At 52.6% G+C, this 166,281-nt stretch carries 135 protein-coding genes and 1 pseudogene (2 of these 136 cut by a window edge); 63 read left to right on the plus strand and 73 right to left on the minus strand.

Annotated features, from left to right (window positions below; genetic code table 11):
- The 3 genes from SH580_RS10380 to ruvB form a co-directional block, all read right to left on the minus strand.
- Positions 1–318, minus strand: the beginning of a protein-coding gene (locus tag SH580_RS10380; protein WP_319834910.1) for a haloacid dehalogenase type II. It extends 354 nt beyond the left edge of the window; the window shows 318 of its 672 coding nt (coding positions 1–318); its start codon is at positions 316–318; its stop codon lies beyond the left edge, outside the window.
- 171 nt (positions 319–489) lie between these two features.
- The gene (locus SH580_RS10385) at positions 490–783 is read right to left on the minus strand and encodes an EF-hand domain-containing protein (protein WP_319834911.1); all 294 of its coding nucleotides are present in this window, start codon (positions 781–783) and stop codon (positions 490–492) included.
- 172 nt (positions 784–955) lie between these two features.
- A complete protein-coding gene (gene ruvB / locus SH580_RS10390; RefSeq protein ID WP_319834912.1) occupies positions 956–2,011 on the minus strand; it encodes a Holliday junction branch migration DNA helicase RuvB in 1,056 nt (351 codons plus the stop codon).
- A gap of 386 nt (positions 2,012–2,397) precedes the next feature.
- Between ruvB and SH580_RS10395 the strand changes: the two genes are divergently transcribed.
- Together SH580_RS10395 and SH580_RS10400 are read left to right on the plus strand one after the other, a co-directional pair.
- Positions 2,398–2,781, plus strand: a complete 384-nt coding sequence (locus SH580_RS10395; protein ID WP_319834913.1) for a pyridoxamine 5'-phosphate oxidase family protein — start codon at positions 2,398–2,400, stop codon at positions 2,779–2,781.
- A gap of 112 nt (positions 2,782–2,893) precedes the next feature.
- A complete protein-coding gene (locus tag SH580_RS10400; RefSeq protein WP_319834914.1) occupies positions 2,894–3,703 on the plus strand; it encodes a M14 family metallopeptidase in 810 nt (269 codons plus the stop codon).
- Here SH580_RS10400 and SH580_RS10405 read toward each other — a convergent pair.
- The 3 genes from SH580_RS10405 to SH580_RS10415 all read right to left on the minus strand — a co-directional run bounded on the left by SH580_RS10405 (position 3,688) and on the right by SH580_RS10415 (position 11,799).
- Positions 3,688–8,952 (minus strand): DNA repair ATPase, encoded by a 5,265-nt coding sequence (locus SH580_RS10405; RefSeq protein ID WP_319834915.1) that lies wholly within the window; start codon positions 8,950–8,952, stop codon positions 3,688–3,690. The two genes, SH580_RS10400 and SH580_RS10405, sit on opposite strands and share 16 nt — an antisense overlap.
- 92 nt (positions 8,953–9,044) lie before the next feature.
- The gene (locus tag SH580_RS10410; RefSeq protein WP_319834916.1) at positions 9,045–11,123 is read right to left on the minus strand and encodes a flotillin family protein; all 2,079 of its coding nucleotides are present in this window, start codon (positions 11,121–11,123) and stop codon (positions 9,045–9,047) included.
- Positions 11,124–11,127: 4 nt separating this feature from the next.
- Complete coding sequence (locus tag SH580_RS10415) at positions 11,128–11,799, minus strand: OB-fold-containig protein (RefSeq protein ID WP_319834917.1); 672 nt, start codon at positions 11,797–11,799, stop codon at positions 11,128–11,130.
- A gap of 112 nt (positions 11,800–11,911) precedes the next feature.
- Between SH580_RS10415 and SH580_RS10420 the strand changes: the two genes are divergently transcribed.
- Complete coding sequence (locus SH580_RS10420; RefSeq protein WP_319834918.1) at positions 11,912–12,394, plus strand: phage regulatory CII family protein; 483 nt, start codon at positions 11,912–11,914, stop codon at positions 12,392–12,394.
- Positions 12,376–12,585 carry a hypothetical protein gene (locus SH580_RS10425; RefSeq protein ID WP_319834919.1) on the plus strand — a complete coding sequence of 70 codons (210 nt, stop codon included), beginning with the start codon at positions 12,376–12,378 and terminating at the stop codon, positions 12,583–12,585. Before SH580_RS10420 ends, SH580_RS10425 begins: the two co-directional genes overlap by 19 nt.
- 81 nt (positions 12,586–12,666) lie before the next feature.
- Here SH580_RS10425 and rpsJ read toward each other — a convergent pair whose 3' ends face one another.
- The 4 genes from rpsJ to rpsL all read right to left on the minus strand — a co-directional run bounded on the left by rpsJ (position 12,667) and on the right by rpsL (position 16,164).
- Positions 12,667–12,975: a 30S ribosomal protein S10 gene (rpsJ, locus tag SH580_RS10430; RefSeq protein WP_308949566.1), complete on the minus strand. Its 309-nt coding sequence runs from the start codon at positions 12,973–12,975 to the stop codon at positions 12,667–12,669.
- Positions 12,976–13,041: 66 nt separating this feature from the next.
- The gene (gene fusA / locus SH580_RS10435; RefSeq protein WP_319834920.1) at positions 13,042–15,189 is read right to left on the minus strand and encodes an elongation factor G; all 2,148 of its coding nucleotides are present in this window, start codon (positions 15,187–15,189) and stop codon (positions 13,042–13,044) included.
- Between the two features lie 50 nt (positions 15,190–15,239).
- Complete coding sequence (rpsG, locus tag SH580_RS10440) at positions 15,240–15,713, minus strand: 30S ribosomal protein S7 (protein ID WP_308949568.1); 474 nt, start codon at positions 15,711–15,713, stop codon at positions 15,240–15,242.
- A gap of 70 nt (positions 15,714–15,783) precedes the next feature.
- The gene (gene rpsL / locus SH580_RS10445) at positions 15,784–16,164 is read right to left on the minus strand and encodes a 30S ribosomal protein S12 (protein ID WP_319834921.1); all 381 of its coding nucleotides are present in this window, start codon (positions 16,162–16,164) and stop codon (positions 15,784–15,786) included.
- 319 nt (positions 16,165–16,483) lie between these two features.
- Here rpsL and SH580_RS10450 point away from each other — a divergent pair, with 319 nt between their 5' ends.
- The 5 genes from SH580_RS10450 (at position 16,484) to proC (ending at position 21,339) form a co-directional block, all read left to right on the plus strand.
- Positions 16,484–17,695: a NupC/NupG family nucleoside CNT transporter gene (locus tag SH580_RS10450; RefSeq protein WP_319834922.1), complete on the plus strand. Its 1,212-nt coding sequence runs from the start codon at positions 16,484–16,486 to the stop codon at positions 17,693–17,695.
- 47 nt (positions 17,696–17,742) lie between these two features.
- Entirely contained in the window at positions 17,743–18,618 is an 876-nt protein-coding gene (gene folD, locus SH580_RS10455) for a bifunctional methylenetetrahydrofolate dehydrogenase/methenyltetrahydrofolate cyclohydrolase FolD (protein ID WP_319834923.1), read from the plus strand.
- Positions 18,615–19,274, plus strand: a complete 660-nt coding sequence (locus SH580_RS10460; RefSeq protein WP_319834924.1) for an RDD family protein — start codon at positions 18,615–18,617, stop codon at positions 19,272–19,274. The genes folD and SH580_RS10460 overlap by 4 nt, the downstream gene beginning before the upstream one ends.
- 126 nt (positions 19,275–19,400) lie before the next feature.
- Entirely contained in the window at positions 19,401–20,513 is a 1,113-nt protein-coding gene (locus SH580_RS10465) for a response regulator (protein ID WP_319834925.1), read from the plus strand.
- A 19-nt stretch (positions 20,514–20,532) separates the two neighbouring features.
- Entirely contained in the window at positions 20,533–21,339 is an 807-nt protein-coding gene (proC, locus tag SH580_RS10470; RefSeq protein WP_319834926.1) for a pyrroline-5-carboxylate reductase, read from the plus strand.
- A 20-nt stretch (positions 21,340–21,359) separates the two neighbouring features.
- On the opposite strand, the gene SH580_RS10475 is transcribed toward proC, so the two are convergent.
- Positions 21,360–21,962, minus strand: a complete 603-nt coding sequence (locus tag SH580_RS10475) for a thioredoxin family protein (RefSeq protein WP_319834927.1) — start codon at positions 21,960–21,962, stop codon at positions 21,360–21,362.
- A 165-nt stretch (positions 21,963–22,127) separates the two neighbouring features.
- Between SH580_RS10475 and glgA the strand changes: the two genes are divergently transcribed.
- The 3 genes from glgA (at position 22,128) to dnaE (ending at position 29,495) form a co-directional block, all read left to right on the plus strand.
- Positions 22,128–23,339: a glycogen synthase gene (gene glgA, locus SH580_RS10480; RefSeq protein WP_319834928.1), complete on the plus strand. Its 1,212-nt coding sequence runs from the start codon at positions 22,128–22,130 to the stop codon at positions 23,337–23,339.
- Positions 23,340–23,378: 39 nt separating this feature from the next.
- Positions 23,379–25,346 (plus strand): alpha-1,4-glucan--maltose-1-phosphate maltosyltransferase, encoded by a 1,968-nt coding sequence (locus tag SH580_RS10485; RefSeq protein ID WP_319834929.1) that lies wholly within the window; start codon positions 23,379–23,381, stop codon positions 25,344–25,346.
- A 450-nt stretch (positions 25,347–25,796) separates the two neighbouring features.
- Complete coding sequence (dnaE, locus tag SH580_RS10490) at positions 25,797–29,495, plus strand: DNA polymerase III subunit alpha (RefSeq protein ID WP_319834930.1); 3,699 nt, start codon at positions 25,797–25,799, stop codon at positions 29,493–29,495.
- On the opposite strand, the gene SH580_RS10495 is transcribed toward dnaE, so the two are convergent.
- The 6 genes from SH580_RS10495 to SH580_RS10520 form a co-directional block, all read right to left on the minus strand.
- Positions 29,492–30,658, minus strand: coding sequence for a GIY-YIG nuclease family protein (locus SH580_RS10495; RefSeq protein WP_319834931.1), 1,167 nt, complete (start codon positions 30,656–30,658; stop codon positions 29,492–29,494). The two genes, dnaE and SH580_RS10495, sit on opposite strands and share 4 nt — an antisense overlap.
- Positions 30,659–30,660: 2 nt before the next feature.
- Positions 30,661–32,580 (minus strand): DEAD/DEAH box helicase, encoded by a 1,920-nt coding sequence (locus SH580_RS10500; RefSeq protein WP_319834932.1) that lies wholly within the window; start codon positions 32,578–32,580, stop codon positions 30,661–30,663.
- Positions 32,581–32,586: 6 nt separating this feature from the next.
- Positions 32,587–33,423 carry a DUF8758 domain-containing protein gene (locus tag SH580_RS10505; RefSeq protein WP_319834933.1) on the minus strand — a complete coding sequence of 279 codons (837 nt, stop codon included), beginning with the start codon at positions 33,421–33,423 and terminating at the stop codon, positions 32,587–32,589.
- The gene (locus SH580_RS10510) at positions 33,420–34,334 is read right to left on the minus strand and encodes a DUF488 domain-containing protein (RefSeq protein ID WP_319834934.1); all 915 of its coding nucleotides are present in this window, start codon (positions 34,332–34,334) and stop codon (positions 33,420–33,422) included. The genes SH580_RS10505 and SH580_RS10510 overlap by 4 nt, the downstream gene beginning before the upstream one ends.
- A 65-nt stretch (positions 34,335–34,399) precedes the next feature.
- Positions 34,400–35,149: a HEPN domain-containing protein gene (locus SH580_RS10515; RefSeq protein WP_319834935.1), complete on the minus strand. Its 750-nt coding sequence runs from the start codon at positions 35,147–35,149 to the stop codon at positions 34,400–34,402.
- On the minus strand, positions 35,146–37,815 hold the full coding sequence (locus SH580_RS10520) for a class I SAM-dependent DNA methyltransferase (RefSeq protein WP_319834936.1): 2,670 nt from the start codon (positions 37,813–37,815) through the stop codon (positions 35,146–35,148). The genes SH580_RS10515 and SH580_RS10520 overlap by 4 nt, the downstream gene beginning before the upstream one ends.
- A 384-nt stretch (positions 37,816–38,199) precedes the next feature.
- Here SH580_RS10520 and SH580_RS10525 point away from each other — a divergent pair, with 384 nt between their 5' ends.
- Positions 38,200–38,769, plus strand: a complete 570-nt coding sequence (locus SH580_RS10525; protein ID WP_319834937.1) for a hypothetical protein — start codon at positions 38,200–38,202, stop codon at positions 38,767–38,769.
- Positions 38,770–38,819: 50 nt separating this feature from the next.
- Positions 38,820–39,488 (plus strand): 7-carboxy-7-deazaguanine synthase QueE, encoded by a 669-nt coding sequence (locus tag SH580_RS10530; protein WP_319834938.1) that lies wholly within the window; start codon positions 38,820–38,822, stop codon positions 39,486–39,488.
- Between the two features lie 153 nt (positions 39,489–39,641).
- Here SH580_RS10530 and SH580_RS10535 read toward each other — a convergent pair whose 3' ends face one another.
- From SH580_RS10535 to SH580_RS10565, 7 genes and pseudogenes are all read right to left on the minus strand, one after another.
- Positions 39,642–40,814, minus strand: coding sequence for a peptidylprolyl isomerase (locus SH580_RS10535; protein WP_319834939.1), 1,173 nt, complete (start codon positions 40,812–40,814; stop codon positions 39,642–39,644).
- 170 nt (positions 40,815–40,984) lie between these two features.
- A complete protein-coding gene (locus tag SH580_RS10540) occupies positions 40,985–42,538 on the minus strand; it encodes a sigma-54-dependent transcriptional regulator (protein WP_319834940.1) in 1,554 nt (517 codons plus the stop codon).
- An 84-nt stretch (positions 42,539–42,622) separates the two neighbouring features.
- Positions 42,623–43,809: pseudogene (gene purT / locus SH580_RS10545) on the minus strand (formate-dependent phosphoribosylglycinamide formyltransferase).
- Positions 43,810–43,862: 53 nt separating this feature from the next.
- On the minus strand, positions 43,863–44,519 hold the full coding sequence (locus SH580_RS10550; RefSeq protein WP_319834941.1) for a lysophospholipid acyltransferase family protein: 657 nt from the start codon (positions 44,517–44,519) through the stop codon (positions 43,863–43,865).
- A gap of 102 nt (positions 44,520–44,621) precedes the next feature.
- Positions 44,622–45,329, minus strand: coding sequence for a response regulator transcription factor (locus SH580_RS10555; RefSeq protein WP_319834942.1), 708 nt, complete (start codon positions 45,327–45,329; stop codon positions 44,622–44,624).
- Positions 45,322–47,268 (minus strand): sensor histidine kinase, encoded by a 1,947-nt coding sequence (locus SH580_RS10560; protein WP_319834943.1) that lies wholly within the window; start codon positions 47,266–47,268, stop codon positions 45,322–45,324. The genes SH580_RS10555 and SH580_RS10560 overlap by 8 nt, the downstream gene beginning before the upstream one ends.
- Positions 47,269–47,403: 135 nt before the next feature.
- Positions 47,404–48,750 (minus strand): vWA domain-containing protein, encoded by a 1,347-nt coding sequence (locus SH580_RS10565; RefSeq protein ID WP_319834944.1) that lies wholly within the window; start codon positions 48,748–48,750, stop codon positions 47,404–47,406.
- Positions 48,751–48,960: 210 nt separating this feature from the next.
- On the opposite strand from SH580_RS10565, the gene SH580_RS10570 reads away from it, so the two are divergent.
- Both SH580_RS10570 and SH580_RS10575 read left to right on the plus strand, forming a co-directional pair.
- Positions 48,961–50,340, plus strand: a complete 1,380-nt coding sequence (locus tag SH580_RS10570) for an IS4 family transposase (RefSeq protein ID WP_319834945.1) — start codon at positions 48,961–48,963, stop codon at positions 50,338–50,340.
- A 92-nt stretch (positions 50,341–50,432) separates the two neighbouring features.
- Complete coding sequence (locus tag SH580_RS10575; protein WP_319834946.1) at positions 50,433–51,971, plus strand: glycine--tRNA ligase; 1,539 nt, start codon at positions 50,433–50,435, stop codon at positions 51,969–51,971.
- Positions 51,972–52,173: 202 nt separating this feature from the next.
- Here SH580_RS10575 and SH580_RS10580 read toward each other — a convergent pair whose 3' ends face one another.
- The 4 genes from SH580_RS10580 to SH580_RS10595 form a co-directional block, all read right to left on the minus strand.
- Positions 52,174–54,282 carry a transglutaminase family protein gene (locus SH580_RS10580; protein WP_319834947.1) on the minus strand — a complete coding sequence of 703 codons (2,109 nt, stop codon included), beginning with the start codon at positions 54,280–54,282 and terminating at the stop codon, positions 52,174–52,176.
- Positions 54,283–54,301: 19 nt separating this feature from the next.
- Entirely contained in the window at positions 54,302–55,192 is an 891-nt protein-coding gene (locus SH580_RS10585; RefSeq protein ID WP_319834948.1) for a transglutaminase family protein, read from the minus strand.
- Positions 55,170–56,057: a transglutaminase family protein gene (locus SH580_RS10590; protein WP_319834949.1), complete on the minus strand. Its 888-nt coding sequence runs from the start codon at positions 56,055–56,057 to the stop codon at positions 55,170–55,172. The genes SH580_RS10585 and SH580_RS10590 overlap by 23 nt, the downstream gene beginning before the upstream one ends.
- Before the next feature lie 167 nt (positions 56,058–56,224).
- Positions 56,225–58,789 (minus strand): circularly permuted type 2 ATP-grasp protein, encoded by a 2,565-nt coding sequence (locus tag SH580_RS10595; RefSeq protein ID WP_319834950.1) that lies wholly within the window; start codon positions 58,787–58,789, stop codon positions 56,225–56,227.
- Positions 58,790–59,017: 228 nt separating this feature from the next.
- Here SH580_RS10595 and rlmB point away from each other — a divergent pair, with 228 nt between their 5' ends.
- A complete protein-coding gene (gene rlmB / locus SH580_RS10600) occupies positions 59,018–59,587 on the plus strand; it encodes a 23S rRNA (guanosine(2251)-2'-O)-methyltransferase RlmB (protein WP_319834951.1) in 570 nt (189 codons plus the stop codon).
- Positions 59,588–59,749: 162 nt separating this feature from the next.
- Positions 59,750–60,157, plus strand: coding sequence for a gamma-glutamylcyclotransferase family protein (locus SH580_RS10605; RefSeq protein ID WP_319834952.1), 408 nt, complete (start codon positions 59,750–59,752; stop codon positions 60,155–60,157).
- Between the two features lie 150 nt (positions 60,158–60,307).
- On the opposite strand, the gene SH580_RS10610 is transcribed toward SH580_RS10605, so the two are convergent.
- From SH580_RS10610 to SH580_RS10635, 6 genes are all read right to left on the minus strand, one after another.
- On the minus strand, positions 60,308–62,968 hold the full coding sequence (locus SH580_RS10610) for a leucine-rich repeat domain-containing protein (RefSeq protein ID WP_319834953.1): 2,661 nt from the start codon (positions 62,966–62,968) through the stop codon (positions 60,308–60,310).
- Positions 62,947–66,441, minus strand: a complete 3,495-nt coding sequence (locus SH580_RS10615; protein WP_319834954.1) for a leucine-rich repeat domain-containing protein — start codon at positions 66,439–66,441, stop codon at positions 62,947–62,949. Before SH580_RS10615 ends, SH580_RS10610 begins: the two co-directional genes overlap by 22 nt.
- Before the next feature lie 525 nt (positions 66,442–66,966).
- Entirely contained in the window at positions 66,967–68,229 is a 1,263-nt protein-coding gene (locus SH580_RS10620; protein WP_319834955.1) for a 6-phosphofructokinase, read from the minus strand.
- 66 nt (positions 68,230–68,295) lie between these two features.
- Positions 68,296–69,720, minus strand: coding sequence for an adenylosuccinate lyase (purB, locus tag SH580_RS10625; RefSeq protein WP_319834956.1), 1,425 nt, complete (start codon positions 69,718–69,720; stop codon positions 68,296–68,298).
- 84 nt (positions 69,721–69,804) lie between these two features.
- Positions 69,805–70,407 (minus strand): CPBP family intramembrane glutamic endopeptidase, encoded by a 603-nt coding sequence (locus tag SH580_RS10630; RefSeq protein ID WP_319834957.1) that lies wholly within the window; start codon positions 70,405–70,407, stop codon positions 69,805–69,807.
- A gap of 144 nt (positions 70,408–70,551) precedes the next feature.
- Positions 70,552–70,923, minus strand: a complete 372-nt coding sequence (locus SH580_RS10635; protein WP_319834958.1) for a dUTPase — start codon at positions 70,921–70,923, stop codon at positions 70,552–70,554.
- 286 nt (positions 70,924–71,209) lie between these two features.
- On the opposite strand from SH580_RS10635, the gene SH580_RS10640 reads away from it, so the two are divergent.
- The gene (locus tag SH580_RS10640) at positions 71,210–72,091 is read left to right on the plus strand and encodes a hypothetical protein (RefSeq protein WP_319834959.1); all 882 of its coding nucleotides are present in this window, start codon (positions 71,210–71,212) and stop codon (positions 72,089–72,091) included.
- A gap of 111 nt (positions 72,092–72,202) precedes the next feature.
- A complete protein-coding gene (murA, locus tag SH580_RS10645; protein WP_319834960.1) occupies positions 72,203–73,498 on the plus strand; it encodes a UDP-N-acetylglucosamine 1-carboxyvinyltransferase in 1,296 nt (431 codons plus the stop codon).
- A 252-nt stretch (positions 73,499–73,750) separates the two neighbouring features.
- Here murA and SH580_RS10650 read toward each other — a convergent pair whose 3' ends face one another.
- Positions 73,751–74,686, minus strand: a complete 936-nt coding sequence (locus SH580_RS10650) for an Asp23/Gls24 family envelope stress response protein (RefSeq protein WP_319834961.1) — start codon at positions 74,684–74,686, stop codon at positions 73,751–73,753.
- A gap of 172 nt (positions 74,687–74,858) precedes the next feature.
- Between SH580_RS10650 and SH580_RS10655 the strand changes: the two genes are divergently transcribed.
- The 4 genes from SH580_RS10655 to dapF all read left to right on the plus strand — a co-directional run bounded on the left by SH580_RS10655 (position 74,859) and on the right by dapF (position 77,046).
- On the plus strand, positions 74,859–75,293 hold the full coding sequence (locus SH580_RS10655; RefSeq protein WP_319834962.1) for a DUF134 domain-containing protein: 435 nt from the start codon (positions 74,859–74,861) through the stop codon (positions 75,291–75,293).
- The gene (locus SH580_RS10660) at positions 75,290–75,520 is read left to right on the plus strand and encodes a NifB/NifX family molybdenum-iron cluster-binding protein (RefSeq protein WP_319834963.1); all 231 of its coding nucleotides are present in this window, start codon (positions 75,290–75,292) and stop codon (positions 75,518–75,520) included. The genes SH580_RS10655 and SH580_RS10660 overlap by 4 nt, the downstream gene beginning before the upstream one ends.
- Positions 75,521–75,602: 82 nt before the next feature.
- The gene (locus SH580_RS10665; RefSeq protein WP_319834964.1) at positions 75,603–76,058 is read left to right on the plus strand and encodes a PaaI family thioesterase; all 456 of its coding nucleotides are present in this window, start codon (positions 75,603–75,605) and stop codon (positions 76,056–76,058) included.
- Positions 76,059–76,188: 130 nt separating this feature from the next.
- Complete coding sequence (gene dapF / locus SH580_RS10670; protein WP_319834965.1) at positions 76,189–77,046, plus strand: diaminopimelate epimerase; 858 nt, start codon at positions 76,189–76,191, stop codon at positions 77,044–77,046.
- Between the two features lie 134 nt (positions 77,047–77,180).
- Here dapF and SH580_RS10675 read toward each other — a convergent pair whose 3' ends face one another.
- The 6 genes from SH580_RS10675 to SH580_RS10700 all read right to left on the minus strand — a co-directional run bounded on the left by SH580_RS10675 (position 77,181) and on the right by SH580_RS10700 (position 82,728).
- Positions 77,181–77,897, minus strand: coding sequence for a hypothetical protein (locus SH580_RS10675; RefSeq protein ID WP_319834966.1), 717 nt, complete (start codon positions 77,895–77,897; stop codon positions 77,181–77,183).
- A gap of 2 nt (positions 77,898–77,899) precedes the next feature.
- The gene (locus tag SH580_RS10680; protein WP_319834967.1) at positions 77,900–80,188 is read right to left on the minus strand and encodes a hypothetical protein; all 2,289 of its coding nucleotides are present in this window, start codon (positions 80,186–80,188) and stop codon (positions 77,900–77,902) included.
- 4 nt (positions 80,189–80,192) lie between these two features.
- Positions 80,193–80,897, minus strand: a complete 705-nt coding sequence (locus SH580_RS10685) for a PilW family protein (protein ID WP_319834968.1) — start codon at positions 80,895–80,897, stop codon at positions 80,193–80,195.
- Between the two features lies 1 nt (position 80,898).
- Positions 80,899–81,450: a type IV pilus modification PilV family protein gene (locus SH580_RS10690; RefSeq protein WP_319834969.1), complete on the minus strand. Its 552-nt coding sequence runs from the start codon at positions 81,448–81,450 to the stop codon at positions 80,899–80,901.
- Between the two features lie 217 nt (positions 81,451–81,667).
- Complete coding sequence (locus SH580_RS10695) at positions 81,668–82,306, minus strand: HAD family hydrolase (protein WP_319834970.1); 639 nt, start codon at positions 82,304–82,306, stop codon at positions 81,668–81,670.
- 2 nt (positions 82,307–82,308) lie between these two features.
- Positions 82,309–82,728, minus strand: coding sequence for a hypothetical protein (locus tag SH580_RS10700; RefSeq protein WP_319834971.1), 420 nt, complete (start codon positions 82,726–82,728; stop codon positions 82,309–82,311).
- Positions 82,729–82,936: 208 nt separating this feature from the next.
- Here SH580_RS10700 and recA point away from each other — a divergent pair, with 208 nt between their 5' ends.
- Positions 82,937–84,025, plus strand: a complete 1,089-nt coding sequence (gene recA, locus SH580_RS10705) for a recombinase RecA (protein WP_319834972.1) — start codon at positions 82,937–82,939, stop codon at positions 84,023–84,025.
- Positions 84,026–84,318: 293 nt separating this feature from the next.
- On the opposite strand, the gene SH580_RS10710 is transcribed toward recA, so the two are convergent.
- From SH580_RS10710 to uvrB, 6 genes are all read right to left on the minus strand, one after another.
- Complete coding sequence (locus tag SH580_RS10710; protein WP_319834973.1) at positions 84,319–84,735, minus strand: putative signal transducing protein; 417 nt, start codon at positions 84,733–84,735, stop codon at positions 84,319–84,321.
- 13 nt (positions 84,736–84,748) lie between these two features.
- On the minus strand, positions 84,749–85,225 hold the full coding sequence (locus tag SH580_RS10715; protein ID WP_319834974.1) for a hypothetical protein: 477 nt from the start codon (positions 85,223–85,225) through the stop codon (positions 84,749–84,751).
- A 67-nt stretch (positions 85,226–85,292) separates the two neighbouring features.
- Complete coding sequence (locus SH580_RS10720; RefSeq protein ID WP_319834975.1) at positions 85,293–86,156, minus strand: DUF6159 family protein; 864 nt, start codon at positions 86,154–86,156, stop codon at positions 85,293–85,295.
- Positions 86,157–86,807: 651 nt separating this feature from the next.
- Positions 86,808–87,446, minus strand: a complete 639-nt coding sequence (locus SH580_RS10725; protein WP_319834976.1) for a YdeI/OmpD-associated family protein — start codon at positions 87,444–87,446, stop codon at positions 86,808–86,810.
- Between the two features lie 4 nt (positions 87,447–87,450).
- Positions 87,451–88,419 carry a 1-phosphofructokinase gene (gene pfkB / locus SH580_RS10730; RefSeq protein WP_319834977.1) on the minus strand — a complete coding sequence of 323 codons (969 nt, stop codon included), beginning with the start codon at positions 88,417–88,419 and terminating at the stop codon, positions 87,451–87,453.
- Positions 88,420–88,501: 82 nt separating this feature from the next.
- Positions 88,502–90,571, minus strand: a complete 2,070-nt coding sequence (gene uvrB, locus SH580_RS10735; protein WP_319834978.1) for an excinuclease ABC subunit UvrB — start codon at positions 90,569–90,571, stop codon at positions 88,502–88,504.
- Between the two features lie 262 nt (positions 90,572–90,833).
- Here uvrB and fbaA point away from each other — a divergent pair, with 262 nt between their 5' ends.
- From fbaA to SH580_RS10760, 5 genes are all read left to right on the plus strand, one after another.
- Positions 90,834–91,865, plus strand: a complete 1,032-nt coding sequence (gene fbaA / locus SH580_RS10740) for a class II fructose-bisphosphate aldolase (RefSeq protein WP_319834979.1) — start codon at positions 90,834–90,836, stop codon at positions 91,863–91,865.
- Positions 91,866–91,983: 118 nt separating this feature from the next.
- Positions 91,984–93,111 (plus strand): NAD(P) transhydrogenase subunit alpha, encoded by a 1,128-nt coding sequence (locus SH580_RS10745; protein WP_319834980.1) that lies wholly within the window; start codon positions 91,984–91,986, stop codon positions 93,109–93,111.
- Positions 93,112–93,174: 63 nt separating this feature from the next.
- Positions 93,175–93,753, plus strand: a complete 579-nt coding sequence (gene hpt / locus SH580_RS10750; protein WP_319834981.1) for a hypoxanthine phosphoribosyltransferase — start codon at positions 93,175–93,177, stop codon at positions 93,751–93,753.
- 191 nt (positions 93,754–93,944) lie between these two features.
- A complete protein-coding gene (locus SH580_RS10755) occupies positions 93,945–94,304 on the plus strand; it encodes a response regulator (protein ID WP_319834982.1) in 360 nt (119 codons plus the stop codon).
- A 49-nt stretch (positions 94,305–94,353) separates the two neighbouring features.
- A complete protein-coding gene (locus tag SH580_RS10760) occupies positions 94,354–94,590 on the plus strand; it encodes a LuxR C-terminal-related transcriptional regulator (RefSeq protein WP_319834983.1) in 237 nt (78 codons plus the stop codon).
- A gap of 55 nt (positions 94,591–94,645) precedes the next feature.
- Here the strand turns inward: SH580_RS10760 and SH580_RS10765 are convergent, their stop codons facing one another.
- On the minus strand, positions 94,646–95,236 hold the full coding sequence (locus SH580_RS10765) for a sirohydrochlorin chelatase (protein ID WP_345786222.1): 591 nt from the start codon (positions 95,234–95,236) through the stop codon (positions 94,646–94,648).
- A 317-nt stretch (positions 95,237–95,553) separates the two neighbouring features.
- Here SH580_RS10765 and SH580_RS10770 point away from each other — a divergent pair, with 317 nt between their 5' ends.
- Positions 95,554–96,156, plus strand: a complete 603-nt coding sequence (locus SH580_RS10770; protein WP_319834984.1) for an OmpA family protein — start codon at positions 95,554–95,556, stop codon at positions 96,154–96,156.
- Here the strand turns inward: SH580_RS10770 and SH580_RS10775 are convergent.
- Positions 96,142–97,521 carry an alpha-amylase family glycosyl hydrolase gene (locus SH580_RS10775; RefSeq protein ID WP_319834985.1) on the minus strand — a complete coding sequence of 460 codons (1,380 nt, stop codon included), beginning with the start codon at positions 97,519–97,521 and terminating at the stop codon, positions 96,142–96,144. The genes SH580_RS10770 and SH580_RS10775 overlap by 15 nt on opposite strands.
- A gap of 263 nt (positions 97,522–97,784) precedes the next feature.
- Between SH580_RS10775 and nadA the strand changes: the two genes are divergently transcribed.
- The 7 genes from nadA (at position 97,785) to SH580_RS10810 (ending at position 105,216) form a co-directional block, all read left to right on the plus strand.
- Positions 97,785–98,741, plus strand: a complete 957-nt coding sequence (gene nadA, locus SH580_RS10780; RefSeq protein ID WP_345786225.1) for a quinolinate synthase NadA — start codon at positions 97,785–97,787, stop codon at positions 98,739–98,741.
- 154 nt (positions 98,742–98,895) lie between these two features.
- On the plus strand, positions 98,896–100,089 hold the full coding sequence (locus SH580_RS10785; protein ID WP_319834987.1) for an MFS transporter: 1,194 nt from the start codon (positions 98,896–98,898) through the stop codon (positions 100,087–100,089).
- Positions 100,090–100,239: 150 nt separating this feature from the next.
- On the plus strand, positions 100,240–100,683 hold the full coding sequence (gene rpiB / locus SH580_RS10790; protein WP_319834988.1) for a ribose 5-phosphate isomerase B: 444 nt from the start codon (positions 100,240–100,242) through the stop codon (positions 100,681–100,683).
- A gap of 129 nt (positions 100,684–100,812) precedes the next feature.
- On the plus strand, positions 100,813–101,391 hold the full coding sequence (locus tag SH580_RS10795; protein WP_319834989.1) for a ClpP family protease: 579 nt from the start codon (positions 100,813–100,815) through the stop codon (positions 101,389–101,391).
- 5 nt (positions 101,392–101,396) lie between these two features.
- Positions 101,397–101,708: a ribonuclease III domain-containing protein gene (locus tag SH580_RS10800; protein WP_319834990.1), complete on the plus strand. Its 312-nt coding sequence runs from the start codon at positions 101,397–101,399 to the stop codon at positions 101,706–101,708.
- 169 nt (positions 101,709–101,877) lie between these two features.
- Positions 101,878–102,762, plus strand: coding sequence for a rhomboid family intramembrane serine protease (locus tag SH580_RS10805; RefSeq protein WP_319834991.1), 885 nt, complete (start codon positions 101,878–101,880; stop codon positions 102,760–102,762).
- A gap of 36 nt (positions 102,763–102,798) precedes the next feature.
- On the plus strand, positions 102,799–105,216 hold the full coding sequence (locus SH580_RS10810; RefSeq protein WP_319834992.1) for a carboxy terminal-processing peptidase: 2,418 nt from the start codon (positions 102,799–102,801) through the stop codon (positions 105,214–105,216).
- Here the strand turns inward: SH580_RS10810 and SH580_RS10815 are convergent.
- From SH580_RS10815 to SH580_RS10825, 3 genes are all read right to left on the minus strand, one after another.
- Positions 105,203–106,174 (minus strand): hypothetical protein, encoded by a 972-nt coding sequence (locus SH580_RS10815; RefSeq protein ID WP_319834993.1) that lies wholly within the window; start codon positions 106,172–106,174, stop codon positions 105,203–105,205. The two genes, SH580_RS10810 and SH580_RS10815, sit on opposite strands and share 14 nt — an antisense overlap.
- A gap of 144 nt (positions 106,175–106,318) precedes the next feature.
- Complete coding sequence (gene carA / locus SH580_RS10820) at positions 106,319–107,485, minus strand: glutamine-hydrolyzing carbamoyl-phosphate synthase small subunit (RefSeq protein ID WP_308986010.1); 1,167 nt, start codon at positions 107,483–107,485, stop codon at positions 106,319–106,321.
- Positions 107,486–107,575: 90 nt separating this feature from the next.
- Entirely contained in the window at positions 107,576–107,881 is a 306-nt protein-coding gene (locus SH580_RS10825) for an ArsR/SmtB family transcription factor (protein WP_319834994.1), read from the minus strand.
- An 85-nt stretch (positions 107,882–107,966) separates the two neighbouring features.
- Here SH580_RS10825 and SH580_RS10830 point away from each other — a divergent pair, with 85 nt between their 5' ends.
- Positions 107,967–109,154, plus strand: coding sequence for a KamA family radical SAM protein (locus SH580_RS10830; RefSeq protein WP_319834995.1), 1,188 nt, complete (start codon positions 107,967–107,969; stop codon positions 109,152–109,154).
- Between the two features lie 2 nt (positions 109,155–109,156).
- On the opposite strand, the gene SH580_RS10835 is transcribed toward SH580_RS10830, so the two are convergent.
- The 4 genes from SH580_RS10835 to SH580_RS10850 all read right to left on the minus strand — a co-directional run bounded on the left by SH580_RS10835 (position 109,157) and on the right by SH580_RS10850 (position 113,805).
- Complete coding sequence (locus SH580_RS10835; RefSeq protein ID WP_319834996.1) at positions 109,157–110,311, minus strand: DUF481 domain-containing protein; 1,155 nt, start codon at positions 110,309–110,311, stop codon at positions 109,157–109,159.
- Positions 110,308–111,834 carry a ribonuclease Y gene (gene rny / locus SH580_RS10840; protein WP_319834997.1) on the minus strand — a complete coding sequence of 509 codons (1,527 nt, stop codon included), beginning with the start codon at positions 111,832–111,834 and terminating at the stop codon, positions 110,308–110,310. The genes SH580_RS10835 and rny overlap by 4 nt, the downstream gene beginning before the upstream one ends.
- Positions 111,835–112,065: 231 nt before the next feature.
- The gene (locus tag SH580_RS10845; RefSeq protein ID WP_319834998.1) at positions 112,066–112,971 is read right to left on the minus strand and encodes a hypothetical protein; all 906 of its coding nucleotides are present in this window, start codon (positions 112,969–112,971) and stop codon (positions 112,066–112,068) included.
- Between the two features lie 165 nt (positions 112,972–113,136).
- The gene (locus tag SH580_RS10850) at positions 113,137–113,805 is read right to left on the minus strand and encodes an HAD family hydrolase (protein WP_319834999.1); all 669 of its coding nucleotides are present in this window, start codon (positions 113,803–113,805) and stop codon (positions 113,137–113,139) included.
- A gap of 143 nt (positions 113,806–113,948) precedes the next feature.
- On the opposite strand from SH580_RS10850, the gene SH580_RS10855 reads away from it, so the two are divergent.
- The 8 genes from SH580_RS10855 to SH580_RS10890 all read left to right on the plus strand — a co-directional run bounded on the left by SH580_RS10855 (position 113,949) and on the right by SH580_RS10890 (position 122,182).
- Positions 113,949–114,485 (plus strand): hypothetical protein, encoded by a 537-nt coding sequence (locus tag SH580_RS10855; protein ID WP_319830902.1) that lies wholly within the window; start codon positions 113,949–113,951, stop codon positions 114,483–114,485.
- A 16-nt stretch (positions 114,486–114,501) separates the two neighbouring features.
- The gene (gene gmk, locus SH580_RS10860) at positions 114,502–115,083 is read left to right on the plus strand and encodes a guanylate kinase (protein WP_319830903.1); all 582 of its coding nucleotides are present in this window, start codon (positions 114,502–114,504) and stop codon (positions 115,081–115,083) included.
- Positions 115,084–115,246: 163 nt separating this feature from the next.
- Positions 115,247–115,738, plus strand: a complete 492-nt coding sequence (locus tag SH580_RS10865; protein ID WP_319830904.1) for a type IV pilus modification PilV family protein — start codon at positions 115,247–115,249, stop codon at positions 115,736–115,738.
- 17 nt (positions 115,739–115,755) lie between these two features.
- On the plus strand, positions 115,756–116,322 hold the full coding sequence (locus SH580_RS10870; protein ID WP_319830905.1) for a PilW family protein: 567 nt from the start codon (positions 115,756–115,758) through the stop codon (positions 116,320–116,322).
- Positions 116,323–116,327: 5 nt separating this feature from the next.
- Positions 116,328–117,833: a DUF7305 domain-containing protein gene (locus SH580_RS10875; RefSeq protein WP_319830906.1), complete on the plus strand. Its 1,506-nt coding sequence runs from the start codon at positions 116,328–116,330 to the stop codon at positions 117,831–117,833.
- Positions 117,834–117,976: 143 nt separating this feature from the next.
- Positions 117,977–120,247 carry a Tex family protein gene (locus SH580_RS10880; RefSeq protein WP_319830907.1) on the plus strand — a complete coding sequence of 757 codons (2,271 nt, stop codon included), beginning with the start codon at positions 117,977–117,979 and terminating at the stop codon, positions 120,245–120,247.
- A gap of 49 nt (positions 120,248–120,296) precedes the next feature.
- Entirely contained in the window at positions 120,297–121,529 is a 1,233-nt protein-coding gene (locus SH580_RS10885; protein WP_319830908.1) for a hypothetical protein, read from the plus strand.
- 200 nt (positions 121,530–121,729) lie between these two features.
- Complete coding sequence (locus SH580_RS10890; protein ID WP_319830909.1) at positions 121,730–122,182, plus strand: hypothetical protein; 453 nt, start codon at positions 121,730–121,732, stop codon at positions 122,180–122,182.
- A 317-nt stretch (positions 122,183–122,499) separates the two neighbouring features.
- Here the strand turns inward: SH580_RS10890 and SH580_RS10895 are convergent, their stop codons facing one another.
- The 7 genes from SH580_RS10895 to SH580_RS10925 all read right to left on the minus strand — a co-directional run bounded on the left by SH580_RS10895 (position 122,500) and on the right by SH580_RS10925 (position 138,778).
- Positions 122,500–123,225, minus strand: a complete 726-nt coding sequence (locus SH580_RS10895; RefSeq protein ID WP_319830910.1) for a hypothetical protein — start codon at positions 123,223–123,225, stop codon at positions 122,500–122,502.
- Positions 123,155–131,641: an RHS repeat domain-containing protein gene (locus SH580_RS10900; RefSeq protein WP_319830911.1), complete on the minus strand. Its 8,487-nt coding sequence runs from the start codon at positions 131,639–131,641 to the stop codon at positions 123,155–123,157. The genes SH580_RS10895 and SH580_RS10900 overlap by 71 nt, the downstream gene beginning before the upstream one ends.
- Before the next feature lie 142 nt (positions 131,642–131,783).
- The gene (locus SH580_RS10905) at positions 131,784–134,513 is read right to left on the minus strand and encodes a secretin GspD/PilQ domain-containing protein (RefSeq protein WP_319830912.1); all 2,730 of its coding nucleotides are present in this window, start codon (positions 134,511–134,513) and stop codon (positions 131,784–131,786) included.
- A gap of 54 nt (positions 134,514–134,567) precedes the next feature.
- Complete coding sequence (locus tag SH580_RS10910) at positions 134,568–135,473, minus strand: hypothetical protein (protein ID WP_319830913.1); 906 nt, start codon at positions 135,471–135,473, stop codon at positions 134,568–134,570.
- A gap of 5 nt (positions 135,474–135,478) precedes the next feature.
- Complete coding sequence (locus tag SH580_RS10915) at positions 135,479–136,453, minus strand: Amuc_1100 family pilus-like protein (protein WP_319830914.1); 975 nt, start codon at positions 136,451–136,453, stop codon at positions 135,479–135,481.
- Positions 136,454–136,458: 5 nt separating this feature from the next.
- The gene (gene pilM, locus SH580_RS10920; RefSeq protein WP_319830915.1) at positions 136,459–138,126 is read right to left on the minus strand and encodes a pilus assembly protein PilM; all 1,668 of its coding nucleotides are present in this window, start codon (positions 138,124–138,126) and stop codon (positions 136,459–136,461) included.
- Between the two features lie 64 nt (positions 138,127–138,190).
- Positions 138,191–138,778, minus strand: a complete 588-nt coding sequence (locus SH580_RS10925) for a hypothetical protein (protein ID WP_319830916.1) — start codon at positions 138,776–138,778, stop codon at positions 138,191–138,193.
- Positions 138,779–139,020: 242 nt separating this feature from the next.
- On the opposite strand from SH580_RS10925, the gene SH580_RS10930 reads away from it, so the two are divergent.
- Positions 139,021–139,518 (plus strand): NUDIX hydrolase, encoded by a 498-nt coding sequence (locus SH580_RS10930; protein WP_319830917.1) that lies wholly within the window; start codon positions 139,021–139,023, stop codon positions 139,516–139,518.
- On the opposite strand, the gene recF is transcribed toward SH580_RS10930, so the two are convergent.
- From recF to SH580_RS10945, 3 genes are read right to left on the minus strand one after another with little or no spacing between them, the layout of a single operon-like run.
- Entirely contained in the window at positions 139,515–140,585 is a 1,071-nt protein-coding gene (recF, locus tag SH580_RS10935) for a DNA replication/repair protein RecF (protein WP_319830918.1), read from the minus strand. The two genes, SH580_RS10930 and recF, sit on opposite strands and share 4 nt — an antisense overlap.
- An 18-nt stretch (positions 140,586–140,603) precedes the next feature.
- Positions 140,604–141,752, minus strand: coding sequence for a cysteine desulfurase family protein (locus SH580_RS10940; protein WP_319830919.1), 1,149 nt, complete (start codon positions 141,750–141,752; stop codon positions 140,604–140,606).
- A 51-nt stretch (positions 141,753–141,803) separates the two neighbouring features.
- Positions 141,804–142,586 carry a LysM peptidoglycan-binding domain-containing protein gene (locus SH580_RS10945; protein ID WP_319830920.1) on the minus strand — a complete coding sequence of 261 codons (783 nt, stop codon included), beginning with the start codon at positions 142,584–142,586 and terminating at the stop codon, positions 141,804–141,806.
- 108 nt (positions 142,587–142,694) lie between these two features.
- Between SH580_RS10945 and SH580_RS10950 the strand changes: the two genes are divergently transcribed.
- Together SH580_RS10950 and SH580_RS10955 are read left to right on the plus strand one after the other, a co-directional pair.
- On the plus strand, positions 142,695–143,072 hold the full coding sequence (locus SH580_RS10950) for a Crp/Fnr family transcriptional regulator (protein ID WP_319830921.1): 378 nt from the start codon (positions 142,695–142,697) through the stop codon (positions 143,070–143,072).
- Between the two features lie 42 nt (positions 143,073–143,114).
- On the plus strand, positions 143,115–143,615 hold the full coding sequence (locus tag SH580_RS10955) for a peroxiredoxin (RefSeq protein ID WP_319830922.1): 501 nt from the start codon (positions 143,115–143,117) through the stop codon (positions 143,613–143,615).
- Here the strand turns inward: SH580_RS10955 and SH580_RS10960 are convergent.
- Genes SH580_RS10960 through SH580_RS10975 form a run of 4 tightly spaced genes read right to left on the minus strand, consistent with a single transcriptional unit; the run spans position 143,612 to position 146,645 of the window.
- Positions 143,612–144,598 (minus strand): glucose-6-phosphate dehydrogenase assembly protein OpcA, encoded by a 987-nt coding sequence (locus SH580_RS10960; protein ID WP_319830923.1) that lies wholly within the window; start codon positions 144,596–144,598, stop codon positions 143,612–143,614. The genes SH580_RS10955 and SH580_RS10960 overlap by 4 nt on opposite strands.
- Positions 144,599–144,643: 45 nt before the next feature.
- On the minus strand, positions 144,644–144,910 hold the full coding sequence (locus tag SH580_RS10965; RefSeq protein ID WP_319830924.1) for a hypothetical protein: 267 nt from the start codon (positions 144,908–144,910) through the stop codon (positions 144,644–144,646).
- Positions 144,911–144,912: 2 nt separating this feature from the next.
- Entirely contained in the window at positions 144,913–146,199 is a 1,287-nt protein-coding gene (zwf, locus tag SH580_RS10970; protein ID WP_319830925.1) for a glucose-6-phosphate dehydrogenase, read from the minus strand.
- Positions 146,196–146,645, minus strand: coding sequence for a YraN family protein (locus SH580_RS10975; RefSeq protein WP_319830926.1), 450 nt, complete (start codon positions 146,643–146,645; stop codon positions 146,196–146,198). Before SH580_RS10975 ends, zwf begins: the two co-directional genes overlap by 4 nt.
- Before the next feature lie 93 nt (positions 146,646–146,738).
- Here SH580_RS10975 and SH580_RS10980 point away from each other — a divergent pair, with 93 nt between their 5' ends.
- From SH580_RS10980 to SH580_RS11035, 12 genes are all read left to right on the plus strand, one after another.
- Positions 146,739–147,863, plus strand: coding sequence for an NAD(P)/FAD-dependent oxidoreductase (locus tag SH580_RS10980; protein WP_319830927.1), 1,125 nt, complete (start codon positions 146,739–146,741; stop codon positions 147,861–147,863).
- 3 nt (positions 147,864–147,866) lie between these two features.
- On the plus strand, positions 147,867–148,442 hold the full coding sequence (mnmM, locus tag SH580_RS10985) for a tRNA 5-(aminomethyl)-2-thiouridylate-methyltransferase MnmM (RefSeq protein ID WP_319830928.1): 576 nt from the start codon (positions 147,867–147,869) through the stop codon (positions 148,440–148,442).
- A gap of 354 nt (positions 148,443–148,796) precedes the next feature.
- A complete protein-coding gene (locus SH580_RS10990; RefSeq protein ID WP_319830929.1) occupies positions 148,797–149,783 on the plus strand; it encodes a transposase in 987 nt (328 codons plus the stop codon).
- A gap of 122 nt (positions 149,784–149,905) precedes the next feature.
- Positions 149,906–152,440 (plus strand): DNA mismatch repair protein MutS, encoded by a 2,535-nt coding sequence (gene mutS / locus SH580_RS10995; RefSeq protein ID WP_319835006.1) that lies wholly within the window; start codon positions 149,906–149,908, stop codon positions 152,438–152,440.
- Positions 152,441–152,502: 62 nt separating this feature from the next.
- Positions 152,503–153,768 (plus strand): ATP-binding protein, encoded by a 1,266-nt coding sequence (locus tag SH580_RS11000; protein ID WP_319830930.1) that lies wholly within the window; start codon positions 152,503–152,505, stop codon positions 153,766–153,768.
- Positions 153,769–154,994: 1,226 nt separating this feature from the next.
- The gene (locus tag SH580_RS11005) at positions 154,995–155,954 is read left to right on the plus strand and encodes a hypothetical protein (protein WP_319830931.1); all 960 of its coding nucleotides are present in this window, start codon (positions 154,995–154,997) and stop codon (positions 155,952–155,954) included.
- 39 nt (positions 155,955–155,993) lie between these two features.
- On the plus strand, positions 155,994–156,398 hold the full coding sequence (locus tag SH580_RS11010; RefSeq protein ID WP_319830932.1) for a hypothetical protein: 405 nt from the start codon (positions 155,994–155,996) through the stop codon (positions 156,396–156,398).
- A gap of 100 nt (positions 156,399–156,498) precedes the next feature.
- Complete coding sequence (locus SH580_RS11015) at positions 156,499–157,374, plus strand: DMT family transporter (RefSeq protein WP_319830933.1); 876 nt, start codon at positions 156,499–156,501, stop codon at positions 157,372–157,374.
- A 99-nt stretch (positions 157,375–157,473) separates the two neighbouring features.
- Complete coding sequence (locus SH580_RS11020) at positions 157,474–160,551, plus strand: response regulator (RefSeq protein ID WP_319830934.1); 3,078 nt, start codon at positions 157,474–157,476, stop codon at positions 160,549–160,551.
- 32 nt (positions 160,552–160,583) lie between these two features.
- Positions 160,584–161,354 (plus strand): 3-keto-disaccharide hydrolase, encoded by a 771-nt coding sequence (locus SH580_RS11025; RefSeq protein WP_319830935.1) that lies wholly within the window; start codon positions 160,584–160,586, stop codon positions 161,352–161,354.
- Positions 161,355–161,506: 152 nt separating this feature from the next.
- Positions 161,507–162,130, plus strand: a complete 624-nt coding sequence (locus SH580_RS11030) for a hypothetical protein (RefSeq protein WP_319830936.1) — start codon at positions 161,507–161,509, stop codon at positions 162,128–162,130.
- Positions 162,131–162,206: 76 nt separating this feature from the next.
- The gene (locus SH580_RS11035; RefSeq protein WP_319830937.1) at positions 162,207–163,646 is read left to right on the plus strand and encodes a DUF4139 domain-containing protein; all 1,440 of its coding nucleotides are present in this window, start codon (positions 162,207–162,209) and stop codon (positions 163,644–163,646) included.
- Position 163,647: 1 nt separating this feature from the next.
- Here SH580_RS11035 and SH580_RS11040 read toward each other — a convergent pair whose 3' ends face one another.
- The 3 genes from SH580_RS11040 to SH580_RS11050 are packed head-to-tail and all read right to left on the minus strand — an operon-like array spanning position 163,648 to position 165,979.
- A complete protein-coding gene (locus tag SH580_RS11040) occupies positions 163,648–164,700 on the minus strand; it encodes a S1C family serine protease (RefSeq protein WP_319830938.1) in 1,053 nt (350 codons plus the stop codon).
- Between the two features lie 5 nt (positions 164,701–164,705).
- A complete protein-coding gene (locus tag SH580_RS11045; protein WP_319830939.1) occupies positions 164,706–165,320 on the minus strand; it encodes a hypothetical protein in 615 nt (204 codons plus the stop codon).
- Positions 165,321–165,346: 26 nt separating this feature from the next.
- Complete coding sequence (locus SH580_RS11050) at positions 165,347–165,979, minus strand: sigma-70 family RNA polymerase sigma factor (protein ID WP_319830940.1); 633 nt, start codon at positions 165,977–165,979, stop codon at positions 165,347–165,349.
- A gap of 134 nt (positions 165,980–166,113) precedes the next feature.
- On the opposite strand from SH580_RS11050, the gene amt reads away from it, so the two are divergent.
- On the plus strand, positions 166,114–166,281 hold the beginning of the coding sequence (gene amt, locus SH580_RS11055; RefSeq protein WP_319830941.1) for an ammonium transporter. Its footprint extends 1,986 nt past the window's final position; only the first 168 of its 2,154 coding nucleotides appear in the window; the start codon lies at positions 166,114–166,116; its stop codon lies off the right edge, out of view.

A 166,281-nucleotide genomic window follows, 5' to 3' on the forward strand; every position in this document is an offset into this window, starting at 1 on the left:
GGCTTCCATGGCTGCGATGACCTCTGGGTGCGGCGGAAGTGTGTTTAAGCTGGGGATGATGGCTGCTTCAGCGTCTTCGCGACTCAGCTCAATCTGATGTGTTTGGGCAATCATCATGAGGGCGGCGGCACCGATTTCTCCGAAACTATGAAAGTCATTCGTCAGAGTTTCCACCAAAGAGTAGTGCAGCATGGTCGAAAACCAGAGCGGCAGTAGATTTTCACGACCGTTCAATGCACGGCTCACCGAGCTCCGCAGAGGGCTCAGGTCGAGTAAGGTCTCGTTCACGTCGAATAGGATGAGGATGGGCTTTACCATGGGTCTCTATATGCTGCTTTCAGTCGATGTTCAAGCTTGTGAGTGTTTCTCTGAATAGTCTTTCGCGGGGTGAAACTGCGGATGGAGGCAGCGAAAAAAAGCCCGGAACCTTGAACAGGTGCCGGGCTTTGAGAAAAAATGGAGCTTCAGTGCGCGCTGTGCGCTCGCAGCTTATTCTTCGCCTTTTTTAGCCTTCTTTGGCTTTTTGCCAGAAGCATCAGTGAATTCTTCTAATGACAGTTCACCGTCTTGATCGGCGTCCAGCTTGTCGAATTTTTTGACGAGCGCTTTGCGTTTGGCGACCTCTTCTTTAGAGAGGCCATCGCTTTGGTCCACATCCATTTTGGCGAACGCCTCAGCTGGAGTTGGCTTCTTTTTACCCTCATCCGATTTAGCAGCTTGAGAGACTGATGGAACGATGCAAGCTGCGAAGATCGCGCTGAGGAGTAATGCTTTGAGTTTCATTTATTGTATCCTGTGTGTAGGGTTTTAACAGAACTAGACTGTGTTCTGTTAATACTCCCATTTGACGATTTATGTGCGCTTTACAAGTGCAATTTATGCGCTGAGAATATTTTATAGATAAGCAGCAGTCGGGGTAATATGGATGCTGGCTCGCGCTTATTATTTTTGCCTGCTACAGCAGCTCGGTCTGTCCGTTGCTTGGCTGGTTGCCAGGCTCCAGCCCGATTACGTGCCAGCCTTTTTCTGTCAGCACGCGACCTTGTGCGGTGCGTTGCAGGTAGCCTTCCTGAATCAAAAAGGGCTCATGCACTTCTTCCAGGGTGTGGGCTTCTTCGCCAACCGCGACCGCCACCGTGCCGAGGCCGACGGGGCCGCCGCGGTAGTTTTCCGCCATGACGCGTATGACCTGCTTGTCCATTTCGTCCAAGCCGCGTTGGTCGATCTCCAGGAGTTCCAGTGCGGCGGCAGCGGAGGTTTGGGTGATGGTGCCGTTGCCACGTTGTTGGGCGTAGTCGCGGCAGAAGTTGACCAAGTTATTGGCGATGCGCGGAGTGCCGCGGGCGCGACGCGCGATCTCGGCTGCGCCTGCGGGCTCGAAGGGAACTTCCAGGATGCCACAGGTGCGCTCGATGATGCCCTGCAGCACGCTGTGGCTGTAATAGTTGAGACGGGTCTGCAGGGTGAAACGACTGCGCAGGGGAGCGGTCAGCAGGCCCATGCGGGTGGTGGCGCCGAGCAGGGTGAAGCGTGGGAGGTTCAGCCGCACGCTACGGGCGTTGGGGCCCTGGTCGATCATGATGTCGATCCGGAAGTCTTCCATCGCGGAGTAGAGATACTCTTCCACCGTCTTGGGTATGCGGTGGATTTCGTCGATAAAGAGAATGTCGCCCTCGTTCAGGTTGGTCAAAAGGCCGGCGAGGTCGGCGGGCTTATCGATGACGGGCCCGGAAGTGATGTTCACCTTGGTGCCCATTTCGTTGCCGAGGATGAGCGAGAGGGTGGTCTTGCCCAGGCCGGGAGGGCCGCTGAGGAGAATGTGGTTGAGCGGCTCGCCGCGATCGCGCGCCGCGCCGACCATCACCTTCAGCCGCTCGAGGGTCTTATCTTGTCCCGCGAAGTCATGAAACGAGAGCGGGCGCAAGGCGGACTCTTCCGCGTTTTCAGGTGCGGACAAAGTTTGCTCGATAAAGTCGGTGCCGGTCGGCGGATCTTCGGAGGAAAAGGACATGTGTGAAGTTTGAAGTGTGAAGTTGAAAGTGTGAAGTGAGAAGCTAGCCGGGGGAAGTTTGAAATGACTGGAGCGTTCACGTCTCGTTTTGATTCATAATAGCCCCCTGCTTCGCTCTACGAGCGATGCAGGGCAAGCAATTGGACGTTCTCACGTCGTGTAAAATTCACGTTCCGTCTAAATTCACATTCATAAACGCATATTTACCGAATTAACAGTTCAACTCATTTTTAGGTTCATTCCCAACTTGCTCCACCAAACGGGGTGCCCCACCTCCGAGTCAGCCAGCGACACGATCCTTATTGCTCCTATCAATTCCACTGCTGTTTTCCTCCATTCGCGGGCGCGCGCTTGCCAGTGGAGATTGATTTCGCAGCGTACACAGTATGATTCAGCTACCGCAAGAAATCCTTAAAGCCTGGGAAGTCCGCGATCCTGTGGCCGTATTCACCACCGTAGACGCCGAGGGCGTGCCCAACACCATTTATGTCAGTATGTGCAAACTGCGCCCCGATGGACGCGTTTTGATCGGTGATGTCCACTTCGGCAAAACCTTGGACAATTTGAAACAAGGTCGCTCCCAAGTGTCCTTCCTCTTCTTTGCCAAAGACTATTCCGCGTATCAACTCAAAGGGCAGGTCCGCTACGCCAGCGAGGGCCCCCTCTTTGAAGAAGGTCAATGCCTCGCCAAGCCCGAGTTCAGTTTAAGAGGGGTCGTGGAGATCCAGATCACACAAGTCTACAAAGGCTCCGAAGAACTCAGCGCTTGAAGTTTGATTCTTCCGAACATTGCATGTCTACTGTGGTCCGATCTCTCCAGAGCCTTTCCCTGACACCGAGAACCGTTATGTCTTTCAGGCTTTATCCACTAGATATATCGCGATGATGACAAGCTCAGTGGCCACTCTCGTTAAGCAACTCCAAGCCGCCGGCGAAGCTGCGGGCTTCCAAGTCACGCACTTCGGACAGGTCGGCCTGGAAAAGCAATGGCCCCTACTCGGCATGACGCGTGCGCCCATGGTCCCTGCACCGAATAGTCAGCACATATATCTCTCTGCCGGCATCCACGGCGACGAGCCCGCCACTTCTCAGGCAATGCTCGAACTATTGCAAAGTAACGCCCTCCCCCACGCACATCACTACTACATTTGTCCTCTCTTAAATCCCGCGGGACTGGCCAACGGCACCCGCGAAAACCCCGACGGCATCGACCTCAACCGCGACTACCGCGACTTCGTCTCGCAAGAAACCCGCCAACACGCAGCGTGGATACAGGCCCACATCTCCCAGCTCGACTGTGCCATCCATCTACACGAAGACTGGGAAAGCCAAGGCTTCTACCTCTACGAAATCCAACTCCCCCGCCACAGCAGTCATCCCGAGACAGGCCGCCCACAACTCAGCCTCGCACAGCGCATCTTAGCCGCCACAGAAAAACACCTGCCCACCGAAACCGCGACCGAGATCGATGGCTACCCTGCTAAGGACGGAATCATACGCATCGAAGTCGAACTACAACTCGAAGAAGGCCAGCCCGAAGCGCTTTGCCTACAAGCAAGCTTCGGCGGCAGTAACTACACCCTCGAAACCCCGTCCGCCATGGAGTTCCGCAAGCGTGTCGACACGCTCAAAGCCGCCGTTTTGGCAGCCATCGAAACAGAGCATAATTCAAGCGTTTACTCGCCATTATGATTCACACTGATTCGACTCAGCAAAGAATCGATTGAACTGATCAAGGTATTCAGAACACGTAACGAAGACTCATCCAGACTGAAGGCGACTTCTTGCTTACTGGTTTCGCTTAGCTCGAGTATTTGCTCACGCTGTGGCACGACTGCTTCGCGGATGGCTTGGCTGAGCTCGCGACTCTGTCCATTGGACTGCTGCAAGTGCGCGCTGATGCCTTGCAATGCTGCTAACAACTGAGGCAAATTATCGGCACCGAACTGCTCGAAGTCTGATCGCTGGGCACGCACACGCTCGGCAGATAACGCGCCTTGATCTTGAACGACTGTCGCGAGCTGCTGGATCGCCGCGCCGATACCATTCTGCGCATCCGCTCGCCCGGAGACAAGCGCTTGTCCGATTCCATCCAGCCCCTCTTTGAAGTCGGACAATTGCGCCACCACACGATTGATGGGGTCGCCCTCGCTGCCACCTAATAGCTTTTTACGATTGAAGCGCTTCTTAATCTCATCCCAACGTGCACGTTCCTGTTCGGAAAGCTTGCCTTCAATCTCCTTAAATTTGAGTAGATTCGCTTCCGCTCCGTCAGTCAGAGTTTGTGCCTCTCCCGTGTAGTGATCGACAATGAGTTGTTCCACCTCTTCGTCGGTCATGATCGGCAAAAGCTTTTCAGCGATCCGATTCATATTACGATAGGAACCCTGCAACTTAAAGGAAGGCTCGGTGCGATAATCATCTGCCTGCGCAGCCGAACGGACGTATTCCAAGTTCACGCGTAGAATCGTATCGCGCACCCGCATCATCATCTTCATCACCGCGACCATGTCATTGATCTCCTCCATGGAATAAGAGGATTCAAAGGTGACACCTTCACGTTGTCCCGTCTCAGCAATTTGCATTACAGCATACACATCCTTACGATCCTTACCTGCAAGAATCCCTAAGGTCCGATTCGAAGTCAGTGAGTTCTCGATATACGAGGCCTCGAAGTATTGACTATTCTCACCAATGATATCTCCCAGGTTATAAGTGTCGGCACGATTCGCCAACATATCAGGAATCTGAAACTTCCCCCCCGCCTCGGTATAAGGATTGCCCGCCATAACTACAGCGACTTTACGCCCGCGAAAATCATAGGTGCGCGACTTCCCTTTATACACACCTTCGATGCGGCGCGTGCCGTCGCAGAGCGAGATAAACTTCTGCAAGAACTCGGGATTGGTATGCTGAATATCGTCGAGATAGATGAGAACATTATCGCCCATTTCGAAGGCCAAATTAATTTTCTCAACTTCCTGACGCGCCGCAAGATTAGGACACTGCGCCGGATCAAGTGATGTCACCTCATGCCCGAGCGAGGGCCCATTCACTTTGACAAAGGTAATGCCCAGGCGATTCGCCACATACTCCATCAAAGTAGTCTTACCATAGCCCGGCGGCGAAATAAGCAAGAGCAAGCCCATGCGGTCGGTCCTGGTATCCTCACCGGCACTACCGATTTGCTTCGCAAAATTATCACCGATCAACGGCAGGTAAACCTCATCCAACAAACGATTTCGAACAAAGGCACTCAACACCTGTGGCTTAAACTCATTCAATCGTAGCGAGGCCTCATTCTCAATCAACAAGGCCTTCTTGCGACGTTCATAACGAAGAAACAGCGCCTGGTCGCCCGACTCGAAACGCTGCATACGCTGCATCAGATCCAAATAATTAAAGTGATACAGCCCCCCGTCTTCAATGACCCGATGGTCCCCCTTCAGGCCCGCAAGCTCGTACTTGATCGGCACATTCAGAATCTTGCGCCGTTCGAGCCCGCCACGTAGCAAATGTGCCGCAGACTCGGGCAAGAAGGTGCGTAACTCAGGGTCGAGCGCATGCGTAACCGCGTAGCCCTCCAACCAATCATAAATCACACGATACTCACTCAACACATCCGAGCTCACCGCTTGCACCGCCTCCTTAAATGCAGCGTCAAAGCGCTTGGACAACAATTCCCGCTGGAAACGATCGATCAAATCCGCCGCTTCTTTACTGCAATAAAGATCGGCATCCTGCACAATCTCGTAAAACAGATACGCTCCCGCGGCATGGCGATCAATCGACTCAAAGAAGGCCGTATCCTGAGCAAAAGCGCCGATCGCATCACTCAATTCCTCGATGTAATTTCGCTGGGTATGATGATTGGGAAAGACGCGCAACATTTGCCCAAAAGCGTCGATGCGTTCGCGCAAATGATTCGTCAGCGCTTGTCCTGCCTGGCTATGCCAAAAGACTAAAGCACAGGCACGCACCTCGGGACTATAACGTAACAGACCGATCTTAGAGTGCGTCTCAGCGAGTTGGTCCAGTATCACACGGGCATCAAAATCATGCACTCCTTTCGTGTAAGACTCCTGATAGCGAGGTGCCATAAATTCACGTATGGACTCTAGACGCTCCTCGTCTGTGAGCTGCAAATAATCCTCCGCGCCTTGCGATTCCAAATACTTATACGCGAGGTCCTCCGCACGGTAGACATGATCATTCTCAGAGCAGCAATGCATCTTCCAGGCAGGCTTGGTCTCTAACAATTCCGGGTCTTCCACCTTTTCATAAAACTGGGTACCTGAGAGGTGCGTATATAAATCGCCGTCGCGCAGCACCGACGTCAACTCCAAGGCCTGCGAGTTCACCGTGAAAGCGTGGCGCCCAAATTTAATTAAGTTTTCACCATCAACAAAGAGCTCTTGTTTATCTTTGAGCTGCCGCACCGCGTCGCCCTGAATGGTTTTCAAACGGGTCAACAACTCGTCGCCCTTCATGCCTTCGCCCAGCGTTTTCAGCTCTTCAACTAAGTCCCGCACTTTATCAACCATTAAGTCCGATGCAAAATAGCCGTTGATATCGTTAATTTCCTTCAGGGCTTTCGAACGATTTTCAATACCGTTGAGAATGCGCTGCGCCGATTGCACGAGCTTACTGACTCGACGATTGCGCACTTCCTGCAAGCTCGCCTTCTTAGATTCAAAAGTGTTATAGAGCTCGGAGCGCTTGTCAGACAGGATCTCGATAAACTCATCGAATTCTGCATACTTCCCCTCCAGCTCTTCCAACTGCACGACTGCCTTCGTCAAAAATTCATCACAACGCTCAGGCTCGTCAGCGATGTCCAAATAATTGGCCACCGATTGCTCCAACAACTTAATCTGCGCTTGAAACTGTGCGGATCCTTCCTTGCGCATCAACTCCTGACGCGAGCGTTTCACTTCTGCCTTCAAACGATTCAGTTCGGTGAATAAATCCGAAATCGCATCGATAATGCGGGTCGTTTCGGTCGCATCCTCGATCTTCAAATTCGAGACCATTTCAATCAGCATCTCCAGCTGTGCCCCCGTAGCATCCAACTCGGCTAGCAGCTCTTTAGCCATAGCTGCAGTTTTGATTTCAGGCATCGCAGCCTCTACCTCCTGAAGCTGCTGCTGATAAGGAACGAGCGCTTGCGCTTGCAGTAAAAATTCGACCGTCGCCTGCGCCAGTGAATCGATTTGCGTCGCCACACCTTGCTCAAGTTCATCGCAGAGTGTAAGGTCGACATATTTCAAGTCCCGCAATCCGATCACTTCGCCACGCAAACGCCGCAAGCTCGCCAAGTAATCGACAAACACACGGACATCATCAGGCTGTGCACCAGCCAATTCCGTAAACAACTTACGCGCCTGTGTCTGAACAGCCCGAGTCTGTGTCAGCGTCGATTTGCGGATACGCTGCACTTTTTCAAACTCCGCAATCGCCGCCTGGCCAGTATCCCGAATCTGCGACAAGGTCGCTTTCAAGTTAAAGGCATCCTCGGAGCCCAACCAGAAGTAACTATCGATGGTGGCCACACAGTCTTTGACTAAGTCGAGATACAGGCCCTCATATGCATCCTCCTTCTGCAATAAGTTGTAGATACTATGGCACTCGGCGATGCAGCGCACGATACTCGCATTGCCAATCTTAAACAGATAGCTATCGCTATTGGCCTCCACCGAAACTTCCTCCGCAGCATAGGGCGTCTGCCAGATTTGTAAGGTATGATGCTTTTGTGGCTCGTCATGCGCCTTAAAATAAATCAAGGAACCATTCTCAAAGATACTATAGCCATGCGCTTCAATCGGACTCTCCACTTTCTGCGCAATTAGATTGTATGAAAGCAGCTGATACAGTCCCTCACTTTGCTGATAAAATACATACAGAAAGTCTTCGCCATTCGGTGCTTTTAAAACACGCTCAAATGTCATTTCGCCAGCGACATGACTAAAGCGTTTAAAGTCGCCATTGTGGAGATAATAGCCATCGGCAAAAATCACGCCGTGATCTTCTGGAAGCATCACACACGAATGCGCCACCGAATCGACACGCTTCACCTCCTTCACCTTCTCATTATAAATAAAATAACGCGTCTGCTTCTCTTGATAAGGCTTGATTCGCAAAAAGATCAGACTGCCCACACTGGCATAGTGGATGTCGGCATCATCGAGTGTCTGATCGGGATTGTCCACCGGCTCGGTGTAAATCCCTTCCCCGCTGTCCGTATTGTCCTCGATCTTAATGGTCAAATCGCCGCCGATGGTTTCCACGAACAAACGATCCTCGATCGATACATGCGGAAAAGTTCCGGTCCGGTGCAGATCACGATGCGCGCGCGTCCATTCAAACGAATGCTGGTCGGGGAACACATACTCTTGCTCGAAGCGATTCCCCAGATAGGTCAGCTGCTCTCCCTGAATTAACCATTTGAATACTTTAATATCCCGTAGGTCATCGCTAATCTGAAACACCATCAACAGGTGCGGACCAACAATCATGAACTTCGCGAAGAAGGTGTTTTTGTAGTATTTGTAGAGATATTGAAAATCGGCCTGAAACTCGCTGGACTCGAGGGCATTCAGCGGCTCCTCGTGAAAGGAATGGTCGGAGACATCATAGCGAAATTTGGCGAACACATCCGTCACCTCCACCTGTGACTTCAGGCCCATGTGCACATTGTAGCCAAAAATGAAACGTCCGCCCGGCAGTGCGATCATTCCACGCGGAATACAGTTATTACTGGTCTGGATACGATCCGTCGCCAGTAAATGAGTATCCACCGCACCGAACACAGTTTTACGCTCACCATCGAGCTGCTGCACGCGCTGCAGTAGCTCCGCACTTTGAGTCGTCAAGCGATTGCGTATGACCTCATAAGCGCCCCCCTCGAGTTTTTGCCCTGCCGCTGGATTTTGACTTTCCATAGTGGATCTACTAGCTGTTTTAAAGTTTTGCGGCGTCCGGCAGCGACACCAGTTTGGTATCGCTGCCCGCTACGCCTGGAGAATGCAAGCGACTACTTCTGACCAAGCATCAGAAATTTCTGAACACTCTCGTTGGCCAAACCAAACTTCTCGGCCAAACCTGCGAGTCCGCGAATGCGACTTAGCTTATCCTGGTCATTGGTCTCTGAAGCGAGTTTCAACATCAGATTCGCCACAGACAGATCCTTCACCGTAGCCACATCGATATTAAAATCCTTGAGCCAGTTCGAAACCTGCGCTCTGAAGTATTCCGGATCTCCATTGAAGAAGGTCTCCTTCACATCAGTTAGCGCGGGACTACTGCTTAAGGTGCGCTCAAAAGACTTACCACGGGTGACGGCACCAATGATGTCATTATAGAATTCAGTGCTACCGCCCACGATGTCGACCTTGGTATTCTTAAGCGACTCGGAAAGCACCTGAGCCTGATGGCGTGCGATCTCTTCGTTGACGCGAATGCTCTCAAGTTCGATCTCCTTATCTTTTTCAAGGCGTAGCTTAAACTCTTCGTGCTCCTTACCGGCCTCGTTGAAGAGTTTCATCGCAGCAGCCTTTTCAGTGATGCCCTTCGCATCTGCTTCAAACTTGAGTTCAGAGGTCTTCGCGTCCGCCTCGCCCTGTCTCAGGCTTGCAGTGGCTTTGGCTTCCATCACTTTGGCTTCACCCAAACCTTGTGCTGCCGTCTCAGCGGCAACACCTTCAGCCAAATGCTTCTTCGCCAAAGCTTGCTTCACCGATGCCGCTTCTTCTGCTTCTGCGGCAATCACGATTTCCTCGGAGGACAACTCAGTCGCACGCTTACTGGACTCCGCCTTGCGCACTTGCTTATAAAACTCTTCGTCGGCCTTTAGCTTCTCTGCCTCTTGGCTGGCCTCAGCATCCTTTAAGCGAGTGAGCTTCTCACGCTCGGCCTTTTCTTCCGCATCGGTAATCGACACCCGCTTCTGACGATCGGCTGTAGCAAAGGCTTCCGTATCCTTAATCTTCTCCTGCTCGACCACGACGGTCTTTTCAACCATCACGCGCTCCTTGATCACATCCTGAATATTACGTTTCTCGATTTCGACGGCTTTGGTCTTTTCGATGTCTGCCAAGGTGGTGACCTTATCACGCTCCACCACTTCAAGCTGGCGGTCGCGCTCAACACGCTCTGTTTCAACCGCTTCCGTCTTTTGCTTATTCTTTTCTGCGACAATCACTTGGCGCTCCATATTCTGTTGCGCGATTTGTAATTCCTCCTCGGTATTGATCCGGGCCTGCTCGGCGCGTAAACGTTGCTCTTCGGAGACACGCTTCGCCTCCGCCTCTTCACGAGAGCGGATCACCGCGATCTCACGCTTCTGCTTCTCTTCCGCTTCCGCCTGTTGCTTCTCCATCTCCAACACGGCTTCGATACGCTGCACATCGTTTTGCTTGATGGTTTGGATGCGGCGATTGGCGATCTCATTCTCCAGAATTGCTTGCGTCGCGGTACGCTCAGCAATCTTCTTGATACCCTCAGAGTCTAAAATGTTATCAGGATTCAATGCCTCCAGTGGCGTTTGCTCGAGGTAGTCAATGGCCACGTCTTCCAGCGCATAACCATTCAAATCCTGCCCAATGACTTCGATGATCTTATTACGAAAATCAATGCGATCGGTGTAAAGACTCTCAAAGTCGAACTGCTTACCCGCAGTCTTTAAAGCCTCCGAGAACTTCGCATCAAATAGCTCGCGAATCTTATCCAGATCCGATGCACGCTCACAACCGACGGCCTTCGCGACCGCTTTGACATCGTTCTCGTGTGGGTTCACCCGCACATAGAAGCCCACACTGATATCCGCTCGCACGTTATCTTGGCAAATCAGGCCGTCCTTACCACGGCGATCCAAGGGCAAGTGCTGCACCCGCAAATCCATGATCTCCAATTTGTGCAGGACCGGCACACTCACCATACCCGCAAACGAGACCTGTGTGCCACCAAAGCCATTACGCACCAGCGCATAGCCTTGATCCACCTTACGGTACATTTTAATCAGTGTGACCAACAGGCCCACAATCGCCGCAGCAATCCCCAGCAACACTGTGAGTCCCACAGATTCAATAATAGCAAGTGAGTATAATATATTCATTTTTTTAGATCTTGGTTAATTCGTTGGTTATTTTCCTGACTGTATAAAGCATGTGCTGTGAATCCTCACTGATGATTAAAGCGGAATCTCCCGCTAGCAGCGGCCCGGATTCGGAGGCTGAGCGTACATTGATGACCAAGGGCCCCTCCGGGGTGCTGACTTCCGCTTGTCCAAAATGAGCGTCCACACGATCTGAGCGCACACGGCAGGTGCGGCCAATCATCGTGAGATTACCATCAGTCTTATCCTCGAGGCGTTTGTAGAATACCGCCACCGGCCACAAAGCCAGTGACGAAATAATCAATCCAGGAATCGCGACTGCAAAAGAAACGGCGAAACCAATCACTCCAGAATTACCGGAGTTAAGATAAAAGTTACCAATTAAAGCCATCGCCCAAGCACAAATCACCAGCCCAGACACCACCACCATCAAGGGCAAACTCCCCAAATGAATAAACTCCATGACACCCGCTAATGCCCCCGCACCGGGATTGGCATCCACATCCACGTCCGCGTCTACGTCGACATCCGCATCGACATCCAGGTCGAACCCAAGGAAATCCAAATCCACGATCCCAAAAACCGCAATGAGCCAGTACAACAATACCAGGACCAACATTAGGGTCCATGGCAAATTATACCAACGTAGGGCTTCAGTAAACAATTCTTCAATCATGCAATTTCAGGGCAGAATGATAACACGAAATCTGAGAAGATATATTACAATAAGCGAGCGATTTTATACAATCACCTTGCCTAAATAAGCAAAAACCTCGAAATCCTTAAGCGTGCAATCTCACGAAATCATCAAAACTTGCTTTGCCAACAGCTCCCCCAAGGCGCTCGCCGCCGAGCTCGGCATTTCGCAATCGCTCATCTACAAATGGTCACAACCGGTGGGCGAGTCTCAGAGCGGCTCCAAAAATCCGCTAGACAGAGTCTGCGCCCTCAACCAGGCCTGCAGCGATAACCAACTGATCAAATGGCTCGCCGCTCAGGCTGACGGCTACTTCGTACCGAATAAAGTGGTGCACTCTGAGCTCGATGCACTCAACCCCGCCACGCACGAAATGGTCAGCCAATTCGCCTCCCTACTGGGAGCCATCGCCCACGCAGGACTCGACGAGAGAATCACCCGCGAAGAAGCGGCCGACATACGGCAGCGCTGGGACACCTTAAAGTCCTTTGCCGACGGCTTTGTAAATGCCTGCGAACGCGGCGACTTCGATAAAATGAAGGAAATCGAAAAACAGTGGCAGCAGAGCAGTTAGAGCGTTTCTCAAAAATAGAATTATATTCAGAAAAAGCTGATAAAATCTCTGCGAGTGTAGCGGATCGGCAAAGCCGTTTCGAGCGAGTGATGTCGCGCTGCCGCAAGTCGAAATCGCTTCGCGATTCCGCTACATTTAAACGAAAAATCATCGGTCAATATCTCAGCCTGAAAGACCCAAGAAACAGATAAACATAAAAGCCCCGCAACTTTGCAGCTGCGGGGCTCTAAAACACTCACCAATCCTAAGATTGGGGCTACCTAAAAAAATGCTTAGACGTTGATAGAAATATCAACACCAGCAGGGAGGTTGAGCTTCTTGAGCTCGTCCACTGTGGCTGCAGTCGGCTCGACGATGTCGATCAAACGCTTGTGTGTGCGAACTTCGAACTGATCCATCGACTTCTTATTAACGTGAACGGAACGATTCACAGTGAACTTTTCGATTTTAGTAGGAAGGGGCACAGGGCCAGCAACGCGAGCGCCGGAACGCTTAGCTGTTTCGACGATGTCCGCAGCGGACTGGTCAATTACGCGATAATCAAAGCCTTTGAGGCGAATACGGATACGTGGTGTGCTCATATTATATATTTGTTTGGTTAAGTTGTTGGTTTAAAAATTCGTTTTACTGAACTCGCTGGTCTCGCTCTAGTAACGGCCGCGAGTCGAGGTTTCTAAAATTTTATTGAGAACGTTTTGTGGAACCGCCTCGAAGGACTCAGGCTGCATACTATAAGAGGCACGCCCCTTACTGAGTGAACGCACAACAGTGGCGTATCCGAACATTTCCTGCAAGGGCACCAGAGCAGCGATTGTAACAAACGCAGTCTTGCCCACCACATTCTGGATCTGACCACGGCGACGGTTCAAATCTCCCATGATATCGCCCTGATACTCGTCGGGCGTCTCCACCTCGACCTTCATCATCGGCTCCAGCAATTGCGGACCGGCCTTTTCCATAGCATCACGGAATGCAAAGATACCGGCCATTTTGAACGACATCTCCGAGGAGTCGACCTCATGAAAGGAGCCATCAAAGAGTGTGACCTTGAAATCAACAACGGGATAACCGCAGACGGAACCATTGTTGGCGGCTTCGCGTATGCCATCCAAGGTGGGCTTGATAAATTCCTTGGGAATCACGCCACCGACCGTCTTATCTACGATTTCAATTCCAGCTCCGCGCTCCAGTGGCTCCAGCTTAATGCGTGCGTGACCATACTGACCACTTCCACCGGTTTGGCGCACAAACTTACCCTCACCCTCAGATGCCATGGTAACTGTTTCACGATAGGCGATCTGCGGACGGCCGGCTTCAGCGCCGACTTTAAACTCACGGAAGAGACGATCCTTAATGATTTCGAGGTGCAGTTCGCCCATGCCGGCAATGATAGTCTGACCGGTTTCTTCATCCGAACTCACCACAAAGGTAGGATCTTCTTCGGACAGGCGCTGCAAACCGGTCGCCATCTTTTCTTGATCGGCGGTAGTCTTCGGCTCGATGGACATCGAGATCACCGGCTCTGGAAATGTGGGTGGCTCAAGGCGCACATCAAATCCCTTAGCACACAATGTATCGCCCGTAACGACATCGCGCGCACCGACGATCGCGCAAATATCCCCCGAGTAAGCCACATCAATGTCTTCACGGGAATCTGCCTTCATGACCAGCAGTCGCGAAATTCGCTCGGTTTTACCCGTGCGCGGATTGTAAAGGGCAGTGCCTTTCGCAAGTGTGCCTGAATAAACCCGCATAAAAACGAGCTTACCCACATAGCCGTCATTCATCAGCTTAAAAGCAAGTCCGGCAAATTGAGCGTTATCGTCGGGGGCGACTTCGAGATCGCGTCCTTGCTCGGTCTCCCCCTTCATCGGTGGCAAATCAAGCGGGCATGGCAAATAGTTGACAACGGATTCGAGAACCGCTTGCACCCCCTTGTTCTTAAAGGCACTGCCAGGAATCACTCCACAGAAGCCCAGCGAAATCGTGGCGGCACGAATGGCAGCACGAATATCGTCTGCAGAAAGTTCTTCACCTTCGAGGTATTTATCAGCCAGCGCGTCATCAAAATCGGCAAGGGCTTCGATCAGCTTCTCGCGATACTCATTGGCTTGATCGACGTAATCGGCTGGAATCTCCGTCACATCAAAGGTCATCCCGCTAGGGTCTGCCGCGTCGTAGATGCGGGCATTCATCGATGCCAGATCAATCAGACCTATAAAATCTTCTTCCGAACCGATCGGCAAAAAGATTGGATGGGCGTTTGCCGCGAGGCGCTCACGCATGGATTCGATCGCAGCAAAAAAATCTGCCCCCACGCGATCCATCTTATTCACAAATGCGATGCGCGGGACATGATACTTCGTCATTTGCCGCCAGACCGTTTCGGACTGTGGTTGCACACCAGCAACGGCACAAAAAACACCGATAGTGCCATCCAGCACTCGCAATGAGCGCTCGACTTCGGCCGTAAAATCGACGTGACCGGGAGTGTCGATGATATTGATCTTATTACAGATCCCGGCGAACGGACCCTCTTGATTGGTCCAATTGCAAGTAATCGCGGCCGAAGTGATCGTGATGCCACGTTCGCGCTCCTGCTCCATCCAGTCGGTAACCGCGCTACCTTCATGGACTTCGCCCATTTTATGGACGACACCTGCGTAAAATAAAATTCTTTCCGTCGTCGTCGTCTTGCCCGCATCGATATGCGCAGCTATGCCAATATTACGCGTATGCTCCAAGGGGAACTTACGCTTCGGCGAGTTAGCGGACGCTGTACTAGTAGCGGACATAGAAGAGATTCGACTGGAAAAGAACGGGGAATGCGAGGTGAGTCCGCGGACTACCAGCGCAAGTGTGCGAAGGCACGATTCGCTTGAGCCATGCGGTGCACTTCTTCCTTCTTCTTAACAACGCCACCCGTATTGTTATAAGCGTCGATAATTTCATCAGCCAAAGCCTCATTCATAGGAACGCCCTTACGGCTACGAGCCGCATTGACCATCCAACGGAAAGCAAGTGCTTGCTGACGCTCGAAAGAGATTTCGACGGGCACTTGATACGTAGCACCACCGACACGACGGCTCTTCACTTCAAGCTTAGGACGTGAGTTCTCAAGTGCACCCATAACCAGATCGACTGGATCGCCCTTTTCGAGCTTCTCGCTGACACGCTGGAATGCGGTGTAAACGATCTTTTGAGCCACAGTGCGCTTACCACGCTCCATGATCATATTCACAAGATTGGCAACCAGAGTGCTATTATAGCGAGGATCTGGAATAAGAGGACGTTTTACGGCTTGGCGACGACGTGACATAGTAAGAAAGAAATAAGATTTAAGAAATCAGAATTAAGAAACACCTAATTTAAGAAGCACTTAACAGGCTTCAGGAAGCCTCCTTAGGACGCTTCACGCCATACTTAGAACGGCTACGGCGACGCTTCTCTACTCCAACACAGTCAAGTGTGCCACGAACGATGTGATAGCGAACACCAGGAAGGTCCTTCACACGACCACCACGCACCAGCACGATACTGTGCTCCTGCAAGTTGTGACCTTCATCAGGAATGTAGGCAATCACTTCGATGCCATTAGTCAGACGAACCTTAGCCACCTTACGGATAGCAGAGTTCGGCTTTTTAGGCGTACGAGTCATAACTTGAACACAGACACCACGGCGAAATGGGTTCTTGTCCAGGTGACGAGACTTGGATTTTACCTTTTGAACAACACGAGGGTTGCGGACTAGTTGGTTAATTGTTGGCATTGAAATTGATCGCTGGAATTAGAGAAAGACGGCGAAAGTAGCGCTTGGCCTTTCCTGTGCAAGTACCTTTTTGCATTTTTTTTGAGGAACGAAATCACGCCCAGCGTACTATCCATGCGGGTTCCAGAGCCTCAGTGGATTATACATAAATAGGAGGTGCACATTTTTGCCCTCTTAGATGCCAGACAAATGCGATAACGCCCAGAGAGAATGGCAACGCAAACAAATAACACCAACAAGCTGCGCCAACCGCACAAACAGCCTCAGCCCACTCAACTCGCAGGCTTGCAAATACAGCTCTGGCCCACAATCTCGCCCCATGCTCACTAGCCTACTCGGATACTGTTTATTAATCGCCTTTGCCTGGCTTTGCTCCAGCGCTCGTAAAAACATCAACTGGAGAACAGTCCTAGGAGCGATCGTCATACAATTCGGCTTCGGCGCGCTGGTCCTCTATTCCCCATGGGGCAAATTCGGGCTTGAAGTCCTTTCAGTCATGGTCGGCGACGTCATCAACTTTGGCTTTGTAGGCATTGAATTCCTATTCGGCGGACTGGCCGGCCACAAACACAACCTAGGCTTCCTCTTCGCCTTCACGGTATTACCAGTGATCATATTTTTCTCATCGCTGATCTCCGTACTCTACTTCTTACGAGTCATGCCCATCATCGTCGCCTCATTGGGCGGCGTCATCCAGAAGCTACTCGGCACCAGTCGCGCGGAATCGCTCAGCGCGACCGCCAATATTTTTGTGGGACAAACTGAGGCACCACTCGTCATCAAGCCCTACCTGGCGCGCATGACCAAGTCGGAATTTTTTGCCATCATGGTCGGCGGACTCTCCTCAATCGCAGGCAGCGTAATGGCCGGCTACGCCAGCATGGGAGTCAGCCTGGAATTCCTACTGGCGGCCTGCTTCATGGCGGCCCCCGCAGGCCTACTCTTTGCCAAACTGCTCATGCCCGAAACCGAAGTGCCCAATAATGAAAAGCTGCCAGAGGCAATCGACGGAGCCCCCGTCAATGTATTCGACGCAGCGGCGCAAGGCGCCAGCGACGGTCTCAAGCTCGCACTCAATGTCGGCGCCATGCTAATCGCATTCGTCGGACTCATCGCCCTGAGCAATGGAATACTTGGCAACGTCGGCGACCGTCTCGGACTGGATAACCTCAGCATACAATTATTACTAGGCTACGCCTTCTGCCCACTTGCCTGGATCTTAGGCATCCCATGGGAGCACGCGATCCAGGGCGGCGCCATCATCGGCCAAAAAATCGTGCTCAACGAATTTGTCGCATTCCTGGAATTTACCAATATAAAAGAGACACTCAACCTGCGTAGCCAAGCGATACTCACCTTTGCACTGTGCGGCTTTGCCAACTTTTCATCCATCGCCATCCTACTAGGCGGGCTTGGCAGCCTAATCCCCCAACGTCGCAGCGAAATCGCACAACTCGGCATGCGCGCCCTGCTCGCAGCTTCGCTAGCCAACTTCTCCAGCGGCGCAATCGCCGGAATGCTCGTGCAGTAAGCATTTCAGAGTTGCCAATTCAACTAGCCTTAGCGTTGTTTGGACACATGAAACTCATCGACGGTAACGCTATAGCAGAATCCATTATCGAAGAGCTGACCACTCAGGTCAGCCAAATCCAAGGGAAAAAGCCCGTAGTGGCCTTCATCAGAGTAGGCGACGACCCCGCCTCCGTCTCCTACGTGCGCAAAAAAGAAAAGACCGCCCAGCGCATTGGCATCGAAAGTCGCCTTTACCTGCTCCCCGAAGATGTCAGCAAGGAAGCCCTGTTTGCACAAATCGACAGCCTCAACGCCGATGCCGACATCAACGGAATCCTAATCCAAGCGCCCCTGCCCAAACACATCGACGAAACAGAGACTTTTAACCGCGTGCTCCCCAGCAAAGATGTCGATGGCTTCAACACACTGAACATCGGCAAGCTCTGCCAAGAAGATGACAGCGGCTTCGTCGCCTGCACCCCCGCTGGCATCGTAGAACTCATTCAACGCAGTGACATCGAGACCGAAGGCAAACATGTCGTCGTACTCGGCCGCAGCCAAATCGTAGGCAAGCCCGCAGCCCTACTCATGATGCGCAAAGCACTCCCCGGCAATGCCACAGTCACCGTCTGCCACTCCCGCACCCAAGACCTCCCCGGTATCACACGCCAAGCCGACATACTGATCGCTGCGATCGGACGCGCCAACTTCGTTACCGGCGACATGGTCAAGGAGGGCGTAGCCGTTATCGATGTGGGCATCAACCGCGTCGAAGACAGCAGCAAGAAGCGCGGCTACCGCCTAGTCGGCGACGTCGAATTCGATGCCGTGGCCCCCAAAGCTTCACAAATCACTCCCGTCCCCGGAGGCGTCGGCCCAATGACCGTTGCCATGCTCATGCACAACACACTCCGTGCATTCAAAGCTGCTCAAGCCGGATGAGCACCCCCGAACCCAAACCAGACGAGCACGCGAAAGAAAGCTCCCAGCCCAAAGCTCCCAGCGCGGGCAACCTGCTCGACTCGATTTTCCGCAAAGACGGCCCCATGCCGCCTGCCAGCGTTCGCCTGCGTGCCCTCGCCTTCCTACTCGACTTCATCCTAATCTCGGCAGTGGCCTCTGTCATTATCTGGAAAATCGTGCTGCCTCAATCACACCCGGCGGCATTCACCGAGCTATCCGAATGGACACAAGCCGTCGTGACTTGGTATAGCGAGCGTGCCAGCACGCCCGATGCGACGATCCCGGAACCGAGCAAAAATCTCACCCGCGCCCTCGCGGTTGCCAACGAACTACAAATGCTCACTTTTTGGCTCTACTTCGCAATTGGAGAAGCCTTCTTCGCCGGCAGCTCACTCGGCAAGCGGATCTGTCGCATACGCAGCGTCAGCACCGTCACTTTAAGCACGCCCCCGATCATGTCTGGCATCGTTCGCGGCGGCCTAAAAACTCTCACACTCTATCTATTCTTCCCCTTTGGCCTAATCGCCACCCTCGCGACCCTGTTTTTCAACAAACGGCGCCAAATGGGGCACGATTTAATGAGCCGCACCGCTGTTATCGACGAAAAACTCGTAAATATGCAGAGTTCAAAGTAAGACACATTGCGTATCCGTCATCCTACGTTTTCTGTTTTGCCAAAATCATAATTATAGATCACATTTAGACTCAGAATTAGAAACTTTACTTGATCTTAGATCCTCCACACTCAGAACAGCGCCATTTTGATCAGAAAACAACAGCCCAAAATCCTCGTCGTCGACGACCAACCGATCAACATTAAGCTGCTCCAACGCAAACTAGAGCGCCAAGGCATGGATGTCTACGTGGCCTACAATGGGCGCGAATGTTTAAGCACCGTCGCAGAAACCAAGCCAGACCTCATTCTGCTCGACATTATGATGCCTGAGATGGACGGCATCGAGACCTGCCAACGCCTCAAGTCAAACCCTCTCACCGAGACCATCCCCATCATTTTCATCACCGCGAAAGCCTCCAAGGAAGGGAAACTTGAAGGCCTGGACGCGGGCGCTGTCGACTATATCACCAAGCCGATCGACCTCGACGAAACGCTCGCCCGCGTGCGCACACAGCTGCGCCTACAGGAAATGTTTCGCGAAAACCTCCAACTACAGGTACGCCTCGGCGACGCACGCAAAGCCGCGGCCGTCGGCGCGATCACCCAAGGCATCGCACATAACTTAAACAACCTGCTCGGTGTCGTCGTCGGCTACCTCGACCTGATTAAAAACGGTCACGACAGCCCCGACATGGTCAAACACAGCGTCGGCCTGATGGATAATGCCATCACCCGCATGGTAAATATCATACGCCAGCTCGGCACCATCGCCAACAACGAACGCCTCGAACTCACCACACTTTCCGCCTCGGATCTAATCGAAAGCAGTGTCGAGCGCTACCGCACAGAGTATGAAGTCCCAAGCCAGGTCACCATCGAATCCTCACTCGACAGCGACACCAACATCTCGGCCAACGCGGAAACCTTCGAGATCATCTTGGGCAAGCTCCTGATTAACGCATGGGAAAGCTACCCCAAAAACACACCCGCAGAAGAGCGCAGCATCATTTTAAAGGCCAGCATCGATCGTGAACGTGGCCCCGCCATGCTAAAACTACAAGTGACCGACCATGGCACAGGCATCTCCCCCGAGGTGAGCGACACACTATTTGAGCCCTTCATTACGACCAAAACTTCAGTCGGACGCGGCATGGGCCTCACCATCGCACGCCACACCATCCGCAACCTCGAAGGCGAACTCCATTTAAAAGAAAATCCCGAAGGCGGCGTCACCGCCACCTTCACCCACCCTCTGTAAGCAGGCTAGAACAATACTTATGCCAATTCGTATCGCATTTATCGGAGCCGGCCGCATGGCCTCAGCCATCGTCCGCGGCCTCCTCGAAAAAGAACATTACGCCCCCGAAGAAATCGCCTGCACATGTGGCGATGACCCAACCGGCCCCGCACTCGCGGAGGCCACCGGCATTCAGTTTCTAAAAGATATCACGCCCGCACTCTACGAAACAGAGGCCGTCGTGCTTGCATGTAAGCCACAACAGTTCGCCGCCATCAGCCCCGAACTCGCCGAAGCGGCTCGCGGCAAACTCATACTCTCCATCCTCGCGGGCACACCACTCGTGCGCTTGAGCGAGAAATTCGCCCACGCCCGCAACATCGTGCGCACTATGCCCAACACGCCCGGCCAAATCGGCGCAGGCGTGACAGCCTTTGCCCCCCTGCGTGAACTTTCAGACAAAGACAACGGCATCGTGGAGAACACCCTCAGCTCTTTGGGTAATTTTCACGAAGTCGATGAAGTCGACCTCGACGCCGTCACCGCACTCAGTGGCAGTGGCCCCGCCTATGTCTTCGAGTTTGCTGCCGCACTACGCGAAGCAGGCGTCAGCTGCGGTCTGGACGAAGGGCTGGCCGACGCACTCGCCATCGACACCCTACTCGGTGCCGCCATGCTGCTGGCCGAAAGCGAAGAGACACCCGAAGCTCTGCGCAACGCGGTCACCTCCCCCGGTGGCACCACCGCCGCCGCCCTCAAAGTCTTTCAAGAAGGCGACTTTCGCGGTCTAGTCGAGCGCGCCCTGGCCGCAGCCAAAGCACGCTCACTCGAACTCGCCGCCGAATAGTCGCGAAATAGCAGCAGAGCCTAGTATTTCACACTGCAGCCATACGGCACTGTCGTCGCGTCTTCGATCGGCTCCCCGGCCTTGGCACTGGCATAGGCCGCCTTCACATAATTTTTGGCCTTGGCGATATCACTTTGACGAGCCGACTTGATGCTATCAATCGCCCCTTGGTAAAGCAAAGTGCCCTCCGGATCGATTAAAAACATATGGGGAGTGGTACGCGCGCCATATTGACGCCCCACCGCACCGGAAGGGTCCAGCAACATCGCAGTGGAATGCATCCCCTCGGACTCACGTAATGCTTCGCCCTCAGCAGGAGTCACATAGCCCTGCTTGCCCTCTGCCGAAGAAACGATTTGCAACCAGACCACGCCATCTTCCGTCATCGACTTTTGCAAGGCCTGCATATCGCCCTCGCCATAGTGCTTCATCACAAACGGACAATAGCGGTTCGTCCACTCTAGGACCACATATTTGCCCGCAAAATCCGACAAGCTGTGCGTCGCGCCCACCGTATCGGTCAGCGTAAAATCAGGAGCTTTCGCGCCCGTCTCAACGCTCGCAGACAAAGAGGATACAAAAACGAAAGAAGTCGCCAAGAGAACAGATAGATAGTTTTTCATAATATGATTCAATTTTGTTGGTAATAAGTGAGAGTCAGCAAAGAGACTTTATTCCTAGCTAATTTCAAGTTGCCAGTAGAGATTCTAAAAAGCCTTGAGCACGCACCTAATTTAAGATTAAAAAGCCCGTAGAACAGCGTCCACTGACACAAACCAAGATCACCTATGAATGCACTCATCTACAGTAACGAATATCCACCCTACAATTATGGCGGCGCAGGAGTGCATGTTGAATATCTAACCAAGGAACTCGCCAAACTACCCGATGTGGACGTCGATGTGCGCGCTTTTGGCGATCAAGAACAGAGCGGCTACCCGCTCAAGGTAAAAGGCTATCCCGTCGACACCAGTCAGTATGGTGCGCCCAAGCACTTACACTCCATCTTCGGCAGCTCCCAGCGAGCCATCACTTACAACGCCGACGGCAACGAGGCCGACGTTGTACACTGCCACACCTGGTATACTCACCTAGCCGGCATCATGACTAAGATGAACTACGGCATCCCGCTCGTCATCACCGGCCACTCTTTGGAACCCCTCCGCCCCTGGAAACGCGAGCAACTCAAAGGCGGTTACGACTTTAGCAGCTGGGTCGAAAAGACCGCACTTGAAATGGCCGACGCCGTGGTCGCCGTATCTGAAGGCACCAAGACCGACATCCTCAAACACTTCAATGTAGCTCCCGAAAAAGTGCATGTGATTTATAACGGCATCGACACTGAAGAATACAAGCCCGTCGATCCCAGCCCTGCGCTGTCCAAGTTCAACATTCCCAATGACAAGCCGTACGTACTCTTCGTCGGCCGCATCACACGCCAAAAGGGCATCATCCACCTAGTCGAAGCGATCAAGTACATGAACGACAATTATAATGTCGTGCTCTGCGCCGGCGCGCCCGACACCGAGGAGATCGCCGCCGAGATGAAAGCCGCTGTCGCCGCAGCCAGCCAAGAGCGCGATGGCATTTATTGGGTCGACGAAATGGTCAATAAGACCGACATCATTCAGCTCTACTCCGGAGCCGCCGTCTTCTGCTGCCCGTCCATCTATGAGCCCTTCGGCATTATCAATCTCGAAGCCATGGCCTGTGAAACCCCCGTTGTCGGCTCCGCCGTAGGCGGCATCCCCGAAGTCGTCGTCCACGACGAAACCGGCTTCCTGGTCCCCGTCGCGCAACAACACGAGAGCCCCTTCGCGCCACTCCATCCCACCGCATACGCCAAGGACCTGGCACATCAAGTCAACCGCTTGATGGACGATCCCGCAAAACGCGAACGCTTCGCCAAAGCCGGCCGCAAACGCGCCGTCGAACAATTCAGCTGGACCAGCATCGCCCAACAAACGCGCGACCTCTACGTCTCCCTACAAAAATCTTAATTCTTCTTTCCTAATTCCTCTTTCCTAATTCTCCCCAAAATGTCTCTCTTAGCTAAAACCGCAGGCACTCGCCGTGTCGTCATCGATCACGTCACCCCGTCAATCGACGGCGGACGCAACCCCTTCAAACGGGTCATCGGCGATTGGATCCCTTTCCAAGCCTATGCCTTTGCCGATTCACACGACCTCTTACAAGTCGAACTACGTATTCGCAAGGTAGATACAAATGACTGGCAAGTGCTCCCCATGGCAGCATTGGGCAACGACGAGTTTGAGACCACCTACCGCACCGACAGCATCGGCCTCTTCGAATATGAAGTCGCTGGCGTGATCGACCACTACGGCAGCTGGTATGAAGGCTTTAAGAAAAAGCACCAAGAAGGCGTCCCCCTCGACTTGGAATGCCGCATCGGCGCCGAACTGCTCGAACACGCAGCCGACCGCGCCAGCGAATACCACGCCGAACAACTACGCGAATGGGCCGCTCACCTCGCCGATTCCAGTGCCGACATCGAGACGCGCATCAGCCTAGCCTATAGCCGCCATGTGGCCGACATCGCCCGCAGCTACCCCCAGCGCGCATGGGAGACCACCAGCCCCCGCTCCCTGATGCTGATCGAGCGCGAACTTGCCGCCTTCAGCGCTTGGTATGAATATTTCCCACGCTCCTGCTTCTACGATGGCGTCACCCATGGCAGTTTCAAAGACGCCGCCAAACGCCTACCCCAGATCCACGAGATGGGCTTCAACATCGTATACTTCCCACCGATCCATCCAATCGGTCGCGAGTTTCGTAAAGGCAAAAACAACACCCTCACTCCCGGCCCCGACGACGTGGGCAGCCCATGGGCAGTCGGCGCAGCCGAAGGCGGCCACAAATCCATCCTCCCCGAGTTAGGCACCCTCGAAGACTTTAAACACTTCCTCGACGAAGCCGAAATGCGCGGCATGGAGGTTGCCCTCGACATCGCCTTCCAATGCGCGCCCGATCACCCCTGGGTCAAAGAACACCCACAATGGTTCCGCTGGCGCCCGGACGGCACCGTGCAATACGCCGAAAATCCGCCCAAGAAATACCAGGACATCCTGCCCATCAACTTCGAGTCCGACGACTGGGAAAACCTCTGGGACGAGCTCAAAAGCGTCTTCGAATATTGGATCGAGCAAGGCGTCAAAGTGTTCCGCGTCGACAACCCACACACCAAGTCGATGGAGTTCTGGCGCTGGTGCATCCTCAATATCAAGGCGCAGCACCCCGAAGTCATCTTCCTCGCCGAAGCCTTCACCCGTCCCAAGCGCAAATACTTCCTGGCCAAAGGCGGCTTCACCCACGGCTACACCTATTTCACCTGGCGCAACACCGCAGCCGAGCTGCAGCAATACGTTGAAGAGCTCACGCAGGGCGACTCCAAGGATTACTTCTGGCCCAACTTCTGGCCCAATACGCCCGACATTCTACACGCCGACCTGCAAACCGGCAACCGCGCCACCTTCATCGGTCGCTACATACTCGCGGCCACACTCTCTTCCAACGTCGGTATCTATGGACCCGCCTACGAGCTACTCGACCATGAGCCCTATCCCGGCAAAGAGGAAAACAATCACAGCGAGAAGTATCAGCTCAAGGCCTGGGACCTCGACAAGCCCGGCAATATTCGCGCCGAAATCAGCCGTGTAAATGCCATTCGCAACAACCACGAAGCCTTCCAGCGCACCTTTAATGTGCAGTTCATCCCCTGCACCAACACTCACATTATCGCCTACTTAAAGCAGAACTTCGAAAAGACTGACCGCTTCATCGTGGTGGTCAACATGGACTGGGAAAACAAACAAGTCGGCAGCCTCGACCTCAGCGGCGCAGCCCTGGGCCTCGCCGCAGGAGCCAGCCTACGCCTCGTCGATCAATTCGCCGCAGCCCCCAAGGAATATCTGTGGCACGACAGCTTCCCCTACCTGGAGCTCAACCCACACACCTGTCCTGCGCATATTTTCCAGATTATCGATTAAGCAATTCCGATCTTTCAAATATTGTGTGATGCAAAATCCCCCGGCTCCGTAAGAAAGCATTCCATTGCCTACGCGTCGACATGCCCCTGGGATTGACATCTATAACCACACGAAAGCTGCCCGAGCATACCAACGTCGTTTCTGAGCTAATGCGTCCAGCGCCCGTGCCCAGAGTATTGCAATAGCTCGCGTCCAAGCTGGACTCGGTATTGGCGAACTCGACTTGCTAGTCGCGGCCCTCTCGGCAGAACAAGGCGTAGCCATCGCCACACGGAATGTTAGCGACTTCGAGCAAACTGGCATTCAAGTAATCAATCCGTGCGCTGAAGCCTAACAGCAGCACTTAGTGCACGCTGCGGATGGGATCATCCGCCCTCCCAAGGACGCATTTTCGACTGTGAATAGCTTCTGCTTGCATTGAAGATAAGGGGGCGCAATCTCCCCCTTCCCATGCCAGAGAAAGATACTGAATTCGTCCACCTTCACGTCCATACAGATCACAGTCTGCTGGATGGTTGTAGCCGGACGGATCGACTGTGCGCACGTGCCGCCGAACTGGGGATGAAGGCCCTCTCGATCACCGACCACGGTGTGCTCTATGGTCTGACCAGTTTTTTTAAACAAGCAGAAAAGCATGGGATCAAGCCGCTGCTAGGCTGCGAAGTCTACCTCGTCTACGAAGATCAACTGGCCACCGTCAACGAAGAGCGCGCCAAACAAAAGTCCCGCCACATGGGGCTACTCGCACGCAATTTCACGGGTTACCAGAATCTGTGCAAAATCGTATCCAAGGCGCATACGCAAGGCTTCTACCGCAACCCGCGCACCGACCTTAAAACTCTGGCCGAACACAGCGAAGGCCTGATCGGCTTTTCCGGCTGCTTGGCTGCCGTCATTCCGCAGTATCTGCTCAAGGGCGAGTTCGAAGAAGCCCGCGCGGCGGCCGCCAAGTTTATCGATATTTTCGGCAAGGACTACTTCATCATCGAGATCATGGATCACGGGATCGAAGAACAGCGTCGCATCATACCGGGCCTACTCAAAATTGCGGCTGAATTTGACCTCAAAGTCGTCGCCACCAATGATGTACACTACGTCAATAAAACCGATTGGGAGCCGCACGACTCACTGCTGTGTATCCAAACCGGAGCGAAGATACGCGACGAGAAACGTATGCGCTATGATGCGCAACAGTTCTACCTAAAGTCGCGTGAAGAGATGGACCTCGCCTTCAAAGAAGTGCCTGAGTCCATCACCAACACTTCCGCCATCGCAGAGATGTGCGAGGTCAAACTCCCCTTCGGCGAAGACCACTATCCTGTTTACGAACGCCCCGCCGAAATCGAAAGTGGTAACGACCATGTCAATTTTGAGCGCGTGCTGGACATCTACGTCGCCAAGAAAAACGAAATTTTGGTGCGCGACGGCAAAGAGCCGATCGAACTCTCGGAGGCCGAACGAATTAAGCACAAAAGCAACGGACTCTACCTGTTCGAGCTTTGTAAAATCGGCCTAAAGGAACGCTACGGCACCGACTACGATGCCTGCCGGGCGGACTGGGAAAATGCCTCCGCCCAAGACAAGCGCTATTGCGAACAACTCGAATACGAGCTCGCCATTATCACCGGCACGGGCTTCGTAGATTACTTCCTGATCGTTTGGGACTTCATTGCCTGGGCACGCAAACAAGGTATCCCCGTCGGCCCTGGCCGTGGTTCGGGTGCAGGTTGTATTGTCGCCTACGTGCTGAAGATTACAGACATCGATCCTCTCAGTTTCGGCCTGCTATTCGAGCGGATGCTTAACTTGGAACGTGTCTCGCCACCTGACTTCGACGTCGACTTCTGTATGCGGCGACGCGATGAAGTGGTCAATTATGTGCGCGATAAATACGGCAAAGACCGCGTGGCCAATATCATTACCTTCGGCACCTTTGGAGCCAAAATGATCATTCGCGACTTGGCACGCGTCAACGATCTGGAGTTTGCCGAGGCCAACAAACTGGCCAAGATGATCCCCGACGAGCTGAACATTACGCTCGACGACTCTGTCAAGAAATCGCCGGAACTCGCGGCCGAGGTCAACCGAAACCCCGTCGCCCGATCCATCCTCGACCAAGGCCGCGTGATCGAGGGGATGATTCGCAACACAGGTAAACATGCCTGTGGTGTGATCATCGCTGACCAAGACATTACCAATCTAATCCCCGTCACCCTGCAGGAAGGTGATTTGACCACGCAGTATCCCAAGGGCCCCTCGGAAGACCTGGGCCTGCTCAAGATGGACTTCTTGGGCCTCAAGACATTGACGGTGATCTCCGATGCAGAGAAGAATGTACGCATGACGCGTGACATGCCCGACTTCAACGTCGAGAAAGTCTCACTCAAAGACAAAGAAACCTTCGACCTGCTCAACTCCGGTCGCACCACCGCCGTCTTCCAATTGGAATCCGGTGGCATGCAGCAGCTCTGTCGTCAGATCGGCCTGAGCTCCTTCGAGGAGATTATCGCGTTGATCGCGCTCTATCGTCCTGGGCCGATGCAGTTCATACCGCAGTTCATCGAAGGTAAAAAAGATCCCTCTACGGTGCAGATTCCCCACCCTTTGCTAAAAGAGCTAGTGCAGGAAACTTACGGGGTATTGGTTTACCAAGAACAGGTGATGCAATCTGCACAGATCATCGCAGGCTATACACTAGGCGGTGCGGATATTTTGCGCCGCGCGATGGGTAAGAAGATTAAGTCGGTGATGGATGAGCAAAAGGGCGTCTTCATCAAAGGCGCCAAGGAAACCAACAACATCGACCGTAAAACCGCCGAATCGATCTTTGCCTTGCTGGAGAAATTTGCCCAATACGGTTTTAATAAGTCGCACTCCGCAGCTTATGCGATGCTCAGTTATCGCACTGCGTATTTAAAAGCCAACTACCCGGTGGAGTTCATGGCGGCCGTGCTCACCTCCGAGCAAGGCAATGCGGACAAGCTATCCAATTTCCTCGCAGAGTGTAACGCGATGAACGTGCCGGTGCTCAGCCCGGATGTAAATGAGTCCGGAGCGGACTTCACCCCAGTCATTGAAAAGGGCGAAGGTTGTATTCGTTTCGGTATGGCATCCATCAAAGGCGTCGGCGAAGGTGCCGCCAAAGTGATCATCGCCGAACGCGACGCCAATGGCACTTACAAAGATTTCACCGACTTCATCGTTCGCAACTCCGACAAAGCCGTCAATCGACGGGTGATGGAAGCGCTGATCAAAACCGGTGGCTTCGACTCGCTGGGCGAGGACCGTGCCAGCCTACTCGATGGGCTCGACTCCGAACTCGCCGAAGCAGAAAGCGCCCGCAAAGATCGCGAAGCGGGCCAAAGCAGCCTCTTCGACATGCTCGGCGATGATAGTGGCGTGGCCGACGAAGACAAACCTGGCAGCAATCGACGCACTGTCGAGGAGATGGGCATGACCGAAAAGCTCCGCTACGAAAAAGAACTGCTGGGCTTCTACATCTCCGGGCACCCCATGGATGCTTATGCCGCTCTCGACGATGCCATCGACAGCTTTCGCCACCCCGACGACCTGTTTAACTTTGACGACCGCAGCAGCTTCCGTCTGTGCGGAATCGTCAGCAATTTACAGATCAAATACACGCGCAAAGACAGCAAGCAAATGGCAGTCTTCAATCTGGCCACTCGCAACCATAGCTTCGAGATGATCATGTTTCCCGATCCATATGCCAAGGAGGGGCACCGCTTGGAGGATGGAAAACTCGCATTGATCCATGGCATTATCGGTCGCCGCAATGGAGAGATGAGCCTGGCCGCGCATAACATCTTCGATCTAGAGGTCTCGATTCCGAAACTCATTCAACGCATTAATTTCATCCTCTACCCGAATAGCAAAGCCGTCGAATTCATCAACCTACTACGCGACACCATCGACGAGCAATACGGAGAGACGCGTGTGAATATCAGCTTCCTGGTCGAAGACCAAATCCTGGAGGCCCAAACGGCGCAATCACTCACCTTCACAATCACCGGCACTAATTTCAAATCACTACGCCGCCACCCCGCCCTCGCCGGGGTGCGAATCGAAGCCATCGACTTGAAACCGATTGATGATCGCAAGCCGTGGGAAAAGCGAGGGAAGAAATTCTAGGACTGTGCCATACGAATCAATTTCGTCTCCGCATCATAGAAATAATCCGGGATCTCTTCAGACAAAGTCAGACGAATCGCCTCTTCAATCACTGCTAGCGGTGCCACGAACCACTCTCGCGGCGTATGTCGTTTGCCTACGTCATCAAAAACATCGATTTCTAGGCAAGCTTTTGCAAAAAACTTATGCAGCAACAGTTCCAGCTTCTGCGGATTGAGGTTATAGCACTCAAAGCTAGTAACAATTCTAACTGGTGCCATCAAATATGTAGGATCATCTGCAGCGTTTTTAATGCGTTCTTCCACCGAGCCACGGCTGTAGCCGATTTTGTATAAATCCTTATTTTGCGCAATCTTCGGATTCTGGCTTCGAGACCTTAACACATAGATAGTTCCAGTTTGCTGATCGGTATCCGTCAGGCCATCGAGTTCTTTGACCAAGCGATCTTCATGCTCAGTAATGCGACGCCCATCTTTATACAGTTCACGCGCCAGCGATCGTAGCAACATCGCAGACTCTGTCCCATTTTCAAAGATGCAGCGCATCCGCGCGTTGACCTTACCACCTTTAAGCTCTTTTTCACCGACTGCTGCGACGTAGGCCATGATGCCTTTGAGCACAAAAAACTGCCCAGTTTCGATCTGTTGCTCATTGGCAAAAGGTAACATCTGCCGCTTACCGCTTCTCAAGTCTTGATGACAATTTTTAAACAGTGGCTCAAAGCGATCAAAGTCTTCGCATGCTTCACGCTGCGCGATGTAGTCGGGCATCTCAATCTGACTTCGGACATGCTTCAGGTTGAAGATGTCTACCTCGGGCGCAGGATCATCTAAAAGCCCAAGGTCGTCATCGTTATAAATATCTTCCATCGATGCGGGTGGTTCCAGTGTCGCGAGCAGACCAAATTCATCGAAGTTCTGTAGCAGCTGCAACTTTGCTTCGTCTTTGCGCAGTGCACTGAGGCTCATCGCCAATTGCGCTTCTTGCATATTTGATGGATTCACTTCGGGCTCACGCGCATGTAAGCGATAAAACTCGGTGATCTGGTGAAATTTATCGATCAAGCGCTCTTCTGCACTTTGCGCGGTCGACTGCACTGGCTTCACATCCAGCAAGCCGAGATCATCATCCGCGATCAATTGTTTTAGTTGCTCGGCATCCATGCTTAAAGTCCCTGCTGCTTGCGTTGCTGCTTAATAAACACTAATGCCTCGGCCATCCGCTTTTCCTGTCCATCATAGGCAGTCAAGGAAGGTGGACGCCCATGCGTCTTCACAAAGGCTTTGATTTTAGGCCACAACAGTAGCGCTTCCGCTTCGGTCATTTGCAAACGAGTGGTCGCGATGCAGTCCATGATCGCCTTCAGCACGGGGGGCGTCACCTGCTTGGAAAGGATCTCAAAGGCTTTCTGGAAGGGGTTGATGGAATCGATCAAGTCGATGTTGAGCTCATCGATATTGATAAACTGGTTCGCCATGCGGATGATACGGCGATCGCCGCCATCTTCCATCACCGCGCCCACCATGACAGAGTCCACCACAACATGCTGACGCAATTCCTCACATTCACGCTCATCGAGGTCGGGGTATTTCTTTTGAATGATCTTTGGAATCAAGACCTTATTGATCACCTCGGGGTCGACATCGCCCGGCATGGCTTTTTGCATCGAACGATCTTGTAAAATCGTCGCCTTTAAATCGTTGAGGTCGGATTCGATGATGTCCTTCACGCGTTGTGAGCTGGGCTCCTTAAATCCTCGGATCTTCAGTTCCCCAGGCGCGTTGACCTCATCCTCTGAAACACGGGTTTTAAACTTAAAATGGGGCGCTAGCACTTGCTCCATCAACAAGGAACATGTGATCGCCTTGAGCATATTATTCACCGCAAAGCTGACCTCGTCGTCACCTGCATCGGGCTGTGCGATCAGATTAGTAAACTGCGCGTGCGTCTTGTTCGTGCTATCACGAGTGCAGCGCCCGATGATCTGCACCACTTCCGTCAAAGAGCCGCGATAGCCGACCGTCAGAGCATGCTCGCAAAAGGGCCAGTCAAAGCCTTCTTTCGCCATGCCCAGCGCGATAATTAAGTCCATCTCTTCAGGCTGACGGATCTTGCGCAGATAATTCACCACTCGGTCGCGTTGCTCTTTAACGTCCCAGACCAAGTCGGCTACCTTGAGCTGCTTTTGATCGCCATGCCGTTCGACCGTCATAATGCCCGTTTCTGGATCAGTATAAATGACACGCCCGATCATGCCGAGAATATGCCCGACCTCACCATGCTTGTCCTTGGTCGATTCGCCTGCGTTCGGACTTGGAATATGGAGAATCGTTTTCTTATCCGTATCCAGCACCTCCGCAATCGCCGAAGTATAACGGCCCTGATAAAAGTGATACCCGATCCCCAGCGATTTAAGGTGCTGGTAGCCGTTGAGCTGCTCATAATAATTATAGGTGACATGCCGGAACAGCGCTTCGTCCTCAGGTGCGAGCACGGGCACGCGATCTCCACGGAAGTAAGAGCCAGTCATCGCCACAATATGCGCACTGGACTTCGCCAGGACATCCCGCAGCACTTCTCCTAGCTGGTTGTCACTATCCGCAGAAACATGGTGAAACTCGTCAATCGCCAGTAGCACATTGTCAAAGGCGGACGTCTCGACTTCTTTAAATGCGTAGCGAAGGGTCGCGTGTGTGCACAGCAGCACAGAATCATAGCTAGTTAAAAACTCCCGAAACTGCCGCACTTTACCCGCATCCCCATCCGTCGCGCACAAGTCACAATGCGGCTCCAAGCTCCAATCATGCGGGAAGCCATAAGCCGACAAACGAGTCGACGCAAAGGACGCCGCGATCGATCGCTCTGGCACCGCCACGATGGTTTTACGCACGCCCTGATGCTGCATCTTATCCAAGGCCAAAAACATCAAGGCCCGCGATTTACCCGAAGCAGGCGGCGCTTTGACTAACAAGTATTGCGCATCACGCTGGGCATACACCCGCGCCTGCATTTCGCGCATGCCGAAGGCATCGGTATTGGTGCTCTGGCCTGTCTGGCCGTAAGTGACTTCTACGAGGTTAGGCATTATAAACTAAAAAAGTAATGTTTGAGCATCATAAGGTGTGGGAACGACACTGATGATCACATAAGGATTGGGTGCACGTTTGTTGTGGTGCTGCAAAGTTGTGCCTAGCACGAGGGTGAGATCGTATTTTCCGCTTTGAACGAAAGTGTCCCAATACTTTTCGCGCACCTTCTGAACAGCAACCGCTTCATCTCCATCCGCATTTTTTAGACAGTTCCAATAGAGTGCACCGATTTCCCAATCCTCAATCATCAGCTTCGGCGTTTTGCCACTGACATCTTTGAATTTATAGGAGAATTTATAAGGCAATTTTTTGACCACCTTGAACTCTTCTTCAATCGTCGCCTCGTCTTTAAACAGATCAAATTGCTGCTTCTGCGCTTCTAACAACTCAAGCTTCTTGGGATTCCACTCACGATCCGTTTTTTCGACGACAAAATCCGTCATCTCTTGGGGTTTATAATGTGCCAATGAGGCGAGATTCCCATGCGCTTGTTCGATTAATTCCGCGATGTTCGTCTCTAGTGCGACTTGATTGTGGAAGGCTTCTTTCCGAGCCAACCATTTATCCGCAGTCGGGATTGGTCCGCCGATTAACTTCAGACTATCCGGATTTTTGATCTTATAACTTTCTGGGCGACCATCAGTGGTCGATTTCTCGATATCCGCTTCGACCCACTGATACTTCTGATACTGACTGCCGTCCTGTAGCTGGCGAAAGCACACTGGATAAATACGTCGCCATTCCCCGCTTTCATTCACTCCCGCGGTACAGACTAATTCAGCATACTTGCTCGACAGCGTGGGGTAGGTTTTTACAGCTATCAGAATTCGCTCGATCATAGATGCGTTACTTTGTAACCAATATCGGCCTCAAGTAAATCGCTAATGCAATGACGGTGACAACAATGAGGCTCCGCTTCGAAACAAGTCAACGCGACACGTTTGTTTTGCTCAATCACCTCTTGTAAACGTTCCAAGCCTTCACGGCGGGTCGGAAGTTCTTCTCGATAGCCCGCAAAGAGACGCTCGTAATCGGCCATCGAGTTAAGCTCCTGCCGCTTATCAGACTCAATCCCTAACTCTGGAAAATGGACGTATTCGATCCCAAGCTTCGGTAAGACCTTGCTTAGCATTCTCGAAGAAAACCCAAATTTACGACTCAGTGGATTACGTCGCACATCACAAAGCACGGACACTCGATTGCGAATGAGTTTATTCAAATATTCCTCAAAATGAATACCTTCGTAACCAATGGTAAAAACGATCACTTCTTCTGGTTTCACTTCAGGTAATGAGGCCGCCACCGCATTTAACTCCTCCTGGCTGAGCAGACGTTCCTTCATTTCGCTGTGGATTGCATAGAAAGGGAAGCGACGATAGGTCGTGTGCACCAAGTCCTCTCCGCGTTCTGGATGACGATAAAGCCAGCGCTTAACTGCACGCCGTTCTTCGTTCTGACGCGCCCAACTCTCGCGGCTAATATCTTCAACTAATGAGAACTCCTTCTCACCTACTGAAATCCAGCCCCGTTTGTCCATCAGGTCAAGGTCATCGGCGGCCAGAAAAGAGTAGCAACCATAGCGAAAAGGCACGAAAGCATAATGCTCAGCCTCTTTCTCTGCATGATAAAGAAAGAGGAGTTTTTGCAGATCCATTTTAGACACCGCCCCATCCAACGCCTCCAAAAAGAATAGAAGAAGTCGTTGGCGCTTATAGGTCGGCGCCTTTGGTTTTACTGAACGAGTGATCATTATTTTAAGATTGAATCAATGTATGCTTTGAAGCAAAGCTGAAATTTCCTCATAAAGAGACTCGATCATTTCACGCTCAAATCCTTCGTTTTACGATCAATTTTAATATAACGGTCAAGGTATGGAATTATTTCAGGATGCTGGAACGCTGGTGCATAAGATGATCTATAATACCCTTCTTCTGATTGAACTCTTCTCCGACTTGAAGTTGAATAATATAAATTTTTATAAATCAGCGCAGGTCGAGACAAGTGCCCCTTCTTTTCTAGGATCGCTTCAAGCAGACCACCTACAATTTTATAAGCAAGTGGATTGCTTACCGCGTTTTTAATCGACTCAAGCTCTAGAGAGAGCGAATTAACAATTTTATTCTCTGTTTCTATTTCATAATCTAAAACTCGGCAATATCGCCTAATAAACCAAACAGTCTCATCAAGTTTCCACACTTCATACGGATCTGTATGGTGGGACCTTTCAAAATATCGAGATGGAGTGTTCTTCTGTAATCTCTTGATGAATTCGTAAACATTGTCGTTCAATTCCAACTCAAATTTCAGTTCCTTTGTTTTAAGAAGGCACTGATCAATACTATGCTGAACCTTCTTTGCCTCGACACGATTGAAGAGCAAAATTGCCTTTAAGTATTTTTCGATACATTGCTGCGCTAAGGCTAAATATTGAGGTATTAAGCCATTGTGATAGCAAACTCTCGCTGCAATATAATCTTGATCAGCGATTTCACGGAACACTCTAACCGCATAAGTATTAATGGCACATTTAATTGAGTGAGGTTCACTAGTTATGTCGTCACTCATTTCTTCCCCTCCTGTTCTTTTGCGATCATGGCTTCGTAGCGTTTGAAGAGATGTTCGAGGCGTTCTTCGTCGGAGGTGAAAGGTGCTTTTTGGTAGAGGCGGTCGACGGTGAGATCGAGTGCTTGGTGCGCGGCACGCAGGCCGGCGGGCATTTTGTCCGGATCATAGAGCTGAGCCATCGTCTTTTCCGGATGGTTCTCGCGCTCTTGCAAGACCTGCATCACCTGCGTCGTTAGTTCCTGCTTTTGCGTAGCGCTTAAGTTGGGGACGGGGAAGGTGTTATAGCAGAGCCCTGCCGAATAACGATAGTCGGTTTTTAAACGTCCCGCCACTGCGCGCACCCAAGTCATGTGCATGCGAGAGGTGAGTAGGCCGAAGATAGTGGGATCGGCGTCGTAGATTGCGTATGCGAGATTAGATATGACGGTATCTTTATCCAGAAAACCAGATGGCACATATTCGCGTCGTTCTGAACTCACTTCTGGAATGATGACCGATTCAGATTTCTGATACCGAATTTCGCTAAATGCATGTGCCCTCTCTGCATCCTCTCGGGTCGTGGCTTTCTGGCTAGCTAATCGCATTTCTCGAACTTGATTAATACGATTAAATACTGGCTTAGTCTCAAGTGCTTGTTGCAGGTCTTGATTTTCGATCCAAAGACAATAGCGAACACTGCCTCTAATAAATTCAACTGAGCCAATGTATTTCTTTAATAACGAAGCAGCCGATGGGTATTCTTCAATCAGGCTCCGGCGCTCTTCTACGGACAAGATCAAATTACCACCATCAACAGGTTTACTACCATAACTGATCGGGGGCAGGTTTGAGATGGACCGTGAACGCTTAAATACGATTACATCTGCCCCAGTTGATAGATAAGGATTGATCACTTTTACGTGACTAGCCAAGCCTCCACGATAGAGAATTGCGGCCTCATTTGATTTAACCCGGAGCCCAACAATCGCACAGGTGACGCCTGCATTCCCTTTCGCGTTATTTGTCCATTTGAATGACTGATGCGCAAATCCAATTTCTAAGCCACGCTTTAAAACATGAGGCCACAGCAATGCGACCTGTTCGCCCTGACAAATCGAATTAGTAGTCACAAATGCAGCTTTTATGTTGGAATTCGTGATAAACTTTCCCGCCTTAAAAAACCAACAAGCAATGAAGTCTAAATTCTTGTAGCCCTTTATTCCTGTAAAAACATACGCCATATCGGATTTGTGCAAAGCAGTCTGCATGCTGGCTCCCAGATACGGCGGATTGCCCAAGATATAAATCTCATCGCCGTCTTCCTTCGGGCAGACGCTTTCCCAATCGATGCGGCAGGCGTTGGCGCATTTAATATTGGCTCCATCGCGGAGCGGGAGGTTGTCGGGAGCTTGGCCGCAGACACGTTTAGACTCCAAGTTCATCTGATGCTCGGTCAACCAAAGCGCCAGCACGGCGGTCTCGGCGGCGAAGTCGGCAATTTCGATGCCGTAGAACTGGCTGACTTGTAGGCCTGAAAGTGGGAGTTCGCCGGTTGTCCGCTGCAACTCTTGAAAGATGTCCATCTCCAAGCGACGCAGCTCCTTGTAGGCGATGATCAGGAAATTACCCGAACCACAGGCAGGGTCGAAGATTTTCACCTTAGCGATGCGTTCCAGCAGACGATGGAGTGCTTGTGATTGGCCGCGCCGGAGGCTGCAGGCCTTTTCAAAGGCCTCACGAAAATCGTTTAAAAAGAGCGGCTCGATCACCTTCATGATGTTGGTCACCGAGGTGTAGTGCTGCCCTAGATTGTGCCTTTCTTCGGGATCGATCACCGCTTGGAACATCGAACCGAAAATGTCGGGGTTGATGTCGGCCCAGCTAAGCTCACCCGCTTCCAGCATCATGCGGCGCGCCTTCATCGAGAACTCAGGAATCGGAAAATGCTCACGAAAGAGTCCACCATTCACATAGGGCAGGCTCTGCAAGTGTTGCGGTAGGCCCGCGCGCGATTTACGGTCGAGAATATCGAACAGTCGCACAAAAAAGTCGTGCAAGTCGCTACCGTCGGCCGCGGTGTGTGAGGCAATGGCGTTACTGATCGCATTCTCTTCCGGAAAGATGCCGGTGTCCTCCGCATAAAAGCAGAACAGCAAGCGCGCCAGAAAGACATTCATGGCATGGCTATTGGCTTCCACGAACTCCGGATTGTGAGAGCGGATCGCATCAAATAGCTTGGCCATGCGCTCAGCAGCCTTGATGTCGGCTGGGTTCTCGTTGGAAAGTTTGGTCTTCTCCATCCCTGCTAGCGGCAGGAAGAAGTCGAAATGGCTCGGCAAGTCCGCCAATTTACAGTCCAGCGTGTCGTCCGTCTTACGATCCAGCGCCACCAGATGTTGAAAATCAGTGACCAACAAAAAGCGCGGATCATTGGACAGCATGGCTTTGTCCGACTTCAACGTATCCAGAGTCGCAAACAAATCGCCCTCGGTCGGCTTAAAGTAGAGCTTCTTCTTAAACAACAAGTCGCCCTCCAGCTTAGCCAAATTCATCGTGCCCGACTTCAGACGTGTGACATTCGCCTGCGGCGTGCCATAGGCTTCAAGAAATGCATAGATAAACTCGCTTTGCTCGGGGAGTTTCCGAACTAGTGATGTAATGTTGTCAGCGACCTCAAAGTAATGCATCCAGACAACAAAGTGACTATTCTTGACTGCGTCAATTAAGTTAAAAATCCGTCAAATCGCATTAGTATAAATAGAAACCGCTTCGCCAATTCGATAGACTCATGCTTGTCGAACGAACTTCGCTACAAACGACTCTCCCGAGGCACGAACTTCTTACTGCATTGTTATACATAGCAGGGGTACCAAACAAATCAGCACCAACACCAAATCTAGCAAAAGCGACTAAACTCACAGCTACGTGGCAATGGTGAGTATTCAAATATAGGATACGATTAAGTTTCGTTTTTTGAGACTTAAAAAGAGCTTGCATACACATTTGCATCGCCTCAAAAGCTAGTTTGGCACGAAAAAAGCTCTAGCGAGCAATCACCACACACAACCATTATGCGATCTACATCTAAACTCCCCATCGTATGCCTCGTAGCACTTTTCGTAGCGGGTTCAGCCTCAGCCGCAGTCAACGTAACACTTGAGGCGGTGGGGGTCGACGTCGTTGCGACAGTAACTGGCACTGCCAATCTTACAGATCTGACTTATGAAGACTCCGGTAACTTTGGCGGTGGCGGGCTCTCGAGTAGCGCGGGTTCGTTTTTAGTAGGAACAGGTGAATTTGACATATACTCCCTCCTGCCCTCGATCCCATTTGGACCTGGGGGAAATTTCACGAGCGACAGCAACACGGGGAGTGCGCTTGGAGTATTTTTCTATACTACAATTACCACATTGCTAGTGCCCGCTGACTACGCTTCTGGCGAGAGCCTCAATGCAACATCGACCTTCAATAACAAGACAATCGCAGATATCGGCGCGACGCCAGGCAGCTACGTATGGAACTGGGGGACTGGTGCAAACGCCGACAGCGTCACGCTGACCGTCGTGCCCGAAAGCAACACTTACGCGGCTCTGGCTGGTATCTTCGCACTGGCCTGCGTGGCGATGCGTCGACGCAAGTAGTGCTTTAAATTCAAGTTGCCATCTTGGGCGCGTGGACTGAAGTTCTGGCCATGCTCCCGATTCACGAACAGTTTTATACCTTCCAAGGCGAAGGCGTGCACGCGGGCCGAGCGGCTTATTTTATTCGCACCTTTGGTTGTCCGGTGCATTGCCCTTGGTGTGATTCTGCGGGGACTTGGCACCCGGACTATATTCCCGAAAAAATCCAACGCTTCTCGGTCGAGACTCTGGTCACGGAAGTAGCCAAGACCAAGGCTGAGTTTGTCGTCGTCACCGGCGGCGAGCCCGCAATTCACAATCTAGCGCCCCTAGTCGATGCGCTGCATGCAATCGAACAAAAGGTGCATTTAGAAACGAGCGGTGCCTTTGAAATCAAGGGGGACTTCGACTGGATCACCCTCAGCCCGAAACGCTGGAAGCTGCCGCTAGCGGTCAACCTTGAGCGCGCGGACGAATTTAAAATCATCGTCGATCGCGAGGAAGCGATTGAGGAATACGCCGAGGTGATCGGAGCAACGACCAAGCCCGTTTGGCTACATCCTGAATGGTCGAGGCACAACGATGCCGCCACCTTAGACGCGATTACGGAATGGGTGAAAGCGCAGGGCGCCCCCTACCGCGCAGGCTGGCAGATGCACAAACACTATGCAGCCGACCTCAAAGACACGCGCAGCGCACCCGCCGCCCCTTTAGGCGGTGATCCGAAACAGGGCTTCTGATAGTGTCCGTTTATGTCAGCTCGAAGAAAACTGCTCTCACACAGCGCGGACGTGACAAGTCGCGCCCCTACAAATAGCATCCGCATGAGCAGCTAAAAAAAGCCCGCGCAGTTTTCACTGGGCGGGCTTCGGAAATGAATGTAGCGAAATCGCTTAATCGACGAGGTAGGCCTTCACGATTTTTTGCTCTTCGACGGGCTTGTCGCCGGCACCGGTTTCGACCTTCTCAATCTTCACCACGTTGTCATAGCCTTTCACGACTTTACCAAAAATGGTGTGCTTGTCGTTGAGCCACTCAGGCTTGCTGGTGGTAATAAAAAACTGACTACCGTTTGTCATGGGACCGGAATTGGCCATCGCGAGCATGCCTTCGCTGTCGAAACGAGCTTCAGGGCTGAACTCATCGGGAAAATTCTTGCCCCAGATGGACTCGCCACCGGTGCCTTGGCCCAAGGGGTCGCCACCTTGAATCATAAAGCCATCGATCACACGGTGAAAGATGAGATCATTGTAATAGCCGTCTTCGATGTGACCCACAAAGTTCGCCACAGCAAGCGGTGCGATGCTGGGCATTAACTCGATTTCGACATCACCTTGTGTCGTTTCGAGCACGATGTTAAAGTTGTCCTTCTCCTTCCACTCATCCGCAACATCCTTAAACTCGGCCATAGCGGCTTCTTGTGCTGCAGCCTGAGCTGCCATCATTTCAGCTTGCTGCGCTTGCATGCTCGCTTGAGCGGCTTGAATACGAGTCTGAATGAACTCCTGGAAAGCAGGCATCTTGGCCTCTAAGCTAGGATCTGGAGCCTGGTCCATGGCGCCCTTGGCGAAACCTTTGCTAATCTTGCCAGCTTCTTCACTGCCGAAACCGAGTTGCTGTAATCCGGACTGCATCACGATCACAGCACCAATCTTTTGCAATGAAGCGGAGCTGATGCTGGGAAATTCTTCCGCTGCAGCCTGAATGGCTTCGGCGCGTGCTTGTGCCTCGGCAAATGCGGCTTCGACATCAGCTTGATCGAACGCACGCAGATCCAACTCGCCTGTTAAACCTTTTTCAAGACCATCGGCAAGCACCGCCACTTGCTCTGCGTCGAGCTGTAAGGAAGCCACACCACCGCCTTGAGCTGTGAGATAGCCTACAATTTCGATCAACTCGTCTTCGGACACTTCCACAGCTTCAACGGCTGCGGCGACTGCTGGAGTGGCGTGGTCGTGACCGGCGTGATCATGTCCCGCGTGATCGTGACCTGCGTGATCTTGAGCAAATGCTGGAGTCGCGGCCATTAGCGCCACGAGAAGAAATCGATACGATTTGGAATACATATAAGTGTTGTGTGAATAGAATTTCGGGGTGAAAGGCCGCTAGATTTGCGCCTCGAATCAAAAGGTCAACTGACTATCTTGATTTTGAAGAGACAGAGCCTGAACAATAAAGTTCATAATTAGCTCCCTTTAAGCGATCGGGCTCACTGTTGATCGCCTGCGATTGCCGTCTATCCGAGATCGTATTGATCGATCCGCTTACGCAAGGTCGCACGTGTCATCCCGAGTATTTCAGCGGCGCGAACTTGCTTCCCACCGGACTCTCCAAGTGCACGGGCAATCAGTGCACGTTCGGCATGTTCCAAAATGTTGGTATCATGCGAATCACGTAATGCCTGGTAAACGGCATCATAGGGATCGGGAAGTGGCTGCCCCAACAGGGTTGTAGGGTCGGGTGCAGGCACTCGCTCGGCCACTGCCGCAGTTTCCATAGTTTCCTGAGGGGCGACTTCAACGACTGCGTCTTCCGCAACAGGCTCGACTTCGGTGGTAGATGGCTCAGGCGCGGCCGATGGAGACGCGGCATGGATCGCCTTCACGACTTCTTGTGGCAGATCTTTGATCAGAATCATGTCGCCCTGCGCCAGCACTGCGCTGCGGTAAATGAGATTCTCGAGTTCGCGCACGTTGCCTGGCCAGCGATATTGATTGAGCAGGGCCAGTGCTTCGGGCGAAATGGACTTGGTGTCGGCCTTGCTGTCACGGGCGAGGCGCTTCAACACGAAGTCGATCAGTTTCGGCACATCCTCTTTGCGCTCACGCAGCGGCGGCAATTGAATGCGAACGACATTAAGACGGTAATAAAGGTCTTCGCGGAAGGTCTTGTCTTTGACCATTTCTTCCAGCGGCTTATTCGTGGCCGCCAGCATGCGGACGTTGACCTTGATGGTCTCGCTGCTGCCGACGCGTTGAATCTCGCCTTCTTGTAGGGCGCGCAGGATTTTGGTCTGAGTGGTCAACGCCATGTCGCCAATCTCATCGAGGAAAATCGTGCCTCCATCACAGAGTTCGAACTTACCGATACGTTGATTGGTCGCACCAGTGAAAGAGCCTTTTTCATGGCCGAAGAGCTCGCTCTCGATCAAATTTTCCGGAATCGCTGCGCAATTGACTGCGATATAGGGCTTCTGGGCACGCAGACTATTTTGATAAATAGCACGAGCGATCAGCTCCTTACCGGTGCCACTCTCACCAGTCACCATCACGGTGACATCGCTGGCGGCGACTTGACCGATCATTTTAAAAACTTCCTGCATCGCGGAAGAGCTTCCGATAATGCCGCCCTCGATATCTTCATTTGAAACGGCCGGAGCGGCCTCTTCTTTGCCCGCCTTATCCAAATCCTTCGACGCCGCGATGGCCGACTCGGTCAAGGTGAGGATCTTTTTCAGATCGAAGGGCTTCATGATGTAATCGAAAGCTCCGAACTTCATGGCCTCAATCGTGGTCTGAGTGGTGCCATAGGCCGTCATCAAAATGATCATCGCATTTGGATTGATCCCGCGCAGATGCTGTAAGGCCTCCATTCCACTCATGCCTCCCATACGATTATCCAGCAGGATGACGTGTGGATTGTGCTGCTCCGCCATGCTCAAGCCTTCTTCGCCGCTGGCCGCTTCGAGCACCTCGTACTGACGCCCGGAAAGGACGCGTTTTAATGAATAGCGGAGATCGTTATCATCATCGATAACGAGAACTTTAGGCGTGATAGGTGCGTGACTCATACTGATCTGAATAGGTGAATGAATAAGAAGCCTAGGCGATATTAAAGCAAGTTACATACTAAATACGCCATTTTGGGCGGAAAATCAAAGCTGCACATCGACTGCGCAGCTGACTTGGCGGGCCTTGGCACGGGCTTCGTCGATACTGGCCCCGCGCGCGATGGCCACCCCCATGCGCCGCTTGCCTTGCACGGCGGGCTTACCAAACAGGCGCAGCTGGGTATCCGGCTGACTCAGCGCCTCGCCTAAATGACCAAAAGAAACATTGTCCGACTCACCGGCGACTAAAATCACAGCCGAGGCGGAGGGGCCATGCTGCACGATGTTGGGGATCGGCAGCCCTAGAATCGCTCGGGCGTGCAGCGCAAACTGGGAGAGGTCCTGCGAGATCATAGTCACCATGCCGGTATCGTGGGGGCGCGGTGATACTTCACTGAAAATGACCTCATCCCCCTTGATAAAGAGCTCCACGCCGAAGATGCCACGTCCACCAAGCGCATCCGTAATTGCCAGCGCGTAAGCCTGCGCCTCCTTGAGCGCGACGGGCGACATCGGCTGCGGCTGCCAGGACTCGCGATAGTCGCCGTCTTCCTGCGTATGCCCGATCGGATCACAAAAGGAGGTGCCGCCGACATGGCGCACGGTGAGTTGGGTAATCTCGTAGTCGAAATCAACAAAGCCTTCGACGATGACCTTCCCCTTGCCAGCACGCCCACCTGCTTGCGCGTAGTCCCATGCCGCTTTGATTTGCTCGGTAGTTTTCACGGTGCTTTGGCCCTTGCCGGAGGAGCTCATGATCGGCTTGACCACACAGGGCAGGCCGATGGCTGCAATCGCAGCATTAAATTCTTCTTCGGTGGCCGCGAACCGATAAGGCGATGTCTTGAGGCCCAGTTCTTCCGCTGCCAAGCGGCGAATGCCTTCGCGATTCATAGTCAGCTGAGTGGCCCGCGCGGTGGGGATGATGGTGGCGACACCTTCACGCTCCAGTTCAGCCAATGTGTCGGTGGCGATCGCTTCGACTTCCGGCACCACATAATCAGGCTTTTCCGCTTCGATAATCCGCCGCAGGGCTGCGCCATCCAACATGGAAACGACATGCGCCCGATCTGCCACCTGCATCGCAGGCGCATCCGCGTAGGCATCCGCCGCGATCACTTCGACGCCGTAACGCTGGAGCTCGATAACGACCTCCTTCCCCAGTTCTCCCGAACCGCAAAGGAGCACTTTGACCGCTGAAGATTTAATGGCGTTCCAATCGTGACATTCATGATTGGGATATGACGGGGAAGACGATTGCGCGTCAAGCGTGCGCACTTCGAATCTAATCGCGCGTAATCGCGTCCATTCGTGGTTTCAACAGTGCAGAAGCCTCCTTGGGATCTTCGCTTAAACCCGAACAAGGGCCCACATCGTCCATCCGTACTTCAATTCGGCTGAAGGGATAGGGCACATAAAAACGGTCCCAGCTCTTCAAGCGCCAGGCCCCCGAGTAGTTAAAAGACAGCAAGACAATCGGTGCCCCGGTTTTCAGCGCAATTGTCACCGCGCCCGATTTCATATCGTAGAGCGGACCGCGCGAGCCGTCGGGCGTCAATGCCACATCGTGACCGTTTCGTTGGGCCGCGATGAGATCACGTACTGCCTGAGGGCCACGCTTATAGCGAGAGCCGCGGACGGGGTGCATGCCGAGTTGTTTAACAAATACGGCGGGCCACGCGCCATCTTTGCTGGCGCTAATCAAGGTTGCCAAGCGCCGCTGCCGGAAGTAGCGCACATAAAAAAGCGGTGCCGCAAACAGCCGATTATGCCAAAAAATGACAACCGACGGCTCTGGATCGGCATCGATAAAGGCCTGCACATCCGCGCCCCAGTGAAAGCGCAAAGTGCGTCCCCAGAGTCGCATCAGCAAGGCGAGCACCGCCAACAGCAGGCGCTCATGCCACTTTAATTCGGCAGGACTTTGATGGGTGTCAGACATAATGTAATGGAAAGATGATCGCTTCCAATGCAATGGCAATGCCGTAGCACCACAGGAATTTCGTTTGCGAAAGAGTATTGAAAGCCCCCCCCCGCTTCTCTGTCACTCGGGCTTATAGCGATAGCCGTAACCGTGCACAGTCAGTAGATAGCGCGGCTTCGCGGGTTCGGGTTCGATCTTGTGCCGTAGCTGCGAAACGTGCTGATCCAAGGTGCGGGTGGTCCCTTGGTAATCGATGCCCCAGGCGGCGTTAAGCAGCTCATCGCGACTCAACGCGCGGTCGGCATGCTCGATAAATGCAAGCAACAGCTTATACTCTAACTGAGTCAGCGGAAGCTCTTGATCGCCGCGTAATAATTGACGCCGCGCGCGATCGAGCTGGATGTCTCCAAAGTACACCGGACTCTCCGCGCCGCTTTGGTTGGCGCAAGTGCTGTTGGCGGCGCGCCGCAGTGCGGCACTCACTCGCGCCAGTAACTCACGCACGCCAAAGGGCTTGGTCATATAATCGTCTGCGCCCAGTTCGAGGCCTAGCACTTTATCGATCTCTTCACTCTTGGCGCTGAGCATAATGATGGGCAGGGCCGCGTCACTTTTGCGAATTGCGCGACAGACGTCGTAACCACTCAAGCGAGGCATCATAATGTCGAGAATCGCCAGATCGGGACTGGTAGATTCAAAGAGCGCGAGCGCTTCTTCGCCCTGAGTCGCGACAGCCACACGATAGCCCTCGCTTTCTAAAAGATCGACTAAAACCAGGCGAATGCTCGCGTCGTCTTCGGCAATGAGTATCTGTTTGGGATCAGCCATGGACTTGTAAAATAAAGGAACAACCGCTGGGGTGATTTGATTCGAGCTTGAGCGTGCCGCCCATTTCCTCGGCCAATCGCGCCGCGATACTGAGGCCGAGCCCACAGCCGGGGCGTTCTGCAGTCAAACGATCATCCGATCGATGAAAGGCGTTAAAGACTTGTTTGCGCTCGGCGGCCGGGATGCCGGCTCCGTAATCAGTGACGCGCAAGCACCAGCCGGAGCTCTCACGCGTGAGCACCACCTCCGCGCGCTCGCCGGAGGAGGCATATTTAGCCGCATTATCGAGCAAGTTAAGCAGTATTTGCTCCAATGCATCGCGGTCGACATGGGCTTCCAACATCTCATCCGGCGTCGCGACCGTGATACTTAAGCCGTCCGCTTGCAGGCGATCGACCTGAGCCGCAACAATTTCTCGAACGGCACTGCTCAACTCAATCGCCGCAACCTGGCCGCGATGTTGGCCGCGTTCCAGCCGACTGAAATCGAGCACGTTATTTACCAGACGCGTGAGCCGCTGCGTTTCGTTGACCATATTTTGCAAATACGCGCGTTGCTTGTCGGGATCTTTGACACGTCCAGCGTGCAACATATCGGCAAACAAGCGAATGCTGGTCAGCGGCGTTTTCAGCTCGTGCGATACATTCGCCACAAAGGTGGTCTTACGCTCAGCATCGCGGGCATCGCGACGCGCTTGCCAAATCAAGAGCGTCGAGCCGAGCAAGATCGCCGCACTCAGCCCCACGATAAAGAGCCCCCCCACCAACCGAAAGCTACTGCCAAAGGTATTCGCGCCATTGGCACGAAAGGTCTCGATTCGCCACTGCGGCAGCGCACTGCCCACTGCGAGAGTCAGCTCTGGCACCAACGATACTTCGCGGCTACTATAGCGCGGCGCATAATCTCCCGCGACCACATGCCCCTGCGCATCCACTAGGCGAAAACGCAGCCCCTCGTTTTGCGATAGGCTGATCGCTTTGGAAAGCTCGGCGACAATGGCCTCCCGGTTTAGCCAGACGCCAATATAGTTCTCACGATCCGGCAAGCCACTCCACGCCATCCACGCTTCAGTCCCGCCGACCATGGAACTCACCCACGCTTGACGCATCGGTGCGCGTGCGTCAGCGCCATCCTCCCGCGAACTCAGCTCGGGAGCGCGGTCCGCCAGTTGCTGCGCAGCACCTGAGCGCTGCCGCGCTGGCGAAGCTGGCATAGGCAACTCCGCGAAGTCTGCCACATCCGCCTTCGATTCGGCTTCGTCCTCTGCCAAGGAACTAAAAATACTGCTAAGCCCCACCCGATTATCGACGTTGACCTTACGCACCGCAGCACGTTGCTCTTTCAAAGCTATATTCTGCGAAACAACCTTCTGCTGCACCGCAGGCACTTCTATTTCATCTCCAGCGCTTGCGTAGGCAGCATCCATTTCCATCGCAGCTGCAGGGGCCGCCGCATAGGCATCGCTTGGCGCACTGGACGTACGCGCGGCAACTGGGGCCGCCTGCACCACATCCTCCGGCAACAAACGCTCGTCCTCAAAATCAGGCAAAGTCCAGGGAAATTCACCGTCCCCCGCCCGAAGCGAGCTTGGCGACGGCAATTGCCCGCGCTCACCGAACCAAGCCGTCACCGCGTCCGAGCCGCGAAAGTAAAAGCCTGCCGCGATATAAGGATTGCCCTCAACCAACTCGGCCAGCGCGATGCGCGGCTCCGGCACCGTCCGCACGGCGACCAACCCCTCGCGGACCCCGTCGCGCAGCTCGCCCATTAATAAATCGATACTTTCGGCGACCGATGCCGTCCGGTTGGCCAAAGTGCCGGCGGCCAAAGCCTCCACCCGATCGGCTTCGCGCCCCAGCAACCACCACGCGGCCGCAGCCATCGCCAGCGTGGCTCCGAAGAGGAGGCACCAGGCAAATATGACAGGACGGAAGCGCATAGGAGGAAGAATTGGAGATTGAAATCGTAGGGGCGCGACTTGTCACGCCCGCAGTTCGCTCACAACGGCTTCGCCGTCGTGCTACAGTGTTCACATGCAATGGCATTGTGACAAGTCAGGCCCCTACATAAAACACTACTGCACCGACTGCTGGTTACGCGACTGGTAACTATCGGCACGAAAGCTCTTACGCTTTTCATTCGACAAGCCCTTCGTTTGCACCTGATCGGCTTCTTGCTCCAACACAGCACTCGGCGCAGCGAGCACCTCATCGCCGAGGAAACCATAATCAGCTGAAATCTGACCGACCACACTGCGCAGGCGATTGGCCGCCTCGTCGCGATCCCCGGCATCGGCGTATGTAATGGCAGCTTCCTTGGCCTCCGCCACCCGATTATCCACCACATTTTGCGCAATGTCCTTGCGCGCAGCAGCCACCACTTGCTCCACCTCATCCGTGTAACGAATCGGAACCGACACTTGCTGTGTGCGCATATGCGACTCACCCACCGCGTTATAATTGACTTCGACTTCGATCAAGTCCTCCACAGCGCCCACCACACCTTTGGGCACACGCATTTCGACCAGCGCCAGTTTTTCCAGACCGCTATAGACCTGCGGCATGCGGAAGCGCGCGCTGCCATCGTTGAGCTCGGCTTCGCGCCCAAGACTCTTGATAATGCGCGCCCCTCCACGCGGACGCACAATGATTTCGATATTGGTGGCCGCAACATTGAGCGCATCGCCCAGCTCTCCCGCAAAAATCCGCGGCAGATCGTCGGCATTTTCGACAAAATACGTATTCCCCTGCCCGGCGTCGGCCAAAGTCGTCATGATATCTTCATTAAAGCCCAGACCGAGACCAATGGTGCTGATCACCATGTCCTCACCGGCCAGCGCACGCCCCAGAGCACGAAAATCTGCCACCTGCGAAGGACCACGATTGGCCAAACCGTCCGAGAGCAAAATCATACGATTAATGTAGCCGTCCTCGCGATGACGCCGCAGCTCTGCAGCTGCTTGGCTCAGCCCTGCGTAAATCGCAGTATTGCCCCGCGCCGTAACTTGACGCAGCGCACGCTTCATCGCCCGAAGTCCCGCCGGGGTAACATGCTGCGACGACACCAAGGTTTCGACATCGTGATCGTAGATAATCACCGAAACCCGGTCACGCGGCCCCAGTCGTCCAACGGCGACTTCTGCAGCTTGAATCGCTTGTTCAATTTTCTCACCACTCATCGAGCCGGACCGGTCCAGCACCAAGCTTAAATTCACAGGCGGACGCTCTCGATCGTTCGGCAAATCAGAAGGTAGAATTTTAATTTGCACCACCACGTCCTCTGCCTGATTCGCAGGCACCACTGGACGATCCAGCGCCGCATCGACCTGCAGAACTTCAGCGGTGCGAATGATATCGGCTTGGGCGGTCAGCCCGCAGACGAGCGCCAAGGTGAGTAAAACTTTAGGAATTCGATTTTTCATAATATTGATCTGTTTTGAGAGAATGCGTGATTGCCCCCACAGAATATCGAATCGCCGCTCAAATGTCGTCATGCCCCCGTAAAAGGATTGTCAGGATTTTGTCATGGAGTTGGAGTTCCGCCTTTAGGCCCAATGCCTTTAAGGATTGGATTTTAGTTAGCGCAATCATTTAAGACTCGTACTTTTAGTACGATTGCTTCTTTTGTATGAATGAGCGCATCCACCTCCTTGTGTTTCCCGTTGTTTTCTAATTTTCCAGCTGCCTTTGAGGAGCTATTTAGCCGTGAGAGTTGCGCTCTGATTTTCGCGCAGCACGGTCCTCGCGGTGGTGGCCAAGCCAAGTTAAATGGCTGGGAATGGTTGATGTCCAGGGTCTACCATGAGTTGGCACGTTCGGGTACTTTCTCGTCTAATACCAAGGCGGTATCCGGAGTGCGCATCTCGGACAGCGCGCTCAGCCAGCGGGCCTTGTCGATTGGCGAGAAGCTGATCGAAGAGATACTGCCTATCGCGCTACGTCCGTTAGCCGACCGTGAGCGAGATGTGCAGGCCTTTTATCATGCATATCGGTTGGTGGCCATCGACGGGACTCGTTTCAATTTACGTAATACCGGAACCATTAATGAACAGGCTTCAAAAGTGGCTTGCAACCGCGGTAGCGGTGAACCTGCTTTCGCGCATTTGCTGGCAGTTGTCCTGGTGGAATTGGGTATGCACCAACCTTTGGGCACCCGTTTAGGCTGGCAAGGCGAGGGCGAGTTGACACTCGCGCGGCAACTGTTTGCGGCGCAGGATCTGCCCGAGCGCAGTCTGCTTTTAGCCGACCGACTGTTCGGTTATCCTTCGCTGATCTGGGGACTCTGGTCAATGCTCCGGCGCACACACAGTTACGTTCTGGTTCGAATAAAGTCTAATCTCAAAGCCAAGCGCACGCGGCAACTCGCGGATGGTTCATGGCTAGTCGAAGTCAAAGCGGTTGATCCATCCACACGCAAGAAGGTGGGGGTACTCGAACTACGTGAGATCTATGGTCGAGTCTGCTATGAAGACCAGAATGGTCACCGTTCGTGTCTTCAAATACGCTTGTGGACGAGTCTGCTCGATGACACCACCAGCCCAGCCACAGAACTGATCGCCCTTTACGCCGCACGCTGGGAGGAAGAGTTATTCTTCCGAGAACTCAAAAGCCACCTGCACGCCCGCGGAGAACTACTTGACGCACTCACTCCGCAAACCGCAGCCCAAGAAGTGCTCGCGATGCTCTTAGCGGCCGCGCTGATCGCCAAGCAGCGCCAAAGCGTCGCTTCTGCCGCAGGCGTTGAGCCCTTGCGCATCAGCTTTGCCAAGGTTTTGCACAAGACAGCCGCACTGTGCGAGCTACTGCAAGTCGGTGCAGACTTGATCACCCCGCAAGCGCTGGCTCAGTGGATACAGCGACTCTTAGATGATCTTATATATGATGCCGTTATTAAAAAACGAAGACCTAGAACTTGCCCCAGAACCCTACGACAACCCACAAAAGACTGGCCAAAAACTAAAGTTGCCCAGTCAAAACGAGTTGTTAAAACTATAGAAGTCACCAATCCTTAAAGACATTGGCCTAAAGGCGGAACTCCAACCTGATCAAACGGCTGCCCATTCAACTTGACCCCTCACACGCAAACACCATCTTTGGACCGCTTATGACAGCTCCAGCATCCAATGACGCACTTATGGAAGATATCGTCGGCCTCTGCAAACGCCGCGGTTTTATCTTCGCATCTTCTGAAATTTACGGTGGCTATAATGGCTTCTACGATTACGGCCCACTCGGTGTCGAGTTACGTAACAACATCAAGCAAGCTTGGTGGCGCGACATGGTGCAACGCCGCGATGATATCGAAGGCTTGGACTCGACCATCATCATGCACCCCGACATCTGGAAGGCCTCCGGACATATCGACAGCTTTTCCGACCCATTGGTCGACTGTAAAGAATCGAAGCGTCGCTACCGCGCCGACCAACTGTTCTTCGCGCCCGTCATTCTGGACGGCGAAAACGTCGGCTATGTCGCATTTGTAGAAGGCACCGATAGCGCCAGCATCATCAAACGCGCCAAAAAGCTACGCGACAATCTCGACAAAAAGCAGTCGAAGCTCGACGAAGCCGCGCTCAGCAGCGACCACACGGAATTTACCGAGGCCACAGATGCACAGCGCGAACTGACGCTCGCGCCAGACGCCAACAAGGTCGGCACGCTAACAGCACCGCGCGCATTTAAGCTAATGTTTGAGACCAAGGTGGGCCCACTCGCCGACGACTCTGCGGTCGCCTATCTGCGCCCGGAAACTGCACAGGGCATCTTTGCCAATTACAAGAACATCGTCGACACCGGCCGCGTAAAGATTCCTTTCGGCATCGCGCAAATCGGCAAGGCTTTCCGCAACGAGATCACACCGCGTAACTTCATCTTCCGCTCGCGCGAGTTCGAACAAATGGAGATCGAATACTTCATCGCGCCCGACGCCGACTGGAAGGCGCTCCACCGCGAGTGGATCGACACCTGCACCGACTGGCTGGTCTCAATCGGCCTGTCCCGCGAAGGCATCACCGAGGACATCCACCCAACCGAGAAGCTCGCCTTCTACTCACAGGCCACAACCGACCTCATGTATCAGTTTCCCCACGGCGAACAAGAGCTCTGGGGTATCGCCTGCCGTAGTGACTACGATCTACAACAGCATCAGAAGCACTCTGGCAAATCCATGGAGATCTTCGACGAGACCTCCAAGACCAAGTATGTGCCCCACGTCATCGAACCTTCGCTCGGCGTCGACCGCACACTGCTGGCCGTGTTGACAGCTGCTTACACCGAAGACGAAGTGCCCAACGACAAGGGCAAAGTCGAAAAGCGCACTGTAATGAAGTTCAGCCCGAAGATTGCCCCTGTCAAAGCCGCCGTCTTCCCGCTACTCAAGAATAAGCCCGAACTGGTGGAAGTCGCCCAGAAGCTCTACAAGAAATTACAACGCCGCTGGAACGTCTTCTACGACGCCTCCGGCGCGATCGGTCGTCGCTACCGTCGTCAAGACGAGATCGGCACCCCCTTCGGCATCACCATCGACTTCGACACCATCGAAAAAGACGGCACCGTCACGCTACGCGATCGCGACACCTGCGAACAACGCCGCGTAACCGAAGCCGAGCTGTTCGAATTCCTGGAAGAACAAATCGACGGCTAGAACCGGCTCGAGAATCAATTTTCAAAATCCCACAGCCGTAAAGACTGTGGGATTTTTTTGTCCATAAGTGTATATAAGCCGGGAAGACCTCCGACCTCCGACCTCTGACCTCTGACCTCTGAAATAAGCTTAAGCGAACAATCATTCTGCAGAAAAAATCCCACAAGATTTGAAGCCCCGACGAATCAGATGCACGCGAGGCCTAACTGCGCAGTTGTCGGCGCAGATCCAAGGTATGCTTAAACTCAGGAGCAAGCTTGGGCTTAAACTGCTCTGGCTTGCGCCCGAGCAGATCATCGGCGCTCTGCCAACGCTCCGATCGGCGCTGCGCCGCCTCCTCTGCGTCTTGCGGACGGCCTTCATAAATCGGCGCAAAGGGATTCCAATAATGATAACGCGCGGCCTGCATCGTTTCACCGGAACTTTTCGAGACCCATTCAAACTCCAGCGGCGACTGAATCGGCACATGCGGATGTAAGGCAGGATAGGCACTCGCACATTTATAACGCACACCACAGATCATTTTGCCATCCACTAGCTCGAAGGGCACCTCGACACCGTTGACCAATAGCACAGCCTCCTCAGCTAAACCCGGCTCAGACAGCGTCACCTGCAAACGGTCGCTCGAATTATCGACGACACGCACAGTATTGGCCCCCTGACTTTCTTCCGCCATCAGCGGAAAGGACTCGAAGGCTTGCCGCACATCCACGTGTCCACCCGGCACCTTTAATTGTCCCACACTGGGACAACGAAATGCCAACACTGGCTCCAACCACTCAGCCTCAAAGGCGAAGCCATGCGCGGCCAAATCATCGCAGATGGCCTGCACATCTTCCCATAAAAAGGCGGGCAAGAAATAACGATCATGCAACAGTGGCCCAAAGCGATGGAGTGGCTCAGTAAAGGGCGCCTGGCACAGGCGGGCAATGATCGTGCGCACGAACAACCCGATTACCGACATGGTCTCGATCCGCGGAAAGGTCTCGAAGGCGCGTAATTCGATGATGCCCCATTTGCCATTGGGCGCAGACGGATTACAAAACTTATCAAAGCAAATCTCGGTGCGGTGCGTGTTGCCGGATGAGTCGGTTAGCAGGTTGCGGTAGAACTGATCCAACAACTCCCCCTCCGGCGCACCCGCGAGCCCTTGCACTCCCTCGCAAGCCACTTCAAGTTCATACAATGAATGCATGGGGCCCTCATCCACACGCGGCGCTTGACTGCCGGGACCGACATATTGCCCCGTAAATAAATACGAAAGCGCTGGATGACGCTGCCAGTAACGCAAGATCGAAACAATACGATTAGGCTGAAGCAGAAAGGGATTTTGCTCTAAGCTCGGCCCTCCAAAGGCCAGATGCGCACCACCCCCGGTACCATAAATCGCGCCATTGAGTTGCTGCTTGGTCAACTGCAAACCAACCGTGGCGGCGGCCCGCGCGGACTGACTGAGAAAGCGATCGTATTCTGCCCAGGTAGCCGCCGGAGGCAGATTCACCTCCAGCACGCCGGGATCCGCGGCCAGTCCAAACTTCAGCAACTCGTCGCCCGCCGCTTTGGGCGCATAGCCACAAAACACAATATCGCTAAATTCACTCGCCCCGATGGTCGCATTAAAAAATGCGATCAAGGCTTGGAAGCCCTCCCAATCGAGTGGCGGCACAAAAATCTCCAAAGCACCGTGACGCACCTCGATGGTGAGTGCAGTGCGCATCGTCCCCTCAGCCAGATCCCCCAGCGGCAAACGCAGTCCGACCGGGCTGTCGCCCATAAACAATTGCAAGGGATTTGAGTCCGAAAACGGCCACTCCGCGGAGCTCCACGCTCCCTCGACATAATCCATCGGCAAGACCCAGCCGGTCGGCGTCGACTTTTCGGCCTCGTAAGCTGGCAGCACAAAATCGCTCAGGCCGAGCTGATCCGCCGTGGTCTGCATCAATCCTTCAGCAGCCAATGGGTCGTTCTGCCCCTCCACATCATCCAATAAAATCCGCTCTGTTTCCGCCCACAACGGCTCCCCCGACTTGCGGTGCAGAAGCATACAGTTCCAACGCGGCAGAGGCTCGCCGGGATACCACTTGCCAAAGACCTGCATCGTCAAGGCTCCGGGGTAGTTTTCGCGAATCAACTCCGCCGTCATGCGTCGCGCGTAGCCAAGCTTCTGCTCCCCCATGGCGGCATTATTCCACTCCGGAGCATCAGGATGGGCGGGAATAAAGGTGGGCTCGCCCCCCATCGTTAAGGCAATGCCTTGCGACTGGAGCGAGTCTTCAACTTGATTAGCGAGGGATTGGATGGCTGAGTTCATAGTAAAATTCGTAGGGGCTTCATTCGTCGATCCTTTCGATTTCGAGACTGACTTCCATCGTCGATGCGACGGAGTCTTTGGCAAAAAAGGAGCCTTGGATGGGGTCTACGGCTTTGGGATCATGCGAGACTCCGCAGGGAATAAAAAATCCGTTCGCGAGAATACCATTGGTGGGATCGAAGCCCTTCCATCCGGCACCCGGTAAATACACCTCCGCCCAAGCGTGCATAGACCCCACTGCACGATTGTAAAGATGCTCTCCGCTGCCCTCGACTGGTGGATCATATAAATAACCGCTGCAAAACCGGGCCGCGAAGCCAATCTGCCGGGTGATCGCAATAAAAAGCACGGCCATATCACGACAAGACCCGCTACCAAGCTGCAGCGTCGTATCCGGATCTTGAATACCCTCTTCGTCACGACGCACATAATCAATCTCACGCGCCACCGCAGCATTCAGATCTGATAAAAACTGCACGACATCGGCATGCTGCATCGGATTCGGCACTGCTGTATAAAACCAATCCAACACCCGCCCCGCTCCTTTGGCTGGCTGCGTGCCCACATAGGGGCGCAGCGCAGTTAAATCCGGTTCACGATAACTGAAAGGATAGCCTGTGGCATAAGCATCTAAAATAAAATCGAAGGGGTTATCCTCACCGACTTCAATCTCAGTCATCGTATCGAAGCTCAATTCCTGAGACTCCAGCAAACCAAAATTGCAACGCAAGACTAGGTTCCCATAGGCATCGCGCACCCATCGCTGGCGCGATGCCGGCGTAGTCTTGACCTCAAAGTGCGTCACATGACGCAGGTGACTATTCAACGGCCGTAGAAACAGGGCGTGGTCACTAAAACTGACGGGGCGCTCGTAAGTGTGCGCAGTCCTATGCTGGATTCGTAATTTCATGCGCTTTATTGGTTCGTTCGAGAGAGACGATGACGTTCAGTCGTTGATCGGTGGCACCTTTATACGTGCCACGCATGGGGGCCACATCGCGGTAGTCCCGCCCCACGGCGACTTCGATGTGCCGTTCGCCGACGGCTTGGTTATTCGTCGGATCGAGCCCCCACCAGGTGCCCCCGGGCAGATAGACTTCCACCCAAGCGTGACTGGCCGCCGCACCGATCAGCGAGGCATCGGTCTTCTCAGGATCGTAGGCTTCGATATAGCCGCTCACATAACGTGCGGGGATTCCATTGCTACGTAGAATCGCCAGCATCAAATGAGCAAAGTCCTGACACACCCCGCGCCGCTGCTTGACCACGTCCGCAATGGGCGTGGAGATATCCGTCGAGCCCGACTGATATTTAAAATTCTCAAAGATCCAGCTGTAAAGTGTGCGCAGGGAATCTCCATACGAGTCCGCTTGCTTGAAAAACTGCTTACGAATGCGCCGGTGCTGATTGAGCGGCACATGAAAACTCGGCTCCAAAAATTCGAACAATTGATAACGCATACTGTTGAAAATCTGCCGCACCTCCCCGACAGAAATCTCCAGCGCCGCTGCCGGCGGCTCTACGGCAAAGGTCTCAACCTCAGTTTCGGAAGTAACCGTCAAAGAGTTGTGCCGATGCGGGATCGTGAAAAATTCAACATGATTGCCAAAGTAATCCACATAATGATCCACTTTCGTGGCAGGCGTGATGTCCAGACGTCGTTCGATGATACGCTGCGAATCGTTGGTTTGCGGCCACACCCGTAACTCAGCAAACGACTCGGAAGCCGGCACTGCGTATTTATATTCGGTGGTATGGGAGACTCGGAAGCGCATGAAAAATCAGTAAACAGAGGTCGGATGCCAGAGGTCAGTCAACGGTAACAACACAACCATGCACTGAGAGCAGAAGGATTGCCACTTTGTAAGCAATAAAGAGATATTGTTAGCTATAGAATTCATTTTCTATTTTTTAGTCTCTGACTGCAGGCCACCGTCTAGGCCTAATCCATAGCAAAGAGCGTGGGCTCACGCGCAAAAACATCCTGATGGCTGAAAAAGATGTCTTCGAGTCGCCCATGCAAAGCTTCCACCTGTTCGGCCAGCCCGGAGAAAGCCTCGCCTACAAAATCCGCAGTATGATGCATTGACTTAGGCTGTACCTCACCGGCATCCAACCAGTCGACCTCTCCCATCGGGCTTTGCGCCAACGGAAAATGAGCCAGAACTTCGAGCAATACCCGGATCTGCTGACGCAAGTCCCCACCCAAGGCACGATCTTCGCCATGGGAAAGCGTACTAATCGCATAGTCCAGATTGCGCAGGCAGAAATTCACCGAACTGGGCACGTGCTTCCCCTGTAAGATCAAACTGCAAATACGATCCACATAGGCACGTGAACGAAACTCTCTGCGATACGCGTCCAAAGAGCCCAGCAAGCGCAGCAAGGCAGTCAAGTCGGCACTCTCTTCGTCCACTTCATGATAGGCTTCAATCAAGCGCGGCATCGCGACTTTCAAAACCGCTAAGGCCCCCACTGCACGTTCGAAGAAAATGCCAATCCGCAAAAACTGCCAGGTGTCATCGTGCGGCATGGTGCGTTCCGCCGTGCCATTAAAACGTGCCAGTTCACTTACGATATGCTCGCACAGCTCGGTCAAACGCGCCCGGGTCACCACTCGCTTCGCTTCCACATTCAGATACAGCGTAATATCTTCCAAGACCTCACGACATTCCGGACTGATCACTTCGCGAACCTTCTCCAAACAGTTGCGCGCATGACCGATACAGGCGCGCACCGAAGCCCCCTTATTGGCATCCAACAAAAGACTCTTGGAAAATGGCAAGGTATCACGCGGCGGACGTTTCCGCTTGGTGACATCGCTCTGCCCCGTGGCCGCGGCCACGGCTTGCAATAAAGGCCAGTATGTGCGCTGCTCGGCATGCGCCATTTGATCCCAGCGCAAACGTTCTAAAGTGTGGAATTGACGCGATGTATTCTCCGCACGCTCCAAATAGCGCCCCGCCCAGTAGAGCGACTCCGCGATACGACTGCTGATCGAAAAGCGCTCGCCCATCGCGGTCGGCAGGCGCTTAGGGGCAGAATCTTTGACCACACTATCCGGCACCCAGACATCCTTGAGCCCGTCGGTCGCAATGGTTAAACGGCGAGTGCGATGCCCTGTCACTTTTTGCCGCACCATTCCACCCGGCAACACAATCGGCTCCTTACCTAAAATATAATAGACCCGCAAGTAGCCCCCTTTCGCGGTGAACTCGCCATCCTTAAACTGTGGTAACATGGCCGGATCCGGGATCGACTGCGCCACGAAATACTCCGGATGACGCTTGGCCAGCCGCTCCATCGATGCCATGGATTGCCCCGGTCGCCCACCGCAAATCTGCCAAAGCATATCATGGTCCTGCATGGGCTTGAGCACCAACTGCGCCGCATGCTCCGCCACGTAATCCCGCTGATCCACATCACTAAGGTGAAAAGTTTCCACCGAGCGAAGAATGGGGCTCTCATGACGATACTGCCGAATGATACGGTCGCTGTATCGTAGCAAAGCACGGTTATCGGCCACTCCAGAACCAGGCGCATTGACGATCGCGACATTTCCCTGTCGCCACGCATTAATCAGCCCCGGCAAGCCAAAAGCATTTGCATTCGGCACCGCAATCGGGTCCAGCGCCGCACTTTCGACGCGACGATAAATCACATCCACAGGCTCCAAGCCACGGATCGTCTTCAGAAAGACGCAACTCTCGCGCACCAAAAGGTCACTGGGCTGCGCAATAGAAATCCCCATATGACGCGCGATAAATGCCTCTTCGAAGTAGGCCTGCCCCGGCTGACCACTGGTCAACAAAAGAATATGCGGATTCGCCCGACTCGACTGCGCGCGCAACATTTCCAGCAAATAGGTGCTAAAGCCCGCGACCGGGGCCACATCCACACGTTCATACAGCTCAGGAAAGACCTGCGAGAGAATACGCCGGTTTTGCAGCACATGCGACAAACCAAAGGGCGCCCCCATATGATGTTCAACCACCCGCCAATCGCCCTCGCCCGCATCTACCAGATCGAAGGCACCGAACTGAGAGTATTCGCCGTAAGGCACCTCAATCCCACTTAGTTGACGCAAAAAAGCCGGATCACGTAGCGCCAAATCGTGCGGTATCACACGCTCACGCAAAATATTTTGCTCCGAATAAAGGTCTTGCGCATAGGCATTAAAAGCCAGCGCACGCTGCACCACCCCCGATGAAATACGCTGCCACTCCGTCGCACTCAACGAAAGCGGAAACAAGTCCAAACGCCAAGGATTCGCACTGGAGCGACTGGAGGTCACATCCGAGAACTGCAAGCCCAACTCCTCCACCGCATGATTGAGCCGCTTCTGACGTTGGCCTAGATCGCTCTTGGAACAAGAACGAATCACATCCACGATGGGAGAGTAGGGCTTGCGCGCAATGCCGTGACAATCAAACGCAGCAGAAGAGGCCTCCCCGTGAAAGTCACGAAAAGGATCTAGCTTCGAACTGGTTTCGTCGATGTTACGCATAATCCGTCAAAATGGATCGCGATTTGAGCGATTGAAAGCCCAATCTCCGGCAATCGCCTGCAAAAGACATTGCCAAGTTATCGCATAATTCATCATTGGTCGCCTCAGCCTCCGCTGCTGCTCTCCACTTGCCGCTTTACCTGCGAGGGGAAAGCGGCATGATCCCTGTTTTTCAAGTTTTCACTCTCTACTTTCAACTTTCCACTCAGCGCACCGCGCTTCCATATCATGGGCCGTAATTCTATTCACAAAATCAAACGTCCACCTCGTCACTCGAAGGGACCCACAATCGTCTATCTTGAAAACGAAGACGATTTGTTCGAACTGATCGAGCGCACAGAAAATCCCCTGATTTTGGTGCTGGAGGGCGTACAGGACCCACATAATCTGGGTGCCTGCCTACGCACGGCCTCGGGCGCAGGTGTCACTGCAGTGCTCGCACCGGTCAAGGGCGCTTGCGGCATCACACCAACAGTGCGCGACATTTCCTGCGGTGGCGCAGACGATGTGCCCTTCCTGAAAGTGAAGAATATCGGCATGCTCCTGCGTAAGTTCCATGAACAACGCATCCAAATAGTGGGCACCTCGGATCGAGGCAGTGAAATGCTCTACGATGTAAACTTCAAGCAGCCAACCGCATTGGTGCTGGGCAGCGAAGGCTGGGGTCTGCGCAAGGTGACTGGTGATCTATGCGACCATCTGGTCAGCATTCCGATGGCAGGCACTGTGGACTGCTTAAATGTCTCAGTGTCGGCAGGTGTATGCCTGTATGAATGCGTGCGTCAGCGGATGAAGTGATCAACGTCGAACATTGAACGTCCAAGATCCAATGATGAATGGAACGATTCCCTGCATGTGCGGGCGAGTTCTGAGTGACTTTTGCCGCGCGGGAGATTGACGATCCTGCAGGCGTGGACTTCGCATGAGTATGATCTGTAGTTTATAATTTATGTCATAAACATGGACTCTGATTTTAAAGTTTTTGTGTATGGAACCTTGAAGCCCGGGGGCCACTACTGGCCGGAGTTTTGTGCGGGCAAACTGGCGGCGGAGCCAGTGCCAGCGAAAATCCATGGGGAACTCTACGACCTGCACGTGGGCTACCCCGGATTATTACTAAAAGGTGACAAATGGGTGAAGGGCTATGTGCTGAAAATGGCGGATGCCGCGGCCTTCGCGGGCTTGGACTATTTGGAGGGCTATGTGCCGGGCCGACCGGAAGTGGAGAATGACTACAACCGCCTGCGGGTGAACTGCTTTACCTCCGAAGGGGAGCCACTGGATGAAGTGTGGATCTATGAAATGACGGCCGAGAAGATCGCCCAACATGGCGGCACGCGCATCGAAAGCGGTGACTGGCCGGTGTGAATTATACTAATATCAGGATATGCATGATCCAGTAGACGCTCCGAAACTAGCCTTGAAACTAAGTTTCGGGGGCGATAGACATCTCCCCAGTTCTGAGAACCGAAGCTACGCAAAACATTTCGATTAGTTTCAACTTTTTGCGAATTGGTATTACTGTGCTTCGATGCTATAGAATTTTGTGGTGCCCGGATTCGTAGGCGTCCAAATCAATTGCCCTTCGACTTCCTGAAAGCTCCCCTGCCCTGGCAACCATTCAATGAGGTCGGTGCTCTCAAAGACGTCCAACTGTAATTGAAATGCTCCATCCACTTGCTCTAGAATTGGCTTACCCAAGGCGAGGCCACGTAATTGGGCTTCCTCGAAGAGACCATAAGCTTGCGGGTTATCTTGCACTTCAGCGAGTCCGCTACGATAGCGATCATCGTAAAACACATTAGTGCCCCGAGCAATCAATGCTTCCAAGAGTCGCACAGTGTCCGAGTCCTCGCGTAGATCGAGTGGGTTGCCATCGAGCATGAGATAGTTCAGAGCGCGCATCTCTAGCAGCGGCGAAACATCCGCCACTTGATTATTCATTAAGTAAAGACGCTCCAAATTAGTTAATCCAGCGAAGGTCGATAGATCGGTGACCGCATTCTCCAACTCTGGGAATACCTCAGGGGCATTGGATAAATCAATCAACCCAAGCCGCTCTAAATTAGCGAGTACAGATGGATCGGAAATATTATTGCCAGCAAGAACTGCCACTCCGAGCTCTGAGGCCAGTGAAAGCGAGTCAATATCTTCAATCGCATAGCCCTTCGCCACCAAAAGCCTTAATGCCTCCCAATCGGCTTGAGTGATTGCTTGATCGGGGCTCAGATTCAGCTGATTTCGGATCGCCCTCTCCAAGCCTGCGTCGCTGATGTGATTCCAGATATCACGCTGATTACTTAGGTCAACAAAGACGTATCCTAGCATCTGCAGCACAGCATCCACCGAACTGCCTTCGCGGGTGTCGAGGTAATTACCGCTGAGATTCACATTTTGCAAAGTCTGAATTTCAAGCAGGACATCAATATTGCTCACGCCTTGGCCTTGAAGATTTAAGTCCTCTAACAGGCTTAAACCGGCTAGTGGTGATAGATCCTCGATCAAACGAACCTCTGTCTCGTCCTCACGTGCTAAGGTAAGCTCTGTCAGATTCGACAAATCCGAAAGGGGGCTCAAGTCCTGTGCATAGCAATTGGAGAGCTTGAGTGTTTCTAAATTATAAAGAATTTCCAAGCCAGTGAGATCCGTGACGGGCTCCGTGATATCTATGCTCTCAATTTGCGCCAACTGAGAAGCTGACATTCCGTAACCATACTTTTCTCTAAAGTAGTCAGACAGCACAGGGTCCGGGAATAAACGATACCAATCGGTACGATCTGTGTCTAAGTAAACGTTCACCTCACGAGCTTGTAATTGCTGAGCAATTACCCAATTTGGACTCACCCCAGAACCAGAGTAATAATCGACCAAAAGAAAATTATCTGTCACATTCACATTGCTTAACGCGGGACAGTCTAAGAGCGGTTCAATATTTGAGATGTGATTTCCACGCGCGTTGAAAGTGCTCAAGCTCGGAAGCGTCGTCAGCACGGAGAGGTCAGAAACTGCGTTGTAAGTCCCCTCTTCCCAATAATCACCAGAATAAAAATCTTCGCCATTGAGATCGAGCGTATGTAGCAATGGCAAGCCTGCTAAAGGGCTTAAGTCAGTGATACGATTGCCCCCCACGTTTAATTGCTCTAGATTCTGAAAAATCCCGATTCCATCGAGACTGCTAATGCCGTGATCCTCTAGTTGCATCACACTGATATCTAAACTGAGAAGATCTTCTGCCTCCAATGCGGCGTAAAGAGAAGGTGCCAATATTCGCGAGAACTGCACATCCCCACCAATCGTAAGTCCAACTCCAGAAGCCTCCAGTCTCGCAACAATCGAATCACCGGACTGTAAAAGCGTATCTCTCACATTAACCGAAACAAGTGAAGGCAGAGAGCCTAGCACCGAGAAATCGGTGGCTCCACAGCCTTGCAGGTTGAGAGATTCTAAAGACCACAAATTGGCCAAGGGACTGAGATCCTTAAATGGATTCCCCTCTGGGTATGCACCCACATCCACACCGAGGTCTAAGTAGGTCAGCTTTGTTAGCTCACTCAATGGGCTCAGATCAGCAATCAGATTATCACCAAGAGATAAGGACTCCAAGTTGGTGCACAATTCCAAGCCTCGTAGGCTTTGAATACCACGCGCCGAAGCATCTAAGTCAGTCAGATTTTGCTGCAATTGACTCCACCCCACACCATTACCCACTTGCTCACGAATCGCCTGCGCTAAGCCGGGATCAAAGAGAAAGCTGTAGTTCTCAAGAGGAGATTCCCCCAGTGTCACATCGACCTCACGAGCCCTTAGGACTTTATAAATCCAGTAAGCGGGGTTCTCGGAATCATCGGAGGCATAGGTGCTCGAAAGGTTAACGTCTTGCAAGAGAGGCAAGGCCAGCAGTGGCTCAATATCCAGCAGGTAATTGTGACTGAGGTCTACGTCTTGTAAGCTGCGAATGGAGGCCAACGGCTCGGCATCGAATAGGCTGCCCCGAAACAGACTGCAATAAGCCAGGTTTAACTCCTGCAGTTGCAGCAAACCAGCTAATGGCGACAAATCTCCCAAGGGGTTGGAGCTTAAATTTAAATTATCGAAACGATAGGCCAAGTCGACATTTCGCAGTGAGACGATGCCTTGCTCTGCCGCGGACAAACCTGTCAGTCCCTCGATAGCATCCAAAGAAAGCGCCCCCTCCCCCAGCCGACTTCAGCCGCCAGCGCACTGCCCAAAGCAGGATCAAAGACGCGCCACCAATCTTCGCGTTCACTAGAAGTCGGTGCTAGAGAAAATTGCTGCGCGATTTCTTTAGCTCGTATAGCGCGAGGACTTTCAGAAGCCCCCCGCATGATCAGGTCTGCGGCAAAGGTGCCATCGATAAGTAGCGAAGATAAGGAAGGCAAATCGAGTAAAGGGTCCAAATCTAAGACGTCCGTATTCTCGATGTTCAAGTTATTCAGTAATAAACTACCCGCGAGCGGCGAGAGGTCCGAGACACGATTGATCGGCCATTGATTAAGTTTAGAGTTGCTCAAATCAAGCTTAGTCAATGTAGGCACTTCTGAAAAAGGAGCGAGATCGCTGATGGCCTGATCGGGCAAATTCACTTCTTCAAGTTCCAGCAGGTATTGGATCCCCGTCAGCCTAGCGATCGGCCTGAGGTCGTCACGTGTCGCGCTGAGCGTTCGAACAGAGTCTAGATCACTCAAACTCAAAGTATAGTCGCCATCGCCGCCTCTCGCAGCCTCGACTAAAACGTCGGCCAGCTCTGGTGCGAAGAGACACCACCAGTCATCTCGATTATCGCCCCCAGAGTTTAAGCCACCTCCAGCTTGATCCCAAGCGGACAGTTGACGGTACAACTTTCTGGCAACCGAATCATAATGTAAGAAAGTCCTCTGCCCTGCTTGATACAATTCTGCAGCAAAGGTGCCGTCGATATCCAAGACGCCAAGTGACTGTAGCGAGAGCACAGGCGAAAGATCCGCGACCGGATTGTCGTTCAAAGAAAGCGTGCTGAGCTTCGTCGCGCCAGCCAATGGTTTGAGGTCGGTAATCACGTTGTCCTCCAAATCAAGAATCACTACCTGATACGCGAGCTCCATCCCGCTGAGATCACGAATACCTGCTTGTGAAAATGAGAGATTGGTCGCACTCTCTAGATCGCTTAAGACAAGATAATCCCCCCACCCATACGCATCGCGCCAAGCTAGAGCGAGCGCAGGCTCGAAGATGCGCCACCAGTCGTTACGACTTTCACCATCAAAGATAACTTGCACACCAGATGCTTCAAGTAAGGCCACCTCTTCACGAATCGCGATCGCGACAGGGTTCTCCTCATCACCATAAGAGTACAACTCGTCGGCGAAGGTGCTGTTCAGCTCCAAGTATTGCAAAAAGGGCAGATTGTAAAGTGGACTAACGTCAAGGACGTTTGTCCCCATCAGGAAAATTTCCTCCAGTGCGGGGTGCCCTGCGAGCGGCGACAAATCACTCAATCGACGTTCCGTTTCGGACATATCATAATGAATGACGGATAAGCGATACAGATTAGGTAGATATTTAAGCGGAGCTATGTCTGTGACGCCTTGTTCAATGAGTTTCACCTCCTCAAGCTGCCATGCGTATTGGAGGCCGGAGAGATCGGTGATAAAAAACTCCTCGTCGAAACGAGCATCCACATTGAATTCCTTCACCTGTTCAAGCTGCGCAAAGGTGAGCTCGACATCAGTGAGATTCAAATAGTCACGAATGGCTGCCGCAGTGTCTTCGGCAAAGTGTAAATGCCAATCGTTACGCGCAGTCCAGCTATCGTTGGTCACGTCCACACCTCGACGCTCTAATTCGGCCACCACGGCACGCAACTCGATGGCAGCAGGCATCTCCGCGCTTGCATTTGCTAAAAGCTCCGCAGCGCCCGTATCGGTGATGTCCACTTCATGTAACGAGCGCAGGCTCAAGAGCGGGGAAAGATCGACGACGGGATTATTACTCAGATCGACTTCCCAAAGCTGAGGCAGGTCTGCCAACTCGGAAAGGTCGACCACGTTTTGATCAGGAATCCGCAAGACCTCTAACTGGTCAAACAAGGAGAGTCCGCGTAAATCGCTAAGTTCGAGTCCGACAGCAGCAGAAAGGCTAGTATCAAGCGTAGACACACTGCCGAGGCTTTCGAGAGCTGAACCGATCCAAGCGGCAAGTTGAGGATCAAATTGATGATGCCAGCCAAAGTTCGCATTCAATGAGGCGCCAACATTTGCCCCGAAACGCTGCTCGAGTCGAGCGACTGCTCGTAGTCGCTCAAAACCTTTAGCGCTATCGAGTTCAGAGGCACTCGGCAATCCCGCCAGTTCAAGTTGCCGCAAAGGGAGCTGATCGAGCGCGGATAAATCGAGTATCGGTGAGTCACTAACTCGCAGATACTCTAGATCGTCGAGATCAATCAAAGGGCTAAGGTCTTCGATGTAGCTTTGCTCAATGAAGAGACTCTGCAGGTTATTGGCCCGCTCTAGACCCGCAAGCGACATGACTGGGGAATTCAACAAGCTTAAACCGTTGAGGCTGTTCCAATCACCGTCATTCAGATAGACTGGAGAATGCACCCCAAGTTCCTCGGCGACTGCCCACTCCAATGGCGTGCCGTCGCGCGTAATACCAAAGAGCGCAGAGTCAGTTGAAGCGATATCCACATATTCCCAATTAGTCGAAGCGTGAATTTCGTCATCATTTAAACTGGCTGAAGTTTCCAAGCGATGATCGGACAGAGTTGAAAAATCGCCCGTCGAGTTGGGCGTTTTGACAGCTTGAGAAACAAAAGGATCAATCCCACCCGATTTGTCGGCCCCAAAAAGAATAGACAAACCTGACGACGCTCGAATCGCGAGGCCTGAGTGATCGACCGCACTCAGCTCAAAATCGAGAATAGGCATGGATGCAAACGCTGAAGTGTCCATCGCTGCCATCGCCGCCGTCGTGCCCCATAGCTTGAAATTCCCATATCGACTCACCACTGCAAAGACATCCTTACCGGCAGCAACGCGGACGGCAATTCCGTCAAACTCGGTGTCTTCACTGAGGACAGGGACCTTTGCTTTTAGTGGATCACTCCAACCATCGACCGCAGTCGCGATATTCCCGCCCACAGTCAGCGCGATTAAGCTATCGTATGAAGTCTCAATCTGTAGCACATCACTGAGGCCTTGCACCGCACTGACGGCCCAGGGCTCCGCGCAGTAGTGAATATTACCTTCTGCATCGATACCAAAGACACCGAAAGGTGCCGCCTCGATAGCGACAATGCCCCGCCATTCACGAGGATGGGTGCCGGCCCAATCACTGCTACCATATAAACGTTCTTGAATCGAATTCGCCTGTGCCGACCAATCCAGCACACGCCCGTCCCCTTTTAACACGAGCACAAACTCGGAGCCAGTGTAACCGCTGGCATCGAGGGCCACCGCCTGATCCGTTTCGGGAAAGCGTTGAAAATCGCCCCAAGTAGAAACGGTGCCAATCATCAACGGCGTGCCGTGATCTGGTGTCAGCTCTGGGTTCGTGACCGACCAGGTCCCCGCATAACGCAACTCAATCGCATCAATAAAGCCATCTTCATCCTGGTCTGGAAAAACGTCCGCGATCGACTGAGAAACGATCAAAAAAGAAAGAACCCCAACGACTGGGACCCGATGCAAAAGGGGAAATCTAGGCAACATACCCTAGCTTTTACCCTAGAAGTAGTGGCCTTGAAAAGAAAAAACGTTATTACAACATGATATTCCAGTTAGTAAATGCGAATACCTCTTACAACTTCCATCACATGGACTTCTCCCAACTGCTGCTTTTAAACGAGTAATATACGATACGTGCTTAGAACTCATCTAAACGCGGTCGGGTGCTAAAGCGCTCGGCTACTTTTCAATGCATTCGCAAGCAAGTGGCGGGGTGCTAAAGCGCTCGGCTACTTTTCAATGCATTCGCAAGCAAGTGGCGGGGTGCTTTAGCCCCCGTTGCGTCTAGTAGGCGACCGAACCCCAGCACAACGGAACCGAGGCTACTTTGGTATGACCTGTAACAGAGTTTGGAACTTGCATTTGAACAAAAAAAGCCCCGTCACGTTTATCGCGACGGGGCTTGAAAATCGTTTCGGTTTGACCCCAATTCAGAGAATTGAGGCTACACTTTTATTCGAAGATGTGAGCCGCGAGCTTGCGGTCGACCTTCTCCATCTTGAGCTGAACAAGTGCGGGCACGCCGTTCTCGTAGGGCACCTTGACTTCGCCTTGGATGAGAGGAAGTGCATATTTGTAGAAGTTGTAGTTCATGCTGACGCCGTCTTCGTTGATCCAGCTCTCAGGGAGCTTTTTCACGCCATTGGCAATCTCAGAGAGATCGGCGAGACCGGTCTCGCATGTGTAGCTATCACCTTCGCCACGCACTAGAGTGATCATCTTGTCAGTCTGTCCATCGACAGCGGCTTCGACAGCGGCTTGGCCAGCGAGGTAAGCTTCATCATTGTCAGCCTGCGAGGAGCAATGAACGGCCGCGCGTTGCGCCATGCCGAGCTTGACGGAGCGCGCTTTAACCTGCAGCGACTCTTCTGCAAGGGCGCGTAGGTATTCACCGGCACCACCGAGTTGAGAGTGACCAAAATCATCGGCGCCCGCGCTGTCGGTGGAAACGTAGTTACCATCGGCATCGACGAGACCTTCCCCCACGACGACGACACAATATTTCTCCTTCTGAAGAACGTGTTGCACGTCAGAGATGAATTTCTCCGGAGAGAATGCGACTTCTGGCAAATAGATCAGGTGCGGTGCAGCGTTTGGCTCGTCACGGCGCTTGGCCAATGCGGCACCAGCTGCGATCCAACCTGCGCTACGGCCCATCACTTCGATGATTTGCACCAAATCGTGTTGGCCCATGGCTGCGTTGTCGGCGGCGATTTCCTTAACGGTGGTCGCAATGTATTTGATCACAGAACCGTAACCAGGTGTGTGGTCGGTAGTGACCAGATCATTGTCAATCGTCTTTGGAATGCCGATGACGCGCAAGGCATAGCCACGCTCTTGAGCGAGCTTGGAAATCTTATCGGCAGTGTCTTGAGAATCATTGCCGCCGGCGTAGAAGAAGTAGCGGATATTGTGGGCTTCGAAAACTTCAAGCACGCGGTCGAAATCGGCCTGGCGCTTCAGCTTGTAGCGACAAGTGCCCAGAGCGGCGCCTGGAGTGTAGCGAAGGCCACGGATATTTTGCTGCGACTCGGCTGCGAGATCGATGAGTTGTTCATTAAGAATACCGAGCACGCCGTTCAGGCCGCCGTAGATTTCTTCGATGCACTCGTGATTGAGCGCTTCGGCAACGACACCGGAGAGGCTGGCGTTGATTACAGATGTAGGGCCGCCGGATTGGGCGACAAGACAGTTTCCTTCGAGTTGTTCTGACATATGCGTATTGGGTGTTTAAAGAGAGAGTGTGACTGTGTGTATGACGGCCTTTTTCGAAAGCAATCCTTAAAGAATTGCGCCCGGAGTATAGTCGGCGGCGGCTGGGAAATTCTGAGATTCCTCACGAACAGTGGCGCAGAATTTGTCCACTTGAGCGGAGGCCAGCCCCGTCATGGCTTGGGCGCGCCCCATCATTTCGCTGAGTTGCTCCAAGCTGAGCCCCAAGCGAGCATCGCCTGCAAGTCGCTCGACCAGATCGTTGGCCGAGATCAGCCCCGAACGTAGATCGCGCACGGTCTGCACGGCATGCTCTTTGATCGCTTCGTGCGCTTCTTCGCGCCCGGCTCCGGCTTTGACCGCTTCCATCAGCACTGTGGTGGTCGCGAGGAATGGACCGTAGCGCTGGTTTTCCTGATCGATCACGGCTGGGTAGACCTCCATTTGATTTAAGATCGTGAGGAAAGTATCGATCAGCCCATCGATGGCAAAGAAGCTGTCTGGCAAGAAGACACGACGCACTACGGAGCAAGAGACGTCGCCCTCGTTCCACTGATCGCCGGCGAGCTCGCCCGCCATCGTCAGGTAGCCCTTCAGAATGACAGCAAAGCCATTGAGACGCTCACAGCTGCGGCTGTTCATCTTGTGCGGCATGGCAGAGGAGCCCACTTGGCCCTTGGCAAAGCCCTCACTGGCCAGCTCGTGGCCAGCCATGATACGTAGAGTCTTGGCAAAGCTGGAAGGCCCTGAAGCGAGACGCACAAAGACGGAAACCACTTCGAAATCGAGGCCACGTGGATAGACTTGGCCTACGGTGTCGAGCGCAGCGCCCACGCCAAGGTGATCGAGAATGCGCTCTTCCAAAGCAGCCACCTTTTCCGCATCGCCCCCGAAGAGCGTCAACAAGTCCATCTGTGTGCCGACAGGCCCTTTGAGCCCACGCACAGGATAGTTATCGATAATACGGTCCAGCTCGCGCACGGCGCAAAGCAGGTCTTCGCCAAACATGGCCAAGCGTTTACCAAAAGTCGTGGGCTGCGCCGGCACGTTGTGGGTACGAGCTGTGATCACCAAATCCTTCCACTGCTCGGCGCGCTCTGCCAGTTTCAGCAATGCGGCGACGGCCTTCGTGCGAACGACTTCCAGCGCCTGAATGATCTGCAACTGCTCGACATTCTCGGTAAGATCACGACTAGTCAGCCCCTTGTGAATGTGCTCATAACCAGCGAGATCGCAGAATTCCTCGATCCGCGCCTTCACATCGTGACGCGTAATTGCTTCGCGCTCGTTGATCGAGTCGAGATTGATAGTGCCTTTGACACGCTCGTAGGCGTCGATGGCTTCTTGCGGGATGTCGAGCCCGAGATCTTTTTGCGCACGTAAGACCGCAATCCAGTAATCACGCTCCAAGGCGATGCGGCCTTCTGCGCTCCAGACAGCCTTCATCGGTTTCGATGCGTAACGTGTGGCTAAGACATTTGGTATGTTTTCCATAATAGTTTGAAATTGGGAAAACGGGGAAAAGACAAATCTCAGCCATTCATGCGACACAAAAACAGGGAAAAACACTCCGTACGTTTAAAAGACTACGTAGCCCTGCACCAGTTTGACGACAAACACGCCTAGATTACTAGCGGCATGCGCCAACATACAGGGAAAGATTGAGCGATTTGGATTCCACGGCCCAAAGCGCACAGCATAAAACCAAAGCGAATTGGCAAACAATATGCCAGTGCTTAGAAACGCCTTGGAGGTAAAGGTCCACTCAAAGCCATCCTCCGTGCTCCAAAAATGAGCGTGAATGATGGCAAATATCAGCGAAAAAGCAACGCAAGAGGCGACCAGCACCGCACGTCCCCGCTTATCCACCACCAAAAAACCGCGAAAAATCACCTCCTCCACCACGCCAGCGGCCACGATCGCAAATACGAAAAACCAAACCATCTCGCTCTGCTCATCCGCCACCCCGAGCGCAATTTCACCACCTGTTTCCACACCCAGCAGCAAAAGCGCGCCCAGCACACCGATGATATATGCAGGCAGTGATACCGAAGTCGCCCCCGGCATCGCACCTGAATTGGGCTGGCCCGCCCGGGAGGCTTTATAATCCCCCCAATACATATTTCCCACATAGGCAGCCACACCCACGTAGAGCAGAATCATGAAGGGGTTTTCGTTCATAGCTTCGCGATGGTATTATTATAGATGGCGGATGAGGGATGCGGGATGGCGGATGCGAGATGACTCAAGCTCGACGATTCGACTATCCGTCATCAGTCATCAGTCATCCGCAATCCATCATCCGTCATCCGCAATCCGTCATCTTCAGATATGTCGTGAGTCGTCTTCGTCTTTTTTGACGTAGCCACTATCTTGCCGCTCGTGATTGACCTTATTCTTCTTAGTGTAGGCCTGGTAGACGTCCTCTGGAGTCATGCCCAACACTTGCGCCAGAGAAATCAGAAAGTGAAACATATCCACCACTTCGACCTTCGCGTTTTGCTCGTCAAACTCCTGATACTTCGCCCACCACTTCCAGGGCACCGAGTCGATCAGTTCCGACATCTCTTGCTGCATCGCACGCGTGTAATTGAGCACCCATTTAGTCTTCTCTTCGGCCGACATACCGTCGGTATTCACTCCAATGCGCTTATTCAAGGCATCTTGTAGGTCGAAAATTTCGTCGAGTTTATCCATATCCGAATTCGTAGGTCCGGATCTGAGCGCTAGCAAGCGGATTCAGTCACTCAAGCAACTTTCCAACAACAACTACCAACTATTCAAACTTAACCCTTGCTCAAAAAAATCCAGTTCTCTAGCCATAGCCTTGTCGTCTCCCCGATGCGATCAACCGCCAGCGCGCTCCCTGCCGCTAGAGCCGAAGACTTCGCCCGACCGGCCGACGCCGACCACCGCTCCGCATCTGCGGCTATGACTGCTCTAGCCAACGGAGCACACACGCACACATCAACACACACGACACATGCCAGAATTCGAAGAAGAAAACGTAAACATCTCACAAAGCCAAAGCTACACACCGAGCATCGACGCGTCCAAAAAGCCGCGCACACGCCGTCGCAGCGGTGGATTTAAGACGGAAGTGGTCTCCCTCAGCAATGCGAAGATGGGCGAAGTCAACGCCGCCGACGCCCTAAAACAGGAAAAGCTCAGCGGCCAACCCAGCGCTGATTCGGCCCCCGAGCCACGCACCCAGCGAGCAGACAAGCCCCGCCGCGAGCGTAGCGAGCGCAAGCCCCGCGAGGCCCGTGAACCTCGTGAACCCCGTAGCGAACGCCAGGCACGCACCGAGCGCGAGCCCCGCGCACCGCGCGCCGAACGCGAACCACGCGCCGAGCGTGAACCGCGCCAAAAACGCGAACCCCGCGCCCCTCGTAGCGACGCCAACCCGCAGCCGAGCGCCGAAACACTTGCCGCCATCGCCAGCGTCGAAGCCAAGATCGCCGCGCGTCGCGCAGAGCGTGATGCCCGCCGCGCAGAACGCGAAAAAAACCGTCCAGCCAAAGCAGCACGCAGCGAACGCCCAGAACGCACCGAGCGCAAGCCCAACACCAAAAGCGAAAGCAGCAAAAAGCCTGCGCCCAAGAAAAAGGGCCTACTGGCCTCAATCCTCAGCATCTTCGGCCTCGGCCCTAAAGAAGCGCCTGCCCCGCAGAAAGGCGGCCCACGCGGCGGCCAAAACCGTGACCCACGCCCACAAGGCAAAGGTGGCAACCGGGGTGGTCCGAGTCGCGGACGTAGCAGCAACGGCGCAAACAGTGGAAAACGAGGTAGCAAAAACCGTAAGCACAGTGGCAACGGCCCACGTCGCAACAACCGCCGCAACAACGAAAACGCGGCCTCCTAAGTGCCCATAAACCTAAGCGGACCAAGCAAACGCACCTGCGTCAGCCCGATACCGACCCAGCGCTCGCAAGCGAGCACACCACACAATATAACTTAAACCAAAGCACTCTCGATGGACGTCTTCAAAGTCAGCGGCAACGGCCCTCTCCGCGGACAAATTAAGGTTGGCGGCGCCAAAAACGCCGCCCTCCCCATCCTTGCCGCCACCTTGTTGACCGATGAAACGGTCGTATTACGCAACGTGCCCGACCTCAGCGACATGCGCTTCATGCTCGAGATCTTGCGTCATGTCGGCGCAGAAACCGTGCAACCCGAGCCCGGCGTATGGGAGATCACCTCTAAGAAAATCACCCACGTGGCCCCCTACGATTTAGTGCGCAAGATGCGCGCATCCGTATGCCTACTCGGGCCCCTGGTCGCCCGCATGCGCAAGGCCGAAGTCTCCATCCCCGGCGGCTGCGTGATCGGCCCCCGCCCCATTGACCTGCACATCAAAGGCCTCAAAAAGCTCAACTGCCAGGTCGAAATCGCCAATGGCTACGTGCATGTGGACGCCTCGGAAATACAAGGCGGCCCCATCTTCCTCGGTGGCCGCAGTGGCAGCACAGTAACCGGCACCGCCAATATCGTAATGGCGGCCACCCTCGCCCCCGGCACCACTCGTTTAGAATGTGCCGCCTGCGAGCCCGAAGTCGTGGACCTGTGTAATATGCTGGTCAAAATGGGCGCCAAAATCACAGGTATCGGCAGCCCCGAGCTCGTGATCACCGGCGTCGAGAAGCTGCACGGCTGTGAGCACAGCGTGATCGCTGACCGCATCGAAGCAGGCACTTTTGTGATCGCCGGGGCCATCACCCGCGGCGATGTCACCGTTAAGGGAATTGCGCCTAAATTACTAGGCGCCTTTCTCGACAAACTGGAGGAGGCCGGCCTGCCCATGGAGCTCGGCGAGGATTACATTCGTGTGCTGCCCTACGAGGGCTCACTCAAGACCGTCGATGTCGTCACCTTGCCCCACCCCGGCTACCCGACCGACCTACAAGCACAACTGGGCGCACTCATGACACAAACCGAGGGGCTCTCGATCATTACTGAGCGCATTTACCCCAACCGCTTCATGCACGTGCCCGAGCTACAGCGCATGGGCGCCGACATCTCGATTGAAGGCCCCAGCGCAATCATCAAAGGTGCCAGCAAACTTTCCGGTGCGCCAGTGATGGCCTCCGACTTACGCGCATCGGCCGCACTCATTCTCGCCGCCTTTGCCGCCGAGGGCGACACCTGGATCCAGCGCATCTACCACCTCGACCGCGGCTACGAACGCTTCGAACAAAAATTAAGTGCAATCGGCGCCAAGATCGAACGCCTCAAGGACACCGACATGCCCAAAGAATTGCTCGAAGACTAAGCCCCCCCCCGGGATCGCGAATCTCCGCATTCGCAACGTCAGAGTCAGCCGCCCCGGGATCGCGAATCTCCGCATTCGCAACAGCAGAGTCAGCTCATTGCAGATTCATCTGTTTTGAATCTCTGCCAACGGTCGTCTCGCCGAGACGACCGTTGGCATGAAGCGCTGCGGACATAAATAAGGTTCGCTTACGTTTGAGGCAAAATCGGCGAACGGCCGCCTTGGCAAGGCGGCCCTACCGCACTAAGCGTTTTAATCCAGCTCGACCGCTTCGATATGGATATCCAGCGAGCGGATTTGAATGCCTGTATAGCTCTCAACCTGACGGATCGCATAATCGTGTAGCTCTTGGCAGGTATTGGCCGCCTCGGTACCGAAGGGAAGCGAGACCCGCATCTTGATACGATAGCCCTCATCGCCTTGCGCGATCCGAATTTTGCGAATTTCCAATTGAGGGGCCTTTTCGCGCATGCAGTGCAGAATCATCTGCGTCAGCGCCACCTCCGAGATCGTGACCGTCCCCTTGGAATGGAAGCTCGGCCGCACAATCGTCTTATCGTAGCCGCTCTTGTGTCGGGTACGATCAAAAAACACTTTAATCGCGTGTGCGACCAACTTCGGATAGGCCTGCTTCACCTCAATCACAGGCAGCGGGATAATGTGCTTCCCATGCGTCTTGCGATCATGAATCGCCGCCGCGATCTCCTCCTGCGAGGCCACATCTTCAATCTTAATAATCTCGCCCGGCACTGGCAGTCGCAAGGTATCACAGTTACGTAAGATCATACGCTCACTCGTGCCAAGTAACAGGATGCGCGAATATTCAGCCGCCTCTAAGGCAGCCAAAACCTCTTTCAGATGCTCTGGATCATAAAACATCGCCGTCTTAACCGCAGCAATATAGTGAGTGGTCTCCTTAGCAGAACGCCCCGCCACAATCTTCCCTTTGTGAATTAACAAGCCATCGTCGATAATCGCATCGATCCCTCGAGTATCTGCAATCAGTCGCGCCCGGAAGCTCTTGCCCGTGCCCGACTTGCCCACCAAGGCAAACACTTCTGGTGTATACACCTGTGGCGCGGGAGGCGGCTGCGCACTCTCAACGACCTTACCCGCCTCACCCGCTCGCCCGAAAAGCTGATCAATGTGGGCCGCGATGCGGCTTTTTATGTTTAGAATCTTATTCACGGATATTTGCCGCAATACATAGCGATGAGTTCTCACAGAGCCCAGAGAAATCCACCCCCACAGAGCCTCTGCTCAGAGTGAGAAGCTCAACTAATTAGTCTTAAAACGAGCAGACGGAGGGCCCATGCCACTTGACCATTATGGGATTATTCCCACAATAACACAGCTAAATATGTCACGACCACGCAAAGCACGCACCCTGGAAAGCCTCCCTGCCCCCGTCATCTACATTCCGGCGGGCTGGACCCAACATCAATCGGCCCCCGTCGAAGTCGCCATCGAGGACTTCGAGATCATGCGCCTCACCGACGGGCACAATTTAAACATCGAAGACGCCGCCAAGAAAGTCGGCGTCTCCCGCAGCACCGCCGGCCGCATGCTCGAGCGCGCACGCCGCGCCATCGCCCTCGGCTTGGAACAACGCGCCCCCATCTATCTCGACGCCAGCGAGGATCTCATCCTCACGCCCCCCGAGCATCTCGTCGAATCTCATAACGCCGAGCCATCATCCCAGCCCCATTGCGGTGGTCTAGCGATCGCCTGTGAAAATCCTCATAGCGACAGTCCGGTAGAACGCATTTTCGGACGTGCACACGGATCGCAATGATTCACCCCGATGGCAGCCTGCGAGCGCACATACAAAACCCGGGGGCCAAGCTCAAGCGCGACGCCGCACCTGCAGCGGTCCGGCTACTTAAATCACAGGGCGTATCACGCGTCGTGGCAGGTCGCTTCGGTCCCGAGGCCATCAAAGCACTGGCTGCCGAAGCGATACAACCACTGGTCGCCAACGGCTTTTCTCTGAAGCAGGCAATTGAACTCTTCAACCAATAAACCCTCAATGCCTACAACCAAGGCGACTGCCCGGACTTCCCCGACAGCGCACTCTGCTCACACGCGCATCACGAACATTCACATGAAAATCCTAATGAAAATTAAAGAGTCCCTTCAAGCCACCAGCGTTATAAAACTCAGCCGCTTACGCACACAAGGACACGACCGCTGCCTGGCCTGCACCCACCCCGAGCTCAAACTGGACTTCACCCTGGACGATCCACACACCCTGCGCACATCCATCGATTTCACAGACTCGATGACCAGCTTTAACGGCATGGTGCACGGAGGCTTACAGGCATTCGTCATCGATGAGGCCATGACCTGTGCCCTGATGGGGCTCGGCATCTATGGCGCCACCGCCGAACTGAAGCTTCGCTACCGCCGTCCCGTCGAGGTCGGTCCCACCGCCCACATCCGTGTCTGGGTCGAGCGCCGCTACCGTAGACTGAGTGAGCTCAAAGCAGAACTCACCCAAAAAGGTAAGATCTGCACCACAGCACAGGCACGCTTCATGCAACAAACTCTGGTGAATTAAAGCTCCAAGTCAGCGGCACCATCACGATGCAAACGACCGCTGAAGTACACAAAGGGCAGACACAGGTCGCTCACGCAATTTTCCGACTTAATATTTGCTTCCGATACAAAGCCCGCTTCATTGGCTAGGAATGAACTACGCCAAATACCACGCACTCGGAAACGACTATCTCGTCCTCGACCCTAAGGACGCCAGCGAACTGCCTGCAAAGGACGACATTGTCCGCATTTGCCACCGTAATTTCGGTCTCGGCTCGGACGGCATTCTTTACGGTCCGCTCAAAAGCGACAAGGCCGACTTCGGCCTCCGGATTATGAACCCCGACGGCAGCGAAGCCGAAAAGAGCGGCAACGGACTGCGAATTTTCGCCCGTTATCTCTACGATACTGGCGCGGTTGGAAACGACGCCTTCACGGTCGACACCCTGGGCGGCATCGTCACCTGTAAAATCGCCGACGGCGCGAAATCCATCACAGTCGACATGGGTAAAGTCAACTTCGCCATGAACCACATCCCTGTCGACGGCCCCGAACAGAGTGATCACAACATTGGCCAAGCACTCAGCTTCAACGGTAAGACACAGACCGTCTACATCGCCGATATTGGCAATCCACACTGTGTCGTCGTGCAAGACGAAATCAGCGCCCAGCAAGCCCACGAAGACGGTGCCGCCATCGAAGTGCACGAAGCCTTCCCCAACCGCACCAATGTTCAGTTTCTAAAAGTCATCGACCGCAACAACATTCAAATCGAGATCTGGGAACGCGGCGCAGGCTACACGCTCGCCTCCGGTTCCAGCAGCAGTGCGGCGGCCGCAGTCGCTCACCGCATCGGCCTGTGCGATCGCGACATCACAGTGCACATGCCCGGCGGCAAGATCGGGATCCACATCGGAGACGACTTTGCCATCCGTATGACTGGCCCAGCCACACACGTGGCCAGCATGCAGTTCGACGAAGAAGCGCTCAGCTTCGCTGTCGAGTCTTAACCCCCTCCCTCCGTACGACTTACTAATTCCTAGTCGGCGCACACTCTTTTCAACGCCTCTGCGACGACTCCAAGTCGTGGCAGAGGCGTTTTTTTGTGAAGTCAAATCCCCCTACTCGCGACAAGACGAAAGATTCACTTTCGTTCAGAAACATAAAAGTTTTTCAGATACCCCAACAACAACTGAAACTGCCGCGAGTGGTATTCCGCAGGTGCACAAAAAATGAGATGCAGATCCAGCTTATGAATACTTAAAAATAACTCATTCACCACCAATTCCACCTCGTCCTCGGTATCGGGATTTTGAGTGACAGTATACTCCACTAGATAATAAGGACTCCCCCACAAAGTTGGATACACCTCTCTTTTATCGGAAAAAATCACTTGCCCCTCCGGTCCCAGAATCTCACGACCACGAGTTTCCTTGGACAGCATAAATTGGACGGATCCATCCTCGTTGGATTTAAATCGAACCATTGAGTTTGCAGGATTCTGGGCGGCAGCAGCCAAGTATTCAGGTAGCGACTCTTCCCAACCCCCTAATGCGTATGTGCCCACTGGATACGCACGAAGCTCACACTCCACGTGGCCCTGATACCCCATCTCAAAAACCGCCGCTTTTCCATCCTCCACTAAGGGAATTTTCCACTGACGACTCAAACCGCCGGTAATGGACAATCCGCCCGAAGACAAAACGTAGGCTTCCGCAAGATAACGATCGACTTCTTCACGTTCTAGGCGAACAGAAATCGGCATCGGTCTAGAAGGCTCAGTCAGCACCAACGATTGAAGCGACTGCGCCATCGCAGCACTTGAACAAAATAGGGCACAAAGTATAAATAGGACTCTCATGACTACAGTTTATCTAAATCTTCAATCGCAGCTTCATATTCACTCTTAGTGATACTCGAAAAATTAAGTCTACGATAATTGCGGATCACAGGAGTGCCTGGAGGAAAACGCCCTTCCGAAAACAAAGTACTGTAGCCCCAATCACGCGTCGGTGGCACATAATAATCATTAAAATTTGTAGGGGCTCCATCCGGACGCACTTCACTCTCAAACAAAGAAACCAACGACCCGCGAATCGTCACAGTTCGAGAAGATCCCCAATACTCCAAAAACCGGGGCAAATTAATCACCCCCAGACTATATGGACGACTCGCATCTGTCGTCGGATAACTCGCACCGGAAGGCAGATCATTGGGCGTACCAGTGACGATCGCCGCTGCCACCTCGATATAGGAACTCGCAGGGCGATCCTCCTGAATTTCACTACGCCCATCTACCAAAGTATTCGCCCGATTCGATTCCCAGTTGTCAGATAATAAAGTCAGTGAATCGACTAGAATCGCAGCGGGCGGCTCTGAACTATCATCAGGCTCCGTCGAATCATTCGCATGTGGAACTCCATCCGCATTGAAAGAACCCACTAAATACGTCGGCGCATTCGAGGCCAAAGTAAACCCCTCCTCAACGACACCCGTAGGCTCTGGCACTTCCTTGGCATCTATAATCATCAACGCCATTTCAGTGCCCGAAGTATCCGAGTCGACTGCGGCCACTACGTTATAGTTATTTGTTGAAGTGCCATAATCATACACTCCATCAGTCGTGGATAAAGAGGTTGGAAACTCAACATAGACCACTCCATTCCACTGCTTCTCCACATCAAAAGTGCCATCAAATCCAGTTGAGGAATTATCCTTCGCCTCGATGTAATGTTTCAAGCGCTCGACATCCAAAGCCACAGTGTCGACGGCCCGGTTTTCACGATGATCGTACAAGCCACTCGCGACTGTCGTCGTCGTCGTATAGGTGTACCCCGTATGCGTTTCACGATCCCGACCGCGACCAGTGGTGTAAGTATAACTCTCCGCCACAGTCGTCTCTTCGGTGCTATAATACTCCGGTTGGCTAGCCTCGATGGAACTAAAAGTCGGGTCTGGGTCGCCAATAATATCAGCGGGCAACTTCACTTCAGTGTATTGAATATTTCCATCACTATCCACAGTCGGTGCGCTCGAAGCAACCGCCGCGTTCTCACGAACCGGTGCATACCCCTTAAGCACACCCCCCGGTTCGAGCTTAATGATCAACCCCGCCTTATACTCCATTTTCTGATTGCGCACACTATCACTCTTTCGGTCTGCGTGATCAGCGGGCAAGAGCGGCTCAATCAAGGCGTAAGCACTATTATCTCTCTCATTTGCAGGCGTGTTCGGGTCGTCGGGCGTATAGTCATTAAACGCAACCACATTTTGCGTTTCAACTTCCATCGCGGAATCCTGCACAAAACCATTCCAACGATCCGTCGCAGCTTCCAACCAGTTTGAAGAAGAAGAATCAAGCGTCGAACTTCCGGATCCCATCGCAGCAAGTGTCATGGGATCGAAACTACTAGAGAAATAAATGCCCCCACCTCCTCCGGACGAATTTGCACGAGTCAAATCCCCCACCACAGTCACCTTACCATAAAAACTAAGATCATAGCCGGAATTGACCTCCACACTTAAGTTTCCATTCGTATGCGTAGGCCCGACAACATCCGTATCATAACCTGGATTAAAAACTAAATCTGAGTTATAAAAAATTGCATTGGTAAACAGAGGAGCATCCCGAACGACAAAAGTTTCTGTCAAGTAAACCGTCACATCGCGCCCTAAATCTGACTGCACAGTCGCCTTACTATATAGCTCGACTTCTCGGCTAAAAACAATCTTGCCCGCCAGTTCGTCATATTCATATAGCAAATCAATCGGGCTGATGTACTCCCAATCTCCAGAAGGCAAAACCCCTGCTCGCAATTCAAGCGAATCCATCTTCACATTGCTACCAGCGAAGAATTCGGTTGCCGAATCAGGTATCACCAAAGGACTCTTGCCCGGTTGCAACTCATTTTCGGTAAAGGATGTTTTTGACTCTAGCTGATCTGCCAATTGAGCGACACCATACTCCAAAAGAGCTTCAGCAGCAGACTCCGCCTGCAAACGCGCCACATGCTGCTCGGCGATACGAGAGGCCGTCGAAGTCGTGCCTAACAAGGAAAATGCGATAATCGCCACAGCACTCGCCACGGCTAAAACCATGAGCAGCACGGAACCACTCTTGGTACTGCGATACGTATTCATACGATGCTTCATACTATTACCCCCTTGGTGATACTGTAAAATTGTAAGTCCCCCCCGATGTCTTAGTCGGTAAGTCATAAATGATCTCACTATTCACAACAATACTACGACCCAACAAATTATAGAAAAGGTTTCCAGAAATTAAACCATTGGCACTCTCAACCAGAACGGTGTGGTTCCCCGAATCGCTCACCAAGGGGACCAACTTCTCTATACTCAAAGCTTGTTTCGCAGTCGCGATATTAATATCGAATCGCTTAAGCTCAACTCCCTCCGAATCCGCGACATCATTTAAATAATAACCAACGATCCTTTTAATAGGCGCAGGCGACAAGTCCAAGGGTGTCAGATCTTCACCATTATAGACAAAGATACAACAGTTTCCAGACTCCCCTGCCTGCTTCCTATAATTCGAAGCTAAGACATCCTCAGCAGGGTTCCGGAAGCTACCACTTATTTCATGCCCTTCATCAAAAAAGGTACCGTATATGACAAAGCTATTAGCATTACGCGCATCCTGACTGAGTTGATCCGTAATATCACGTATTGAATTTTCGATATCCAAGTTATTAGTGACACCTAAAGATATCTTTAATGCATCCACAAAAAACATTGAGGCAAATCCCAGCAGTAGTACGCCTATCGACATCGTAATGAGCACCTCAACTAAAGTGAAACCCCGTTGCCACTGCCCTGTATGACTGAATTTGAATGCTCTCATACTAATAAATGTCGACGAGTGACTTCACAACACGAACGGAATCATTAGCCCAGGAACCATCATCTGACTCGTCGCCGCCAGATTTCAGGTAACTATAGTCGATTACAATTTCCAAAGCGCTAAGCGGAGCCGACCCCGAACTCAAGCTGGTCCCATTGATCGTAAAACGCATCGGCATAACACGGGTGGCTTCACGACTCTCACGGTCAATATCCATCACTATGATCTGCTCGCGCTCAACACCAAACTTGAAGGATTGCTCCTCCGCCCCAGAGCCACTCGTCCCAAGCGACGCGGCAACTAATTTAAACTCCGTGCCTAAAGACAAGTCCTCCTTTAACTCATAGTATGAATGAGCCATAATCTGCTCGGCATACCCCAATGCAATACTATGCGCGGTCGACCGACTCAGCACATGATCTGAAATTTTCAACGATTGAATCATAGAAGCCGCCAAGCCCAACGACATGACAGAGAACAAGAACAGCCCCACCATCACTTCGACCAAAGTGAATCCAGCACGCACTTGAACCATCCTAGCTTCAGCAGACATGATTCTCAACTTGTCTGAACCATCAATCATAAGTATTGCCCATCATGCTGAACTGTAGCCAGATCCAAATTAGATCAATTCTAAAGCAATCGCGCTAGATCGTTTTACGTAACTTTAAAAACTCGCAAGCTTAAGCTTATACAGGGCAATCATAAAAATGATGAGCCACACATACACGCCTTAAGCAAACGCAATTGTGCTACGCACAAAAACAAAACTAAAATTGCTCCAACAAGTCCCCAAGAGAACTTAACACTGGTTTGCCCGTAGCAGCTAAACGCTCTGGAGCATGATGACCATGCGCTAACAAAATACAATCCACACCGATCGCTTCCGCGACTTCAAAGTCATGCAAAGTGTCGCCAATCATAACCACCTCTTCAGGTGACCAAGGCAAGTGCTGGATCCAATACTGACCACGGGCCACTTTACCCTGTGCGTAAATATTATCCGTGCCAGCCAACCCGGTAAAATGCTGACGGATGCCATAGTGTTGAACCCCTAGATCCAGCGCCTCCTGCTTCGCGGCCGACAAGACCGAATGCGTGATTCCACGCTCAGCCATCGCCGTCAACACCTGGTCAACGCCCTCATGTAGACCACACTCCTCAAACCAACGCGCCTCATAGTCACCAATAAACTCACGGCTCACCTGATCAAAACTATCCACATCAGTATCAAAGCCCAGAAACTCATAAAAATGAATCACTGGAAAACCAAAATTCCCCCGGTAATCCTCCACAGTGATCGGCCCCCGACCACGCCGCGCCAACAAACCATTCAAAACTTCAACGCATAGCCAAGTATCGTCGAGCAAAGTCCCATTCCAGTCCCAGATCGCATGCTTATAGTTCATAACTAATCCAACAAATCAGGTTTACGCTGAAAGAGCACCACCGGCACTTGCAGCAGCGCGAAAAAGATAAGCATCCCCTCAAAGCCAGGAATCCCCAAGCGCTCTCCACGTTCCGCCGCCGCCATGTAAGCAAACATCACCACGGCGATCATCACAAAGACAAACAAAGCCGAAAGCCCCACCAGTAGCCCATAGGTCCATCGCCAAGTCGAATCGGATATTCGCTGAAACGGCAGGCACAGCACGACACCATAAACTACAAAATAAACGCCTTTGAACATGTCAAAGGTCCCCGCCCCTTGAATCAGTGCTGTGACTCCCAAGGCCCAGAGCAAGAGCGCCAACACGTAGCCGGCAAAACGCGCGTAGCGCAGTCCACGGACAGTGGATACATTTCGGTCGCTTAACTCAGGCAGGCTCATTCCAGCAAACAGAATACATTACCAGCGGATTGCAAAGTTTTCCTCGCACTACCGAAAAAACTCTTCCCCAACAAGGCTCGACCACACCACGACCACTCAATAAACACCAAACAAAAGTAGTGAACAAATTATCATTTGGCCTTGCCATCTGCAATCCACCTTTCAAACTACATCGCAATCCTAAGACTTTAAACACAAGAACATAATCATGGCCGCAAAAACACAAATTCAAAAGACCCAACGCACCCCAGAAGGCGATCGCAAAAACCTCGACCTCGCCATCTCCGGCATCAATAAACAATTCGGAGCCGGCGCACTGATGCGCCTTGGCGAAGCCACTAAAATGGAAGTCGATGTCATCTCGACTGGCTCTATCGCCATCGACATCGCACTCGGCATTGGCGGCCTCCCGCGCGGTCGTATCTGCGAAATCTACGGCCCGGAAAGCTCCGGTAAAACCACTTTCTGTCTCAGCGCCATCGCCGAAGCTCAAAAGCAAGGCGGCAACGCAGTCTTCATCGACGTCGAGCATTCACTCGACCCCCGCTACGCCAAGATCGTGGGCGTGGATTTGGACAACTTAATGGTCTCTCAACCCGAAAGCGGGGAAGATGCCCTCAACATCACCGAAACACTGATCCGCTCCGGCGCAGTCGACATCATCGTAGTCGACTCTGTTGCCGCCTTGGTATCCAAGAACGAACTCGACGGACAAATGGGCGACACCACTGTCGGCCTACAAGCGCGCATGATGAGTCAGGCAATGCGCCGCCTGACCGGCGCCATCAGCAAGTCACAGTGCGTCGTGCTCTTCACCAATCAGATTCGCGAAAAGATCGGCGTCATGTTCGGCAGCCCCGAAACACAGCCCGGTGGTCGCGCCCTCAAGTTCTTCGCATCTGTGCGGATGGATATCCGCCGAACTGGACAAATCAAAGAAAGCAACGGCAAGGTCGTCGGCAATCGCACCCGCATCAAGATCGTCAAAAACAAAGTCGCGCCCCCCTTCACCGAAAGCGAGTTCGACATCATGTACAGCGAAGGCATTTCCCACGCCGGCTCCTTGGTCGACCTCGGCGTCGAACACAAGATCCTCGAGAAGAAGGGCTCCTGGATTTCCTACAAGGGCGAAATGATCGGCCAAGGCCGCGAAGCAGCCAAGGCCCACCTCAAGGATACGCCCGAGCTCGCCAATGAATTAACTCAGCTCATCATGGAGAAAGTGCATCCCAAAGCGGGCGAATCCCTGACCGGCGACAGCAAAGCGGAAGAAGAAAGCGAAGCAAGCGAGTCTTAAACAAACTAGCGACTACATCGCAGGCTGCATTTAAAATGCTTAAACCCAAAGCGCACTGACCACACTACTGGCAGTGCGCTTTTTTTGAGCAGGAGAAGCTCCCCATGAATGCTTATAATTCAAACGTAGCGTGTCCGCTTGCGGACGCCGGTGATCCGAAATGTAAGCGCGCCGAAGCTTAAACGCTGCGGGAGGATCTGGAACGGAGGGTATTTTTAGAACTGTTCGCGGCTCTCCCCCCAAGTCATTGCGCAAGCAACAACTTGGCAAACGCAACGCCCGCCAAAAACTACTTAACTCATCTTTTTAGGTTTAAGCTCGGACGCTGCCTTTGCTTTTTTCAGGTCCAGTTCAAAGCTCTTGGAACACTCCAAACAGTCCACCTTCTTCGAAGCAAAAGGGAGCACAAAACCGATCGCCACGCTGATCGCGGTGAACAAGTTCATCTCCCTCATTTTCACATTGCCTGAGCCACAGAAAGGACAAACCAAAAGTCCATTCGCCTCCTTAGGCAAATTCAGTATCTCCCTGGCTTGCGTCTCGTCGGCGTCTGAGACCTCAAGTTTGACTCCACCGACAGCATTGGAATACATCCAATAGTTACCAACAGTATCCGCATCCCTCACATTGACGACAATACCATTCCCCTCCAACAAAGAGGCCGCTAGATAAGCCTCTTCCGGCTTAGAGTAAGATGCGATCTGTTTCATACGGCGCTCCACGCTAGTTACTGGGAAGAGCCTTTAACAACTCCTGCTTGACCGTCATCGTCACATCGTCGATGGCACCGCGCGTAAACAGCAGCGAACTCCTATACTCATCTTTGAAAATGATCTCATAGCGATCTTCAAACACCCGCTCAATCAGCTCCAACAAATGTTTCTGGCACAGCTGGTCCACCTTCTTTTGATCGCTATCGTCATGCATCATTCCCGCAGCCGCTGCCCTCGGGTCGAACGCTTCACCTCGCATCATCGCGGACTGCATCTTCTCTTGAGCCGCTTTCGCAGCCTCCTTCTTGGCATAGAATCGCTCCCCCAACTCCTCATTGCCGGCCATGTTCAAAACCACTTGAACTAGCAAATCGTCGATTTCATTGTAGTCGACCTTAGCCACGCTGGCCTTGGTGCTCTCTGCACTGGCTGATGACAGCATCAACAAGCAGATTAATAGTTGGATCATTTTAGATTTAATTTTCATGACGTGTGTTGTTTTATTTTTTTGGGGGAGAGAACTTATGAATGAGGCTGCAGAGAGAGATATCCCCTCAAGCCTTCGAACGAAAAGCCTGCGCAAACTCAGCAGCACTCACATCGTCGGGTAATCCGCGGCCTGTCGCGTAGGTGTAGAGGTAGGCCTTAAAAATACCATCTGCGGCCGCCGTCGCTGCCACCGCCACCACGACCATCAAACTTGTAGACATAATGGCAATGACCAGCAAAGCGCTCGAATCATTGCTAAACGCGAACCAAAAAAGCAGGCCGCCCAGCGCAAAAATCGGCAGCATCAATAAAAATGCAATCGTGCCCAACGAAAAATTCCCCATCAAGGCCGTGCCCCAAGTAGATTTCAAAGTTCGCATTGAACGCTGAAACGCCTCAATCGGCCCCACCCCATCAGTCACGATAATCGGCACCACGAAATACGTCATCGCAGTCCAAGCCGAACCTAGGATCGCGGCGACAAAACGCCCGGCCTTTTCGTTGCGCTCGATAGCCTTCAGCAGCATACCAATCACCGCAGAGATCAGAGCCCACCCAAAAATGGAATGAATACGCCGCAATGCAAATTTAAGCCCAAAGCCTACACCTGCACTCCCGCGCTCTAGGATTTCCATCACACAGGCACAAAGCGCCGTGTTAAAGAACACGATCACAAAGTAATTACAAAAATAGAATAGAAAGGCTGTAATGTACATTGAAGCATCTTGTGGCTGCTCACTCGTGCCATCCATCGCCGCCGACCATTCTTCAAACAGCCCGAACTGCCAAAGAGGCAAAATAAAACTGGCCAAGACCAAAAAGGTCGCCGCCGTCGAAAGTACCGGAAACAGAGTCAAATGCTTGTGCTCCCGCAGCATGCCATAACTCAACTTAGTAAAGTCCCAACTACGAGATAATGATTCAAACATAAGCTAGGACTAAGCCAACTAAAACAAAATGTAAATATCGTTCTTTTCGAGGCACTCAGACAGCTCCGGACACCGGCGCAATCACGGCGCTCTCCAAAACAGAGTTTTGAGGCTACACCTGCCCCGTAAGCTCGGTTCTCTGAACCGGGCACTCACACAGTTCCGGACACCGGCGCAATCACGACGCTCTCCAAAACAGAGTTTTGAAGCTACACCTGCCCCGTAAGCTCGGTTCTCCGAACCGGGCACTCACACAGCTACCAGACACCGGCACAATCACGACGCTCCCCAAAACAAAGTTTTGAGGCTACACCTGCCCCGTAAGCTCGGTTCTTTGAACCGGGCACTCAGACAGCTCCGAACACCGGCGCAATCACGACGCTCCCCAAAGCAGAGTTTTGAGGCTACATCTGGCCCGTAAGCTCGGTTCTTTGAACCGGGCACTCAGGCAGCTCCGGACACCGGCGCAATCACGGCGCTCCCCAAAACAAAGTTTTGAGGCTACACCTGCCTGCTCTCCAAAACAGAGTTTTGAAGCTACACCTGCCCCGTAAGCTCGGTTCTCTGAACCGGGCACTCAGACAGCTCCGGACACCGGCACAATCACGGCGCTCTCAAAAACAGAGTTTTGAGGCTACTCCTGGCCGGCTGCTAGCGCTCGTTCCAGCCCTTACCGGAAAACACTTTAGGCATGCACTTCTCAATCCGTGCAGCCTTTGTCTTCGACTGCTTTGCAGATGTAAAATAGAGCAGATAACCGCGCTGCCGACCTGGCGTGAGCGCGGCAAAGGCAGCCTTAAAGTCGGCATTTTGCTCAAACGCCTCAATCAGTTCTTGCGGATACGCAGGCTGCCCAAGCTTCGGATCGCTGACCGCTTTGCCAGACTTTTCGATCTCAATGGCTTGCGCGACATAGCCCAGCAAAGCCTCTTCAAGCGACGCCACAGATTCCGTATTTTTAAACCGGATACAACGTGCAAAACGTGTATTCTCTCCAGGCAAGTCCAAGATCGCTGCTGTATCCTTCATTTCCGATCCCCGAAAAAAAGAAAGCACCACTGACTCCTTCAGCGCCCCCAGCATCAGCACATTTTTATTTGCATAAGTATAACAAGGCGCCCCCCATTTGATCACTTCCACCAACTCAGTCTGTAAAACAATTGCGCGCAACGAGCGAAGCACCTCCGCCCAAGGATGCACTTTACAGTCCGGCGTACCTCCGAGCGCACAACGGCCACAACCGGCCTTAAGGTATTCATCCACATTGCTGGGTTTTACTGGCTTCGACATACAATTACTGTGATGGAGCATCCCCCGAGGCAATCGTCTGCACGCGCACACGCGCCATTCGCTGCTGCAATTCATCGGGCGCAGGAAGCGCAGACACTAAAGACTCCAATCGGCTCCAAGCATACACAGTGGCCCTGCGCGCGCAGTCCTCTAGCGGCGCTCCCGCCAGGCGCCCCTGCAAATAACCCGCCAAAAGGGAATCACCGGCACCCACGGTGCTGATCACATTGACTGGAGGCGCGCTCGCCATCAGCTCGGAATCTTCCGTCAGAAACAACGCCCCATCGCCTCCCAGCGAAACGATTAGGTTCGGAATGCGCTCGCGACAGAGCTTACGCGCCGCTTCCAGAGTGGCTTGGAAATCGTCAAATTTCGCATCCAATAACTCCGCCAACTCATGCTCATTGGGCTTCGCCAAATCTACGCCCGCAGCGACTGCGGCCTTCAAGGCGGCACCACTGGAATCGATCGCAACTTTGGCCCCCGCCTCACGTAAGCGAGGAATCAGCTCAAGCAAAAAGGCAGGCTCCACACCACGGGGCAAGCTACCGGCGATCACTACCCAGGTGCCGGCTTGCACCTGTTGCAACAGAGTGGACAACAAACCCTCACATTGCGCCGAGCTGGGAGCGGGTCCTGGCAAATTGAGATCTGTGGTGTCATTCGCCTGCGCATCGATAATCTTAATGCCGGTGCGCGTTTCACCCGGCACACGAATAAAGTTATCCTGCAGAGCGTGCCGTTTGAAGTGTGTTTCAAAAATCGCGGGGTTGTCTTCGCCCAAAAAGCCAGTGACAGCAACCGAAGCTCCCCCCAGCGCGAGCATCGTAGCGACATTCACGCCTTTACCGCCTGCTTGGCGATGCGAATCAGTGGCCCGATGCACCGTGCCCGGCAGCAGCTGATCCACAAATACGGAATGGTCGATCGCCGGATTTAGAGTCACTGTGATGATTGAGGGTTTAGTATTCATAGTCATCATGCTTGAGGCTTTCTATTATGGAGCTCCCATATTCTAACCGATCAAAGAAAAAGGTCAATGAAACGCCCCGCCACTATTTTTTCTTTCTGGGCAGGCCACTCTTATTATAAACAGCCTTAGATTTACGTTTTTTGTAGGGCTTACTCTTGGCGGCACCACTCTCGCCACCGCCATGTTTACCGCTCTGCAACGTCTCGATTTGATCGCGGATCATGGCCGCTTTCTCGAATTCCAACTTACGCGCGGCCTCCAGCATTTCCTCCTCCATCTCGGCGATGACTTCCGCGACATCGCGATCGTCGGACTCCGCGAGCAGGCCGATGACATCGTCTTCGCGTTCATCGTAGCGCTTGCCGGGTGCCTGCAAGCCATCATCGATCTCGCGCTTCACCCCAACCGGGATGATGCCGTGCTGCTTATTATGTGCGAGCTGCTTCTCCCGGCGGTAATCGGTGGTTTCTAATGTGAGCTGAATCGACTTGGTAATCACATCCGCATAGAGAATGACGCGCCCCTTTTCATGGCGCGCCGCACGGCCGGCGGTTTGAATCAAGCTAGTGGCGCTACGCAGAAAGCCCTCTTTGTCTGCATCGAGAATCGCCACCAAGGCCACTTCGGGCAAGTCCAGTCCTTCCCGCAGCAGATTGACTCCAACCAAGACATCAAATTCCCCCTTGCGCAGACGGCGCAAAATCTCAACTCGCTCGATGGCGTCGATGTCGGAGTGCAAGTATTCCACCTTCAGCCCCGCCTCGCGCAGGTAATCGCTCAAGTCCTCCGACATGCGCTTGGTCAAAGTCGTGGCTAGGGTGCGCTCTCCCATGTCGGCCGCCTGACGCACTTCGCCAATAAAGTCTTCCACCTGCCCCTGAATCGGGCGAATTTCCATCACCGGATCCACCAAGCCAGTCGGGCGAATCACTTGCTCGGCAATCACCTGGGACACATCGTATTCATGCTGCGCGGGGGTCGCGGACACGTAGATGGTCTGCCCGGTAATTTGATTAAACTCCTCTTCCTTTTGCGGACGATTATCCATGGCCGAGGGCAGGCGAAAGCCAAAGTCGACTAGACGCTCTTTGCGCGCGCGGTCGCCATTATACATAGCACGCACCTGGGGCAAGGTCACGTGACTCTCATCGACAAAGAGCAGCGCGTCCTCGGGAAAGAAATCGATCAGGCAGAAGGGACGCTCCCCAGGCTTACGACCGGAAAGGTAGCGTGAGTAATTTTCAATGCCAGTGCAAAAGCCCATCTCTTGCAGCAGCTCGATATCGTATTCCGTGCGCATGCGGATGCGCTGCGCCTCGATCAACATGTTTTTTGATTCAAAATATGCGACGCGCTCTTCCAACTCTTGCCGGATGCCCGCGATCGCGGCATCAACTTTATCCTTGGGAGTCACGTATTGAGTGGCCGGATACAGGTTAAACATTTCCAGCTGCTCGCTGGTCTCTCCAGTCACAGGATCCAGCTCGCGAATACTCTCGATTTCGTCGCCCCAGAACTCAATACGAATCCCGGACTCCATATAGGCGGGGTAAATATCCACCACATCGCCGCGCACTCGAAAGCTGCCCCGCTTGAAATCGACATCATTGCGCTCATAGAGAATCCCGACCAGCTGCTCCAGAAAGTCGTCGCGCGAAAGCTCCAGCCCCGCACGTAGCGGAAGCATCATCGCCTTGAAGTCCTCCGGCGAACCGAGACCGTAGATGCAGGACACACTGGCGATCACAATCACGTCCTTGCGGCTGATCAGCGACGACGAGGCAGAGATGCGCAGGCGCTCGATATCGTCGTTGATCGAGGAATCTTTCTCGATGTAGGTATCCGTCTGCGGAATGTAGGCCTCCGGTTGGTAGTAGTCGTAATAGCTGACGAAATACTCGACCGCATTTTCCGGAAAGAAGGCCTTAAACTCGGAGTAGAGCTGAGCAGCCAAGGTCTTATTGTGCGAAATAATCAACGCCGGACGCTGCAACTCCTGGATAACATTGGCCATGGAGAAGGTTTTTCCCGAGCCCGTCACCCCCAACAAGGTCTGATAACGATTGCCCGCGCGGATGGACTCGACCAATTGTCGAATCGCTTCTGGTTGGTCCCCCTGTGGGGAGTAGTCGCTGCTCAGTTTAAAATCCACAGAAATACAGATTGCAGAGTTCCCAAGAGACGCAAGCGCAAGGCGAACTTGCGACTTTGTTCGCAGAGCGACCTCACATTTCGATCAGACGCGACTGGCGTCGCATCGCTACAATTTCAGCAGGAACTTGCGCTAGCAAGGTCTGAGCAGAATTAGAAGATTGAAAAGTAAGAAGAGAAAGAATTAACTTGCGATTCACCTACGCGCTGAATTAGAAGCGCTTACTTCACTCGTAAAATAGATAAATCAAACTAATCGAAAGATGCCAGTAGCCACACCAAAACAATACGAAGCGATGCTCGACGCCGCCCAAAAGGGCAACTACGCCTACCCGGCCGTCAACGTGACTTCGATCACCACAATCAATGCCGCACTCAAGGCATTTTCCGACGCGAAATCTGACGGAATTATTCAAGTGTCCACTGGTGGCGGTCAATTCGCCTCTGGCCTCAATGTAAATGACGCAGCTTTCGGTGCGATCGTTCTCGCCGAAGCCACTCACATTTTGGCTGAAAAGCACGATGTGCTGGTTGCCCTACACACCGACCACTGCCACCCTGAAAAAGTCGACGGCTTCCTCAAACCTCTGCTCGAAGCTTCTCGCAAGCGCATCGCAGAAGGCAAGGGCCCACTTTTCCAATCACACATGTTCGACGGTTCTGTCGTCGACCTTAAGGAAAACCTCGAAATCTCCAAGGCTTTGCTGAAGGAGTGCGCCGAGCTCGACATCATCCTTGAAGTTGAAGCTGGTTGCGTCGGCGGCGAAGAAGACGGCCACGACACCTCAGGCCTGCCCGCTGAAAAGCTCTACACCACTCCCGAAGACATGGTTGAAGTTTACGAAGCCCTCCAGCCAATCGGCCGCTTCCTCTTCGCTGCAACTTTCGGTAACGTGCACGGCGCTTACAAGCCCGGCTCCGTAAAGCTGAAGCCAACCATCCTGCGCGACGGCCAAAAAGCTGTCACCGAGAAGCATGGCGCCGATGCACTGATGGACCTCGTCTTCCACGGCGGCTCCGGTTCCGAGCTCAGCGACATTCGCGAAACTCTGGAGTATGGTGTGGTCAAGATGAACATCGACACCGACACACAGTACGCATTCACACGCCCAGTCGTGACACATATCTGCGAAAACATCGAAGGTGTGCTCAAGATCGACGGCGAAGTTGGCAACAAGAAGGTCTACGACCCACGCGGCTACCTCAAGAAAGCTGAAAAGAACATGGCAGATCGCTTGATGCAAGCTGCCGACGACCTCTGCTCCACAGGCAAAACAATCTTCGGCACAGTCTAAAGCAGCCGACTGATTTTATTTTTCAAAGCCGGATTCCGCTTAGCGGTATCCGGCTTTTTCGTACCCTGACTTCACACTTGCCGCGAATCGCGACAAGCACTCTAATATGCAACGGATTATGAGACGTCTATTCGCCCCGAGAGAATCACACCCTGCCGAAACCCGCACCGCCATTGTCCCCGCAACTGTTAAAAAGTTCAAAGACTTGGGACTCGACGTCAGTGTCGAAACAGGCATCGGCCTACAATCCGACTTCAACGACGAAGCCTACCAAACAGCTGGAGCTGAAATCGTCCAAGCCAGCGCCGCTGGCTACGCCACGGCCGACATAGTGATACGGGTGCGCAAACCGCAGACAGCAGAACTGGACGCCTTACGCCCCGGCACGCTGCACATTAGCTTCCTCGACCCCTTCAACGAACCGCAGCTGATCGCCGACCTTGCCAAGCGCAAACTGGCAAGCATCAGCATGGAAATGATCCCACGCAGCACCCTGGCCCAAAAGATGGATGCTCTCTCCTCGCAGGCCAACCTAGCTGGTTACGCAGCAGTCATTATGGCGACGGACCGCATGCGCAAAATCTTGCCCATGATGATGACGCCCGCCGGCACCATCTCGCCGGCACGTGTTTTTGTCATCGGCGTAGGCGTCGCCGGACTGCAGGCCATCGCCACCGCCAAGCGCTTGGGTGCTCGCGTGGAAGCCTTTGACACCCGCCCCGCGGTCGAAGATCAGGTCAAATCACTCGGCGCCAAATTTATTAAAGTCGATCTCGGTGCCACCGGACAGACCGACCAAGGCTACGCGCAAGAGCTCACTCCCGAGCAAATGGAAAAACAGCGGCAGGAAATGGCAAAAGCCTGCGCCCGCGCGGACATCGTGATCACCACTGCTAAACTCTTTGGTCGCAAGGCCCCCGTCATTCTGGATGAAGGGGTGCTGGCGCAGATGCAAAGTGGCAGCATCGTCATCGACTTCGCAGTCGAGTCTGGCGGTAACGTCGTAGGCTCCAAGCTCGGCGAAGAAATCGTCACCCCTCAAGGAGTACGCGTGATCGGCCCCGAAAACCTGGAGGGCTACTTTCCCAAAGATGCCTCACTCATGCTCGCCTCTAATTTCTACAATTTAATCGAACACTTTTGGGATGCAAAAACGCAGGACTTTCAGTATCGGGAAGAGGATGAGATTCTCAAAGGCTGCTTGATCACTCGTGGCGGCCAGGTCGTGCATGAGCGATTCAAATAGGCGGCCTATAAGAATCTATAGTACGACTTGTAATCAACTCCCCTCTTAATATTAAAAGCACCTATGCAAACAAACGATCCCGCCTATAATCCTCTCGATGATATTGATAGGGTCCTCGTCGACGAAGCCACGATCCAGAACCGATTGAAGGAACTCGGGCAAGAAATCAACAAGACCTATGCAGGACGCGATGTCGCCGTAATCGCGATCATTAATGGTGCCATTATTTTCGTGGCCGATTTGATACGGCAGCTAAATATCCCACTGCAACTTGACTGCATTCGCATATCCAGCTACCGCGACGAAGCTCGACCATTACAAGCACCAGAAGTCATCGACAAAGTTCGACTCGACCTAAAAGGGATGGATGTACTCATCATCGACGACATCCTGGACTCAGGTAACACACTGGCACGCGTCACCGAAATGTTCCGCGCCATGGGACCAGCCACCTTAAGGACCTGCGTCCTCTTGGACAAAAAAACGACTCGTACAGTCGATTTCGAAGCGGACTTCGTGGGCTTCAAAATTCCCGACGAATTCGTCGTCGGCTATGGCTTAGACTTCGCGGAGCGCTACCGCCAGCTACCATGCATCGGTGTATTACGCCCCGAGCTACAGAATCCACCGGAGTGGGCCTAAGTGATATTATCCATCGACATGGCATCAATAATCGCCCACACACAAACTCGATCATCATTCAAAATTTCTCCCTAGGGTCCAATATTCATCCAAAAATCGAATTAACTGGTGGTAAACACTTCTAAACTATTGAACTAAAAGCTTTATCACAGCCATTTAATAGTCATAGTACGATAAATTACCTGACTACCATGAAAACTGTTGCCATAATTGAAGACCAAACTGCCATCCGCGAGATGGTCAGTCAGGCTGTAATTGATCAAAGCGAATACAACGTCATCATCGAAAGTGGCGACGGTCAAATCGGCTGCGACACCTGCTTGGAACAAAAGCCCGACTTTGTGATTCTCGATGTAATGCTGCCCAATTTAAACGGCACAGAAATTCTACGTATTTTCCGGGAAAAAATTCCAGACACCCAAGTCTTAATTTTCTCTGGCTACCAGAGCCCGAGCTTAGTTAGAGAACTCCTACAAGCGGGCGCACACGGTTTCGTAGAGAAATCGGCCCCCCTATCGGAACTGCGCAAGGGGAATCGAGATTGTCTCTAATGGTGGCAGTTACTTTGGCCCCGAAGTCGCGCTACTACTGCGCGACGCAATGGCCGATCCCAGATCGAGCGACTCTGGCATCAACATCCTAACCAAACGCGAACGCGAAATTCTTCAGCTGATAGCGGAAAGCCACAGCACCCGCGACATCGCCGGCAAGCTGGAAATCAGCGTCAAAACCGCAGAGAACCATCGCACCAATCTGATGCGCAAGTTGGACCTGCATGATGTCGCCAGCCTCACCCGCTATGCGATCAACAACGGTCTAATCTCGATCGGGAACTAAAGGCAGTAGATCAGCTATCTGTGGGCTGGTGCACCCAAAAATCTGCCACGCCGCCTCAAGATAGAGTCGCACGCAAGCGATCAACCAAAATATCCAACAACAAAGGATGCTCTCCCAACAAAGGAGTCGTCTGGATCTGCTGGAAGGCACCGCTCGCCACCAGCCCATCACAGATCTCGGCCACATCGCCCCCCTCCCCTGCATGACGGCCAGGCAACAAGAAAAACATAGCCAGGATTAAACGGCCACCAGCAAAACCGTCCAACTGAGCAAGCCCCTCCAATAAGGGCTCGTTAAAGGCATAGGCCGCGCCCGATCGTCGCTCCATCGAGCAGGGCTGCACAAGTTCAACCGCCGGTTGCAACAACTGCTCAAGCTGCCGCGCCACTGTGTTTCGCACATGGTTCACCGCTCGAATCGGAGAACCATGGTCCACCAAAGCAACTCGCGTCCCAGGCGTCCACGGCAAAGCCCGCACTTGATCCGCCAGTATTTGCGCCAAGCGCAGATCCGGCACCGCCAGATCCGCCCCCGCCAAAACAGAGGCCACTTGCACCTTCAACTCAGGACATTCGCGCTTCAACTCTGCCACAACTTGCGGCAAATAATCGGTGATCGCCAAACTAGGCCCCAGAAAAAGTGGCACACACACAAAGTTTCGATGTCCCAGCTCGATGCACTCCCGCAAACGACGCTCACAATTGTCGCCGGCACTCCCGCTAGCGCCTGCTCAGGAATCCGGTGTGAGTGCAAGAGGCTCACAGCCTCAACAGACAAATCCACACGCTGCGACAGCGCCTCCGCCAAAACCCGCAATGCGAGAGTCGCCTGAGGACGCAGGGAACCGTTATCAACTAAAAATACAATAGGCGCAGTCATAGATAGGGAAAGTAAACGACAATTTCTCCACACACATAGGAAAATGTTTGCGAGATACAAATCATACCACCACATTCTGAAATTATGAACAAGACCGCCCGCACACTCTTTACCCTGCTCTTGGCAGTTTGCCTTCTTCCAGCCTGCACACGCAAACAAGCCCCATCGCAATATGGCAATGAGATGGGAGGCGGCAAAGGCGGCAGTTTAAGCGACACTGGAGACTACGGCGGCGACTATGTTCCAGAAGGTTCCTTCGACATGAGCTTGGACGGCAGCGCCATTGACGGCCTAACAGAACGCGGCTCGGACGGAATTGAAAATGGCATGTACAAGGGCTTCACAATGGTCGAAGGCGTGCTCCCCTCGATCTACTTTGACTTTGATTCTTCCTCTGTCGCCGCCTCTGAGCGCTCCAAGCTACAACAAGCTGCAGACTACTTAGATCAAAACTCCGGCTACCACATCCTAGTCGAGGGGCATTGCGATTGGTATGGCACCAGTGAGTATAACTTGGCGCTCGGCGACCGCCGCGCCAACAGCGTAAGCGACTATCTCGGCACACTCGGTATCACACCGCTACGCGTCGAAAAGCTCTCCAAAGGTAGCCTCGAAGCCACCAGTGGGTTGTCCAAGTCACAATCCTCACAAGATCGCCGCGCCGACTTAATCTTACTCAAGAAGTAAGCCCTGAGCTTCCAGCAACCAGTAGCCCCAAGGGTTCAGTGTGATATTTTCGCGCGCACTCAAAGTGTGCCGTTCATCCGTCAAGACGTCCGTATAATCTCCCGCCAAAGCGGAATCATGGATCGTAAAGCTGACCGCTTCGGGTGACAAATTGAGCAGGGCGACGATCTTATCGCTGTTCATCTCTCGATAAAAAGCCCAAACCTGCGCCTCGGCTCCAGTATTGAAGCTTACAAAATCACCTCCGTGTGCACCATTCCACAAGGCTTGATTACGCTTCTTCCATTGAAACAGACGAGTCAGATGCGCACGTTGCGGATGCGGTCGCCAGTCAATCACATCCTTTTCAAAGAAGAGCAGCATCTGATCCAAGCCCGCCTCTTCACCATTATAAATCAATGGCATCCCCGGCGCCACAAAGGTGTATGCCCGCAAGACACCTGTCGCAGCGCCGTAATCTGCATCTACCGTCGAATGCCAACTGTTTTCATCGTGATTCGTGAGGAAACGCATGCGAATGGCATGATCCGGATATTTCTCGGCCTGTTCATAGACCTCGTAGTCCACCAACGCCTTCGCATCGATCGCCCCCGCTTTGAGCTTACGCATCTCTCCCATCTGATGCCAGGCATAGCTCATCTCAAAGGCCTCGTCGTGAAATTCGGGTAATTGCCCCTCAGCCAGCATAAAGACTTGGCCAACTTGATTCAGCTCACGGCGCGCTTGATTCCAAAAATCAGTCGGCACCTCTTCAGCTACATCGCAACGAAAACCATCGACCCCAAACTCCTGCACCCAATACTTCATCGCATCGATCATAGCGAGACGCAGCTCAGCATTCGTATAATCCAAGGCAATCACATCCGTCCAATCAGCGACAGGAGGAACAAACTCGCCCGCTTCATTGGTCTCATAAAATTCCGGATTCGTCCGCGTCCAATGATGGTCCCACGCAGTATGATTGGCGACCCAATCCAAAATCACATACATGCCTAATTCATGCGCACGATCCACTAAGCCCTGAAAGTCTGCTGGCGTGCCAAACTCTGGATTGACGGATTTATAATCACTGATCGCGTAATAACTCCCCAGACTCCCTTTACGATTTTCCTCCCCAATACTGTGAATCGGCATAATCCAAACCAAATCGATCCCCATAGCTTTAATCTGTGGCAAATACGCGGTGACTTGATCCAAAGTGCCCGCCTCTGAGAACTGGCGCACGTTCACTTCGTAAATCCCCACATTTTTCGACCAATCGGGATACATGCCAAAGCCTGCCCCGCTGGAACGATTCGCAAGTGTAGATGATAAAACAAGGGCGAGAACTGCGGACAGTAAAAGACGTGGGCTTGGTAGCAACATGCAGCCAAACAAGCCACAAAGAACAATGAACACAATTGCACGCCCAGTTGGACAGTTGACAACCTACGCCCCAATAGAGCACAGACGCCCCGCGTCGAAATTCACCCAATCTGTGAGGACGGCCCCCCCTGTAAACTAAAACAATCTTTCAATGTTAAATGACATAGCGCTTAACTTCGCTTTACAGACGTGCAAGCATCTGCACTGTCATCACTAGATATTTAAACACCGCCATGACCACCGCGACACTCAACTACGAACCCATGGTCTTCAACCCCAAGCTCGGGAATGAAGCACCGCTGACTGCGATCCAAGAAGAAATCTTGGCGCTCAAAAAGGAGCGCAACGCACTCATCTTAGCGCACAACTATCAGATCGATGCCATCCAACGTGTGGCCGACTACGTGGGCGACTCCTTAGGGCTAGCCTACAAAGCTGAAGAGGCCGATACCGATTGCATCGTATTCTGCGGCGTCCACTTCATGGCGGAGACAGCCAAAATCGTAAACCCGAATAAGCCAGTACTACTCCCCGAAATGGAAGCTGGCTGCTCGCTCTCCGACTCCTGTCCGGCAGAAAAGCTGGCCGCCTACAAAGCGGCCAACCCCAATGTTTATGTGGTCGCCTACATCAACTGCTCTGCAGGCGTGAAAGCACTCTCTGATGTAATTTGCACCAGTGGCAATGCCATGAAAATCGTCGAAAAGGTCCCCGCAGACCGCGACATTCTCTTCGTGCCCGACCAAAACTTGGGCCAGTGGGTCAGCAAACAGACCGGGCGCGAGATGCAACTCTGGCCAGGCTCCTGCTATGCGCACGTGCTATTCACGCAGCAAGCGATCGAACGCTTAAAGTTAAAATTCCCCGACGCACTGGTGGTCGCACACCCGGAATGCGTCGAAACGGTACGCGATAATGCCGACGAAGTTTGCAGCACCGAAAAGATGATCGGCTTCTGCCGCGACTGCGATGCCGAGCAAATCATCGTCGTCACCGAGACCGGCATGATCCACCGCCTACAACGCGAGATCCCCGAGAAAACTTTCATCGCCGGCCCGACCGACACCTGCGCCTGCAACGATTGCCGCTTCATGAAGATGAATACCATCGAAAAGCTACGGGATTGCCTGCGCGATATGTCGCCTCAAATCGAAATGCCGGAAGACATCCGCCTCAAGGCCTACGCCCCCATCAAGCGCATGCTGGAATGGAGCAAGTAGAGCGGGGTGAATCGGAACATCCAACTGCTTGCCCTGCGTCGCCTTTGGCGAAACATGGGGCCATCATCGCACGTTCAATGATGAATACCATGAGACCTAAGGCGCAGCCTACAATTCGACGTTTGACGTTAGACGCTCAACGTTCGAGGTCCGCATGAGCCACGCCCGCGCCACCTACCGCAACGACCTACTGCGGGCCCCCCTGCTAGGCATCTTAGAGGCGGGCTGGACGACCTTTGCGCTGGTCATCGCCATCCGCTACTTCGATGCCAGCGAGACCCATAAGTCCTTCATTGCCGGCTCCGGCCCCATCGGCTTCTTACTCACCCCGCTCACCTTATACATCGCAGCCAGCTTACGCGCCACTCCGAGTCGCGCGTGCGCAATCGTCTTTGGCACAGCCGCAGCACTACTCGCCGGCGCCAGTCTAGGACAGACACTACTATTCTTCACACTCTTCGTAGTCCTCAGCCAAGTCGCGGCAGTACAGCAAGGGCCGCTGATGCTGCAAATCTACACAGAAAACTACACCCGATCCGAACGCGGCAGCCGCATGACCTGGCCCTTCATGCTCACTGCCCTGAGCTCGATCGGCTTCGCGCTCATCGGAGGACGGCTACTGGACCAAAAAATTGAAGCGTACCACTGGATTTTTGTCTGCATGCTACTCGCAGCAGTTGCCTGCGCCTGCGTGTGCCTCAAAATCCCCAGCAGCCCGCTCTCACGCGAAAACGTGGGCAACCCTTGGCAGAGCCTCAGCCTGATCTGGCAAGATCGCTTTTTTGGCTACATCCTGGGCACTTGGATGCTGCTGGGGCTGGGCAACCTGCTCACTTTACCCGTGCGCATTGACTACCTAGCCAACCCCAGCTATGGCGTCAATGCCAGCAATACTCATATCGCGTTACTGATGCTAGTCATCCCCGCAGTGACACGCATACTGAGCACGAAGATGTGGGGACACCTGTTCGACCGGATGCACTTTGTGACAACGCGCAATCTGCTCAACCTCTCCTTCCTGCTAAGTATCGCCCTATTCTTTTTCACCACAAATATCTACGTGCTCTGCCTCGCAATGGCCTTTCAAGGCCTCTCGCTGGGTGGGGGCAAAATTTTCTGGAGTCTATGGGTCACCAAGATCGCATCCGAGGCCAAAGCCTCTTCCTACATGAGCATCCACATGGCGCTGACTGGATTACGCGGCACACTGGCCCCCTTCCTCGGCTACTATATTCTCAGCCACTCCACCCCGGCGAACGTGGCCCTCATCGGCATGACCCTCATCAGCATCGCCTGCATCCTCTTTGAATTTGTACGCGGGCACCCGCGCTTGCGCGAAGAGGCGTGAGTCGTAGCCGAGCGCTTCAGCCTCCAAATACTACACACGCTAAAATCTCCCACTTTCACCTTCACTTTAGTTTTCACTCTGCCATTCATAGCAAGCGAAGCACTTCAACTTTCACATTAATCTCCACCCTGCCCCCATGGCAGCGTCAGTATGACAGACAAAACCCTTACAGTTTCGATCGGCACCGATCACGCGGGCTTCCCGCTCAAAGCACCTATCATCACTTTACTCAAAGCGCGCGACTATACCGTGATCGACTGTGGCTGTGACAGCGACGAGTCCTGCGACTACCCGGACTTCATCCGCCCTGCCGCGGAGGCGGTCGCCTCTGGCAAGGCGGACTGTGGTATCGTGCTCGGAGGCTCCGGCAATGGCGAAGCCATCGTGGCCAACAAGGTCAAAGGTGTACGCTGTGGCCTCTGCTGGGATGAATGGTCGGCTCAAATGACCAAGGAGCATAACAACGCAAATTGCATCGCCATCGGCGCACGCCCCGTGCCCGAAGAGCTGGCACTGAAAATCGTCGGCACTTGGCTGGACGCCACATTTGAAGGCGGTCGCCATGAACGCCGCGTCGCCAAAATCGAAGGATAGCCTGCGCTCGACTATGTTTTTCCATTCGCAGCTTGAAAGAACGACTCGCTGTGCTCTCTCTATTGAATCACAACTGCATCAAACTATAGCGGACTTCACAAGTGGAGCCCCTACGAAATAATATTTACCATGGCCGAAAAAAATAAGTCGAAAGAAACCGAAGAAAAATCGATCAAGATCCAAGAAACTTTCCTCAAGGAGCGTAAGGTCTTTCTCTGGGGTGAAGTCTCCGACAAGTCCGCACGCGACGTAACGGAGAAACTGCTCTATCTTGAGATGGACGCGCCGGGCAAGGAGATCACCTTCTACATCAACACCCCCGGTGGCTCGATCACCGCAGGCATGGCCGTTTACGACACCATGAAGTTGATCAGCTCTCCGATCAAAGTGGTCGTAACTGGAATGGCCGCAAGTATGGGCTCAATCCTCCTTTGCGGGGCCGACAAGGGCAATCGCTACTTGTATCCTCACTCACGCGTACTGATCCACCAACCACTCATCTCCGGCCAAATGGTCGCGGTGGCAGTGGACATCCACATCCAAGCCAAGGAAATGGAGCGCTTGCGCGACGAGCTAAATGCCATCTTAGCCGAATCTTCCGGACAAGCACTGGAGAAAATCGAAAAAGACACAGATCGTGACTTTTACATGACAGCCGACGAAGCGATCGCATACGGTCTAGCTGACAAGATTGTCGATAAAATCTAAAGACCTTGATCGAAGAGGAGAAACGCACTAAGGCCTGGATCGGAGATGCCGTCTTGGCACTCTTCGCGCGCGAGTGGATTCTGAAACAAACAGACATTTCAGTGAAGCAGCGCGCGGAGGTCTTCATCCAGATGACCTCGAACCAATTTCTCTCCGCTCTAGGCGAGCCCACCGCAATGGAAGCCGAGATCGGGCTCGTCTATGAGAGCGAAGGCCTGCAAGCCGCCTTCGATTTCATAGAAGGCAAATTCCTGCCACTATTCATAAAGCGCCGCACCAAGAGCAAGCAACCCGGCAGCTATCGGAATAAAAAATAGGGGCAAAGAGCCTCTAAAGGCCATAAAATCGCCTAAACTGCGGCCAGAACTGATCTCAATCCTTGCTCCTGAAGGAACAGGCGACCATATTCGAGGTCTTCTTTCCATTCCGGGCGACCTCGCTCCGGAAATTTTTATTTCCTAAAAAATGCTCTACGACCGCCCGTATATGAGACAGTCTCCCTCGGAGACCATGCCTCCTAAAACTTCGATGACGACGACACTGATCGTCATCACAGTCGCCGTGTTCGTAATGCAGCAGGTGCTAAACGTATTCTTCCCTGGAATGTTTGGGCGCGAGAATCAATTCATGGCCAACTGGTTCAGCCTAAGCGGTCAGAACTTTCAAGAGCTCAAAGTGTGGACCCTACTGAGCTATGGCTTCATGCACAGCACAGCAGGTTTCTTCCACATCTTCGGTAATATGCTGGGGCTATTTTTCATTGGACGAATCGTCGAACCAGTGATCGGGCGCGAGCGCTTCCTCGGCCTCTATCTAGCAGGCACTTTGCTCGGCGGATGCGTGTATCTATTCCTCCACTTCAATGAATACGGGTCCGTCGTCGGCGCCTCTGCCGCAGTGATGGCAATACTAACACTGTTCTGCCTCATTTACCCTGAACGCCCGATCACACTACTAATTTTCTTTATCATCCCCGTAACAGTGAAGCCCAAATGGGTATTCTGGGGCAGCTTGGCAGTTTCGATTGGCGGCATTCTCTTCTACGAGCTCCCCAACCACTCACACGTAGCACACTCCGCCCACCTCGGCGGCATGTTGGCCGGAATCCTTTACTTCCGCTACATTCACAACCGCAGCAACAGCTTTTTCTCCCCGAAGAACACACGCACCACCGTGGAGCAGCCCGCTTGGTTCAAGCGCCGCAAGAAAACCGAAGCGCACATCAGCTACAAAGTCAACCGAAGCAACCGCGACGAGCTACAAAAGGAAGTCGATCGCATTCTTGATAAAATTAATGCTTCCGGCTTTGGCTCTCTAACGGATAGCGAGAAACACACTCTTGACCGCGCCAAAGATCTTTTAAGCCGCTAAGTTCAGCGCATGTCAGACGATACTACCCAATCACGCATGAATAAACGAATTCTCCGCATCGCACTCGTCGCTACGGCGGCCTTCGCTGTCGTCCTTTCGACCAATGCCAAGCTCGACCCGAGCAAAGAAATGGCCTCACAGACACGCTGGGTCGTCAACACCATCAACGCCCGCCACTACTTACGCGGCACCATGGAACAACTCAATGGGGCCGAAATGGTCGAAGCATACATCGAGTCCTTCGACTACGGACGCATGTATTTCCTCCGCTCCGAGGTCGACGATTTCATTTTCCGCTTTGGCGACGCCATGGAAGATTCCTTGCAAAAGGGCAACCTCTACTCCGCCTTTGAAATATACGAAAGCTTCAAACAAAAAGCCGAAGCACGCACCCAGTGGGCATTTGAGCGACTACAACAGGACTTTGACTTTACCGTAGAAGAAACCTTCACCCCCGACCGTCGCGAAGCAGAATGGCCCGCCTCCCCGGAAGAAGCGGAAGCACTTTGGCTACGTCGCTTGAAATATGAACTGCTCAATGAAATGCTCTCCCTAGCCTCCGAAGATAAAGAGGACAGCAGCGACACATCATTGACACCGCAAAACCCCGACGTCGCCGCCCCCGACGATGACGAAGAAGAATTCGACCCCACCAAGCTACTACGCCTAGTGGAAGACCCCGAATTCTACGCGAAAACACTCGACGCAGCCCGCGAGAAAATCCACCGCCGCTACGAGCGCAACCTAAGCCACACCGTCGCGCGTGAAGCCGCCGAAGTGCAGGAGTCCTTCATCAACGCAATGACTCAGCTCTTCGATCCACACTCCACATTTCTCTCCTCGGATACGCTCGAAAGCTTCAACTCTGCCGTGCAAAACTCCTTCGTCGGCATCGGCGCACTCCTGGAAGACGACGACGGCATTTGCACGATCAAAGAAATCCTCCCCGGTGGTCCCGCGGAGCGCTCGCGCTTACTTGAACCCGAAGACCAAATTCTGGGCGTGGCCCAAGGCGACGACGAATTTGAAGACGTCGTCGACATGCAGCTTCGCTACATCGTCCGCAAGATCAAGGGCGAGAAAGGCACGACCGTGCGTCTCCTCATCCACCCCGGCGATGCCTCCGACCCTTCCGTACGCAAAATCGTGCCGATCGTCCGCGGCGAAGTTAAACTCACCGCCAACCTCGCCACTGCTAAACTAATCAACGTGCCAGTCGACGACTCCGAAACCGTCGCCGTAGGCGTCATTGAACTCCCCTCCTTTTATGGCAATATCGGCGCAGGCGGCACCCTGACCACCACCACCGACGACGTTTCCGAGCTCATCAACAAGCTGCGCGATGCCGGTGCCGAGGGCATTATTCTCGACCTCCGCATGAATGGTGGCGGCCTACTGAGCGAAGCCGTTCGCCTGACCGGGCTATTCATCCCAGTCGGTCCGGTGGTGCAGGTACGCGATAGCTCCGGCCGCACCGATGTGCTCTCCGACCGCGACCCCAGCATGCTCTGGGACGGGCCACTGATCGTGCTCACCTCACGCTTCAGCGCTTCCGCCTCCGAGATTGTAGCCGGCGCCCTGCAGGATAATGACCGCGCGCTCATCGTAGGAAACAGCTCCACTCACGGAAAAGGCACCGTCCAGGAAGTGTATCATATGAACAATCGTATGCCATTTTCATTCCTGAGAAATACCGAGCCACAAACACGCCCCGTGGCCACCAAGATCACGATCAAACAATTCTTCCTCCCTGATGGAAGCTCGACCCAGGTCAAAGGCGTGCCCTCCGATATCGTGCTGCCTTCGGTCAACGAATTTCTTCCTATCGGCGAAGACGACCTCCCCCACGCCCTCCCTTGGGATCAAGTCGCCCCCGTAGACTGGATCAACAACTGGGCGAAACTAAATGTCGCGAGCCCCGAAGACCCTGCACTGGTGGAAAAACTGGCAACAGCCAGCCAAGCGCGCCAAGAATCCCTCGAAGAATTTAAATTCTTGAAGAAACAGATCGAATGGCGCCGCCAGCGCTACGACGAGAAAGCGATTTCAGTCAATCTAAAGCAACGTATCGAGCGCAAGATCCGCGAAAAAGACTACATCGATGAGCTCGACGACACCTACGACGCCTTAAGTGAAAACGACTATACGACTGAAGAATTCCTACTCAAAGTCGCCGAGGAACAAGATGCACTCTCCAAGAAGACCCTCGCCGAACCAATCAAGGCCATCGCAGAGAATCTCAGTGAAGCGGTAATCGGTGAGAACGGCGCAGGCACCGTTGCCGACGCCGTCGCCGATGCAGTCGAGCCAGAGGACGAGGAAGAGGAAGATGAACCAACCTACGACATCTACCTACGCGAAAGCGCCCGCATCATGGCCGACTGGATCGAAAGCCTCCAGCAACCGAAGACTGCCACAGCTTCGACTCAAGTCGAAGCCACTACTCAACAATAACCAAACGAAAAGGGTGCGGATCACCAGCAACCTGCGAAAGATTGAAATACAGGGTTCGTTCACCCATCTGACAGCCGATCAAAACCACCCCCTCATATGCGGGTAGTACATACCTGCCAAACGAGTTAGCAGCGACCACATGAGTGGCATATCCTTGAACATACCGGTCCAACGTAACCAGGCCATCGCCCTCAAAGGCTTGCCACTCGACTAACCGCGCCTCTGCTTGAGCGGCCGCATCGTCGGCCCGCGCTTTGACTTTCGTCCACTCGGCGTAGATCCTTTGAAAATCTTTTAGGTACGTGTTCAAAGAGCCCAAATATTCTAAATTCGCCGAGCGCATCGCACCGTCGATCCCGCCAACTACCATCACCTCAGTCTTTCTCGTCCAAGATTCAATTAGCGCATCTAAAGCATCAATTCTCTGATGAAGATCCTGCAAGGTCGCATTACCCACGATATTTTCCACACTTCGCGCCAGCGCAGGAGAACTACTCCGATGCACGCGACCAATCACAGAAGAATACCCATCCGAGCCGCCACCGCCATTACGCGCATAGCTATAGTCATCTGAGGCATAAGCCGACGAGCGGGAGCCACTCGATACAGTTCGCGTCGAAGTCGTCATACGCGTCGCAGCACTAGGCACTGCTGTCTTCAACTCCTCCAACGCATCAATCAGCGGCCGATACTCTGGAAGCTCTTGCACACGACCACTGCCGGACAAGATCACCTTCGCCAATGCCTGCTCCTGCGATAAGAGCGACCGCACGCTCCCCGTGAGTTTAGGTACGGTATAAAGTTTCGGAGCGCCGCTGAGATAGCGACTCCATGGATCAGTCAAAAGTACATATTCAACTCCCGACTCAAAATGACTCACCGACTCATCAACGGATGGTCGACAACCAAGCAGCAGTCCGACGACAAGCAATAGAAAGATATTAATTGTAACGCGCATTGCGCCAGACAAACAAACTGATCTATATTCCGCAAGGAATAGCAGCTAGAACTGCGTACGCAGTGATCCGGCCAATCCTGAGATACTAGATCCTGTCTTCACGTAGGCATCCGACAAGCGGACACGCCACAAAATCAGGTCGAATTATCCGTGGTGCTTCGCAACCATGTTGTAGAAATCTACAAAGAGCGCGTCGGCGTCGTTCGGGCCAGGTGCTGCCTCGGGGTGGTACTGCACGGAAAAGACGGGCTTATCCTTCAAGCGCAGTCCTTCGACAGTGTCGTCGTTGAGATTGATCTCAGTGACAATGGCACCCGTTTTTTCCAACTCTTCACGAGTAGAAGCGAATCCGTGGTTCTGCGCCGTGATTGAAACCTTACCGGTCTCCAAATTCTTAACTGGCTGATTGCCCCCACGATGACCAAACTTGAGCTTAAAAGTTTTCGCTCCAAGGGCGTGCGTAATGATCTGGTGCCCCAGGCAAATTCCAAAAGTCGGGTAATCCTCAATCAACTCCTTAACCGTAGCGTGTGCATACTCCACCGCTCCCGGATCTCCGGGACCATTGGACAAGAATACGCAGTCCGGCTTGCAGGACTTAATCTCCTCCGCTGAAGCAGTGGCGGGAAAGACATGCACATCGAAACCATGGTGCTGCAGCTTGCGGTAGATCGAATACTTCGCACCAAAGTCCATAGCCGCCACCTTAAAGCGTGGCTTCGCGCTTTTGTCCTCATTCAGCTTCAAATCAGTGCCGACCACTGTAAAGGGGGTCGATTGCTTCATCTCCGGGTCCCAGTGATAAGCCTCCTTGGCAGTCACTTCCTTAACAAAATCCACCCCGATCAAGCCACCAAATTCCTGCGCACGTTTAACCGCCTCTTCCTCGGAAATATCCTCTGTGGTGATACAGGCTTTCAAAGCACCGGAGACGCGCAGCTTCTTAGTGATCGCCCGCGTATCCACCCCTTCGATGCCCGGAATACCCGCTTCTGCCAGATAGTCCTGGATTGAAATATTGCTTCGCCAGTTGCTGGCAACGGGACTGACCTCACGCACGATGAATCCCTTGACCTTGGGACCGTCCGACTCGACATCGTCCGGGCAGATTCCATAATTACCGATCTGCACCGCTGTCATTGTAACAATTTGAGAAAAATACGACGGATCGGTCAAAATCTCCTGATAGCCCGTCATACTAGTATTGAAGCAGGCCTCGCCTACGTTGGTAGCCACAGCGCCAAAAGCGCGGCCACGGAATACGGTTCCGTCTTCAAATGCGATAAGTCCTGTGCGAGTCGTTTTAGCCATGTTAGCGCAGCAGCCAAACGAGAATCCAGCGCCATGCAATTCAAAAGCTAAAACGGATGCCACGAGTTTCCACTTTTTTAAGTCGAAAAATTAGCTCAGCACCTCCCCCAACTGCGTGCGCACCAACGCTGCAGCCTCTAAATCGATCCAGTAAATCATATCGCGGCATTTTTTCTCATTGGTAATAATCCCTGCCTGGCGGAGTATGCGTAAATGATGTGACGTAGCTGGTTGCGACAGCCCAATCCGCTCTGCAATGGTTGAGACATTGCAGGCATTATCACAGGTGGGCTCAGTCGGCAAAATGCGTAAGATCTGCAAACGCACAGGGTCCCCCAGCGCCCACAGCTGCTTCGCAAGCACATCGATCTCCACATTTGTTTTCACTGATGCCATTGACATATTTAAGTATGTAGATACATCAACTCGTCAACTACCGAAGAATCGCTTTTCTTAACTTCTAGCCCGATCTGCTTAAAAAATGTATCCAAACGACTCACTCGAAAACTGGCATCAAGGCCAAGGCCTCTGGGCGGATGTGCCCGCCGAGGACTGGAATAGCTGGAAATGGCAGCTTAAAAACCGCCTCACCAAGCTGGAGCATCTGGAAAAATACATGAAACTGACCGCCGACGAGCGGGCAGGCTGCCTCTTTGCCAAAGACAAACTGGCACTGGCGATCACCCCTTATTTCTTCAACTTGATAGATCGCAACGATCCAAACTGCCCGGTGCGGCGGCAAGTCATCCCCCGCGCAGGCGAAATGCACACTGCCCCAGAGGAAATGCTGGATCCTGTGGGTGAAGAAAATACGAAGCCAGTCGATGGCATCGTGCATCGCTATCCCGACCGCGTGCTCTTCCTGGTGACGGATCGCTGCGCCTCTTATTGCCGCTACTGCACGCGCAGTCGACTGGTCTCGAATGCGCAGGATTACAACTTCCACCCAGAGTTCGAAAGCGGTCTCGAATACATCCGCTCGCATCCCGAAATTCGCGACGTCCTGCTCAGTGGCGGCGATCCGCTGCTACTATCCGACCGCAAGCTGGACCACCTACTGGGCGAGTTGCGTAAAATCCCGCATGTCGAGTTCATCCGCATCGGTTCGCGCATCCCGGTATTTTTACCACAGCGCATCACGCCAGAACTGTGCGAGATTTTCAAAAAGCATGGCCCGATCTGGATGAGCATACATGTCAACCATCCAAACGAGTGCACCCATACCCTGCGTAATGCCTGCGAACAATTAACCTATGCGGGCGTGCCTATCGGCAATCAATCCGTGCTACTGCGTAATGTGAACGACGATGCCGAGGTCATGAAATCACTCATTCATCGGCTACTGATGATGCGGGTGCGGCCCTACTACCTGTATCAGTGTGACCTAATCACAGGCAGCGCACATCTCCGCGCCGACCCACGCAAAGGCATCGAAATCATCCGCAGTCTCAGAGGACACACGACTGGCTACTCCATCCCACAGTTTGTCATCGATGCACCAGGAGGCGGCGGCAAGATCCCGATCAATCCCGACTACATCAAAGAGGTTACCGATGAAGCCATCGTGATGCGCAACTTTAGTGGCGATGAATACCGCTACCCGCTCACGTCTGACGCCAACATTCCAAATGACGTAAATGCACCGGAACTCGAAACGATTTTGATGTAATCCTAAAAATAGACTACCAGGGCATTACGCCATTGGGTATCATCCTGCGCATTACCATCCCCCACATCATTATCAAAACTTTTGTTGTAGGAAAACTCAAAGCCTAAGAGATCCGTTAAGCGCACACGAATCGCCGCAGAAAAGACATAGTTAAACTGGTCCGTATCATCGGGATTCCAGTAGTAATTGAACTTCTGCACGAGTGAGGTGCGCTTCAACGGACTCCACGTAGCTTCCTGGAAAACATTCACCAGCGAATTAAGCCCGGAGCGGGTATCTTCATAATTCGCATCGAGCTCTTCTACCCCGCCGCCACCGCCAAACAATATATCAAATTGGCTGGTGGGCTTGTAACGATAGCCAATACCGACCAACTCCTGCGCCTCACGATCGATCCCTTTAATTTGGTCCGCTCGGTAGCCCATCGCATTCTGCACAAACCAGTTATCCCAGAAAGTGCGACGATACAAGAACTCCCCATCGTATTTATCCGTCGACTTATACTCCGTGCCATTCGCCCTTTCGGTTTGGCGATAGGTGTAAGAGCCGGAAAAACGATAATAATTCAAACTCTGCTTAGGCTTAATCTCCAGTTTGCCCGTTGCATAGCTCTGCGCCCATCGACTATCTCCACGACTCAAATTCACCCCCAGCCGCACATTCCCCGACCACGAATCAGGCGTTTTGAAGTTTTTCAAAGTCTCCAACACCTTGCGCTCCTCAGCATTCGCCAGCGCTTCTTGCTCCGAACGTTCCTCGACCGCAACAGCCTTAGCCACAGCCTTTTTCGCCGCCTGTTCTGCAGCCTGATCAGCCACTTTGTCGGTGGGCTTAACGGCTTCGCTAGATTGCGGTTCCTGTCGTGGCTTTCCGCGCGCCGCAGTCAACTTCTCGGCTGGCTTAGCGCGTGCTCGATCCACAGCCGTGGATTTCCCCTCCACGCCCTGCAACTTCACCGAAACAACATGCTTACGATCAAGCTTAAGCTCTCCTAAGAGCGATGAATTCAAAACAAGCACCGCATCCGTCGATTCGGGCGAAATCTCACCAATCAGCTGCTCACCACTATCCAGCGCCACAACAGAAGGCGTCGCCCCCACAGTGGAAAGGCTTAATATCAACAGAACGGGGGTGAAATAGTTTTTTAAAACACTCATACGGCAGTTTCAGAATATCGTTGTTCTCGAATCACAGTGATTTCGACCGTGCCGGGATAATTTAGTTGCTCTTCAATTTTCTTACGAATGGTCCGCGCCAATTGGCGTGCGCCCTCATCGCTGACCACATCCGGTTCAACAATCACACGTACTTCGCGTCCAGCCTGGACCGCATACGCCTCACTAACACCAGCCTGCGCCGCCGCAATATCTTCAATACTGCGCACACGCTGAATGAAGCCATCAATCGACGAAGCCCGAGCCCCTGGACGCACCGCAGAAAGTGAATCCGCCACCATCACCAATCCCGCATAGACGCTCTCGGCAGGCACCTCCTGGTGGTGTGCTGCCGCAGCATTCACCACGCGCGCATCCTCACCATGCTGCTTAATGATTTCTGCGCCCACACTCGCATGGCTCCCTTCGTAATCTTCATCGACCGCCTTGCCGATATCATGAAAAAGCCCCGCCCGCTTTGCGATCGTGGGGTCCAATCCGATCTCAGAAGCGATCAAAGCACATAGGTTCGCCACCTCCACCGAGTGTGCGAGTGTGTTTTGATTATTAGACAGACGGTAGTGCAGCTTACCAAGCAAAGCCACCACTTCTGGATGCACATCATGCAAGCGCAACTTGCGCAAAGCCCCCTCGCCCAAGTCAATCACATTGGCGTGCATTTCTTCCTCAGCCTTGACCACTTCGTCTTCAATACTGGAAGGGTGAATACGCCCGTCCCGTAAGAGCGCTTCCAGCGCAATACGTGCAATCTCCCGACGCACGGGGTCAAAGCACGATATAAGGACGGAATCCGGCGTCTCATCAATCATCAAGGTCGTACCAGTCGCGTGTTCGAAAGTGCGGATATTGCGCCCCTCGCGACCGATAATTCGCCCCTTCATCTCCTCACTCGGCAGATTGACGACTGTAGCGGTCGCATCGTTCATGGGCTGACTCGTGATGCGTTGCATCGCCGCCAGCAGAACGCGCTTCGCTTCGTTCGCGACCTCAGTCTCCGCACGCCCCAGCAAGGTCTGACGCAAATCACGAATCTCCTGCGCACACTCTCGCTCGGTTGACTTCATCAACAATTGACGCGCTTCGTCACGCTCCATCTGAGTAATTTGGTGCAGTTTGAGACGATACAGGCGGCGTATTTTTTCAGCTTCATGCTCAGCCTCACTCAGTAAACGCTGTTCTCGCACAAGCTCCTTATTTTTCAACTCGATCTGCGCCTGTTGCTCCGATTGTCGCTCACTCTCACGCTCGAGTTCACGCGCCCGAATCTGCAACTCTTCCTCACGCGCCACCAGCGCATGACTCAATTCGAGCTCCTTGTTCTTAAACAATAACTCCAACTCGGATCGCTCCTCTTTCTGCGCCAGCCGCGCTTCGCGCTTTTCCACGTCAAACTGACTACGCAAGGCATCCTCTAGGCGAGCAGAACGACGCTTTGTCGCAATCCATGTAAGTAAAATGCCGAAAACGACACCAAGCAGCGCCCCGAGTATATGGTCAAAATTCATACGTATATGTGATAAAAACAAATCGGCAGGATAGGGTCATTCATGCAAATTTATTCTGATGAACCAAACACTACGGGGTACTCAGTGATTGGATAATTTACGGTAAAATATGATCATCCCGCACCTGAGATCAAGTGTAACCTTAGCCCAAAAAGTCGGCCGCAAAAAAAGGGCGGCTCACACGAACCGCCCTTCCGGGGAACAAGACTAACACAAAAAACTCAAGACATTCTAAAACTCGTAAACCGCGGAAAGCGTCCAACGATCCCCAAAGAGACTATCATTATCATTCAACTCAGTCTCATACGCCACACGCAAGCCCAGCCCGTCCACCACGCGCAGCTCACCGCCAAACGCAATCGTATACGTATCTTCGCCATCCCCGCCCGGAAGGCTGCCCGCATCCACACCAGAGAAATTAACTGCAGCCAATGCTGTCGGTGAATCATCCTGCGCGAAGTAGCCATTCACCTCAACCACAGGGCTAAACCACTCAGCCAAATAATAATCTGCATGCAAGTGCACCGTCAGCATATCAGAGTTCCCCAACAGACTGTCGCTATCATCCTCTGATAATATGGCATTCACAGTTGCCCCCAGATGAAGCTTATCAAAGCCCTTGTTGGCCGAGAGCCAGAGGCGCAGCTCATCACTGTCCTGCAACACGTCCTCATCACCAAAACTGAACTCATAGCCAATCCCAGCTGCCATATGAAACTGGTTCTCCCAGTCTTGAATGAAGGCCCACTTGATGCCTGCGCCGATATCGTTCCAACCGGAGTTGTCATCCAGCGCGCTTGCATCATCAAACTCCGTGTAGCCGTCCTTATACGCAACAAACTGAAGGCTCTCCGTCAAAGCAACACGCACCTGCACCGCCATCACTGTGGCAGAGCCATTACCCAAGACTCCTTTAGTATCTGAATCGAAATCGTGCCGCACATACCAGGCACGAACATCCGTCGTCACAAAAGAGTCCTCGTGAAAATACGGCGCTGATATGGGTCGGACCGCCTTCTGTTCCGGAGCGATCTCTGCAGTCGCATTGTCGAACAAGACGAATCCGCCCTGAGCAGTTAAAGTGGATCCCAAGGCGAGCAAGCCAAGAGATGCGAGGGTATTTATTTTACTTTTCATTGGTAATATTGAACCGCCTAAGGATAAGATCAACTAATTCAAAAGGTCAACGAGAAAAGCTATACTAATCTAAAATTTCCCTAATATACGCTTCCGCCAACTGCATCGAGACACGGCTCTCCCCAAAAAGAAACCACGCGAATCAAACCACCAATTCGCGAAACATTAGAGCGTGATAACGTCCAACAATTGCCGTAAGTCACTCACCTCCGTAGAGATGGGCCCCGTCGGGCGATTCGCCTCCGAAGGGAAATACACAAAATGCGCCCCCACATGCTCTGCCGCTACACGGTCCGCCTCCGCATCGCCCACAAAGACACAACGATGAGCCGGAACGCCGGTTTCAGCCAAGATTCGAGTCAGGCTTTCTGGCTTAGCCGGAGGCGAGCCGATGATCACATCAAATAGTCCCGCTGCGCCAGTCGATGACAGCATCGCCTCCAAGGGCTGCTGAGGCGTCCCCGAAAGCACGTAGCGCGGGATACCCGCCTGACGACAAGCCAGCACAAACTCACGCGAGCCGATACGCCAAGCCGCCGTCGCACAAAGCGGCTCACAGATATCCGCAAACCGCTCCACCTCCTCAGAGAGAAAAGCCTCTGAGACCGTCTCCCCCAAGATCTCCTCATAGAAGCAGCGAATATGGTGCGTCCGAGCTTTCCCGAAACCAGCCATCACGACTTCCATAAACGCATCGCGCCACGCAATATGCGCCTGCGGGACCCACTGCCGAAAGGCCTCGATCTTAGCTGCCATGGTTTCCAATAGGACCCCATCGCAGTCAAAAACAAGCAAGTCGATTGGTTTAAGTGAGCCCTCCAAAAGTAAATCCATACGCTCTTATATGGCCTCAATTCCCGCACAGACAAACCTGGACTGCGTTTTTTCCTTCCACCACAGCTAATCTCCATTACCCATTACTTGTCACTTGCCACTCAAAGAGCCACGCACGCGCACATCCTCACTTCATTCATCCAATGACACTCTTCCAAGCCACTCTCTTCACCGGTATTTTCCTGATCGCCTTTGGCGCACACTTTTTGTGGCACGGCATGCGCTCGGCCAAGAGCGTGCAGGCTTTTCCGCGCTCACGCATCGCCGCATACATATTACTCGGCACTGCCGCAGCGTGGTTTCTCTACAAAGTCACCCAACTTGGCCCCGCCGACTTCGGGCAATATAAGAATATACTCTTTGCGGTCTTTCTCGTCGTTGCGCTTGGCTCCTTTATCTACGTCCCCGACTTCCTCGCCGTTCGCGGCCTCGCCGCCCTCATTTTATTGACCGCTGGCGCACTTCTAAATGCGGCCTATATGGAACTACCCACCACGCGCCTATTTCTAGTCAGCTTTGTATACCTGGCCATTATCGCCGCTCTAATCTTAGGCTCCAACCCCTACAAACTACGCGATTTTTTCGAGTGGCTCTACCGCAAAGAAACTCGACCACGCATCTTCGGTGGCATATTTGCAGCCTATGGACTACTCCTACTCGGCGTAGCGCTCACCTACTAAATTTAACTCTATCGCCGTGAATACAGGTCACCTCATCATCGTATCGGGCCCCGCTGGTAGCGGGAAAACAACTGTCTGCGACCGCATGCTCGCTGAAGTGCCTGGAGTGCAACGCGTCGTCACCTCCACCACTCGCCAACCGCGCACTGGCGAAGTGGATACCATCGACTACTATTTCTTCGACCACGAGACCTTTAAATCCAAAGTCGAAGCAGGCGAATTTTACGAACACGCTCACGTCCACAGCAATCGCTACGGCACCCTCAAGAGCGAGATAAAAAATAAACTAGCCGCTACCGACCTGCTACTCAATATCGACGTACAAGGCGCCGCTCAAATGCGCGAAACCGCACAAAACGACCCGCTCTTGAAAGGTAAAATCACCACCGTCTTCATCATGCCCCCAAGCATCGAAGAGCTGGAGGCCCGCCTACGCGGACGCGGCACCGACGCCGAAGACGAAGTGCAACGCCGCATGCAAGTCGCAATCGAAGAGATGCAACAAAGCCAATTCTACGATCATACCATCCTTAGCGGCTCACGCGACGAAGACTTCGCCGCACTCAAAAAAATCTACGAAGCCGTCAAAGCTAAGTAAGATTCACCGGCCTAAGCCGCAGGATCCCCCAGAAGGTGTGCATTAAGAATCTTGTAAAAGATAAGGAGAACACACTATGTTAGTTGAATACTATTGGCTATTATGCTAAATCGCTCACTGTATTGGACATCAATCACGTACTGCCTGAAACAGATTTTAGGACATGAATCCACAAACGCAACATCCTCCATCCGCAGCGCGTAAGCCCAAGCTACTGGCATCCAGCGCCCAACGAGGATTCACCATGGTGGAAATCATGATCGCCATAATGATCATCGGGCTCGGGCTAGCCTCCTCCGCCATCTGCCTGCGCATCGGGATGATCCAAAACGACATGGCTCGATCCACCACATACGTCACTCAAGTGTTACAAGACGAAGCCGAGCAGATCCGACTACTCAACTGGTCCGCCCTACAAAATCTAACAACGACCGCGACCTTTACCGCCTCAGACTCAATCACATTTCCATCAATCGATCCGGACAAATTTACCTTCACCCGTGAAATCAACAATATCATTGGCGAATCAGGCCTCAAACAAATACGTCTGACTGCGAGATGGAGCGGAATCAAAAATGATGCACATGAGCTCTCGATGGTCTTCAACTATGCCGAAAACGGCATGCACGACTATTACTACGGCATCCGGCCTTAACGAATCAAACACTCGACATGCGCAATACAAGCAATCGCACCTCCACACAAAGTCTCTCCAAGTCGGGGATGACCTTGGCAGAGTTGTTGATCGCGATCAGCATCTCCATGATCCTATCTGCCGTAGTCATCTCTTTCTACCTGACCTTCGCCAAGGCATCGCTCGCCATGTCCGATTATTCCGATTTCGATGCGGAAACCGGCATACTACTACAGAATTTTTCTCGTGATGTGCGGGAAGCCGAATCCATCACCTGGACGAATAGCAACAGCTTCAAGCTGCTGAAAAAAGGCATTCACTATACTTATACCTACGACTCTAGTAAACAAGAAGTCACACGTCAGGAAACGGGTAAAAGCAGTGTTACCCTCGCCTCAAATGTTAGCGACCTGGATTTTATCGCCTACGACATTAGCGGTAGCAAGCTCAGTTCTGGCATCAGTCTCACCCTGCTAGGCGAAAATACCAAAATGCTCCAAATAATTGGCGAATTCAGCAAACACACAGCGGCAGGCACTCCAACTTCAGCTAAAGTTGCCTCCGCACGGTATATCCTTCGAAACAAAGACACTCCAACCCCGTGATGACTATGCACCACAATTCCACACAATCAAGGGCCACTACGTCCAAGCAAGGTAGCGCGTTAATCATCGCCATGATTTTCACCACAGTATTGGCAGTGATCGCGATCCCCAGCTACCTGAACCTGAGCAACCAAACACTCAAACAATCCAATCGCGTCTTCTACAATACCGCCGCAATCAATCTCGCCGAATCTGGAGTAGAATATGCGGTGCAGGCGATCATGCTGCAATCTGAAAACAACTACAACTGGAGCAACTGGACCCTCACCGGCGGGAGCGCGTTAAAAACACTGGATGAAATTGTCTTCACCGGTGACATCAAAGCCACCACCAAGATTTCAATCTACAACTACTCAAGCGATGCCCCGGAAGTCGTCGTCAAGTCGACCATTAATATGCCATTCGGCCCCGCCATCGAGAAATACATGTACGCCAGCATTTCCGCCTCCAGCACACAAGGGCTCTTCGCCTACGGGATGCTCACCAAAGACTTCATCAAAGCCAGCGGTGGCGTCGCTTTCGATAGCTGGACATCCGATCCCGATAATGACCCCGACACTCCATACATCCCTTACAGTAGTCGAGTCGCAACCGATAAAGTCGCCATCGCCACCGCCAGCACCAGTGCCGGTGCCATCACCTTGGGCAGCTCCGATGTGTACGGCACCGCTGCCGTAGGCTCTGCGGACTACAGTGGGCTCAGCGTAGGTTGGGGTGGCCAGGTCGGCCCCAAAGACATGAGCGAATGGGATCCGTCCGATACCGATGAACTCTGGAAGAAAGATGGCTGGCTAGTCTCCACCCAAACAGGTGCTCTATCCACTGGCTTTACCGCAGCATTTGAAGATATCACAGCCCCCAGTCTCACACCAACCGACTATCGACTGGATTATAAACTGCCCTACACCGATAGGCGAGAAGTGAGCAACAAATGGTCTACCTGGTATCAAAATGTATATGTCGATGAGGAAACATTAGGCGCCCCCAACACTTTAACCATCCTCAACCTAGACGAATTGGAGGTCAAAGCTGGGGCCACGCTCCGCCTCGAAGGTGACATCATCATCAACCTCCCCAACGAAAACAAAACAACTCTCAAAGTCATTGAAGGTGGAGCCATCGAAATGGCTGACGACGCCACCGTCACGGTCTACCTCGCGGGCGACATGGCAATCACAGGCGCAGGACTCTTTAGCGAAGTTTCTCCCCAACAACTACAAATATGGGGCACCGCAACAGGCACACAAAATTTCGATTTCCTCAATAACGGACAATTCAGTGGTATTATTTATGCACCGAATGCCGAAGTAAAGGTCACAGGTAACTCCGACATCTACGGCTCCGTCATAGCCAAGAGCATCGAATTAACCGGTAGTGGTTCCTTCCGCTATGACCAGTCCCTAGCCAACTACACTGGCGGCACTACCAGTGCAGGCCCCACACGTGTTGATTATGTAGAAGAGCTCGTAGGTATCGAAAGAGATCCCTACATCGATGACATGGCCTTCTAGCAGATGGGGTCGACCAGACTCGCTCCTGCTCTGAAAAAATCTGACTCATCGCGCACAGTTTTGCTTCCCCTACGAAGCATCTGTCCTAGGGTCTTGCGCTTTCCCACGCTCCCACGCGAAAGGAAAGCCTCATTTTCCCACCCATGCAGAACCCATTCATTGAACAAATCGCCGAAGAACTGAGCCTCAAGGCTCATCAAGTCGCCGCCACCGCAGCACTCATCGCCGAAGGCGGCACAGTGCCCTTTATCGCTCGCTACCGCAAAGAACAAACGGGCGAACTCGACGAGGTCGAAATCACTTCCATCCGCGATCGCTTACAGCAACTCGCTGACCTGGCCAGCCGCCGTGAATCCATCAAAAAATCACTGGATGAGCGTGGTCTGCTGACAGATGAATTAAAAACCAAGATCGCTGAAGCCAAGACCCTCGCAAAACTGGAAGATATCTATCTGCCCTTCCGCCCCAAGCGCCGCACCAAGGCACTGATCGCTCGCGAGCGCGGGCTCGAGCCACTGGCCACACATATTTTCGAAAATCAAAACGCCAGCGACACCGCCGAACAAGCACTCAAATATGTCGACGCCGACAAAGAAGTGCCCGATGCCAACGCTGCATTGGAAGGCGCACGCCACATCATAGCCGAGTGGATCAGCGACGATGCCGACATCCGCGAAAAACTGCGCAAACTTTTTTGGGAACAAGGTATCCTCAGCTCTGAAGCCTTCCCGGGCAAAGAAGTCGAAGGTGCCAAATACAGCGACTATTTCGATTGGAAGGAGCCGATTAAAAACGCGCCATCCCACCGCGTGCTGGCCATTCGACGTGGTGAAAAAGAAGGCTTCCTCTTCCACCGTATCCTGCCCGAAGAAGAGCCCGCCATCGCCACGATCGAAAAGCAATTTCTCAATGGACGCGGCCCCGCGGCCGATGAAGTCAAAAAAGCCATCGCCGACGCCTACAAGCGCCTACTCAGCCCCTCGATGGAAACCGAAGTGCGTATTCAGGCCAAGAAAAAGGCCGATGCCGCCGCCATCCAGGTATTCGCCGACAATGCACGCGAACTACTACTGGCATCCCCGCTGGGACAAAAACGCACCATGGCAGTCGACCCCGGCTTTCGCACTGGCTGCAAAACCGTGATTCTCGACGCACAGGGTAAACTCCTGTTCAATCACGTGCTCTTCTGCACCGGCAGCGCCGGACAAGTGGAACGCGCCGGCGTCGAAGCCAAAGCCCTCGTCGAGCGCTACGACATCGAAGCCATCGCCATCGGTAACGGCACCGCTGGCCGCGAGACCGAAGCCTTCTTCCGTGGACTCGGCCTCTCCCCGAAAATCATCATCGTCAGCGTCAACGAATCTGGCGCGTCGATCTACTCTGCCTCCGAGGCCGCCCGCGAAGAATTCCCCGACCAAGACCTCACCGTGCGCGGCGCCGTCTCCATCGGTCGCCGCCTAATGGACCCGTTGGCCGAATTGGTCAAACTCGACCCGAAATCCATCGGCGTAGGCCAATACCAACACGATGTCGATCAATACGCACTCAAGCGCACGCTCGACGACACCGTGATCTCCTCAGTCAACAAAGTCGGCGTCGAGGTTAACACGGCCAGTAAGCAACTCCTCTCCTACGTCTCCGGCCTCAATGAATCCATTGCCGGCAACATCATCGCGCACCGCCAAGAAAATGGCCCCTTCAAATCACGCAAGGAGTTCACCAAAGTCAGCCGCCTCGGCCCCAAGGCCTTCGAACAGTGCGCCGGCTTCCTCCGCATCCGCGACGCCGCGCACCCACTCGACCAGAGCGGCGTTCACCCCGAGCGCTACACACTCGTCGAGCAAATGGCGGCCAATGTAGGCTGCAAGGTCGAAGACCTCACCCGCGACAGTAGCGCGCGCGCCAAAATTAAGCTCGAAGATTACGTCTCCGACGAAGTCGGCCTACCGACACTGCGCGACATCATGGAAGAACTGGCCAAGCCAGGCCGCGACCCACGCAAGCAGTTTGAAGCCTTCGCATTTGCCGACGGAATCGAAAAGCCTGCCGACCTCACCCTAGGCATGAAACTCCCAGGCATTGTAACCAATGTCACCGCCTTCGGTGCCTTCGTCGATGTCGGCGTGCACCAAGATGGCTTGGTCCACATCAGCCAACTCTCAGACAGCTTCGTTGATGATCCCAACAAGGTCGTCAAAGTCGGCGACAAGGTCAAAGTCACCGTCACCGAAATCGACTTACAGCGCAATCGCATCGCGCTCTCGATGAAGAAACAGCCAGAAATCGGCGGCAAAAAAGAACGTACGGGCAGCCCCAAGAAACGTAGTCATTCCGGCAGTGCCCCACGGGGTGAACGCCGCGCCAAAAACAACGACTTCGGCAGCAACTGGTTCGACGCCGCACTCAAGAAGTAATCCACTCTTTGGATTGATCCAAACGCCGCAGCCGCACTAATGTGCGGCAATGAATTCCACCAACACACCAGCCACCACACCTCGCCCCCTCGCGTGGTGGCTGGTTTTATGTGTTGGCCTCATACTCAGCATTCTCAGCTACTGGACTTGGCAGAAGTGGGATACAGTCTGGATCGAGCGTAGCGAAAGCTTTTTTCCACCCGAATGGCAGAACGAAGACCTGGACACACTCGCTTGGAAATATCCAATCTATCGCTCCAACGACACCTACCAATGGGTAAATGTCGCCGACGCATTAGCAACTGGCGATCGCACGCCGCTCTACCATCGCGTTGACGAAGGCCTGCTAGAAGGACGCCCCAACCGCTGGCACTCTGGCTTAGCCCGCTTGCTAAGCACGGGCGGATCGCTCGTTGCCAGTATGCAAGACTGGCCCACGCAGCGTGGCATCCATCACCTCGCACATTGGCTCGGTGCAGCAATCCAGATTCTCGCAATTACCCTGAGCTGCTACCTGGTCAGTCGCCTCGCCAACCCGCTGAGCGCTGTGCTATTTGCTGCGCTCTATTATTTCAATGCCGCCATTGGCTGGGACTTTGCCTTCTCGCGACTCGACCATGAGGCCAGCTTTCAATTTTGCTTTCTCTTCAACTTGCTCGGCATCGCAGGCCTATGCACCCAGCAAGGCCCAGAGCGTAAATATTGGGCGCTACTGGCTGGTATCAGTGCAGGCTTTTGCTGGTGGATCAGCGCCACCAGCATGACTGCACTATCTGCACTCACCACCTTAGGTCTCGCGTTCGAGTGTAACCGCAGCCGCCAGCTCGCTCATCCAGACATGTCGCAAGCCATCCTATATTGGGGTGCTTCCGCCGCTGCGACGATTGGCCTACTCTGCCTCTGTGACGGTCGCCTCAATCTCACCCCTTCGATCGCGACGATTCACCCGATCTTCATCCTCGTTCAAATGGGCGCAGCGCTCTTTTGCCTCGCGCTCCTGCAACAAGGCACTCCGACCAAGCGAGCGCTCACATTTGGTCTTAGCCTATGCCTTGGCCTCAGCCCACTGCTCTGGCTTTATATCTACCAAGCCGAAGCACACCCATGGCTCGACCCGATGATGCGCCGCTTGCATGACACCATCATCGAATTCCAAAGTCCACTTAGCAATGGTCTCTGGTCCCAAGCCGAAAGCCTACAAGCCGCAGCCACTACCGCCTTAGCTCTCTTCGTACTCCCCCACTCACTAAATCACGCAGCGCACTCTTCGGTGGCCTCTTAATCGGTTTAATCCTGCTAGCGTTACTGCAAACCCGATGGCTCGGCTTACTCGCCACAACAGCCACCCTCGCCCTCTGCCTACAAATCAAACGCAAAGACACATCCATTCCACACTACCTGTGTCTAGGCCTCTTACTTCTCCTCATTGGGACATGGGCCCACACGTGGAACAACATCGAGAAAAAGCCCGGCACAATATTTGTGACCGATCTAATGCTCCAAGTCGGCGCGCGTGATATCAACTTAAACCTACAGCGCTTAAGCCAAGGCGAAACCATCCAGGTCGCCATGCCCTACGCCTTTGCTGCCACCTCGGCCCTTTTCCCTGAAGTTCACCCACTCGGCACCTTCTACTGGGAAAATAGCGCAGGCATCCAAGAGTCCTCTAATTTTTTCGCAGGCCTACCGACCGATGCGCCCATCGATTTTGCAGTCGTGCAAGGCGGTCGCCAAGGAGCCCCCTTTGCCAAGCTCGTCACATGGGTGGCAAGAGGAGATGATAAGCCATCTACCATAGAGACAAGTCTAGCTTGGCAGCTAGCCAGTCGTCGAACCCCACCTACAACTTGGAAAGAGCCGGCCTATCACGGAACCTTTGGGATCGAACAATTCTCCGTCCGCATATTTCAACTGCCGCGCCCTGACCACAGGTAAATGCATCGGCGGTGCGCCATCAAGAAAAGTTCATCATAGGTGACCACGGGCACAATCCACGTAGTGCGGCCGCTCGCCGGACGCGACGCTCCCGCAACTTACACCCGCTCCCGCGCAACACAGCAGCCCCCGCAGGCCCACACGCTTCCCCCAAAGCCCAAGCCGTGTGAAAGATATCCACACTCGAACAAACACCCCAAATTGAACCGAGCACATAGCTAACGTCCACTGCAGCGATCAACTATCCACCCCAAAAAAGCCCCCACTCGTCAAAGACGAAATGAGGGCTTTGTAAAGACGTTCAATTGAAACGTTGATTAGTGGTCCGAGGCTGGCGGTTCAGTCACCACTAAACGGAAGAAGCTGCGATTCTGTTCGTCGATTGGCTTAGTCGAGCGATAAATGACGCGCTCTAAGTCCGTGCCATCAATCGGCTCCTTACCATAATAGACTGCGCGCCCGGCACCGAAGTTGAGATCCTCCGATTCCTGCACCGTGAATTCGTAACCTAAACCGACTGCATTTACATTACGCAAGAACGCGAACTGATAGTATTCTACGCCTCCAATCTCAAAGATAGAATGCTCAATGATTTGATAGTCCGCCATCTCACTGTCTAGACCCAACACGTATTCCGCCCAATTTGGATAGGCATCACCGTCTGGATTCTCATCAGGATTTTCAATCTCATCCCCAGGCAATTTCGACGGAATCACTATGCTCCAGCGACCATTGACGTAATCATCAATAATCTCGGCATCTTCAACTGGCGTACTGACTGGGTCACCGAATTCATCTAGGTCACGCCACTTGAAGGTGTAAGGGTGCGAGCGATTATCATAGTAGATACGAATGAAGTAGATTCCCCCTTCCTGATCAACAACATCAAAGACTCCGTTTTCCTCGATCTTAGTAGTGATGTCGGCATCAAGCCCCTCGGCCTCGGCTCCATCACTCGGGAACAAATCTTCATCAGTGTCCCCAGTCGAGCGCCCAATCAGGTACTGGCTTACGTAAGTCGGCAGTCGCCGAATCTCCATCATTCCCCGCTAGGAAATAAACTTCGAAGTCCATATCCAAGTTGTCCGGTGCATAGGTATACCCCGTGTCGTTATCGGAGAAGAACTCGAGATCCACTGCAATTTGAGTCGCTCCCGGCGAAACAACCACGGCATACCAGTCATCAGTCGTTTGCATGCCATAGCCTGCCGCACTGGTGTATCCGCCGTCATTATTTTTGTCCCCATCACCATTCACATCCTGGAGGTATTCGATCTCATGCAACCAAATACCCTCGGTCGAGACTCCGTTGGCCGTAGTCAAGTCGTAAGCCAAGTCGACGAAGTTGTTGGTGTCGTTCAAGACATTCTCATCTTCGAGCTCTTCATACGCATCTTGCTTGGAAACATCCCAAGTGAGGCTGTAATCATTGGCACGATTATCCCCATAGACGCGGATGTAATAATTGCGATCCTCATCAGTCGGATCAATTCGAGCAAATACAGACTCAATATCATTCGAAGTTTCAGAACGTGCCAATGGGGTGTCCATGTCATTCTCATCATAGATCTCGATATTGATATCTCCATCGACATGCAGGAATTCGATCTCAGCCGACAGACGCACGTAGTAATCACGCTTCAATACAGTGACCGACTTATTGCCTTTCTTAGCGGTAGTTAAAAACCACGAAGGGATCTGAATCTTATACCAATCATAATCTTCCTGGATTGCATGTCCGAAAGGATCCAAACCTGGAGATCCTAATGTGAGACTTCCCAACAATCCATAATCAAAGGCTAATTCTTTAATAGGATCCAATGGTCCTGGATCCTCAGGATCATATGGAGGCTCCAAACGTAGGCGAGTCAACTCAGTCGCCTCTTCTGGAGTATCGTTATTCAATAATGAATGCCAATACGGACCATCTGCTTCGTATTGGTCGATATTATTATAGGACCAAGTCAAGTCATAGGTCAGACCAGAAGTCGCTGTAACTTGCAAATAATAGATCCCTCCATCCGGAGCAATCACCCCTTCGCTTTGATTATCATTGCCCGCAGTGCTCCGGCCGGACTCTTCAAACCCGCCTGGTAACTCAACCCCAGCGGCATCTAAGACTGAGATGTTGAAAGCAATGCCCGGACTATCAACATCAAAACTCAGATGCACTTGGTTAGCAGGCACATAAATACGATATAAATCGAGATCTCGCGATACGAGTCCGGAAATGGGCACACCATTCAAGTTCTCAATGTCCGCATTTACATCCGCCTCCGCGATGGTCTCATTATCTTCGTAATCGTCATCAAAGTAGCCACGCATCTCAAGTGTGTAAGGAACGCCTAAGTCATTCCCCACAACACGAAGGTAATACTTAGTCAGACCATCACCACTCGCCTCAACCGACTCCGCGAAGGACCCCTCGCGAACGGAAGAGTCAACTAGATCTCCATTCTCAGCGTAGAGATACAGATCTAAATCCCCATGCAGGTTGTTGAAATAGATCGTGGCGAAGAACTGGTGATCGCCACCAGTATCCACTGGGACCTCATACCAATCTTCATCAAATTGAGCGAGATCATAATATCGATAGACAGGACGATACTCCACCGTGACCTCTTCACCACTATCATTTGTGGCGGTATAAGTTCTACGAACGTCCGGATCACTCACAGCAGTATCCTCAACGCCTTGCTGATCGAGGAGTGCAGGAATTGCAGCCATGGACTGCGTATCATTCACACTTGGATCCTGCTCTTCATCCGAATCAAGAGCTGGAGGCTCCGCATCGTATGTATCCTCAGAAGCGCTCACCCATTGCAATGAATAGGTATTGCCCAAGCCACGGGCATTGTCCTCGGCCAAGTCATAGTAGTCATCAGTTCCATCCTCTCGAATCGATTCGTAATCAGCCAAGTCAGCCAAGTCATCCGTGTAAGGATCGAAAGTCCAACCTGCGCTCTCCTTCGGATTCACAATTCCATAACCATATACACAAATCAAATACTCCCCAGGCTCCAAGTCATGCAGAACGATACGCTCACCATCGGTGAATTCTTCGGACTGCGCGACTAGGGAGGCCGCCTCCAAAACGTTTTCTGAGTCCAGTGGATCAGTGACCTCACGCTTATAAACAGCCACATCGATATCGCCCAAGGCGTGCTCAAATTGCAGATCGACGATGAAGATGTCTTCACCTGGGTTAACCACAACTGAATACCAATCTTCGTCTAACTGAGTGAGGTCATCCAGTAGGAAATACTCCAGGTCCGGATAATCGCCTCCGCCCATCGCTGCGTAGAAATTAGAGTTATACTTCGTCAGCAACAACCCGCGCGGTGTATCCGGCGAATCATTGTCCGGAGTGGTCTCTTTCACTTCGAAATCACCTTCAGCAGCCTTCTCTAGGTTATCTTCATGATAACTATTCCAGACAAGATCGTATGGCTGTCCTCCATTTTTACCGAAGACCCGCAAATAGTAAGTTCCCTCGGCCCCTTCATAGTGTAAACGTTCAACATTGGAGGTTCCGATTGAACGCTTAAGGAAGCCCTTGCTCGCGTTAAAGAGCTCCAGATCAATATTGGTTTCATCGCTATGCTCAAAGTAAGCCTCGATCACGATACCTTCATCGCCAGAATTAATACGAACCTCATACCAATCCTCGTCTAAGGCCCCTCCATAACCAATGGTTTCAGAAATACGCTGTCCTTCGGAGCCTAGAAGTACATCGGATGCATCTTCATACGTATTGTTACCGGTCTCGCCTTCAAATGCGTCCTCAGTCGAGGTGACCCAAGAGAGTTGATATGCGGTGCCCAGACTCACTCCAGATACCTTGATATAATAAGTCAGCTCTTCGGGTTCAAATGGGTCGACACCATAAGCTAAGGTTTCGTCATCCTCTGTTGTATCCGCCGTCGCGACTTCAACTCCTGCAGCATCATACAATGTCAAAATGAGGTTTCCATCTGCTTGAGAGTATCCCAACTCTGCAGTCAAACTGACGTTGCCAGGCTGCACCAGAACTTCATACCAGTCTTCATCGTATTGGACAGCGTCAATGACGGTCCCTTCGAGCTCAGTCAGATCCGTCGCTTCTTCGCGCACATCATTGTCTTCATAGTCGTCGTCTGGTGCAGTGGTCCAAAGGAGCTGATAATCTCCATTGGTGTTATCACCGGTGACTTCGACATAATAGATACCCGGACCACTTTCAATGCGCACTCCAGCGCTGTTACCGGTCGTCGCCGAAACTTGCAGTGGATTGTCTAAATCTTCACTGCGATACAGAGCCACATCGATATTGCCATCCTCATAGGCGTAAGTCGCAATCACAGTGATAAACGAATTATCCTCAGTCACTTCGAACTGATACCAATCAGTGTCGTACTGCACCGCATTAATGACTGGGGTGTCAGTGATGTCAGTCGCATCCGCGGAAACATCATTATCCTCATACTCATCATCCTCATAGAATGCCCAGGAGATATCGTAGGTGTTATACTCATCATCCCCATAAACATATATGTAGTTCACCCCGGGTTCGACCTCGACAAATACGCTTTCGCTATCATCCATCGAATTCGCATTCACGATCTCATTTCCAGCGGCATCCATGATACTGAAATCGATGCTCCCATTGAGTTCGATGTAATCAAGAGTCACCTCAATGAATGGGTGCTCTCCAGTCACATTAATCTTATACCAATCATCATCACTTTGAGTCGGCACTTCGAATTCCGACAATGGCGAGGTGAGCGCAGTAATATCATACGCGGTGGCACGCGTATCATTCTCTTCATAAGCATCCTCTGTGCGTGCGATGAAATAGAGGTCATACGAATTACCTAAGTTCGGTCCATACACACGAATATAGTAAACACCACCAGGAATCGCTGCTTGTAGATCCACGATTTCATTATCTGTAACACTATCGCGACGGATAATGGGTGTGCCAAAGTCATCGTAAATTTCCAAGTCAATGTCACCTTCGGCATCGTCGAACAAACACTCAACGTAGAGACCGAAGTTCTCGTCGCCCACAGTGATTGAGTACCAATCGTCATCGGTTTGATTCGCCAGACCTTCCAAATTACTCAATCGAGAGTCGGCAGCAGTCAGCTGATAAGCTTCACCTAGAGAGTCATTCTCTTCGTAAGCATCTTCTCCCAAGTTGATCTGTGCGACCTCTTCGGCACTCAACGCAGCCCAGCTTAGGTTATACTTATTGCCCTCGTTGCCATAGTGCACACGCACATAATAGCTGCCGGCTGGGGGATTCGAGAGTATCAGCGTCTCATCGTCATCCGAAGAAGTCGCCCGTTGCAAAATCGCCCCGGATTCGTTGTAAATCTCCATGTCGATATCCCCCTCGGCATGGGTAAAATTCGCCAAAACTCGAAGCTCTGCAGTATTTACATCTGCGGAAATCTCATACCAATCTTCGTCTTTTTGAATGCCATAACCATTCAACTTACTTAGAAGTCTGCGCTCATGCCCAATTAGGTCAAACGAGGTCTGGCGTGTATCATTCTGCTCATAATTATCCTCAGCAAAGGTGACATCCCAGAATAGGTTATACCGATTACCGACATAATCTCCGAGAATGACCACTGAAAGGTCTCCCGCCAGCGGGTTATCCCAACTAATCGTTTCGGTGTCACCACCTGTGGTCGACTCCTTGAGAAGGATGCCGCCATTAGCGCTGTAAACATAAAGATCAAGATTGCCCAAGGACGAATCAGAACGCGCAATCACTTCCAGCTTGGTCGCGCCTGTAGGGACTCGGATCTGATACCAGTCACGGTCAAACAGTGCTCCATATCCATTGATCGATGTGAGCCATGAACCCGCATTTCCGCTAATATTGAAACGCTGCTGCCAATTATCGTTCTGCTCGTAATTATCTTCAACAGCACCGTCGATAAGAGTAGTGCCCTTGACCAAAGTCACTGTGAAATCATAAGCAGTCAGATAGCCGATATCCTCAGCCGCTTCGACATAAATTAAATACTCCGACTCCGCTGGATCATCAATCGTTAATACATAGGTTGCATTCGCAGGAGAATCAGCATCCGTTGTGAAAGTATCGACAAAGGTACCGTCAGTTTTGGTCAAGCGATAGGTCAAATAATCGGAACTAACACCGAGCCCAGTAAAGGCAACTTGAACCTGTGTGACGCCCGACTCGCCAATCGTAAACTTGTAGAAGTCCCCATCGTTGTAGTGAGTGAAAGATTCGACCGAAGCATTGACCGCATACGAAGCAGTGATGCCGTAACCATTCACTTTAGATAGAGAAGTTCCAAGAATCGAGGTACCTAGATCATAAGGGGTCGAGTATTGATCATTCTCCACCACCTCATTATCTTCATCGAGGCCAACCTGCTCGTAGACATCATCCTCCAATACTCCGAAGAACATGTCATAAACATTATCATCTGAGTAGTCACCAGTGACACGGACATAATAAGTCCCGGGTGGTACACCTTGTATCGCAGTATTACCCTCTGGGTCCCACTCATCTGCGACCTCATCCATACTCATGATCTCATAATATGAAATCATCGCACGATCATCCTGATCCTCTGAAATGCTCAGCAATTGTAAATTCTCATTATAAAGCTCAACTTGCACATTACCCATGCTCTCATCGAACTCAGCCAACACATAAAGAAAACGAGCAAAAGGATCCCTGGCGATATCCAGACGATACCAGTCCTCATCATCCAGGATTGCCGTGCCTAAGATATTCGACAGCTGCGATGACTGCGCACGGGTGATATCAAACGCTTCGGTTGAATTATCATTGTCTTCGTAAAGGTCTCCATCGGCCAAGCCCAAAGAGCGTGCACTCCACTTGAGGTCATAGGTATTCTTGAGACTAACGCCTTCCTCGGCGGGCTTGACTAAGATAAAGTAATTAAGCGAAGTCACACCATCAGGAATCCGGTATTCCAGAGTCTCCGACCCCGCATCGCCATACATAATGGCGACCAGAATCGATTGGTTCCCTTGCAGGCGATATAACTCAAATTCAATCGCCCCGGCGTCAGAATCGTGGAATGTTTCGACCGTGATAAACTGATCTCCTGGTTCGACGGTAAATTTATAATGGTCGAGGTAGTCTGTCATCCATCCTAGGCCTTTATAGTCGGAAAGTAAGACATCTTCATAGGCAGTCAGATCCGGAGCACCTGTAAGATTGATACCATTCTCATAATTATCTTCGTAGGCCTTAGGTGTGCAGGTGCCACCAATGGTGAAAGTAAAGACTTCCGACTGCTCGCCCGTATAGCTAATGGTCACAGTATCGTAATCCAATCGATTACTCACAGCATCATAGGTAATATTGACCGGGAAGGTCGCACCCACTGCAATTGAATCTGGTATCGTCGAAGTGATATCGAACACAGTGTTGTTCGCGAGCGACATAGTAAGATTTTCTAACACGAAACTGGATGTATTCGTCAGATAGAAAGTATGCGTGATCGCGGCAGCAGAAGGCTGTGTAAACCCGAAATCGGTTCCATTGCTGGTGTTAATGTCGGTATCTCCAGTTAAGACCGACTGCAGTTGCTTCGCACCGCCGTAAACAGCAAGTGGAGGTGTGGCAATCGTGCCTGAAATAGTATATTGACCTAAGCTGCCATAATCTGAAAAACCAGTGCTCGGTCCAGAGCCACGACCACCGCCGTCGACTTCAAGATAGTATTTACCAAATGGTACGGTCACCTTAATATTTGAAGATAGCCCCACATCACCAGACACCACACCGGTAGCAATTAATGCCCCTACCGAATTAAATAAGCGTGTATTGACAGCTAGGTTCGCTCCTCTCTTATCGGAATCAGTCTCCCCCTCTTGCGAGTCGACATCCAAGGGTGCTACGGTGATATCAAGCTCTCCAGAAGCTGTCACAAAACTGAAGACATCCACATCTGATGTACGCGAAATTAAACCAGATCCGCTGATGTTGTTATCAGCCAAAGTGGTAATAGTACCGAGTGGCAGCGTATCCGAGTCGTAGCTATTCGCGATATCATCAGCCTTATAACCAAAGCCATTGCTCTCACTCGCGATGATCGCCAAATCGTCTTCTTGATTATTGGCATTTAGATATTCGCCGCGGCTCCACTGGTAGACTTCATCGATTAAGTATGTGCTGCCATCATCTGACCATGGTGCCCCCATGATGGGGGCCCAACCTGGAGAATAATCCGTGTTGTGCCCGCCATAATATTCGTCGTCTCCAGTACGCCCATCATGTGACAAACCAAATACGTGACCGGCTTCGTGCGATATGGTGGCCGCGCAACTATACTCATCCTCGTTAAATACCCAGCAAACCGGGTTGTTAGTTCTGAAATAACCAATCTCAGCGGCGACCCCGCCAGCACCTGGCGCAGCCGTATCATCAGGAGTGATCACCACCAGTAAACGTTTGTCGACATCTGCAGCATCATAAACTGCACGATCCGTCGTGACTGTGATGTCGAAAGGAGCAAAGTCCTCGGCGACACGCTGCCAAACCGCGGTCACCCAAGAGGTATCATTAGCTTTGGCGTGCGGTGCCGCATAAATCGTCATCAAATCTTCACCATCTAGAAACAGGTCAAAATCTTCAACTAACTCACCATCAAAATCACAGTAGAGCACGAATTCCGCGCCAGGAATACTATTGAGCTTGGGCTGTGCGGAAGTCGATGCAGTCGCAGTGGTGGTAGTCGTGCTACGAACCGGCGTGCTACTAAAACTTTTGCTCGAACTAAATTTACCAATATTCGCGGGGCTCGATAAAGGATAGACCACCCCCGGAGGAGCGCAGTATAAATCACTGACCGTCACTTGCTCGACCAACAAACCTGCGGAGTGTTGTAACTCACGATACTCTGAAATCCAAAATGCTCTTGAATCCTGATTAAACGCAACTTGAGCAACCTGCTTCCCATTCGCGTCTAGACTATAAATGATCCGACCATTTCCGTCGTCTAAGTTCAGGGCATACTTACTTGCATTGGGATGCTCCCGCACACCCACCACAGTACCCTCAAACTGCACAGCATCAAAATCAAAGGTCAGACGATCACCCACCGAACTGCCCTTAAAAACATCGAAGGTATGCTCAGGTAGCAGCAAAGGTCCACCTGCCGCCACACGTTTGAAATAATGGTCAAACTCGGGCTGTTGACGTACCACAATCGGCGCAGGCGTTGCCGCTGGAGCGACTGCTGCGGCAACTGGCACAGCCTCCACCGCTGGGGGCTGCTCAGCCACAGGACTAGCTGCATCATCTTGACTCTGCGTAGTTTCAGCCTCCCCAGCAACAGCCGGACTGTGGCCGTTCTCGACGAAGCGATCTGGACGTGAGACCCAAAGATACAGCGCACTGGCAATTAAAATTGCAAGCGTGCAAAGTATCAAGAGCGGAGAAGGAGACTTTCTAGCTGACATGGCTATAAACAGTTAAACAACACATTTCACGCTAGGAGTGAGGCGTATTTTTGAAATGTATAAAATGGTGATGAATCTAAGATTGAGAAAAGAAAGCCAGCCGATTGGCTGGCTTTCTTGATACTTGAAATCAGCGCGTATGCTACTCAGCCTCCAATGCGCCAATGGACCGTTGTGCGGCACCCGAAGGTGTCATGATCGTTGGGTTTTGGAACATGGAGTTGGCATTTACATTGCGGTAATTTTGGCGCGCAGGTGAACCACCTGGGCTGACCAAGTTAGCTGTGACAAAGATCAGCAAATTACGCTTTTGGCGTGTTTCACCTTCTGAACGGAATAGACGACCCAAGCCTGGAATGTCACCTAATACAGGCACCTTGTCATTGACAGTCTTCACAGAATCACGCGTCAAACCACCCATCACAACAGTCGCACCGTCAAAGACTGTGACTTCTGTCGAAATTTCACGAGTGGAGAAGATCGGCTGGTAGAAACCTGCCGGCACAGTCACAACTGTAGCAGGGTCACCAGCAAGGGCCACGCTAGGACCACCATACTCGACGAAACCTTCAAACTCGGTCACGCGTGGTTCCAGAATCAGACTGATTGTGTCATCGTTTTCTACGTTTGGTGTCACCGACATTTCAACCCCCACATTGCGAGTGATGAAATCTTGCGGTGTGCCCGCAGTAATCGAGATCGCAGAGCCACCTGAATTACTTGAAGAAACTGTTGATTCAATATCACCATAACTTTCAGGATAACGAAGCTCTTGAGCAACGGTGATGTTCGCACGCTTACCAGAAAGCACGGTTACCTTAGGCGCACTCATTAAGTCGCTACCAGACTGACGGGACAGAGCGCGCAGCGCGAAATCCACGTCGTAACCATTAATGCTCCAGCCCGAAGATGTGAACAAGCTTGTGGCACTCGAGGCCAAATCAATCGCGCTGGCCAAATCAGGCGGCGAATTGGAGAAGCTCAAGCTTCCAGAAGGACCATCAATTGTAATCGAAGAGGAATCAGAACTCGTCGAGAAGGTATCGTTAAGCGTTCTGCCACCAGTCGACATGGAGCGTTGATACTCACCTGTGACGTTACCGAAGGAATCGACAACCGAACCGCCTGTCGTGCTGTCAACGTATGGCGTGAAACCATCTTGAACTGTCCAGTCAAAGCCGACCTCTTCTAAGTCGTTTTGGCTAACCTCAAGGAACTTAGCCTCAATCTCAACCTGCTTCACTTCATTATAGTTACGAAGAATTGTGCGCATGCGCTCTAAGTTACGACGTGTTTGAGTCACGATCAATTGCTCACCGTCGAAGGCAAGACTTGCACCGGGAAGCTCGAAATTTACACCTGCACTTTGGAAGAATGTTTGCAGTGCTTCAACTTCATCGTTAGCAGAAGGTCCCGATGAACCGCCACTGGAGGGCGCAGCAAAAGGATCAACGGGGCCAGAAGAACTGCCACCGCCGTCACGGAAACCTGTCAAGCGGATGACTGTGGCACGCGATACTGGGAAGAATTCAGTAACAGTGGTCGAACTACCGCCCACACTGTCGCTAGGTTGGATTGTCACAGCGTCGCCGCCAACATCGTAGGCGAAGTTAACTTGCTGAGTCACAAACTGAAGAATGCGGTCCAGATTCAAATTACGCAAACTGATGTTCACGCGCGGGTTGGAATCGTTTGGATTGAAAAGAGGTACGATGTTCACACCGATACGTTCTGGATCATACTCTACGGACAGTTCTGAAAGTGTTTCGATCACACGAGTGAGTTCCATACCGGAAAAGTTCACCTGTGGAATCACGATACCATTCAACTTATCTTGAATACGGCCACCCTCATCAATGACTGTCTCATTTGTCGCGGAGACATCAAACACCTTGGGACGCTCCCAGCTGCGATCAACCTCTGTCAGCATTTGTTGGCGTGTTTTGTAGAGATTTTGCTTATGAATCGCACCCAGGATCTCAGCGATCTTAGTTTGTAGAAGCTTGGCTTCAGAATTATTCGCATCCCGCGCTTCGACTTCCTTCAGCGTGCCGGATGCACCTTCGTAATCGCCGTTCAGATATTGTGCACGGCCGCGAGCCAAGAGATCGCGGATGATTTTGTCCTGTGCGACATACTCAGGGCTGATCTCTTGAATATCCAAGCTGTAAGGGTTGGATATTTGACTGTCCAATTGAGCGGCGAGCTTACGAGCGGCTCCAGAATCTCCTCCAGCGGCGCGGTAGTCTTCGATGCGTGCTTCCGCAGCCTTAGGATCACCTGCGTCTGCCAGTGCTTTGGCCTCTTCGAGCACTACTTCTGCCTTGGCTTTGTTGACTGCTTCGATCGTCGTCGCAGTTGCGGTATTCAGCATCAGGCTGCTACCAGCGGCATTGAGCAAATTAGCTGCATCCGTGTAAGCCCCCAGTTCAGCGAGCTGTTGCGCTTCGTCAATGGCATTGCGAGCAGCAGTAATCTTCGCCTCTTGCTCTGCAGCGGCGGCGGCTACGATCGATTCGGCACCAGTGCCATCCTCAGACGCGGTCATTGCCTCTTCAGTCGAAAGACTTGGCGCTTGGCCGTAGACCGCTGGTTCAGCACCACCACGACGGTCCAAGTCGCGATTGATTGATGCGAGAAGGCGTTGCACATTCTCGTCGTCGGGTGCAATTTTAATGAGACTTTCGGCCTTCTCCTTCGCTAACTCCAGATTTCCGGAGTCGCGCGCACGAAGCGTATCGGCCATAAGACTGATCTTATCTGATGCGCTTTGGGCCTCAGCCAATTGAGGCGTGGCTAAGGCGAAGGTTCCTAGCGCGCCTGCCACAAGTAGGGCGGAGACGCGTGTGCGTGCTGCGAGGTATTTTTTCATAATTTTAGATGACAACTAGTTGTTTGTTAAAGTCGGTTGAAATTCCACGAAGAATTAGAACATTAGATCAAAGACATCGTTTTGATCTGGCTGTGTTTCCTTCGCGGGAACTCTATTTACTGGGGGTGTGGATGAAGGTGCAGACTGAACCCGAAGGACTCGAATTTCTGCTTCCTCGCCTTCCACGGCATGTTTCTCCACTGTAACTGAGGATTCTTCAAGGTTAATTTCCTGCAAGGTATACTGGCCATTGGGGCCTTCAAACTCGGTAGGCACCTCGCTGATCTCCTGAGTATAGCTGGAATCTTCTTCGGAACGGATGATCACTGTTACTCCGGAGTCGTAGCGACGCTCCCCATGAGTGAGCACAACTTCCTCACCAGTACGCTGGTCCAGGATGGTTGCTTTTGCAGTGATCTCGATGTTGTTATTCGAATCGCGCTTGCGATCAATATCGAAGCTAAGCAACTTAAAATCAGCACGTTCCACGTCATCACCAGGCCGTGCTCGCACTTGCTTTTGTGCTTCTTCATCAAACATTAGCAACAAGGTCTTGGACGAGTCACTACGATCCTCTTCAATATAACCTTCGAGTTGTATACGGTAAGGCTTGCGCTCAATACCAGCGAGATAAACACCAAAAGGAACTGGAGGTGCCACTTTGACCGGAGGATCTGCAGAAAATTCGCCAGTATTCAAATCCACATAAATCTTAGGCGGTGTGAACACATCGTAAATCCACTTGGGCCCTGATGGTTGCGCAGTGACCTCTGGCCAATTCGCGTCCACGGACTTTGATGGCGTAATGGGCACCACCTTATAAGGATTGTCAGCGGTCTGAACATTCACCGTATCAGACACCGAAGGCGTCGCCCCGGACTGCTGGAGATAGAGGGCGACTCCACCAGCGAGTAACAGCGCTGCGACGGCAAGTATGAGCTTATCGTAAATCTTATTCATCGAAACTATATGTTGTCTTCAGCAGTATCCGCCGGAAGGACGATCTCGATATACTCGAGAACGACTGTAAATGTGGAAGTATTTTCAGAGATCACCAATTTTTTGGTCTCCTGAACCGGGTCCGGCTTCGCATCAGACGAACCTCCGAAAACACCAAAAATCGCATCCAAACTATTCGCACTATTGCTGCTCGATGCGGCGGACGACTGCTGCCCCGTGGGGCGTTTTACTTCGATACTGCGCACCACAATCGGCAAATCAAATTTGGCCAGATCATTCAGAAATGAACGAAGTGAATCGGTATAACCAGTAAACGACACACTAAAACCTAAGGTATCAATCGCACCAGGCACCTTAGCTGAAACAGCCTCTGAAATACTAAACTGCTTATCATTACCCTTTCCATCCGACTTTTGCTCCAGCACTTCGCGCTTCACAGAAACAATACTTTCCGGATCTGCCGAATACAAACGATCCAGAAGGTAGCTCAAGATTTGACGCTGTTGATCTAGTGTCTGAATGAGCTGCTCATCTTCCAGCGGGCTGGCATTATCAACATACTGCTCGAAGCCGAAACCGAAATCCTTGGGCAGGCCAATTGGACTTTCGAGATCATTCTCATCTGTATGCGCCGCTGCTTTACGACGATACTCCGAAATATACTGCTGTATGCCAGCCATCACACCAATGCCATCGGTAGATGTAGTCAGGCGAGCACCACGCTCAAGATTTTCGCGAATCTTCTCAAGCTCCGCGACCAACTGATCTACATTCTCCTGCGAAGCGGCGACATTCTCATCCGAAGGCGCAGGGTCTGCGAATCGCAGGCTGTTCAGCTGCGTTTCTGCACTCGTAATTTTTTGCTTCGCCTTGCCGATTTTACCCGACTCGTTGAACGCGAGATAAGCACCTGCGCCAAATGCCAATAGGCAAATGATCACAACAATGGTGAATGTGAGATTTTTCTTTAAGAAACCCATGGTGTCTAGAGTGGTTTGGCTGTGTCCACGACCAAGTTAATAGTAAAAGGCAATACATTGAGTCCACTGTGCAGACTACTCCAATTGATCTTCGGTGGCTTGGAGGACACGATAAACTCGGAACTCTCGAAGCTATCCTGCAAGCTCTTGATGCGGCGTGATAATACTTCCTGGTCAACATCGCCCGCCCCATTGGCCGTTTCGCGAACCAGCATCTGGCCCTCAACAACGACTTCATAGGATGCTTGCCCCTTACCAGACTTCTCGCGATTGACTTTGAGCGAATCTAGCCAGGCATCCTCTGCGGTGGTCAAACTCTCCTGTAATTCGGCAAAGAATTGAATCCAATTGCTCTTTGAATTCACGAGCCCTTCCACACGACGAATCGACTGACTGACATCTTTGGCTCGCTCAGAATTCTTAAGAATTGTCGCTTGGCGATTTTGCAACGGCGCGACCTGCGCTTGCGTTGCGGCTGCCGCCCGTTCATACCCCGCACTGAGCTGCTTATAGCCGACAAAAGCCGGCCAAGGTGCCAAGGCTAAACAAATGGCCGCAAGCATTAAATATGGCTTCTTCGCCGAGAACTCCATGGCCCGCTGCACCTCTTCAGGCAGCAGATTCACCCCAGCACCATCTGGCACCAAATCCTGCGCGGCTGCACCGATGATTTCACTAATCTCAAGACGCAGCGAATTGGAACCAGCTCCAACATCTCCATCCAGAGTAACATTCTGCAGTGGATCGAAAAATTCAACAGGCACCTTCTGCGAAGTGCCCAATTGCTCGGAGAGTCCCTCTAATAGCGCCCCACGCCCACTCAGCAAAATACGCTTGGGAGCGGCTCCGCCTTTTTGGCGACGGTAGTTCACAATCGAACGGGTAATTTCCTGACTCATGCGGCGCATGAACGAATCCGAACAGGATGCCAGTAACTTTGCACCGGAATCGTCATCGGAATAATCGACATCGCCATTGAAAAACTTGTGCTTAATTTCTTCAGCTTGAGCAAACGGTTTACCTAAACTATCGGCAATGTTTTGCGTTAGCGAATTACCACCCAACTGAATGTTACGCACAAAGAACCCTTCGGCACTTTTAAACAGTAGATTAGTCGAGCGCGCGCCAATATTAATCAGCAACACATCCTCATCCATTTCGGGATACGCAAACTGAATCGCATTATAATCCAACACCGTAGCCGCATTGATCGTGTCTACAGTGAAACCTGCTTGCGCAACTTCCCGGCAAAAGTCATCGATCGTGTTCGATTTACACGCGATAAACAGCACTTCTGTTTCAACGCCATCATCGCCGACAACCTGACTGTCCCAAACGACCTCATGCAGTGGATACGGAATATTTTGCTGCGCTTCAAATGCAATAATCTGTGCACGCTTTGATGCTTCCACATGCGGTATACGAATCGTCTTCGTCAGCACTTGATTACCAGGAATGATAAACGATGCCTTGCCGGAAAATTTGTGCTGGCCATGCAAATCCCGCAGTGCAAGCCCCACGGCATCCAGCCATGCGTCGTCGTTAGAATAGTCATATTGCAGACTCTCCGTAACTAATTTTTCGACTTGAAGTGCGCCTCCGCCAGAGGAAACCACCGCGGCGGTAACTCGGCTTGCGCCACAATTTATGATTAGTTGCTTAGAGCTGCTCATGTATTATTCTCTAGGAGGAACGATTCTAAATATTTTAAGTAATGAAAGTGGTGAAAAAGCATACTTAATCGCGAACATCTCGACGCAGAAAAGCAGGCAACTTACTCACCCGCCCCATATCAATGCCCGATACCAAATAAATAGGCATTAAAACATGCTCATTATTTGCGCCCTCGGAATCTGCCTTCGAAATAAAATTATTCAAAATATCGAGATTTGGAATATTGCTGCTCATCGCAGCTTTCTGCGGCTTCTGCGTTTCCCCATCCACAGAGACTTCCACGTAGTAGAAATCAGGATCCGTCTTGAGCTGATCACGCTCAGCAATCAGACCCGGGAGATAAAAATATACGTTATTATCATCCCCCTTCTCCATAATCACGATCTCTACCTCACTGGTATAGTAATCAAACTCACGAGCCGATGCGTCCCGCACATAAGCAAGATAAGCTTTAACTTTGATCTTCTCCACGTAATTTTTATCACGCGCTTCCGGCGAGGGATTCCCTTCGCAGGACAACTCGATTTCCATCTGTATCCAGTCGTCACGCAGGGAGTTAAAATCAACACGATCAACCTTAATGGCTTCCTGTGCAGACATCACAAGAGAACCGGCCAGAAGAGTCAGAATGGGGAAAAAATATTTCTTCATGTTTCAGGGGATAAACTATTCAACCGCTGTTTAGCGGCTCATAAGTCCAATTGTTATGTAGTCACAACCCCGCATAGCAACCACTTTTTAAGGGAATTCCTGCCTTTCCGCGTTGTAACAAAGCTAATTCCGCAAACTTAACATAACCATAAGAACGCTTGTTTTTGACATCTGCCGCGTATGACGGCTTCTAATAGCAATTTCACTTGCAGAAATCTCTCCAACACGAAACCTCGTCTCCCATGGACAAAAAGCTCCCATTTAAGATCAGTGCACTCGTCTTCGTCCACAACGAACAAGGCCAACAATTGCTAATCAAACGCAAAAAAGCCCCCAACCTCGGCTGCTGGAGCCCAATCGGTGGCAAACTGGACATGGCAACCGGGGAGTCCCCCTACGAGTGCGCGCGCCGCGAGACCGAAGAAGAGATTGGTCTCTCCATCGGCGATGACAACCTGCACTGCTTCGGCTACATCTCGGAAAAGAGCTACGAAGGCGCGGGGCACTGGTTAATGTTCTTATTCGAATGCAAAAAGGCACTGCCTCATCTGCCAGAGGCAATCAACGAAGGGCATTTTGAATTTTTCGAACGAGCTGCAATCGATGCCCTTCCCATCCCTGAATCAGACCGCAGCTTACTTTGGCCCTACTATGATCAGTATAAAGAGGGCTTCATCGGCTTACGCGCCAACTGCGATCCCCAAGGACAGCTCAGCATCACCGAAGAACTCAAGCTCTAGCATACGTAGTCGCCTGCCCGGCCGCCACCGAATAAATCGACCACCGCCCCGGCTCTACAGGCAATTCTGTGCCCGTGGCAATCACTTGAATGTCTTCGGGACACGCTCGCCAAAAGCCTTTTCGACGAACGGGATCTAACTCGCCCAGTACATCGTCGGCCAATAACACAGGAGCGAGGCCCAACTGCTGCCGGTAAAAACTGGCCTGAGCAATACGCAAGGCCACACAGAGACCGCGCTGTTGCCCATCCGAGGCATACTCGCGCGCCCCCCACGTGCAATGCCAAGTGAAAATCATCGCGATGAGGCCCGCGCTGAGTCGCACCAAGGATCTGATCCCGCTGACGACTCTCATATAAGAGTTTTCGATAGGCTTCCGCATCGCGGCAATCTACATTGGGCCGAAAGTCCAGCTCCGGCCCCTCGTCGGCCTCCGCGATCTGATCATACACCTGACACAAGACTTCACGCAACAAAGCCATACCTTGTTCGCGGTATTTTGCGATCACACTGGCATGCGGCGCGATCTCGGCCTCGAAAGCCGATAACTCTGCAGAACGACCGCCCCGCTTCAGCAGACGATTTCTCTCTGCAATGCCACGGTGAAAGTCACGCAGCGCCGTGTAATAGGCACGATTAACAACTGCCAGCGTTAAATCCATAAAACGCCGCCGTTCGGCCGGCCCTCCACGCAAGAGCATTAGATCTCCAGAACAAAGCGTCACAGTCGGAAAACGCCCAATAAACTCGACCAGCCGCGTCACCTTCTCCCCATCAATCAAAACACGACGTCCCCCACGCCCCAAGTGAATCTCCAATTCAGTGCGCCCCTCTCGCTCATGCTCCAACTGATAGGCCAAGCTGTATTCCTTAAATCCCTTACGCGGCAGCGCAGCCATAGTTTGGGTACGGAATGAGCGCAGTGCAGTCGCGAGCCCCAGCGCCTCTAGTAAATTCGACTTCCCTTGCCCATTGGCTCCTAATAAAAAGTTTCGATCCCCCTCCAATGGGAGCTCTGTAAACTCAATATTACGAAAATTCTGCAAACGTAGCTTTAAAAAACGCATTCGGTCAAATCTCCGCGATCAATCAATGCTGATCACTTGGCTATTAGATGCCTGGGCCTCGCGCTGTAAGTCGCCCCAGGCAGACAGCAAAGCATCCGCCAAGGCCTGCCAATCCTCAGCAGTCGTTTCGACGCCAGAACTAATTCGCAAGACGCGTCCCGCCTCAGCGGTCTCCAGCCCCATTGCCGACAAGACATGCGATACCGTCGACTTCCCCGTCGCGCAAGCTGAGCCCGCCGAAAGCAAAAAGCCCGCCCGCTCCATACGCCGAATCCAGCGCACACTTTGAAACTGCGGCATCACCAGCGAAACTGTGTTCCACAAACGATCGGCCTCGATACCGACGACTCGTGCACCAGGCAGCTCGTGACATATCCACCCAATGAATGCATCACGCAATTCTGCCTCCCCGACAGCTGCAGACTCCAAAGCTGCGAGCATTGCCATCACTCCGGCCACATCTTCCGTGCCCGCCCGATGCAACGCTTCCTGCGCCCCACCATATAATATGTGACAGCCCTCCTCTCCTTCGGGCAGCAACAGAAAGCCCTGCCCCTTCGGACCTCCAAACTTATGCGCGCACGCACTCACGTAGCCACAATCCGACAATCCGCCCAAAGGCATCTTCCCCACCCATTGCGAGGCGTCACAATGATAGGGGATCTGCGCTTGCTGACAAAGCCGCGCAATCTCCGGCCAGGCCTGAATCACTCCAGTCTCGTTATTAGCCGCCATCACAGACACGGCGGTCAAGGCCCCCGATTGTATCTGTTGCTCCAGTACATTTAGGTCGACGCGTCCATCTTCCAGCAGCGGCAACCACAGCACCCGCTCTCCTAAAAATGCCTTTGCCGCTTCAAGCACACTGGGATGCTCCGTCGGATTCACTCCCACGCGGGCATCCGCCGACAGTCGATCGCCCCAATGCCGGAACACCGCATTGTTGGCTTCAGTCGCGCCCGCCGTAAAGACGACTCGACTCACGCCCACCCCCAACAACTCCGCCAGCGAAGCACGTGCCGCCTCGTAGCGCACACGCACTGCCGCCGCTTGCCTGTATGGACTCGAAGGATTCAGCCATTGCGTATCCACCGCTTGCAACCAAGCGGTCTTCGCGACCTCCGCAAGTGGCGTCGTGGCGTTGTGATCAAAATAGCGCAACTTCATGATCTAATACGCTATGTATAGGTGTAGGCAGGTCAAACGTAGTCCCGCTCGCTACGGAATCCGCACTTCTTGCCCAACACGCAAGGCACTCTCACTCGACAATCGGTCGCGATTGGCCTGGTAAATATCAATCCAACGCGAAGGTGTACCATAAAAACGCTTACTGATCGCACTCAAAGTATCTCCCGACTGCACCGTATAGGTGCGCGGCGCGTTACTAGGACTCGGCGTCGGCACCGCCGCGGACTGTGTCGGTGTAGAGCCGCGGACCTGTACCGCCTGCTGTTGCGCTGAAGATGCCTGTGCCTGCGTAGTACGCCGCGCTTGCCCCAACACATTCTCAAGTTGCTCCACCCGTGCCGTCGCAGCCATCAACTCACGCTTCAAACTATCGTTCTCCTGCTTCAATGTCTTCACCAAATCCATCAGGTCAATCCGATCCAGCTCCCCCTCATATGGCTGCGCGGGTAATTGGCGGGCAAATTCTTTCTGCGCGGTCTCAATCAATTGACGCACCTGCGAAGCTTGCGGCGATTGCGGCTTAAATTGTAAATAGCGATCGAAGTGATAAATCGCTCGCACCGGGTCCTTCATCGTGCGCAGATATATATAGCCCGCTTCCAAATGCGATTCCGGCGCATCGCGACGCGCGTCAACCACCCGTAAGAAGGCGCTTAAAGCTTCCTCCATTCGCCCCTGACTCTTGTAATCCTGCCCCAGCTGATATTGCTTCTCGTCGGTTTCACTCACAATCTCGACACCACTCGGCGCACACCCGACCAGGTGCACGACTGCAAGAACGATGAAGAGATAATAGCAAAACACGCGTGACATTAGGATAGTGTGTTAAATCCACGTCAAAGGTCGTCAACGCTATTCGATACAGAGCCGATTCACCCTCATTATCTTGCCTAGAGACCGCGAATACCTTCTGATCCAATCATGCAAAAAGTCGAAGAATACAGAACGGGGGAGGTCATTCTCAAGCAGGGGAAGATGGACAACGGGTTTTACGTCTTAGAAAAGGGAGCCGTCGAAGTTTACAAAAACGATATAATGCTCAACGTGCTCATCTACCCCGGCACCATATTTGGTGAGATTGGCGATATTTTACACACCCCACGCACCTGCACAGTCAAAGCGCGCACTCAGACCAAAGTAATCAAATACGAATGCCCCGACTTGGAGACTCTGGTGGAACAACACCCCGACATCGCAGTCAAGATCATGCAAACACTCGCCAGCCGCCTGGAGCGCACCACTCAAAAATTAGCCGACCTATCCAACACCTCCGCGTTCTTTTCAGAAGAAAAGAAATAACACTCGAAGGCCCCACAGTATCCAAGGGCTCGATCTTTGCCTATGAAACAATCCATCCTAATCATCATGATCTTCTCACTGCTACAAAGCCTGCTCTCAGCCGAAGCGCTGGAAATCGGCAGTCCGGCCCCGCAAATACAGGCCATTAACGATCAAGGTGAATCTATCGATCTAGGTGAGGCACTCGCCCATGGCACCACGCTGATATTCTTCTACCCCAAAGCAATGACCAAGGGTTGCACCGCACAGGCCTGCAGCCTACGCGACGCTTGGGACGAGCTGCAGTCACGCGATGTCCAGATCTTCGGCGTATCCACCGATAAAGCTGAGCTCCAAGCCGAGTTTCGCGCCAAACACACGCTCCCCTTCACACTCATAGCCGATCCCGAAGGCCAAGTTTGCAAAGCTTTTGGAAAAGGACGCTACAGTCGTCAGGCTTACATTTTTAAAGACGGCACACTCGTCTGGCGCGACCTCAAAGCAGCCACCAGCCAACAAGCCGCCGAAGTGCTTGCCGCTCTCGACGAACTCCAAAATCCCTAGAAAAACAAGGCTTCCGCCAGCGCCTGATCCGCTCCCAGCGGCTTCACCCGTGTCGAGATCTTCTCGACCGACTTACCCAGCGAGGCCTCAATCTCGCCCATCGTGCCTTCGCAAAATTTGCGCCATCGCAGATAACGACCATCCGTGTAAACGAACTCTAATGCCAAGGCACACTCCGCGTCGCTGTCATCACAGGCTTCCAGTGCATACTTGACCTCCCTTACAGAGCAATCCTTGTACTGCTGGCAATCACTCAAACAGTCGCGCACCCACTCCATTAGTCGCAACCCCTCGCCCGACATAGAGGCGCCATGTCGCACGCGAACCATCTCTAGTCCGCGGCACAATTCACTGACCTCGTATCCACTCAAGAATTGACCGATCGCTTGACGCACTGGCAACAAGCGCGCCATGGCAAGGTCGCCGACTCGCCCACCTTCAGGCCAGTTCAGTTGATTAAGGTCCCGCCCCTCATAGCTGCTATCATAAATCGAACGACGTACTCCCAGCAGCAGATTATCGAAATACTGCTCAATACGCTCTCCGGGCACTCCGCAAAACCAATGATAGCTCGGCAAGTCCGGCTCCAGCCACACAGACACCTGATTGGCCAAATACCCACAGTTCTCAGGCTGATAGCCCAGTATTAAAGCCTCACAGCAGCACATTTCACGATGCGAATCACCAATATAACATTGGCTAAATAATTTTGCCCGCATCGAACCATCCGAAATCTCACTGGAAGGGCAAAGCACGATAATCCGGCTCGGGTAGCGTTGCGCAAAAGTCAACAAGGCCTCAAAACGCTCATGCGCCTCGTCAGCCGACACCCCCCAGCCAAAATGCAAGACCACATTCATCTGCGACGCACGGAAGGCCGACGGCGATCCCGCAGTATCGCTCTCCCACATCCGGTCAAGACGACTCGTCACCTCCCCCACGGGCAGATCAATACCTGGCAATACGTCGATTAAATCTTTCATAAACAGAAATTACATTTTCGTTGTCGAGACAGTGCCACCAGCCAATCAACCGGAACGACGCCATTGATGCCCACGTTCCCACAGTAGACGCTCGCTCTCCAGTGGCCCCCACGAACCAGCGGTATACTCCTTTAGTCCATGCACACCACATTGCTCCCAGTCTTCCAGCACAGGTGTCACCAACTTCCACGAAGCCTCCGTCTCATCGCCTCGAATAAACAATGTGCTATCGCCTACCATCGCATCCAAAATCAAACGCTCATAAGCTTCCGGTGTGTTCGAGCCAAAAGTCGTCGAGTAACGGAAGTGCATCTTCACAGGTTGCGTACACGCGTCTCCAGACCAGGAATCTTAGAGTTCATAACAATCGTCACGCCCTCATCCGGCTGAATACTGATCACCATGGTATTGGCGGCCACGTTAAACTTGTCCCCCTCCGAAAAGAGAATACCAGGAGGACGCTTAAACTGGATCGCGATTTCACTCGCACGGCGCGCCATACGCTTGCCCGAACGGATGTAAAAAGGCACTCCCTGCCAACGCCAATTATTAATCGCCAAGCGCATCGCCGCATACGTCTCCGTCGAAGAGTCTTCAGGAATCCCCTGCTCTTCGGCATAGCCCTTAACGGGTTCTCCCTTGACCAAACCATTCGTGTAGCGGGCGCGCACCACATCGCCCCCATCCACATCAAGCTTCAAAGGCTGGATCGCTTTAATCACCTTCACCTTTTCATCACGAATCGATTCCGGGTCCAAAGAGACCGGCGGCTCCATCGCCGTTAGTGCGACCAACTGCATGGTGTGATTTTGAATCATGTCACGCAGCGCTCCACTCGTGTCATAATAACCACCACGCGAGCCGACACCCAGACTTTCCGCCACCGTGATTTGCACACAATCAATGTACTCACGATTCCACAAAGGCTCAAAAATCGAGTTACTAAAACGCTGCACCAGCAAGTCCTGCACCGTCTCTTTGCCTAAATAATGGTCGATCCGATAAACCTGTGGTTCTTCAAACACTCCATTAATGACCTTATTCAACTCACGCGCCGACTCCAAATCACGACCAAATGGCTTCTCGATCACCACCTTCGATGCCAACTTCGTATGCACATGGGCTTGCGCCATACCACTCGAGCCCAGATTCTCTATAATCGGCTCAAACACACTCGGCGGCGTCGAAATATAGAACATCCGCTGCATATCACGCCCCAGATCCTTTTCGATCTGATTAATCTTCTCAGCCAGAGAATCAAAAGCAGCCGACTCATCATAGCCGCCCGAGTGATACGACATGTTCTGCCGCACCCGCTCCCAGATCTCTTTGTTCAACGGACGGCGTGAATGCTCTGCAATCGCCTCATCCATCATCACCCGAAAATCCTCATCCGCAATCGGCTTACGTCCGAAACCAATCAGGTGAAACTCCCCCGGAAGTAAATTATCCACCCCAAGGTTAAAAATCGCAGGCACTAGCTTACGCGCCGTCAAATCACCCGAGGCACCAAAAATCACGACCACCGTTGGCGGTGCACCACGGTGTTTACTTAATCCCTTCAAAAAAGGGTGTCTCGCTTCGTCAATATCAGGACTCATGATTGGTCAGTGTAGTGTTTAGAAAAAAGTGGCACATTGCCAAAATGGCGAACGCATCCCTCTCCCTCATCAGAGATGGATACCTCGATCACATCAAAACGGACGTGTTTCGGTGGATTTTGCAACCGATTTATATAGGACTTACATCCACGCAGCAACACACGCTTCTTATGAGCATCGATTGAATGATAGCCGCCAACCAGTGCATGCGCCGCTCTCGCCCGCACTTCGACGAACACCAACACCCCCGAATCCATACAAACAATATCCAGCTCATCCCGCTTATAGCGCCAGTTGCGAGCGATTATCCGATAGCCCAACCGGCGCCTACAGTAGTCCGCAGCGAGATCTTCACCAAACTGCCCCCGTTCCGCCCGCGAGCGATTCGGCCCCAATTTTTGAGGTCTTCTACAAAATAAATCACGCAAGCTATTAAAAATACTCATCGCTCAACAACATTCTCAAGACAATCCCCCCAACAGGCAATCCAGAACCCAAGCCTCTCCTCGCGTGAACAAGCACACTCCGCACACAATGTCTTGCTCCCCGACACCTTCAGCATTCAGCATACATTCATCAACATCTCATCTCCCAGTCACACGTCACACCTCATCGTCGGCGCCGGCCTCGCAGGCTGCCTACTCGCCTGGCGACTCCAGCAAGCCGGACAACGCTTCCTCTTGCTCGGCAGCACAGCCATGCCCGCTGCGTATAAGGTAGCAGCCGGAGTGATCAACCCGGTCACCGGACGTTGGATGACAAAAACCTGGAATTTCGATCAATTGCTCCCCGAGGCCCAGGCCACCTATCACTCCCTCGAACAACAATTCGGCATTCAAGTCTACCACCGCATACCTGAAATTCGTTTTTGCCAGAATGCAGACGACATCAAACGCCTAGGCCGCCGCTTACGCAACCCGCGCTACCAAAACGTGCTCAACCGCTACTTCGCTCCTGGCCAAGCTGCTCCCGATTTCAACGATCCCCATGGCAGCTTCGGCATCGAACAAGCAGCTTATGTCGACCTCCCCAAACTGGTCACATGTCTACGGACCGCTTTTGCACAGCAAGGTCTATTTCGCGATGAAACCTTTCACCACAGCGCACTACAGCAAAAAGCCGACGGCTGGCAATACCAGGACCTACACGCAACAAAAGTTATTTTCTGCGAAGGCGCGGCGGCCATACACAACCCTTGGTTTCCCAACATAGCCTTACAACCAGCCAAAGGCGAAACCCTCCTCTGCAACAGCCCCACGCTACAACTCCCGCGCAAACTGTATCATCACAAAAAGTGGTTATTACCCTACCCCGATGGCAGCTTTCGCATTGGAGCCACTTACGACGAGACCGATCTAAGCGATACCCCCACACAAACTCGCAAAGAAGAGCTCCTCGCGGCCACCCACGAAGCACTCAAAGAATCACACACAATTCAAATCACAGCACATCTTGCGGGCGTCCGGCCCAGCACCCTCGACAGCCGCCCAGTCATTGGAGTCCACCCCAGCCAAGCGGGCCTATACCTCATCAACGGCTTAGGCTCCAAAGGCGCTTCCACGGCACCTGCGATGACACAACAACTCGCCCATCACCTGCGAACAGGCACCCCCATTCCCCCAGAAGTCGACATTGCCCGCTTCAGCCTCAAACCTACCCTTTAAAAGATGCAACTCACCCAAAAAGTCCACCAACGACTCACGGCTCACCTCAAAGCAGGCGATCTCGCCATCGATGCCACAGCAGGTAACGGCTACGATACCCTTTATCTCGCTCAAACCGTAAGCGAGAACGGTCACGTAATCGCCATAGATATCCAAGAGGCAGCACTTCAGTCCACACAGGCAAAACTCACACACGCCAAACTAAATGATCGCGTGGAGCTACACTGCACGGATCATGCCACCTATTTGCAAGAACTCTGCAACAGTCATACAGCAAAAGTATCCAGTATACTCTTCAATCTCGGTTACCTTCCCGGCAGCGATAAATCCGTACAAACCCTACCATCCAGCACAGAAAAAGCCCTACAAGCCTCGCTCCAACTACTACAGCCCAACGGCCTATTATGTGTCACCGCCTACCGAGGTCACCCAGGCGGGATAGAAGAATCTCAAGTCGTCGAAAATTGGATGCGAGCGCAGAAAAAGCTTGGACACAGCATCGAATGCCACACGCCCCCATCCCCCAACAGCCCCCCCATCCTTTGGCTACTCAGCAAAAGCGAGCAGCCTCATGACTAAGCGAAGACTCGCAAAAACCTCGCCCTCAAGCCCATAAACAAACCGCCCGACACACAGGTTTGAGCTCCGAAACGAGATGATCAGACCCGGCTGGAGTGTAAAAACCACAACCGCAACTACTCTCCACTTCTCTCTGCCAATCCACGTAGACGCTCCCAGCTGACCTTGAAATTTATACGCTGGTAGGCCACCACATCAGAGCCGACAGCCTCATGAGCCAACCCACCATTCGCTCAGGCAAGTCTATAACGCCTTTTAATACGGATCAATTGAACACCGCTCGAACTCCATTATATAGACCTGTCCCTTATATTGAAGCTTGCTAAGTGGCGCCCGGCTGCTAGATTGTAAGATATGCGAACAAAACGGATTCTCTCGGCTTCAGATGGTATCTACCACTGCATGTCACGGACGGTGAATGGGGCGGCGCTGTTTAAGGAGCGTGAAATGGAAATGTTTCGTAAGATGCTGCATCGTGTGGCGGATTTTTCGGGTGTCGAAGTGCTGACTTACTGCATGATGAACAACCACTTCCATGTGCTGGTGCGTGTGCCTGAGGCGAGCTCAGTGAGCGATACGGAGCTGATCCGCCGCTATCGAATGCTCTACCCAAAACCAACTGTCTATCAAGCGGCCTCGGCTGAACGGATCGCACAGGAACTGAAATCGAATGGCCCAGATGCAGCTACGATCCGCGCTCAGTTACTGGCACGAATGGGGGACATCTCGGCGTTTATGAAAACTCTGAAACAACGCTTTTCGACTTGGTTTAATAAGACGCATCAGCGCTTCGGCCCGTTGTGGTCGGATCGTTTCAAGAGTGTCTTGGTCGAAGGCAAGGGGAATGCCTTGCAAACGATGGCTGCCTATATCGATTTGAACCCGGTGCGGGCGGGCTTAGTCAATGATCCGAAGGATTACCGTTTTTGTGGTTACGCGGAAGCGGTGAGTGGTCAAAAGAAGGCGGTGGCTGCGCTTAAATTTATAACTGCGGGCCTTTACGAATGCTCAGATACAGATGCATTACAATCTTACCGCTGTATGCTATTCGGCAAAGGCGGCGCACCTAAGGCGGGGACCTCACAGTTTAACCGCGCGCAGGCGATTCATGTGCTGGAAGAGGAAGCGGGTAAGCTCCCACCTCACATACTACTCAGATGCCGCATACGATACTTTTCTGAGGGCGCGGTTTTGGGCTCACGCGAGTTTATCAATTCTCATTTGGAAAAATGGCAGCATTCAACCCGACAAAAGCACCGCTCCAAACCGCGTCAGATCCAATCGCAAGCAAGCGAGCCACTGGTGGCGCTCAAAGGACTGCGAGGGCCGGGCTATTTATAGCCGATGTGGCTATGGCTCGATCTTGTCATGGAAAAATTGGGATCTGTATTGATCTGCATGACTGAATCTCTTGTATCGCCCCTCTCATGGCTTCCGAACAACCAAAGAAACTCACCCCAATGATGCAGCAGTGGCACGAAATGCGTGCCAAGCTAGCTGATGATACTCTCCTCATGTTCCGTCTGGGGGATTTCTACGAGATCTTTAAGCAAGATGCTGAATGGGGCGCAAAGTTGCTCGGCATCACCCTGACCCATCGCCACGGCATGCCAATGGCGGGCATCCCGTTTCACGCGGCGGACGGTTACATTCAAAAGCTGCTGGACCAGGGGATCAAAATCGCCATCTGCGACCAGGTGGAAACCCCGCAACCAGGCAAGCTGGTGAAGCGCGAACTGACGCGCATTATCACCCCGGGCACGCGTCTGGCCGACACTCAGATCGATGCGCAGCGCAATCACTTTCTGCTGGCGCTCTCGCTGGGCAAGAAAGCGCTCAACGCCTCTTGGCTGGACCTCACCACTGGGGAATTTTTCCTCGCCTCCGAGGTGAAGCCGGAAAATCTCTTTGCCGCATTCGAGAGCTTAGATCCCCGCGAGATCATTGTCCCCGAAAACGCCGCCGAAAGCTGGACGCTACCACATACCGATCAACGCTTTCGCGAGCTCTACACTCATATCGGTGATGGCCGCGCGATCAGCCCGATCCCCGACTACCACTTTGACGAAGCAGCGGGCGCTCAGTCGGTGATGGAAGCGCTGGGAGTCATGAACTTGGAAGGCTTTGGCATTGGCCAAGATCACCCCGCCCTCGGCGCAGCCGGAGCCTTGATCCACTACGCCACCGAAACACTCTGCGCGAAACCGGAGAATTTGCGCAAAATTCGCGAATACAGCAGCGAACGCACGCTGCTCCTCGATCCTGCGACCCTGCGTAATTTAGAAATTTTCAAATCAGCCGCCAGCACTCGCCACGGCTCACTACTGGCGGCGATGGATGGCTGTGTGACCGCCCCCGGAGCGCGCCTATTAGAACGCTGGCTGTGCGCGCCAGAATTGGATCTGACAGAAATCACCCGTCGACAAAATTGCGTTGGCGAATTTGTCACCGCACCGGGACTTGCAACTGAATTGCAAAATCTACTCAAAGGCGTGCGCGACATTGAGCGCATCTTGAGCCGCCTGCAAAACCGCATGCGCAACCCGCGCGAGCTCGGCGGCGTGCGCGACACCCTGGCGGCCTTGCCCGCAATCGCGACCACCTTGTTGGAATTCCCTGACACGCCCGTAGCGGCCATCGCTGAGCGTATTAACGACTTCGGCAGCCTCTCAGCCACCCTCGACCGCGGCTTAGCGGAGGAATTGCCCAGCAACATCGCCGACGGCGGCACCATCCGTGACGGCTATGATGAATCGCTCGATCACACTCGCAGCCTCACCCGCGACAGCCAGAAGTGGCTGGCCGAATTCGAGCAAGCCGAGCAAGCACGCACAGGTATCAAAAACCTGCGCATTCGCTACAACGGTGCCTTCGGATATTTCATCGAAGTGACCAAGAGTAACATCGCCCTCGTGCCCGAAGACTACGTGCGCAAGCAGACGATGAAAAACGCCGAGCGCTACACCACCGACGTGCTCAAGGAGCGCGAACGTGAGATCTTACACGCCGCAGAAAAGGCCATCGCCCGCGAGGAAGCACTCTTCAACGGCCTCATCGAAGCCATTCTGGAGCACGCCGACGCACTCAAGGAAACCGCTGCCGCGATGGCGGAGATCGACGTCTTTATCGGCTGGAGCACCCTCGCCCGCGAGTGGGATTACTGCAAACCAAAGCTCGACCAGTCGGACAAACTACTCATCGATCAAGGTCGGCACCCCGTCGTCGAGCAAATGATGCGCGAGCAGCGCCTCGGTCTCGCCGGCACCCATGCCTTCGTACCCAACGACTGCCGCCTCTCCAGCTCTGCCAGCTCCGAAGACGCGCCACAGATCGCACTCATCACCGGCCCCAACATGGCGGGTAAGTCGACCTACATCCGCCAAGTCGCCCTCATCGTGCTGATGGCCCAGTCCGGCGCCTGGGTGCCCGCCCGCAGTTGCGAGCTCGGCGTGGTCGACCGCATCTTCTCCCGCGTCGGCGCCAGCGACGAACTCGCCCGCGGCAACTCCACCTTCATGGTCGAGATGAACGAGACCGCCAACATCCTCAACAACGCTACGCCCCGCAGCCTCGTCATCCTCGACGAGATCGGCCGCGGCACCAGCACCTACGACGGCCTCTCCATCGCTTGGGCGGTAATCGAGCACCTCCACCCCGAAAAGACCGGCGCCCGCACCCTGTTCGCCACCCACTACCACGAGCTCACCCAGCTGGCCAAGACCCTCGCTCGAGTGGAGAACTATTCCGTCGCAGTCAAGGAATGGAACGACGACATCGTCTTCGTGCGCCAAGTAATCAAAGGCGCCGCCGACCGTTCGTATGGGATTCAAGTCGCCAGACTCGCCGGCCTGCCGACGACAGTCATCGACCGCGCCAAAACCATTCTGGAACGCCTCGAAGCCGACGACTCCTCCCACAACCTCCTGCGCAAACGCATGAAAAAGGAAAAGTCCGGCAGCGACACGAAGGAAGAAGACGATCAGTTGGCGCTGTTTTAAAGCATATTCCACAGCGCGTATTCCAAATTGACAATTTTGATTTGGGCGTAATATTAAAACTAATGGTTTACAATTTACGCCAATGTCAAAATAAGCTACTTGACTTAAAGAAGAAAGACCGTGGTCGCATGATCGCGCTGACAGGGGCACGGCAAGTGGGGAAGACGACACTTGCCAAGAACTGTTTCCCTGAATTACCGATCCTCAGCATGGATAGCCCGCTGGAGCGGGAGACCTACCTCCGCTACACCCCGGCTCAGTGGCAGGCGAATTATCCGCGAGTCATTTTGGATGAAGTGCAGAAAGCACCCGACTTGTTTGAGACAATCAAGTCCTGCTACGACCGATACCCTGAGATGGAGTTCATCCTTCTCGGCTCCTCACAGTTTCTATTAATGAAAGGCATCCGGGAGAGCCTCGCCGGCCGGGCAGCCATCCAGAATCTCTACCCATACTCCCTCTTGGAGATCGCGAAAAAAGGCGACAACCGTTCACTCCTGGAAGAGTTGCTTTTAAATCCGGACAGTGCCGCGCAAAATCTGCAGACCCGACCACCCGACGAGCACTTGAAAGATGCCTACGCACTTGCCTCAAAGCACTGGGAGGCACTCGAACAATTCGGAGGCATGCCTGCCTTGCACCAGCCCGGCTGGGACGACACGGATCGCTACGAATGGCTGGAGGACTACAGTTTGGCTTACTTACAGCGTGACCTGCAAGATCTCGCAAAATTGGATCGGCTAGAGCCGTTTGTCCGTGCGCAAAAAATTGCCGCCTTACGAACTGCTCAGCCAATTAACTACTCTGCCCTCGCCAGAGCCGCCGACATATCGGCACCCACCGCTAAGAATTTCATCCACTACCTGGAAATCAGCTACCAAGTGAAAATGATTCCGTCATGGACTCGAAACCATGAAAAGCGACTGAGCAAAATGCCCAAACTACACTTCCTGGATGCAGGCGTCCGGCGATCTATCCTGAAGAAGAGAGGCATCCTCGATGGCCACGAATTTGAATCCACCGTCGCCAGCGAAATCATCAAAATAGTCGACACACATCGCCTCCCTTGGCAGCTCCATCACCTCAGAACAAGCGATGGGCGCGAAATCGACCTACTGCTCGAACACGAAAAAGGTTATATCGCGATCGAGTGCAAAATGACGGATCACGCCACTCGGCACGAAGCCAGACATTTTAAAGACCTTTCAGAGATACTAGACAAACCTCTGCTACTGAACCTTGTCGTGAGCAAAGATACAGAAATCCAACAATTGAGCGACGCGGGCGTGCCGACCTACAACATTTCCGCGATTCAACTGTTTTCGTAGCGGGCAAGGGCACAAAAGGAAGGGACAAGCACTTACAAATCCTTCTGGTAAATTCCAGCGGATTGGATCGACACGCCCACGGATGTCATTGCGAAACGCAGCAAAACGTTTACTCGATCTCGAACTCGCCCAAAGCCAGACAGGAGTCTGGCGATCCCGGGAGCGCCAGACTCCTGTCTGGCTTCGAATGGGACCTATGTCGATACGTAGCCCATACGTAGACGCCCCATCTCAATGACACCCCACGCCCACCTAAATTATTAGAATAACGGACGAGACGAAGTGTAGATGGCGGAGCAATGCCAGTTTCTGACCTACCAGTTTCTGATTCCCTGCTTTTATCCAAATAAAACGGCTATCATGGCAGCAATGATAATCGCGAAAAAGCCAATCAAGGCAGCAACGATGTTAGCACGTGCTTGAATGCGTGCTGCCTTAATTGTTGCGGGGCCTGTGTCCTTGTTGCTCACGCCCTTCCATTCTACAGAATTTTGGGATTTGACGAGGGTGAAGGCAGTGCAGTTCCCGAATGTTCCCGACTTAACCCTCGCCAGACATGAATAACAGCGAGTTTTATTGGAAGTCCCCATACAAGTAGGCTCCGAACTGCGGCTTGGGGAGTTCGGGGCTTTTTTGTGTGACTGTGGACATTGTGCCATTACGAGGGTTATTACACTGGCACTTTGAGTCTGTGAAAATAGGTTGTATTTTATTTGCGGCAGAAAATCACAGTTGCACCTAATCCTGTGACAACACCTCCTATTCCGAAGTGCGCAGATCACTAGTAATGCTCTGTAACGTCTAAAAGCTTCTTTTTTGGTAAGCGGGTAAGGGGAGAACATCTGAACTTGCGTAATTCTGCGGGCATGGCATTACGTATTATCAAGGACAATGGAACTACTTGAATGGATACTATTGACGATTGCCGGAGGCCTATTGACAGATATCTACGGGGCCGTGAAGGCGTCGGCCCTCAAGTTCCTTTCAAAAAAAAACGAAACTTCAGCCCGGGTAAACGACTACCCGCTAGTCCAGTGTTTAAGCAGGTTGAAGAAGTCGATCTTGGCCCCCCGGGCTAATTGGCTTCAAAACGGGGACAATTGCTATGCCATCTACGATGACGCTCCGTCATTACCTTGTAGGTTCCACCATGAGACCATAAACAGGGACAGGCACTTACAGAAACCCCCAATCGGTTGACTCACAGTGGCGGATACGACTATACAATGATCCCGATGCAGTCCGACTCCACCCCTTATTGTCTCAAGCGCCACAGCTTACAAGCGGTCGGCGTGCATTCAACGACCGCGCCGAAGACGATGCTGCTCTTCGGCCTACCCTTTTTCGGCTTCGGGCTCTACTTCACTCTGGGGAGCTTAGGGCTGGTCCCATTCGACGAGAGCAGAGTCAATGGCCCGGTGTGGTTGGTTACCGCGGCGGGACTGGTTTTTCTCATGGCCGGGCTCATGATCTGGAGTATGGGGCTTCAACAAGCCCGCGTGCTATGGGCGGTCAATAAACTCAAACATCGCTACCCCAATGATGCCGCCATGGCCGACTACCCCTGGGATCGAAATGGCTTTTCCCCTCCGCGCTGGACGCCTGTGCGCAAATCCATGGTGGCCTGCCTGTTCATAATCGTCTTCGCATCCATTCCGAATTACCTGGCCTACGAAAGCGCCCCGACGCCATGGATTCTCAGCCTCTCCGCCATCACCATGAACTTGATCGTGATCGCCGTCTTCGTCCACCTGCTCCGGACCATTTGGCACGCCGTTAAATTTGGCCGCACCCGTCTTCACTACCCCCACTTTCCACTCGTCCCCGGGGAGTCGGTCGAGCTCGAAGTTGAGCTGCCCCCCAGCATACGCAAAGGCGAATCCGCCCGTCTCCACCTGCGCTGCCTGAAGGAATTCTACATCACCAGCGGGAGCGGCAAAAACCGCAGCAAGCGCTTGGTGCACGAGGTCATCTACGAGGCCACGCAGACACTGGATGCCGCCGACCTTGCGGCGCGCCCCGGTCGTGTATCCGCCCGATTCGACCTCCCCGACGACCAACCGGCCACGCGGATCCAAGGCGACCCACCCCACTACTGGGAACTGGAAATGCTGCTCAAAGTGCCCGGCCTCGATCTGAATCAGCAGTTTCTGATCCCAGTCTACGAACCAACCGATAATCACTGATTACTAATTCTCGGCTAATTCAACACGGCAACAAACTGAATGAACTTAAAAATTGGTATCTACCGCGACTTGGCGGGGCAACTACGCAAATTCTCCAACCCACAGCCCAAGCCCATGCCGGCACATCTGCTCGACATCGCCCGCGAACAAACGGGCGTGATCGGCGACATCACCGCCGCACGTAAGGTCAAGGTCCTCGATATCCCCGAAGACGAGCTCGAATATTACTATACAAACAAAATTCCCATGCCCTACCACTGGAGCAACTGCCTCTACTTGGAGTGGCACAGCTTACGCAACGGTCGAGTCGTGATCGAGGCCACGGAAGCGCAAAAGCTCGCTCTGCCTGAATGGTATCCCCTGCCAGGCCGAGAACTGGGAGCAATCCTCAAGGCCACCAACGCATACATCTACGATCTACGCACGGTCCTAGACGGAGAATAAAAGTCGACTCCTAGACAAAAAATGCGATATGACTCGTGACTGTGCGGCCCCAAGTTGTTCTGCAACTTCCATGAACAGCCATGGCACAGATAATAAACACGTGTTAGCGCAAATCAAAGTCCTCTGCTTACCAGCGCTAACGCTCATCGCCTTTGCCGGCAATTCTGTACTATGTCGGCTTGCGTTGGAAGAAGGTGCCATTGATCCCCACTCTTTTACTTCACTTCGTCTCCTAGGCGCTGCCATAGTGCTAGGACCACTCTCAATAAGAATCGCCCCCAATAGGAGCACAGGCTGGACACATGGTTCCTGGCGCTCAGGACTCGCACTTTATGCTTATGCCGCCGCCTTTTCGATGGCCTACCTATCTCTCAGCTCAGGCACAGGCGCACTGATACTTTTCGGCGCAGTCCAGATTACGATGCTAGTAGCCGCTCATCGTCGAGGCGAACGCATGCACCCCCAGCAATGGATTGCTTTCACCGTGGCGATCGCAGGCATCATTTATCTAGTTTCTCCAGGAGTCTCAGCTCCCAATCCATTAGGCGCACTCCTAATGCTGGTCAGTGGAATCGCATGGGGCCTGTACTCCATCGCAGGGAAAAACCGCACATCTCCCACCTTAACCACATCGGGTAATTTCCTAAGAGCCACCCCCTTAGCATTAGCAGGCAGTGTCTGTGCCCTGGCAAGTATGCAGTTAAGCCTCCCTGGCGTCATACTTGCGCTCCTATCCGGAAGCATCACCTCTGGGCTAGGTTATGTCCTATGGTATACAGCGCTCCCCAAACTAACAACTACTCAGGCTGCAGTTGCTCAACTACTGGTGCCCTTATTAGCAACCTTAGGCGGTATCGTATTCATCGACGAGCAATTCACAGTACGCTTAGCCATCGCTTCTGCACTGGTAATTAGCGGCGTCGCATGGTCAATCACTCGCAAGAACGAACATAAGGACAGTGCCCCAAAGTCCTAAATAGAAGATCATAGCGCTTATCCCCTAAGCTAAAATAGGATTGCTTACACAACTCATTTCAAATACAAAGCCGTAATCCTCTACATGAAGGAATGCGGCATGCCCCAGTCGATACCAGTCAAGATCACGAGCCTATTTTTGCTGTTCTTTGCAATCGCAACCGCATTCGCAACGTCGCCCACGCAACGCATTCTCTACCTCAGTTCCTACCACTCAGAATTCACCTCAGCGCCAGGCCATTTTCAAGCGGTTACACAACTACTGAATCAAGCCAACCGCGAACTCGACGTCGTCTATATGGACACCAAGCGCCGCCCGATGGCAGAGCGTTTCCCGATCACATACGAACACATCCGCGACAAAGTCGAATCTGACGGCAACTACGACCTCATACTGTCATCGGATGACAATGCCCTGAAATTTCTACTGAAATATAAAGATGAACTACTCGGCACCACGCCAGTTATCTTCTTCGGAATTAACGATCATCAATTCGCCCAACTCGCTGTAGAGCGTGCCGACTTTTCGGGGATTTTAGAACAAAATTCGCTGTATGCGAACGCAGCTCTCGCATTCGATCTCTTTCCTGACTTGGACACATTACACGTGATTACCGATCCCACTCCCAGCGGTCAGGCCCAATTAAAATCTCTATTGTATGACCTATCACCCGAAATTAGAGCTCGTCTACAGGTCGAAGACTTGAGCCATCTGAGCTATAACGAGCTGGCACAACAGCTAAAATCGTATGCGAAGAATGACGCCTTACTCTTGCTATCGGCTTACATGGACAAGGAAGGCACACAGAAGAGTTTCTTGGATCTGACATTGTGGCTCAAGCAGCACACGCAACGACCGATCTTCTATCCCTATTCTCACGGTATAGGGCTCGGATTCCTCGGGGGCAAAGTCGTCTCGCACTACCAAATGGCACAATTGGCAACGAAATTAGCAGAAGACTATCTCAACGGACAACCACTGCCCGAGAATACTTTGATCGAAAATTACGGCAATATTTACTATTTCGATTACAAAGAGCTACAGCGCCATCAGATACGTCTCTCACAATTACCTCAAGGAGCTGTCATACTTGATAAGCCGCTCTCCACCTATGCTAAATACAAGACCTACTTCATCACTGCATTTATCATTGCCGTATTGATCGCTGGCTGCGGCATTGTAATCGGATTTCTTTATTACAAACAGCGTAAGCTGCTGATTCATCTCAAAGAAAGTGAAAGTCAAACCGCAGGTCTGTTCAAAAACAGCGCCACACCGATCCTCCTGATCGCCCCCAAAAACGGACAAATCCTCGATGCCAACCCCGCCGCACTGGCCTATTACGGCTACCCCCAGTCCGAACTCACACAACTCAATTTATCACAAATCGACGGAGGTGCCTTTGCCGCAACGGAGGATGTTTTAGGACAGATCACTACAGGTGAAAGGAAGAGCTATCAGTTCAAACACCGCTTACGCAACGGCGCACAAAGAACAGTCGAAGTCCTATTTATTTGCATCCAGCAGGATGAAGAACCCGTGCTCTTCTCCATCGTGCAAGACAATACGGAACGCCGACAAATGGAAGAAGTATTAGCCGCCGAGCAAACACGGCTCTCCAATATACTCTCCGGCACCCATGTCGGAACTTGGGAATGGAATGTGAAAACCGGCGCGCTCAAGCTCAATGAATATTGGGCTGAAATGACAGGCCATAGCCTAGAAGAGCTAGCTCCAATCACAGTGCACACCTGGATCGGATTATGCCATCCCGACGATTTCAAAATCGCAACGAAACGCATCAACGAACACTTCGAGGGCAAAACAGACTACTACACCTGTGAACTGCGCATGAAGCACAAAGACGGCTCGTGGATCTGGATTATGGATCGCGGAAAACTCGCCACACGCACGCAAGACGGCAGGCCGGAATGGATGTATGGCACTCACCAAGACATTACTGAGATCAAGAAACACGAAGCCGCGCTCATCGAAGCAAAAGAAGCAGCCGAGGCGGCCAGCCAAGCAAAGAATGTCTTTCTCGCGACTATGAGTCATGAATTACGCACGCCCCTAAATCCGATACTCGGCTTTGCCGACCTGCTACTCAACACCACGAACCTGCCCGACGAACAACGAGGCTGGCTAAAGATCATCAAATCACGCTCCACAGACCTATTACAACTAATCGAAGATATATTAAACATCTCACGCATCGAAGCCGGCCGACTCACGATCGAAACGATGCCTAGCCTATTACAAGATATCCTGGATGACATCTGCAGCATCTTCGATCAGCCCTGTAAGGATAAAGGCTTGATTTTAAAATTTAAAATCAGCCCTGAACTACATACCCCTTGCTGTATCGATCCGACACGTACACGGCAAATTCTGCTCAACCTAGTCGGCAATGCTATAAAGTTCTCAAAATCAGGAGAGATCCAAGTCATTGCTGAAATAGAATCAGTCAACGAAAGTGATCCTACAGATGCACCCAGCCTGCACCTCACCGTACGTGACCAAGGCCCTGGCATCCCGGTGAAACAACACGAAATCATCTTCCAGGAATTCCAACAACTCGACGGCTCACATAGTCGCGCATATGAAGGTGTGGGCTTGGGCTTAGCTATATGCAAACGGCTCACAGAACTAATGAACGGCAAGATTTGGATCAACCCGAGCTACAGCCAAGGAGCCGAATTTCACGTCCAGCTCCCAATGCCTCTGCAACAAACACTTCAAAACCAATTGCCAGCAGCCGAAACCGACGACTCACAAAAGATAACGAACATCAGCGAGGACAGCGGCATGTCCTCATCCTTAGGCAAAGAAATATTACTCGTCGAAGATGAGCCCAGTAACGCGGAGCTAATGAAAACTTATTTAAAGCAACGCCATTTTCATGTGACACATGCTAAGAACGGGCAGGAAGCGGTCGACCTATGCGACTCGCAAGATTTCTCTATCATTTTAATGGATCTAAAAATGCCAGGGATGAGTGGATTTGAGGCGACTCGCATACTCCGTCAAAGAGGGAATACCACCCCGATCATAGCCATTACTGCGCTCGCCTTTAAAGAGGACCAACTTGATTTAATTCAAGCAGGCATGAATGGAGGGCTCCAGAAGCCAATCAAAGCGCGGGCCCTATGGTCCATAATGGATAAGGCTAGCTAAGCTGCCCTCCCCAGTCCAATCTATTACACAAAATGAAACGACTCACCCCACTTCTATGCCTGCTCACCTATTCTCTATTTGCGGAGGATGGTTTTAAAACACTATTTGACGGAACTAGTTTGCAAGGGTGGACCGCCGCACGCAGCTCCGGCATTGGTGACTGGGGAGCCTTCTCCGTAAATGAAAACGAGCAAGCGATTCAAACCTATGCTGGGCGTAAAGCGGGCTCGAAACAAGCCAATGACTGCCTGGTAACAAAGACAGAATATAGCCACTACATTTTAAAACTGGAGTATAAGTGGCTGGAAAGTCGCTTTGCACCCCGCAGCGACTGGGACCGGGATGCAGGGCTGCTCTTTCATGTTCACGGCAATCTACAAAAAGTCTGGCCACTCAGTATAGAAATGCAGATTGGCGAATCTCTTGCCAATAAGCCCGCAGGCAAAGGACAGGCAGGACGCTTCCACACTGGTGACCTATTCGTACTGGGTAAGCACTTGCGAGCTGATACAGCCCAAAACAAGAAACGCTACGATGCCAGCGCGAAACGTATAACTGGAAAATCTGTCGAGACCCATATGGGAAAAGAAAAACCAAAGGGAGAATGGAATGAGATGGAGATCCATGTATACGGCTCCGAAAAGGCTAGCTTTATCTTAAATGGCGAGGTCGTGCTTGAAACTTACAACATGGTCCAGTTACAAGAGGATGGCACGACACTGCCGCTGAATAAAGGACATATTGGCCTTCAAGCCGAATGGGCAGAGCTACTCTATCGAAACATTCTAATCAAGGAGCTCTAAGCATCGCGCATTCTTTCTTCTCACATAGCTGGGCAATCCGTCCTCAATATAGACCGCGGCCCACAATAACCCTATAAAGTGTTTAATTTCGTTTTATAAACGGTCCATTTAAATAACTCGCACCAGCGCCGCGTGTTTCTATGTATAGCAGCATGGGAACTGAAATCGCCTTTGTTATTGCACTCACCGTTGCGGTCGCAGCCATCTTTTGGCTCATTCTGCGGAGCGCCTCGGAAAAAATAATCGCCCAATATCGAATTTTCGGCGAAGAGCTGAATCTGGATCTCGATATTCCAGAGAGCAAGTTACTAGGCTTCGTACGCAATGAGCCAGCCGCCTTTGGCAGCTATCGTGGCCGCGAACTCTCTCTCTCCGTGCCCGGCAAAGGCCTGCAAAACACACGCCAAATCGAGACGGTCTTAAAAATCGAATTGAAGGATAAAAAACTGCGCGCACAGTTCACAGCAGCTGGCCTCATCGGACGCTTCAAACAGCGCGACAGCGGCGGAATGAAGCGCTGGAAAAGCGGACACAGCACTTTTGACCAAGCAATCGATGTGCGGAGCGATCACGGAGACCGCCTGATCAAACTACTCGACCAAGAAACACTCACTTGGCTCGAGTCCACGCTAAAGACCAACAAAGGCTCCCTCTATATTGGCAACGGGGCGCTCGTTTACACAGAGCTCGGCTTAATCAGTAACGAGGCGACTCGCCAACGCTTCACGCAAGTTGTCGAATTTTTATGCGATTTAGCCGAAACAGTTGAAGCATAAATGAGTCTATAGTATTCTATCCAAGCGTTACACAGCCCATGCTCAGGGGCTCGCACAGTCAACCCCATCCACAATAATGAAACACTTAGCTCTGCTCTTCACCTGCATCACCAGCCTAAGCGCCCACACCGCACTGACTGTCTATAATGGTAATTTCGGAGTCGTGCGCGACACGATTCCACTCGATCTAAAGCGCGGGATCACCGAACAGGCCTATAGTGGCGTGACCTCACAACTGGAACCTGAATCCGTCATCTTGCGCGATCCCCGCGGTCAAGTTGCCCTAAGCGTAATCGAACAAAGCTACCGAGGTGATCCCATCGATCAGAGTCGACTGTTGCAAATGTTTGAGGGCAAAACCATCCAGTTCCTGAAGGTAGTCGACGGACGAGAAGTCATCGAAGCCGGCAAAATCATTCGCGCGCCCTCCATGGCCACCATCACAAACCAGTATGGCAACCAACAACAAATGTTGGAACCCATCATCGAAGTCGATGAACAATTAATGACGATATTGCCAGGCACCCCCCTCTTCCCCAGCCTAGGAGACGATTCAATACTAGAGCCCACACTCACATGGAAGCTGCACTCCAACGCGGATGCCAAATTTGATGCCCAGCTCAGCTACCTGACCGACGGCATGTCTTGGAAGTCGGACTACAACCTCGTACTGCCTGAAGCTGGCGACACAGTTACACTAACAGGCTGGATATCCATAGAGAACAACACAGGCACCAGCTTCGAAGACGCCTCGATCAAATTAATCGCGGGCGATGTCAACCGAGTCGTGGAACAACCGCAGCGCTTGCGCAAGGAAGTCTATTCAATGGCCATGGCGGACAGCAGAGCAGCCCCTCAAGTCGAGGCTAAGAAATTTGATGAATTTCACATGTATTCACTCCCACTAAAGACAACGTTACGGGACAGTGAAACCAAACAGGTAGAATTCGTCCGCGCGGAACAAGTTGCGACCAAGAAACTCTACATATACGAGGGAGCAGGCAGCGCACGCTACTACGGAGGCCTCAACATCAACCAAAACTATGGCCTAAACCAACAAGCCGATGTCGCAATCTACCGTGAATTACAAAACACTGAAGCCAACGGTCTCGGTATCGCTCTACCAGCCGGTAAAGCTCGCTTTTACCGCATGGACCATGATGGTCAACTAGAGTTTACAGGCGAAAATACAATCGATCATACACCCAAAAACGAGACAATCCGCATCTACTTGGGCAATGCCTTCGACATAGTCGGAGAACGCACTCGAACCGATTTCTATCAACAACCCGGTCGGGATATGCTACGCGAAACTTTTGAAATAGAGATTCGCAATCGCAGCGACGAAGAAGTCCAGGTGCAAGTAGTCGAGCAGCTCTACCGTTGGTCCAATTGGAAAATATTAAAAAATAGCAATCCCTACAATAAAAGAGATGCACAAAGTATTGAGTTCCCAATTGCAGTCGGCGCAAATGAAACAAAAACTGTTTCTTACACCGTCGAATACAATTGGTAAGCTACTGCCCGTCCTCCTCTTTCTCTGACGCGCGTTCGGCCGCATCCTCCTCGACAGCAATCACTGGATTACGCTCTGGGCGCGGCAAGGTTTTCACTGACAGCTTTAGCAGCTCCTCTCCACGCAAGACCTCGACAGGCGTAAACTGATTCGCCCGGGTAAAGAAAAAGGCCCCTGGCACATCGAAAACATTTTCGATTGAACGCCCTGCGATAGAAACCAACCGATCCCCCTCCTGCAGCCCCGCTTGAGCTGCAGGCGCATCTTCGATCACAGAGGAGAGATAGACACCATTGGTATCATCTTCAAGCAGCTTAGAGGCGACCTCGAAGCCCATCCAACCGTGGATGATATGGCCCGAAAACATCAGATCGTCACGCACACGCACTAGCGCATCGACTGGCAATAAAAACGAGCCGTTCAATTCAGCAATCGACGCAACCGACACTCCTATAAAGCGTCCATTCAGGTCCAACATCGGACATCCTCCCTGGCCGCCATCCACGGGAATCGATGTGCGTATATAACTAGTAGGGAACACCTTATTGCCCAATTTTTTCTCAACTCCAGTAAAAAGCCCCATCACGGGTGTAGGCCCGAAGTCGAGAGGGCAGGTAATCGCAATTGCGATCGACCCGATTTGAGGCAAGGGCTCGGAGGCATCCAACTTAATAATCGAGAAGCCCTCAGGTGGCTCCAAAACACGTAATACCGAGATGTTTGTTAAACGATCGTGGCCCACGGCTTCAGTCGCATAAGGCCGCCCCTCATATTCGATCCAAACCCGGCTCGCCCCAGCCGCTCGGCTAGCGCTCACCAAGACGTGGCCTTCTTTACTGATAAAAAAACCAGTGCCGACACGCAGCATAATCTGCTGTTTACCGTCGACCTCGTCGCTCGTATAAGCGGCTTTGACTCGAACGACAGCCCCCTTGTTTTGCTCGTATACTTCAAGCAAACGTTCCTGTAAAGCCAATGCCTCTGCACTATTGGCCGAAACCAGATGAGCGCAGAATGCCGATGCCAGGGCAAACCAAATGAAACAGGGACGCATGATGGCTAGTAAACCAAACCTGTTGCGAGGCCTGAGCCTGCAAAAGAAGCAGTATCTGCCACATACGCAGCACTATCGTAAGCAGCCACCCGAAAAGTATCATGTGCGTAGTCCTGGGTGTAGGCTGCATCGACGCCAGCACTGATGGCTTCAATCTTATAGTCAGGCGTCATCGCGGTCTCTAGGTCCGACATCGCCAGCACCATCGGCACGGCGCGGGCCACAGTCGAATCAGAAGGAGTATCGATGCCCAAAGCACTGGAGGCCACGCTGGAGTCATTGCCAAGCCCGGATTCAGTCACATTGGCTCCGGTCATTTGTTGGGCAAAGCCGGCGGCTCCTCCCGACTGGACCAACTCGACAAACGCAGGGCGTAACATTAAAGTCGCTAGAAACGCAGCCGCAGCGCCCACTGCGGCCGTCTGCGCAATACGCCCTGAAACGCCACGTAACAGTTGCACATACCACGGATCCTTCTTAACTAAAGTTTGAAGCATACGCTGGTGCAACTCTTGATCAAATGTGCCCCAAAAGGCATCATCTGGACGTTCCGCACGCTTTAGGCGGAGCAACTCTTCGACTGTGACATCTTGATCTGGGGCCTTGTTAATATCTGCCATAGGTATGTTATGAATGATCGCGCTATTTAACCGATATATTCCTGTAAATAAGACTGGAGTTGTTGTTTCGCGTAATGGAGTCGAGAGCGTACCGTCCCGACAGAAACTTTAGTGATTTCCGCAATTTCAGCATGCTCCAGACCTTCAATTTCATGTAAAATAACGACTGTTCGATGCTTAAGAGACAACTTCTGCAACGCATCGTTCAATTTTTCCTGCAATTCGTTGACTAAAGCTCCCTTTTCAGAGCGATTCTTTGCAGTCAGACGTTCAAAAATTTCTGAATTCGAAACCTCTTCATCGATTTTCTCATAACTAATAAAACGACGACGATTCCGCTTCTTGAGAAATGTCATAGTCGTGTTAATCGCGATACGATAAATCCAAGTAAAAAAGGAGGACTTTCCTTTAAATCGCGCGATCGCCTGAAAAGCTTTGATAAAAGTATCTTGAGTTAGGTCCGAAGCATCTTCGCGATTACTCGTCATATTATAAATGACCGAGAAAATATGCTCTCGATACTTCTGCACCAACTGATCGAACGCCCCCACATTCCCAGCCTGCACACGTTGCACAACTGCCCAATCGAGATCACGCTCTGAGACCGTTTTCTCCTGAGCGCCGAAGATCGATTCTGTGACTGATCCTGAGTTGGCCATTAATAGGTAAGATTTAAGACATTCATTTCAAAAATGCAAAAGCTAATTCCAAGCCAAAACTGAAACGTCGCCTTTTAAGCGAAGGTTCAGCTTGGCCTGTATTCTGCTTAGCTATGCATAAATAAGCCAAAAAAATGAGTTCAGAAAGTTTAAATATCGCATGGATGATAATCGCAGCTGCCCTGGTAATGTCCATGCAAGTTGGCTTCTGCTTTCTCGAATCAGGCATGGTTCGAGCCAAAAATAGTATCAATGTTGCCGTCAAAAACCTAGCTGATTTCTGCGTATCCGCCGCGATCTTT

The sequence above is a fragment of the Coraliomargarita algicola genome (assembly GCF_033878955.1).
Classification (GTDB): Bacteria; Verrucomicrobiota; Verrucomicrobiia; order Opitutales; family Coraliomargaritaceae; genus Thalassobacterium; species Thalassobacterium algicola.

Excerpts from the sequence above, each read along its gene's own strand:
- SH580_RS10385 (WP_319834911.1), bottom strand. The coding sequence starts at position 783 with ATGAAACTCAAAGCATTACTCCTCAGCGCGATCTTCGCAGCTTGCATC.
- ruvB (WP_319834912.1), bottom strand. The coding sequence starts at position 2,011 with ATGTCCTTTTCCTCCGAAGATCCGCCGACCGGCACCGACTTTATCGAG.
- SH580_RS10395 (WP_319834913.1), top strand. The coding sequence starts at position 2,398 with ATGATTCAGCTACCGCAAGAAATCCTTAAAGCCTGGGAAGTCCGCGAT.
- SH580_RS10400 (WP_319834914.1), top strand. The coding sequence starts at position 2,894 with ATGATGACAAGCTCAGTGGCCACTCTCGTTAAGCAACTCCAAGCCGCC.
- SH580_RS10405 (WP_319834915.1), bottom strand. The coding sequence starts at position 8,952 with ATGGAAAGTCAAAATCCAGCGGCAGGGCAAAAACTCGAGGGGGGCGCT.
- SH580_RS10410 (WP_319834916.1), bottom strand. The coding sequence starts at position 11,123 with ATGAATATATTATACTCACTTGCTATTATTGAATCTGTGGGACTCACA.
- SH580_RS10415 (WP_319834917.1), bottom strand. The coding sequence starts at position 11,799 with ATGATTGAAGAATTGTTTACTGAAGCCCTACGTTGGTATAATTTGCCA.
- rpsJ (WP_308949566.1), bottom strand. The coding sequence starts at position 12,975 with ATGAGCACACCACGTATCCGTATTCGCCTCAAAGGCTTTGATTATCGC.
- fusA (WP_319834920.1), bottom strand. The coding sequence starts at position 15,189 with ATGTCCGCTACTAGTACAGCGTCCGCTAACTCGCCGAAGCGTAAGTTC.
- rpsG (WP_308949568.1), bottom strand. The coding sequence starts at position 15,713 with ATGTCACGTCGTCGCCAAGCCGTAAAACGTCCTCTTATTCCAGATCCT.
- rpsL (WP_319834921.1), bottom strand. The coding sequence starts at position 16,164 with ATGCCAACAATTAACCAACTAGTCCGCAACCCTCGTGTTGTTCAAAAG.
- SH580_RS10450 (WP_319834922.1), top strand. The coding sequence starts at position 16,484 with ATGCTCACTAGCCTACTCGGATACTGTTTATTAATCGCCTTTGCCTGG.
- folD (WP_319834923.1), top strand. The coding sequence starts at position 17,743 with ATGAAACTCATCGACGGTAACGCTATAGCAGAATCCATTATCGAAGAG.
- SH580_RS10460 (WP_319834924.1), top strand. The coding sequence starts at position 18,615 with ATGAGCACCCCCGAACCCAAACCAGACGAGCACGCGAAAGAAAGCTCC.
- proC (WP_319834926.1), top strand. The coding sequence starts at position 20,533 with ATGCCAATTCGTATCGCATTTATCGGAGCCGGCCGCATGGCCTCAGCC.
- SH580_RS10475 (WP_319834927.1), bottom strand. The coding sequence starts at position 21,962 with ATGAAAAACTATCTATCTGTTCTCTTGGCGACTTCTTTCGTTTTTGTA.
- glgA (WP_319834928.1), top strand. The coding sequence starts at position 22,128 with ATGAATGCACTCATCTACAGTAACGAATATCCACCCTACAATTATGGC.
- SH580_RS10485 (WP_319834929.1), top strand. The coding sequence starts at position 23,379 with ATGTCTCTCTTAGCTAAAACCGCAGGCACTCGCCGTGTCGTCATCGAT.
- dnaE (WP_319834930.1), top strand. The coding sequence starts at position 25,797 with ATGCCAGAGAAAGATACTGAATTCGTCCACCTTCACGTCCATACAGAT.
- SH580_RS10495 (WP_319834931.1), bottom strand. The coding sequence starts at position 30,658 with ATGGATGCCGAGCAACTAAAACAATTGATCGCGGATGATGATCTCGGC.
- SH580_RS10500 (WP_319834932.1), bottom strand. The coding sequence starts at position 32,580 with ATGCCTAACCTCGTAGAAGTCACTTACGGCCAGACAGGCCAGAGCACC.
- SH580_RS10505 (WP_319834933.1), bottom strand. The coding sequence starts at position 33,423 with ATGATCGAGCGAATTCTGATAGCTGTAAAAACCTACCCCACGCTGTCG.
- SH580_RS10510 (WP_319834934.1), bottom strand. The coding sequence starts at position 34,334 with ATGATCACTCGTTCAGTAAAACCAAAGGCGCCGACCTATAAGCGCCAA.
- SH580_RS10515 (WP_319834935.1), bottom strand. The coding sequence starts at position 35,149 with ATGAGTGACGACATAACTAGTGAACCTCACTCAATTAAATGTGCCATT.
- SH580_RS10520 (WP_319834936.1), bottom strand. The coding sequence starts at position 37,815 with ATGCATTACTTTGAGGTCGCTGACAACATTACATCACTAGTTCGGAAA.
- SH580_RS10525 (WP_319834937.1), top strand. The coding sequence starts at position 38,200 with ATGCGATCTACATCTAAACTCCCCATCGTATGCCTCGTAGCACTTTTC.
- SH580_RS10530 (WP_319834938.1), top strand. The coding sequence starts at position 38,820 with ATGCTCCCGATTCACGAACAGTTTTATACCTTCCAAGGCGAAGGCGTG.
- SH580_RS10535 (WP_319834939.1), bottom strand. The coding sequence starts at position 40,814 with ATGTATTCCAAATCGTATCGATTTCTTCTCGTGGCGCTAATGGCCGCG.
- SH580_RS10540 (WP_319834940.1), bottom strand. The coding sequence starts at position 42,538 with ATGAGTCACGCACCTATCACGCCTAAAGTTCTCGTTATCGATGATGAT.
- SH580_RS10550 (WP_319834941.1), bottom strand. The coding sequence starts at position 44,519 with ATGTCTGACACCCATCAAAGTCCTGCCGAATTAAAGTGGCATGAGCGC.
- SH580_RS10555 (WP_319834942.1), bottom strand. The coding sequence starts at position 45,329 with ATGGCTGATCCCAAACAGATACTCATTGCCGAAGACGACGCGAGCATT.
- SH580_RS10560 (WP_319834943.1), bottom strand. The coding sequence starts at position 47,268 with ATGCGCTTCCGTCCTGTCATATTTGCCTGGTGCCTCCTCTTCGGAGCC.
- SH580_RS10565 (WP_319834944.1), bottom strand. The coding sequence starts at position 48,750 with ATGAAAAATCGAATTCCTAAAGTTTTACTCACCTTGGCGCTCGTCTGC.
- SH580_RS10570 (WP_319834945.1), top strand. The coding sequence starts at position 48,961 with ATGAGCGCATCCACCTCCTTGTGTTTCCCGTTGTTTTCTAATTTTCCA.
- SH580_RS10575 (WP_319834946.1), top strand. The coding sequence starts at position 50,433 with ATGACAGCTCCAGCATCCAATGACGCACTTATGGAAGATATCGTCGGC.
- SH580_RS10580 (WP_319834947.1), bottom strand. The coding sequence starts at position 54,282 with ATGAACTCAGCCATCCAATCCCTCGCTAATCAAGTTGAAGACTCGCTC.
- SH580_RS10585 (WP_319834948.1), bottom strand. The coding sequence starts at position 55,192 with ATGAAATTACGAATCCAGCATAGGACTGCGCACACTTACGAGCGCCCC.
- SH580_RS10590 (WP_319834949.1), bottom strand. The coding sequence starts at position 56,057 with ATGCGCTTCCGAGTCTCCCATACCACCGAATATAAATACGCAGTGCCG.
- SH580_RS10595 (WP_319834950.1), bottom strand. The coding sequence starts at position 58,789 with ATGCGTAACATCGACGAAACCAGTTCGAAGCTAGATCCTTTTCGTGAC.
- rlmB (WP_319834951.1), top strand. The coding sequence starts at position 59,018 with ATGGGCCGTAATTCTATTCACAAAATCAAACGTCCACCTCGTCACTCG.
- SH580_RS10605 (WP_319834952.1), top strand. The coding sequence starts at position 59,750 with ATGGACTCTGATTTTAAAGTTTTTGTGTATGGAACCTTGAAGCCCGGG.
- SH580_RS10620 (WP_319834955.1), bottom strand. The coding sequence starts at position 68,229 with ATGTCAGAACAACTCGAAGGAAACTGTCTTGTCGCCCAATCCGGCGGC.
- purB (WP_319834956.1), bottom strand. The coding sequence starts at position 69,720 with ATGGAAAACATACCAAATGTCTTAGCCACACGTTACGCATCGAAACCG.
- SH580_RS10630 (WP_319834957.1), bottom strand. The coding sequence starts at position 70,407 with ATGAACGAAAACCCCTTCATGATTCTGCTCTACGTGGGTGTGGCTGCC.
- SH580_RS10635 (WP_319834958.1), bottom strand. The coding sequence starts at position 70,923 with ATGGATAAACTCGACGAAATTTTCGACCTACAAGATGCCTTGAATAAG.
- SH580_RS10640 (WP_319834959.1), top strand. The coding sequence starts at position 71,210 with ATGCCAGAATTCGAAGAAGAAAACGTAAACATCTCACAAAGCCAAAGC.
- murA (WP_319834960.1), top strand. The coding sequence starts at position 72,203 with ATGGACGTCTTCAAAGTCAGCGGCAACGGCCCTCTCCGCGGACAAATT.
- SH580_RS10655 (WP_319834962.1), top strand. The coding sequence starts at position 74,859 with ATGTCACGACCACGCAAAGCACGCACCCTGGAAAGCCTCCCTGCCCCC.
- SH580_RS10660 (WP_319834963.1), top strand. The coding sequence starts at position 75,290 with ATGATTCACCCCGATGGCAGCCTGCGAGCGCACATACAAAACCCGGGG.
- SH580_RS10665 (WP_319834964.1), top strand. The coding sequence starts at position 75,603 with ATGAAAATCCTAATGAAAATTAAAGAGTCCCTTCAAGCCACCAGCGTT.
- dapF (WP_319834965.1), top strand. The coding sequence starts at position 76,189 with ATGAACTACGCCAAATACCACGCACTCGGAAACGACTATCTCGTCCTC.
- SH580_RS10675 (WP_319834966.1), bottom strand. The coding sequence starts at position 77,897 with ATGAGAGTCCTATTTATACTTTGTGCCCTATTTTGTTCAAGTGCTGCG.
- SH580_RS10680 (WP_319834967.1), bottom strand. The coding sequence starts at position 80,188 with ATGAAGCATCGTATGAATACGTATCGCAGTACCAAGAGTGGTTCCGTG.
- SH580_RS10685 (WP_319834968.1), bottom strand. The coding sequence starts at position 80,897 with ATGAGAGCATTCAAATTCAGTCATACAGGGCAGTGGCAACGGGGTTTC.
- SH580_RS10690 (WP_319834969.1), bottom strand. The coding sequence starts at position 81,450 with ATGTCTGCTGAAGCTAGGATGGTTCAAGTGCGTGCTGGATTCACTTTG.
- SH580_RS10695 (WP_319834970.1), bottom strand. The coding sequence starts at position 82,306 with ATGAACTATAAGCATGCGATCTGGGACTGGAATGGGACTTTGCTCGAC.
- SH580_RS10700 (WP_319834971.1), bottom strand. The coding sequence starts at position 82,728 with ATGAGCCTGCCTGAGTTAAGCGACCGAAATGTATCCACTGTCCGTGGA.
- recA (WP_319834972.1), top strand. The coding sequence starts at position 82,937 with ATGGCCGCAAAAACACAAATTCAAAAGACCCAACGCACCCCAGAAGGC.
- SH580_RS10710 (WP_319834973.1), bottom strand. The coding sequence starts at position 84,735 with ATGAAACAGATCGCATCTTACTCTAAGCCGGAAGAGGCTTATCTAGCG.
- SH580_RS10715 (WP_319834974.1), bottom strand. The coding sequence starts at position 85,225 with ATGAAAATTAAATCTAAAATGATCCAACTATTAATCTGCTTGTTGATG.
- SH580_RS10720 (WP_319834975.1), bottom strand. The coding sequence starts at position 86,156 with ATGTTTGAATCATTATCTCGTAGTTGGGACTTTACTAAGTTGAGTTAT.
- SH580_RS10725 (WP_319834976.1), bottom strand. The coding sequence starts at position 87,446 with ATGTCGAAGCCAGTAAAACCCAGCAATGTGGATGAATACCTTAAGGCC.
- pfkB (WP_319834977.1), bottom strand. The coding sequence starts at position 88,419 with ATGAATACTAAACCCTCAATCATCACAGTGACTCTAAATCCGGCGATC.
- fbaA (WP_319834979.1), top strand. The coding sequence starts at position 90,834 with ATGCCAGTAGCCACACCAAAACAATACGAAGCGATGCTCGACGCCGCC.
- SH580_RS10745 (WP_319834980.1), top strand. The coding sequence starts at position 91,984 with ATGAGACGTCTATTCGCCCCGAGAGAATCACACCCTGCCGAAACCCGC.
- hpt (WP_319834981.1), top strand. The coding sequence starts at position 93,175 with ATGCAAACAAACGATCCCGCCTATAATCCTCTCGATGATATTGATAGG.
- SH580_RS10755 (WP_319834982.1), top strand. The coding sequence starts at position 93,945 with ATGAAAACTGTTGCCATAATTGAAGACCAAACTGCCATCCGCGAGATG.
- SH580_RS10760 (WP_319834983.1), top strand. The coding sequence starts at position 94,354 with ATGGCCGATCCCAGATCGAGCGACTCTGGCATCAACATCCTAACCAAA.
- SH580_RS10770 (WP_319834984.1), top strand. The coding sequence starts at position 95,554 with ATGAACAAGACCGCCCGCACACTCTTTACCCTGCTCTTGGCAGTTTGC.
- SH580_RS10775 (WP_319834985.1), bottom strand. The coding sequence starts at position 97,521 with ATGTTGCTACCAAGCCCACGTCTTTTACTGTCCGCAGTTCTCGCCCTT.
- nadA (WP_345786225.1), top strand. The coding sequence starts at position 97,785 with ATGGTCTTCAACCCCAAGCTCGGGAATGAAGCACCGCTGACTGCGATC.
- SH580_RS10785 (WP_319834987.1), top strand. The coding sequence starts at position 98,896 with ATGAGCCACGCCCGCGCCACCTACCGCAACGACCTACTGCGGGCCCCC.
- rpiB (WP_319834988.1), top strand. The coding sequence starts at position 100,240 with ATGACAGACAAAACCCTTACAGTTTCGATCGGCACCGATCACGCGGGC.
- SH580_RS10795 (WP_319834989.1), top strand. The coding sequence starts at position 100,813 with ATGGCCGAAAAAAATAAGTCGAAAGAAACCGAAGAAAAATCGATCAAG.
- SH580_RS10805 (WP_319834991.1), top strand. The coding sequence starts at position 101,878 with ATGAGACAGTCTCCCTCGGAGACCATGCCTCCTAAAACTTCGATGACG.
- SH580_RS10810 (WP_319834992.1), top strand. The coding sequence starts at position 102,799 with ATGAATAAACGAATTCTCCGCATCGCACTCGTCGCTACGGCGGCCTTC.
- SH580_RS10815 (WP_319834993.1), bottom strand. The coding sequence starts at position 106,174 with ATGCGCGTTACAATTAATATCTTTCTATTGCTTGTCGTCGGACTGCTG.
- carA (WP_308986010.1), bottom strand. The coding sequence starts at position 107,485 with ATGGCTAAAACGACTCGCACAGGACTTATCGCATTTGAAGACGGAACC.
- SH580_RS10825 (WP_319834994.1), bottom strand. The coding sequence starts at position 107,881 with ATGGCATCAGTGAAAACAAATGTGGAGATCGATGTGCTTGCGAAGCAG.
- SH580_RS10830 (WP_319834995.1), top strand. The coding sequence starts at position 107,967 with ATGTATCCAAACGACTCACTCGAAAACTGGCATCAAGGCCAAGGCCTC.
- SH580_RS10835 (WP_319834996.1), bottom strand. The coding sequence starts at position 110,311 with ATGAGTGTTTTAAAAAACTATTTCACCCCCGTTCTGTTGATATTAAGC.
- rny (WP_319834997.1), bottom strand. The coding sequence starts at position 111,834 with ATGAATTTTGACCATATACTCGGGGCGCTGCTTGGTGTCGTTTTCGGC.
- SH580_RS10845 (WP_319834998.1), bottom strand. The coding sequence starts at position 112,971 with ATGAAAAGTAAAATAAATACCCTCGCATCTCTTGGCTTGCTCGCCTTG.
- SH580_RS10850 (WP_319834999.1), bottom strand. The coding sequence starts at position 113,805 with ATGGATTTACTTTTGGAGGGCTCACTTAAACCAATCGACTTGCTTGTT.
- SH580_RS10855 (WP_319830902.1), top strand. The coding sequence starts at position 113,949 with ATGACACTCTTCCAAGCCACTCTCTTCACCGGTATTTTCCTGATCGCC.
- SH580_RS10865 (WP_319830904.1), top strand. The coding sequence starts at position 115,247 with ATGAATCCACAAACGCAACATCCTCCATCCGCAGCGCGTAAGCCCAAG.
- SH580_RS10870 (WP_319830905.1), top strand. The coding sequence starts at position 115,756 with ATGCGCAATACAAGCAATCGCACCTCCACACAAAGTCTCTCCAAGTCG.
- SH580_RS10875 (WP_319830906.1), top strand. The coding sequence starts at position 116,328 with ATGCACCACAATTCCACACAATCAAGGGCCACTACGTCCAAGCAAGGT.
- SH580_RS10880 (WP_319830907.1), top strand. The coding sequence starts at position 117,977 with ATGCAGAACCCATTCATTGAACAAATCGCCGAAGAACTGAGCCTCAAG.
- SH580_RS10885 (WP_319830908.1), top strand. The coding sequence starts at position 120,297 with ATGAATTCCACCAACACACCAGCCACCACACCTCGCCCCCTCGCGTGG.
- SH580_RS10895 (WP_319830910.1), bottom strand. The coding sequence starts at position 123,225 with ATGATGGAGATTCGGCGACTGCCGACTTACGTAAGCCAGTACCTGATT.
- SH580_RS10900 (WP_319830911.1), bottom strand. The coding sequence starts at position 131,641 with ATGTCAGCTAGAAAGTCTCCTTCTCCGCTCTTGATACTTTGCACGCTT.
- SH580_RS10905 (WP_319830912.1), bottom strand. The coding sequence starts at position 134,513 with ATGAAAAAATACCTCGCAGCACGCACACGCGTCTCCGCCCTACTTGTG.
- SH580_RS10910 (WP_319830913.1), bottom strand. The coding sequence starts at position 135,473 with ATGAATAAGATTTACGATAAGCTCATACTTGCCGTCGCAGCGCTGTTA.
- SH580_RS10915 (WP_319830914.1), bottom strand. The coding sequence starts at position 136,453 with ATGGGTTTCTTAAAGAAAAATCTCACATTCACCATTGTTGTGATCATT.
- pilM (WP_319830915.1), bottom strand. The coding sequence starts at position 138,126 with ATGAGCAGCTCTAAGCAACTAATCATAAATTGTGGCGCAAGCCGAGTT.
- SH580_RS10925 (WP_319830916.1), bottom strand. The coding sequence starts at position 138,778 with ATGAAGAAATATTTTTTCCCCATTCTGACTCTTCTGGCCGGTTCTCTT.
- SH580_RS10930 (WP_319830917.1), top strand. The coding sequence starts at position 139,021 with ATGGACAAAAAGCTCCCATTTAAGATCAGTGCACTCGTCTTCGTCCAC.
- recF (WP_319830918.1), bottom strand. The coding sequence starts at position 140,585 with ATGCGTTTTTTAAAGCTACGTTTGCAGAATTTTCGTAATATTGAGTTT.
- SH580_RS10940 (WP_319830919.1), bottom strand. The coding sequence starts at position 141,752 with ATGAAGTTGCGCTATTTTGATCACAACGCCACGACGCCACTTGCGGAG.
- SH580_RS10945 (WP_319830920.1), bottom strand. The coding sequence starts at position 142,586 with ATGTCACGCGTGTTTTGCTATTATCTCTTCATCGTTCTTGCAGTCGTG.
- SH580_RS10950 (WP_319830921.1), top strand. The coding sequence starts at position 142,695 with ATGCAAAAAGTCGAAGAATACAGAACGGGGGAGGTCATTCTCAAGCAG.
- SH580_RS10955 (WP_319830922.1), top strand. The coding sequence starts at position 143,115 with ATGAAACAATCCATCCTAATCATCATGATCTTCTCACTGCTACAAAGC.
- SH580_RS10960 (WP_319830923.1), bottom strand. The coding sequence starts at position 144,598 with ATGAAAGATTTAATCGACGTATTGCCAGGTATTGATCTGCCCGTGGGG.
- SH580_RS10965 (WP_319830924.1), bottom strand. The coding sequence starts at position 144,910 with ATGCACTTCCGTTACTCGACGACTTTTGGCTCGAACACACCGGAAGCT.
- zwf (WP_319830925.1), bottom strand. The coding sequence starts at position 146,199 with ATGAGTCCTGATATTGACGAAGCGAGACACCCTTTTTTGAAGGGATTA.
- SH580_RS10975 (WP_319830926.1), bottom strand. The coding sequence starts at position 146,645 with ATGAGTATTTTTAATAGCTTGCGTGATTTATTTTGTAGAAGACCTCAA.
- mnmM (WP_319830928.1), top strand. The coding sequence starts at position 147,867 with ATGCAACTCACCCAAAAAGTCCACCAACGACTCACGGCTCACCTCAAA.
- SH580_RS10990 (WP_319830929.1), top strand. The coding sequence starts at position 148,797 with ATGCGAACAAAACGGATTCTCTCGGCTTCAGATGGTATCTACCACTGC.
- mutS (WP_319835006.1), top strand. The coding sequence starts at position 149,906 with ATGCAGCAGTGGCACGAAATGCGTGCCAAGCTAGCTGATGATACTCTC.
- SH580_RS11000 (WP_319830930.1), top strand. The coding sequence starts at position 152,503 with ATGGTTTACAATTTACGCCAATGTCAAAATAAGCTACTTGACTTAAAG.
- SH580_RS11005 (WP_319830931.1), top strand. The coding sequence starts at position 154,995 with ATGATCCCGATGCAGTCCGACTCCACCCCTTATTGTCTCAAGCGCCAC.
- SH580_RS11010 (WP_319830932.1), top strand. The coding sequence starts at position 155,994 with ATGAACTTAAAAATTGGTATCTACCGCGACTTGGCGGGGCAACTACGC.
- SH580_RS11020 (WP_319830934.1), top strand. The coding sequence starts at position 157,474 with ATGCCCCAGTCGATACCAGTCAAGATCACGAGCCTATTTTTGCTGTTC.
- SH580_RS11025 (WP_319830935.1), top strand. The coding sequence starts at position 160,584 with ATGAAACGACTCACCCCACTTCTATGCCTGCTCACCTATTCTCTATTT.
- SH580_RS11030 (WP_319830936.1), top strand. The coding sequence starts at position 161,507 with ATGGGAACTGAAATCGCCTTTGTTATTGCACTCACCGTTGCGGTCGCA.
- SH580_RS11035 (WP_319830937.1), top strand. The coding sequence starts at position 162,207 with ATGAAACACTTAGCTCTGCTCTTCACCTGCATCACCAGCCTAAGCGCC.
- SH580_RS11040 (WP_319830938.1), bottom strand. The coding sequence starts at position 164,700 with ATGCGTCCCTGTTTCATTTGGTTTGCCCTGGCATCGGCATTCTGCGCT.
- SH580_RS11045 (WP_319830939.1), bottom strand. The coding sequence starts at position 165,320 with ATGGCAGATATTAACAAGGCCCCAGATCAAGATGTCACAGTCGAAGAG.
- SH580_RS11050 (WP_319830940.1), bottom strand. The coding sequence starts at position 165,979 with ATGGCCAACTCAGGATCAGTCACAGAATCGATCTTCGGCGCTCAGGAG.